A 226,173-nucleotide genomic window follows, 5' to 3' on the forward strand; every position below is an offset into this window, starting at 1 on the left:
TTGATCCCTTCTTCGGAGATGAAGGAGACCCGCATGAAGAACTTGCCGGTATCGAGATCGTCGAACTGGCTGGAATCGACGATGTTGCAGCCTTGATCGGCCAGATAATTCGCTATCGCCGCAACGATCCCACGCGTCGATTGGCACGATACCCGTAGAACATAGCTCTTCATATCTCTTCCCTCGTAAGGCGGCTCATCTGTTGACCGCTCGCTTATAGCAATCGAAAGGCACGGGAAAGCTCCTCGCCCATTCCTCGCGACAGAGATTATGATAGGTGGCGAAAAATTCCGTTCCTATTGCGCCTTTCAGCCGCGTATCCCCGTCGTTCTGAAGGAAAGCTGTCGCAGATCGACGGGAAACCGATCAGGCAATGGCCGTCTGCTTCTTTCTCCACTTCCCCCAGCGGCTGGGTGTCGTCAGCTCATGGACAATCGCCCCCCCGATCGCCGAGCAGACGATGCAGCAACTGACGAAGACCGGGCCATGCGCCATGATATCGATCCTCAGCACGCCACAGACGACGCGCAGAAATGCCAGCGTGAAGGCATGGGTGATGTAGATGCTATACGAGGCATCGCCGAGATAGCTCAGCCAGCCGATGACGGGCAGCTTTGAGAAATCGATCGAGACGGCGGAGTAGAGAATGACGACAGCCGGAATTCCCCACATATAAGAGCGCATGCTGGCATCGCAGAGCGTCTCATTGATCAGCAGGAAGGCGAATCCGACCGCGAGAGCCGGCCAGGCGACCGCCTGCGGCAGCAGCGCTTTTTCGAGATAAAGCTTGGCGAGAACGACGCCCGCCAGGAATTCGTAGATGATCGGGTCGCCATAGACCGTCGTTGCCGTGGTTTCCACCGGAAACAGGCGGCAGGCGAGGATGATCGCCGTCATCGTGCCGAAAAGGGCATAGAGCCGCCATTTTTCACGCACGAGCAGCAACAGGCCGAAGACGAAATAGAAGAACATTTCGTAGTTGAGCGTCCAGCCGGGCACGACGACGGGAGCGATGAGGCTGGGATCGGCGGGATTGCGCCAAGGCAGGAACAGAAGCGATGCGGCAAGATGGGGAATGTCGAACACCGTCGATTTCAGGATCGATGGCGCAACGAGAGCGACGGTGGCGGAAAACAACGTTGCCAGCCAATAGAGCGGTACGATGCGCTGGATGCGGCGGCGATAGAAATCGAGCGGGCGCACTTCGCGGCCCGTCGTAGTCAGCCACATGACGAAACCGCTGAGCACGAAGAAAATATCGACACCGGTCTCGCCGAAGAGACGGAACTGCCAGTCGAAGCCGGAATTGACCTTCGGCACCTGCAGCACTGAATGAAAATAGACGACCATCAGCGCGGCAATGGCGCGTAGATACTGCAACTGTACAAGCATCCCGATCCTCATGCGGCCTCGGCCGACGCAAGGCAAGGTCAGCCGGGCACTCTGCTGCCATCCATATTTGCCGGCTGTGTCCGGGCAGTGCGCGGCTTGTCAGAAGCGCGCATGTACCCGACCAGCAACCAAAGCAGGCCGGCGATCTTGATGGAAAAGATCGCCGTGCCGCCGATCATCATATTCAGAAAAATGAAAAGAGAGAGTGAATGACCGCAACGTCTTTGCGCCGGCGTCTCGCCGCCGGGAAAAAGACAAACGAACAGCCAGAACATGATCAAGCCGAAAATCGTCGAACCGTAGATGAGATAGACGTAACCGCTGTCGGCAAATTCGCCGATGCGTGCAATATCCAGGCCGAGGATCGCCTGGAAATCGAGGTCCAACATCTTCTTGATCGTAACGCCGATGCGGCCGGTGAAATTGTCGCCCACTTCGTCCGGCTTCATGAAGTGCACGAAGAAGCCGATCAAAATTATCAGCGGCATCAGGATGAGATCGAAGGCCTTCGGGATCTTCGGGAAGACGAAATAGCCGATGATGCTGATAAAGGAAAAGATCAGCATCGTGCGCGTGTCGTTGGTAAGCAGGATCAGCAGCACCGTCGACACGAAGAGCGCCTTCTCGATCTTGCCGAGCTTCGGCCAGAACGAGAGCAGATAAATGACGATGACGCCGCAGAAATTGGCGAGCGACACCTGCTCCAGGAAGATCGACGAGGAACGATGGTCGATGAGACCGAACGAGAAGCGGCCTTCAAAACCGAGCGCGTTGGCGAACAGGCCGGTACTGTTGAAGCTTGCCTGCTTGATGCCGCGGGTATTCTCGAAATATTCGCCGGGATGGAACAGGCTGACATAGAAGGGTGTGCTGACGATCTCGCAGACCAGAAACAGCAGCACGAAAAAGCAGCCGATGCGGAAAGCAAGCTTCACCGTCCGCTCGCTCGCCCAACTGCCGATGCCGGCGAAGGCAACGATGATCAGCACGTTGCGGAACTGATCGATGAAAGGCATGCGGTTCATCACGGTGATGTAGATCGTGATGATCAGCGTGAATATCAGATAGAGGAAGATCGGCAGATCCTCCTCGTAGATGCCCTTTTTCAAAAGGTAGGCGACGCTGGAGAGCATCATCATGCCTTCGCAGAGCACGACATGCGAGACGGCAAGCGGCGTGATGTTGTGGTTGATATAGGCGAGGATGCAATTGTAGAGGACAGAAAACAGCGTGATCGCCAGGATCGGGTAGTCGATGCGCTGCTTGTCCGTGAGGCTTTTCATGAAATGTCCAGGGCTGCCGCATCCATCGGCCGGGCCAACCATAGCAGCGCCGTGATTCGGCACAAAGCGCTATCCGCCCGCTCGCTTCCGCCGATCAGCCCTCTGGCTTGACGCTGGCGCAGGCCACGGCAAGCGCCGTTTTCCCGCCGACGGCAGTGGTGATCGTCTTCATCTGCGGCCGGTCCTTGCCGCCGCGCGGCTGCACGTTCAACGGCTCCTGCGATGGCCACCAGTCGCCGGCGGCCCAATAGGTCCAGCCGAGCCAGACGTCGCTATTATCAGCCATGACGTCGAAGACCTGCTTCAGCCCGTCGAGGCAGGGTTGATTTGCTGCAACGCCGAATTCACCGAGAAAGCCGCGCTTGCCGTTTTTGCGCAGCCAGGCGGTCACGTCGGTCAATCCTTGTTTGGCCTGGTCGCTGCCATCACAGACGGGATGCGTACCGGAACTGTCGGCATCGAGATACTGGTGAAACTCGAATGCGTAGAAATCGAGCGGATCCTTGACGCCGAGCATGACGGCATCGTTGGCGCCACCGCCGAGCTTGTCGGCAGCCCAGCTCGATGCGCCGGTCCAGTTCGTGCCGGGTACGAGGACAAGGTTGCGGGCACCGACCGTGCGAATGCTGCGAATGGCGGTATTGGCGGCCTCCAGCCAATCCGGAGCCTTGATGTCATGGGGCTCGTTCATCAGGCCGAAGACCACGCCCTTTTGATTGGCGAACTCAACGGCGAGGCGCGCCCAGAAATCACCGAAAGCGAGATCGGTCGCAGGCGCCTGCGTGAGTTGGTCCTTGTCGTAATAGCCGAAATTATGCGGATCCAGGACGACGGCCATGCCATGCTCCTGAATAAGGTCGACGGCATCCCTGAGCCGCTGCAGCTCCGCGCCGTCGAGCGGCTGCCCAAGTACCGGCTGCAGCCGCTCCCAGCGGAAGGGCAGGCGGACGACATTCATGCCCTTTTTGGCAAAATAGCGCACCGTATCCTCAGACGGATAGGTGTAGTTGGTGCCGAGCACGCCGGTGCGGTCGCCATATTCGGCCCCGGAAAGATTGACGCCCCGATAGCAGAGCTGCGATGCGGCAAAGCTGGGATCGGTCTCAGCCGCCGAGGCGAGCAGAACCGCTACAGCGAGCGATTGGCGCAGCAGCTTCTTTGCCAGTCCGGTCATTGCAAGCTCCTGTTCTTCCTCGTCGCTGGTGTGCCCGTTTCATATGAACTTCCCGGTTGAATATTGATGAAGAGATCGGCTTGGCCGGCTCTCTCCGGCGTCTTGTCACGAGACTTCCTGGGAACGTCCTTAATGTTCCGTTAGCCAAACATTTCTAAACTCCGGGCATCTGCTGCGCAGGACCTGCGGGCGGACCCATGAAAGTCTGTCATGAGCTCATTGGAACGAAGCAAGCGATCGAGCCAACTTCCGGGTTGGCACAGCACCGAGCCGTCGGAAGCACGGCGCGAAGGCTTGCGCTCGCGCAGTCCTGTGCTGCGGCCGAGGGACTTTGTTCATGAGCTTCGGCCTGTTGCCGCCGAAGAACCGGCCGGTCCGGTGACGCCGGCAAGCTCCGCCCCGCCAAACTCCGCCCGAGATAAAATTCTTCGCGAACTCGAGCGCAAATCTGAAGCCGCGCCACTGCCGATCGTGGAGCCGGTCATTATCGCAGCCCCCTTGGCCACTGAGCCGGCTGTGACTGCCGAACCGCAAACGGTCTTGCCTGCGCGGACGCCTGCGGCCGATACGCCGCTCCTCGATTTGCGCTCGGCTGTCCGATCGATCTGGGCGAAGAAGCTGCTGGTTCTTGCGCTTGCCGGCGTCGGGGCGGTGCTCGGCGCCGCCATCATCCCGCTGCTGCCGCAGAAATTCACGGCCGAAACCAGTCTCTATTTCGATCCTCGGCAAGTGGGAGGCTCTGATTCCCCGCAGGCCGCTCCCATTGCGCCGGAGCTGATCCTGACGATGATCGACAGCCAGACCCAAATCCTTTCCTCCGGCAAGGTGCTGGGCCGGGTCGTCGATGCGTTGAAGCTCGATCAGGACCCGCAATTCAGCGGCGGCGCCACCGGCGATGCTGCAAAATACGTGGCGACGGCAGCGCTCGCAAAGGCGGTGCAGATCGCTCGCGAGGCCAGCACTTATGTCGTGTCGCTGAAGGTGACGACGCGCGATCCGCAGAAATCAGCCAAAATCGCCAACCAGCTTGTTACCTCCTTCATGGAGGAAGAGAACAAGGCGGCGGCGAATAGCTACCGGACCAGCAATACCGCGCTGGACAGCCGGCTCGAAGATTTGCGCCAGCAGGTGCTTGCTGCCGAAAAGGCGGTCGAAGTCTACCGCGCCGATAACGATATGGTCGCCGTCGAAGGCAACCTGATCTCCGACAAGCGCCTGACCGCGCTGAACGACATGCTGGTGACTGCGCAGCAAAAGACGATCGAAGCCAAGGCGCGGGCCGAGGCGGCCAATAAGCTGAGTTTCGAGGATGTCGTCTCAAACGGCCCTTCGGCGAATGCGACGGCAACGTCCACAGCGCTCAGCAGTCTTCGCCAGCAATATGCGACGCTCGCCGCCAATGTCGGCAGCCTGCAAAGCCAGCTCGGTGCCCGTCATCCGCGCCTGCTTGCCGCCAAATCCTCGCTAGACAGCCTCGCGGCGGAAATTCGCAGCGAGCTGCAGCGCCAGACGACCTCGGCCCGTGCCGATTACGAGCAGGCGCAGAAGGCCGAGCAGGATATCGCCAAGGAATTGGCGGTGCAGAAGGCCTCGCAGGTCAATACGTCGGGCAAACTGGTCGGATTGAACGAATTGCAGCGCAAGGCGGCTGCCGCACGTGAGGTTTACGAGGCGCTGCTGAAGCGTTCCGGCCAGACGAGCGACGCGCAGGACCTGTCGCAGAACAATGTCCGTGTTATCTCCGAGGCCGAACCGCCGCTGACGGCGAATGGACCGAGCCGAAAGGTGATGATGGTGGCCGGATTGATCGCCGGCGCCCTGTTCGGCATGAGTCTTGGCGCCGCCTTTGCCATCCTCGCCGGTCTGTTCCGGCATCCGGTTGTCCGCGGCTATCTCGGGAAGTGATCTCCGTCGCCACCTTGCGTCCGGTGGTTCTTTCAAGATCGGGGATGCAATTGCGCGTCCGCTGTTCTAAAAGTGAATTGATGCAGAGAGTGATTGCATTTTGCTAATGAAGGCATAAAGACAATCTTACTGTGCTGTGCAATAGGTGGTGGGACAATTTATGCGAGAGAAGCGGTCTGCTGTTCCGTTGACCGGCGCCAGGGAAAACTGACCCATGGTGCCCGCGGATAAGCTCGTCCTGCCGTTCCTGGCGCTGCCGCGCTCGACCAAACGTGCGCTGGCGCTGATCGTCGATGCCAGCCTTTGCGTACTGACCGTCTGGTTCGCCTATTGTCTGCGCCTGGATGACTGGGTCATTCTGGAGGGCGTGGAATGGCTGCCGGCGATCGTTTCGCTTCTCGTTGCCATACCGATCTTCATCGTCCTTGGCCTCTATCGCGCCATTTTCCGCTATGCGGGCATGTCGGCCTTCATGACCGTCGTCAAGGCAGTGTCGATCTATGCGCTCGCCTTCATGACCATTTTTACCGCGATCAGCGTACCCGGCGTGCCCCGTACGGTCGGCATCCTGCAGCCACTGCTGCTGTTGATCGCCATCGGCCTGTCGCGTATGTGGACGCGTTATTGGCTCGGCAATGCCTATCAGCGGCTGTTGAATCGCAATCAGCTCGCCAAAGTGCTGATCTACGGCGCCGGCTCTTCCGGCCGGCAGCTCGCCGGTGCGCTCGCCAACAGCGCCGAGCTGAATGTCGTCGGCTATCTCGACGATGACAAGCATCTGCAGGGCAGCATCATGGGCGGCCTGCCCATTTATGATCCCGCCGACCTGTCTGCCTTGAGCGTATCGAGCGAGATCAGGGACGTGCTGCTTGCACTGCCGAACGCGACGCGTCAGCGCCGCAACGAAATTCTCGAGAGCATGCGCAAGGCGCGCGTCACCGTGCGAACCATGCCTGATCTGACGGCGCTCGCCCAGGGACGCGTCGCGGTCTCCGACCTGCGCGAACTCGATATCGAAGATCTGCTCGGCCGCAACGTGATCGCGCCCGATCGCGCGCTCATCGAGAAAAATATCCGCGGCAAGGTGGTTATGGTCACCGGCGCCGGAGGCTCGATCGGCAGTGAGCTCTGCCGCCAGATTCTAAAAAACGGCCCGTCCTGCCTGCTGCTGGTCGAGCAGAATGAATTCGGGCTCTACGCCATCCACGGTGAGCTGGAGAAATCAGCGGCGACGGCCGGCGACGGTGATATCCGCATCATCCCTTTTCTGGCTTCCATCCGCGACGGCCGGCGGCTCAGGCAGATCATGGAGGCTTGGCGGCCGAAAACCGTCTACCACGCTGCTGCCTACAAGCATGTGCCTCTCGTCGAGTACAATCCTGTCGAAGGCATTCGCAACAATGTCCTGGGAACGCTGACAACGGCCGAGGTGGCGCGTGATTGCGGCGTCGAGGATTTCGTTCTGATCAGCACCGACAAGGCCGTGCGTCCGACCAACATCATGGGCGCAAGCAAGCGGTTGGCGGAAATGGTGCTGCAGGCCATGGACGCGGACCGCAAACCGGGTGCCGGCGGCACGAATTTTGCTATGGTTCGGTTCGGCAACGTGCTGGGTTCATCGGGTTCGGTCGTGCCGCTCTTTCGCCAGCAGATCCGGGATGGCGGTCCGATCACGCTGACGCATCCCGATATTACTCGCTATTTCATGACGATTCCTGAGGCGTCGCAGCTCGTCATCCAGGCCGGCGCCATGTCCGGCGGCGGCGACGTCTTCCTGCTCGATATGGGCGAACCGGTCCGCATCGCCGATCTTGCCCGCCGCATGGTGGAGTTGTCCGGTCTGACCGTCAGGGACAAAGACGAGCCGGAGGGCGATATTGAGCTGGAGATCACCGGCCTCAGGCCTGGCGAAAAACTCTATGAAGAGCTCCTGATCGGCGACAACCCGCAGGCGACATCCCATCCGCGCATCATGCGAGCCAAGGAGGATTTCCTGCCCTGGGCGGAGCTGTCAAAGAGGCTCGCGTCCCTTGAGGCAGCGCTGGATGAAAACGACATTCCGCAGGCAAGAACCCTGCTGCAGAAGCTGGTATCCGGCTACGTGCCCAACGGCGAAGTGGTGGACCTCGTTTTCCGCGAGCGCGAGGTGGATCTAACCATCGATCAACCGGATTTCGACAGCGTCGCAGGGCCGCAACCTTCGAAAAGCAAAGCGGTTTCGGCGGGAACGCCGAAAGACGCAGCAGTTCTGCGGTTTCCTGGAAGCTGAACCGCCTCAGCGTTGTTCGGCGCTTCCGACAATCGATTGAGGCTTGGCCTTCACGGTATAGATCCAGCGGCGAAGCTGATCGCAGACGCGGAACCAATGCGCTGTTGCCCGCAGCAGAAAAGGCCGCTTCACGGCACGGTAATGTACGCGCTTGCCGATCGTCGTATCGGCACGGAATGGGCTGAAATCCGCCAGATTTTCAAGGGTGGCGAAGGTTTCGACCCCGGTCGACCAGCCGCGCTCGAGGGCGACATCGTAAGGAAGAAGCATCGGCTTCAGCGCGACCAGCAGCTTCTTCGCCGCCTTTCTGCTGACGATGTAGCACGCGGCCGATCCCTGCGGCCCATGCATGCAGCGGCCGACAATGTCGTATTCGGCCGTTTCGGATATCGGCTTGAAGCCGACCAGGCGATGATTGACGAGCTTCACCAGGCGTGCGCCGCAAACGCTGTCCATGGCGGCGAGCGCACGCGGTATCAATCTCTGGTTGAGTTCGACATCATCCTCCATGATGATGGCCATCTTGTCGCCGCTTGCGACGAATTGCTGCAGGGCGAGCAGATGGCTGCGATAGCAACCATATTCGCCGGCCAGCAATTTACGCCCGTTGTGATAGATGAATTGCCGCGGCTGGAAGTCGACGCGGTCGCGTTCCGGAATCGTGCTGCCATCGACAGCAGGAATTCGCGTGACGCTCAGGCCATATTGAGCGGCCTGCCCGCGCAATCTTTCCCAGCGTTCGGGCGAACGATCGAGATTGATGACGTAGATACGAACCTGCGGTGCCAGACTGTCGACACTGGGTACTTCCGCACATGCGATGATCCGATTGGTTCGCTCGAGAATCACCTTTACTCCCACAAACAGAAATCCCGACGACAATAAACTGGAGCGACAGCCGGTTTAGTATATAGCAGGCTTCTTACTTTTCGCAAACTTAGATTGCACGCCTATGGTGTATGCTCAAGTAAAAGCGTTTTCATCGACGTAATTTGCTGTGAACGAATGGCAGGTTGCGGACATGCCCCGAGCCCCCGTCATTTTCACGTGCATTTGTTGGCGGGCAGCGCGGGCATTATTATATCTAAGATAGAAGGCGTCTGTTGTAGCGCCCGCGTGGCGGAAGGATCCTAGAAATCCATGTGGACCAAACTGAAACTCGTCATTGCCGCATTGCTTCTCGCCAGCCTCGTGCCCGTGCCGGCTTTTGCCGACAATCCGCTGCTTCCCAAGCCCTATGTCCGCCCCGTCTATCCCTATAAGGACCTTCCGGGCGTGACCGAACCGAAGATGGCTGCCGACGAAAAATTTGAGTGCCGCACGACGACGGTGCGGATCCGCGGTTTCCACGAGGGCATCTTCTATCACAACATGCCGCGCCTCGGTTATATCTGCGAACAAAACGGCGTCATCTCCGAAGGCACCGGCAAGCCGAACTATCAGTATTGGCAATACAACGGTCCGAACCGATAAGCTCCGCCGTTGTCGAAAATAACCGGCATCAAGATCGACCCTAGACGGTTCCGCGTCGCAGCGGCTGCGTATTTCTATACGCCAATCTGAAAATGAATTTCATCAACACGAGTATTTTCCGGAAGCTCGTTGACGGATGCGAAAATTTCGCTCAAGCTGACGAAAATAAATTACGCAGCGGGAACGATACCAGTATGCGAGTGGGGATCATCGGACTCGGATTCCGTCTGGGATATCTGGGTTATGTTTTCAAAGCCATTGACGACAGCTTCGAGATCGCGGGCTATGTGGATCCCGAGCCGGCGGGCCTGCAGGGTCTCACCGAAAAGGGCATTTCGGCCGGCAAGGCCTATGCTTCCCCGAAGGACCTGATCGCGGGTGAAAAGCTCGATCTGCTGATGATTGGCTCGCCGAACCACATGCATCTCGATCATATTCGCCTCGGCCTTGAGGCCGGCCTGAAGATCTTCTGCGAAAAACCGATCGTCTCCACCATCGAGCAGAGCATCGAACTGGCTCATTTGATGGCGAAATTCGGTCACGAACGCCTGATGGTCGGCCTGGTGCTGCGCTATTCGCCGCTCTATCGAGATCTACGGGCGGTTCAGGCAGCTGGAACGCTCGGTCAGATCGTCTCCATCGAGGCGGCCGAGCATATCGAGCCTTACCACGGCGCTTTCTTCATGCGCGATTGGCGACGCTATGAGCGCTATTCCGGCAGTTTCATGCTGGAAAAATGCTGCCACGACCTCGATCTCTATAACGGCGTGGTCGGTTCCAGACCGGAGCGGGTCGCAAGCTTCGGCGGCCGCAAGAGTTTCGTCCCCGCCAACGACCCCGCGCGTGAGGGGATCAACGACCTCGAAATCTTCCATCGCAAGCCGAGCGGATGGATGGGGTCGAACCGCGTCTTCGACAGCGACGGCGACATCATCGACTACCAGGTGGCGATCATCGAATATGCCAATGGTGTCGGCATGAATTTTCACACCAATCTCAACGTGCCGGACCAGTTTCGTCGCTTCGCCGTCATGGGCTCGCGCGGCATGGCCGAGGGCGATTTCATCCGCGGTTATCTCGATGTGCATGAGATGCTGACCGGCAAGAAAGTCATCGAAAACAAATATGCCGCGACCGAACTGTCGCAGCATTATGGCGCCGACGAGCAGATGGCAGCCGATCTCATCGCCCATGTGAAGATGGGCGCAGCCCTGCCGGTCTCGACGCTCAACGCCTTGGAGGCTGGAATTCTCGCTTTGTCGATGGACGAGGCACGCATGAAAAGGACTGTCGTCGATCTCAGGCCCATATGGGACCAGTTCGACGAAGCGCTGCACTCGCGAGCCGCATAGAGGGAGGCGCAAGATGGGTGTTCAACGCAGCACGGTCATCTTCGCCTGGCTCCTGCTTCTTCCGGCCGTTCTCTACGTCGTCGTCATCGTCGCCTATCCGCTGGTCGATACCGTCATCCTGTCCTTCACCGACGCCTCGCTGAAGAAGCTGACGAACTGGGTCGGCTTCGAAAATTATGCGAAGATTTTCAACGAGACATTTGCCTCGGTGATCGTCCGCACCTTCATCTGGACGTTCTTTTCCGTGTCGATCAAGATGATCATCGGCACTTTCGGGGCGCTGATGCTGAATTCGGCGGTTCCCGGCCGCTCGCTTTTTCGGGTGCTGACCATGCCGCCCTGGATCGTGCCGATGGCGATCGGCATCTTCATGTGGGGCTGGATGTATAATGGCCAGTTCGGCATGATTTCCGGCCTGCTGCAGCGCTTTGGTCTGGTCGATGGCCCGGTGGCCTTCTTGGCCTATGGCAGCACCGCCTTCTGGGCGACGATCATAACCGACGTCTGGATCGGCGTGCCGATGGTGACGCTCTATATGCTGGCTGCCATGCAGTCGATTCCGCAGGATCTGTACGAGGCCGCCTGGACAGATGGTGCCGGACGGGCCTACCGTTTTCGCCGCATTACGCTGCCACTTCTGGTGCCCTCCCTGGTCACCATGTCGATGTTGTCGCTGATTTCGACATTCAACTCCTTCGATATCATCTGGATCCTGACCCGCGGCGGCCCGAACGGGGAAACGACGACGATGATCATCGACACCTATAAGACGGCGATCGGGTCCTACAAATACGGTGAAGGTGCTGCTCGCGCGGTGTTGATCTGCATCTTCCTGTCGCTCTTCTGCCTTGCCTATTTCCGCCTCACAAGCCGCTTTGCAACGGGGGACAAGCGATGAGCCATCCGTCGATGATCAATCGCTACAGGTGGTACGAGCTCATCGGCATCTATGTCGGTATCCTGCTGTTCCTCACCTTCGTTCTGGCGCCCTTCATCGAAGGGTTCCTTGTCTCGCTGAAGCCCCTCAGTCAGCTTTTTTCCTCGCCCTACCGCTTTATTCCCGAAAACGGGTCATTGGCGGCCTATCGGACGATGTGGACCAGCGTGCCGGGCTTCGGCTGGTACATCTTCAACTCGTTTCTGATTTCCGGCACGATTACCATTATCGTCCTGATCCTGGTGGTCCCAGCGGCCTATGCCTTCGCGCGTTTCGAGTTCAGGGGCTCCGGACTGCTGCTAGGCGCTTTTCTTGCCGTCAAGATGTTCTCCGGCGCGGTCCTGCTGATCCCGCTATTCCGGCTCATGCGCTCCTTCGGCGTGCTCAACACCTATTTCGCCATGATCGTGCCGGGGGTCGCCTTCATCATCCCGACCGGCATCTGGCTGCTGCACACCTATATGAGGCGCATCCCCCGGGAGCTCGACGAGGCTGCTTATGTCGACGGCGCAAGCCAGCTCTATACGCTGCGCCGCGTCATCCTGCCGATCGCCATGCCGGGTATTGTCGTGGTGGCGATTTCCTCCTTCATCGAAGCCTATGCGCAGCAGTTCATCTATGCGCTCACATTCAATTCAAAGACCGAATACATGCCGCTGCCGGTTGGGTTGTTCGCTTATTTCGGCAGGCAAGAGGTTGTCTGGAACGAACTCATGGCTGCAAGCTTCGTCGGCATCGCGCCGGCGCTGGTCGTGATCTTTTTCCTGCAACGTTATCTCGTCAGCGGTCTGACCGCCGGCGCGGTGAAGCAATAAAACACGCAAAATCACCAGAGAACGGGAGCTTAAACGTGACATTCCATTTCAAAACAGGGCTGCTTGCCCTTGCTTTGCTCGGCTCCACCGCGCTTGGCGCGGTGAATGCCCAAGCCGCCGACAAGGAAATTAGCTGGATCTATTGCGGCGACAGCATCGATCCGATCCATGTGAAATATATCAAGCAATGGGAAGACAAGAATCCGGGCTGGGCCGTCAAGCCCGAGGTCGTCGGCTGGGAGCAGTGCCAGGACAAAGCGACGACGCTCGCCGCAGCCGGCACGCCGGTCGCCATGGCCTATGTCGGTTCGCGCACGCTGAAGCAGTTTGCCGAGAACGATCTTATCGTTCCCATCCCGATGACGGACGAGGAGAAGAAGAGCTACTATCCGAATATCGTCGATACCGTGACCTCCGGCGGCCAGCAGTGGGGTGTGCCGATCGCCTTCTCGACCAAGGCGCTCTATTGGAACAAGGACCTCTTCAAGAAGGCGGGTCTCGATCCGGAAAAGCCGCCGACCACCTGGGCCGAGGAAATCGCCGATGCCAAGGCGATCAAGGAAAAGACCGGCATTCCCGGCTATGGCCTGTCGGCCAAGACCTTCGACAACACCATGCACCAGTTCCTGCACTGGGTCTACACCAACAACGGCAAGGTGATCGACGGCGACAAGATCGTCCTCGACAGCCCGGAAGTGCTGGCCGCCCTTCAAGCCTATAAGGACATCACGCCTTACTCCGTCGAAGGACCGACGGCTTACGAACAAAACGAAGTGCGCGCCATCTTCCTGGATGGCAAAGTCGGTATGATCCAGGCGGGCTCGGGCGCCGCCTATCGTCTCAAGGAAACGAAGATCAACTGGGGCGTCGCACCGCTGCCCCTCGGCCCTTCCGCCAAGGGGCAGGGCACGCTGCTCATCACCGATAGTCTTGCTGTTTTCAAGGGCACTGGCGTCGAGGACAAGGCGATCGAATTTGCCAAGTTCATCACCTCTCCGGGTCCCCAGGGCGAATACGAACTGCAGGGCGGCGCTGGCCTCACGCCTCTGCGTCCATCCCCGATGGTCGACGAGTTCGAGAAGAAAGATCCCTTCTGGAAGCCGTTTATCGACGGCATCAGCTACGGTGGTCCCGAGCCGCTGTTCAAGGACTATAAGGGCTTCCAGAACGTCATGATCGAGATGGTCCAGTCGGTCGTGACGGGTAAGGCCCAACCGGCGGATGCCTTGAAGAAGGCGGCTGCCGATCTTGAGCAGTATAAATAACTCCCAGCAACGAGGCCGCGCGCATCTAGCGCGCGGCCGCTTTTTTTGGGGCCATGCCTCCTCTACAATGTGCCGAGCGGAGACAGAATTTGGGACAGCTTCACCTTAACCAGGTCAAGAAATTCTACGGCCACTTCGAAGTCATCAAAGGCGTCGAGCTTGACGTGATGAACGGCGAGTTCGTCGTTTTCGTCGGCCCTTCCGGTTGCGGCAAGTCGACCCTGCTTCGAATGATCGCCGGTCTCGACGACGTCACCAGCGGCGACATCATCATCGACGGCGCGCGCGTCAACGATCTGCCGCCGGTCAAGCGGGGCATCGCCATGGTGTTCCAGTCCTACGCTCTTTATCCGCATATGACGGTGTTCGAGAATATCGCCTTTCCCTTGCGCGTCGAGAAGATGGCGGAAGACAAGCTCAAGGCCAGGGTGGAGCACGCCGCTCGCATATTGCATCTCGATCAGCGCCTGCAGCAAAAGCCGGGCATGCTGTCGGGTGGCCAGCGGCAGCGCGTCGCCATCGGCCGGGCGATCGTCCGAGAGCCGAAGATCTTCCTGTTCGACGAGCCCCTGTCGAACCTCGACGCGGCCCTGCGCGCCGACATGCGCATCGAGCTTGCCAAGCTGCACCAGCAATTGCAGGCGACGATGATCTATGTGACCCACGATCAGGTCGAAGCCATGACCATGGCCGACCGGATCGTCGTTCTCAATGCCGGCGAGATCGCCCAGACCGGCGAACCGCTGGAGCTCTATCATAAGCCGGCAAATAAATTCGTCGCCAGCTTCATCGGTAATCCCAAGATGAATTTCCTACCCGTGACCTGCAAGGGCGTCAGCGAGGCAGGTGTCGAGGTGGATTACAAAGGCCAGACGGCGTTGCTGCCGGTGACCCCGCGAGACGGCGCCGTCGGCAAGGAGCTGACGCTTGGCATCAGGCCGGAGCATGTGCAGCTCGGCGGCGGCGATATATCCCTGACAGTCATGCCAACCGTAATCGAGCGGCTGGGGGCGCAGACGGTCGCCTACGCGGCGCTGGAACGGTACAGCGGCGAGAATTTTTGCGCCACTCTGCCGGGAAGCGTCGCCATCCGCACGGACGTGCCGTTGGTCACCGGCATTCACCTGGCCGACTGCCATCTTTTCGACGAGAACGGTGTGGCTTTCGAGCGCAAGGTGGAGTTGACGGATGTCGATATGGAGCTGTTGAGCACACCTTCGCACCGGTAGGAAGAAGGCTGCGCTTGGCGCGCTTGAGGGGTGCTCAAGCGCGCCCCCTCATCCGCCCTTCAGGCACCTTCTCCCCGAGGGGAGAAGAGGTGATCACGCCCTACCAGACCAGCCCGCGAGCCGCGACATCTTCGACGCGGGTGACGATGCCGTCGCGGTGAAACACCATGCGGTCGTATAGGTTGGAGACGACGCAGGTGTGGTTGGGAATGATGCGGATTTTGTCGCCGATCGCCGGACGAGGCCCGCCGCATTTCGAAAGATCGATCACCCCGTGCTCTTCCGAGAGATTCGTGATGATAGCTTCGGGGTAGCCGACCACTGTGCCGTAGTCCGAAAAGCCGAGGAGATCGGAGGTCAGCGCCTTGGAACCGGCGTCGATCACGGCGCGGTCCGGCGTTGGGCGCGAGACGACGGTGGCGAGGATATGCATGGCGCAATCCTCCTCGCCGCAATGACCCGCGCGCACCATCGAGCGATCGTTGTAGATATAGGTGCCGGCGCGGTGCTCCGTGGCTGCGGTCACCAGATGCGCCTGGTAGAGGCTCGGCGTGCCGCCGCTGCTGACGATGGGGCAGTCGATGCCGTCACGCTTCAAGAGCGAGATGGTCTCGGCCAGGAAGGTCTGGATGGCCGCAGCGCTGTTCGGTTTCGGATAGGTCATCAAACCGCCGAAAGTCAGGCCCGGCTTGCCGGCGATATCTCTGGCCAGAGCCGCAGCCTCTTCAGGCGATTGCACGCCGCAACGCCCACCGCCGGTATCGCATTCCACCAGGACGGTAAGGGGCTTCCGCGCCGCGAAATGAGCGGACAGGCCGTCGACCGTCGCCTTGCTGTCGGCGACGACCTTCAGCCCCGCGATGCGATCGTTCAGCGTGGAGAGGCGGGTAAGCTTTTCCGGCCCGATGATGTTGAAGGTGATAAGGATATCTTCGAAGCCGGCATCGGCGAACACTTCGGCCTCGGTGATCTTCTGGCAGTTGATCCCCTTTGCGCCCGCCGTCACCTGGGCGCTCGCGAGCGCGGGGATCTTGTGGGTCTTGATATGCGGCCGGAAATTCAGCCCGTGTGCGTCCATATAGGACTGCACGCGGGCGATATTCGCCGCCATGCGGTCTTCGTCGATGATCGGCCGCGGCGTCGAGAGCGCGTCGATGCGATCGCCCGACCTGGGGCTGATCTCGGAGACGATGTGATGCGCCATATCAGGCAGCTCCCTCTTTTGCCGCATGCGGGTCGGCAACCATCGGCCAGATATCCTTCGGCGCGCGGCGATAGGGCGTGCGCGCCGGATTGTTCGGATAGGGCGTTCCGGCCGAACAATAAAGGATTTCCGACGCGATCTTGGAGAATGACGCATAGAAGTGGTTGGTCGACTTGATCACCAGGATTTTCTTGCGGGTGGGATCAATCCCCATCACCGAGAAAAGGCTGGGATCGAAGCTTTGGGCGCGCGTCGAATTGAGGATGATGTCGATGCCGTTGAGTTCGATATGCGCGGCATCACCAAAGGGCGCGAAACTTTCGCCGAAACGCATTTCGGCATTGGCAACGAGCCGCACGACCTTGACGATGCCGTCGATCGGATTGCCGGTGCCAGGCGCCGATTTTGCTCCAAAGCGCAGCGGAATTTCCGCGCCTTCGCCGGCCGCCATGCAGATTTGCACTGCCATCGGATCCCAGATCGTGCCGATTGCCGTCTCGCGGGCGCCGTGGGCAAGCAATTCTTCCAGGATGACGGTCGCATCGCCCGCCGTGCCGCCGCCGGGATTGTCCCAGACATCGGCAATGACGACCGGACCTGAATGTGCGGCCATGGCTTGGGCCACCGCGAGCTTTTCATCGATCTGCGGCATCATGAAGGTGCCGCGCTTGGAAAAGAGCTCCAAGCCCAGCTCGCGAGCGAGAGCAGAACCTTTGTCCGGCTTATTATCGGTAACGACCAGCAGCTTCGTGCCCATTTCCGGCACGTCGCCGGCCATGAAGCCGTGGATCACCGAGATCGACAGGATGTCGGCATCTTTCTCGATCGTCATGATCTTGTCGACAAAGGAGCGCATCGGCTCGCGCGAGGTGGGGTAGACGTCGATCATCCGGCAATCGAAGACCGACATGACCGCTTTGACTCGGCCCTCCAGCGTATCGACAGCGATGCGCCAGAGGTCTTCGGCGCGATCGACGAAGTCCGTGTGCGGGAATTCCTTGAAGTAGACGAAGAAATTCGCCGCCGCGAGCCGCTTTTTAGTCAAATGGCTGTGCGGATCGAGTTCGGCGCAGACAAGAATGTCCGGCCCGACGATCTTACGGACCCGGGTGAGAAAATCGCCTTCTGGGTCCTCGTAGCCGGCGGCAACCATCGCCCCATGCAGGCCGAGCACGACGGCGTCGACCGGCATGGCGGCGCGAAGCTGGTCGAGAATTTCGTCACGCAGTCCTTCATAAGCCGTCCGGTTCACCAAGCCGGCCGGGTCGGCCCAGGCGGCGGTGCCCTCGATCAATTCCCAGCCTTTTTCCGCGGCCACTTGCCGGCCGACGGTGATCGGTGCCGAACAGAGCGTCGGCGTCTCCGGATGTTCGCCGGGCGGCGCATAGAGGGAAGCCTCGAAAGCGCGTCGATCGACGCAGATCGGGGAGAATGTGTTCGTCTCGGTCGCGAGCACCGCGGTGAAAATGCGCAACGCCGTCGCCTCTATTCCATTGGGTTCGGCAGGTAACCGGTAAAGCCGGAAATCTTCCAGCGGCCTTCATGCAGACGGCAATAATAAAGCGTCTGCCATTTCAGCACATCGACGCTGCCGTCTTTCTTCTTCAAGCTGCCGTCGAATTTCTTGCGCACCAGCGCCGTCTCGCCTTCGATCTCGATGTCTTCCAGCGTGGTCGTGGTAAAGATTGCCGTGCGCGGGTCCTCCGCAAGCGATTGGCCGGCGAAATCGCGTGCCTGCCGCAACCATTCGTCGCGGTAGGCAGCAAGATTGGGGAAGGCGAGGCGCCATTTGTCGGGGCTGACCTCACGGCGGCCATCGATACCGATAAAGCCATCTTCGACGAAATCCTCCGCAACCAGCGACCAGTCGGCGGCAAGAAAGGCGCCGATGTCGCGCGGCACCAGCATCTCCCAGATTGCGTGTCGGGCAGCATCGTCGGCAGGGAAGGGATTTTTAAAAGGATCGCGCATTGTGTCCGCCGAAATTGAAATTCTTTTCATAAACTACGATTTTCACTGGTCAAATTCCGCTTTCTATGGTCATTTGTCAACGCAATAAGAAAATAATTTGCAGGATTCGAAAATGTCCATCAAGCGTTATGGGACTGGCCAGACGGGTGCGGGCGGCAAGCCGCTGCCCTTTGCGCGTGCGGTCGAAGCCAATGGCTGGCTCCATGTCTCGGGCCAGGTCGCCATGGAAGACGGCGAGATCATCGACGGCGGTATCATCGCCCAGACCCACAAGGCGATCGGCAATCTCATCGATATTCTCCATGAAGCCGGCTACGGCGTCGAGCATGTCGTCCGCGTCGGCGTCTGGCTCGACGATCCCCGTGACTTCTGGAGCTTCAACAAGATCTACCAGGACTACTTCGGCGCGCATCCGCCGGCGCGCGCCTGCGTGCAGTCGTCGATGATGGTGGACTGCAAGGTGGAGATCGATTGCATCGCGTATAAGACGCCGGAAGGCTGAAGCGGCAAGACTTCGGGGGAGGCAGCATGGCTTCGAAAAAGACCATGCGTTAAGGGGGAAGTCCGTGGATATTTTCACGACCATGCAGGAGGAAAGGGGGCGGCTGTCGCAGTCGGAAAACCGTATTGTCGACATCGTCCTCAACGACTTCGAATTCGCGGTCAATGCTTCCATCATCGAGCTTGCCGGCAAGGCGGATGTTTCGCCGCCGACCGTCACCCGCTTCTGCCGCCGCCTCGGCTGCGAGAGCTTTTCCGATTTCAAGGTGCAGCTTGCCCGCACCGCCTATGTCGGCATGCGCTATATCAAGCCCGAGCCGAAAAGCATCGAACCGGCGGATGTCGCCCAGGACATCATCACCAAGGCGCAGAATGCGCTGTTCCTGCTGCATCGCGGGCTGGATATCCCTGCCATCGAGCAGGCGTCGAACAGGCTTGCCGGCGCGGAGATGATCTACGCCTTCGGCTCCGGCGGCAATTCTTCGATGATCGCCAGTGAGCTGCAGAACAGGCTTTTCCGCCTCGGCCTGCGCGTCACCGCCAGTTCCGATCACAGCATGCAGTTGATGATGGCCGCCGCCGCCAAGCCCGCGGATGTGCTGATCGGTTCGTCGCTGTCCGGCCGCAATGCCGAGCTGGTGCGGGCCTTTAAGCTCGCCCGCGAGGCCAAGGTGCCGACCATTGCGCTGACGCAGAGCCACAGTCCGGTGGCGCTGGCCGCAGATATCACCGTGCCGGTGGATTTGCCTGAGGGCAACAATATCTATCGCCCGACGTCGACGCGCATCGCCTACCTCGCGGTCGTGGATATCATTGCAAGCCTTGTGGCGTACCGCATTCAGCCGCAGGCGACGGTAACGCTGCGCCGCATCAAGCAGCAACTCGTGACCCATCGCGACGGCGACGACCGCCAGCTTCTCGGGGACTAAACAACTAGGATTTATCAGGGGCAGAAGCATGACTCAATCCGTCGCCATCGTCACCGGAGCTGCCGGCGATATCGGGCGCGCCATTGCCCGGCGTCTTGCGGATGATCACGATATCGTCCTGTTGGTCGATATCGATGCTGCGGCCGTCCAAAAGACTGCGGAAGAGCTGGGGCCGACGGAACGCTTCGTAGCCCTGAAAACCGATGTCACCAGCGAGACCGATACCGCTGAGATGGCAAAGGTTGCGGCCGGACTGGGCGTGGTCAGGACCCTGGTCAACAATGCCGGTGCGGCCCGCGCCGTCAGCCTGCACGATACGACGCCGGATATCTGGCGCGCCGACAATGCTCTCAATCTCGAAGCTGCCTTCCTGTGTTTCCGCGCCGTCGAGCATATGCTGAAGGCATCGAAGGGATCGCTGATCAATATCGCTTCCGTCAACGGAATGGCCGTTTTCGGCCACCCCGCCTATAGCGCCGCCAAGGCCGGACTGCTGCATTTCACCCGCCTGGTGGCGGTCGAATACGGCAAGTTCGGCATCCGCGCCAATGCGGTCGCGCCGGGCACGGTGCGCACGCAGGCCTGGGAGGCGCGTGCGACCGCCAACGCCAATGTCTTTGAAGAGGCCCGCCGCTGGTATCCGCTGCAGCGCGTCGTCGATCCCGCCGATGTCGCCAATGCCGTGGCCTTTCTCGCCGGTTCGATGGCCGCTGCCATCACCGGCGTTTGCCTGCCGGTCGATTGCGGCTTGACCGCGGGACAGGCCGAGCTCGCCCATACATTTTCACAGTCCGATCATTATTGAACGCTTGTCGTTAAGGAGAGAATAGATATGCAGCCGGCTTCCAATCATCTCGAAAACACCTGGTCTCCCGAGGGCGGACCGAATGGCCGCCTGACGTTTACGCTGGTCAATCTGTCGAATGCGCCGCTGACCGGTTTCCGGCTGGTCTATACGTCGTTGACGCGCGTCATCGATTCCAAGGCCTGCGACAATGCCGTGTTCCTTCGCCGCAACGCCAATTTCCATGAATTCGCCCCGCCCGCCGGCCTGTCGCTTGCATCAGGCGAAAGCTGGACCTTCAGCGTCAGCGGCCTGAACCGCACCGCGAAACATTGCACCGATGGCGCCAAGTCCGCCTATCTGACACTGTCCGATGGTACCCACGTTCCGGTATCCGTTACTGACCTCCTGCTCGAAGGGCGCGTCAGTGCGCCGCCGCCTGTGCTGTTGCCGGAAGGCAAGCTCGATCTTCCTTTCGCCATCCAGCCCTGGCCGGCAGCGATCGATGTCAAGCCGGGCGAGACCTTTCCCGTCGCCATCTATCCCGTCAAGGGAACCGATGGTGGCAGCCTGAAGGCCGTTGCGACGGCGTTGGCGCTCTCCCAGCGCCTGTTCCCGGTCAATCACGCGCCGTTCAGCCTCATTACCGCGCCGCAGGGGAGGCGCCTGCGCTTCGTCGAGCGGCCGGCTCTCGCCAAGGAAGCCTATGAGCTCACTTTCTCGGCCGACGAGATCACGCTTGCCTATTCCGCCGACGCCGGCCGCCTCTATGGCCTGACGACATTGGCGCAGCTCCTGGATGGCGCGCGGCGTGAACCCGGCAAATTCCGCTTTCCGATCACCGGCACGATCTCCGACCAGCCGCGTTACGGCTGGCGCGGCTGCCATCTCGACGTCTCCCGGCAGTTTCATCCTAAGGAAAACGTAAAGCGGCTGATCGATATCCTCGCCTGGCTGAAACTCAACATCTTCCATTGGCATTTGACCGACGACGAGGCCTGGCGGCTGGAGATCAAGGCCTATCCGCAGCTCACCTCGACCGGCGTGCTGCGCGGCCCGGACGAACCTTTGCTGCCGCAGCTCGGCAATGGCGCTGAGCCGGTGGACGGCTTCTATTCGCAGGCAGACGTCCGGGAGATCGTCGCCCATGCCCTGGCGCTCGGCGTCGAGGTCGTGCCGGAGATTGATATTCCCGGCCATAGCACGGCCGCCCTGGTCGCCCTGCCGGATCTGGCCGACGGGCAGGAGGCGCCGGAGAGCTATCATTCCGTCCAGGGCTATCCCAACAACGCCCTCAACCCTGCGGTCGAGCCGACCTATGAATTCCTCGGTAAAGTGTTCGACGAAATGGTCGACCTGTTCCCCTCCGAGTATATCCATATCGGCGGCGACGAAGTGGCTAATGGCTCCTGGCTCGCCTCGCCGCTCGCCCGCAAGCTGATGGAGCAGGAAGGCATATCCGGCACTTTTGCGCTGCAATCCTATTTCCTGAAGCGGGTGAAGACGATGCTGACGGCACGCGGCCGCAAGCTTGCCGGCTGGAACGAAGTCGCCCATGGCGGCGGCGTCGGCACGGAAGGCACGCTGCTGATGGCCTGGGAGAAACCGGAGGTCGGCATCGAGCTTGCGCGCGAAGGCTACGATGTGGTGATGACGCCCGGACAGGCCTATTATCTCGATATGGTGCAGGCGGAAGCCTGGCAGGAGCCGGGTGCAAGCTGGGCCGGCACCGTGCCACCGGCACATACCTACGCCTATGAGGCGGAAGGTGAATTCCCCGAGGAATTGAAGGATCGGATGAAAGGCGTGCAGGCCTGCATCTGGCTCGAGAATTTTCTCACCCGCGCCTATTTCAACCGCCTCGTCTTCCCCAGATTGCCGGCCATCGCCGAAGCCGCCTGGACGCCGAAGGCGGGCAAGAATTGGGAACGGTTCGCCGCGATCGTGCGGCTCAGTCCGGCTCTATAGGCAGGATGTCCAGGGTCGTGATTGCCGCAGCCGTGATTGGCTGCATTGCCGGCAACGCATGGCAATGTCACGAAAACGATTGAGTAGATGCGGAATAATGGGGTTCCTTCCGATAGCGACGCCTGTCCCCTACAAGAGGAATCCCCATGAAAAAGATCATTTTGCTCGTGGCACTGACGCTGTCCGCCTCCAGTGCAATGGCAATGTCTCGCTATGACACCCACAACATGACCTGTTCGGCTCTTCACAACAAGATCGTCGAAGAAGGCGAAATCGTCCTGCGATACCCCTCGCACAGCGTCAACCAACTGATGATGTACGATCGCTACGTCTCAAGCTCCGCCGCCTGCATAAACCGCGGCACCATGTCGAGCGCCTCGGTGCCGACGTCGGACGAACCGAGCTGCAAGGTTCAGCGCTGTGTCTCGACGACGGGCAAGGGACATAATCGCAAGTGAGTGGGTGCTAAGCCGAGCGAATAGCGGTGATGTTTGAGGACAGGCCCGTTCAGGGATTGATCCATCTGGCGTCCGCGGGAACTCCCCGATCATCGTAACGGAAGACGGCGCGGCGGTTCTCGGCCTGCCGCAACTGGAACCAGTCCATTGTTTCGGCTTGAAATATCAGCACGCCAAAGAAGGCTCGCCCTTCAGCGTCCCCGTTTGTCTCCCCGGTCGGCGATATCTCGCCGACATTTTCACCCGGCGGCCCGCCCGAGTAGGTGCTACGTGTCCAAGGCGAAAGGCGATCCCAAGCCTCGTTCGCAAGTTCACTCCCCGGTCCATGAAGTTCCGCTGACCCCTGAAAGCGAAGCTGCAATCGTGACTGCTCACTAAAGCCGAGGATCGTGACCGCAGGTTTGGCGCATATTTCTTGCCACTTGGCGCTTCTGATATCCGTGTGAATTTCCATCAGACGCCGTGCTCCGTCCGCCCGCCGCAGCACGACCATACGGGCCTGCGGTCGGCCGAAAGCATCCACCGAACACAGGTTCACGTAGCGAAAGCCGGACTGCGAACCGGTCGCTGAGACTTCAAGTTCTGCCCAAGCAGCCGCATCGATCCCGGAGAGATTCACCGGGTTACCTCGTCAGACCCTTCGAGGATGGACAGTTCACGGGAATAGGCGCGAGCGGCGAACTCGAGGGAGGCCTGATACTCGGGATCATGATAGCAGGCCTTGGCGGCCTCATAGCTGTCGAAGCGCAGGATCAACTGGCGCGGGGCATGCTTCCCTTCGACGGTCTCGACCGCTCCTCGGCCGGCGATGATCTCGACACGGTAGCGCTTGGCGATCGCGGCAAACATTTCGCCGTAGGTCTTGAGTGCCTCGGCGTCTTGAATTTCGCCGCCCTTGACGATCCAGTAACCTGACATTCCTGTTCTCCTCGACGCTTGAGCCGTTCAGGTCAGACAGACCGGGTAAGGCCACCGTCGACCTTGAGGTTCTGTCCCGTAATGTAGCCTGCTCCGTCCGACACGAGAAAGGAGATCGTCGCGGCCACTTCGGCGCTTGTGCCGTAGCGCTTCATCGGAACGCTGTCGCGGCGCTCCTCCGTCGCGGGCAGGCTATCGATCCAGCCCGGCAGCACATTGTTGATGCGGATGCCGTCGCCCGCATAGGTATCAGCGTAAATCTTGGTGTAGGACGCCAGCCCCGCGCGGAAGACTGCCGACGTGGGGAACATCGAAGACGGTTCGAACACCCAGGCGGTCGAGATATTCACGATCGCGCCCGACTTCTGCGCCTGCATGATCGGCGTTACCAGCCGAACGGGACGGATGACGTTCATCAAATAGACGTCGAGGCCAGTATGCCATTGTTCGTCCGTAATCTCGGTGATCGGCGCGCGGGGACCGTGGCCCGCGCTGTTGACGAGGGCGTCGATCCGACCCCACTTCTCCACAGTGGCGTCGACCAAGCGCTTGAGATCGTCGTTGGATTGATTCGATCCGGTAATGCCGATGCCGCCTAGTTCCTTGGCGAGCGCCTCGCCCTTGCCGGACGAGGACAGGATCGCAACTTTGTAGCCATCGGCCGCCAGGCGCTTCGCCGCCTCGGCGCCCATGCCACTGCCGCCAGCCGTGACAATTGCCACCTTTTCTACTGCCATAGCCGACATCCTTCTTCGATTTCATCCCGGTTGCCGGGCCTCATGCATTCGAATACCATGGGCTTTAAGCGAGAGCGAACCAGTTTTCCTCAAATTTCCCTGTAGAAAAACTATCGAATGTTCATGCCCATCGGAAATCTTCCGTCCCTTAACGCCCTCAAGGCCTTCGAAGTTGCAGCCCGACACCTCAACTTCCGGCTCGCGGCGGAGGAACTCGGCGTGACGCAAGGAGCTGTTGCTCAGCACATACGAGGACTGGAGGCGGAACTTGGGGTGGCGTTGTTCGAGCGTCTGCCAAAATCATTGGCTCTGACGGGTGAAGGACGGACCTACGTTGCCGACGTTCGACGTGCGTTCGAACTGCTGTCCGCAGCGACGGCGAATCTGAAGCCGCAACCGGTCAAACTGACGGTCAGCACGACGCCAACCTTCGCCTCGAAATGGCTGATCCCCCGCCTGCCGGACTTTACGGCGAAGCATCCTGGCCTCGACCTGCACATCCTAGCCACAGATCGTATCTCCAGCTTCCAGACAGACGGCGTTGATCTAGCGATTCGATACGGGGCACCACCCTTTGGCCCTGGTCTTGCCGCCGAGTTGTTATTCGAGCAGGAAATCATTCCGGTCTGCAATCCGGGCCTTGTTTCCGAAGGCAGTGAACCACGGAATGCAGAAGAACTTACGCGCTATACCCTTCTTCACGACGCCCATAATTTCTGGCCGGAGTATATCGACAGGTTTCTTGGCGGCGGCGATCCGGCGCTGTTTCGAGGCATCAGCTTCTCGCAGACCTCGCACGCGATCGAAGCTGCCATCGCAGGGCAGGGCATAGCCATGGCCACCCGCGCTTTCGTATCGACGGACATCGAAGCGGGCAGGCTCAGGCAGATCATCAACGGTGTGCTTCGCGCGCGGGCTGGCTTCTATCTCGTGAAACCGCGATATCGGAGGTCGGAAGCGGTCGACAAGCTCCAGGATTGGCTATGGTCCCAGGTGCAGGATTGAGGAGTACCCTTCGAAGCCACCGCACGGCAGGCCGCAAGCGCATCGCTACGATCCTATGTCAAAGGCACTAAACGCCCAACTTTTCAGGAAATCTAACTCTTTGATCTTGGCAGTGATCAAAATGGAATGGTGCCCAGAAGAGGACTCGAACCTCCACACCCTTTCGGGTACCAGCACCTGAAGCTGGCGCGTCTACCAATTCCGCCATCTGGGCGACGGACACGCATGTAAGGGGGTGGCTCTCCGGTGTCAACAGGGTTTTTGAAGTTTTCGTGGCAATCTCAAAAAAAGCGGTTGAAGCCCGGGTTAACCCCGGGCCGCCGCCCAAGCGCGGATGAGGTCAAGTCCCTGTTTCAGCAAGGCCTTTGCTTCGTTTTCATCTGCTGCTTCGACATAGCAGCGCATCTCCGGCGCATTGCCGGAGGGGCGGAAATGGATGATTCGGCCATCGGTCAGCGTCACCCGTAGCCCGTCGATATCGCTCTTTGATGCAACCCCGGCGACCGGCGCCAGGAAGCCGGCGAGATTGGCGTCGGAGGCGCGCAGATACGCCATCAGCGCCGCGCTGGTTTCGACCGGGAAATTCTCCAGCCGGTCGGCGGCGGCAAAGGGCAGGCGGTAGTTGGCGGCAACGGCCGACAGCGGCTGTTTTGCGCGCGCAGCGGCATAGAGCGTCGCGAGGATCGGCAGGAAGCTGTCGCGCGTCGGAAGCGCGCGCACCGGCTCGCCTTCGATGATGAAGCGGCTTGCCGTCAGCGTGCCGCCATTGGCCTCGAATCCCATGACATTGCCTTTACCGGCCGCTAAGGCCTCGTCCATACCGGTGATGACATAGGGCGAGCCGACGCGGGTGCGGGTGACGGCATAGGAACCGGCGGCTTCAATGCCGGAATTGGAGGTGACGGGCGTCACCACGACTTCCGCGCCGAGGAAATTCGCGGCGATGAGGCCGAGCAGATCGCCGCGCAGCGGTTCGCCGGTTTCATCGGAAACCAGCGGCCGGTCGCCATCGCCATCGGCGGAGACGATCGCATCCAGCCCATGCTCGGGCGCCCAGCCCTTCAGCAGGCGGATGGTTTCGGCGGAGACGGCTTCGGTGTCGACCGGGATGAAGCTTTCGGAACGGCCGAGGGGCACGACGCGTGCACCATAATGCGCGAGCACCAGGCCGAGCAGGTCGCGCGCCACTGTGCTGTGCTGATAGACGCCGATGGTGAGGCCGGTAAGGCTGTTGGCGGGTAGCAGGGCGATATTGCGCTCGAAGAACAGCGCCTCGGTCGCCGCGGACCGGTCTTCGCCGACGCCGGGCGTTTCGTCGAGGTCGGCGTCGCCGATCGCGGCAGCTTCCGCGCTGATCGCCAGCTCGTCCTGCTTGTCGATCTCGCCGTCAGGTCGGTAGAATTTGATGCCGTTGCGGTCGGCCGGAATATGCGAGCCGGTGATCATCAGCGAAGCCGCCTTCAGCTCCAGCCCGTAAAGCGCCAGCGCCGGGGTCGGCAGCGTGCCGCAATCGACCGGCGTCAGGCCGGCGCGTTTCAGCGCGCCGATGCAGGTGGCCGAGATCGCCGGGCTGGACTCACGAAAATCACGGCCGACCAGGATGAGATCGCCGGGCTGCGCATGGCCGCTTTTCAACAGGTGGCGGGCATAGGCCGTGGCATAAAGGGCAGACGCCCGCCCCATGAGATCGACGGACAGGCCGCGAAGGCCGCTGGTTCCAAATTTCAAGCTGCTCACGTGCAATCTCCTCGGAAAGGTTGCGCCTCTTATGGAACAAGCGGGGAAAAGGATCAACCGATCGATGGCGGCCGATATCTGTCCTGGCGACCCTGGTTTTGCCTCGGGTGCAAGCCCAAATATAATGGGAGCCATCGGAAAAGAGGTGTTGGGCCGCCACCGACCGGCAATAGGAGTTCATCATGACCGTGTTCGGCAAGATCGCAATCGGCTGCGTCGTCAGCTTCCTGTTGCTGTCGCTGCCGGATTTGGCCAATGCGGCCTCGAACAGCCCGAAGATTGGCCTCCCGCCTCCCGTTGTCGGCCCTACGGTTTGCGATTATCGCGGCTGTTTCGGCTTCGGCTCGCAGCAATGGTATCGTCCGCCTGGCTATCCCATTCCCTATACGCCGCCAAGCCTCGACAGGAGGAATCGCTTCGATAATCCGCGGGTCTACATCCAGCCGCGCAATAATGTCCCGCCGAGAACCAACTATCCTGCGCCGGTCAACGATCGCACCCGCCATCAGATGTGGTGCTCCGAACATTACCGGACCTACAATCCCGGCACCAATCTCTACACCACCCTTCACCACGGCTTTCAGACCTGCCGCTCCCCCTATTATTGAGTGAGCGGGAGCGCCTTTGGCGCCGGTTTCAGCGCGGAGCGCATCCAGCAGGCCCTGTCTATATGAGCAAGCGAAAATAAATCGCTTGCTTTTCTCGCGACTTGGGCAGTCCCTAAAGTGTCGCCGCTTCTACAGGGTCGCGGCGAAGCAAGGAGCCCAAAATGGCAAAGGGTCAATTGAGAAGTAATCGCGAAGCACGAAAACCCAAGAAGGGCAAGATCGTCGCTGTAAAGCAGCAGCCGGGTTCTATCGTCAGGCAAACTACCAGCACGGTCAGCCTCGGCAGGAAAGATAAGTGACGGAGAGAAGGCGCGCCGGCAGGCCGCGCCTTCTCGATATGTCAGCCGGTGCAATGTCGGCCGGCGCGCCACTAAGGTGCGCCGGGGAGCGCTACGGTCAGCTCTCCAGCGATCCGCGGTCCGTATGGCCGAGATCGCGGTCGGGATCGATGATATCGCGCACCCGCTGCTTCAGCTCCTTCGGGCCGGGAAAGCCGCCGTCGCGCTTGCGCTCCCATAGCAGCTCGCCGTCGATACGGATTTCGAAGTTGCCGCCGGTGCCGGGGATCAGCGCCACTTCGCCTACGCTGTCGCTAAAGGTTTGCAGCAGCTCCTGCGCCATCCAGCCGGCGCGCAGCAGCCAGTTGCATTGTGTGCAATAGAGAATGGTGATCCGCGGCTTGTCGGTCATCGTCGGGTTCCTTGTTGTTTGCTGACATTTAGGCTCAACTTTAATCGGCCGCAAGGCAGGCTCTTGCGCCGTCGATCCGCTCATGCTCATCTTTGCCGGAATTATTTCGGGGAACATGAGAATGCGGGTCGCAGTCGTCGAAAACATGAAGAACACGCCGCTTGGCGCCCTCGGCATCGCGCTGGAAGAAGCGGGAGCCGAGATCGAATGGTTCCGCGCGTGGGACGGCGAGGGGCTTCCGAGGGATGCAGCGGCATATGATGCGCTGGTGGTGCTCGGCGGCGAGCAGAATGCCCGCGACGACGAGACCCATCCCTATCTGCCGGAGCTGGCAAGGCTCATGCGCAGGTTCGAAGAGGCCGACAAGGCCGTGCTCGGCATCTGCCTCGGCTGCCAGCTTCTCGCCCGTGCTTATGAAGCCGAAAACCTGATCGGGACAGCCCAGGAATTCGGCTGGAAAACGGTCGGCATCACCGAGGAAGGCAGGGGCGATCCGCTTCTGTCCGAACTTGGAGAGGATTTCACCATCTTCCAATGGCATTCAGACACATTTTCGCTGCCGGCCGGCGCCGTGCGCCTGGCGACCAATGCGGTGACCGGCAACCAGGCTTTCCGCATCGGCCGCGCCACCTACGGCACGCAGTTCCATTTCGAGGCCAATACCGCCGTCGTCGAAGGCTGGCGGGCGGAGTTCAAGACGTCGATCGAGCGCAATGAGCCCGGCTGGCTGGAGCGCTATGCCGAGATCGCCGCGCAGCATGCGCCGGCGGCTGAGATCGCCGGCCTGACGATCGCGCGGGGCTGGGTGCGGACGATTGGTATTGAGGCGAAGCTGCGGGATGCGTCTTTTTCCAAGAAAAGTGAGTAGCGGTTTTCCATCTGGAATTGCGTGAAAACAAAGAGATAGAGCCGTTCAACCGACCAGCGCATCTATTGTGGCTCTCCATTGCCGGAAGCGATCTGTGCCGCCCCGGCTATAGCGTTGCGAAACGCGTCATCGAAGCTGACGCCGCGGATTCGCCAGTGATGGATTTTTCCATTTTCCGTCATCGACCAATCGGCGACCCAGCCGAGATCCCTGTCGCTCCAAACGAGCGAACCCGCCAAGGCGACATCGCCGCCGATGGTCTTGGCCAAGGTATCGAGTTCTTGCTGTGCCGTCCCCGCCAAAGCGGTTGCAGTGAGGCCCCGGCTGACCAGCATTGCCTTGTTGGGCACAATGATTGCCATGGCAAACGGTCTGGCGGCCGCTTCGAAAGCGTCGATCATATAAGGGCTTTCGTCACTGTCGCGGCTCAGCACGAAACCGCGTCGCGCATCGCGCACGACCAGGAAAATCGCGAGTTTCGGGCGTGGTGACAGCCATGGCTTGCGCCCGAGTGTGGACAGCAATTGATCGATCGTATCGGGCATGTAGATGCAAGTGAGGTCCTGCGGCCGGTCGTGGGTGCCTTGCTCGTCATGAATCGGGATACCTTCCAGGCGATCGTGGTAGCTGTAGGTCGCGACGAAGGAGCCGGCACGCGGCAGCATCGCTTGAAAGGCATTCTCCGTCGTCACACGCTGATCGCCGCTAACCCTGACGAGCACGCGACCCAGGCAATCCTTGAAGCCGAGTTCGCGATTGACGGCGCCAGTGCCGGTGACGATTGCCTGCGCGCGGTAGAGCCGGCTGTGATCATCGGCGTGAGCGACGGCTGTCATGCCGATAAGTGCGAAAGCGATGGCCATCGATCGTGATTTCAACATCGAGAGATCTCCGAACACTGCCATGGTGTCGTGAAAACAAGCGGCAGGCAATGTCAGATTATGACTGTCGAGCGTCGTTGACGATGGCTTTGACAACGGCGTCAAGGCCGCTAGATTTCATGGAAACCGGAGGAGGCGAGATCATGACCCAGCCAGAATTACCCTGGGAAGGCGGATGCCGTTGTGGGGAGGTGCGACTGAAGATCAGCGCCAAACCGCTCTTGACCATGGCCTGCCATTGCACCGGCTGCCAGCGCATGTCCTCCAGCGCCTATTCGCTGAGCGTCGCGATCCCGAGCGAAGGCTTCGAAGTCACCCAAGGCGAGCCCGTCATCGGCGGGATGCGCGACGAAAATTTGAGGCATTACTTCTGCCCCTACTGCATGAGCTGGATGTTCACCCGCCTGGAAGGGTTCGACTGGTTCGTGAACCTGCGCCCGACCATGCTTGACGATCCCAGTTGGTTCACACCTTTTGTCGAGACCTGGACAAGAGAAAAATTGCCCTGGGCGACAACCCCAGCGGTTCACAGCTATGCCGCGCTTCCGGAGATGAATGAGTATGAGGAACTGATCAAGGAGTATGGGGAGCAGGCATAAATTCTAGCTGCGAAACCGTGCCGTCAGAACTGCCGATACTTTCCGAACGGCAGGCCATGCTTTTCAACGTAGCTGTTGGCTTGTTCGATAGCCTCGGCGTTTTCCTGCAGCCATAGGCGCTCGCGCTCGGCTTAACGGCGCGCGCTATGCCGTCTTCAGCAGCGCGCGCGATATTGATTTTCAGTTCGCGGGCATCCGAAAGCAGTTTCTCGTCCAGAGACAAAATGGCGGCTATGCGGGTCGTTTGGGCCGTGAGGCGTTCCTCAAATTATGCCCAATCTATACACGTGCGATCCGCCATTCAGAAGAGCTTTACTCATCCCCCATCTTCAGCGCAGCAATAAACGCTTCCTGCGGGATTTCGACCTTGCCGAACTGCCGCATGCGCTTCTTGCCTTCCTTCTGCTTGTCGAGCAGCTTGCGCTTGCGGGTGGCGTCGCCGCCGTAGCACTTGGCGGTTACGTCCTTGCGTAGCGCCTTCACCGTCTCGCGGGCGATGATGCGGCCGCCGATGGCGGCCTGGATTGGGATCTGGAACATGTGCTGCGGGATCAGGTCCTTCAGCTTTTCGCACATGACTCGGCCGCGCTTTTCGGCGGCGGAGCGGTGCACCAGCATGGAGAGCGCATCCACCGGCTCGGCATTGACGAGGATCGACATCTTGACGAGATCGCTCTCGCGATAGTCGGTCAGGCTGTAGTCGAAGGAGGCATAGCCCTTGGAGATCGACTTCAGGCGATCGTAGAAGTCGAAGACCACTTCGTTGAGCGGCAGGTCGTAGGTGATCATGGCGCGGTTGCCGACATAGGTCAGCTCGGTCTGGATGCCGCGGCGGTCCTGGCAGAGCTTCAGGATCGAGCCGAGATAGTCGTCCGGCGTCAGGATCGTCGCCTTGATCCAGGGTTCGCGGAATTCGGAAATCTTGACGACGTCGGGCATGTCGGCGGGGTTGTGCAGCTCGATCTCGGTGCCGTCGGTCATGGTGAGCTGATAGACGACCGAGGGAGCCGTTGCGATCAGGTCGAGATTGAATTCGCGCTCCAGGCGTTCCTGGATGATTTCGAGATGCAGCAGGCCGAGGAAGCCGCAGCGGAAGCCGAAACCGAGAGCGGCCGAGGATTCCATTTCGAAGGAGAAGCTGGCGTCGTTGAGGCGCAGCTTGCCCATGGCCGAGCGCAGGTCTTCGAAGTCAGCAGCATCGACGGGGAAGAGGCCGCAGAACACCACAGGCTGCGCCGGCTTGAAGCCCGGCAGCGGCTGGGCGGTCGGGCGCTTGTCTTCTGTGATGGTATCGCCGACACGGGTGTCGGCCACTTCCTTGATCGAGGCGGTGATGAAGCCGATCTCGCCAGGGCCGAGGCTGTCGACGGCGACCATCTTCGGCGTCAGCACGCCGACGCGTTCGATCTGATACTTTGCATCCGTGCCCATCATACGGATGGTCTGGCCCTTGGTCAGCGTGCCGTCGATGATGCGCACGAGAACCATGACGCCGAGATAGGTGTCGTACCAGCTATCGACCAGAAGCGCCTTCAGCGGTGCCTTTTCCCCGCCTGCGCTCTTCGGCGCCGGCAGTTTGTGGACGATGGCTTCGAGAACGTCGGGAATGCCGAGGCCGGTCTTGGCCGAGATCAGCACGGCGTCGGAGGCGTCGATGCCGATCACTTCCTCGATCTGTTCCTTGATGCGGTCCGGTTCGGCCGCCGGCAGGTCGATCTTGTTGAGAACGGTGACGAGCTCGTGATTGTTGTCGATCGCCTGATAGACGTTGGCGAGCGTCTGCGCCTCGACGCCCTGCGATGCGTCGACCACCAGCAGCGAGCCTTCGCAGGCCGACAGCGAGCGCGAGACTTCATAGGCGAAGTCGACGTGTCCAGGCGTGTCGATCAGGTTGAGAATATAGGTCTCGCCGTTGTTCGCCTTGTAGTGCAGGCGCACGGTCTGGGCCTTGATGGTGATGCCGCGCTCGCGCTCGATCTCCATATTGTCCAGCACCTGCTCCGACATCTCGCGCTCGGCAAGGCCGCCCGTCGTCTGGATCAGGCGGTCGGCCAGCGTCGATTTGCCGTGGTCGATATGGGCCACGATCGAGAAGTTGCGGATATGCGAAAGCGGAGTGGTGGAATTGGTGCTCATGCGCGCCATATAGCAGCGCCGCCCCGCGCCGCAAAGCGGAAAAGCAGGGTTTTGTTAGGGATATCCGCATGCCCCAAGCATTGGGGTTCGCTGCCGTGATCAGAGGATCGCCCGGCTTGATTTCATCATTCGATCGTGTATTTCTCTTATAATAGAATTTTGGTGAAGATGATGGATCTGGATCTCGAGAGTGCTATTGGCGCGCGCATCAGGCAGTTGCGGATTGCTCGGGGCCTGACGCTGGATGAACTGGCGACCGCCTCGGCCGTCAGCCGCGCGATGATCTCGCGCATCGAACGGGCCGAGGCGAGCCCGACAGCTTCGTTGCTTGCCCGGCTCTGCGCCGCGCTCGGACTGTCGCTCTCCGCCTTCTTCGCGGAGGAGGAAAAGGAGGTATCGCCGCTCGCCCGCCGCAATGATCAGCCGGTCTGGCGCGATCCGGAAACCGGCTATGTCCGCCGGGCGGTCTCGCCGGCCGGCACGCAGTCGCCCGTCGATCTTGTCGAGGTCAGCTTTCCTGCCGGCGCACGCGTCAGTTTTCCGCCCAATACCGCCAGCCGCGGGATGAGCCAGCATGTCTGGCTGTTCGAAGGCGAAATGGAAATGACGGTCGGCGAGACCGTGCATCACCTGATGCCCGGCGACTGCCTGTTCATGGGCATCGGCGACGGCCACGTGTTTTACAATCCGGGCGACAAACCGGCGCGCTATTGCGTCGTTCTCGATCGGCCCCGGTCATAGTCGAAGGATATTTTCATGCCCGATATTCGTCTTCTTTCCTCATCCGAAGCCCGCGCCATCTGTGCCGATCTCTGCGAGGTGCTTGCCGATTGCGTCAATGGCGGCGCTTCCGTCGGTTTCATGCAGCCCTATGGACCTGGTGACGCCGCCCCCTATTGGCAGGGCGTCGCCGACAGCGTCGAGACCGGCGCGACTTTGTTGCTGGTAGCCGCCATCGAAGGCAAAATCGTCGGCACCGTCCAGGTCGGCGCCGCGCAGATGCCGAATCAGCCGCATCGCGGCGACCTGAAGAAATTGCTGGTGCATCGCCGCGCCCGTGGCAGGGGCCTTGCCCGGCTGCTGATGGAAGCGGCCGAACGCGAGGCGGTAAGATTTGGCAAGACCTTGCTGGTCCTCGACACCGCGACCGGTAGCGACGCCGAAGCGATCTATCCGCGCCTCGGCTGGCAGCGGGTCGGCGTCATCCCCGATTACGCCATGTGGCCCGAGGGCGGGCCCTGCGACACGACCATCTTTTACAAGCGCATCGCGGCTTGAGCGCGATCGGCATCGTCACTGTGAAAATACCGCAAGGGCATCTTCCAGCCTGGAACCCGGCGCCCAATGCATCGCCTTCCAGCCGAATTGCCGCGCGGCCTCGATGTTGGCCGGGTAGTCGTCGATGAAGGCGATCTCGTTCGGCGCAATGCCGACGCGCTCGGTCGCCAGGCGGAAGAATTCGGGCGCGGGCTTCTGGTAGCCGAGCATGGCGGAATAGAAGATACCGTCGAAATAGGAGGAGAGTTCAAGCGTTTCCATCAGATAGGCGGCGCGGCGATGCTCCTGGTTGGTCGCCAGGTACATCGGAATGCCCTTTGCCCTGAGTGCGGCGAGATCGGCGAGCAGGGTCCGGTTCAGGCCGGAATCATTCGAGAACCAATAGTCGATCAGCGTTGCGGCGCTGAGCCCCGGTGCGATCTTCTGCAGAACGCTGGCGAGCCGGGGTTCGAGATTGTCGCGGCCGGTCACGACATCGTTCCAATGGTCTTTCCGGAAGAATTCTTCCTGAAGCACATCACGCCTGAGACCGAGATCGCGTTCCAGATAGGTGCAGTAATGCAGGCCATCGCCGGGTCGGCCATGCACCAGCACGCCGTCGACATCCACCATCAGAACTTTCATGCGGCGCGAATCTCCCAGTTGACTGAAAGGCCTGCGGAAGGTGGCGTTGTTTTTCCGGACGATCAAGAGCGCAGGCGGTTCTTTTTTCCGTCCTTCAACCCGTGTAAGCCTATGCACCAAAGAAGAAACTTAGCCGGCGACAGGAGGCTGCCATGCGCGTCATCTATTCGGAAGACCACAAGCTGAGGGACGCCAAGACAGAGCTGCATGACGGCCAGCTCGTGAAGCCTTTCGAAGCGCCGTTTCGCGCCGAATGGATCTTGGCGGCGGTAAAGGAGGCAGGTTTTACCGATGTCGTCGCGCCCGAGGCGTATGGGCTGGAAACGACAAGCAAGGTGCATGATCCGGCCTATCTCGATTTCCTCGCAACGGTCTGGGAGCGCTGGGTTGCGGCAGGCTATAAGGGGGAGGCGATCGCCAATTCCTTTCCAGTGCGGCGCACCAGCCAGCGCGTACCGGAAAACATCGTCGGCATGATCGGCCATTATGCCAACGCTGCCGATACCTCGATCACCAAGGGCTCCTACGAGGCGGCCGTTGCTTCGATGCGCTGCGCATTGACGGGCGCCGATTGGCTCCATGCCGGCAATCGCTTTGCCTTCGCGCTCTGCCGCCCGCCCGGCCATCATGCCGGCTTCGATCTCTTCGGCGGCTATTGCTTCATCAACAATGCCGCCGTCGCCGCACAGCGGCTGCGCGATCATGGCGCGAAGAAAGTGGCCGTGCTCGATGTCGATTTCCATCATGGCAACGGCACGCAGGACATCTTCTATCGGCGTGGCGATGTCTTTACCGCGTCGCTGCATGGCGATCCCATCCATGCCTTCCCCTATTTCCTCGGCCATGCCGACGAGGAGGGCGAAGACGAGGGGCTGGGTTCGAACCGCAACTATCCGATGCCGCGCGGCATGCGCTGGGAACAATGGTCGGCTGCGCTTGCCGATGCTCTCGGCCGCATCAAGGATTTCGGCGCGGAGGCCATCGTGCTTTCGCTTGGCGTCGATACGTTCGAGCGCGACCCGATCTCCTTCTTCAAGCTGACTTCGAAGGATTTCATCCGCATGGGCAAGCTCATAGCCGGAGCCGGCCTGCCGGTTCTGACCTGCATGGAAGGCGGTTACGGCGTGCCTGAGATCGGCCTGAACGTCGCCAATGTGCTGATGGGCCTCGAAGCCTGAAAAGGTCTTGCATCAAAGCGCCTGATCGCTGAATGAAAAGTTTGAATTTGCCAGCGCGAAGTTAGACCTCTAAAAAACCCGCCTAGCGGGAGAGGTCATGAACCAGCAGCTTATCGAAAGTGGTACGGATGGCGGCGCGGCGCTGATGCCGCATCCGGACGTTGCGCCATCCTCCGGCGGTATTGCCGCCGGAGTGCTCATGTGCGTGATGTCCATGTGCTGCATCCAATTCGGCTCGGCCTTGTCGTCACCGATTATCAACGCCTACGGGCCGGTCGGCGCCACATGGCTTCGGCTCGTCTTCGCGTCCGCCGCATTGGCGATCATCGTCCGGCCGAAGATCATGAGCTACAGCCGCTCGCAATGGATCAGCGTGCTGGCACTCGGCACCGTATCGGCGTTGATGACGGCTTCCTTCTTCTCGGCGATTGCGCGCATTCCATTGGGTCTTGCCGTTGCCATAGATTTTCTCGGGCCTCTGCTTGTCGCGACCCTCGGCTTCGGGCTGAGCCGTCAGCTTCTCTGGCCCGTCTTCGCCGGTATCGGCGTTCTGCTACTCGCCTATAACGGTGAGGAATGGGTCGGCAATCTGCCGGGCATCCTCTTTGCCTGCGGCGCCGGGGTGGGGTGGGCTTGCTACATTCTGTTGACGAAGAGGGTCGGTAAAGCCTTCAAGGGTCTGGAAGGACTTGCCATGTCGCTGCTGGTCGCAGCGGTTGTTTCGACGCCCTTCGGTTTTGCCTCGGCCGTCCCACATCTGACGGCGTCTGGCATCCTCGAAATGGCGGGCTTGGCGCTGCTCGTTCCGCTCCTTCCCTATGTGCTGGAAATGGTGGCTCTGCGGCGCATGCCCACGTCATCTTTCGGCATCCTCATGAGCCTGGAGCCCGCCATCGCTGCCGTTGCCGGCTTCGTCATCCTATCGCAGCCGATGACGCCATCGCAGATGTTCGGCACGGCGCTCGTCGTTGCCGCAAGCATCGGGGCAACCATTTTCGCAGCGAAGGGCTGATTGGCGGCGAGTCCGAGGTTTTGTCGTCGGATCACCAGATTTTGAGTTTGCGGGCGCGTGCATGTATCCCCGCAAACTCGAAACCCAACATGAGCCCTCATCCACGCTGCTGTGCTAAATCATCGGGTGCACATTTAGGATCAATCATATCCTCCGCGGATCCGCGCGATTTGTTTGCTCCCATTATTCTCGCGAGAATATAGAAGCCATGTTGCCCGTCCGGCAATGTCGAGCCAAAGACGCCAACCACCAAGTTTTTCATATTTGAGCGGGCTCCATCAACACCGTCTGCGACAAGCTTCAACGGGTTCAAATTTGAGAGGTCATCGGCCGCACGGAATGTTGCCCACCAACCGACATTGGTCCTCAACTTTGTAAACCGAAAGCTGCCAATCTCTGCCGCATGGGTCTTTAGCAGAGCGCGAAAGCGAGGCGTCTCACATCCCATGTGGATATGAAGCCGATCTTGTGTGCGCCAACTTGCGGCGTTTATCGCCAGTGCAAAATCCTGTGGCGAACCCTTCTGGGCGCGTGGGCCTATTTCGGCTGATCGCTCTCTCCACGCTGCGTCAAAATAGTTCGGCGCCCCCTCCGCCAGAAGGCGAGGGTCTTCGATGCCGGATACATCGGCGAGCGGCGCAAGAATGGTTCGCTCTTTGTCGGTCGGCTCGCGAAGAACGGCGTAGGAAGACAACGGATCCTGAGCCCGAACTATTTTGAGGCACGGATACGGCGATCCTGTCAGTGTAGAATTAACCTCGCAAGCTCTAACGACCAGCCCCAAAGCAGAGCGGCTGACGAATGAGCTCATGATGATGACGACAATAACGAGAGAAATAGAGAGAACGACGGGGCGATGCTTCATGCGTGATTTCGAAGTTTTGCTAACGAGCCCATCATTTCCGAAGATCTGGCCCTCATGATAATTTATCTTAAATCCCTTGCGATAGTCGCGGAAGAACCACCGACCTCAATAATTCGGCGGAGATTTCCATTATGACTGTCGGGACACCAATATTTCCAGAATTTTTATCTGCCTAAGGAGGAAATATGCAATTTGTACACCACGAACGGCGGTTCACGGCATATCGTCGGTAGCCTCAACCATCGAACCGCACATTGCGCCCAACTTGCCTTAACCGGTCTTCCCCACCGGATCATCCATCGCTGGATTATAAAAGAGCGACAGCGTCAGGCTCTTGGCGATGCGCTCGGCCGTCGCCATGAACCATGCCTTGGCGTCATCGGAGGGCGCTATGTCGGCAAGCGTTTCGGAAAACAGAGCCAGCCATTCCGGAAAGAGATCGGGCACGATGCCTTCGACGCCGAGATGCGCCTGCACCGGCTTGCCGCCATAAGCGCCGTTCTTGAAAGCGACCGACGACCAGAAGCGTTTCATCTTCTCCATATGGTCCGGCCACCGACCGGCAAGACGTCCGTCAAAAACCGGTCCGAGTCTGGGATGCGCCTGAATGCGGCCGTAGAAAGTATCGACAAGCCTATCGATGAAGGCTGCATCGATGCCCATGCCGGCCATCTCGGCTTCGGCCTTCTCGCGAATGCCGGCTAGGTGAGCGGCGCGGCCTTGTATGTCACTGTTCATCTCATGCTCCTGCCGCCGCGCAGCACTTGGCGCAAATACGGCGTTGTCGATCCTTATCTATGCATTTTCATGGCGCAACCAAGGTGTCATCCCGTCGTTGCGGCAATCTGTCAAAGACACAGCAGTTCGCTTGGGATGGTCCCGTCCAAAAAGCGTATCCCAACCGCTGGGATAATGCCTTGGGCCTTGACCTGCATGTTTGTCCACTTTAGCTTAGAATAATTCTAAAAATGGAGATTCTAAATGTTGCTCGGGTTTTTCCGCTCGCCCAAACGTTCCTTTGCCTCTTTGACCGAACAGGAAATTCTCGCCATTGCCATCGCCTCGGAAGAGGACGATGCGCGCATCTATCTTGCCTATGCCGATATCCTGAGAGCCAATTATCCCGATTCCGCCAAGGTCTTCGAGGACATGGCCGAAGTCGAGGACTTGCATCGCAGGACGCTGATCGACATGCACCGCAAGCGTTTCGGCGAGCGCATCCCGCTGATCCGGCGCGAACATGTCAGCGGTTTTTATGAACGCAAGCCGGATTGGCTGCGCAAGAACCTGTCGCTGGAAGCCATCCGTTCCGAAGCCGAGGGTATGGAGCAGCAGGCCTATAATTTTTACGTCGAGGCGGGCAAGCGGGTTTCCGATGCCTCGACGCGGCAGCTTCTTGGCGATCTGGCATTGGCGGAACAAGGGCATGAAGACATCGCCCGCATGCTCGGCGACAAGCACACGCCGCAATCCGTGAAGGAAGAAGAGGACGCGAATGCCCGCCGCAAATTCGTGCTGACCTATGTGCAGCCGGGCCTTGCCGGCCTGATGGACGGCTCCGTTTCGACGCTTGCGCCGATCTTCGCTGCCGCCTTTGCGACGCAGCAGACATGGCAGACCTTCCTCGTCGGCCTATCGGCTTCCGTCGGCGCCGGCATTTCCATGGGCTTCACGGAAGCTGCCCATGATGACGGCAAGATTTCCGGCCGCGGCTCGCCGATCAAGCGCGGTCTTGCCTGCGGTGTCATGACGGCGCTCGGCGGATTGGGGCACGCGCTTCCCTACCTCATTCCCGATTTCTGGACGGCCACCATCACCGCCGCCATCGTTGTCTTCTTCGAGCTTTGGGCGATCGCCTTCATTCAGAACAAATATATGGAGACGCCGTTTCTGCGCGCCGCCTTCCAGGTCGTCGTCGGCGGCTCGCTGGTGCTCGCTGCGGGCATATTGATCGGAAACGGGTGAGAGGCGCTCGGCGAAGCCGAGGAAACGATCCAGTGAATCGTTTCGAGCATCGAACGCCCTGAGCCCAAGCGTAGGGCTGGCAGGTGCGGCATAGGCGGTGTCCTATCCCGTCTTCAGGAGGAGGATGGCTCATCATCACGAAATGTTAAAATTCGGAACGCTCCTGGATGCCACTGGTTACCACTGCGAGGCCGCTCTTGGCCTCGTCTGCAAACCTAAGGAGATAATCCAATGGCAAACCAAGGTGGAACCCACGAACAGCACGTTAAGGCCGGCCAGCAGAGCCATAAGAACACGGATGACAAGACTCGCAATGCGTCGTCTTCCGGCTCGCGCCAGGAGCAATCGGGCGGTACGCGCGGCGGCACCCATGAGCAGCATGTCAAGGCTGGTCAGCAGAGCCATAAGAACCACTAACGAGTGGTACGATCGATTTGTCCATGCCTAAACGGCAAGGACCGTTCTAAAAATTTCGGATAGAAAAAGGCCGGCGATTTTGCCGGCCTTTGATATCGCATCTGGTCCTAGATGTTTACTTGACAGCGCCGACGAGGACATCGTTGCCGTTCTCGATGGTGACCCAGCGGCCGGCATTATAGCTCGCCTGACGCTTCAGGTAGGAATAGGGGGTCTTGTACCAGACCTTCACCTCGTCATCGAGATTGTCGAGAATGTAGTCGCCCTGCTGGGTGCGCAAGGTCAGCACGGCATGACCCTCGCCATCCGGTTTGCGCACGACCGTCATCAGAAGGTTGGCGGCGGAAACTCCCTTCTGCATCAGAAGCTTGCGCTTCAGGAGCGCGAAATCCTCGCAATCGCCGGCCGTCTTCGGATATTCCCAATATTCTTCCTGGCCGTAGACTTCCATGTCGGTGGCAGGCGTGATGGTCTTGTTGACGCGCAGGTTGATCTGGGTGACCAGCGACCAGGTGGCAGCGTTCATATCGACCGGACCGGCATTGCGCGTCGGACCGCATTCGTCGGTGTGACGCTCGCAAAATTCATAATGCCCGATCGGCTGCGATGTGACGCCGCCGATGGTCATCGATGCGGTGTTCTGGGGGGCCGGCATGGCCGACGACGACATCGCAACTATAGCTGCGAAGGCAACGAATACGCCCTTGATACGCACGCCCACTTTCCTTGTATCGTCCCTGCATTTGTTAACAAATTGTTAATGTAAGGGGGCGCGCCAAGTCAATCGTTACTTAAGTGTTAACAGGGGAACCAGCCTTTATGGTTAATTTCGGTACAATCAAAGGGCTAGCTGCCACAATTCAATGCTTCTTATGATTACCGCACGCATGCGAATTCTACCCCGCGGGCGGCGGGTTCTCTCAAGAGCTATCTCTATGTTTTTATGGATGCTTGTGGAGCGCGAGCGTCTCTGCTGCAGTCAAAATGCGCTCGATGTCCTGCGGTCGGGACAGCCGGTGATCGCCATCGCGCACGAGTGTTAACACGACATCGTCGGCCGGCAAATGTTCGACCAATTTTAACGAATGTGCAAAGGGCACGTCCTCATCCTGCATGCCCTGCAGGATATGAACCGGGCAGCCGGTTTCGATGATGCCGCGCAGGACCCGGTTGGCGCGGCCGTCTTCGATGAGTGCGCGAGTGAAGATGTTCGGCTCGGGACTATACTCCGAGGGCTCTTCGAAATAACCGCGTTCGGCAAGCGATTTCCGCTCGACGTCGGAAAGGTTCGGCTCGATGAGCTCGATGGTGAAGTCCGGAGCGGGAGCGATCAGCACGAGGCCCTGAATGACCGGAGCCTTCTTTCGCCTGCGCAGTTCCTGGATGAGCCTCAGCGCGATCCAGCCGCCCATGGACGAGCCGACGAGGACGATGCGCTTCGGCTTGGCATAGTCGACGACGGCGAGCGCCTCTTCCAACCAGCGCGAAATCGTACCTTCGGTGAAGACGCCGCCGGATTGACCATGGCCAGAATAATCGAAGCGAATGCAGCCGAGGCCCAACCGTTCGGCCAGAGCATCGAGCTCCAGCGCCTTGGTGCCGCTCATGTCGGAACGATAGCCGGAGAGCCACATAAACGTCGTGCCTTTTGCGCCCTTCCTGGCCGCGCGCAGTTGCAGGGCAATCTGCCGTTGATCTCCGGCATTGCCCACGGCAACAAAGGTCGGCTCAAGATTGGCTAAGGCTTCGGACATCGAAAACTCCCGGAATTTTGTGCTCTATAAAGCAGATTCGCATGCGGGTAACCGCAAAAATCCTTTCCATTTCTGAAGAAGGCTTGTGCGTTATTTTGCAATGTTGCTGTGTCCTTTGCGCATCTTGCGGCTGCGCGGCACAGTAATGGTACGCGGGAGGTGATTTTTTCCTGGCGGCATGCTATTGACTTCGCCACAGCTTTTACGACATTTCCGTCAGTTGCGCCGACGGGAGCGAGAGGCTGCAGCAAATCCGAAACAATTCGTGGAGAGTACGACCATTCGCAGACCCTTTAAAACCGATGCGCCCGTAAAGGACGGGCCACGTTCCAACAGGGAAATTCGCATTCCCAAAGTTCAGCTCATCGCTGCCGATGGCGCGAATATGGGCATCGTCCCGACCGACCAGGCGTTGAGAATGGCAGAGGAGGCCGGTCTCGATCTGGTAGAGATTTCCCCCAATGCTGAACCGCCTGTGTGCAAGATCCTCGATCTGGGCAAGCTGAAATACGCCAACCAGAAGAAGGCCGCCGAGGCGCGCAAGAAGCAGAAGATCGTCGAAGTCAAAGAAATCAAGATGCGTCCGAACATCGACACCCATGACTACGAGGTGAAGATGAAGGCCATCGGTCGTTTCTTCGAAGAAGGCGACAAGGTGAAGGTGACCTTGAAGTTCCGCGGCCGTGAAATGGCCCACCAGGAACTCGGTATGAAGCTTCTCCAGCAGGTCAAGGAAGATACGCTCGAAATCGCCAAGGTAGAGGCCGAGCCCAAGCTCGAAGGTCGCCAGATGATGATGGTGCTTGCGCCGAAGTGAGGCGCGAGCGAGGTAGAGGCCGGAGCCGTCCGATTGGGCGGCTTTTCCTTTTGTGGCATTAGGTTGATACCTGTCATCGATCTGCAAAAGAATCGCCGCCGTGCCCGTTGCACTTACAGGCGACTGCGGTTATAAGCGCGCGTCCGAACTGACCGGCAGGGCATGCCGTGGCAGTTCAGAATGCTGGCGGAGCGGTTCATCACCGTTTCAGCCGTTCAACAACAAACGCTCCGGCACCTTGTTGCAGCCCGGCCTAGCCGGATCTGTGGGAAGGGTTTTTAGCAAAGCGCGCCAGGAAGCATCGAAGGAGTAGCAAAATGCCCAAGATGAAGACGAAGTCGTCTGCCAAGAAGCGGTTCAAGATCACCGCGTCCGGCAAGGTCAAGGCAGCCGCTGCTGGCAAGCGCCACGGCATGATCAAGCGTACCAACAAGTTCATTCGCGACGCCCGCGGCACCATGGTTCTCGCCGAACCGGATGGCCGTAAGGTTGTCAAGAACTACTTGCCGAACGGTCTCTAAGACTATTCGTAACGCTATAGACTAAGGAGATCATGAAATGGCACGCGTAAAAAGAGGCGTTACCGCCCACGCCAAGCACAAGAAGGTTCTGAAGCAGGCCAAGGGCTTCTATGGCCGCCGCAAGAACACCATCCGTACCGCCAAGGCCGCCGTCGACCGTTCCAAGCAGTACGCTTACCGCGACCGCAAGGTCAACAAGCGCAATTTCCGCGCCCTCTGGATCCAGCGCATCAACGCTGCCGTCCGCGAATTCGGCCTGACCTATGGCCGCTTCATCGACGGCCTGAACAAGGCTGGCATCGAAGTCGACCGCAAGGTTCTCTCCGACATGGCGATCCATGAGCCGGAAGCCTTCGGCGCGCTCGTCGTCGCCTCCAAGAAGGCCCTCGAATACCTCAAGGACGCCGGCACGACGAACGAATTCGAAGCTGTTGTAAGCTAACGCCGCTTCGCACGTAGGTCGTGAATTCATTGCAAACCCGCGTCGGCAAACCGGCGCGGGTTTTGCGTTTTGCAGCAGGCGCGATCGAGCCTATTGGCCAGATCAAAGCATGCCCGCTGCTGGCGGTGGCCGAACTTCGGCACATGACCCGCATTCTCAGCGCGTTTTTGTCATTTGCCCGGTTGATTGGCCGCGTGCACATGGGTAGTGATCTGCAGCGCTTCATCGTTGCCACCAGCTATCTGATGTATGTGTTCACCAATTATTCTGCGGAATAGCGGCGCGGTGAGCCCGCCCTCCGCAAGGCAGGACAAGATGACGGAACTCGATACTCTTGAAACCCAACTCATGGCCGACGTGGCCGCTGCCACGGACGAGCAGGCGATCGAAGCCGTCAGGGTGTCCGCTCTCGGCAAGAAGGGCTCGGTTTCGGAACTGTTGAAGACGCTGGGCTCAATGTCGCCGGAAGAGCGGCAGACGCGCGGTGCGGCGATCAATGCGCTGAAGAATTCGGTAACCGACGCCATCAACGCCCGCAAGGGTGCCCTGCGCGATGCCGCGATCGAGGCCAAGCTCAAGGCGGAGACGCTGGACGTCAGCCTGCCGGTGCGCTCCTCACCGGCCGAACGCGGCCGCATCCATCCGATCAGCCAGATCGTCGACGAGATCACCGCCATCTTCGGCGACATGGGCTTCTCGATTGCCGAAGGTCCTGATGTCGAGACCGATTACTATAACTTTACGGCGCTGAACTTCCCCGAAGGGCACCCGGCCCGCGAGATGCACGACACCTTCTTCTTCCAGCCGGACGAAAAGGGTGAGCGCAAGGTGCTGCGCACGCACACCTCGCCGGTGCAGATCCGCACCATGGAAGCCTCGAGCCCGCCGATCCGTATCATCATTCCCGGCAAGACCTATCGTCAGGACAGCGACGCGACGCATTCGCCAATGTTCCACCAGGTCGAAGGCCTTGTCATCGACAGGACGGCGAATGTCGCCAATATCCGCTGGGTGCTGGAAGAGTTCTGCAAGACCTTCTTCGAAGTCGACAATGTGACGATGCGTTTCCGCCCATCCTTCTTCCCGTTCACGGAACCGTCCTTCGAGGTCGATATCCAGTGCGACCGCTCCGGTCCGATCGTCAAGTTCGGCGAGGGCACCGACTGGATGGAAATCCTCGGCTGCGGCATGGTGCATCCGAACGTGCTGCGCTACGGCGGCCTCGATCCCGACGAATATCAGGGCTTTGCCTGGGGCATGGGCCTCGACCGCATCGCCATGCTGAAATACGGCATGCCCGACCTGCGCGACTTCTTCAACGCCGATGTCCGCTGGATGAACCACTATGGCTTCCGCCCACTCGACATGCCGACGCTGTTCGGCGGTTTGAGCGTGTAAGGAAGGGATAAAGCACATGAAATTCACACTCTCCTGGCTGAAAGAGCATCTGGATACCGACGCCACGCTCGACGATATCTGCGCTCGCCTGACGATGATCGGGCTAGAGGTCGAAGACGTCGACGATAAGGCGGCGTTCAAGCCCTTCGTCATCGCCAAGGTGCTGTCGGCCGAAAAGCACCCGCAGGCCGACCGGCTGAAGGTGCTGCTGGTCGACAACGGCTCCGGCAAGCCGGTCCAGGTCGTTTGCGGCGCACCGAACGCGCGCGCTGGCCTCGTCGGCGCCTTCGCAGCTCCCGGCACCTATGTTCCCGGCATCGACGTGACGCTTACGGTCGGCAATATCCGCGGCGTCGAAAGCCACGGCATGATGTGCTCGGAAAAGGAGCTGGAAATCTCCGACAGCCATGACGGCATCATCGATCTGCCTGAAGATGCGCCCGTCGGTACCAGCTTTGCCGCCTATGCCGGCCTCGACGATCCGATGATCGAGATCAACCTGACACCGAACCGCCCGGACTGCACCGGTGTTTACGGCATCGCCCGTGACCTCGCCGCTTCCGGCCTCGGCACGCTGAAGCCGCGTCTGACGCCAACCTTCGTCGTCGATGGCGATACGCCGACCGAGCTGAAGATCGAACTGGACGATACGCGTCTCTGCCCCGGTTTTGCTCTGCGCCTGGTGCGCGGCGTCAAGAACGGCCCGAGCCCGAAATGGATGCAACAGCGGCTGCTCGCCATCGGCCTCCGCCCGATCAGCGCACTGGTCGACATCACCAACTACATGACCTTCGATCAGGGACGGCCGATGCACGTCTTCGACGCCGCCAAGGTCAAGGGCAATCTGGTTGTGCGCCGCGCCAAGGAAGGCGAAACGGTGCTGGCGCTTGACGAGCGCGAATACAAGCTCAACCCCAACAATGTCGTCATCTCCGATGATAACGGCGTCGAGTCGATCGGCGGCATCATGGGCGGCGAGCATTCCGGCTGTGATGAGAACACGGTCGACGTGCTGATCGAATCGGCGCTTTGGGATCCGATGAACATCGCCAAGACCGGCCGCAGCCTCGGCATCATCTCCGATGCCCGTTATCGTTTCGAGCGCGGCGTCGATCCGGAATACATGGCTCCCGGCCTCGAGCGCACGACCGAGCTGGTGCTCGCCTGCTGCGGCGGTACCGCCGCGAAGGCGAGGGTCGAAGGCTATAAGGGTTATGACGCCAAGATCGTCGATTTCCCCTTCTCCGAGGTCAAGCGTCTGACCGGTCTCGACGTCTCCATGGAAGAGGGCAGGTCGATCCTGACGAAACTCGGCTTCTCGGTCTCCGGCTCCGGCGAGCGGGTTTCGGTTGCCGTGCCCTCATGGCGGCCGGATGTCGATGGCAAGGCCGACCTCGTGGAAGAGATCATGCGCATCCACGGCGTCGACAATATCAAGCCGGCGCCGCTTGCAAGCCACAATGCCGTAAACGGCAAGATCCTGACGACGCTGCAGATCCGCACCCGCACCGCCAAGCGCGCGCTTGCATCGCGCGGCATGCTGGAAGCCGTGACCTGGTCGTTCATCTCGGAAGACCAGGCCAAGCTTTTCGGCGGCGGTTCCAACGCGCTGAAGCTTGCCAATCCGATCGCCGCCGACATGTCCGACATGCGTCCGTCGTTGCTGCCGGGCCTGCTGTCTGCCGCGCAGCGCAATGCCGACAAGGGCTATGGCGATGTCGCGATCTTCGAAGTTTCCGGCACCTATGAAAACGACAGGCCGGAAGGCCAGCGGCGCGTCGCCGGCGGCATCCGCCGCGGCACCGCCTCGCTCACCGGCGCCGGCCGCATGTGGTCGAATGCCGCCAAGGGCGGCGGCAAGCCGGTCGATGTTTTCGATGCTAAGGCGGACGCGCTGGCGGTGATCGAAGCCTGCGGCCTGCCGATGGGCAATATTCAGATCGAACAGGGTGGCCCCGCCTGGTATCATCCGGGCCGTTCCGGCACGATCAAGATGGGTCCGAAAGTCGTGCTCGGCTATTTCGGCGAATTCCATCCGAAGACGCTGGAGGCGCTCGATGTCACCGGCGCGCTCGCCGGCTTCGAGGTCTATATCGACGCCATGCCCGAGCCGAAGAAGAAGACGACGCGCACCAAGCCGGCCTTGGAGCTTTCGTCTTTCCAGGCGGTCAAGCGCGACTACGCCTTCGTGGTTGACAAGACCGTGGAAGCCGGCGCCATCATCCGCGCCGCCACCGGTGCTGACCGCAAGCTGATCACCGCCGTCAATGTCTTCGATATTTTCGAGGGCGCGTCGCTCGGTGAAGGCAAGAAGTCGATCGCCATCGAAGTGCAGATCCAGCCGGCCGAGCGCACGCTGACCGACGAGGATTTCGAAGCGCTGACCCAGAAGATCGTCGCCAATGTGACGAAGTCGACGGGTGGGGTTTTGCGGGGGTGACAAGGCTCCCCTTCTCCCTTCGGGGAGAAGGTGCCCGAAGGGCGGATGAGGGGGCGAGGAGCAAAGCGACGAGTGCCTTGAGCGACAAGCGAAAGGCAATATCCTTACGGTGCAACGCCCCCTCAACCCGCGCGTGCCGCGCGTTCCTTCTCCCCGCCGGGGCGAAGGTTTAAGATCTACCGATGCAAATGATAGACCTTATTGACGATGGTCCATCGTCCGTCGATCTTCAGCAATGACAGGTAGTCGGAAAAGCGCATGCCGGCGAATTCGTCGACGACTTTGACGCTTGCGGCGTCGCCCTCGATATCGATCAGCTCGATTTCCATCAGTGGCACCGTGTCAGGTGGCGCGCTGCCTTCCTCGACGATCGCTGTGATGAATTCGTCGCGTGTCATCCACTCCACCGCGCCCTGATAATTGCCTATGATTGCGACCCGTGGATGCAGCGCTTTGCGCAAGGCGGGTTCGTTCGCGAATGCCATGCCATCGACATAGAGGTGAACAACTGCGCGGATTGCTTGCTCTTCCGACATCTTGCCGTTCCTCGTTTGAGTGCCTGTTAATATAGCATGAACGTTCAAGCAGACAAAAACGCCGAGGTGATCGCGATGTTTTTATCGGGCTCTATTCCACGAAAATCCCGACGCTGGCTGCCCGGCCGGCGGCGTCGATGACGGTCAGCGTCGAATAGCCGGCGCCATCCGGAATCCATTGGTTGGTGCGGCGGCGGGAGAGGTCTGGCAGCGGCTTGCCATTGGCGAGCCAGCGGAAGGGCGCGCGGCCGCCCTGCAGCTTCAGCGCCAACGGCATTAGCGGGCTGGCGCCGCTGCTTGCGCCGAGGTCGACGCGTGCACCCTCCGGCGGATAAACGATCTGTGGCGCCGGCTCGCGGGTCGAAGCCGACAGCAGGCCGGCGGCGGTCACCGAAAAGCGCCGCTGGCTGATCGGCAGTTCGGTGGCGGAAATGCGCACCGCGCCCATGGGAGGCGGCGGAAACGGCGAGATGGCGACGCCGGACTTGGCAAATCCTTCGAACAGGATGGGCGCGGCTGAGACATAACCCGCCAATCCCGGCACTGCCCCATTGTCCGGCCGGCCGACCCAGACGCCGACCACATGCTCGCCGTCATAGCCGACGGACCAGGCATCGCGGTTGCCGTAGCTGGTGCCGGTCTTGTAGGCGATGCCGAGCTGCTTGCTGCCGGCCGGCGCGATGATGTCGGAGAGAATGTCGGTGATGTTCCAGGCTGCCACCGGTTCCATCAGCGGCTCGCCTTCGATCGGTCCCGGCTGATCCTGGATGCCGTCGCCGATCCGCATCGGCTTGCCGCGATTGGCCAGCCCGGCGTAGAGCTGCACGAGATCCTTGAGCGTGATGCCGACGCCGCCAAGACCGATGGCAAGGCCGGGCGCTTCATTGGGCGGCAGTACCGGCTTCACCTCGGCGCGACGGAAGCGCACGAGCAGACGAGTCGGTCCGACGGCATCGAGCAGGCGTACGGCCGGCACATTGAGCGACAGTTGCAGCGCCTCGCGCACGCTGACATCGCCCTGGTAGGTCATGTCGAAGTTGTGAGGGCGATAGCCGTAGAAATCGGCGGGACGGTCTTCGATGATGGTTTCCTGGGCGACATATCCCTCCTCGAAGGCAAGGCCGTAGATGAAGGGCTTCAACGTCGAGCCGGGCGAGCGCAGGACGCGGGTCATGTCGATCCAGCCGGAGCGGCTGGAGTCGAAGTAATTGGCCGAACCGACTTCGCCGACGATCTCGCCCGTATGCGCATCCGCCATCACCATGGCGACAGAGACCTTCGGTCCCAGCCGCTTCGACGCTTCATCGGCGACGGTTTCCAGGCCCTGCTGAATATTCCGGCGCAGCGTCGTGCGGTGTTGGATGACGCTGGGCTGCTTGCGCAGCGCGGCTTCTGCGAGATGCGCGGCATAGGCCGGCAATTGCCGCCGCTTGGCCGGAACCGGAACGAGCGCTGCCCGCTCCGCCTCGCCATCGCCGACGGCGGCTGAAACGGCGGCACGGTCGAGCACGCGGCGGCGTGCCGCCTCGGCGCTTGCGAGATTGCGGTCGGGCCGGCGCTTTTCCGGCAGTTGCGGCAGGGCGACGAGCAAGGCCGCTTGCGCGACCGTCAGATGCCGCGGCTCCTTGCCGAAATAGGCGAGGCTTGCGGCACGCACGCCCTCCAGATTGCCGCCATAGGGCGCATGGGTCAGGTAGAGATCGAGAATCTGTTCCTTGCTCAGCCGCCGCTCGATCTGGATGGCGCGGACGATCTGCAGCAGCTTCGCCGTCACCGACCGTTCGCTACGCGGCTCGATCAGCCGCGCGACTTGCATCGACAGTGTCGAGCCGCCGGAGACGATGCGGCCATGGCTGGCGAGCTGCAGAAAGGCACGGCCGAGCGCTACCGGGTCGACGCCGTGATGGTCGTAGAAGCGCCGGTCTTCATAGGCGACCAGCATGCGCAGGAATTGCGGATCGACATCGGCAACATCGGTTTTCAGCCGCCAGCGCCCCTCAGGCGTGGCGAAGGCGCGGAGCAGCTCACCATTGGCATCCAGCACTTCAGGCGAAACGATGCCGGCCTTATCGAGCGGCGGCGGAAAGGCGCGATCGGCGGCCGCGAGGCCAAACGTAAGCGCCGCCACCGAGAGGGCGCTCACCCCGACACCGATCGCAATTTTCCACCGCGTCTTCATTGCCTGTTCTTACTGCTGTGCTGCCAGCACCTCCATGCGGCCCATCGCCGTGCGGGCCGAGAATTGCGGACGGTACATGTCCTCGACGCTCGCGGCCGGATGATCGTAGGTGCCGGGGGTAACGGCGCGCACCACATAGGCGAAGCTGAGATCGCGGTCAGACGATTGGTCGAAGGCGGCGACGAAGCGATCATTGCGGAACTCGACGTGGGCCGGCTGCACATCGCTCAGCCAGTCGAAGTTCGAAAGCTGCGCGCTGTTGACGATGCTCGGATTGTCGATCTCGAAACCGGCCGGCAAGAGGTCGGTGACGAGAACGCGCGACGGCCAGTCGTTGGTTTCCGTGATATGCAGCACCACGACGTAGCGATCGTTCTGCTGTGCCTGGGTGACATTCGCCTCCTCGCCGTCGAGCGTGTAGTATTTGCGCTCGATGGTGAAGCCATTGCCGCCGGCCGGCAGCGGCGTTACCGGCGCCGCGACGGTGGTCACGGAGGCTGACAGCGGCTGGCGGGTGGTGTTGGTGACGGTCAGCGGATGGCCCATCAGGGCGTCACCGGTCATCTGAGCCATGTAAGCGCCGCTATGGGCAGCGCCGTTGACATCGAGCGTCAGGCCGTCATCGCCGTTCTGCAGGGCGCGGGCAGCAAGCAGCATCCAGGTCTGTTCCTGGGTGCTGGTATAGGTCTTGGTCTGCCATTCCTTGGCAACGACACCAGCCAGGTCCGGAATGATCGGCGGCACCGGCCGGCTTTCCGCGGCAAGTGCCAGCACGGCCGCGCCGTCGCGCAGCGACGAACCGTAGTCGGAGCGGGCGAAGCTGACCTTCGTCACCGCTGCCTGTTGCGACATCTGCAGCGCATCGACGAAGATATTGCGCGAGCGCTGCGCATCGCCGTAAAGCGCCAGCGCCGCCGCCAGATGCGCCTTTGAGAGCGGCGTCGGGAAGTCGTTCAGCATGGTGTCGGCGTAGTAGCGCAGATCGCTGATCGAAGCCTTTTTGTTGCGGGCGAGCACGTAGAGCGCATAGGCGATCTCGTTGCCCTGGTCCTTGACGTTGGTGTTGATGCTCAGCGAATTCTGCAGGTTCTCCAATGCCTGCACCATGGCCTGATCCGGCACCGTGTATTTCTGCTCGCGGGCGCGGGTCAGGAAGTCGGTGACATAGGCATCGAGCCAGAGATCGCCGGAACCCGGAGCCCAGAGGCCGAAGCTGCCGGTCGACGACTGATAGGACATTTCGCGATAGATCGCGTCCTGAATGCGCTTATGGATTTCAGCGTCGTCGGCAAGACCGTTCTTGATCGCCAGCTCGCTGAAGTAGAGCAGCGGCAGCGAGCTGCTGGCTGTCTGCTCGGCGCAGCCATAGGGATAGTGGCTGAGGCTCATCAGCAAAGCCGGCACATCGAACGCGCTGGATCGGCTGACGTTGACGCTGACGGAAGCGCCCGGCAGCACGCTGTCGGCGAGCAGGTCGGCATTGACCGTCAGGCTCTTGCCGGGTGCGAGCGTGATCAGCCGCCGTTCGGTCACCGGCAATTGCGCCGGCCGGACCGGTATGTCGACCGATTGGTCGAGCGACAGTCCAGAAGCATTGGACAGGTTGATCGCAACCGTGCCGGCACCCGGTTGTCCACCGGTTAGCGGCAGGGTGATGTCGTATTTGCCACCCTGTTTCAGATTGATCGTCTGCTGCGCGGCGCTGGCATCGACGGTGACGGCCGAGTTGCCGGTCACCGCCAGCCTGTACTCCCCGGCAGGCGCGTCAGTATTGGCGATATCGAGCCGGAGATTGGCCTTATCCCCCGGAGCGAGGAATTTCGGCAGGCTGGCAGTGACGACGACCGGGTCGCGGATGATGACATCTTGCGTCGCATGGCCGATCCCTGCCTTTGACCAGGCAACTGCCATCAGGCGCGCAGTGCCGTTGAACTGCGGAATGTCGAAGCTGACATTGGCCTTGCCGCTCGCATCGAGCTTGATCGGACCGGAGAAGAAGGCAATCAGCTTTTCCGTCGGCGGGCTCGCCTGCAGGGCCGCCTGTCCGCCATCGCCGCCGGTGCGCAGCCGCCCGGTGGCACCGAGCGAACCGTCGATCAGGCGGCCGTAGAGGTCGCGGATTTCGAGGCCGAGCTGGCGCTGGCCGTAATACCAGTCGTCCGGAGCCGGCGGTTGGTAGCGCGTCAGGTTGAGAATGCCGACATCGACGGCAGCGACCGTCACATAGGCATCCTCGTTGGCGCCTGCGCCCGTCACCTGAACGCCGATATTCAGCGGTTGGCGCGGCAGGGTCTTCTGCGGCGCATCGAGCTTGACCTGCAGCTTGCGTTCGCCGGGATCGACGGTCGCCCATTTGATGCCGATTGCGCGCATCGGCATGCGGCTTTCCTGCGCGTCGCCGGGGCGGAAGAGGGTGGCGGTCACATAGGTGCCCGCACCCCAATCGGCGGTGACGGGGATGTCGACTTCCCCGCCGGTGGCGCCGATGTCGGCATTGGTCACCGAGATCAGCGTTTCGGAGCCGGCCGTCACCATCAACTGGCCGGCATACCGGGACGTAACCTTAAGTTTGGCCGTATCGCCGACATGGTAGCTGTCCTTGTCGAGCGCGATTTCCAGTGCGTCCGGCGTTTGCGTCGAGGTGGAGGCGACATACCAGCCGGCGTCGAATTCGACGCTGGATTGCGGACCGTTCGTATCGGCGGTCTCCACCTCCAGCCGGTAGCGGCCCCAGGTGACCGGCACGGAGATTTCCGCGCCATCCGTCGTGGCGTTGACCGTTCCGGTCGCGACTTGCTTCGTCGAGGCGACGGCTTCGTATTTCCAGCTACTGCCGTCGCGATACCATTGGTAGTCGCGCTCGACGGCGAGCAGCTTCCAGGTGAGGCCCTGCATCGCCTGCTTCTGACCGTTCTGGTCGACGGCGATGACGTGGAAATTGCCGATCGAATTTTCGCCGAGATCGCCGTCGAATTCCGGCTTGATGCCGATTCGCGGCCCATCCGCCTTGACCGGCAGCGTCAGCGAGCGCTCGACGGCGCGGCCGCCGGCCTCCTGCATGCGGACGGTAATATTGGCGTTGAGCAGCTGCGTGGTCGAAGGCGTATCGGCGATGGTAACGTCGAAGGTCGTCTTGCCGTCTTCGTCCAGCGCCTGCAGGTCTTCGAGCGGCACTTGCGAGCTCTCGGCCTTGTTGTCGCTGCTGCTGTCGCTATCGCTATCGCTGGTGTCCTGCCCGGCAGCCTCGTCGGCGAGGCCGAATTCGTAGCCCTTATAGTCGTCGCTCTCGCGCGTCGGCTTCAGCGTCACTTCGCCTTCGAGGCTGAGGCCCGCGGCCGGCGCGCCATAGAGATAGCGCCCTTCGATATTGACGGGCGTCGGTTGGCCGACTTCGATCGCCTTGGCGTCGCTCTTCATGTCGAATTCGATGCGATCCGGCACGAAATCGTCGACAAGGAAGGTCTGCGAGCCGATGGAGGCGCCCTTCGGGTCGGTATAGATGTTCATCGTCCAGGTGCCGCGCATCGAGGTCTGCTGTAGCGGCAGGTCGACATTATAGCCGCCGAGCTTGCCGCCGTCGGTAACGATGCGGCGGTCTTCGACGCCATCGGGACGCAGGAAGACGAAGGTGAGCGGCAGGTTCTCGACCGCCATGGAGCTGACGTCCCGGGCAAGAGCGGAGGCATGCACCGTCTCGCCGGCGCGGTAGATGCCGCGTTCGGTCCAGGTGAGCAGATCGATCGCGCCCGGCGCCGTGCGGCCGGTGACGCCGCGGTCGGAGAGATCGAAACCGGCGCGGGTCATGTCGAGGAAGACGTAATCCTGATCGCCGTTCTGCGCCGTGATGACGGCCGGCGTCATGCCCGAGGTGCCGCGCATGAGGCCGGCGCTGAAGGTGGCGCGGCCATTCGCATCGGTCTTCGCGGTGCCGAGGATTTCATTGTTTTTGGCGAGGAGTTGCAGCTCGACGCCGGCGATCGGCTTGGCACTGCCGAGCGAGCGGGTGAAGACGTTCAAGCCGTCCGTGCCGGCATAGGTCGTGACGCCGATATCGGAGACGACGAACCATTGCGTTGCCTGCGGATCCCATTCCTGGCCGGCGTTCGGTGCGACTGCGGTCAGGACGTAGACGCCGGGCTTACGCTTCGGCAGCGCCTCGTCGACCGGGAAGCTCGTCACGACATCCTTGTTGAGGTCCTGCTGGATATCGATCGAACCTTGCCACACCAGCTCACCGCTGGTGTCCTGAATGGTCTGGGCACTATAGCTGTCCATCTGCGTCAGGAACTGCGAATTGTTGAGCAACTGGGCGATGTTGCGGTCGCCGATGCGGTAGAGCTTCAGATTGGCCGTGGTGGTATTGACCGAAACAAGGGGAATGCCGCGGCGCGCCGTTGACGGCAGCACGAAATTGTCGCCAGTAAAGCGGATCGAGGCGGTGCGGTCCTTGACGTAGACCTCGATGTCCACCTGCGCAGCAAGGTCTTCATCGACGGAGGAGGGCAGGCCGCGGCGCAGCGAAATCTTGTAATGCTGACCGAATTCGAGGCCTTCGACGCAGATCTGGTTGTCCTTGGCATCGACGCCCTTCGGGGCGGCGCCATTGACGGTGACAAAGGGCGTATAGTCGACGCCGCTCTTCACCAGTTTTTCGGAGAATTGCAGGCAGGCGCGGGGCGAAGCGTTGTCGTTGTCCAACGTATTGCCGGTGACACGGAAACCCTGGCGGGCTCTGAGATCCTCATAGGCGGCCTGGACGGTCGGGGAGCCGGCCAAGGCAAGGCTTGCCTTATAGGCGCTGAGTGCCTGGCGATAATTCTGCGCGTTCTGCAGTGATGTGGCGAGCACGGCCAGCGCGTCGGCGCGGCTCCGCGTCGTGCGGGAAAGCTGATAGCCGTTGAGTGCAGCGTAAGCCGCCTGGGTGGCGACCGTCGTGTCGTTCGTTATGGTATTGGCGGCCCGCGCCATCTCGACCCAAAGCGCGCCATTGTCCGGCGCAAGCGACAGCGCACCCTGGAAGGCGTTCAACGCGTTGTTGACGTTGCCGGAGGTCAACTCGATGCGGCCGAGCGCCGTCAGGCTTTCGACGCCCTGTCCCTTCAACTCATTGCCGAGTGTGAGCCTGCCTTTCGCATCACGCGCAGCCTGCACGAAATTGTCGGAAAGGAAGGGAAGAGCGGGTGCGGCGCCGATATCCGGCTCGTTGGCGGCAGCGGTTTCGACGATCTTGCCGGCAACAGCGCCGGGGAAGCTGTTAAGCTGGTTGAAGTCGGACTTCAGGAAGCACCATTTTACCTTGGGATTATAGGTGAAGGCCTTGCAGGACTTATCGCCGATGCAGGATGTCGAGCATTGATCCAGCGTGACATTCTGCTCGGTGCGCAGATCGAAGCCGAAATAATCGCCGTCTGGCGTGGTGACCACCTGCCGCTTGGCATCGGCGGCACTCGCGGGTGTCAAAGCGACGAAGGTGGTGAGAAAAAAAGCGGAAAGTCCGATCAACGCGCGCTTAGACATAAGTCCCCCCAACGCTGCCCGTTTCGATTGGCCGCACTCTTCAAACTTCGGGTTAATTTGTCAACCGAGCGTCGAGATGCAAACGCGCGAATTCGACTATTCCGATCGGTTTGGTGTGATGCCGCCGATTAAAAATTGCTGTTTTAGTTTACGCTTTCGCAGCTTTCGACGGAATTGCCGATGGGAATGTCCAAAGCACTCGGTCCACTGCAGACTGCGCGTGCGAAGATGTCATCTGGCACGGATAAGAAAAGCAAATCAAAAGCTTATTTAGAGAAGGTCGCTGTTTGTATCGTAATAAGGATATTAGCAGACCGTCTGTTTCATCCTGATGACGATGACTGCCGGTGATTGCGTTCAGCTCGTCATCGAATAAATGCGTGACGCAACATCGACACCGGAGAGGGTACCGGCGCCGATGTTGCGCGAGAAGGCGGACGACGCTCCTACAGGTTCGTCATCGCCAGCGAGGCATCCGAATAGCGCTTGCCGGCCACCAGATCGAGCGGGATGATGTCGCTCAATTCCTGAAGTTCGCTGGCCGAGAGCGCGATATCGGCGGCGGCGGCATTCTGCTCCAGATGGTGCAGCTTGCGAGCGCCGGGGATCGGCACGATGTCGTCGCCTTGGTGCAGCACCCAGGCGAGTGCGAGCTGCGCCGCGGTGACGCCCTTGTCCTTGGCGAGGGCTCCGAGCTTGGCGACGAGGGCTGCGTTGGCATCGAAGTTCTCACCCTGGAAACGCGGTACGGCGCGGCGGAAATCGTCGGCCGCGAGATCGCTCGCACTGCGGATCGCGCCGGTGAGGAAGCCACGGCCGAGCGGGCTATAGGGCACGAAGCCGATGCCGAGTTCCCGGCAGGCGGCCAGCACGTCTTCCTCCGGATCGCGGCTCCACAGCGAATATTCGCTCTGCACGGCGGCAATCGGATGCACGGTATGGGCGCGGCGGATGGTGGCGGCACTGGCTTCCGAAAGCCCGAGCGCACGCACCTTGCCCTCCTTCACCAGCTCGGCCATGGCACCGACGGTATCTTCGATCGGAACGTTCGGATCGACGCGGTGCTGGTAGAAGAGATCGATGACATCGGTGCCGAGCCGTTTCAGCGAGGCTTCCGCCACCTCTTTCACATGCTCCGGCCGACTATCGACGCCGATCATCGCTGCCGGTCCGGACTTTTCCGGATCGAGCTTGAAGCCGAACTTCGTCGCGATGACGACGCGATCGCGCACTGGCTTCAGCGCACGGCCAACCAGCACCTCGTTGGTGAAGGGGCCGTATGTTTCGGCCGTATCGAAAAAGGTTACGCCGAGATCGACGGTTCTATGCAGCGTTTTGATGGATTCATTGTCATCGGTTGCGCCATAGGCGAAGCTCATGCCCATGCAGCCGAGGCCGACAGCGGAGACGGAGAGTTCCTTGCCAAGTTTGCGGGTTTTCATAGTCGTATCCTTCTGAGCTTAATTCTGGTCCGCGCCGACGTCCTCGCCGGCCTCGCGACGAGAGAGAAATTATGTCCCCGGATAGAGAATGAAAATGCATGCAAACTCAAACGGGCTGTTCTATCATTTAGATCAATGAACAGAACTCAGCTCTCCCAACTGGCGGTTCTCGCCGCCGTTGCCGCCCATCGAAGCTTCCGTGCTGCCGGCAAGGAATTGTCGATCGCGCCCTCTGCCGTCAGCCATGCGGTATCGAGCCTCGAGGAAAGCCTCGGCGTGCGCCTGCTTGCTCGCACCACCAGAAGCGTTTCGCCGACGGAGGAGGGCAAGCTGCTGCTGGAGCGCCTGGCGCCGGCGTTGCAGGAGATCGGCATTGCATTGGAGGATACGCTTGCCGCCCGCGGGCGTCCGGCCGGCAACCTTCGCATCACTGCGCCGCGTTTTGCTACTGACCTGCTGCTTGCTCCGCGCCTCGGCGATTTCCTGAACACCTATCCCGATATCACGCTGGAGATCGCCAACGAGGATGGCTTTACCGACATCGTCAAGGAGGGTTTCGACGCCGGTATCCGGCTGGAAGAAAGTCTGGAGGCGGATATGATTGCTGTGAAGATATCGCCCGACATCCGCACCGTCATCGCCGGATCTCCCGCCTATTTCGACAAACATCCAAAGCCCGTGCATCCGCGCGATCTCGTGCATCACCGCTGCATAAAGCGGCGCTTCACCAATGGCGCGATCTATCGCTGGGAATTCGAAAAGGACGGCCGCGAGGTGATCGTCGCCATCGATGGGCCGCTGATCGTGGGAGAGGATCAACTTGCGGTTCTGGCGGCGCTGAACGGGGCGGGGCTCGCCTACCTCTTCGATATGCGTGTTCAGCAGAAACTCGCCGACGGCGAGTTGATCCGTGTGCTCGAAGACTGGTGTCCGCCTTACCCCGGCCCTTACATCTATTACCCGAGCCGTCGCCAGATGCGCCCGGCACTCAGGGCTTTCATCGATTTCTTCAAATATTCGCCATAACAAGAGCAGCGGGGAGACCCCGCCGCTCTTGCCGGGCAATCATGCTGCCGCCTTCTGGTTGGCAGCGGTCATAGCCAGCTTCGAGAGAATCTTGTCGGTATTTCCCTCTTCCTGCAACGTCTGATCGAGCAGCTTGACTACTTCCGGCTTGCCGAGCGTGTTCGCCCAGGTCCGCAGCGTTCCGTAGCGGGCAATCTCATAATGCTCGACGGCCTGGGCCGCGGAGATTAGCCCGGCATCGAGAGCCGGCGTTCCCTTGAATTCGTCCATAATCTCTTCGCCTTCGGCGATGATCCCTTGAATGGCTTCACAGGTCTTGCCTTGGGCGCGTTTGCCGATCATTTCGAACACCTGCTGCAAACGTTCCACATGTCCTTCGGTTTCCTGCAGATGCTTTTCGAAGCCGGCCTTGAGATCCGGTGATTGCGCCGCACGCGCCATCTTGGGCAAGGCCCGAACGATCTGTCGTTCGGCATAATAGATGTCCTTCAGCGTATCGTAGAACAGGTCTTCCAGCGTCTTGTCCTTGGCCATTGTCTCTCTCCGTGTTTTTAGAGCCAGATTTTCTCGGATGCCGCCCCGCGGCGGCGACCCCTACACAAGCCGGCGCAATCCTAATTGTTCCCGCTGCTGACAAAATTCGGGGTACCAACCTGCGATAAGCCAAGCTGGGATAAATATCCGCAGCAGCCGAACGAATGGCGGAAGGGATTTAGAGACGATGAAAAAGCCGGGATCGATGAAGGGGCTGGAGGAGCTAGGCCGCGTCAGGCTATCGAAGAATTTCTTCTTCCGCGATTTCATGCATTCGGAGATCGCCGATTTCCATCGCATTCCGAATATCCCCGAAGACCCCGACCTGGCGATCGAGTCCGGCAGCCGGCTTTGCGAGGAGTTGCTGGAACCGCTGCAGGCAGCCTTCGGCCGGTTGCATATCCGCTCAGGCTACCGTGCGCCTGCCGTCAACGCCTTCGGCAACAGGAAAGGCCTGAATTGCTCGACCAATGCCCACACCGCCGCGCATCACATCTGGGATATGCGCGATCTCGACGGCTGTACGGGCGCAGCAGTCTGCATCGTCGTGCCATGGTTGATCGACAATTGCCGCGAGGAGGGCGATTGGCAGAAACTTGCCTGGTGGATCCACGATCACCTGCCCTACGCTTCGCTCTGTTTCTTCCCGAAACTATGGGCTTTCAACATCCAATGGCACGAGCGGCCGCAACGGACGATCCAGAGTTTTGCCCAGCCTCGTGGCATGCTAACCAAGCGCGGCATGGCAAATTGGCAGGGCGATCATTCGGCCTTCTACGAAGGTTTTCCGAGACTCAAAAACTGATGCGGTAACGAATGTGTCCGTCGCTCTCGACATAGCTGTCGTAGAGTTTGCGGGCCGTGACGTTGCTCTCTTCCGTATGCCAATAGAGCCGCGCCCAGCCGTTCTTTTTGCAGAGAGCGATAAGGTCGTCCATCAGCGCCCGGCCGACGCCCAAGCCTCGGGCGTTTTCGTCGACGAAAAGGTCTTCCAGATAGCAATCCGGCGTACGCACCCATGTGCCTTCATGAGTCAGGCACAGCGTGAAACCCTTGACCTCGCCATCGACTTCCGCGACGCGCATGAAGATGGCGGATGCCGGATCAAAGACCCGGCGCCATGTCTTGTCGGTGATATCCGGTGCGATGCCGACGCCATAGAAGGCGAGATAGTCGGCCCAAAGCTTGCGCCAGCGGGTTTCGTCTTCGGGCTTGGCATCGCGGATCATCACGGTCATCGGTTCATTCCTGGTTCTTTATTCGCCGGCTTTGTCCAGCAGGCTCATGGCTTCATCGGAAAGCGACAGCTTCGCCGAATTGATCAGCGCGTCGAGCTGGTTGAGGCTGGTGGCGCTGGCGATCGGCGCGGTAACGCCCCGTTTGCGCAGCAGCCAGGCGAGTGCGACATCGGCTGGCGTCGACTTGGTTTCGGCGGCAACTGTATCGAGCGCGGCGAGAATGCGGAAGCCCTTGTCGTTGAGGTAAGTCGCGACCCGGTTTTCGCGCGCCCGGCCTTCGGTATCGGCCTTGTTACGATACTTGCCGGTGAGAAAACCGGCCGCGAGGCTGAAATAGGTGATGACGCCGATCTCCTCTTTCACGCAGAGATCGGCAAGTGGGCCTTCGAAGCTTGCGCGCTCATAGAGATTATATTCCGGCTGCAGCACGTCGTAGCGCGGCAGGCCGCTCTTGGCGGCGGCATCGAAGGAGGCCTGCAACTGCGCAGCATTGAGGTTGGAGCAGCCGGCATGACGGATCTTGCCCTGTTCCTTCAGCTTGGCATAGGCGCTGAGCGTCTCCTCATACGGGGTTTCCGGGTCCGGCCAGTGCGAGAGATAGAGATCGATATAGTCGGTCTGCAGCCGCTTCAGCGAATCCTCGACCGCCTGCAGGATGTAATTCGCCTTCAGGCCCTTCTTGCCGGGACCCATTTCCGAGCCGACTTTGGTGATGATGATCGCCTTGTCGCGGGCAACGCGGCCCTGCTTCAGCCACTTGCCGATGATTTCCTCGGAGTCGCCGCCCTTGTTGCCGGGAACCCAGCTTGAATAGACGTCGGCGGTGTCGATCGTGTTGAAGCCGGCGCCGAAGAAGGCGTCGAGCAGAGCGTAGGAAGTCTTCTCATCGGCCGTCCAGCCGAAGACATTGCCGCCGAAGACGATCGGCGCGGTAAAAAGATCGGTTCGTCCAAGCTTGCGCATTTCCATGGTGGCTCTCCAAATTATTTGAGCAAAAACCGGCATCGAAAAGGCCGGAAGGGGAGGGGACGTTGATGCAAGTTATCGTCCTACCATTGGAAATGCCACTAACGATTATTTTATTCGGCCGCCGATCGCCGGTAGTGGCTGGGCGGCAGCTCATTATATTTCGACCAGACGCGCCGCATATGTCGCGGCGAGGCAAAACCGGATTTTTCCGCCACGCGCTCCATGTCCAGCCGCGAATTGGCAAGCACATCGCGGGCGAGCGTCACGCGCATCAGATTGACATAGGCGGTCACCGACAGCCCGGCATGCTCTTGAAACAGCCGTGAAATATGCCGCGCGCTCATTGCGCCGATGGCGGCAAGCTCCGCGAGCGACCAGCCGTGGGCGGGATCGGCCATGATAGCGTCTTGCACGCGGTGGATGGCGGGATGCACATGATTGCGGCCGCTGAGCCAGGGCGAAAGCTGCGGGTCGGCGCCGGTGCGGCGCATGTAGACGACCATATGGCGCGCGATCGTCAGCGCTATCACGGGAGAAGTGAGCTTGGAGACGATGTGCAGCATCAGGTCCGTGCCGGTGGAGATGCCGGCGCTGGAATAGCGCTCGCCGTCCTCGACATAGAGCCGGTTGTCGAGAACGCGCGCAGTGGGTGCATGCTGCTGGACTTCCTCGAGACAGGCCGCATGCGTCGTGCAGGCATAGCCTTCGAGTAGGCCGGCGCGGGCAGCAAGCACAGCGCCCGAGCAGATGGTGATGAGGGTGACGCCCGGACGGATCGCTAATCTTAGCCAGGTGGCGAGCAGTTCGTTCTCTTTCTCGATGTCGCCAGCATCGGGCGGCGGCGTGACGCTGCCGGAGACCACGACGAGGGCGCCATCGGGAATACGATCAGGCAGCGGCAGGAGATCGGCAACCGTCAGGCCGATCGAGGTCGTCTGTGTCGGCCGGGCAGCAATGAAACGGTAATCGAACAGGATATCCTCCTGTTCGATATTGGCGCGGCGCAGAACCTCCACCGGCCCGGCGACATCCATCAGCAGCGTATAGGGTGGCAGCAGGACATAGACGGGAATGACACGAAGGTATCTGTCGCCTTGGTTCATGCAGCACTCCTGGTCGTCACGGACGCAAGCGCATCTTCCACGGTGGCGATGCGGGCGAAACGGCCTGATAGCACCAGCTCGGTACGCTTCTTGATATCGTCGGCGCTGAACACCGTGCCGGAGGCATGCGTCATCGGGAAGGTCAGCGTCGCCTCGGTGACGTAGTCGACATCGTAGCCGAGGTCGCAGGCGTGGCGCGTCGTCGTTTCGCAGCATTGCTCGGTGCGGATGCCGGAAACGATCAGCTTGCGAATGCCGTTTTCTACCAGCCAGACATCGAGACCGGAACCCACGAGCGCGGAATGGCGCGATTTGTGGAACACAGCATCAGCGTCCAGCGTAATCTCCTCGAGCTTGCGGACATATCCGCTCGCCAGGCTGAAATGCTCGTCGCCATCGACGTGGAAAATCTGGACCACCGGAATGCCGCGGGCCTTGGCGCCGTCGATCAAAGCCTGCAGCCGGTCGACGAAAACGGGAAGGTCGTCCGCTTGCCAGTAAGGGCGGTGACGAAAGGACTCCTGAACATCGATAACCAGCAAGGCGGTATCGGCATGGGACATATTGGTATCTCCTATCGTTGAAGGATAACCGAAGCTAGATCCGTAGAGATAGCCCCAAAAGCCACATGCCGGACAAAATGAGGACAAATCCGGCCATCCAAATTCTCCGCACGATGGCGAGTTTTTGGCTTGGAGTTGCTCGATGGCATTGCGCCTTGGATAAGGGCCGAATAAAGTTGCCTCCGGTTCTATCGCGAGCGAGATGACTCTTCGTTTCGTTCCATCCATCACTTTCACAAGGTCCTATCCGAAAGCCGCGCGCTTTCTGCCCTGCGGTTGTTTGCTTCGGGATCGTGCTCCAGGAGGAAAAGTCATGCTGCGTTTCGGAATCTTATCGACCGCAAAGATCGGCCGCGAACTGGTCGTGCCGGCTATTCAGGATGCGGAAAATTGTGTGGTGACGGCGATCGCCAGCCGTGACCTTGCACGCGCCCGTGAAATGGCCGATCGCTTTTCCGTGCCGCATGCTTTCGGCTCCTATGAGGAAATGCTTGCCTCCGATACGATCGATGCCGTCTATATTCCGCTGCCGACCTCGCAGCATGTCGAATGGACGATCAAGGCGGCCGATGCCGGCAAGCATGTGCTCTGCGAAAAGCCGATTGCGCTGAAGGCCGATGAGATCGACGGCCTGATCGCTGCTCGCGACCGCAACAAGGTGCTGGTGACGGAAGCCTATATGGTCACCTATGCGCCGGTCTGGCAGAAAGTGCGCTCGCTGCTGGCAGCCGGCGCCATCGGCCGGTTGCGCCATATCCAGGGCGCCTTCACCTATTTCAACCGCGATGCCGGCAACATGCGCAACATCCCGGAACTCGGCGGCGGCGGCCTGCCGGATATCGGCGTCTATCCGACGATCAGCACCCGCTTCGTCACCGGCCGCGAACCCCTGCGCATCCAGGCGGTCACCGAGCACGATCCGGAATTCGGCACGGACATCTATTCCAGCGTCAAGGCCGATTTCGGCGATTTCGAACTGACCTTTTATATCGCAACGCAGATGGCTGCCCGCCAAGTCATGGTTTTCCACGGCACGGATGGTTTCATCGAGGTGAAATCCCCCTTCAATGCCGATCGTTATGGCGCCGAGGAGCTGGAGTTGACCAATCGCGGCCACTCGGAATCGCAGATCTTCCGTTTTCCTGATAGCCGTCAGTACAAGCGCGAGGCGGAGGCTTTCGCCTCAGCGGCATTGGGCAAGGGCACGGAAGTCGTGACGCTCGAAAGCTCGAAGCTCAACCAGAAGGTCATCGACGCCATCTATCGCGCCAGCGAGAAGGATGGCTGGGAGCCGGTCTGAGCTGGTCTACAGCATGATCCCAAAAAGTGTGTGGCGGTTTTTGGATAAGATCCTGCAAAATCAAAGAGATAGAGCGTGATGACGATTCGAAGAAAACACGCTCTAGGGATTTTGCCGGTGGCGGAAGACGAAGCGCGAATAGCCGAAGAAGCTGAACGCGGTCGCGGCAGCCGACGCCAGGATCAGCGCTATGATCGGCTGAAGCGTCGGCATGGAGACAAGCAGCGAGCTGAACAGGGCGTAGTTCAGCAATGCCGAGGTCAAGCCGACCGAACCATACCGGAAGCCTTCGGCTGCCAGCGAAAGGTTGGAACGGCCGAAGGTAAAATTACGGTTGAGAAACCAGGTGGCGAGCAGCGCGCTCGGTATGGAAAGGGCTCTGCCGACGAAAGGGCCGAACGGCGTGAACCAGAGCAGCAAATGCAGCACGCCCGCATCGACCACGAAGCCAACGCCGCCGGCGATCAGGAAGCGCAGAAGCTTCTTCATGCAGCCTTGGCCTTTTTCCTCCGGCTCGCCGGCTTTTCGTGCTCGGTGATATAGACCGTTCGCTCATCGCCAATCTGCCGGGAAGCCGGCTTGGCGAGGCTCATATAGTGGATGCGAAGCTGTTCGGCGCGAGCCCGTGCGACGGAGTCGAGGATCAGTCCGGCCGTGAACAGCATGAAGGAAATCATCATCAGCGCCATGGACAGCACCCAGGTGGGCATGCGGGCGACCAGGCCGGTTTCGAAATATTCGACGAGGACCGGGATCATGAAGCCGATGCTCGCCTCCATGAAAATGGCGCCCAGAATGCCGAAGAAGGCGAAGGGACGTGTTTCCTTCATCAGCATCGCGAACATCCAAAGAATCTTCCAGCCGTCGCGGAAGGTCGAAAGCTTGGAATGCGAACCCTCCGGCCGCCGGCCGTAATCGAGTTCCAGCTCGCTGACGGGCAGCTTCAGCCGCGAGGCATGCACCGACATTTCCGTCTCGATCTCGAAACCGCCGGATACGGCTGGAAAACTTTTGACGAAACGCCGGGAGAAAGCGCGATAGCCGGAAAAAATATCGGTGAAGTCGGTGCCGAAGATCGTACGGTAAAGCCAGTTGAAGATCCTGTTGCCGAAGGCATGGCCCTGCCGGCCGGCATCGTCATGCACGCCCCGGCGCGTGCCCACCACCATGTCGGAGCCTTCCGTCAGAAGCGTGCGGATCAGTTCCTCCGCATCCTCAGGCGCATAGGTGCCGTCGCCGTCGGCCATGATGTAGATGTCTGCGTCGATATCGGCAAACATGCGGCGCACCACATGGCCCTTACCTTGGCGGCGCTCGCGAACGACCGTCGCGCCCGCAAGCATGGCATGCAGCGCCGTACCATCGGTGGAGTTGTTGTCGTAGACGTAGATACCGGCCGTCGGCAGCGCCTCACGGAAGCCACGCACGACCTGGCCGATCGTCGCGGCCTCGTTGTAGCAGGGCAGGAGAACGGCAATGTTCAGGTTCTCACTCCACATGGTTTCTGGCCAATTCTTACGCATGACGTTCACATGAGGCCTCGACAGATATTCGAATGAGAACTTATCCCGCTGCGCGTTAATAAGACCCTATGGCTGCGGGTGAAAAATGGCGGGTTGTGAGCTCTGCGGGAACATTATCGTGATATCGGCTGCCATGTGCTCCCGCTTTACGTTTTCTTGATCGGCGCCCATTAGCGTGACGCCATTGCATGTCCTTCAAACACGGGGTTTCATCGAGATGGTGCAGGCGGTGGGAATATCGCGCGGATCGGCATTGACGGTTACGCAGACAGCGTCTTCGCGCTGGTCGCGGCTGACGCTCGTCTCGCTGATCTACAGCGTCATCGTCATCGCCGCCCTGCTGATCCTCAATCGTCACGCTACGGACTATGTCGGCCCCGACAATGACGACATGCTGCGTCTCGTCGAAGTGCGCGATTTGCTCGGAGGCCAAGGTTGGTTCGATATGGTGCAATATCGCCTCGGCCTGGATGGTGGAACGCTGATGCATTGGTCGCGCTTCATCGACTTGCCGATCGCCGGCCTGATCACCTTCTTTAGGCTGTTTCTGGCGCCGGAAGGCGCGGAGGCTGCGGCGCTTACGATTTGGCCGCTGATGCTGGTGCTGCCGCTGATGTTCTCCATGGGCCTGGTCGGACGCCGCATTGCCGGCACGGAAGGCATGCATTTCTCGCTCGGCCTGACGGCGCTCTTCATTTTGGTGTCGAGCCGTTTCAAGCCGGGTTCCATCGATCATGACAATGTGCAGCTCGGGCTTGTGGCGCTCACCGTCGCCATGCTGGCCGACGAGAGTTACAGGCCGCGAAATTTCGTCATCGCGGCTATCGCCCTTGCCATCGCCCTCGGCATCGGCGCGGAAACCACGCCGTTCGTCGCCGTCGCCTGCATGGCGGTCGCCGGGCTTTGGGCCTGGGATGGCGAAATTTTCGCGCCCGCCGCCCGCGCCTTCGCTTTGACGCTGACGATCGCCGTCAGCGCCGCGTTCTTCGCGCTGGTGCCGCCGCATCTCTATTCCGCCGTCACCTGCGACAATCTCTCGCTGGGCTTCTACAGCATCACCAGCATCGGCGGCGCCGGCCTGTTGTTATCAGCACTCTTCGCCAGCCGTCTGTCGCGCCCCTGGCGTTTGGCCGTGCTGGCGGCCAATGGCGCCGTCGTCTTCGCCACGACGCTGGCGATCGCGCCGCAATGCCTGCGCAATCCGCTCGCCGATCTCGACCCGTTGCTGGTGCAACTATGGTTGAACAGCGTCTCCGAAGCGCAGTCGATCCTGTCCTTGGCCCGTCATCAGCCGGAAACGCTTGGCGCCTTCTATGCCACCGGCTTCATGGCGATCGTCGTCTGCCTCTTCCGCATGATACGTGGCGAGCGCGCCCGGTTGCATTTCGTTCTTCTGGCTCTGGTCGGCGTCAATTGGATCATTGCCCTGGTACAGGTGCGCGGCGCCGAGTTTTCCAATCTGCTCGCCATTCCGCCGCTTGCGCTGCTGCTGGCCGAACTTCGCCGCATCTCCGCCGCGGATACCGAAGATATGGGCGCAGCTTTCTTCTATGTCGCCGCGACGCTGCTCTCGGTGCCCGCCGTCTGGGCTGTCGGCGGCACGCTTGCCAACAACGGCATCGCGAACAGCTTCTCCGCACCGGTCGCCAAGGCGGAAGAGACGGGGGTATGCATCTCAAAAGACGCGTTGGCGCCGCTCGCCGGTCTGGCTCCGGGCGTCGTTTCCGCGCCGTCCAACATGGGTTCGCCCATCCTGCGCTTCACGCCGCATCGGGTGCTCTCCGGTCCCTATCATCGCGATCAAGGTGGCATGCTGACCGAGTTGCACATCGGCCTTGCGGAGCCGAAGGAAGCGGAAGCCTTCCTGCGCGGCGCCCATGTAACGTTGCTTGCCTTTTGCCCCAGCGATCCGCAAGTGCAAGAAGTTTCCAAGCTGAAGCCGGACGGACTCTATGCTCAACTTGGCCAGGGGCATGTGCCCGCCTATCTTCAGCCGATCGCAGTTGCGAAGTCGGACGTGCAGTTCTTCCGGTTCGCACCGGCGGATTGACGGTGGTCCAGATAGCCTGTGTTTTTTAGCTGTCTGATCAACGGGGCCTTATGGAAGAGCAGTCGTCAGCAAATGAATCGTCCAGCCTCTTTCGTAAGGTGAGCGGGCGCTTCTTTCGTTCCGTACTTGTCGAACGCCTCGATCATGTCCTTGATCCTCCGGACAAGACGAGTGCAGGCCGCTATCATCGGCTTGGCCAGCCCGCACTCTATATAAGCGCTTCGCCTGAGTGGGCGATCATGGCAATTTCAGGTTATATGCGGGAAGACGGACGGCGACGCGTTGTTGTGCCGTTGTTTGTGAGCAATGCATTTGTACTCGATCAGCACGATGAGCAGGCCTGTGAACGGCTCGGCATCGATCGGAATGCCTCCAATTTACCCTGGCGCCCGACATTGGCCGCTGGCGAGGAACCGCCCTCATGGCGCACGGCCGATGCTGCCAGAGCGGCCGGCGCCGACGGCATTATCGATCGATCAAGATTGATCCCCGGTGGTTGGCATCTCAATCTGTTTCGCTGGAATACGCTCGGCGGTCCATCCGTCGAGGTGAGCGGTGATCCGGTTGAGATCACATTGTCAGACGACGGCCCGAAGTGGGGTCTGTAGCGAAAGTGCCATGCACGCCCGGATCAGGCCCTGCGCCGCTCCAGGGCATCTAGTGTGACGAGATAACCGATAAAGCCGAGGTTGTAGCCGCCGAGTGCGACGAACAAGGTCATCAGAGGCGGAGGAACCGCCGAGCCGGCAACGGCTGCCATGAAGGCGATGCTGATCAGGGCCGCGCCCAGGATCGAACCGATCGCCGAACGCTGCAGGCCGGCCGCAATTCCGATGATCATGGCGGTTACGAATATCATCGCTCCACCTCCTCTTTACCAAAAACAAGTTTGCACAGAATTGCACGCGGATGGCTAAGAAAGGCTTTTGGGATAGGGTTAACGCATGATGAAGCTCATTGTGCCGTGCGTCCTGTTGGGACGGACAAAAGACGCAGCAGCGCTTTAGATCTGCGCATAATCCTTTCCTCAAATCGATTCCGATTTAAGGGGTATATGGCTCCGCATTTACGGCGACTTCGGATAAAAAGACCATATGAGCAGCTTCTTTGAGAGTGATTCGCCGACGAATCTCGCCGAATATTCCGTCTCGGAATTATCCGGATCGATTAAGCGTACCGTCGAGAGCGCCTTCGATCAGGTGCGTGTGCGCGGAGAAATTTCCGGTTATCGCGGACCGCATTCCTCCGGCCACGCCTATTTTTCGCTGAAGGATGACCGGGCCCGCATTGACGCGGTGGTCTGGAAAGGCACATTCTCCAAGCTGAAATTCCGCCCCGAAGAGGGAATGGAAGTCATCGCCACCGGCAAGGTGACGACCTTCCCGGGCTCCTCGAAATACCAGATCGTCATCGAAACGCTGGAGCCGGCGGGCGCCGGTGCGCTGATGGCTCTGTTGGAGGAACGCAAGCGCAAGCTCGGCGCCGAGGGCCTGTTTGATGCCGACCGCAAGCGTCGGCCTCCTTTCTTGCCCAAGGTCATCGGTGTCGTCACCTCGCCGACGGGCGCGGTGATCCGCGATATCCTGCACCGCATCTCCGATCGTTTCCCCGTGCATGTTCTGGTGTGGCCGGTGAAGGTGCAAGGTGACGGCTCAGGCGATGAGGTGGCGAATGCCATCCGCGGCTTCAACGAGTTTGCGCCCGGAGGCGCCGTTCCCCGTCCTGACGTGCTGATCGTCGCCCGTGGCGGCGGCAGTCTGGAGGATCTCTGGAGCTTCAACGACGAAGCCGTCGTCCGCGCCGCGGCGGCGAGCGAGATCCCATTGATCTCCGCCGTCGGTCACGAGACCGACTGGACCCTGATCGATTATGCCGCCGATATCCGCGCCCCGACGCCGACCGGAGCTGCGGAAATGGCCGTGCCGGTCAAGGCTGAGCTCGAGGCGCAGCTCGCAAGCCTGGCCGCCCGCCTGCGGGGCGGTATCGGCCGGCAAATGGATCATCGCCGGCAGGCGGTGCGTTCGCTGCTTCGGGCCTTACCGTCGCTCGACCAGCTTCTGGCCCTGCCGCGCCGCCGCTTCGATGAGGCTGCCGCCGGCCTCGGCCGCGGGCTGGAGCTGAACACGCTCAACAAGCGCCGCTCTTTCGAACGCACCGCCTCGCATCTGCGGCCCGACGTGCTGTCGAACCGCATTGTCGAGCGCCGGCAGATGCTCGGCGAGAGGATGAGCCGCGCCGAACGCACCGTCGAGCGAATGATCGATCGTGCCCGCGCTCGTATCGGCCGCGCGGACGCCGTTTTCGCCACACTTCCGTCGCGGCTGGCGGCGCAGACTGGCCGCGCCCGCGATCATCTCGGCAATCTTTGTCGCCATGCCGACACCGCGATACGTCATCAGCTCGTGCGGGCGCGTGGTGAGTTGGTGGCCCAGGAGCGGATCCTGCAATCGCTGTCCTACAAAAATGTCTTAAAGCGCGGCTATGCAGTCGTGCGCGACGAGGCCGACCGGCCGGTTTCGCTGGCAGCGGCGCTTGCCACAGGCGCGGCGATTTCGATCGAATTCGCCGATGGCCGCGTCGGCGCAGTTACCGGCGACAGCCCCGCCGCTCCTTCGCCGATGGTACCGCCGGCAGACACGTCGCCGCAGAAGAAGCGGACAGCGAAACCGGCTGATGCAGCCGACCCGCCGAAACAGGGAAGCCTGTTCTGATGCGCATCCTCCTCGTGCTCGCTCATCCGCTGGAGGATAGCTTTGCCGCTGCGGTGGCGAAAACGGCGGAGGAGGCGCTTGTCGCCGGCGGGCATGAGGTGGATCTGCTCGATCTCTACCGCGAGGATTTCGACCCGCGGCTGTCCAAAGCCGAGCGGCGCGGTTACTTCGATCAGCCCTATGATACCCATGCCGTCGAGAACATCGTCGCGCGGCTGAGGGCAGCCGACGGGCTGATGCTGGTCTTTCCGCAATGGTGGTTCAATTTTCCCGCTATCCTCAAGGGCTTCTTCGATCGGGTCTTCGCTCCCGGCATCGCTTTCCGCCACGATCCAGCCGGCGGCCGCATCGTGCCGCAGTTGAGCAATATCCGGCTGTTCTGGGCGCTGACGACCACCGGTTCTCCGTGGTGGGTCGTGCACCTCTATATGGGCAATCCCGTGCGCCGGCTTCTGAAACGCGGCATTGCCGCCTTCTGCGCAAAACACCTCGATTTCCGTATGTTGACCCTGCACGACATGGATCGGATCGGCGAAGCCAAGCGTCGTGCTCACCTTTCTCGCGTCAGGAATGCCCTGGCAGCGCTTTCGCCTTGATCTAGCTAATCCCCGCACCATCAATTCGGCTGATATGCGGTTTTGGCGGCGGTATGTTATTCTAACGCCATGTTTTTTCGAGGAGGGCCATACGATGAGGCTGGCCTCTTACAACGTCGAAAATCTGTTCGATCGCGCCAAGGCGATGAATCTCGATAGCTGGGAGGAAGGCCGTCCGATCCTGGAGAAATTCGCCGCCCTTGAAGGCCTGCTCGGCCAGGCGAGCTACAGCGACGCCGATCGACGAAGGATGACGGAACTGATCGTCGCGCTTGGCCTGGAGAGAAGCGACACCGGCCCCTTCGTACTTCTACGACGCAATCGCGGTGCGCTATTGACGCGGCCGAAAACTGGTGGCGTCGTCGTCATTGCCGAGGGCCGCGCCGATTGGGTTGGCTCGCTGGAATTGCGCGAGGAGCCGGTGGATGAAGAGGCGATGCGCAACACGGCCCGTGTCATGAGCGATGTCAATGCCGATGTGCTGGGTATTATCGAAGTCGAAGGCCGCCCGGCGCTGGCATCTTTCAATTCATTGATCGTACCGTCGGTCGGCGGCGACCCTTTCACGCATGTCATGGTGATCGACGGCAATGACGAGCGCGGCATCGATGTCGGCCTCATGACGCGGAAAGATTTCCCGATCGATATCATGCGCAGCCATGTCGATGATCGCATGCCGGATGGTTCGCTGATCTTCCCACGGGATTGCGCCGAATACCGCGTGACGACGCCCGCTGGCGCGACGCTCGTCGTTCTGGTGAATCATTTCAAGAGCAAAGGCTACGGCGGCGTGCAAGCTTCCGATGCCCGCCGCAGGACTCAGGCCAAGCGGGCGCGGGAAATCTACGAGGCGCTGCTGACGGAAGGTGTCGACTACATTGCCTTGATCGGCGATCTCAACGACTTTCCCGACAGCCAGCCGTTGAAGCCGCTGACCACCAGCACCCTGAAGGATGCCTTCGCCCATCCGGACTTCGATGATGGCGGCTATCCCGGCACCTACGGCCTCTGCAAAACCACCGGCAAGATCGACTATCTTTTCCTGTCGCCGACGCTTTTCGACAAGATTCAAGGGGGCGGTGTTTTCCGCAAAGGCCTATGGCCTGGTTCGCGCCCGAAGCGCTGGGAGGTCTATCCGCAACTCACGGCGGAGAAGCAGGGCGCATCGGATCATGCCGCCGTGTGGGTGGACCTGGATATTTGAAGATACCCTCGCTCCATCGAAGCGAAGCTATTGATGGCTTACGCCCACTCGCCCCCGCGCATGACCGGCACGCGTGAGCCGTCGAGTTTGATGCCGTCGATATCCACCTTGTCGGAGCCAATCATCCAGTCGATGTGAATGAGGCTCGAATTGCCGCCCTGGGCCTTGATCTGTTCCTGGCTCAACGTCGCGCCGTCGATGAAGCATTTGGAATAGCATTGGCCGAGCGCGATGTGGCAGGAGGCATTTTCGTCGAACAGCGTGTTGTAGAACAGGATGCCGCTGGCCGAGATCGGCGAGGAATGCGGCACCAATGCCACTTCGCCGAGGCGCCGCGCGCCTTCGTCGGTATCGAGCACCTTGTTCAATACTTCTTCGCCGCGCGTTGCCTTCGCCTCGACGATGCGACCGCCTTCGAAGCGAACCCGGATATTGTCGATCAGCGTGCCCTGATGCGAGAGCGGCTTAGTCGAGGAGACATGACCTTCGACACGCAGTGCATGCGGCGTGGTGAACACCTCCTCGGTCGGGATGTTCGGATTGCAGGTGACACCGTTCTTGGCGACCGAGGCGCCGCCATGCCATTCGTGGCCGTCGGCAAGGCCGATCTTCACATCGGTGCCCGGACCCTGGAAGTGTAGAGCGGCAAAGCGCTGGCCGTTCATCCAGGCCGAACGCTTGTGCAGATTGGCGTTGTGCTCGGCCCAGGCGCCGATTGGATCCGGCACGTCGACGCGCGAGGCGGCGAAGATCGCCTTGGCAAGCTTGGCGACGGCGATCCCTTCCGGGTCGTCCGGGAAGACCAGTTTCGCCCAGGAGGGATTCGGATAAGAGACAATGTTCCAATTGATGTCGAAATTGGAGATCTTTTCCAGCGCCGGCTTGTAGGCGGCAGAGTTGGCGCGATTGGCGCGCGCGACCTTGGCCGGGTCCTGGCCGGAGAGCAGCATCGGATTGTCGCCGGAGATGGCGAGCCGCGCGGCATTGTTGGCATAGGCCTTGGCCATACCTTCATAGAGCCAGTTCGAAGCGCGGTCGAAGCTGCCGTCATGGCCGTATTCGTAGCGGGCCAGCGTGGTCTCTTCGTCGGAGTAAAACGTGCTGACGAGACCGGCGCCGGCTTTATAGGCCTCGCGGGTGATCAACCGTACCAGCGGCATCGCCACGACCGGTGCGGTAATGACCAGATCCTGGCTCTTCTGCAGTTGCAGCCCGACCTTCACGGCCACTTCGGCAAGCTTTTCCAGCTTGGCGGGATCGACGGGATGATGGTTGGGCGAAGCGAACGTCATGGCAAAACCTGCGTGCTGAGGATCGGAACAACGGTCCCAGACTTAGACTTGTTTGCGCCGGAAATGAAGGCTGTTTTGTCTTTTTGCCACCATCAAGCAATCAACGGCGCGGCCTTCGCCTTCAAAATCGTCAACGCGTCCTGTGGGTTAAGACGCACCTGCAGGCCACGCTGGCCGCCGTTGATATAGACGTATGCCTCCGTCATCGCCTGTGCCTCGATCGCCGTCGGCACGGTCTTCTTCTGGCCGAAAGGACTGATTCCGCCGACATGATAACCCGTCAGCCGCTCGGCATCGGCAGGTTTCATCATGGCCGCCGATTTGCCGCCGAACGCGCCGGCGAGCTTCTTCATGCTGACCGCACGATCTGACGGAACGAGCACGCAGACCGGCTTGCCATCCACCTCAGCCATCAACGTCTTCAGCACCCGATGGGGCTCCTCGCCCAACGCTTCCGCCGCCTGCATGCCGACACGCTCGGCATTCGGATCGTAATCATAGGTACGGACGGTGAAGGCAACCTTGGCCTCAGTCAGCACCTGGGTGGCACGGGTGGTTTTGGACATGGCGCAGCCCTTATGCATCTACCTCGAAGGCACCCGCATAGATCTCCGGCTTGAATCCGATTAGCAATTTGCCATCGGCTTCCAACACCGGGCGCTTGATCATCGAAGGTTGGGCCAGCATCAAAGTGATGGCTTTGTCTTTGGTGAGGTCGGCGCGATCTTCTTCGGGAAGGGCTCTGAAGGTGGTGCCGGCGCGGTTCAGCACGGTTTCCCAGCCGGCCTGCGAGGTCCAGCGTTCCAGATGGTCGCGGTCTATGCCGACAGCCTTGTAATCGTGGAAATCGTAGGCGATGCCGTGGCCTTCCAGCCACGTCCGCGCCTTCTTCATCGTGTCGCAATTCTTGATGCCGTAAATCTTGATCGTCATGCCGAATCCGTTGCTTGCCGTGCGCCATCGCATAACACGCAAATGGAGATGAGCGAAAGCCGGGCAGGGCTCGACGGTTCGGACGTCTGCTAAGTGCCTCAGTCTTCCAGCGTTCCCGGCTTGCGGGCCGCCGTGCTCGGCCTGTCGCAGGCGACTTTCATCAAGTCGCCGCGGCGGCGCACGAGCCGGTCGGAAACCCGGGTGACGATGAGGCCGGCTTGCGGGGCATGCACATCGATCGTTCCATCCGGCATGCCAGGTGCGGTAATGATGGTCGCCAGCCGATCTCCTTCATTGACGCGTTCGCCGATATTGCGAAGGAAGAGCACGGTGCCGGCCTGCGGCGCACGGATCATCTCGACATTATCGAGCGGCACGGCCGGCCCCGCAAAGCTGGGCAGGCTCACGTGATCATCCCGCACTGCGCCACGGGCGGCGAGGAAACGCCAGAGCCCTTCGGCATCCCTCTTCGCCATCTCCGGATAGACATCGCGCGTGCCGCGCAATTCGACGGTGACGGACAGTTTTCCCGACAGATGCGCCTTCTTTTCGCCAGGCACTTCGTATTTCCAGGCGAAGCTGACAGCTTCCTCGAAGGCGGAGCTTTCACCATCCGATAGCAGGACTGCATCCATGTTCAGCGCTGCCGCCAGATCGGCAGCCTCCGGCCAGAAGGCCTCGTCGATATAGGCATATTGCAGGGATTCGTCGTCGCAGTGCAGGTCGATCACCAGATCGGCTCCGAGCGCCATGTGGATGAGCTGCCGCTTCAGCCGGTCCGCTGCCGGGTAGCGCTCCAGGTTTTCGAGCAGCAGATGACGGTCGCGCGCCGAGATCAGCGGAAAGTCGCGGTTGAAATTGGTGCGCGTGCCCAAATCGAAGCGGCCTTGCATCTCGCCGAAATGCGACTGTGCCGCGCCGATCGGATTGGCATGAGGCACGACGATGATATCGCTTAGAACCGTGCCTTCCGCTTCCGCTTGCCGTAGCCGCTCACAGAGGAAATGAGCCAGCGCAGTGCCCGGCAGTTCGCCCGCATGCAGCGCCGCTTGAATATAGATCTTCGGCGCGTCCGGCTTGCTGCCGGTAAAATGCAACACAGGCAACCGCCATGCGATCCCGGGCGTATCGCCGTCGATAGTGAGGTGCGTGATGTCCATGTGCTTCTCTCCTGCTTGCGATGGCCGATATCAAGTCGTAGCCGCCGCGCGCAAAAATTATGGGAAGGCGGCGCGCGGATGGATCAGAACTTGTTTCACCGCTTGCCGAAAAACAAGGGCTGCCGCGGCAACCTTTGTCGTTGCTTCCGCTATATCGACTGCCGCTCCTGCGCAGACTCATGATCAGGGCAAAGCTGAGCAGAACGGCGCCGGCACCGAGGAGAAAGGGCGCCGTGTAGCCGAACCGATTGGCAAGCAGGCCTGCGATGGGGCCGGTGCTTCCGAGCGCCAAATCCAGGAAAACCGAGTAGAGGCCGAGCGCAACGCCACGATTTTGCGCTGGAATGCGCGCCATCGCCTCATTGCCGAGCGCTGGAAAGATCGGTGCAAAGCCGGCTCCGGCGAGGGCTGCACCGATGATCGCAACGGTGGGCGAGGGCGCAAAGGCCAGCGCCATCAGCCCCAGGATCTCCAGCAACAGCGAGACACGTGCCAGCGGCAAGCCACCGAAGCGGGCGGTCAGCGGGAAGGGGCTTTGCCAAAGAAGGGAGGCAAGGCGACGATCGCGCCACCTTGCCCATGGTTCACATCGTCAGCACTACGCTTGCCGTCGTTCGCCCCGCCTCCAAGTCGGCATGCGCGCTGGCCGCATCTTTCAGCGCATATTCCGCGCCGATCGGATTGATCAGACCGGCCTGCAATTCCGCCATCAGCGCCTCGGCGCCCTGCCGGTAGAGACCGGGATCATTGGCGTAGGTCAGCACGCTCGGACGAGCAAGACCGATGGCGCGGGGCGCCGTCAGTTCCTCGATCTGGATCGGAGGAATGGGGCCGGCAGCCTGGCCGAGGCTCGCGACGATGCCAAAGGGCCGGACGGTAGCGAGTGTTTGCGACAACATCGCGCCGCCGATGCCGTCGATGGCGAAATGGACGCCCCTTCGGTCGGCGATACGGCGCGTCTCCTCCACCCAATCCTCGGAATTATGCAGCAAAACGGCATCGGCGCCGGCTTCATAGGCAAATCCCGCCTTGGCTTCCGAACCGACGGTGCCGATGACGTTGGCGCCGAGCCGCTTTGCCCAGCGCGTCACGATCTGCCCGATACCGCCGGCTGCCGCATGCACCAGAACCCATTCGCCCGGCTGCAGCGGATGGACCTTATGCAGCAGCATGTGGGCGGTGAGTCCGCGCAACATCGTGCTGCCGGCGAGCCTTTCGCTGACACCGTCGGGCAGCCGCACCAGCCGCGAGGCAGGCAGAGTCCGCACCTCGGCATAACTTCCGAGCGGATGGCCGACATAGGCGACACGATCGCCGACTGACAGACCCTCGACGCCGGAGCCGACCGCCTCCACCACGCCAGCGCCTTCGAAGCCGAGAACGGTCTGGCCGGGCGGCAGAGGATAAAGCCCGGAACGAACATAGATATCGACGAAATTGACGCCGGAAATGCTTTGGCGGATGCGGGCTTGCGCGGGTCCCGGCTCACTAGCGGCAAGATCGACGAGCGTCATGGTCTCAGGGCTGCCGGGGCCGGTTATGGCGATGGCTAGGGGCATTGAATAGTCTCCTTTCAGACGCGTTTTTTTGATCACAAAGTCGCGCCTGAATAAATTCGGTATGAACTCACCGCATCTGTGCAATATTGCACAGATGATCGATTGGCAGGACCTCCTTCACTTCGCCTCCCTGGCCCGTACCGGCTCACTCTCGGCGGCTGCGCGCGAGCTTGGCGTCGACCACGCCACGGTGGGCCGGCGGATCGCCGCGCTTGAGCGCACGCTGGACCTGCGCCTCGTCGACCGCCGGCCGCGCACCTCGCCGCTGACGGCCGACGGCCGGGCGATTGCCGAGCTGGTTGCCGGCATGGAGGACAATGTCGAAGCGATCAGACGCTATTCGAAGAGCGCGGTTGCGGGGCTTTCCGCCGCCGTCATGATCAGCGCGCCGCCTTCCATCGCCGCCCATCTCATCGCCCCAAAAGCGGTCGCCTTTCGCGCCGAACATCCCGATATCACGCTGACGATCGCCGGCGTCACCCGCCGCTCCGCTTTGAATTACGGAGAGGCCGATATTGCGGTGCGCATGTCACGCCCCGAGGAAAGCGATCTTCTGGTGCGGCGCATCGGCGTGATGCGCTTCGGGCTTTATGCTATCCCCGAAGTCGCGGCGACGCCGGAGGATAGCTGGGTCTTCATCGGTTGTGACGCGGCGCTCGATCATCTGACGCAGCAGACCTGGCTGCGCAGCCTGCTTGCGGGTCGCCCCATCGTTTTCCGTGCCGGCGATGTCTTCGGTCAGTTGCAAGCTGCGCTCGCCGGCCTCGGCGTCGTCGCGCTTCCCGCCTTCCTCGGCGACGGCGAAGCCGCCCTTACGCGTCTGCCGACGGAGATCCCGTCACCCACGCGAGACCTTTGGCTCGTGACTTATCCTGATCTTCGCCGTTCTCCGGCCATCCGCGCGGTGATGGATCTTGTCAGCGAGACGATCGGCAGAAGCTGTCCGCTGAGAGGGGCTGACGGCGCCGCCTGAGCCGACGGTTTGTCATGCTTACTTTCCTGTTGCAGCCTGCCAGCGAAACTCTACACCTAGACAGATTGGCGATTCCTGTAGTCGGTGATCGATGACGAAATTGAGCGGCTGGCACGCGATAAACAAAGCCGATGTGATCGCGGGCATATCGATTGCGGGGCTGATGCTGCCGGAAGCGGTCGCCTATGCGGGCATCGCAGGTCTGCCGCCGCATAGAGCGATCCTCGCCGGTATTGCCGGCTGTCTGGTCTACGCGATTTTCGGCCGCAGCCGCTTTGCCATCGTCTCGCCCACCTCTTCGTCCGCAGCCATTCTTGCGGCGACACTGGCGGTTGTTCCAGGCAATGCCACCGTCAAGGCCGGCCTCGCGACCATCGCCGTCGCCCTCGCCGGCATTCTCTTCGTCGTCGCCGCCGCCTTGCGCCTCGGCGGCATCACCGGCTTCATCTCGCGCCCGGTGTTACGGGGCTTTGCCCTGGGACTGGCGATTACCATCATCCTGCATCAGCTACCGATTCTCGTCGGCGTTCCCGTGCAAGGCTCCAATATTTTCAGCTATGCCGGCGCGCTCTTCGTGGCGATCCCGCGGTGGAATCCCGCAAGCGTCGCCGTCGGCATCGTGGCATTGGCCGCGCTGCTATTGCTGAAGCGCCTGCCGGGCTTTCCCGGCGCGTTCCTCGTGCTCGCTGCCGGCATCCTCGCCTCTTCTATCTTTGATCTCGGCGGCTATGCTGTCGAACTGGTCGGGACGATCGAGGTCCTGCCGCAATGGCCTTTGCTGCCCGATGCCGGTTGGACCGCTTATTCGCGGCTGGTGCAGTTCACCGTGCCGCTGGTGCTCATTCTCTTCGCCGAATCCTGGGGTACAATGCGGGCGTTGGCGCTGCGCTATGGCGATCCTCTGGAGGTTAATCGCGAGCTGGGTGCGCTGGGCTTTGCCAATATCGCCAGCGCCATCGTCCAGGGCATGCCTGTCGGCGCCGGCTTTTCCGCGGGTTTTGCCAGCGAGGCGGCGGGGGCGAAGACGCGCGCCACCGCTGTCTTTGCCGCCATCGGCCTTGCCATTCTGATCGCCTGCGCCGGGCCGCTGGTGGCCCGGCTGCCGGAGCCGGTGCTTGCTGCCGTGGTGATCGCCGCCCTTACACATGCGCTCGACCCCGGTCCGATCCTTCGCCTGCGGCGGCTCCATCGCGATTTCTATGTCGCGCTCGGCGCCGCAGGCGGCGTGCTGCTCTTTGGTGTCCTCAACGGCATGCTGCTGGCGATCGTGCTCTCGCTCGTCGCGATGATGCATCGATTGGCTTCCCCCTATGTCGCTCGGCTCGGGCGATTGGGGAGCAGCCACAATTTCGTCGACCTCAGCCGCCATCCGGAGGCGATGGAGACCCCTGGCATTGCCATCTGGCGCCCCGGCGAGCCGCTGTTTTTCGGCAATGCCGAAACGATTTTCGGTGAAATCCTCTCGCGCAGCCGCGGGGAAACAGGACTGAAGGCCGTGGTGCTCAGTCTGGAGGAAAGCTTCGATCTCGACAGCACTGCTCTCGACGCATTGACGGAGTTCGATGGCGCCATGCACATCGCCGGCATCCGCCTGCAATTTGCCCGCGTCCATGACCGCGTTCGTGATGCCATGGCGATAGCCGGAATCGAGGACCTTGAAAATCGCTGCAGCTTCAGCGTGGACGATGCGGCTGTGGTGGTCGGTGCGGTGGTGACGCATTCCGATGTATCAATTTAGAAGAGGCCATTGATCGATATATTCGTGCTTACTGAGACCTTGAAAGCTATTGACCAACACGAATTTTCGCACTGTCCATGTAATCGGCTTTTCCAACTCGACCCTTGGAACGGGCGTACGGCCGTACTGAAGAGTTATATGGGGCTGGTAGCCCGGATCCAGACAAACGGACAAGCCAGCCTCGTACACCGCGAGCCCGAGTTGAAGTTGAAGCCTTCTAAATTCCTTGACACCATCGGTTGGACAAAGAACCAGCGGATGCGACGGTTGGCGAAAACTGAGAACATGATCGAAAACCAAGGTGAACTCGCAGTGCTGTATGGTTTTCGCCGCTCTTACGGCGACGGCTGTGATGTCATTCCGTCGTTTCGGATATTTGCCAAAGCCATGGACAGAGACATGCCGAAGTCCTGGTGGTCTAGCCCTGCCTAGTAAGCGATAGCTTTGACCCAATATCACCAAAAGCTTATCTATTTCGTTGCCGACCGATTCATCAGGCAAAAGAGCGAAGTAAAGATTCTCCACTCGCTGATTTGTTAGTCCCTCTAGCGGAGGAGTCTCCGGTTCTGTCGGCCCGAAGGGAAACTGTGCTTGTCTAACGTCGAACATTTCATACCTCGCGGCTCAAGGCACGCCCTCACTCTCTTCTGCCGAGCTAATCTCATCAGTTTTCGTAAAGGCGATTATATATTTGACAAACCCAACTGAATGAGCGATAACAAACTCAAGGAGTTATCGCCATGTCTGTTTTGTCTCGTGCCTATTTCCATGATGAAGCCGCCGCTTTCGAGCATGTGGAAAGCATCCTGTGGCCTCAGGGTCCTGTTTGCCGCCACTGCGGCTCCGTGGATAAGCATTACAAACTGAATGGCGTTCGCACGAAGCCCTCAAAGAAGAACCCGGAAGGTTTGGAGCGCCACGGCCTTTACAAGTGCGGTGCGTGCCGTTCGCAATTCACTGTTCGCATGGGTACGATTTTCGAGGAAACCCATTTGCCGCTGCATAAGTGGCTACAGGCAATCCATCTGATGTGCTCTTCCAAGAAGGGCATTTCCGCTCACCAGCTCCATCGCGTTCTGGAATGCACCTACAAGACGGCTTGGTTCTTGGCCCACCGCATACGCGAGGCCATGCGTTCCGATGATTTCACCCCGATCGGTGGCAACGGTAAGGCCGTAGAGGTTGACGAAACCTACATCGGCCGCCTTGCTGGCATGGAAAAGCAGAAAAGCAGCGCTGCTCATAAGAACGTGGTGCTGACGCTTGTTGAGCGCGGCGGCATTGCCCGTTCGTTTCATATTGATAGCGCGTCGGTTGCCCGCGTCGTGCCGATCGTGAAGGCGAACATCGCCAAGGAAAGCATTCTGATGACCGACGAGGCCCGTCAGTACGTGACTGTAGGCAAGACGTTTTCCATGCACGGTTCTGTCGAGCACAGTGCCAAGGAATATGGGCGCACGGAATACATTGGCGCGGAAAAGGTGAAGATCAACACCAATACTGTCGAAGGCTTTTACAGCATCTTCAAGCGCGGCATGAAGGGTGTTTACCAGCATTGCGCAGAACATCACCTGCACCGCTATTTGGCGGAGTTCGACTTCCGCTATAGCAACCGGATCGCATTGGGGGTTGATGACACAACTCGTGCGCTCAATGCTCTCTTGGGCGCTAAAGGAAAGCGTCTGACATATCGCAGACCTGCTGCAATCTAAATCCCGCCACCGCAAACCGGTTCAACTGAGTTTGCCACTGTGGAAGGGCAAGTTCCCAAAGAAAAAGCCGGGAGACAAATAATGCTCCCGGCAAGTTGTTGACGATAAAGGCAAGCGGCTTAGCCGCTTAGGCCCGATTAGCGGCTACGAAAATGCCCGCAGACAGATTCGATCTTGCCGAAGCGGAAACGCTGATAAGGGTTAACCCAAACCATCTCGTTCTCCTTTCGTAAGGCGATTTGCCTTGAAAGAAGACGGCAGACGTGCGAATCTTTGAGTTGGAGTGGTCAAATGATCGCCGGGCGTCTACTGCCTCTTCCGATTACTTGGTCATCTGAGCCGCCTTTCCTGGTGCAAACAGGTTGGGCGGCTTTTTATTAGTCTCCCCTCTGACGCCAATGCCCAAAGCGTGAGGGGCTATTCCGATCTTGCTTCCACTGCCCTGCCTCAAATTTGTTGGCGGAATCGCCACGATTCGAATATCGCACTTAATTACTCTCGGCGCAATAGTCCTTGAGTAATTGCGGTTTCTCCTATACTCTTCCTTCGCTGAGAGATTGAGAATCGGAGATCCCATGAGTGACATCGCATCGAAGACAATTCGAAGCCCTAACTATCCAAGCATGTCTTTGCGTGACGCTCTGCAAGCGATCGGGAAAATTGAGTCTGTTTACCGATCAACCCCGGTGGATCGAGAAAGCGCCGCAAAGTTGATAGGGTACAGTTCCCTTAGCGGGCCAGCAGCGAAGGCTCTTGCTGCATTGGCGGCATACGGGTTGTTTGATCGTGCGGGAAAGGGAGAGGCTCGCGTGACGCCGCGTGCGATCGCTATTCTACATGCCTCAAACGATGACGAACGCCGGTTAAATCTTCTTGAGGCCGCGTCACAGCCTCCACTTTTTAGCGAACTACGTGACCGATTCTCAGGAATAGCCGTCCCTCCTGAGAGTGGTGTGCTGACATATCTCAACAGACAGGGGTTTAACCCTTCTGCTGTTCGCCCAGCAGCCAACGCGTTCTTAGAGACAATGCGGTTTGTCGAGGAACTGAAAGCAAGCGAAAGTCATGGCTCGAAGGTGTTAGAAGACATAGAATTTTCTGGACCGAAGGGCGGCTCGGATAAAACGTCCTTCGGTGGAGCGGCCATTGGCGATCTTATTCAATGGGAATCGCAAGGCGCGCTCCAGTTTCCAAGGCCTCTACGCGTCCGTTTCATATCCGATGATGGGGAATGGGTTGCGGTGGAGGGAAGCCAGACAGGTATTCCTATGAGTGAAGTTATCGTTGAATCTAAAGCGCCGTCTCAAAAGACAGGCCCTACATTCCATTTCCCTCAAGAGGAAGAATCCTTGAGCCCTGCACAGGGCGAAGTTGAGTGGATAAGGAGCCGATTGGGTGGTGACACGAACGTACGACTTCTGGTGAAGGGTGACATGGGACCCAAGGAGATCGGAAAGCTTATTCGGTTGCTGGAGGCCCAGAAACTTGTCCTCGAAGAAGACTGACTCTCAGACGCAGATCGACAAATTCCGCGAAGCTGCCCGCGAACTCGAAACGGACGACGACGAGAAGCGATTTGACGAGCATCTAGGTAAGATAGCCAGATCGCCCCCGCCGAAAGACCAAAAGCAGGAAACCAAGAAGCCCGCCAAATGAGCGGGCTTTTTTATCGGGTGAACAATGCACGTATCAGACTGCGCTATCCATTCTGGCGGTGAATGCGACTGTGGCGGATTAGATCTGGCATCGTATGGAAGCCATGACTTTGTCCCCGCGTTTATACCCAGTACGGGGCGCCGAGGATTTTTCGTCAATCACATGGGTAGAGAATGTTTCGTCGAGCCGCATTAGCTTCCAGCCTTGACGCTCGCCGCTATTGCTGCCGCCTCGGACCTGCCACACGCGCATGATGCCGTGTCCTTCCTCGGTAACGCCAACGGCATGGACTTCGACCACGCGGAAATATCCGTCATATCGGAGTTCAAGGCACTTACCCAGACGTAAAGCTTCGCACGGAGTATGCAGGATCATTCCGAATCTCCTCAATCAACGGGAGATTCATACATACCATAATTTCTCGTGGGTGTGTGAAGTATATAATCGCCTTCGTAAATCAAGAACAAAAGAAGAACAACGTAATTCGGCGCCGCGCCCAATTGAACATCTCGCGCCGCTTCTATGGATCGGGAAATCAACAGCATCGAATAAAGCCGTCGGCTCGATTGTTCACCGCAGGTCCCGGGCACTTTGCGCCCGCTCTCAATAAGGGAATGATCTCACATGTTGATAAAAACCATCTTCTCCGCCGTGTTTTTCACCCTCATTGGTCTCAGCGTGTCCGCTTGCTCCACCACGGGGCAGGGCAATTCCGGCGGTGACAGCGGCGGTATGACGCATTCCTCGCCGGCCGGCGGCAGTATGTCGGGCGGCGGTATGGGTGGCGGATATTGATAAGCTCCCAAGCTGCCTGGGAAGCGGTGCGGCTGATGTTGCCATAGCAGCACCGGCATCGCTTCCTGCAACCGGCTAAATGTTGGCAACGCTCGTTCTGCGCAAGAATCGGGTTGAATTGAAGTGCCCAAAGCACGATTTTCATGGCAAGTGGAAACACGGAGACTCTGCCATGAGCGAGACGACGCAACATTACCTGATCTTCGAAACCGCAGGTGGTTTCTGTGGGATTGCGTGGAACGATATCGGCATAACGCGCTTCCAATTGCCGACGAAAAGTGCTGACGCGACCGAGCGCCTGATGCTTCGCCGTCTGCCAAATGCACGGCCCGGAGCGCCGACCCCCGATGTGACTGAGGCGGTTGCCGCAGTGAAACGCTATTTTGCGGGCGAAGAGATCGACTTCTCCGGCGTCAAACTGGATCTCAGCGAGCAGGACGATTTCTTCAGGCAGATCTACGCGGCCGCGCGGCAGGTGGCATGGGGGCACACCACCACCTATGGTGCGCTCGCCAAGCAGCTCGGCGCCGGTCCGGAAGCTGCGCGCGATGTCGGTCAGGCCATGGCCAAGAACCCCGTGGCGCTCATCATTCCCTGCCACCGCGTCCTAGCCGCCGGCGGCAAGATAGGCGGCTTCTCGGCGCCCGGCGGATCGACCGCCAAGACTCGCATGCTGGAACTGGAGGGCGTCCAGGTCGCGCCGCCGAAGCCCGTGCAGCAATCCCTGAATTTCTGAACACTGGTCGCATGGCCGCTGCTGAAGGAGGATGGATCACGCGTCCGTGGATGCGGCCGCATCTGCGGCGAGGGGCCGAGCTGTTTGGGACTGAGAACGCAGCAGCAAATAAAACGCGGCGACATGCGTGATCATCAACAGGGGCACGTAGATGATCGGGATCGCATAGGTGGCGCCGAGCTGCCCGGCCAACGCCGGAAGGTCGAGCTGGGTGCCGTGATAATAGTCGATGATGATATCGCTTGCCCCGACGAGATGGAAGGCAATGGTGAACAGCCAAAAGAGCGGGCGTGTCTTTGCGGTGAGAAGCGCCAGGATGGCGAGCAAGCCGGTTGCAAAGTCACCGTAAGCGGCTGGCGTCGCGAACCCGGCGGGCAGGTTCGGGCCGACGACGCCGGGAACAATAAAGACGAGTCCGAAGAAGCGGAAACTGTGCAGCGTCGCGATGGCGCGTTGCGCTGAGACTTGGTCCATCGATTTGAGCTTCGGCCAGATATACGCTCCGAAGCATAGCAGCCAAGGGACATAACCCAAAACGAGATGTAGCTGAAAGATGATTGCGGGCGACATGTGGCCTCCTCAGAGATACGAATTCATGCGGTTTTGAACATCACGGGGGTCGCAAGCCAGATGTACGACTGCTTTCGCCTGGCGACTATTCGCTATAATGTTGACGGGCCATGAAGCAGAATTTCACAGTGAGACGCGGCGCGCTCGACGGTGTGGAGGCGTTCCTGAGCGTCGCCGAGCACCGCAGTTTTCGCAGAGCGGCCGCGGAACTGGGGGTAACTCCTTCAGCGATCAGCCAAGTGGTGCGCGCGCTTGAGACGCGCGTCGGCGCAGCGCTCTTCCTGCGCACCACGCGAAGCGTCGGCCTGACAGAGGCGGGCGAAAGGTTCCTGTCGCGCGCAAAGCCCGCCTTCGAAGAGCTCGTCGCCGCAAGCGAGGTCGCCGGTCAGCTCGGCGAGCGGCCGGCCGGATTATTGCGCCTCGCCGTGCCGCGTTCGGTTGTGCCGATCCTGCTGGAGCCGCTGATCGCGTCCTTCTGTGAGGCCTATCCCGCAATAGAGGTGGAGATTGCGGTCAGCGAGAAGCTGGTGGATCTCGCCGCCGAAGGTTTCGATGCCGGCGTCAGAATGGGCGAGTTCATCGCCGCCGATATGGTCGCGGTGCGGCTGACGCCGCCGTTCCCGTTCGTGGTGGTTGGCAGCCCCGATTACCTCTCCCGGCGCAAGCGGCCGGAACGCATCGACGATCTGCGCGATCACGCCTGCCTGCGCATGCGCCGCTCGAACGGGTCGGTCGCCCCCTGGTCCTTTGTCGATGGCGGCAAGGCGGTCGAGGCGATCGTCTCAGGGCCGCTCATCGCCCATGACTACCCCACCGTTCTGGGCGCTTCCATCCAGGGCGCGGGGCTCGCGCAGGTACCCGGTCCGCTCGCCGAAGCGGCTGTTGCCGACGGCCGATTGCAAACGCTGCTCACACCCTTCGCCGTCACGACGCCTGGGGTTTTTCTGTACCATTCAGGCAGGCATCAGGTCTTGCCCAAACTCCGCGCCTTCATCGAGCATGTCAGATACCGGAGCACCGACGCTCGGTTCGGGAAGGCGATCCCAGGCTGATCGTCCCGAGGGCACTTGGTGAACATCTCGAGCATCGGCTCAATACCCTCGGAACTGCCCAGCTAGTTGATCGCCCCGAAGATCATCATGTAGCACGAAGCGTCCGATATCCTGGTAAAATAGGCAAAGCTCCGTACGCGATTTCCGTCGGTATATTATCGCTGCAAATCAGCCATCTCGTAAAATGGACGGATTTCGATCTCGCTCGGTCCCGGCATGGGGTTGGGGCAGCGCTTTACCCAGGCGACCGCCTCATCCATGTCTTTGACCTCCCAGATCCAGAAGCCGGCGACTAGCGCGCGGGGATTAGTGAAAGGACCGTCGACGACCGTGCGGCCGGGGCCATCGAATGCGACACGCTTGCCCTCGGAGGAAGGTTTGAGGCCGTCGGCCGTGATCAAGATGCCGGCATCGCGCAGCTCGTCATTGAATAGGCCCATGGCCTCCATCATCTCCGTCTCCCAGCTCGTATGGGAAAAACCCTTCTCGCTCTCCTCGGTCGCCTTCACCAGCACCATCACACGCATCGTCTGTCTCCTTGTTTGAGCCGGCCTCATCGGCCTCATAACCAAATGACGAACGGGGTTTTCGGACGCCGACATCGTCCTGCAAATTTTGACGCCAGACGCAATTTCCTGCACTTACACTCGCTCAAACGATGCGAATTTCAGCCCGAACTGAGGCCTTTCTCTCCACAAGCAGAAATGTCAGCTTGTCCTCCAAAGCGATGTCGAGATTGTAAGGCCGCTGATGCCCAAAATTTTTCCCGACCGCTGTCAAAATCGCGCCGGTTCGAACGTCGTTGTCGCAGCCGGCCCTGAGGCTGCGCGTATCGAGAGAAAGGAACATGTCATGCAATATATGCTGTTGGTCTATTGGAACGAAGGGGAACATAAGAGTGCTACAAAGGAGCAGAAAGCCGAGACGTTCGCGGCCTATGCGGCTTACACCGAGGCGTTGAAAAAGGCCGGAGCCTTCGTGGCGGGCAGCGGATTGCAGGATTCCTCGCTTGCAACCGTGGTGCGCGCGTCGGATGACAAGCCCACCGTTCTCAACGGCCCCTATATCGAAAGCAAGGAGCAGTTGGGCGGCTATTACATCATCGAAACGGCAGATCTCGACAGCGCCATTGCCTGGGCGGCGCGGTGTCCCGGCGCTCAACGGGACACCGTGGAGGTTCGCCCTCTCATGGTCTATTGAACTGTCATGTCGCAAGGAGGCGATCAGTCTGCCGTCAAAGCTGCCGAAGCGGTGGCGCGCCGAAGCTATGGCAAACTGATCGCTATTCTTGCGGCGCGCACACGCGACCTAGCCGGTGCCGAAGACGCCTTGTCGGAGGCCTTTGCTTCCGCTCTGGCGGACTGGCCGACCAAGGGCGCGCCGCAAAAACCGGAAGCTTGGCTGCTTGCCGTTGCTCGCCGCAAGATGATCGACGCCATCAGGCGCAGGCGGGTAAGCACCGCCGCCTCCGAGCATCTCAAGCTCATGGCGGAGGAGATGGAGGCAGCGGCGAGCCTCGCGCCGGAAATTCCAGACGAGCGTCTGGCTTTGATGTTCGCTTGCGCGCATCCGGCCATAGAGCCCGGCATCAGAGCGCCGCTGATTCTGCAGACGATCTTAGGGTTTGACGCCCAGACAATCGGCTCCGCCTTCCTGGTCTCGCCGGCGGCAATGGGGCAACGGCTGGCGCGGGCGAAGAACAAGATTCGACGCTCCGGAATCCCCTTGTGCGTGCCCGATCGTGCAGACATGCATACACGCCTCGCGGTGGTGCTGAAGGCCATCTATGCGGCCTATACGGAAGGCTGGAGCGATCCCGCCGGCGCCGACGCGAGCTTGCGCAATCTGGCTGAAGAGGCCATTTGGCTCGGCCGGCTGATCATCGCGCTCTTGCCAAGTGAGCCAGAAGCGCTCGGCCTGCTCGCGCTGATGCTTTATTCCCATGCGCGGCGTCGCGCACGGCGCAGTCCAGCCGGCGAATTCGTTCCGCTCGCCGATCAGGATCCTTCGCTATGGGACGAAGGCTTGATCGACGAGGCCGAGGATCTGCTTGTTCGCGCCAGTGCGTTCGATGCCTTCGGCCGCTATCAATTGGAAGCGGCCATCCAATCGGCCCATGTCGTGCGGCGCCGCACAGGCGCGACGGATTGGGCGGCGATCGAGCGTCTCTACGATGGGCTCTGCGCAATCACCGGCTCGCCGGTGGCCGCAATCAATCGCGCGATTGCCGTGGCGCAGACGCGCGGGCCTGCCGCGGGGCTCGCGGCGCTGCCGATGCCTGCCCCCGGCAGCCGCCTAGTCGAGTATCAACCCTACTGGGCGGCGCGAGCCGAGCTTCATGCGAGAATGGGGGAGATGGTGTTGGCCGGCGAAGCCTTTGATCAAGCAATTGCTTTGGAAATAGATCCCGCCGTCCGCCGCTTTTTGCAAAGGCGGCAGCCGGAAAGCCTGATGCCGCAGCGCTAAGCTCGTGTTCCCGGACCACCCTGATCGTCTTCCGGGATCGAAGGTGTCGCCATTGTCTTTCGTTCGCACTCGATTATTTGGATATGTTATTATTGTGCCTTGGAACCAATGACATGCGAAACTGTTCAGCTATAACTTTGATACAACGCTGACGTGCCCGGCAGGTTGGGTAAGCGGCGCCCTTTGAGGAGTCTCTCATCATGAATATTTCGCCCAGATTTCGTTCAGTCGCGGTTGCCGTCATCGCAGCCGCGGGAGTTAGCTTTGCGAGTGCCGCCCATGCCGATAGCGGAACGATCCGCTTCGCCGTCTACAAGGCCGCCTTCTTCGTCGGCGGCTCCGGAGGCGAGGGCACGCTGACCTTCCATGGCCGCCGCTATCCCATCTCGATCGGCGGCATCTCGGGCGGCCTCGCCTTCGGCGCCTCCAAGACCTATTTCAGCGGTACCGTGCGCCATATTCGCCGCGCTCGGGACGTGACCGGGGTTTACGGCGCAGTGGGCGGTGGCGGCGCGGTCGGCAGGGGTGCCCAGATGATCGTTATGACCAATGACAAGGGCGCTCAGCTCGAGCTCACAGGCAGGCAGGTCGGTCTGCAAGTCAACGCCGATATCAGCGGCATGAGCATCACGGTGAAGTAAGAGCCGTCATTCGGTTCGTCATATCCTGGACGGGCCCGATTTGTTTTGTTGTGATCGGGCCGGTCCGGAAAAGCTATTCAGGAGTGCCCCGGCCTCTGGGCAGCACTTGCTCGTCAGTCTGCGCGGATAGCTGCCCTTGGCCGATTGCCGCCAGCGGGATTTTCGGCGGCGGCTTCACGCCGCCCGATAGATTTGCGCCATCACACCCCCCGGAAAGGCCTTCGAGTGTATCAGCTTGGGAGGCATTGGCGCGGCGAGTTCAGAAAACAGCGGCAGGCCTTTGCCGAGCGCCACGGGATGCACCCCCAGCACGAACTGATCGACCAGTTTTCGGGCAATGAGGCTCCGGGCGAAGCTTACTCCACCGTGGGCCATGATCGGCTTGCCCTCCCGCGCTTTCAACCTCGCGATTTCCTCCGTCAGGTCACCGCTCGCCACATAGGCATTCGCCCAACTGTCTGCGCCGGGCTGCCGCTCCGTAGATTGTGTGCTTCCCGCATGGGCCCGCGCTTCATTGAGCCCCGCCGTCGAATACGCGCTCCTCAGGATCGCCGGCCCCTGTCGTGAGAAGACGGCCTTGGGGATCTGGTTCATCGGCGGCGCGAATACGTCGGTGGAGGTCGGCCACCAGGCGGCCATGGCTTGGAAGCTGCGGCTGCCCATGATGTGCAGGCTGGCGTTCCATATGGTCTCCACGGCCCAGGCTTTCGCCTCTGGATCGGAGCCGAACATCCATTTGTTTTCCCCATCCAGGTCGCTCACGAACCCGTCGATGGATATGGACATCTTCAAGATCAGCTCTCTCACGGCTTCCTCCTCGTTGCGGTTCCGGCCCGAGGACGGGCCAGATCGACAACTTCCGACAGCGCGTGATTATTTTATCGCTGCCTTTATTCCCACTCGATCGTGCCGGGCGGCTTCGACGTCACGTCGTAGACCACGCGGTTGATGCCGCGGACTTCGTTGATGATGCGGGTCGCGGCGCGGCCGAGGAATTCCATGTCATAGTGGTAGAAATCCGCGGTCATGCCATCGACCGAGGTGACGGCGCGCAGCGCGCAGACGAATTCGTAGGTGCGGCCGTCGCCCATGACGCCGACGGTCTGGACGGGCAGCAGTACGGCGAATGCCTGCCAGATGGCGTCGTAGAGGCCAGCCTTGCGGATCTCGTCAAGATAGATGGCATCGGCTTCCCGCAGGATTTCCAGCTTCTCGCGGGTAATGCCGCCCGGGCAGCGAATGGCGAGGCCGGGGCCGGGGAAGGGGTGGCGGCCGATGAAGCTGTCGGGCAGGCCGAGCTCCTTGCCGAGCACGCGCACTTCGTCCTTGAAGAGTTCGCGCAGCGGTTCGACGAGCTGCATTTTCATGCGCTCCGGCAGGCCGCCGACATTGTGGTGCGACTTGATGGTGACCGAGGGGCCGCCGGTGAAGGAAACGCTTTCGATGACGTCGGGATAAAGCGTGCCCTGGCCGAGGAAATCGGCGCCGCCGAGCTTCTTCGCTTCCTCTTCGAAAGTCTCGATGAAGAGGCGGCCGATGATCTTGCGTTTGGTCTCAGGGTCGCTGACGCCCTCCAACTCGCCGATGAAGCGGTCGGACGCGTCGACATGCAGCAGGTGCAGATTGTAGTGCTCGCGGAACATGGCGACGACATTGGCCGCCTCGTCCTTTCGCATCAGGCCGTGGTCGACGAGGATGCAGGTGAGCTGATCGCCGACGGCTTCATGGATCAGCAGCGCGGCAACGGAGGAATCGACGCCACCGGAGAGCGCGCAGATGACGCGCTTGTCGCCGACCTGGTCGCGGATCGCTTGAACGGCCTTGGCGCGATAGGCCGACATCGACCAGTCGCCCTTGATCCCCGCGATGTTATGGATGAAGTTGCCGATCAGCTTGGCGCCATCGGGCGTATGCACCACTTCCGGATGGAACTGCACGCCGTAATATCTGCGCTTCTCGTTGGCGATGAAGGCATAGGGCGCGTTCGAGGAGGTCGCGACGACTTCGAAGCCTTCCGGCAGTGCGGTGACACGGTCGCCATGGCTCATCCACACCTGATGGCGCGAACCGTTCGACCATAGCCCTTCGAAGAGAGCGCAATCCTTGTCGACGTCCAGGAAGGCACGGCCGAATTCGCGGTGATGGCCGCTTTCCACCTTGCCGCCGAGCTGCATGCACATGGTCTGCTGGCCGTAGCAGATACCGAAGACCGGGATGCCGCTGTCGAAGATGATCTGCGGCGCCCGCGGCGAACCTTCATCCACGGTCGAGGCCGGGCTGCCGGACAGGATCACGGCTTTCGGCTGCAGCCGCTTGAAACCGGCTTCGGCGGATTGGAAGGGGACGATCTCGCAATAGACGCCCGCTTCACGCACGCGCCGTGCGATGAGCTGCGTCACCTGGCTGCCAAAATCGACGATGAGAACGGTGTCTGGATGTCCTGTCTGGGTCATGGCGAGCCTTTAATGAAAAGCGCTTTCCCTGGCAATCCGGCAAATCAAGCCGACGCCGATTTTATTGTCCCCATTGTATCAGCCGGCGCGGCGCTCAGAACCAGAAAACGCCGTCTTCCAGTGCCGTGAACAGCGCGTCGACGGCGTAGGAGAGCTTGCGGTCGATGACATGCAGATATTCGGTCCAGCCGGAAATGTGCTGCAGCTCGACCACGCCATCGGAAATGCCGCGCAGTCCGATCAGCGGCCGGTCGTAGATCTGGCAGACGCGCAGCACGGAGAAGGTTTCCATATCCACCATGTCGGCGGCGATCCGGCCATAGGCCTCCGCGCCGGAGACGACATTGCCGCCCGTCGAAAGGCTCGCTTCCGGGATGGCGGGAATGCGGAGCGGCATCTCGATCGTGGCGGGCAGGTCGAGGAACGGCGTGCGGCCCTTCTCAAAGCCGAGCGGCGAAGCGTCCATGTCGCGATAGGAAACGGAGGTGACCTGGTAGACCTCGGTCTGCTCCAGCTTGGCGGAGCCGGCCGAACCCAGCGAAACCACCATGTCCGGCAGATCGTCCTGCGCTTCAAGCTGAGCGAGCGCCCGCGTCATGACGATGGCCGCCTCGACCGGACCGACGCCGGTCATCAGCGGATCGATGCGGGAGCGCAGGAACGGGCCGTACTCCGCCTCCGCCGCCATGACGAACAGGATCGATTTTCCCGATACGCGTTTCAGTTCGAATTTCATCCGGTAATTCCCTCTCGGCCTCGGATGACCATCATCGTCCCGGTCATGGAGGCAATCAGCTTGGCAGGCCCGTCGCTTATGGCATAGGCCCGCCCATCGGCGACGATAATGGTGTTGCCGGGCTTGGTAACATCGCCGCGAAACAGAAAGCGTTCGCCGCGTCCCGGCGACATCAGGTTGATCTTGAATTCGATCGTGAGAATCGACGCCGTGGGATCGATGACGCTGTAAGCGGCAAATCCGCAGGCCGAATCCAGCGCGGCGGCGATAATGCCGGCGTGCAGGATGCCGTGTTGTTGCGTCAGCTTCACATCGAACGGCAGCTCGATCTCGACCGTACCATGCTCGACGCGCGTCAACTCTGCGCCGATGGTCGCCATCGCCGCCTGCCGCTCGAAGCTTGTTCTGATGCGGTTCCGAAAGTCGCCGCTGCTTTCCCCAGTCATTCTCTTCCCCTTCGCGGGCGCGAAATTGGCATGGAGAGGCGGTTTGGACAAGGGTATTGCGGTAGAATTCGCCTTTTGAAGAATGACGCGCCACCGACATTGTTTTCCCATGATGGTGGGTATCGATATGTCATCAACAGATTCGAGATGGAACCGAGATGACGACGATCGTGCAATCGACCAAGGCCTTTGAAACCTGGATGCGGACGCAACTTGGCTCCGATCTTGTCGAGGCCGATCTCCAAAAGAAGTACAAGAAAATGAAGAGCGGCGGCTTCGTCTTTCTGCGCGCCACCTATTGGCGCTGGGCCGAGACTATCTTCGACATCTGTCCCGATCTTGCGAGCGCGCCACAAGTGCTGGCGATCGGCGATACGCATCTGGAGAATTTCGGCACCTGGCGCGACGAGGAGGGCCGGCTGGTCTGGGGCGCCAACGATTTCGACGATGCGGCTGTCATGCCCTACGCGCTGGACCTCGTGCGCCTCGCGACGAGCGCGATCCTTGCACGGGGCGCCACCGCCCCGACGCCGCGCGCCATCGCCGAAGCCATCCTTGGCGGTTATCGACGCGGACTGAAGACGCCGTCACCGGTCATTCTGGAGCGGGATTACAAGTGGCTGCGCAACGACGTCATTCTCTCGAATGCCGAGCGCAAGGAGTTCTGGGACAAGTATCGCGATCTGCCGCCCTCGGCCAAACCGGTCCCCGCGCCTTATCTTGATGTGCTGCGCCGGTCGCTGCCGGATGAGAAACTTCCTTTCGTCGCCAAGCCGCGCACGGCCGGTACCGGCAGCCTCGGTCGCCCGCGTTTTATCGCCGATGTCGAATGGCGAGGCGGGCCGGTTCTCCGCGAGGTCAAGGCACTCGCTCAATCCGCCTGGTCGCTTCGACACAATCCGTCCGACACGACGATCCGCACGGGCGTCATCGCCTCCGGCCGTGCTCGCTCTCCCGATCCGCGCTACCAGGTGGTCGACAAGCTGCTGGTCCGTCGCCTCTCGCCGAACAGCCGCAAAATCGAGGTCGAGGGCGACGCGCAACTCCTGTTGTCGCCGGCCATGCTCGACCTGATGGGCTTCGAGATCGCCAATTGCCATGCCGATGACGCCTCGCGCATTCCGGGGATCCTGGCTGACCTCGACAAGAGGGAGGTGGACTGGCTGAGGAACTCCGCCAAGGCGGCTGCGGTTGCGATCGGCATGGAGCAGGCGGAGTTCGCGGCGAAGGGCTAGGCCGGCAAAACCGGTCAATACCCAGCGGCCTCCAGGATCAGTTGGGCGATCGTATCGGGATGCGAGATCAGCGCAAGATGGCTGGCCTTTACCTCGATGGTCTTGGCGCCCATGCGCTTGGCCATGAAGCGTTCCAGATCCGGATTGATCGTCCTGTCTTCGGTAGAGACCGCATACCAGCTCGGCTTGCTGCGCCAGGCGGCTTGGCTGGTCTTTCCGGTCAGCAGCGCCGTATGGAAGGGCTGCTGCACGGCATAAAGCACCTCTGCCTTGGCTTTGGGCAGGTCGCCGGCGAAATCCCGCAGAAATGCTTCCTGGGTCAACCGCCCTTCATCGCCGTCAAAGACGATGCCCGCCGATGCCGGCGGCGTCGGATATGTCTTGGCGAGTGCCGTATAATCTTCGCCTGCATCCGGTGCGCGGGCTGCGACGTAAACGAGGGACGAGACCTTCGGATGCACCCCGGCTTCCGTGACGATCATGCCGGAGAAGGAGTGGCCGACAAGGACAGTCGGGCCGTCCTGGCGATCGAGAACGCGCTGTGCCGATGCGACCGCTTCGGGAAGCGTCGTCAACGGGTTCTGCACCGCCGTGCAATTCAGCCCCTTGGCCTGCAGCCGCGCGATGACTTCCGTCCAGCAGGAGCCGTCGGCGAAGAGCCCGTGGACAAGGACGATGTTGCGGACCTTCGATGGCGCAGTGGTCACCGGGCTTGAGGTTGGGTTGCTGGCGGCCATGCCGCGAGTGGAGATCAAGGAGGCGGCGGCGCCAGCGATGAGCGCGGTCGAGAAATTCCGTCTGGTCATCATCATCATCATCATCCTTATGGCGTAGAGGATAAATGGGCGACAGAAAGCCGTCCGCGCCGGATATCGGAGCGGTGAGCTTCTTGCGGGTTTCGTATTTTTGGGAGCGGCATCTGTCCAAACACACCGATCGAATGCGCCCCGTCTTGCATTCCGGCTGGGTAACGAGGCTGCTTTGTGTATGCAAAAGCAAAGCCCGTTGAGCATTTTTGTATTCTTAAATGCGACATCAGTCAATAATTGGATGCGTAACGGTTGCGTGATCCAGTATTTGCATGCAAGATGAGGCGGTAGAAGCATCTTTGCATACAAGCGACAGGGAGAGTGAGGAATGACGGATGAATCGGATGATACGACGGAGGATCGCGAGTTATTGTCCGATCGCATCCGCAACGCGCTAGCGGATGAGATCGCCGCCGGCAAGCTTGAGGCAGGCGCCGCACTGGACGAGCAGCAGCTTGCCGATCGCTTCGGCGCCTCGCGCACCCCGGTTCGGGAGGCGTTGAGGCAACTGGCGGCGAACGGTCTGGTCGAAGTGCGGGCGCGGCGCGGGGTTGTCGTCGCCCGTATGACACCCGAACGCATCATGGACATGTTCGAGACGGTGGCCGAAATCGAGGCCATGTGCGTAAGGCTCGCCACCTATCGCATGACGCCCCTGGAACGCAGCCACCTGATCGAACTGCACGATTCATCCGAAGCCATCGTGAAAAAAGGCGATTTCGACGCCTACGATACGTTCAACCGCGCATTCCACGAGGCGATCTATCACGCAACCCACAACAGCTTCCTCGCCGAACAGGCAATCGCGATACACAATCGTCTGATGGCCTTCCGCCGCGCGCAATTGCAGCAGGAACAGCGCCTCGATCGATCCCGGGCGGAGCATGAAGCGATCATGCAGGCGATCGCAGAGGGTGATGGGGAATTAGCGTCGCGGCGCATGCGGGCGCATATGCTGAATGCGGCGACGGCGCTGCGCCGCTTTATCGAAGCCAACAAGCTCGCTTAGGGAGTTTCGTGGTCAGCCGCGGGCGATACGCACGATGTGCTGGTCCCAGGCGACATTGCTGTGCTCGCCGAGGAAATTGCCGTCATAGGAGGAAACGGCAAAGCCATGCCGCGCCGGCGCGATGCCGGCTGCATCGGCGACGCTTTCCACCTTCAACACCGCCCCGGTCTTGGCATCCAGTGTCACCGACGCGCCCTGGACCGGCGAGGTGACGCCGACAAGGTTGTCGGTGCGGTTGACGGCGATGGCCCCGACGTAGTTGCCGAGGGCGCGGGTGGTGTCGTCGGGCAGGGAGATGAAGGTCAAGTCCTCTCCCTTGGAGAAGTGGCCGACGAGCGGCGGCAGGTCGTTGCGATGGCCTTCATATTGGGAGGCGAACCAGATCCGGCCTTGCGCGTCGATGTCGACATGACGGGTGGAAACCTCTGCATAGTGCGCCGGCAAGGCGTGTTTTTCGACCAGCCGGCCGCTTGCCGCATCGATCAGCGTCAGCGACGGCTGCATGTGGTCGAGGTTGAGCTTGGTGCGGCCAAAATCCGGATGGGTCTCGATGCCGCCATTGGCGACGATCAACAGCCTTCCGTTGTCGGAAACGGTCATATCATGCGGGCCGGTGCCGTAGGTTTCGTATTCGCCGATGCGCGCGAAGCGATTGCGGGCGTCGTAGATGCCGATCATGCCCCTGTTGTTATCGAAGTCGTTCTCGCTGGCGTAAAGCAGCTTTCCGTCAGGGGAAAACGTGCCATGACCGTAGAAATGCCGGCCCTCGCGTGCGGTGATGACGATTGGCTCTGCCTTGTTCCGGGGATCGAAGATCATCGCATAGGTGCCGGGGCGGCGGGCAAAGGCAACTGTCATGCCGGTCGCCTTCGAAAAGGCCATGCCGTGGGCGCGGGCGGGCAGTGTCACCTGATCGAGGATCTGGCCGCGCTCGCTGACCGTCGCCACGGCGAAGGAACCGTCTGGTGCGCGGATGCCGGAGGCATAGACCGCGTCAGCCTGCTCCAGCGCCATCAGCGCCCCCGGCTTCAAGGCGGCCAGGAAAGTCAGCCCCGCCGCTTTTACGAAGGCCCTGCGGTCGATCAGCGCGCTCCGCATGCCATCAATCCCCGTCAGCGAAGGAGAAACCGGCGGAGAGGCCGATTGCGCCGCCGTAATTGTCGCTGAAAGCGGTGGTGAGGTCGCGGCTCACATTTAGCAGCTTGTCGATCTTGGCGCGCTCGGCATCGTTTCCGAGTGCTGCTTCGATATCAGGATTGACGGTCGGCGCGGTAAGGGTCAGTTCCTTCAGCAGGCCGTCGATCTTGTCGGCGATGTTGCGCTTGTCAGCGGGCAGAAGGTCGGCCATGCCGGCTTTTTCCCAGAGCGTTTTCAGCCCTTCGAGATTTCCCGACAGCGAGGCCCAGGTGTCGCCGGAACGCCAATAGATCGCCATCTTCGGCCGCGCCGTAGCGGGATCGCCCTTGTAGAAGGTCTCGAGTCGCTGATCCCTGACATTCTCCGCGCCATGCACAAGGATGCCGAGCAGCGCCGTCACGGCTTCCTTATTGTCCATGAAGTCGTCGCTGCTCTTGCCGGGGTTTTTCCAGGACTTTTGCACGCCGTTCGGATCGTCCCATTCGTCGGCGATATCCTTGGCGGTGATTTCGATGTTGCCGGCGACGGCCGCGCCATAGCGGCAGCGGAATCCTTGCTTTTCGCTGCTGAGAACGCTGGAGCCGTTGCCATAGAGCACATATTCCAGCGCTGTCATACTCATCAGTGCCACGCTCTTGCCGGCGACCGCTTCGACCGTGGTGTCCTGCTCGTCGCCTTTGGCGATCAGTGCCTGCACCTGCCGAAGACCGACGCCCTTGCGGTCGGGATAGAAGAGGATGTGTTCGAAACGGTTCTTCTCGAGGACCGGGCCGGTCTGCACTATTTCGATGCGCGACCAGCTTTTGACCGTGTCGCCGAAGGCGGACTGCGCATTGGCGAGGTTTGCGGCGGAAGGACTGGCGCAGAGCGCTTCCATCGCCGTGGTCAGCTTCAAGGCGCTGTCATGCACGGCCCGGTAGCCGGGGCGGATGACCTCGTCGACGGCCTTCTGCAGCACCGCCGGCACGGCTGCTTCATTCAGCCCGGCGCCATTGGCTGTCGCGTCCTCAGCATTGGCGGGCAGTGTCGCAAGGCTGAGAAAAAGGCCGGCCGCGAAAGGTTTCCAATGGCGCATCAGAGGGACTCCAGAAAATTGATAAGCGCTTGCCTGTCGCTAGGCGACAGGTTCGCGAATATATTGCGGGCCTTTTGCGCCTCTCCTCCATGCCAGAGGATGGCTTCGGTAAGCGTGCGGGCGCGGCCGTCATGCAGATAAGCTTGCTGGCCGCTGACCGTTTGCGTCAGGCCTATACCCCAGAGTGGCGGCGTGCGCCAATCGCGTCCGGATGCCGCACCGACCTGCTGGTCATCGGTAAGCCCGTCGCCCATGTCGTGCAGCAGGAAATCGGAATAGGGCCAGATGAGTTGGAAGGCCTGTGCCGTAGCCTTGCCGTCGCTGCCCTTGAGATCGTCGCGGGTGACGAATTTCGGCGTATGACAGGCAGCGCAGCCGGATTGATAGAAGAGTTGCTTGCCGTGCAGCACGTCGGGAAAGCTTGCCTTGCGGCGCGCGGGCACGGCGAGGTTTTCGGAATAGAAGGTGACGAGATCGAGGATCGGCCCCGGTGCTTCCGTGTCGCCGAGACGCTTCTGCACGCCGGTCGGCATGGCAAGGCAATGGGCTTCCTTGGCCGTGCAGTCGCCGTGGGCGTTCGGCCGGTCAGGTGTGGAGATGCCGATATCGTTGAGGAAAGCGTCCGCCACCTGATCGCGCACGCTGGCATTTTGCGCCTTCCAGCCGAAGCGGCCGAGCGCGGGCTGGCCGGTGCGGTGGTCGCGGACGACAGCGGCGCGGCCGCGAATGCCGTCCCCATCCTTATCGTCGGGATCGGCATGCGCGAGGATATCGGCATCGGGAATGGCTTCGATCAGGCCGAGACCGATCATCGGGGGCGCAACGCGCGGCGAGATCGTCGTTGTCTCGCCAAGCGGACCGTAGGCGAGGCCGGTCACGACATAATTCGGCTTGCGCAGCGAAACGGTTTCTCCGCCCGCCAGCGTTACCGTTTCCTCGCTATAGGTGACGGCTATCTTGCCCTCTGCGGCGAGGCTGGGCACGGCGAGATCCTGCAACTGTGCGCCATAGGTCGTATCCGGAAAATTCAGCGCCTTGAAATCCTTGACGGCCTGTTCCTCTTCCGGCGTGATCGCCGGCCGCGCCAGCCGCAACACCATCGAGGTAGCGGGGGCTCCAGCCGTCTCCGGCGGATGGCCACGGCCGTCCCTGATATGACAGCTTTGACAGGAGCGGGCGTTGAACAACGGCCCCAGCCCATCGGTTGCCTGCGTGGAGGAGGGAGAGGAGACCCAGAGCTGGCGAAACAGCGCATTGCCGAGATGGAAGTTCTCTTGACGCTCCAAGGTCAGATTGGCGGAAGGCTGCGAAAAGATGTTGCGACCGACGGGAGCGATCGACGTCGTCGCGCCGCTCTCCATCGCCTCATAGGGCTCGGCCTTGGAGAAATCCGCGGTCGGACGGGTCACGTCCTGAACTTTCTTCAGGGTCTCGGCCGACAAATCAGTGCGGACGGTCGGGAAACTCAGAACATCGGCTGCCGCCAGCGTGACGGCAAAAACCAGAAAGCCCGCTGCGAGAGCGGGCAAGAATGCGCTGACAACCGGAATGCGGATCATCTGGATCAAGGCGGCAGCATCATCAGAGGCCGCCGCCCTCCTTTATTACTTCTTGAAGACGGCGTTAGGATTATCCAGGCTGTCCGAGCCTTCAAGCTTGATCGTGCCGAGATCGAGGTCGGCGACGACACGCTGGATGCTCTTTGTCTGGTCGAGCAGGCCGTCGATCGCCTTCTGGACCGTGGCGTTGCCGACGGTGTTGCCTTCGGCGATCATCTGGTCGTACTTCTCGACGGTCTCGCCGCGATGAACCATGGCCTTCATGGCATCGAGCGTCGCGTTCAGCTTGCCTTCCATTTCCTTGTCCAGCGCCTTGTCCTTGGCGGCGACGAGATCGTGCAGCGACGGACCCTTCATCTTGGTGCCGTCGACGCGCGTGTAATTGCCGTTATAGGCCGCAGCGATACCGATGGCGGCATTGTTGTGGGAGTTGTAGGTGTTGTCGGAGAAGCAGTCGTGCTCCTGCTCGGGATCGTGCAGCAGCAGGCCGAGTTTCATGCGCTCGCCTGCGAGTTCGCCATAGGAGAGCGAGCCCATGCCAGTCAGGATGGCGGCGAGGCCAGCCTTCGGATCGGCTTCGATATGCTTGGTGGCTTCGCCATCCGGCGCCCAGTCATTGGTCATTTCCTGCATGGCGGAGACGAGCAGGGTCGAGGCCGATTTCAGATATTCGCCGCGGCGATCGCAATTGCCATGCGTGCAATTCTTCAGATCGTAATCGGTGGCAGGGCGTTCGCCGGCGCCCGGGCCGGTGCCGTGCAGATCCTGGCCCCAGAGCAGGAATTCGATGGCGTGATAGCCGGTCGCAACATTGGCTTCGACGCCGCCGGCCTGCTGCAGCGTGCCGGAGAGGAATTCCGGCGTCAGATGCGAAGCGTCGACATCCTTGCCGTTGATCTTGATCGTCTTGTTGGCGATGACATTGGCGACATAAAGCGAATTCTCGTCGCTCTCGGTGCCATAGGAAGCATCGACATAGTCGATCAGGCCTTCGTCCAGCGGCCACGAATTCACCGCGCCTTCCCAATCGTCGACGACGGGATTACCGAAGCGGTAGACTTCCGTCTGCTCGTAGGGAACACGAGCCTTGATCCAGGCAGCCCGCGCGGCCTTCAGCGTCTTGTCGCTGGGATTGGCAAGCAATGCATCGATCGCCTTATCCAGTGCCTGCGCCGTGGTCAGCGCGTCCTCATACTTGGCATGGCCTACTTCGGCGTAATGCTTGATGATCGCAGCCGGCTCGGGCGTGGCCGCAAGCGCCGGTAGTGTGGACATGGCGGTCGAGGCGACGGCCAGCGCCAGGGCGGCGCCAAAATTGATTTTCAGTTTCATAATCCTCTCCTGTGACGGCGGAGGCGCCGTCAGAAACTTGTAAAATTGTCTCATGTACTAAAAACAAACTGGTGTCAAACACTCTAGTTTGGAATAATTTTAAAGCGGGAAATTATCGGTCCGGCACTGGCAGAGGAACGGATTTGCCGGAAAAACGGCAGATGCCGCATCGTCTCATTCCGCCGACGCAGCACTATCCAACGCGGGCGGGGTGAGCCCCGCCTATTTCTTCCGCTGCAGCCGGCAGAAGAAGAAGCCGTCGGTGTCGGTCGATGCCGGCGTCAGGGTGATGGTCTTGCCATCCGATGAGCGTGGCTTGGGTGCATCGCTGCCGAACAGCTTTTCCCAGGAGCTCAGCGCTTCGACTACTTCGAAGTCCGGATTATTGGCTGCGAAGCGATTGACCTGCGTTTCATTTTCTTCCGGCAGGACCGAGCAGGTGACGTAGAGCAGCATTCCGCCGGGGCGGACGAATTCGCCGGCCTGGGCCAGCGCTTCCTGCTGCTGGCTGGTGCGCTCGTCGAGGTTCTTCTGCGTCAGCCGCCATTTCGTATCGGGGCGGCGTCGCCAGGTACCGGTGCCGGTACAGGGCGCGTCGACCAGCACCTTGTCGAATTTGCCGCGCAGCGGAAGCAGGCCGTTTCTTTCGTCATGCACCTGGACATTGCGCGTGCCGGCACGCTTCAATCGCTCAATAATCGGCGCCAGCCTCCGCCGATCGGAATCATAGGCGTGGACCTGACCCTTGTTGTGCATTGCTGCGGACATAGCGAGCGTCTTGCCGCCACCGCCGGCGCAATAGTCGAGCACCTGGTCGCCTTCCTCAGGCAGAACGAGATCGGCAACGATCTGCGATCCTTCATCCTGCACCTCGAACCAGCCCTTTTGAAAAGAAAGTTCGGCGGTGACATTCGGCAGGCGCGATGCGCCTTCTCCTGCGGGAATGCGGATGCCGAAGCGGGCAATCTTCGAAGCATGGGCTCCGGCACGTTCCAGCGCCTTCACGGCCTTGTCGCGGCTAGCCTTCAGCGCATTGGCGCGCAGATCGAGCGTCGGCCGCTCGGCCAAGGCCTGCGCTTCGGCAAGCCAGCTATCGCCGAATGCCTGTTCGAAGGAATGCTCGACCCATTCCGGAATGTCGCCCTGGATATGGCGAGGCGCATCCTCGATCTTGCGGGCGGCAAAGGCAGCCAGCGCCTCGGCGCCTGGCGGCTCGGGCGCAAATTTGTCGCCGTCGAGGTCGGCGGCCAGCATTTCGGGCGTCAAGCCCCATTGGCGAAAGAGCACGGCATGGGCGAGCGCGGAAGGGCTGTCGTCGCCCATCAGCCAGCCATGGGACAGCCGCATGCGCAGAGCATCGTAGACGATGTTGCCGATCGCGGCGCGGTCACCGGAGCCGGCGAAGCGATGGGCCAGTCCCCAATCCTTCAGGGCGTCGGCCACCGGTCGCTTGCGCGCTTCGATATCGGCAAGAACTTCGATGGCCCCCTGCAGCCGGCCGCCCAGACGCATTCACTATTCTCCTGCTTGCGCACGGCTCCGAAATCACGTGGATTGCCGGAAGGCTCATGCGCCACCAAAGTGTCACTGACACCTCATCAATCCGCACGAAATAAGCACGTGGCGGCAGATTATTGAGACGTCTCAATCGCGTGGTAGCCGCGATTGACGGAGAGAGCAAGCGTCAGGCCGAAACGCCGGGATCGTTCCCAGCAGATCCGCAGGTTATTTCGAAGCAACGACGTCGTAGCAAACGCTCGCTGTGCCGGAAGCAACCATGCCGATATCCTGCGCTGCAGCACGGGAGAGATCGAGCACGCGTCCGCGAATGAAAGGCCCGCGATCGTTGATGCGAACGACAACGCTGCGGCCGTTGTGGCGGTTGGTCACCTTCAGGCGTGTGCCAAAGGCAAGCGAGCGATGAGCGGCAGTAAAATTGCCTGAACTCATGCGTTCCCCGGAAGCAGTCTTGGAGCGTCCCCCGTACCATGATGCGCCCCCGCATCCCGATGCTGCAAATGCATCCGTAGAGAGGATAGCAAAAGCGGCGGATATAGTTGCGATGATCGCAATAGAACCATTGATTTTCTTCAAACCGATTTTCCCTCGAACAATTGAACTTGCGCCTGGTGAGCGGCGGGGGCTTAAATCGGGCGAAAAATGGCAAAAAAGTGCTTGCTAATATCACGGAATGTTACAGATGGTAACATTCGTGATTTATGACCATGTATATTAAAGGTTGCTAAACTTAAGGTTTGATGGAGAAAACCCAATGGAATCAGTTAAAAACCGAACGAATTTTCCCAAACGGATGCTGCAATGCAGAAGATCACGAAACTTGAAAAAATAATTTTCCGACTTCGCCTTATTTGCTGCCGCATTTGTGCAATTTCAGAGACCATTAACCATAAATGTGGAGCAAATTGAACTCACCAATATGGATTAGTAGGAATTTTCGTGCGATTGCTGAGGTAAAGATCTCGCGTTCGCTCAGCCGCGCCAGTGTCCCGAGGACCAGAGCTGGGCAAGAGACATGCGGTATTCCGGATAGCGGAAGGCGAAGCCCAGCGCCCGCAATTTTGCGTTAGAGACGCGCTTGTTCTCACCATAGAAGGAACGTGCCATGGGCGTCAGCTCCGCCGTTTCGAAGGCCTGTTCCGGCGGCGGCTCGATACCCATCAGGCGAGCCGCCTCGACGATGACGTCTTGTGGCGGGGCGGGCTCATTATCGGTGACATTATATATGCCGCCGAGTTTGCGCTCGGAGAGGAACGTGGCGCAGGCGCCGATGTCTTCGACACGGATGCGGTTGAACACCTGGTTCGCCTTGATCAGCCGCCGGGCCGTTCCCTTTTCCAGATTGCAGAAGGTGTTGCGGCCCGGACCATAGATGCCGGCAAGCCGGAGCACGGCGACCGGAATGCCGAGCCTGATGCCGACGCGATGCCAGCCGTCCTCCGCTTCGACGCGTTCGACCGAGCGGTCGGAAATCGGATGCAGCCTCGTTTCCTCGCTGACCCATGCGCCCTTATGGTCCCCATAGACGCCGACGGTGGACAGGTAGCAAATCCATTCGAGCTTCGGCATGAGCGCGCGAATATTCAGATGCGCCAGCCGCAGCAGCGGATCACCCGCCTTGCCGGGCGCGATCGACTGGACGAGATGCGTGGCGGATTTCATCGTCTCGCTCAATGCGGGATCGAATGTCTCACCATCGAAGAGGAAAGCTTCTATGCCCTCCTGTCCGAGCGGACCGGTCTTGTCGGGCGAACGGGTCGTGCCGGTGATCCGAACGCCCGGGCCGGCGAAGGCCTTGGCAATAGCCGTTCCCGAATAGCCGCAGCCGAAAATCATCACATGCATCACGCAACTCCCGCCATCATCCATTCCGCGCGCACATCCGCGTCCGGTTCATCACCTCTTTCTGCCGCAAAATTGCGGAACTCGCCAGTCGTCATCAACCGCGCCAATGCCCAGACGGCCATGCCGCGCACCACGGCCGAGGGGTCGCCCGTCAGACCGCAGCACGCCGGGATCAAGCCGCGCTCCCCGGAATTGCCGGCAGCGATCAGCACATTGCGAATGAAGCGATCGCGGCCGATGCGCTTGAGGGGCGAGCCGCTGAAGAAGGTGCGAAAGGCGGCATCGTCGAGACCGAGCAGGAAGGCGATCGGCGGTTCCTTGAGGTCGTCGCGAGCGATCAGCTTCATCTCGGCGGCGGCGCTGGCGAATTTGTTCCAGGGACAGGCGGCAAGACAGTCGTCGCAGCCATAGATGCGATTGCCGATCAACGGCCGGAGCTCTGGATCGATCGGTCCTTTGTGCTCGATGGTCAGATAGGAAATGCAGCGGCGCGCGTCGAGCTGGTAGGGGGCCGGGAAAGCTGCCGTCGGGCAGGCGTCAAGACAGGCGCGGCAGGAGCCGCAATGATCGATCTCGGCCTCGTCCGGTTCGAGATCCGCCGTGGTGAACATCGAGCCGAGGAACAGCCACGACCCGTGCGTCCGGCTGACCAGATTAGTGTGCTTGCCTTGCCAGCCGAGGCCCGCCGCGGCCGCCAGCGGCTTTTCCATGACCGGCGCAGTGTCGACGAAGACCTTGACGTCTTCCTGCGACCGCGCCGCGAAGCGGGTGGCAATCTCCTTCAGCCGCCCCTTGATGATATCGTGATAGTCGCGGTTGCGGGCATAGACGGAGATGGCCGCTTTGTCGGGCTTTTCCAGAATGCCGCGTGGGTCTTCCTCGGGCCCGTAGTTGAGCCCGAAGACGGCGATGGAGCGGACATCGCCCCACAGCATATTGGGATCGCCGCGGCGTTCGCGCGTCTCCTCCATCCACGCCATGGTGCCGTGATAGCCTTGTTCGAGGAATTGATAGAGCCTGATCCCTGCCTCGGGAATGGCATCTGGCCGGGTGACGCGGCAGAGATCGAAGCCCTGCGTCCGCGCTTCGTCACGAAGAAAGGCCGTCAGCATACGCCGTCGCTTGCTTTCTTTGTCTATGGCTCGGTCGTCGGGCATATCCAGCCCTCGTCAGAAATCCAGATCGGCGTAGTGCGACACAGGCGTGATGCCGCGGACGCGTTCCGCCAGGATCGGCCGGAAAGACGGGCGCGATTTCAGCCGCTGATACCACTCCTTGGCGATGGGCGATTCCATCCAGTCGATCTCGCCGAGATAATCGAGAACGGAAATCGAGGCGGCCGCCGCAAGATCCGCATAGCTCAGCCGTTCGCCGGCAAGCCATTGGCGGGAACCCGCAAGCCAGGAGAGATACTTCATATGCTGGCGGATGTTGCCCCGAGCCATGCGCATCACCTTGGAGTCGGGAGCGCCGCCGCCCTGGTCGGCCGTCATCTGCAGCTTATAGACCCGTTCACGCACCAAAGGCCGCGTCACGTCCTGTTCCATCTTCTGCATGAACCACTCCGCCAGCCGGCGGATTTCGGCGCGCTGGAATGGGTCTTCGGCCAGAAGCCGGCGGTCCCGCTTCAGAACGCCATGCGTCTCGTCGAGATATTCGGAGATCACGGTCGCGCCGCAGAGCGCCCGCATGCTGTCATCGACATAGACGGGCAGCGTGCCGGCCGGATTGAGCGCCAGAAAATCGCGGCGCTTTTCCCACGTCTGTTCCTCGATCAACTCCGTCTGATAACCGTATTCGGTCAGGATCAGACGGACGAACCGTGATGGAGATGACATAGAATGATGATACAGCGTCGGCATTGATACTCGGGCTTTTGCAGTTGATGCTTCTAAGAGTCTCGGGCCCACCATCTTGCGGCCCTAGTCATACGTCATCGGTTGAAGCTATAGGAGTTTGGCCTAGCTATTACAAGCGAATCGGGCCACCCCGCCCCGTGACAAAGGACACAATATGGTTGAACAAATTGTTATCGCGTTGTTTTTGGGCCTTGTGGAAGGCCTGACGGAGTTCATTCCCGTATCCTCCACGGGTCATTTGATACTGATCGGACATTTCCTCGGTTTTGATGAAGCTGCCACTTTCGACGTTCTGATCCAGCTCGGTGCAATCCTCGCCATCCTGCTTGTCTATTTCAATCGCCTCGTTCAAATCGCAAAGGCGCTGCCGGTCAGCGTCAAGGCCCGTCATTTCGTGCTCGCGGTTCTTTTCGGCTTCCTGCCGGCCGCCGTTATCGGCGCGATCGCGCATGATTTCATCAAGACGGTTCTGTTCGATTCGCCGAAGGTCATCTGCATTTCGCTGATCCTCGGCGGCATCGTCCTGCTGGTTATCGACAGAGTTCCGTTCAAGCCCAAATATACCAGCGCCTATGACTTCTCTTGGCCGATGGCGATCAAGATCGGCTTCTTCCAATGTCTGGCGATGATCCCCGGAACGTCGCGTTCGGGCTCCACCATAGTTGGTGCCCTCTTGCTCGGCGCCGACAAGCGCTCTGCCGCGGAATTCTCTTTCTTCCTTGCCATGCCGACCATGGCCGGCGCCTTCGCGCTGGATCTGTGGAAAAGCCGTCACGACCTCAGCATGGACCAGGGCCTGCTGATCGTCATCGGCTTCTTTACCGCTTTCATATCGGCACTGTTCGTGGTTCGGGCGCTGCTCGATTTCGTCTCGCGCCGCGGGTACGCGCCCTTCGCTTGGTGGCGCATTGGCATCGGCATTCTCGGCCTGATCGGGCTTTATACGATCGGCTGAGGCGGATCGCTTAAGTTAAATTTCGAGAAAACGAAGGCCGGCGAAAACCGGCCTTTTTCATGCTCGATCAGTTCGAGGATGAAGGCTCGATGGAGCCAGTCGTGCAGGGATCGACGCCATAGGTCGGCGTGCATTCACCCTTGACCGAAGTGATGCTGCCGCGGGCCACAAATGAGCCAGCGAGAATCACCAGTGCCGCGCACGCAAACAAAAGCGCGATAGACTTACCCATCGAAGAATGCCTTTCCGCAGAAGTGAAACGCGCCACGAATTGGTGCCCTGCCGAGCCCCCGGCGACGCGCGGTTGTGTTAGTCAGTGAAATGATGAATAGCAATAAAGGTTCATGTTAAATTTGACGTTAATGCTACTATTTTCAGTGTGCGTCTTTTGAGCAACGCCAAGCTGTGAATGAAGGTGAGGAGGGCGGCTCCTCGATGTCGGAAACGCGGCCGGGCGAAAGAAAAACGCCGCCTGGAGGAGCCAGACGGCGCTTCGATTTTTCGAATCGTTAGAGCGTCAGGCGGCTTTGCCGGAACCGGTGAACTGACCCTGCGGGCGGTAGCGCACCAGGTAGGACGGCAGCACGGAAATCAGCAGGGTCGGCATCAGGCCGATATCCTTCAATGTCCGGCCTTCCGCCTCGGCTTCCTTGGAGACCACATTGTCATGCTTCAGGAGACGAACTTGATCGGGCGTGATCGGCGGCGTAATGAACGGCACAGCCGAAGCGATGCCGCCGATAAACGAAGCAAGGCCGAACGGCAGAGAGACCAGCGACTTCTTCCGGTTGATAACGGAAAGCGTCGTTTCGAGACATTCACGGAAAGTAAGCACCTCGGGCCCGCCAAGTTCGTAGATCGTGCCGGCTTTGAGCTTGCCGTCGACGCCGCGGGCCACTGCCTCGGCGACATCCTCGACATAAACCGGCTGGAACTTCGTCTGGCCGCCGCCAACCAGCGGCAGGAATGGCGCGGTGCGGGACATATCGGCGAATTTGTTGAAGAAGCCGTCTTCCGGACCGAAGACGATCGACGGCCGCAGGATGACGGCATCCGGTTTGATCGACAGTATGGCGGCTTCGGCGCGGGCCTTGGTGCGGGCATAGGCGGAAGCCGAATTGGCGTTCGCGCCGATGGCGGAAATATGCGTCAGCGAAGCGCCGACGCCGCGCGCCGCTTCCGCGATAGCCTTGGCGCCGAATTCCTGCACCGCATCGAATTTATTGCGGCCACTTTCGGCGAGAATGCCGACGCAATTGACCACATGCTGTGCGCCTTCGACGGCGCGATCGATGGAGTTGCGATAGCGTACGTTCGCCTGGACGATCGAAATTTGGCCGAGATTGCCCTGCGGCTGCAGAAAACCGGCGAGATCGGGACGGCGTACGGCAACGCGGATGCGATAGCCGCGCTTGGCGAGCACGCGGACGACATGCCGCCCGATGAAGCCCGATCCCCCAAACACGGTCACGAGCGGCGGAAGGTTGGACAGGGTCATGGCAGGCTCCTCGAAAGGCTTAGATAGGGCTGATGTGGCTTCGTCTTAACCGATCCGAGGGCCGAGGTGAAGAGCTATCGCACCGCATGTTCCGGCGGCTTTTTAAAAGCCTCAGATGCCCTCGACGACCACCATTTCGGCATCCGCCACTTCATGACGAATCTTGGCGGCCGCCTGGTATTCAGGCGAGTTGTAGCACTCGACGGCATGCTGCAGCGAAGGGAATTCGATAACGACGTTGCGTCCGCGCGCCTGGCCTTCCAGCGGCGTGAAAGCGCCGCCGCGGGCAAGGAAAATGGCCCCGAATCTCTCGAAAGCCGGCTTGGCGGCGGCAACATAATCCTTATAGCGCTCGGCATCGCGAACATCCACGCGTGCGATCCAATATCCCTTTGCCATATCCTGTCTCCCTGTTTCCTGCAATTTAGAGCGCAGCGTCCATCTCTGCGAGGATGGCGCGGGCGGCCTCCTTCGGATCGGCCGCCTTGACGATCGGCCGGGCAACGACGAGATGGCTCGATCCGGCCTTGATGGCCTCGGCGGGTGTCATCACACGCTTCTGGTCGCCCTTGTCGCTGCCGGCTGGGCGGATGCCTGGGGTCACCAGCGCCATGTCGGGGCCGATGATCTTGCGCACGGCGGCGGATTCTTCGGCCGAGCATACGATGCCGCCCATGCCGGCGAGGAGCGCCTGTTCGGCACGGCGCAGCACCAGCGTGTGCGGGTCGTATTCGTATCCGGCGGCGATCAGGTCCTGCTCATCCATCGAGGTCAGCACGGTGACACCGAGCAGGCAGAGATCGGAACCCTTGGCTGCGGCAACGGCCGCCCGCATCGCCTTCGGATAGGCATGGAGCGTCAGCATCGACATGCCCATCTTGATGATGTTTTCGACGCCGGACGCGACTGTGTTGTCGATGTCGAGCAGCTTCATGTCGAGGAAGATCTTCTTGCCGTCGGCGGCAAGGTCGCGGGCGAATTCCAGCCCGCCGGCGAAGGCGAGCTGATAGCCGATCTTGTAGAAGAGAATGTCCTCGCCGAGGGTGCTGACAACCTTTTCGGCCTCCTGAAGGTTTGGAACATCCAGTCCAACGATCAAGCGGTCGCGTGCGGTCATCTCAACTCCACCCCTGCCAATCTTCGATAGGCGTCCAGTCGCATGACACGGCGCGCTTCGCAAGATCGAAACAGAAAAGATTGCCGCCGCCGGGCGGCTGATCGCCCTGGCGCGCGATCGGCTTGCCTTCCAGGTGACATTTCAGCAGCGTGCCGACGCCGCCATGGCCGACGAAGGCGATCGGCGTCTTCGGATTGTGTCGCGAGAGAACGGCCTCCACATGGGAAACGATCCGCGCCTGAGCATCGATCGCGCGCTCCCAACCCTTAAAACTCTCGTGTGGATGGGCAAAGAACCATTCCGCCGCCTTCTCGAATTCCGGCGGCGGCAGGAAGCCCGTGGCGCTGCGGTCGTTTTCATGCATGGCTTCGACGATTTCAACCGTCGCGCCGCTCGCCGTCGCCAGGAATTCGGCAGTTTCGATCGCCTTGCGCTCGCCGCTGGAAACGATCAGACCGAGCTGACGCGCCCAAGGACGCATCGCCGCTGTTTGCGCCCGCGCGGCGCCGATATCGGAAAGACCCCATTCCGGAACCGGCACCGAGGGATCGATGCGCACCTGCGGATGCGTGATATAGAGTGCGAACATGATCCAGCTCAGCCCCGGCGGTAGATCCAGAGCTGCGCCGGCGGGATGTTGCGCACGATGAAGTCGAGGTGCTGGATATGATAGCGATCCGGCCGGGCGATGATCGGCGACACCGGCCCATAGGAGATCTGCACGACCGGCCGGCCAGGCGGCATGCGGTCCAGCAAGCTTTCGAGCAGAGCGACACGCGCCTTCATGGGAAAATTCAGCAACGGAATGCCCGAGACGATGGAATCGAATGTCTGGCCGCGCAAAACGCCGAGCGTCTTGTCGAGATCGAAGGCGTCGCCATTGATGAAATGGACGCCCGGATAAAGACGGACGAGGTGATTATAGAAGTCGGTGGAATATTCGACAGCGACCAGATTTTCCGGTTCAACGCCGCGGGCCAGGATCGCTTTGGTAATGGCACCCGTTCCAGGGCCGAGCTCCAGCACCGGCAGGCCGGAATGGATGTTGACGACGCTCGCCATCTTGCGGGCGGTGATCGAGGATGTGGGAACGATGGAACCGACCGTTTTCGGGCCCTGCATCATGCCTTTGAAGAAACGGATCTCTTCGTCGAACTTCTTGCCTAGCCGTTCCTTGAGACGCAGCGCCATCCTCTCCCCCACCAGTTTTACAGTTGCGACTTACATATCGTTTATCTCTCATCTTGCAATGCCATGGCGCAATAACAAGAAAAAATGTCGCAACGTGTACAGGCTTAAATAAAAGCGCCCGCGCCTTTTCAAAAACGCATGAAAGGGCGCTTCGGTTTCGCTAAACGCGCATCGGCATCAGGACATAGAGAGCGTCGTCGCCGGCCGTATCGCGGATCAGTGTCGGCGAGCCGGCATCGGCAAGCAGGAAGATCGCCGCATCGCCGGACAATTGCGCGGTAATGTCGAGCAGATATTTGGCGTTAAAGCCGATTTCCATCGCATCCATGTCGTAGCCGACGGCAACTTCTTCCGTGGCACTTCCGGAGTCGGGATTGTTGACCGTCAACAGGAGCTGACCGTCCGACAATGCCAGCTTCACGGCGCGGCCGCGCTCCGACGAAATGGTCGAGACGCGGTCGACGGCCTGGGCGAAGGTCTGGCAATCGACCCGCATTTCCTTGTCGTTGCTCGTCGGGATGACGCGCTGATAATCGGGAAAGGTGCCGTCGATCAGCTTCGAAGTCATGACGATCGAGCCGATGGTCAGGCGGATTTTGGCATCGGACACTTCGACGGTGACGACGACATCGGGGCTGTCGACCAGCTTCTGCAGTTCGCCGACCGTTTTGCGCGGAATGATGATGCCCGGCATGCCTTCCGAGCCCGAGGGGGCGTCGACATCGGCGCGGGCGAGGCGGTGGCCGTCGGTGGCGACCGCCCTCAGCTTCAGATCGCCCTTGCTTTCGATCGTGTGGAAGAAGATGCCGTTCAGATAATAACGGGTTTCTTCGGTGGAAATCGCAAACTGCGTCCGGTCGATCAGCATCTTCAGGTCCGCCGCCTTCAGTTTGAAGGAATGGCTGAAGCTCCCGGCGGTGAGATCCGGAAAATCGGATTCCGGCAGGCATTGAAGCGAGAATTTCGAGCGGCCCGAAGCAACCGTCATCGAGCTGCCATCGGGATTGGTGGCGAGAAGCACTTCCGAACCGTCCGGCAGCTTGCGCACGATGTCGTAGAGCAGATGCGCCGGCACGGTGGTGGCGCCGGCCTTCTCGACATTGGCGGGGGTCGCCTCGGTGATTTCGAGATCGAGGTCGGTCGCCTTCATGTCGAGGCTCGTTCCCTCGGCCTTGAGCAATACGTTGGACAGGATCGGGATCGTGTTGCGACGCTCGACCACGCGATGCACGTGGTTCAGCGATTTCAGGAGGTTCGACCGCTCAATTGTAATACGCATGATGCTAACCGCTTTCGACCGTTACTCCCGGGCTGCCACAGGCGCCCGAAGGATGCTTTTTCGGACAAGGCCCGAGATTGGACGGGCAAAATGACAGAACTCAGCATGCGAATGCAAGAGGCATCGGGACATGCTGCACGTCATTTCGGTATTTGGCCGACGATGCTCACAGGATTTGCGCGGCTCTTGCCGTCGGGCCATACCTCGCCCATAAAGGCGATGATTCCGAGGCGAATTCAGGGTCGGTATGAGCGACGAAAACACCAGCGGCGGAGCGCGCAGTTTCCGCCTGCATAATACCACGGTTCCCGCCCGGCCACTGGAGCCGGCGCTTTATCTCGTCGCGACGCCGATCGGCAATCTCGGCGATATCACGCTGCGGGCACTGGAAACGCTGGCAGGTGCCGATGTTCTCGCTTGCGAGGATACGCGCGTCACCCGGGTGCTGCTCGACCGTTACGGCATTCAGAACCGCCCCTTCGCCTATCATGAGCACAATGCCGACGAAGCAGGGCCGCGGCTGCTGCAGGCGCTGGAAGCCGGTCGCTCGGTGGCGCTGGTCTCCGATGCCGGCACGCCGCTCGTCTCCGATCCCGGCTACCGGCTGGCGCTGCAGGCGATCGGGGCGGGTTACCGCGTCGTGCCGATCCCGGGCGCGTCCGCTCCTCTCGCTGCGCTGGTCGGCTCGGGCCTGCCCAACGATGCCTTTTTCTTTGCCGGTTTCCTGCCCGCCAAGGACAAGGGCCGCCGCGACCGGCTGGCCGAGCTTGCCGTCGTCCCCGCCACCCTGATCTTCTTTGAATCGCCGCATCGCATTGCCGCGACGCTCGCCGCCGCCGCCGACGTGCTCGGCGGCGAGCGCAAGGCAGCCGTCTGCCGCGAACTCACCAAGACCTTCGAGGAATTCCGTCGCGGCACGCTCACCGAACTTGCCGCCTTTTACGACAAGGTGGATAACGTCAAGGGTGAGATCGTTTGGCTCGTTGGTCCGCCGGAAGAGACGGTTGCCGCCGAAGCTGATGTCGAGGCCATTCTCAGCGATCTCGCGCGGAGCATGCCGACGGCCAAGGCCGCGGCAGAGGCCGCCCGGATCACCGGCCTGCCGCGCAAGGATCTCTACCAGCGCCTGCTCGATATAAAGGAGCGCCATGGCTGAGACCGGCGAGCGGCTGAAGCGGCGGGAAGCATGGCGGCGCGGCCATGTCTCGGAATATGCCGCAGCGCTTTTCCTCTTTTTCAAGGGCTACCGCATTCTCGCCATCCGCCATCGCACTAAGCTCGGCGAAATCGACATCATCGCCCGCAAAGGCGATCTCGCCGTCTTCGTCGAGGTCAAAGCCAGGCGCGGCGAGCAGGAGGTGATCGATGCCGTTTCCTTTTCCGCACAAAAGCGCATTCGTGCCGCCAGCGACCTCTGGCTGGCACGCCAGCCGGATTATGCGCTGTTGTCGCAGCGTTACGACATCGTCGCCATCCTGCCCGGTCGCTGGCCCAGGCATTTTCCGGACGCTTTTTAAGGCTAACATCATGGCGGCGTCATAAAGCGCAACTATTGCCAGACCACCGCGCTCACACCGCTTCCGGGCATCGCGCCTTACCCAAGTTTGACAGGTCTTATGATGATCCGCAGCACCGTTTCCGCCTTCGCCGTTCCCTCGCAGGAGGAACGCAAAAGTTTCGTTTCGTTGGAAAAGACGCCGGCCATTCATGCCGCGAAGCTGGCATCGCTCGCCTGCATGAACACGGTACGCATCGGTGGAGCGGAAGCCAAGGTCGGAGCCTTGGCCTTCCCGTTTACTGTCGCCGCCTGGAATATCGAGCGCTGTCTGTTTCCCGAGGAAAGTGCGGCGAAGCTGCAGGCGACGGGTGCGCCGCTGATCCTGCTCTCCGAGATGGACGAGGGGATGGCACGGACCGGGCAGAAGGACCCGACCGCCATCGTCGCAGGCGAACTCGGCATGAACTATGCTTATGGCGTGGAGTTCCTGGAACTCAGCCTCGGTTCGGAAATCGAGCGCTCCTTTTGCGGTGACGATTTCAACGAGAAAGGCTTCCATGGCAATGCGCTGATGGCCGCGGTTGCCCTAAAGGATGCCTTCCTCTTCCGTTTGCCGGGCGAAGCCAAATGGTTCAATGACAGCAATGAGCAGCCGCGCATCGGCGACCGCTGCGCTGTCGGCGCCATCGTCGAAACCGACGCTGGTCCCTTCGTCGCCGTTTCGGTCCATCTCGAAAGTGTCGCGACCGCTGACTATCGCGAGCGGCAGATGGCGGCGTTGATCGATGCCGTCGAAGGTTTTGCACCCGGTCTCCCGGTCCTGATCGGCGGCGATCTCAATACCGGCAATCACACCGGCGGCGATTTCTCGACCGATACCCTGTTCGCCATGGCCGAAGGCCGCGGCTTCGAATGCCACGGCGGACCGCTGGATCAGACGAGCACGCGCCCAAGCCTGATCACGCGTTTTCCCGATCGCATCATGAAGCTCGATTGGTTTCTGAGCCGGAGTTTGAAAATCAGCGAGAGCCATCTCGTTTCCTCCCTCAATGAAGAGGGCAAGCCGCTATCCGATCATGACATGATCGTTTGTACAATCGAAGGTTTTTCTACCTGATCGCTGCAATCGTTAAAATGCGCCGGATTTCATGAACCGCGTCGTTACCTCTTCCGTGCGATGGAGGCTGAGACGCGCATGGAATTGGGAGATTGCATGGTCTTGAAATTGATGTTGGCGAGCATGGCGGCTTTTGCCGCGCGTGCCGTCCCGGTCGTCGCCGCACTGCCGCAGTCGAAAAGCTTCGTGGCCGGCGCCAGTGGCGAAATGGAAATGCAGCCGTCGCCGATCGAACCGTCGTGGATACTGGCGGGCGATCCGGTTGCCCGCATTGCAGAGCATTCGCGCGGGCAGGACGATGCCGCGATGACGGCGCTGTGGGATTGCACCGCAGGCGAGTTTCGCTGGTATTTCGGCTGGGACGAAACAGTGATGATCCTCGAAGGCGAGGTGCATATCACGACGGAAGACGGCGTCGAACGCACGCTCAGTGCCGGCGATGTCGCTTATTTCGCCGGCGGCACCTGGGCGACATGGCGCATCGATCGCTATCTGCGCAAGGTCGCCTTTTTACGCAAGCCGTTCCCGAAGCCGTTGACCATGGCCTATCGCCTGCGCAACTTCGTCCGGCAGGGCGGCGCACAGGGCCTTGCCGCCTAAGCGCTGCTGGCCGTGATGGAAGCCCTTGAATAGCCGTTGCGTTTGGATGCGGGCCGACCTACATCTGTCCGCAAATTCGAGCGAGGGCTGACTATGGCTGGTATCAAGAATGTTGCGGTCCAGATGGACCACGTCAAGAGCATCAACATCGCAGGCGACTCGACCTTCGCCATGAGCCTTGAGGCCCAGACCCGCGGCTATAAGCTCTTCCACTATACGCCCGAGCGCCTCAGCATGCGCGACGGCAAGATCTATGCTTCCGTCGAGCCGATGATCCTGCGCGACGTCAAGGGCGATCACTTCGAGCTCGGCGAGCCGGAGCGGGTGGATCTCTCGACGATGGACGTCGTGCTGCTGCGCCAGGACCCGCCCTTCGACATGGCCTATATCACCTCGACGCACCTGCTTGAGCGCATCCACCCGAAGACGCTTGTCGTCAACGATCCCGCCTGGGTCCGCAATTCGCCGGAAAAGATCTTCGTCACGGAATTTGCCGACCTGATGCCGAAGACGCTGATCACCCGTGATCCCGCCGAAATCCGTCGCTTCCGCGATGAGCTTGGCGATATCATCCTGAAGCCGCTTTATGGCAATGGCGGCGCCGGCGTGTTCCATTCGACCCGCGACGACCGTAACCTGTCGTCTCTGCTCGAAATGTTCGGCCAGCTCTTCCGCGAGCCCTTCATTGCTCAGCAATATCTGCCTGACGTGCGCAAGGGCGACAAGCGCATCATCCTCGTCGACGGCGAGGCGGTCGGTGCCATCAACCGCGTGCCGGCCGAGCATGATGCCCGCTCCAACATGCATGTGGGCGGCCGTGCCGAGGCGACGGAACTGACGGCGCGCGAAAAAGAAATCTGCGAGCGTATCGGCCCGGCGCTGAAGGCGCGCGGCTTCCTGCTCGTCGGCATCGACGTCATCGGCGACTACATGACCGAGATCAACGTTACGTCGCCGACCGGCCTGCGCGAAGTCAAGCGTTTCGGCGGTGCCGATATTGCCAGCCTGTTGTGGGATGCGATCGAAGCGAAGCGCGCTTGAGGGGCGCCAGCCTCTAGCGATCATGACGCCGCCTCTTCGCTCGCCGCAAGGCGCGCTATATCGCGATGCCCATCCGGCGGCAGGTTAGGATCACTGCCGATGGTCCGGTGGGGCTATCGTCCGCGATGACGGTCGGCACGAAGCCGAAAAGCAGTTTCACGTCGACCATCATGCCGACGTAAGGCCGCTTGTCCATGACACCGTGTAGGCCGCCAAAGGAGCTGATGGTACCGCAGACGCTGACGTAGCCCTTGCTATCCTTGGAAGCCGTCATAGGCCCGAAGATCAGCACGCCCTCATAGGGAAGCTGCTCGTGCAAACCCTTTTCCACCGCGGCAATTTCCTTGGCGTTTAATTGATAGGGAACGCCTTTTTCCAGATTATCCCCGCCATCGATGGACTGGCAGCCGGCCAGAACAGCACCCAGCAGAAGGGAACGCGATACTATAAGGCTCATATTTGCTCCCGATTGTAGAAATCGTCCCTTCGTTCTTTTATTGTTCTTGTTTCATTCCATAACTTCTGCCACTATGCAACCCATAGTCTGTTATGAAAAATTGATAACGGTAAGCGAGTTAAAAGAGGGCGGGGATGGTAGCGCGCGTCAGCACGGTTGCGTTTCAGGGCATTGAGGGCGTTCCCGTCGAAGTGCAGGTGATGATCGCACCGGGCAAGGTGCTGATGCATATCGTCGGCCTGCCGGATAAGGCCGTGGCCGAAAGCCGCGAACGGGTGCAGGCAGCCCTTCATGCCTCCGGCCTGTCGTTGCCGCCGAAGAAGGTGACGGTCAATCTCGCACCGGCGGATCTGCCCAAGGAGGGCAGTCATTTCGATCTTGCGATCGCGCTTGGATTGATGGCGGCGCTGGGCGCCATTCCAGCGGATGCGCTCTCGGCCTATACCGTCATTGGCGAACTCAATCTCGATGGAACGATCGCGCCTGTCGCCGGTGCACTACCGGCTGCGATCGCCGCCAACGCAATCGGCAAGGGGCTGATATGCCCGGCCGAAAGCGGTCCGGAGGCTGCATGGGCCGGCACCGACATCGATATTCTCGCGCCGCGCAGCCTGATTGCGCTCGCCAATCACTTCCGCGGCACCCAGGTCCTGTCGCGCCCCGAACCGGCGATCAGAGCGAATGCCGCCAACTTCCCGGACCTTGCCGATATCAAGGGTCAGGAGAGCGCCAAGCGGGCGCTGGAAGTGGCGGCGGCCGGCGGGCATAATCTGCTTTTCGTCGGCCCGCCCGGTTCCGGCAAGTCGATGCTGGCGTCGCGCCTGCCATCCATTCTGCCGCCGTTGTCGACGGCGGAGCTGTTGGAAGTGTCGATGATCCATTCGGTTGCCGGCCAGCTCTCGGGCGGAAAGCTCTCCGGCCGCCGGCCCTATCGCACGCCGCATCATTCCGCCACCATGGCGGCGCTGGTCGGCGGCGGTATGCGTGGCCGCCCCGGCGAGGTATCGCTGGCGCATCATGGCGTTCTGTTTCTCGATGAATTGCCCGAGTTTTCGCCGCAGGCGCTGGATGCGTTACGCCAACCGCTGGAGTCGGGCGAATGTGTCATCGCCAGAGCCAATCATCGCGTTTCCTATCCCGCCAGCATCCAGTTGGTCGCGGCGATGAATCCCTGCCGTTGCGGTATGGCCGGCGAGCCGGGTCACACCTGCCCCCGCGGTCCGCGTTGCATGACGGATTATCAGGGCCGCATATCCGGACCGCTGCTGGATCGTATCGATATCCGCCTCGACGTGCCCGCCGTCTCCGCCGCCGATCTCATCCGCCCGACGACAGCAGAAAAAAGCGCCGATGTCGCGCTTCGCGTCGCCCGTGCCCGCGAACGGCAGCGCGAACGTTTCGAGGCTGCCGGCGTGAAGGGGATCTCCACCAACGCCCGCTGTTCGACATCGATGATCGAGACGATCGCCGAGCCGGACGCCGCCGGTCTGCAATTGCTGCGCGACGCGGCGGAGAAGATGAAGTTTTCCGCCCGCGGCTACCATCGCGTGCTGAAAGTGGCCCGCACGCTCGCCGATCTCGACGACAAGCAAACGGTCGGGCGCATCCACCTCGCAGAAGCCATTTCCTACCGTATTGCCGGCGAACGGCTGACTGCGGCGGCGTGACCCAAGCGGCTGAAATGACAAAGGGCGCCGCAGCGCCCTTTGAATGCCTGACGATCCTAATGCATGTCGCGCAAAAGTGTGCGGCGGTTTTGCGAGAACGACATGCAAAAACAAAGAGCTAAAGCGTCGGAGCGAATCTGAAAGATCGCAACGAGCTTTAGTAGCAGGCATCTCAGCCGCCCAGACCCTCGAACAGCGCCGTCGACAGATAGCGCTCGGCGAAGGAGGGGATGATAACGACGATAGTCTTGCCTTCGTTTTCCGGCCGCTGGCCGATCTTGATCGCAGCCGCAAGGGCCGCACCGGAGGAGATGCCGACCGGCACGCCTTCGAGCTTGGCGACGTGGCGTGCTAGCTGGAAAGCCTCGTCGTTAGTGACGGTGACGACTTCATCATAAATATGCGTGTCGAGAATCTTTGGGGCAAAGCCGGCGCCGATGCCCTGGATCTTATGCGGGCCAGGATTGCCGCCGGAGAGAATCGGCGAGTCAGTCGGCTCGACGGCAACGACCTTGATATTCGGATTGCGGGCCTTCAGCACCTGGCCGACACCGGTGATCGTGCCGCCGGTACCGATGCCGGATACGAAGATGTCGATCTCGCCGTCCGTATCGTTCCAGATTTCCTCGGCCGTGGTCTTGCGGTGGATTTCCGGGTTGGCCGGGTTTTCGAACTGCTGGGGAATGATGGCGTCGGGCAACGTCGCAGCCAGTTCCTCCGCCTTGGCGATCGCGCCCTTCATGCCCTTCGGACCTTCGGTCAGCACCAGCTCGGCGCCAAGCAGCAGCAGCATCTTGCGGCGCTCGATCGACATCGTCTCCGGCATGGTGAGGATCAGCCGATAGCCCTTGGCAGCGGCGGCGAAGGCAAGTGCGATGCCCGTATTGCCGGAGGTCGGCTCGATCAGCACGCTCCTGCCCGGAACGATTTTGCCTTGGGCTTCCAGGCTCTCGATCATGGCGACGCCGATACGGTCCTTGACGGAGGCGATTGGGTTGAAGAACTCGAGCTTCGCCAAAAGATTGGCCTTGACGCCCTTCTCCTTGGCCAGCTTGTCGAGACGTACGATCGGCGTGTCACCGATGGTGTCGGTGATCGAAGCATAGACGCGGCCGCGGCCTGGTTTGCGGGTGTCGGACATGGGTAGCTCCCCCTTGGTTGGAATTGAAGAGGCACAATAGGATCAAACGCCGGCGGAAACCAGAATGGGATCACTTTGCCGATCCCATGCCGTGGGAAAAGAATTCCCAACAGGGTTTTATCGGCAAAGTTTTTTTCAGGCCGCCCGGGTGGCGATGAAGGCTGCCGTACCGGCGAGAATGCTGGCGGCGACCCGGTTCAAAATCTGCAGGGCTTTCGGCCTCTTGAGGAAAGTGCGGGCGCGGGAAGCGAGCAGCATATAGGGGATCAGTACCACCAGCAGCACGACGAAGGTGGCCGCGAGCAGAATGCCATATTCGCGAAGCCCAATGCTGCCGATATCGATCAAGGTGGGTACGAGCGCCACGTAAAACAGCATGGTCTTCGGATTGCCGAGCGTCACCAGCAGTCCAGAAAGGAAGGACATGGCGGGGCTGGTCGATTTTTTCGCCGAGACATCGGTGGAGAGCAGCCCGGCAGTCCAGAGCTTCCAGGCGATGTAGCCGAGATAAAGCGCACCGGCGATCTTAATGACGATAAAAATCTCTGTGAAGGTCTGCGCCACGAATGCGAGACCGAGAATGACCGCCGTCAGATAGATCGTGTCGCCGAGCACGAGGCCGAGGCCCATGAAAAAGGTCTCACGAAAGCCGGAACCAAGCGCACGGGCAACAATGGCCGTGATGCCTGGACCGGGAATTGCGGCCGCAATGAAAAGCGCGCCGCTATAGGCGAGCAGAGTTGCGAGCGTCATAGTGCGTTCCTCCCGGGATAGCTTATTGCTCTATCGCACCGCTCCTGCCTTTTCAAGCGATTGCGCAAACGGCGCGAACATACTACCAAGAGTTAACGGCCCGTCGAAACCGTGTTGCATAAGGCTCCCATGTCGTCCGCATTGCTCCTGATCGACCTTCAGAATGCCATTTTAGCCGGCCTCGGCACAGCAGAGCGCCAGCCGGCGATCGATGCTGCTCTCGAAGGCGTCGTGGCGAGGCTTGCGGAACTGAAGCGCAAAGCCCGCGCCGCCGGGATTTCTTCCTTCATCATTCAGCATGACGGCCAGGGAACGCATCGTCTGGCCAAGCGCGGCGAAGGCTGGCAGTTGCGCCGCGAAATCGCGCCGGAGGCGGGCGATGTCGTGGTGCATAAGACGAGCTGCGATTCTTTCTTCGAGACCGATCTTGAGGCGCGCCTCCGCACTAAAGGGATAACCCATCTCATTATCGGTGGCTGCATGACGCAATTCTGCGTCGATACCACCGCGCGCCGTGCCGTTTCGCTCGGTTTCGATGTGACGTTGCTCTCAGATGGTCACACCACCGCCGACATGGGCAAGCTGACATTCGAGGCGATCATCGCCCATCACAATATGCTACTCGACGGCTTCGATGCCGGCCCGCATGAGATCAAGCTTATCCCGACCGCCCAAATCGCCTTCTGAATTCATCCGCCGCCGGAGACCCTTATGCCGCATCTCGCCAGTGTCATCACCTTTGCTCTGATTGCTGTCGGAATGGTGCTGACGCCTGGTCCCAACATGATTTATCTGGTGTCGCGATCGATCTCGCAGGGCCCGGCGGCCGGGCTGATCTCGCTTGGCGGTGTGGCGCTCGGCTTCGTTTTCTATATGCTTTCGGCCGCACTCGGTATCACGGCTTTCCTGTTCGCCGTGCCCTTTGCCTATGATGCGCTGCGTCTCGCCGGCGCGGCCTATCTCGCCTGGCTCGCCTGGAATGCGCTGAAGCCGGGTGGCCGTTCCGCCTTTCAGGTCCGCGATCTTCCGAAAGACGGGCCGCGCAAACTCTTCGGCATGGGCTTGGTGACCAGCCTCCTGAACCCGAAGGTCGCGGTCCTTTATCTCTCGCTGCTGCCGCAGTTTATCGATCCCGCCGCCGGCAGCGTCTTCAACCAATCCGTCATCTTCGGCTTTACCCACATTGCCGTCAGCGTGACGCTCAACTCCATCATCGCGCTGACGGCCGGCTCCGTCGCACTGTTCTTCTCAAGCCGCCCATCCTTTGTGCTGGTGCAGCGATGGCTGATGGGCACGGTGCTTGCCGGACTTGCAATGCGCATGGCCTTCGAAGCGCAGCGGTAGATCGGAACACCCGCAGAGGATCATTCGGCGGCCTGCTTTGAAAGATCACTGTTTTTAAGGCGCGGCAAGGCGACCATCCAGCCAAGGTTCATGCCTGCCGCCGCGGCCAAAATGATGACTGCACCGATGATCTGCGCCACGCCGAGCACATGGCCAAAGGCGAAGCGATCGACGACGATGGCGGCGATCGGATAGATGAAGGACAGCGCCCCGGTCAGATGCGTCGGCAGCTTCTGGATGGCGCCGTAGAGCAGCACATACATCAGGCCCGTATGGACAATGCCCATCGTTGCCAGAATGGACCATCCACCCGCGTCCCGCGGCAAAGCGGAGAAATCGGCAAAGGGCGCCAGCATCAGAATGCCGGTCGAAACCTGTATCAGCGCAATCAGATGCGGCGGCGTGCCCTTCAGCCATTTGGCGGCAAGCGCTGCCAACGCATAGAAAAAGGCGGCGCCGAGCGAGAGCAGGATTCCGATCGCATAGCTGTCGGCGCCCGTTGTTTCCGCCGGCTTGCCTTCGACGATGATGGCCATGCCGGCGAAGGCGAGACCCAGCCAGAAAAGCTTGGCGAGCGTGATCTTTTCGCCGAGAAGCAGCGCGCCGAGGCCGAGCAGCATGAAAGGTTGCGTATTGTAGACCGTCGTCGCGATCGAGATCGAGGCATGTGAATAGGCAGCGAAAAGCAGCAGCCAGTTGAGGACGATGGCGACGCCGCCCGCGACGGCGATGGCAAAGGTCCGCAGGCTGAGGATGCCGGGACGCAACAGACCCATGGCGCCGCAGATGAGAAGAAGCGTCAGCGCCCCAAACAGGCACCGCCAGAAGACGACGCCGGTGACAGGCTGCCCCGACATCAGCACGAACCAGCCGATCGTCCCCGAAATCAGCATTGCCGCCGTCATTTCCGCTGTGCCGCGTCTTATCTCGTTCATCGTCAGAACTCCCGTTTTCAGAGCCTGATAATATTGCGGGGAGCGACCGCGTGATATAATTTGAGTAAAGAGTATTCGAAAAACAGCCTAATTATATGAGGGAATATTATGGGTATACCTAATGCAGCTCTGGAACTCGACGCGATTGACCAGCGCATGCTTGAGGCCCTGGCGCGCAACGCCCGGAGTTCGCTGAAGGAACTGGCCGAAGTGGCTGGTCTGTCGTCGCCGAGTGCTGCCGAGCGGCTGCGCCGGCTGGAGGAGCGGGGCGTCATCGCGGCTTTCACCGTGGATATCGCGCTGGAAGCGATCGGTTATCCGCTGCAGGCGATCGTGCGCATCCGGCCGCTGCCCGGCCAATTGCATGTAGTGGAGCGCATCATTCAGGAAACACCGGAATTCATCGAATGCGACAAGGTCACCGGCGACGACTGCTTCATCGGCCGGTTGGTGGTGCGCTCGATGGGCGAACTCGACGGCATTCTGGACAAGATCGCCGAGCGCGCCGAGACGAATACGTCGATGGTTAAGGCGACGCCCGTCAAACGGCGATTACCGCCGCTTTCGCGTTAAATTCCGCCATCACACGCCGGTCGAGCCGAAGCCGCCAGCGCCGCGGGTGGTTTCGCTGGCTTCGGCGATTTCGGCAACATGCGCCTGCGTGACCGGTGCAATCACCATCTGCGCGATGCGCATGCCGCGCGTGATATCGAACGCCTCTTCGCCGAGGTTGATGAGCAATACCTTCACTTCGCCGCGATAGTCGCTGTCGATCGTGCCGGGCGTGTTGAGACAGGTTATGCCACGCCTGAAGGCGAGGCCGGAACGAGGGCGGATCTGGGCTTCGAAACCCTCGGGGATCTCCATGATGAAGCCCGTCGGCACCAGTGCCCGTTTACCCGGCGCGATCGTCAGGGTCACACCCTCCGCGATGGCTGCGCGCAAGTCCATGCCCGCCGCCCCCTTGGTCTCATAGGCGGGCAGATCGAGGCCCTGGCCGTGGGCAAGGCGAATGAGGTTCAGCGTCGGGCGCGTATCGGTGTGAATGGTCATGCGGCATTAGTTTGTGCGGGAGCCGCGAAGGTCAATTGCAATCCCGCCTTTGAATTGCTAGATACAGCCGCCATTCACAGGATTTCACAAGCATGGCCGAAAGTCTCGCCGAGGCGGTCTCCCGCCGCCGCACATTCGCTATTATCGCCCACCCGGACGCGGGCAAGACGACGCTCACCGAAAAGCTGCTGCTGTTCGGCGGCGCCATTCAGCTTGCCGGCGAGGTCAAGGCGAAGAAAGATCGCATGCAGACGCGGTCCGACTGGATGAAGATCGAGCGTGAGCGCGGCATCTCGGTCGTGACCTCGGTCATGACCTTCGAATATGACGGCAACGTCTTCAACATTCTGGATACGCCCGGTCACGAGGACTTCGCCGACGATACCTATCGCACGCTGACCGCCGTTGACGCCGCCGTGATGGTCATCGACGCCGCCAAGGGCATCGAGCCGCGGACGCTGAAGCTGTTCGAAGTCTGCCGCATGCGCGACATCCCGATCATCACCTTCATCAACAAGATGGACCGCGAAAGCCGCGATCCCTTCGAAATTCTCGATGAAGTGGAAGAGAAGCTGGCTTTGGATACCGCACCGGTCACCTGGCCGATCGGCCGGTCGAAGACCTTCTGCGGTTCCTATCATCTGGCCGACAATACCGTCCGTGGCTCCGATACCGAGGTGGAAGCGACCCGGGTCAACGGCCCGCAGGCCGTCGCCGGCCGGCTGCCGGAAAACGAGCGGCAAGCCTTTGTCGACGAGACCGAGCTCGCTATCGAAGCCTGCCGTCCCTTCGACCGTGTATCCTTCCTGGAAGGCCATATGACGCCGGTTTTCTTCGGCTCGGCTCTTCGCAATTTCGGTGTTCGCGATCTCATCAACGCACTCGGCGACTTCGCGCCGCCGCCGCGCGATCAGGTCGCCGATATCAGGACCGTGCAGGCGACCGACGACAAGATGACGGCCTTCGTCTTCAAGATCCAGGCCAACATGGACCCGAACCACCGCGACCGCATCGCCTTTGCGCGCATCTGCTCCGGCAAGCTGGAGCGTGGCATGAAGGCCCGGCTGTCGCGCACCGGCAAGCAGCTTGGCTTGACCGCGCCGCAATTCTTCTTTGCCTCGCAGCGCCAGCTCGCCGATACCGCCTATGCCGGCGATGTCGTGGGCATTCCCAACCACGGCACGCTGCGCATCGGCGACACGCTGACGGAAGGCGAATCCCTGGTCTTCCAGGGTGTCCCGAACTTCTCGCCGGAAATCCTGCGCCGTGTCCGCCTTGAAGACGCGATGAAGGCGAAGAAGCTGAAGGAAGCGCTGCAGCAGATGGCCGAAGAGGGCGTCGTGCAGCTTTTCTCGCCGGAAGATGGCTCTCCCGCCATCGTCGGCGTCGTCGGCGCACTGCAGCTCGATGTCTTGAAGGAGCGGCTGATGGCCGAATATGGCCTGCCGGTCTCCTTCGAAATGTCGCGCTTCTCCGTCTGCCGCTGGATATCAGCCGATCAGACCGTCGACCTCGACAAGTTCGTCACCGCCCGCCGCGGCGACATCGCCCGCGACCTCGACGGCGACCCGGTCTTTCTCGCGCAGGACGGCTTTTCGCTGCGCTACGAGTCAGAACGTTATCCGGCTATCAAAATGGTCGCCATCAAGGAATATCACGCCGTCAAGGCGGCGTGATCATCGGTTCTTTGTTTGAAGGACGCCAGTGCTCTATGCCTGCACTGTCCGCGTTATCTTTGACCAATCGGCATTCCGATCGGCCGGGTAATGGTCGAGTGCTACCGACGGCATTTTGTCCGGATCGTTATAGAGCGCCATGATCGCCGCCTCCGTGACGGCGGGTGCTGCCGCGATATTGGCATCGCCATTGCCGGCGTCCCAAGCCGCCTGCCAGATCTTCGCCAGATAGCGGGTGCCGCGCGCCATGCAGGTGATGGTGCGGTCGCCGAAGTCGTCCCACATCGCCGCCGCCTTTTCCTTGGCGGGTTGGCCGATAAGCTCAACCCATTTGTCGACGATATCCCTTGGCGCGATGTCCCTTTGCGTGTCGGCGATGAGGGCAATGACCGCCTTGCTGGCATCATAGCCATTGGCGATTGCCGGCATCGGCTCAGCTGCGAGAGCCGTAATGCGCTGCGCGAGTTCCGCGCCAAGGTTTTTGTTCTGATAGCCATAGGCGATCATGTCGTCTTCGTAGCCCACATGGACGCCGTCGGCTTCCAGTTTCATCTTGGGTGACCGTGGGCGGGGAACAACCTTGGCCGGATCGCCCTGCGAAAGATAGGAGGTGTGGAGCGGTTGGCAGGCGTCGCCCATATAGTGGATGAGGACGCCCCCGGCGCAAAGAAACATCGCCGCGTCGCCATCCCTGGCCGCTTTCACCATAATGTCGAATAGCTGATGAACTCTGAAGGGCAGGGCTCCCCAGTGCTTGTTGCGCAGGTCGGCATTGGGATCGAGCAATTGCGCCCAGGCGTCATATCGAGGCTTGATCGAGGCAAAATAGGCGATCCAGGCTTCCGGATTGAGGTAAGTGTCCGGCGCGGATTGATTGAGAGCGAGAAACGTCTCGCCATTCTGATAGGGGAGATCCAAATCGGCAAAATGGTTCGGATTGTCATTCTGTCCGCGGCTGCCGGGTCCGATCTTGCGCTGTTTCTTGCCGTCAGGCCCTTCCACCATGATGAAGTTGACGTTGCTTTTCCAGACATTGTCGGGAACGTCGGCCAGCGGCACAAAATGAACCGCTGTATCGTTCTTTTCGAGAACGCGGGGATCGTTGCCGAGCGCGTCGTCCGGAGTGAGCGCCAACAGATCGAGATTGTTGTCGACAAACCTTTGCAGCTTCTGTGATGTCACGAGATCTCCGGACAACGGCAGGGAGCGGCCGATGATGTAGTGTCCGACCCATCCCCAGATGAAATCCTGGTCCAGATTGATATCGCGCACCAAATCAAGATCCAGATGATCGAGCGCGGTGCTGAGGGACGTCGCGAGGGCATAGGGCTGGGACAGGCTTTCGCCGCCTTCGAAGAATTCCTCTTTCCCCCACAACAGTGCGAAGGGATAGTAGGTGACTTGCCTGGCGTCCTTCGGATTGTCGCTGTCGATCCGTACGGCATGCTCGATGAAGAGGACCGTGCCGGAATCGCCATGATGAATGCCGAGGCCGATATTCTCCGCCGGATTGTGCGCTTCCGCGTCTTCCTCGGCCTTCAGGCGATCCTCGCCGATGCCGTATGTTTCCGGTCCGATCAGGAAATCGCTGATATATTCCGATCCGCCCATCGCCTTGTAACGATAGAACAGGCCGTGGATTTCGCCCCTGATTTTGCCTGTGATCGCTGACTGGCCGACCACTTTCATAGTGATCAGCTTGAGGCTGAAGCTATTGTCGTAAAGATCTAGCACCGGACCGATGGGGGCGATGCCGGGAAACTCGGTTTTCCATTGCAGGATGTTGTCAAGCTCGACCAATCCCACATCCATCAGCAGGCGCTGGTTCGTCGACGGGAAGTTCGGATAGATGGTTCGGAAGTTCTGTCTGCCGAGACCCTTTTTTGCGGCCAGGCCGATCTTTGGCCGGCGATGGGTCTGCAAGGCGCTGATCTCGGTGCCCGGTCCGCCGACGACATGCCGGTTGGTCATCACGAAGTAGCGTTCGCTATCGCGCACGATGCAGCCCGCGGTCGCAAGACGCGTCATGCCCTGGCCATCCTCGTTGATGATGGCAGAGCCCGGCGCCAGCAGGTTGCGCGGCGTGCGGCTGTCCAACTTGACCTTCAGGTCTTTGGACAGCGGCTGTTTGCGCGCTTCGATGACACAGACCGGCACGGTTCGCCCGTCCGGAAGATAGAGCGTCTTCGGGACGACATCGGAAGGATCCTGTTTCGCCAGATCCTTCTCATATTCCCAACTGGAGACGAACACATAGACGCAAGGCCAGGAATAGGGGCGTACTTCCGAGTTGAAAAGCGTTCGCCGCTCGCTCTCCGGTGAACGCTTGCGCAGCGCCTGCTTGTCTTTCGAAGGCCAGGGATCGCTCTTGCGAATTCTGTAAAGACCGAGCGCCGTCGCCACCACATTCTTCTTGTTGATCAAATGGTAGTGGAAGAGATCACGCGCCTCCACGAGGTCCTTGAGCGAAAGAGAGGCGAAATTGCTGCTGCTTTTGAAAAGAGTATCCATGAGTCCGCCCACCAGGTTTCAGAGTGATTTGGATGTGGATTTCGAAAGCATGCGCCGAGCGCGAAGCTGATTGCATCAAACGGCATTTCATCGCGATCACGATCGGCGCAATGGCATTCTGCAATAGAGACACATGATGCTACAATTTTTATGACAGGTTATCCATCGGTAATGCAACTGGCGTCGCGACGGCAAAGAAGCCGGCTAATATCGCTGATCACAGAGCGATGATCGTGCCGGCCGCTATGACACCCTCTTGATCATCCGCCGCTCGATCAGCGCCAAGTAAAGTGCAGCCAGCAGTGCGAGCAATGCCGATACGAGCATCAGGGCAAACAGGGTGTGGATTGTCGCCGACCGCGCGAGAAGCAGGCCGGCGATGGAGCCTATGAGGGCGCCGCCGGCGATTCTCATGGCGGCCGCCAGTCCCGCGGCGGTGCCGACAAGATCGGGGCGCACGGACAATGCGCCGCTGTTGGCGGCAGGCATGGTCAACCCATTGCCTAGGCCGATGAACATGCAGGGTCCAAAGAGTGCCAGACTGTGGGGGATGCCCAGCATCGACAGGATCAGGCCGACCGCCAAGCCGACACAGGTCAGCAGACGCGCAAGCACGAGAATAGTGGCGAGCGGAATCTTCGAGGCATAGCGGCCGGCCAGGTAGCTGCCCAGAATGAAGCCGGCGGGAACCAGCCCCATGTAAAAGCCGAGCTTCGCGCTCGATCCGCCGAGCGAGTCGCCGGCAACCAATGGCGCTCCGCCCAGGAAGGCATAAAGCACCCCCATCGAGCAGGCCATACAGAGGGTGTAAGCCCAAAACCGTACGGAAGCGAGCAGCAGCCTATAGGAGGCAAGATAGGTCCCGCTTGTTCTCGAGGAGGGCGCTGCCGTTTGCCTCAGTTCGCGCATGGACAAAGCGAAGGCACCCGCGCCGAGGATCGCCAGGACAACGAAGCACGCCCGCCATCCGAACAACTCGTCCAGCGATCCACCACACAGAGGGCCAACCATGGGTGCCAGCGCCCATCCCATGGCGAGATAACCAAATTTGCTGGCCGCTTCGCCTTCATCCGACGTTTCCTTGATGACCACCAGGGCGACAGAATAGCAGGGCGCGATACACGCCTGCATCGCGCGAAACAGCAGAAAAACGCCGATATTTGGAGCCAAAACGCAGCCAACGGATGCGATGATGAAGATGGAGAGAGCGATCAACACGACCTGCCTTCGTCCAAACCGATCCGATATCGCGCCTCCGATGACTTCCAAGAGCGCGGTGATAATCGAATAGCCGGCGACCGAAAGGTTCACCAGCGCGAAATCGGCCTGGAATGTCGCGGCTATATGCGGCAGCGAGGGCAAGATCATGTTTATCGGCAGCACCGCAAGAGCCGAAAGCAGGATCAGGGTTGTCAGGCGGGGCGGGGCAGCAATCGCGGTCATCTGCGTGCTGGAAGGCTGAGTGGGACTGTCGCTCGTCATGGTCTCGCCCATCTTGTCGGTGGGAATAGCGAAAGTCTGACGAGGCGCGGCCCAATTCCGGGCATAAAAAAAGGCCCCGTCAGGAGCCTGCTTTTCGCGCATGGGTGCTTTCGCCGGATGGCTACGCCATCCTGCCCATGCGCTCTACCACTACGATGAGAACCGTTGCGACTGTCATGACGATACAGCTAGACAGAAATTTCCACATCGTCAATGCGCCATCTGTTGCACCAAACAGCGTGTATTTTGGCACTCGGGATATTCCTTGAGATATAACGCTATGCCATAGTGCGGCCGCCGAACTATTGTTCCGTTAGACGATGGCGCCGATGTATCGGAGGGAAATCATGGTCCGCGAAAACGAAATCCGCGAAAACGAAGTCGCCATTGCGCCGCCGGCGGCGACGGATGCCGGCCTTGTCTTCATCGGACGCATTTCGACGCCATGGACATCCCGCATGGAGACGCCGCGCCAGGGACGGCATGACGGTCCGCTCTGCCGAATCGAGATTTTCGAGCCCTGGGTACCGGCGCTGAAGGACGTAGAGAATTTCGAGCGGCTGGAAATCCTTTACTGGCTGGACCGCTCGCGTCGTGATCTCGTGCTGCAGAGCCCGGCCAGCAATGGCAAGGTGCACGGCACATTCTCTCTGCGCTCGCCGGTGCGGCCAAATCCGATTGGCACCTCCATCGTCAAGCTGGAGGCGGTTGAGGGCGCCGTCCTGCTCGTGCGCGGCCTTGATTGCCTGGACGGCACGCCGCTTCTCGACCTGAAGCCGGATCGCACGCTGTTCAAACCGATCGCGCCGCCGCAACCCGGCGATTTCCAGGCCGGCGACGGCAAGACGGCGCATTATTGTCAGAAGGCGCAAGCATGATCCCGAAACGTTTTTCGGACAAGATCATGCTCACTTTGCGTATTAGAGCACTTCCAGGAAAAGTGCGTAGCGGTTTTCCGTCCGGAATGCGAAAAACAAAGGGATAGAGCGGGAAAGCGATTCCGTGAAACGCTGAACCGCTCTAGTCGACAGCAACCATGACGTCCGAGGCCTTGATGACAGCATAGGCGTCGGCGCCGACCGTCAGGCCCAGTTCATAGACCGCCTCGTTGGTGATGGAAGAGGTGACGATCGAGCCATTGCCGATATCGATGCGGATATGGGCTGTCGTCGCACCCTTGCTGACCTCGACGACTTTACCCTTGAGACGGTTGCGTGCGCTGATTTTCATGAATATGTCTCCGATATATCGGCGCGACCATATCGGCTTCCGAAAATCTCGGCCACAAAAACCTTACTCTCCGCGCGGAAAACGCTGGTTCTCCTCGAGCACGTTCAAATCCATATGGTTGCGCATATAGCGTTCGGACGCCTTCTGCAGCGGCTGGTAGTCCCATGGATAGTAGGCGCCGTTGCGGAGCGCTGCATAGACCACCCATCGCCGCGCCTGGCTTTCGCGCACGGCGGCATCGAAGGTGGCGAGATTCCAGCGCTGTCTGGCGTGCTCAGTCAGCCGCGCCAGGATTTCGGCGTATGCGGGATCGTCGGCAAGATTGGAGAGTTCTTTGGGGTCGGCGTCGAGATCGAAAAGCAGGGGCGGGTCCTTGTCGCAGAGCGTCAGCTTGTAGCGACCGTCGCGCAGACCGACGAGCGGCGCTTCCGATCCTTCCGCTGCATATTCCATCGGCACCGGGCCACGGCTTCCCCTGCCATGGACGAGCGGAGCAAGATCCTCTCCATCCGTCCATTGCCGCAGCGAGGCGATATCGAGCCCGGCAAGGCCGGCAAGCGTCGGCGTCACATCGAGCGTCGACGCCGGCTGATCGATACGCCCTGCATCCCAGCCGGGCGCAGCGATCATCAGCGGCACGCGCGCCGAGCCTTCGAAGAAGTTCATCTTGAACCACAATCCGCGTTCGCCGAGCATATCGCCATGGTCGGAAACGAAGAGCACGATGGTGTTGTCGGCCATGCGGCCGCGCTCCAGCGCGTCGAGGATTTCACCGATCTTTTCATCGACATAGGAGATATTGGCGAAATAGCCGCGCCGGGCCTGGCGTATCTGTTCGGGCGTGATGTCGAAGGCGGTATGGTCGCTCGCCTTCATCAGCCGCTGCGAATGCGGGTCCTGCTTGTCGAAGGGAATTTCCGCGACATCGGGGTCGAGCGCCGGGCAGTCCTCGTAGAGATCCCAGAAGCGGCGGCGGGCGACATAGGGGTCGTGCGGATGGGTGAAGCTGACGGTCAGGCACCAGGGCCGCTCGTCGTGCCCGCGCGATAGATCGAGCAGTTTGCGGGTGGCGTGATAGGCGACCTCGTCGTCATACTCCATCTGGTTGGTGATTTCGGCAATGCCAGCTCCCGTCACTGAGCCTAGATTATGATACCACCAGTCGATGCGCTCGCCCGGCTTCGTATAGTCCGGCGTCCAGCCGAAATCGGCTGGATAGATATCGGTGGTCAGCCGCTCCTCGAAGCCGTGCATCTGGTCCGGTCCGACGAAATGCATCTTGCCGGAGAGCGCCGTCTGATAGCCGGCTGCCCGCAAATGATGCGCGAAGGTCGGGATATCGGAGGCAAATTCGGCGGCATTGTCATAGACGCGAGTGCGGCTCGGCAGTTGGCCGGACATGAACGAGGCCCGCGCCGGCGCGCAGAGCGGGCTTGCCGTATAGCAGTTGGCGAACCGCACGGAGCGTTTCGCCAGTGCTTTTAGCACAGGCGCGTGGAGAAAATCGGCCGGACCGTCAGGGAACAATGTTCCGTTCAACTGATCGACCATGAGGATAAGGATATTCGGGCGCGCCATATTGGATGTCCTCGATGAATTAAAGGCCGACCGCGGCCTTGACGGCATCGAGACCACGCTTGCCGTCGATCGTCGTCACGCCTGCGAGCCAGGACGTCAGAGCCTCCGGATGCGCCTTCAGCCAAGCGGTCGCCGCAGTCTTAGCATCCTCGCCGCCGAGAATCGAACCCATCAGCGAATTTTCCATGCCGATATCGAAGGTCAGATTGTGGAACAGTTTCGCCGCATTGGGGCAGGTGGCCGACCAACCGGTACGCGCCAGCGTGTAGACCTGCGCGCCGCCGTAGTCCGGACCGAAATAAGCGTCGCCGCCTGCGAGATAGGCAATCTTGAAGCGATCATTCATCGGATGCGGCGCCCAGGCGAGGAAGACGATCGCATGCTTATCCTTGCCGGCGCGTTCGACCTGCGACAGCATCGCCTGCTCGCTCGATTCCACCAGTTCCCAGCCCTTCAGACCGAAATCGTTGGCGTCGATCATCTTCTGAATATTGGCGTTGGCCGGCGCGCCGGGTTCGATGCCGTAGATCTTGTGGTCGAAATCGTCGGCATGCTTCTGCAGGTCGGCGAAATCCTTGATGCCCTTGTCGGCGACATAGGCCGGAACGGCGAGCGTAAATTTCGCGCCCTGAAGATTGCGGTTCAGCACTTCAATGGCTTTAGACTTGTTAAGATCGTCGACGAAGGCCTTTTGTGCCGGCATCCAATTGCCGAGAAACACGTCGATCTCGCCAGTCTTCATCGATTGGTAGCCGATCGGCACCGAAAGCGTCTTGATATCGGGCTCATAGCCGAGTGCACCGAGCAACACGCCCGTTACGCCATTGGTCGAAGTAATATCGGTCCAGCCCGGATCGGACAGATGGATGGTGCGACAGGAATCACCATCGGCCTTGGCGACGCCGGCGAAGGACAAGGCGGAAAAGAGCGCGCCGACGGCAAGCCGGCCCATGGCAGAAATTTGCATGATGACAGTTCCCTTTTATTATTTGCTCATTTTATTGAACATCAGTAGCATTCGCCCTGTGAAGAAGGCTTTTTTCAATGGATGACAAAAGGATTTTTTATGTCTGAGCGGCCGGTGGATCTCGGATGGCTGCGAATTTTTGTCGAGGTTGGGCGCTCGGGCAGCCTGTCGTCCGCAGCGGCAAACCTCGGTCTGACTCAGCCGGCGGTCAGCTATCAGATCAGGCGGATCGAGGAGCAGATGGGCGTTACCCTCTTTCATCGCCAGCATCGCGGCGTCGAGCTGTCCTCGGAAGGTCGCCGTCTGTTCGAAGTCGTGGAGAAGGCGGTCGGCGGCGTCGATTCACTGGTGCGCAGCTTTCGCGCCGAAGCGCAGCGGCCGGCGGTGCGGCTTAGGACCGACTATGCCTTCTCGGCGCTGTGGCTGATCCCGCGCATGCATCGGTTTCGTCTGCTTCACCCGGAGCTGGATATTCAGATCGTCGCTACGCAACGACAGGATCGTGTTCATTCGGAAAGCGGCGATGTCGCCGTCGTCTTCGGCAAGCGTGAGGAGTTCGGACCGGAGGCGGCGTTGTTGTTGCCGGAGAAGGTAGCGCCGATCTGTACCCAAGGCTTCGTTGACAAATATGGTCCTTTCAGCGATCCCGGCCGCCTCGTGCAAGCGACGCTGGTGCATCTGGACACGGAAACACCGTCACCATGGTTCGATTGGAAGAGTTACTTCGCCGAACTTGGCATCAGCCGGGACACTTATGCTGCCCATGGCGACCTGCGGTTCAACACCTATTCGCTGGTCGTTCAGGCGGCGATCGGCGAACAGGGATTGGCGCTCGGCTGGATGGGGCTGGTTGATTCGCTTCTGGCCGGTCGCATGTTGGTGACCGCAGGTCCGGTGATCGAGGGACCGAACCGCGGCTATTGGCTTCTGCCGCCGAGGTCGCAGAGCATGCATGCCGAACGGCTGACTGAATGGCTGGTCAGGGAAGCGGCGGCGATGTAGCCGGTGCTCGTCACTCCGCTCTTAGATCCGCCAGGAAGACATCGCACCAGCGCGAAACATCGTTTTCCAGCAAATGGTCCATCATGCCGCGCCAGCGCTCGCGCCGTTCTTCCAACGGCATATTGATGCCGCGCGTCAAAGCGTTTGCCGTGTCGTCGACGTCATAGGGGTTGACGAGCAACGCACCTTTCAATTCGCGCGCCGCCCCGGCGAAACGCGAGAGCACCAGCACGCCGGGATCGTCCGGATCCTGCGCCGCCACATATTCCTTGGCGACGAGGTTCATCCCGTCGCGCAACGGCGTCACCAGGCCGACTTTCGCCAACCGGTAGAGGCCAGCAAGGACCGGCCGGCTGATCGAGCGGTTGATGTAGCGGATCGGCACCCAGTCGACGGTGCCGATGGCGCCGTTGACCCGGCCGGCCTGCTCGGCGACGGCATGCTGCATCGCCTCGTATTCGGGCACTTCCGAGCGCGATTTCGGCGTGATCTGCAGGTACGTGACACGGCGCTGATGGGCCGGATTGTTGGTAATGAAGCGTTCGAATGCGTCGATGCGTTGCGTGATCCCTTTGGAATAATCGAGCCGGTCGACGCCGATGATCAGGTCGCGGCCTTCGATGCTTTGCCGCGCCTTGCGCACCACGCTGTGGGCCGCCGCCTTGCGGGCGAAAGCGGCGAAGGCTGCGGTCTCGATGCCGATCGAATAGGCGCCGCCGCGGAAATTGTGGCCGTGAGCGCTGAAATGGCCAGGACTGTTTTCGACCCCCATGCCTTCGCGCTTAAGGCAGCCGGCGAAATTTTCGAGATCGTATTTGGTCTGGAAGCCGAGCAGGTCATAGGAGGAGAGGCCTCGCATGATTTCTTCGTGCACTGGCATGGTAAAAAGCACGTCGGCTGGCGGCCAGGGAATGTGCAGGAAGAAACCGATGCGGTTCTTGAATCCCATTTCCCTCAACTCCGCCGCGAGCGGAATGAGGTGATAGTCATGCACCCAGATGGTGTCCTCGGGCTCCAGCAGCGGCGCCAGCCGGTGGGCGAAGAAGCGGTTGACGCGGAAGTAGCTGGCCATTTCCTTGCGGCCATATTCGGCCAAGTCCAGCCGGTAATGGCAGATCGGCCAGAGCACGCGGTTTGCAAAGCCCTGATAATATTCCTCGACATCGGTTTGAGTGAGGTCGGTCAGCGCATAGGTGATGTTGCCGTCTTGGGTCAACACCAGCGGCTCGGGTTCGATATCGCCGCTCGATTTGCCCGACCAGCCCATCCACACGCCGCCGCGCTCGGCAAGGGCAGCCTGAAGCGCAACTGCAAGCCCGCCGGCCGCCGCCGCACCTTTGTTGTCGGGGACGGAAACGCGGTTGGAAACAATGATGAGACGACTCACGGAATGCTCCTTTCAAGAGGGCCGCGGCGGCAGGCCGAATTGACCAAAAATGATTATTTGGCAAGCGCCGCGAGTATCTCTCTTAAACGTCCGGGCGAGGGAATGGATGCACGTGCGAGCGTCTTGCCCTTGGGCGGACCTATGCGCACGGATTGACCGCCGAGGCGGTTCGCGACAGCGAACATGGTCTCGTCGGTGACGTCGTCACCGATCGCGAGAGGCCGCCGCCCGTTGAAGGGCGGCTCATTCAGAAAGGCTTCGACGGCATGTCCCTTGCTCGCGTGCGCCGGGCAGATTTCAACCACAAGCTTGCCATGTTGCAGGATCCAGTCCGGGCCGGCTTCCTGAAGATAGCGCTGCATCATTTCGGCGACATCAGCTTCTCGCTCCGGTGCCAGCCGGTAGTGTACGGCGACCGCAGCCCCTTTATCCTCGACGAGAACGCCCGGCCAAGCCTCGATCTCCCGCGCGATCATCCGCTTCATCTCCTGGAAGGCGGGCGGAATCAGCGCGCGCCGCAGGCGTCCTGCCGCGTCGCGCCGCTCGGCGCCGTGCAGGCCGGCGACAGAGAAGTGGAAAGGGGTAAAAAGAGGGTCCACGAAGGCAACCGCGCGCCCGGTCACCAGCGCCAGCGCGCCGCCGAGCCGGCGCGAAAGCGTCTCGAGCACAAAGGGCAGGGCCGGAGGGACGGTGATCGCCTCGGGGGTCTCGGCGAGATCGAGCAGCGTTCCGTCTATGTCGAGGAACAGCGCCCATTCGTCAGGATACAATGAGAGTGCGGTGAGCGCCGGCTCGTTCGGCGGCGCGGGTTCGGCTTCACCCTGTTCGGGCTGTTCCTTGTAAGTCATGGAGGTTTAGCTATGGCACGCTTTTCGTTCGGCAAGAGAAAAACGACTACACCAGACGTTTATTCCGGGAAGGATAGGCCGATATGCCGCAATATCGGCAACCGGTAGACGCAAAAAAGGGCCGCGCGAAGCGACCCTTCCATGAGTTCTGGCCCGTAACTGGCCTGAAGCGCAGAACGCTTCCGGAAGGTTTGATCAGAGCGAGGGCTGCCTCGCAACGCTCACAACCATTTCCATGCCTGATACGCGGACCGAAATCTCACTAGACATTGGATCACCTTCCTTTCGTTACGTTGACGATATGCCTAACGTAACTCAAATTTCATCGATTTCAAGGGGCATATATGAGAGACGCTTCACTCTTGGTGTCGCATTGAAACGCAAGGGTTCGTTCAACTTTTGCGTGCTATTCATCGTAGCAGTTGGCAGCGGAAGCAGCGCCTGTCTGTGCCAGCGGACAGGATCGGGGAAGATGGGCAACCTCGACCGTGGCGATCGGCCTCGCCGTCAACAAGGAGGTGAGCTATGTGGTTTCCACTTAGCATCACGCTTTGGGTAAGAAAAACCCGGACTAGCTGGCAAGTGCAGGTCCGGGTCAATTTCTTCAACTAAAGCAAACGAGGGGTGGGCTGCAACCCGCCCCTCACTCCCGAAATATAGGCCAAGCCGACATTTTCATCAAGCCATGCAGCGCGGGGCAAAAAAAGCTTTAAAGTAGGCGTGTTCACATAAGAATAATGCTGTGACGCCGAAATGTGATCGGACGGTGTGTCAAGAATCTGTCACCTTCACTCCCCAATCCTTGGTAAATTAAGAGTTTATTACCTATTCCGCACGAACAATCGTTCTTGATTTTGACATTCTCCCGCGGGACAGGAAGCGAGCGGGAATTGGAGCGAAAGACGCATGTGTCGCTGGGCAGCCTATCGTGGAGACCCCCTCTATCTGGAGGAGCTGGTATCTTCGCCCGCCCACTCCCTGATTGAGCAATCCCATTGCGCGACGCGCGCCAAGACAGCGACCAACGGCGATGGGTTCGGCATTGCCTGGTATGGCGACCGGCCGGAGCCGGGCCGCTATCGCGACATCCTTCCGGCCTGGTCCGATTGCAATCTCAAGAGCTTGGCACGGCAAATCCGTTCGCCGCTTTTTCTCGCCCATGTCCGCGCTGCGACCGGCGGCGGCACACGTCGGGACAACTGCCATCCTTTTGTGCATGAAAACTGGTCCTTCCAGCACAATGGGCAGATTTCCAACTTTGATCGCTTGCGTCGGCCGATGGAATCCATGCTGGATGATCAGCTTTTTCACGCCCGCGGCGGCACGACCGATTCCGAGCTTCTCTTCTTGCTGGCGTTGCAATTCGGTCTTCCATCCAATCCATTTGCCGCGATTTCGGAAGCCATCGGTTTTGCCGAGGGCCTGTCGGTTCATCTGACCGGTTCGGCGCTGGTGCGCTTTACGGCCGCTTTTTCCGACGGAAAGTCGCTCTATGCGGTGCGCTATGCTACCGACCGCAAGGCGCCGACGCTTTATGCCTCGCCTGTCGGCATCGGCTATTGCCTCGTGTCCGAGCCGCTGAACGACGATATCGATGCCTGGACGGAAGTTCCGGATGGCAGCGCAGTATTGATCGACGACATGGGTGTCCACATCACGCCCTTCCAGCCGGAAAAGCGCGCATCCGCCGGACCGCAGGCGCCTCTCACTATCCCTGCTTGAACTGTTCGGCAATCAACGCCGCCAGACGCGCCGCCACTTCTTCCTTGTCGAGATCGGGCCACTGCTCCACGCCATGATTGCGGATGAGTTTTACGCTGTTGCGCGTGCCGCCCATGATGCCGGTTGCCGGCGAGACATCGTTGGCGACGATCATATCGGCGCCCTTGCGCTCCAGCTTCGCCCGGGCATTCACCTCTACATCCTGCGTTTCGGCGGCAAAGCCGATAACGAGCTTCGGCCGCTGCGTGTGATGACCGACGGTTTTCAGGATGTCGGGATTTTCGGTGAGCGCCAGCGTCGGAATGGATTCGCCCGGATGTTTCTTGATTTTCTGATCGGCGGCAGATGCGACGCGCCAGTCGGCAACGGCTGCGACCATCACGGCGATATCGGCCGGAAGAGCCGAAAGCACGGCATCACGCATCTCTTCCGCACGCTCGACATGAACGACATGCATGCCCATCGGATCGGGGATCGAGACGGGTCCGGAGACGAGCGTGACGTCGGCGCCGAGGGCTGCGAGCGCAGAGGCAATGGCATGGCCCTGCCGGCCGGAAGAACGATTGGCGATATAACGCACCGGGTCGATCGGTTCATGCGTCGGACCCGACGTGACGACGGCTTTTCTGCCGGCGAGTGGTCTTGCCCCATCATCCAGCCGCATTTCGGCGGCAGCGACGATCTCCAACGGCTCGGCCATACGACCGGTGCCGGCCTCCTTGCTTTCGGCCATTTCGCCGGCCATGGGGCCGACGAAGCGAACGCCGTCGCCCCGCAATATCTCGATGTTACGTTTTGTCGCCGGATGCGCCCACATCTTCGGATTCATGGCTGGTGCTGCAAGCACGGGCCGGTCGGTCGCGAGCAGCACGGTCGAGGCAAGGTCGTCGGCAAGGCCATTGGCCATCTTGGCGAGGAGATCGGCGGTCGCCGGCGCAATCAGCACCAGGTCGGAGTCACGCGCCAGCCGGATATGGCCGACATCCTGCTCATCCTGTCGGGAAAACAGGTCGGTAAAGACATGGTCGGCCGCCAGCGCACCGACGGCAAGCGGCGTAATGAATTCCTGAGCTCCCAATGTCATGATGGGACGGACGGTGGCGCCGCGCTCGCGCAGCCGCCGGATGAGATCGAGGCTCTTATAGGCCGCGATGCCACCGGAAATGATGAGAAGGATGCGTTTTCCCGCAAGAACCATGGCCCGTACCCGTCGCCTGTTTTTGTGCTCATGAACCTAAGCCTTTGGGGCGTAATAGGCAATCGGCAGTAGTGTCGGTAGAGAATGTCGACACCGAAGTCGATGAAGGCAGGCGGCGATGCATTTTCGTTTCTTTCGGATGCGGAAGGCCGCGGAGGGAGAGGCTCCGCGGCCTTTTTTCCGTCATAGCGTACGCGGTTAGGTGCGCGTGATCGAGGCGCCGCCATCGACCAGCGATGCGGTGCCGGTGACGAAGCTTGCGTCATCGGAGGCGAGATAGAGGACCGAGCGGGCCAGCTCCTCAGGACCGGCGACACGCTTCAGCGCATGCAGATTGGTGATGAAGTTCTGCTTGTCGGGGGTGTCGTTCATCTCGCGATACATGTCGGTATCGACGGCGCCCGGCAGCACGGCATTGACGCGCACATTCTGCGGGCCGAACTCGGCTGCGAGCGCCTGCGTCAAGCCGATCAGGCCGGACTTGCTGGCGGCATAGGCGGCAACGCCGGGAAAGGCAAAGCTGTAGCCCACGAAGGTCGACGTGAAGATCACCGAACCGCCTCCATGCTTGACCATTTCTCCGATCTGGTGCTTTGCGGCGAGGAAGGAAGCGGTCAAGTTGATTGCGAGCGCATCGCTAAAACCCGCCTCGGAAACCTCGGTGCTCGGGCCTGCTTCGCCGAGCGTGCCGGCATTGTTGAAGGCGACGTCGAGTTTCCCGTAGCGCTCGACGGCAAGGGCGACCAACCCTTTGTGATAGTCTTCCGAACGCACGTCGCCGGCAAGTGCTGCAGCTTCGCCGCCCGTAGCCTTGATTTCTGCAACAAGGCTTTCCAATTCGGCCCCCCTGCGGGCGCCGACAATGACCTTGGCGCCTTCTTCAGCGAAGAGTTTGGCGGTGGCGCGGCCGATGCCGGAGCTGGCGCCGGTGACGATTGCGACTTTTCCATTCAAGCGGTTCATTGTTCCATCTTCTGGGTGAGGACGTGTCTGTTGTTCCGTCCGATGCGCAGAGAATGGTGTTTTTCGATCGTTCGGATTAGTCTTCTAATCATGGAACTCGAATTCGGGATTGCCGAACGATGCTCAAGATTGAAGGAATCGCTGCTTTTGTGGCCGTTGCTGAAGCGGGGTCGATCAGCGAAGCCGCGCGCCGACTGCGGCTGTCGAAATCCGTCGTCAGCGAGCGGTTGGCGGAGATGGAGAAGACGCTCGGTGCCACGCTGCTGCATCGCACGACTCGTAAGCTGACATTGACGGAGGATGGTGCCGCTTTCCTGGAGCGCGCGTCGCGGATCGTGCACGACGTGCGGGAGGCGGCGGCCGATCTGGCGAGGCGGCGCGGCACATTGGCTGGCCCTTTGCGCATCGCTGCCCCCGTCACCTTCGGCCGCATGCATCTCGGCCCGGCGCTCTATCCTTTTCTGGCCGATCACCCTGAAATCGAACTGACGCTCGATCTCGACGACCGGCGTGTCGATGCCTCCTCGGATGGCTATGACGCTATCATCCGCCATGGCCTGATTGCCGACTCACGCCTCGTTGCCTGGAAGCTTGCCCGCAGTCGCCGCCTTCTCGTGGCGTCGCCGGACTATCTGAGCCGTCACGGCAGGCCCGCTTCGCTATCCGATCTCGAAAACCATCGCGGTATTTTCTACACCAATCGCGGCGTGGCCGACTGGCGTTTCCAAGGCCCCGATGGCGCTGTCGTTATCCGGGGGAGGCTGGCATTCGGCGTCAACAATGGCGATGTCATCCACGATGCCGCCGTCGCCGGTTTGGGGCTCGCATTGTTGCCGGTCTTCATTGCAGGCCCGGCGATCGGGGAAGGGCGGCTTGTCGAGATCGACGTCGGCTACTGGCCCGAACCAGAGTTCATCTTCATGGCCCATCCCGAGGGGCGCAATCCCTCGGCAAAGCTCAGGGCTATCGCCGACCACCTTAAGAAGATCTTCGGCGATCCGCCCTATTGGGAACGGGGCAGTTAACTACGCAATCAGGCTCATGAGATTGGCAACGACAGGCGATCGCTGCGCCTTGAGGCTTGCAAGGCCAAGCCGCGCTACGACCGGCGGCCCATCGATCTGCCGATAGGCCACGCCGTCGAGCTTGATCTGTGCGATCGAAGCCGGAACGATGGAAACGCCCAAGTTTGCGGCGACGAGATTGACGACGGAGGGGATCTGCGGCGCCTCTTGCATCACCACCAGCTCGAAGCCGGCTTCGCGGCAAGCCGCAACGATATCGTCATAGAGGCTGAGCCCCACCATGCGGGGGAAGAGAATGAACGGCTCGCCGGCCAGAGCTGCGATCGGCACGCGTTCCTTTTCTGCCAGCGGATGATGCGCGGGCAGCGCGATCAGCATCGGCTCGTCGGCAAAGCGCTTCAGGCGCACATCCCGCGGGTCTTCCAGGCCCGGCCGGATAAAGGCTGCATCGATCTCGCCGCGCATCAGCCGTTCCATCAGCGCGTTTGTGTTCATCTCTGTGAGGGACAGCCGCACTTCCGGCCAATGACCTCGAAACTCACGGATGGTTGCCGTGACGATGGTATTGAAGGCGGAAGAGGCGGTGAAGCCGAGCGCCAGGCGGCCGATTTCACCGCGATTGGCGCGCTGGGCGGCAAGCTTGGCTTTTTCGGCCGCATCAACGGCAGTTTTGGCCTCGGCGAGAAAAGCCTCTCCCGCCTCTGTCAGTTCCGCCCCATGGGGAACACGGTGAAACAGCATGGCGCCCACCTCATTTTCGAGATCGCGGATCTGCTGGCTGAGCGGCGGCTGGCCGATGCCGAGTTTGGCGGCGGCGCGGGTGAAATTTCCCGCTTCTGCGAGCGCCAGAAAATAACGGATATGACGCAGCTCCATCGCTATCTCCAAAACATATCGAGATCGTCTGTTCCATATATTGGACTAATGAAGCCGGCCTGACTAGATTTGAGGGCAAGAAAGGTTGTGTGCCCCATGTTCCGCGCCGCCAGCGAGCAGCAAACCGTTGCCTCCGAAGTCCCCACCCGTCCCGAATTGACGCTCGTCAGGAATGAGCCGCCGACCGGGGCTCGCCAATTCCTCACGCGCGGCACCCCTGCTTTCCGCCGCGCCACCCTTGCGCTGTTTCTCTCTGGTTTTGCCACCTTCTCGCTGCTCTATTGTGTGCAGCCGCTGATGCCGATCTTCTCAGAGGATTTCGGTGTCACGCCGGCCGCAAGTTCGCTCTCGCTGTCGCTTTCGACGGGCTTTTTGGCTTTTGCGATCTTCGGTGCCGCTGCCGTTTCCGAAAGCTTAGGCCGTCGCAGCCTGATGTTCATATCGCTGCTGGGCGCTGCAATTTGTACGCTCGTCTGCGCAGTGTCGCCGAGCTGGCATATGCTGCTCGTCGTCCGTGCGCTCGAAGGCTTCCTTCTGGGCGGCGTACCGGCTGTCGCCATGACCTATCTCGCCGAAGAAATCGAGCCGCGCGGCCTTGGTGGCGCCATGGGTCTTTATATTGCCGGCAACGCCTTCGGCGGCATGGCCGGTCGCGTGGTCACGGGTACGATCGCCGAACTTCTGAGCTGGCGGCCGGCGCTGGCCGCCGTCGGCATTCTCGGCCTGATCGCAGCCATCGGCTTCCTCTATCTTCTGCCGCCATCGCGCAATTTCACCCCGCGTAGGGGATTCGATGCCGCCTTCCACCTGAAGGCCTGGGGCGGCCATTTCCGCAACCCGGCGCTGCCGCTGCTCTTTGCCATCGGCTTTCTCGTCATGGGCTCGTTCGTCACAGTCTACAATTATGCCGGTTTCCGCCTCGTCGCCGACCCCTATGATCTCAGCCAGACAGAACTCGGCCTGATCTTCACCGCCTATCTCTTCGGCATCATCGCGTCCTGGGCCGCGGGTCTGCTCGGCGACCGCATCGGTCATTTCGTCGTGCTGCCGGTAGGCGTGCTGATTGCGGCGCTCGGTGCAGCGGTGACGCTGTCCAGTTCCCTGCCGCTCATCATCCTGGGCATCGTTCTGGTGACGATCGGCTTCTTCATGACCCATTCCGTCGCCAGCGCGCTGGTGGGACGGCTTGCCTGCGACTTCAAGGGACACGCCTCCTCACTCTACCTGCTCGCCTATTACCTCGGCTCCAGCATTGCCGGCTCGGTCGGTGGCTATTTCTGGCTTGCCGATGGCTGGAATGCCGTGATTGCCTTCATCCTCGTCATGCTGGCAATGTGTCTCGTCAGCGCCCTTGCCGTTGCCAGACTGGCGCGTCGTTAAGGCCGGAGGCCGTCATGATCCGCATTGACCATCTCGATCATCTGGTGCTCACGGTTGTAAGCATCGAACAGAGCGGCGATTTCTATGCCCGCGTTCTCGGCATGGGCGTCGAAACTTTCGGCGAGGGTCGCAAGGCTCTCGCCTTTGGCAACCAGAAAATCAATCTGCACCGCGCCGGTCATGAGTCGAGCCCAAGGCCGAACGGCCGACGCCGGGCTCGGCCGACCTGTGCTTCATCAGCGCCGCTCCGCTGGATGACATCATCGCTCACTTGAATGCCGAGGGCGTTGCGATCGAGGAAGGCCCCATTCGCCGAACCGGTGCGACCGGCCCCATTCTCTCGGTCTATTTTCGCGATCCCGACAACAACTTGATCGAAGTATCCAATAGTCTCTCCTGAGATGATACAGCTCCATACGGATTGTTTCTTATCAGGCTTGCCTCTGAACGCGGCTGCTTGACTCCCGAATTTTTTGGCCTATATTAAACCAATAAGTTAATTAACTTTCTGGTTTATAAAGCCGCATGGACACATTAAGCATTACCCTCTCGGCCCTTGCCGATCCGACCCGCCGGGCGATCCTGGCGCGGCTGGCCACCGGGGAGGCGTCTGTCTCTGAACTGGCCGAACCCTTCGACATGTCGCTGGTCGCTGTCTCCAAGCATCTGAAGGTGCTGGAAAAGGCCGGGCTGATCTCGAAGGGGAGGGAAGCGCAATGGCGGCCTTGCCGGCTGGAGCCGAAGCCGCTGCGGCAGGTCGATGACTGGCTGGAGAGCTACCGTCAGTTCTGGAACGACAACCTCGATCGCCTGGAATCTTACGCGGAACTATTGCAAAAGGGAGGAAAGAATGACCCCGGCAACTGAGGGCAGCAGCATGCGGCCGCCGCGCGAGATCGTGCCGACCCGCGATATTGCCGCGCCGCGCGCGCTGCTTTTTCGCCTCTGGACCGAGCCGGAACATCTGATGCGCTGGTGGGGGCCGCAGAACATGACGGCGCCATTCGTCTCCGTCGACCTTCGCGAAGGCGGCGCTTGGCGGCACTGCATTTTGACACCAGAGGGGAGGGAATATTGGAGCCACGGGCGCTATCTGGAGATCGTCCCGCCCGAGCGCCTCGTCTTCACCTTCGCCTGGGAAAATCTGGATGGAAAATCCGGCCACTCGATGCAGGTGACCGTGGAATTTCAAGAGCTTGGCGAGAAGACACGCCTCATCTTCCGCAAGGTCGAACTGCCCGACGACACCGAACTGAGATTGCAGACCGGCGGCTGGGAGCAGGCCCTCGACAAATACGTCGCTTACGCAGAAGCCACCTCAAGGGAAGGATGAGAGTGATGAAGAAGACCTATCATGGAAGCTGCCATTGCGGCGCTGTCGCTTATGAAGCTGATCTCGATCTGCAGGGCGGCACCTTCAAATGCAACTGCTCGATCTGCAGGAAAAAACGCAATTGGCTGGCCGTCGCCACGCCAGCAGATTTCCGCCTGACCTCGGGCGAGGACAGCATCGGCGAATATCAATTCGGCCCGCGCATCCTGCATCATCTCTTCTGCAAGAATTGCGGCATCAGTTCCTTCAACTGGGGTGAAAATCCGGCACTCGGCGGCAAATTCTACGCAATCAGCATTAGCTGCTTGGACGATGCCACAGACGAAGAACTCGCCGCCCTTCCGGTCGGCTATTTCGACGGTCGCGACGATCGCTTTGATCGTGCGCCGGAGGAAACGCGCTATCTTTAGGCGTTGGGCAAGGGCTCCCAGTCTTCGAAACGCAGCTTTTGAACGCGTTGAAACTCTCTGACGTTGTGCGTTATCAGGATCAGATCGCGGGCGACTGCCTGACCCGCGATCAAAACATCATAGACACCAATCGGCGTGCCGAGAGAAGCAAGTTCAGCGCGAATTTCGCCGGCCATCCTGGCATCTTCTCTGTCGAAATTCAGCGTTTCAAATTGCAATGCCTCGACACGCGCTAGATTGTCGACAGCGCGCTGGCCCTTGTAGGCACCATAAAACAGCTCATGCGCGACGATGGCCGGAATGGCGAAATCCTGGCTTATGTCTGCGAAGCTCACTCACGAAGCCGGGATGTCCTTTCATCAAAGCGATGACGGCATTGCTGTCGAGCAGGTATTTCACTTGAAGATATCCAGCTCAGGGCGTTGCTGCTCTGCAGGCTGCTCGGTCGCAGCCTCCGCGAAGTCTTGATCGACCGGCCCTGTCACGGCCTCCAGCCAATCCCAATCTTCGGCGATCGGTTCAAGAATGATTGCTTTCCCCTGCCGCCGGATGCGCACTTCTTCGCCGTCGACGCGGAATTCCTTGGGCAAGCGCACGGCCTGCGAGCGGCCGGACCAGAAGATTTTTGCGGTGTCCATGCCATAACTCCTTTGAGATATGACATTGATATATAGCATGTTGAGTGGCGATTTCAATTCGCGGCGTTACGAGGCCGCCTTTGTCGCCAGCCAGATGACGTGTCGGGCACCCGTCTTGCCATTGGCGCGCGTATTGACTGCTTCGGCCGCGAAACCGCTGTCGCTCAGCCGTCTCGTGAAGTCCCGGTCGGGACCGGAAGACCAGACCGCCAGCACGCCGCCAGGACGCAACGCATCGCGCGCCGCCTTCAAGCCCCGATAGTCATAGAGACCGTCATTGGCCTCTGACGTGATGCCATCAGGGCCGTTGTCGACGTCGAGCAGGATGGCGTCGTATGTCCCCTTGCGGGCGCGGATGAGCGGACGCACATCGCCTTCGTGGATGGCGACGCGCGGGTCGTCGAGGCAACTGTCGAAAACCGGTGCCATCGGCCCGCGGGCCCATGAAACGACGGCTGGAACAAGCTCCGCAACCGTGACCTTGGCGTCCGCACCGAGTTCGCCGAGGGCCGCGCGCAAGGTAAATCCCATGCCAAGGCCGCCGATCAATATATGCGGCGCCTTCTGCCCTTTGATCTTCTCGCAGGAGAGCGTCGCAAGCGCGCGCTCAGAGCCGCTCAACCGGCTGTTCATCAGCTCGTTGGTGCCGAGCATGATGGAAAATTCCTGACCGCGCTGTTTCAAGCGCAGCTCGCCGCCACCGGGGATTTTCGCAGTGTCGAGCAAGGTCCAGGGGATCACGGGCACTCTCCAAAGCAATTCCAAGAAAAATGCGTGAACCGCTTTCCGCCCGGAATTGCGTGTAAACAGGTCGTTTCGAATTGCCCGGGACAATAGTCTCTCGAAGCCGCTAAGAACAGATCCCCTATCCGAGACGGATATAGGGCACATCTTTTTTCGCAACTTCGTCCAGCGCTTCCTCATAGCCGGCATCGGCATAGCGTATGACGCCAAGGGCGGTGTCGTTGGTCAGCGCGTGATCGAGCCGTTCATCGGCGGCAGCCGTGCCGTCGGCGACCACGGTGACGCCGCAGCTCGTCATATAACCGGCATAGCCGCCGCCGCCAGAATGGATGACGACGAGATCGGCCATGGACGAGCAGAGCATCATGGCGTCGATCAGCGGCCAGTCGGCGATCGCGTCGGAGCCGTCCTTCATGCGTTCGGTCATGATGTTCGGATGCGCCATGGCGCCGGCATCGAGATGGTCGCGCGAAAAGGCGATCGGGGCTTTCAGCTCGCCGCTTGCCACAAGCTCGTTGACGCGGCGGGCAAGCGCAGTGCGCTCGCCATGGCCAAGCCAAGCGATGCGCGCCGGCAGCCCTTCGAAGGGCACATGCTGGCGGGCAAGGCGGATCCAGTTGGTGATGATCTTATTGTCGGGGAACATTTCCAGCAGCAGATCGTCGATACGGGCGACATCGCTTTCCTCGCCCGAAAGCGCCATCCAGCGGAACGGGCCGATGGCGCGGCAGAAGAGCGGTCTGAGGTAAGCTTCGGTAAAGATCGGGATATCGAAGGCATTGGCGACGCCGCCTTCCTTCGCCTGGGTGCGGATGAGGTTGCCGTTGTCGAAGACTTCGGAGCCTTGTCTCTGGAAGTCCAGCATTGCCTTCACGTGCTCGACGATCGAGGCGCGGCTGGCTGCCATGAGCTGGCCCTGGCCATCGTCGCGCAAATCCCGAACCTGTTGTAGGCTCATGCCCTTCGGCACGTAGCCATAGACGAGATCGTGGGCCGAGGTCTGATCGGTGACGATATCGGGCACGATGCCGCGGCGTGCAATCTCGGGATAGATCTCGGCCGCATTGCCGACGAGCCCGACGGAAAGCGCCCGCTTCTCCTTGACGGCTGCATCGATCATCGCCAGCGCGGAATCGAGATCGGGCGCGATCTCCTGCAGATAGCCGATGTCCTGGCGCTTCCTGGCGCGCTCCGCATCGATGTCGACGCAGAGGATTGCGGCCCCCGCCATGCGTCCAGCGAGCGGCTGCGCGCCGCCCATGCCGCCGAGACCGGCTGTCAGCACGAAACGGCCGAAGAGATCGCCGCCAAAGCGGCGCTCGGCGATGCGCATGAAGATTTCATAGGTGCCCTGGATGACGCCCTGGCTGCCGATATACTGCCAGGCGCCAGCGGTGAGCCCACCCCAGCAGATCAGGCCCTTGCGCTGCAGCTCGTAGAAGACCTCGGCCTTCGCCCATTGCCCGACGATGTTGCAGTTCGCCATGATGACGAGCGGCGCCTTGTCATGGGTGCGGATGAGGCCGATCGGCTTGCCGGACTGAATGAGCAGCGTCTGGTTCTCATCCATTTCGATCAGCGCCTTCACGATGCCCTTGTGCGCTGCCCAATTGCGGGCTGCCTTGCCGAGGGCTGCGTAGACGACGAGATTATCCGGATCTTCGCCGACCGAAAGCACGTTTTCGAGCAAGCGCAGCAGGGCCTCCTGCCGCCAGCCTTTGGCACGCAGCTCCGGGCCGCCCGGGATAGGGAATTTCGGGTGACGTGGATTGGCTTTCGGCATGGTCTGATCCTTGTGTTTGGTGGTCTCCCTTCTCCCCTCGGGGAGAAGGTGGCCCGAAGGGTCGGATGAGGGGGCCGGCTCGGCATATGCCGTCTTCGCTTGCCGCTCAGACGCTCGCTCCTTTGTCGCTCACCCCCTCATCTGTCCTGACGGACATCTTCTCCCCGAGGGGAGAAGAGGAAAACTCGTTCACTTCGGCGACAGAGCCTCAACGAAATCCAACGCGGCCAAGAGCAGTCTTTTGCGCAGCATGTCGTTGCCATAGGCTTCCGGCCCGGCGCGCACCCATCCCTGCATTTCGCGGCCGCCTGACAGCATGGGTTTGATATCACGCTGCTCCAGCGCCCAGGCATCATTGCCCTTGCCAAGGCGGATCAGCATGCCGTCGTCGCGGGCGCCGCAAAGCAAGTTGCCGTTGAGCAGAAGGGCCCAGCCCCCGAACATCGTTTTTTCGCTGAGGCCCGGCCGTTGCCCGATTTCTTCTTTCAGCAATTCCTCAAGACCTGCGTCGCGTGCCATTGTCTTCTCCCGGTGCTGTCAGCCTTTCTTGCCGCCCAGAGCGTATCTCGCGATCTCTATCCCCATGGCCTTTTCGACTGAGGGATAGACGGTCGGATCGAGCACACTGGCAGACAGCGGAATGATATCCATCGGCACATGCAGGATGAAAACCTTCATGCCCTCATGCAACTGGCCGACGCTCAAGGGCTCGCCTTCCGGCGACAACGTGGTGATGACGGAGGGGAAGGTCGCGAGGCGCTTGCCACCGGTATCTTCGACGGCCATGTATTCGTTCATCACATGCATGACCACGGCCTTGTCGCCGCTGCCGACCGTGACGGTGCCAATATCGAAGGCTTCCTTCGTATAGACGACATCCTTCTTAGTGATCGTGCCTTCGGCCAAGATATGGCCTCCGGTCGTCTTGCAGATGGCGTCGATGACGGCGCCACCGCCCTTCTTCTCCGCCTCGCTAATCGCTTCGCCGAGCGAAAGCGCCATGGAGATGCCGCCAAGCGCCGCATGCGTGCGGACATAGGAGGCGCGCAGCGGATTGCGGCAGGAGGCGATAAAGCCGCCGGACTGATCGGAGGCTGCGCGCAGGATCGGCGAAATCTTCGCCGTCGCGCCCTTTACGACCAGCTCGATATAGCGGTTCTCGGCGCGATTGCCGCCGACGGCGGTCTGGATCATCTGTTCGGGCGAACCGGCCATGCCGATCGAGCCCATGTCGCCGGTCGGATGAGCGCGGATGTCGCCGACCGCATCCACGACCTTCGTTCCAAGGATGGCCGATGGCAGCCAGCCGTTCAGCGTCGAGGACTTGCCGTTCTGGCCGATGATCAGGCCGGAAAGCTTCTCGCCGAGCTCGTCCTGCAGCAGTTGCACGGCTTTCACGTAATCGATGCCCTGCATTTCCCAGGCAGTCGTGGAGGCCGGTGCGCCGATGGCGGCGGCCGTGGCGATCCAGTCGTCGTCGCCGAGTTCGTCGATCGACACCAGCTCCGGCTTACCGACATTGACGGCCGCATAGCCGAGCATACGGCCGTGATCGGCCCAGCCGCCGCCGCCGGCGGCGTAAACCGAGCCGCCCTTGACGGCCGCTTCCACATCCTTGGCAACGAGTACGCGTCCCATTGGCTACTCCCGGTTTGGCTTGAGGTTCCTGTCCATGTCGCGCACTGCTTCGAACAGCACGGCGGCGCCTATGGCGATGTCGTTATTCTCGGCCCATTCCTCGGCACAATGGCTGCGGCCTTCCTTGCAGGGCACGAAGATCATGGCGGCAGGGGCGACCTTGGCGATCCAGGCCGTGTCGTGGCCGGCACCCGAGGCCATGCGGCGGTGCTTGGCCCCGACCGTGTCGCAGGCGCGCTCAAGCGTTTCGAGCAACACCGGAGCGCCGGGGGTCGGCATGTTGTCGGAGACGCGCACCGGCGGATTGATCGTCACGCCGTAATCGGCCGCGATGGTCTTCACCTCACCATCGATCCAGGCGAGGAACTCTTCCATGTCGCTGCGGATTTCGGCGCGGCCGTCGATCAGCAGCACCACCTTCGATGGCACGACATTGGCCGCATTCGGCTCGATGCGGAATTCGCCCACGGTGGCGGCGAAATGGCCCGGCGTCTTCGCTTGCTCGGCTGCTCGGCTCCGGATGTCGAGCACGAGCTGCGATGCCGCCACCAGCGCATCGGCGCGCCGGTCCATCGGCGTCGTGCCGGCATGGTCGGCGCGGCCTTCCACGGTGATCTCGATGCGGGTAATGCCGGCGATCGCCGTGACAATGCCGATATCCTCATTCTCGGCTTCCAGCACAGGACCCTGCTCGATATGCAGTTCCAGGAAGCCGGCGAGATCCGGGCGCTTCTGGGCGAGCAGCACCGAAGGGTCGCCACCGACCTCGGCAATCCCTTGCGAAAGCGTGCGGTCGCCGCTCACGCGGGAGAGCCATGCCTCGGGGATCTGCCCGGTCATGCCGCGGCTGCCGATGCAGGACACGCCGAAGATGCTGACTTCCTCGGCCAGAAAGTCGACGATCTCCAGATCATGATCCAACTCGATATCGCGATCGCTCAGGGAGCGCGCGACTTCCAGCGCCGCAATCGTGCCGGCGATGCCGTCGAAGCGACCGCCATCGGGCACGGTGTCCGAATGCGATCCGACCAGGATCGTCCCAAGGCCAGGTTTGGTGCCGGGGCGCCTGCCGATCAGATTGCCGGCGGCATCGATGCGCGTTTCCAGCCCGGCAGCTTTCATACGGGCTTCAATGTAAGCGCGGCCTTCCAAAAACAGCGGCGAAAAGGCGCGGCGCGTCCACGGGTGACCGGGTTCGGTGATCCCCGCCAGAGCCTCGATATCCTCGGCGATGCGATCGGCGTTGACGGGCAGGTTGTGGCGTTTCGATTGATTCATCAGGCAGTCTCTCCGGCGATAATCTGGCGAGGAAGCGGGCGGACAAATCTGCCGCTGCCCGGCTCGGCCAATACTTTGTTTCTGTCGGCAATCTGCTTGCCTCTGAGATAGGTGGCGGATACCGTCCAAGGCAGGCGGATGCCGTTATAGGGGCTCCAGCCGACGACATTGTTGCCGCTCGAAGCGGCGTCGTAGACGGTTTCTCGCGGCTCCAGCACGACGATGTCGGCATCCGTGCCAGGGGTCAGCGCGCCCTTGATATGGTCGAGGCGGAAGTGCCTGGCGGGATTCTCCGCCATCAGCTTCGCCGCCCAGGTGAGCGACACGCCGCGCTCCAACGCGCCCTTGACGAAGAGCGGCACCATGACTTCGAGGCCTGGAACGCCCGACGCATTCGAAAGCATATCCGAATTGGTCTTGCGGTTCTCCGACCAACTGACATGATCCGTCGAGACGAGCCAGACATTGCCCTCCGCCACTTTGCGCCATAGCGTCTCCACTTCGGCGCGCGGGCGGATCGGCGGGTTGATCTTCGCCTTGCCGCCAAGGCGCTTCACGTCGTTTTCCTCGTCCAGCGTCAGATAGTGAATGCAGCACTCCACCGTCGCCTCGAAGCCGTCGCGGCGGTAGGCGCGGGCAATATCGTAGCCGCGGCCGAGCGAACAGTGCACCACATGTGCGGGGCAGCCGGTGTTCGCGCCCGTTTCGAAGATCGTATGCATAGCGAGCAGTTCAGTGATCGGCGGCCGTGACAGGCCGTGGGCGCGGTAGTCGGTAATGCCGCTCGCCTTCACCTGCTCCATATAGGTCCGAACCGCTTCGTCATCCTCATTGTGCACGCCGGCCGTCAGTCCCGTCGGTGCGATCGCTGCGAAGCAGGCGTCGAGCAGGGCAGGCGGGATGCGCGGGAAGCGCTTGGGATCCGTGCCGAATGTCGAGAATTTGAAGGCGGCGACGCCGGCCTCCACCATTTCGCGAATGCGTGCAGCACCTTCCTCCGGATCGACCGTGCCGTAAAGCGCGAAGTCGACGCGGGCTTGTGGGGCGGCATGATCGATCTTCTTCTTCACTGCCGCTGCCGAGCATACGAGATTGCCTTCATCATAGGGCATGTCGACGATGGTGGTAACGCCGCCGGCCGCTGCCGAGCGTGTCGACCAGACGAAGTCCTCCTGATCCTTTTGGGAGAGAGAATGCACCTGCGCGTCGATCGCGCCGGGCAGGATCAGCGCTTTTCCGAGCAGATGTCGTTCGCTCCCTGCTGGTGGGACGCCGATGCCGATCTCAGCGATCTTGCCGTCACGCACGGCAACATAACCCTCTTCCACGATGCGATCGGGAAGAACCACGGTGCCCTGCAGAACGAGATCGAAATCAGCCATATCCAGTCTCCCGCTCACCGGTTTGTTCAGATCACCACGGTATCGCGATAAAGCCGCTCTTCGACCCGCTCCAGCGAGCCAAGGGCGAAGAAATCATCATAGGCGAGGATCGGCGCCTGGGCGATCATTTCGGACACGAAGGCCTCTGAACCTAATTCCTCCTCGATCGCCTCGACTTCAGCCGATAGTGGCCGGTCGACGACATAGAAGTCGGCATGTTTGCGCACGACATCGTAGAGCATGCGCGCCACACCCTCCGGCTTGTCGCCGAGAATGTCGATCGCCTGCGCCGAGAGCAGGGCTTCCAATGCCGCAAGACGCTTCAGCGCGCGCATCTGCCGGTCGAAACGTTCGATCACCAGCGGCAGGAAGGCGGCTTCATCCTCCATGCCAGCCGCGACCACCAGCGACTGCGCCGAGACCGGATTGGACATGGACAGCACCCGCGAAAAGATCTCGCCGGCAAGCTTGATGATCGGGCCGAAGCCGGTGGCGATCTTGCCTTCTGGCACCAGATTGACCGGCAGGCCGCGCCGCTGGCCATTGCCGAGCAGGACGCAGCGGTTGAACGCATTGCGCGCCGCATGCGCCATGCAGATGACCGCGGCCTCGAGGAGGATGGTCACGTCGAGCGGCAGCGATCCGCCCGATGTCATGACGCGACCATCGACGATGACGGGATTGTCGTCGGAGCGGCCCGTCGCCGCCAGGATCTTGTGACCGGCGGCCAGCAGATTTTCAATCACCGCGCCGAAGACCTGGCCGATCATGCGCAGGCTCAACGGGTCCTGCACATGTGTTGCCACGGGCCAAGGCCATTCTTCAGAGGCGTTGCAGAGCCAGGAGCCAATCAGCGCTTCACGCGCGGTGCCGACATGACGTACTGCATGCCAGGGATCGCGCGAGGCACCGAGCGCGCCGGCTGCCATCATGCCGGTCGCGAGCAGCACGCGGATCGAGGAGGCGGCATTGCGGGTGGTCTCGGCAGCCGCTGAAAAACTGACGGCATTGACGCTGAGCGAAGCAAGGCTGTCGCGCGGCAGCATTCTCACCGGCCTGATGTCGGCCGCAGCAAAGGCATCCGCCGCCTGCATGCGCCGGCCGTGATAGACGGCTTCGCCGACCCCGGTGAGCACCGCGCCGATCTGGCCCATGAGGCCGATGTCGGCGCAGCCGATCGAGCCGGTGCGGCGCACAACGGGGATGACATCCGCATGCAGAAGCTGGAGATAGGCGTCGATCAGCTCCGGCGAGCAGCCGACTCGGCCGGTCAGCGCGGTATTGACCCGGATCGCCATGGCATTGCGGACGACGGACATGGAAAAGGGTGCACCCGTGCCGAAATGATGCGCGCGCACCAGGCCGAGATTGAAGGTATCAAGGTCTTCCGGCGACCACTCCACATCCTTCATCGCTCCGACGCCGGTGGTCGAGCCATAGACGGGCATTCCGGACTCGATCGTGCTTTCGAGAACTTCGCGTGCGGCGCGCACGCGCACCAGGCCGCTTTCCGATGCCGAGGGCATCACGACACCCGCGCCGATCCGCACCAGATCACTGAACCCTAAGGGTTGTCCGGTGAGTTCGATGCCGGCTTTCTGACGCTCCATCTTTGCTGTTCTCCTTTCCCGCAAGGTTATGCGAGCATAATCGATAATGGGATATCCCAAATGTCGAACACCCAATGCGCCGCATACAAAAGCACGCGCAAAATCTGCCGCAGTACCTTCAATGACCTATCACGGCCAAAAGGGGAGGCATCCATTTCTATTGAACGACATGGCCGTGGAAATAGATCAGCTCAAAAGCCATGCAATGTAAATCAGCACGAGCGCGATGATCCAGAGCGCCAGGCGTCCGGAACGGCTGTGCCGCGCCTCGGCCTTGCCGATCGCCTCCGCCGTTTGCGGGTCGAAGCGCAGGCCGTTTTCGCTCATGGCGAGGAGTTCGTGGTGGAATTTTTCGGTCTTGGCCGCGATTTCGGGGACGGCTTCGGCAAGTTTGACAGCAGCTTTGAAACCGTCCTTCAGGTCGGTTACGATGCGTTTGGGCCCAAGATTGGTGCGGATCCAATCGCCGACGACGGGCTCCGACGCCTTCCACATGTTGAAGCGCGGATTGAGCATGCGCGACACGCCTTCGACCACGACCATGGTCTTCTGCAGCATGACGAGCTCCGGCCGCGTCTCCATATCGAAAAGTTCGGTCACTTCGAAGAGCAGCGTCAGCAGCTTGCCCATGGAGATCGTCTCGGCCGGCTGGCCGTGGATCGGCTCGCCGATGGCGCGGATCGCCTGCGCGAAACTCTCGGTATTGTGATGCGCCGGCACGTAACCGGCCTCGAAATGCACCTCGGCGACACGGATATAGTCGCGGGTGATGAAGCCGTAGAGAATTTCGGCCAGGAATCGGCGTTCCTTTTTGCCGAGGCGCCCGACGATGCCCATGTCGACGGCGACGATCTCGCCTTCGGTATCGACGAAGAGATTACCGGGATGCATGTCGGCGTGGAAGAAGCCGTCGCGCAGCGTATGCCGCAGGAAGGACTGGATCAGCGTGTCGGCGAGCACGTTGAGATCGTGGCCCGCGGCCTTCAGCCCCTCGACATCGGACATCTTGACGCCGTCGATCCACTCCATGGTGATGACGTCGCGGCCGGTGCGTTCCCAATCGACCTCGGGGACGCGGAAGCCGGGGTCCTTCCTGGTGTTTTCGGCGATTTCCGAGAGAGCGGCCGCCTCCAGCCGCAGATCCATCTCGATCTTGGTGGTCTGCTCCAGTGTCCGCGTCACTTCGACGGGCCGCAAGCGGCGGCTTGACGGCATGAAGCGTTCCTGCAGACCGGCGACAAGATACATCGCCTTGATATCGTTGACGAAGCGCTGGCGCACACCGGGTCGAATCACTTTGACAGCAACGCGCTTGCGGCCTTGAGCTGTCTGCACTTCCGCCGGATGAACCTGCGCAATCGACGCGGCCGCAAATGGTTCGTCAAAGCTTACATATAGATCGTCGAGCGAGCGACCGAGCGAACCCTCGATTGCAGCCTTTGCCGCCGCATTCGGAAAGAACGCCATGCGGTCCTGCAATTGCGAAAGGTCGTTGGCCATGTCGACGCCGACGACATCGGGTCGCGTCGCCAGAAACTGGCCGATCTTCACATAGGACGGTCCGAGACGTTCGACGGCCTTGGCCAGGCGGTCGCTGCGCGCCTGGGTCTTGGCGCGTTTGCGGGCGAAAATGCTGACAAAGGATTTCGCAAGGCTGACGGAGGGCGGCAAGCCTTCGGACGGAAGTGCGATGACCACGCCCTCGCGCACCAGCACCCAGCCGACCCTGATGAGGCCGAAATATGCGTTGAAAGCACTCATAGGGTCTCAATGTCTCGCTGGATGCCAGCCGAAAACCGCGTCACATTTTTCGGAACCATACGTCAGAGCTTCCAGCCGGAGTGCAGGGCGGCGATGCCGCCGGTATAGTTGGTAAAGCTCACGCGCGAAAAGCCGGCCTCGCGGATCATCGTCGCGAAATCCTGCTGGTTCGGGAATTTGCGGATCGATTCCACCAGATATTGATAGGGTTCGGCATCGCCGGTGATCGCCTTGCCGAACTGCGGAATGGCGTTGAAGGACCAGGCATCATAGACGCGGTCGAGCAGCGGCAGGTCGACTTCGGAAAATTCCAATACCAGCAGCCGGCCACCGCGCTTCAGCACACGATAGGCTTCTTTCAGCGCCACATCGATATGCGGCACATTGCGGATTCCGAAGGCGATCGTATAGGCGTCGAAGGAGTTGGGCTCGAAGGGCAGTTCCTCGGCATTGGCCTCGACGAAGGTGAGATTGTCGGTGAGCTTCTTCTTCGCCGCGCGCTCGGCGCCGACGGCCAGCATCGAGCCGTTGATATCGAGCACGGTCGCATGCGCCAGCCGGTTCGAGGCCTCGACGATGCGGAAGGCGATATCGCCCGTACCGCCGGCGACGTCGAGGACCTTAAAGGCAGGATCCTTGCGCGGATTGAGCGCGGCGATCATCGCATCCTTCCAGGCCCGATGCAGGCCCATGGACATGACGTCGTTCATGATGTCGTAGCGCTTGGCGACCTTGTGGAACACCTCGTTGACGAGACCTTGCTTCTCGCCATCGGCGACTTCGCGGAAGCCATAAGATGTTTCCATGCCGCCATCGGCGGAGGTGCGGCTTTCTGCCATCAGCTCAACTCCGTTACACAAATTCGCGGCGGACCATGGCGAAATCGCGTTTGCCACGCTATCTCATGGGCCAGGTCACCAGCCGCAATGACTTTGGGCTATAGCTCAGATCATAAGCAGTTGAAACATAAAGATGGATAGCGATGCCGGAATTACCAGAGGTCGAAACCGTGAGACGCGGGCTTGCGCCCTCCATGGAAGGCGCGCTGCTCGCCGAACTGGAGTTGCGCCGCAACGATCTGCGCTTTCCCTTTCCGGCGGAGTTTGCGCGTCTCGTCTCCGGCCGCGGCATCACGTCGCTGTCGCGCCGCGCAAAATATCTTCTGATCGATCTCGACGACGGCATGACGATCGTATCGCATCTCGGCATGTCCGGCTCGTTCCGGATCGAGAATGGTACGGTTGCCGAGACGCCGGGTGACTTCCATCATACGCGTTCGAAAGACGAGAAGCATGATCACGTCGTCTTCCATTTGAAGGGCGCCAACGGCCATACGCGCGTCATCTACAATGATCCCCGCCGCTTCGGCTTCATGGACATCGTTCGGCGGGCGGATCTCGCCAGCCACGCGTCCTTCCGCGATCTCGGCCCCGAGCCGACCGGCAATGAGTTGAGCGCCGATTATCTGGCTGAACGCTTCTCGGGCAGGGCGCAGCCGCTGAAAAGCGCGCTTCTCGACCAGAAGAATATCGCCGGGCTCGGCAATATATATGTGTGCGAGGCGCTATGGCGTTCGCATCTGTCGCCGCTGCGCGCTGCCGGGACCTTGGTGACCGAAGCCGGCCAGCCGAAAGAGGAATTGCTCAGGCTGGTCGTCGCGATCCGGGAGGTCATCGCCGATGCGATAGCTGCCGGCGGTTCGTCATTGCGCGATCATATCCAGACGGATGGTTCGCTCGGCTATTTCCAGCATTCCTTTTCCGTCTACGATCGCGAGGCGGAGCCTTGCAGGACGCCCGGCTGTGGCGGTACGGTCGCCCGCATCGTCCAGGCGGGGCGCTCTTCTTTCTATTGCGCCTCCTGCCAGAGCTAATCCGAAGGGAGAGACACATGGCCTATGAAACCCTCATCGTCGAAACGCATGAGGCCGTCGGTCTCATCAGGATCAATCGGCCGCAGGCGCTGAATGCGCTGAATTCGACGGTGCTTGCCGAATTGAAGCAGGCCTACGGCGCTTTTCATGCCGACGAGACGATCGGCGCAATCGTGCTGACCGGCTCGGAAAAGGCCTTCGCTGCTGGCGCCGACATCAAGGAGATGCAGCCGCTCGATTTCGCCGATGTTTATAAGACCGACTTCATCAGCGGCTGGGATGAGATCGCCAAGGCGCGCAAGCCCGTCATCGCTGCCGTCGGCGGTTTTGCGCTCGGCGGCGGCTGCGAGCTCGCCATGATGTGCGACTTCATCATTGCTGCCGATACGGCAAAGTTCGGCCAGCCGGAGATCACGCTCGGCATCATTCCCGGTATGGGCGGCTCGCAGCGCCTGACGCGCGCCGTTGGCAAGGCGAAGGCGATGGACCTGATCCTGACCGGCCGGATGATGGATGCCGCCGAAGCGGAGCGGGCGGGCCTCGCCTCGCGTGTCGTGCCGGCCGACAAGCTGATCGACGAGGCGCTGGCCGCCGCCGCCAAGATCGCCTCGCTATCGCGCCCCTCGGTGCTGATGGCGAAGGAGGCGGTCAATCGGGCGCAGGAGACGACGCTGGAAGAGGGGCTGCGCTTCGAGCGCCGGCTGTTCCACAGCCTGTTTGCCACCGAGGATCAGAAGGAAGGCATGGCCGCCTTTATCGAGAAGCGCAAACCTGTCTTCAAGAACAGGTGAAACGAGATTCCGGAATTGCGCGGGTTCCGTGAGAATCCGCGTTGACGCCGCCGCTCATTCCGGTTATATGCCCGCCACAGTTTGGAAAGCCGATCTGGTTTTCCGCAATTGCTCCCGCATTGCTGGATGAAGTGGCCGCAGGGCCCGCGCTGCACTGACGGAGTTATGTTCGAATTCTAAGAGAGGCATACATGGCCAATACCAGCTCGGCGAAAAAAGCGACCCGCAAGATCGCCCGCCGCACCGAAGTCAACAAGGCTCGTCGCTCGCGCGTTCGCACTTTCGTCCGCCAGGTCGAAGAAGCCATCGCATCGGGTGATGCGGATCGTGCGAAGGAAGCCTTCCTCGTAGCGCAGCCGGAACTGGCTCGCGCTGCCACCAAGGGCGTTCTGCATGCCAACACCGCTTCCCGCAAGGTCTCGCGTCTTGCCAAGCGTGTGAAGGCACTTTCGGCCCCGACCGCGTAATTTTTCCTTAACGATTTGATCGTTAGACTTGAGCCCGGCCCTTGTGCCGGGCTTTTTGGATTCAGCCGAAATTGACCCAAATAGCTAAAATGTAGCCGGCTGATCATGTCATTGAGGTGACAGAAAAAGTCGTTTGCAAACAACGACTTATAGCAGGATGCCTTGACATTGGGTGATCTGCGTGACGCCCCGCAGGCTCCCGGGTGAGTCAAGGATTTTTTTATTTTTTTTGTTTTGAAAGCTGTGGGAATCGCGCTGAACGGGAATCTCCTTGATTCAAAAGCGATTCTTTTTTGACGTGGTTGTGACACTCAAAAACGGCCTCCAGAGTCAAGGACCGCCTCTTAATTTTGTGTAAAATTCATCGTTGATCTCCGCCTTCGATCCTGCCTAAATGGCTTCCAACAAGGGGCGCGGACATCATCTGAAACGGCTTCGGCGAACACTGCCATCATCGGCAGCGGGGGTGGTTTTTGTTCCTTGTGACGGAGCGGTTCAGTTCCGTTTTTTCAAACAGTTGACGAGTCAAGGCCACAAGCGGTAACGCCTGCGGAACGAGGAAACTTGTCTGCTCTTTGCAGCCTAAGTCCCAAGCGTGGCTGCGGGAGGGGAGAAAAATTGACAGCCGTTTGGGGCGGTCGGTCGGAATACGAGGACCGAGCGACTGCTCCAGATGCAAACGCCAAGACGAAGGCCGCTCGAGGAGCAGTTTTCGCCACGGCGTTTTGCGTAAGGTCCGTTTGGCTGGACCCGGCTGATGAACCGGTATGCGGCGAAGCTCGACACAACGAGCGCGACCGCTATGCCATGGCGTAGACCTAAGGGCGGCGGTACCATCCAATTTCCGCCCTATAAAAAGAGACTGTGGAAGGCGGCATTATGCAAATGATTACCAGAACGACGGGTGCGTTGGAGAATGGGGACAATGCACAGCAGGCGTTCAGTGCGGTTTGCCTTGAAGCGGCGGGGGAAAAAGGAGATATGCAGCATAACGTATTGTTCGAGCGTGTCAGTGCACGCTTGAAGGCTCAGGTCGGTCCGGACGTTTATGCTAGCTGGTTTGCGCGGCTTAAGCTGCACTCGGTCTCGAAGAGCGTCGTACGGCTGACTGTTCCGACGACGTTTCTGAAATCCTGGATCAACAATCGTTATCTCGATCTGATCACCAACCTGTTCCAGGCAGAAGATGCTGAAATCCTGAAGGTTGAAATTCTTGTACGCACGGCGACCCGCCATGGCGCGAAGCCTTGCGTGGACGAACATGTTGCGGTGCCAGACGCGGCTTCGGTAGCGCCGATCCGCCGCCCGGTTGCTCAGCCTGCCGGCCAGGTCGTTGCTCAGACGATTACCGCCGCAGCCGCTGCCCGCCCGGCGACTGTGGGCGCGCCGCTGTTCGGCTCGCCGCTCGATTCCCGCTTTACCTTCGACACCTTTGTCGAGGGCAGCTCGAACCGCGTCGGCCTTGCCGCCGCCAAGACGATTGCCGAAGCGGGCTCCGGCGCCGTGCGGTTTAATCCGCTCTTCGTTCATGCGACGGTTGGCCTCGGCAAGACGCATCTTTTGCAGGCGATCGCCAATGCGGCCGTGCAGAACCCGCGCGGGCTGCGCGTCGTCTATCTGACGGCGGAATATTTCATGTGGCGCTTTGCCACCGCCATTCGCGACAATGACGCGCTGACGCTGAAGGACTCGCTGCGCAACATCGATCTTCTGATCATCGACGACATGCAGTTCCTGCAGGGCAAGATGATCCAGCACGAGTTCTGCCATCTGCTCAATATGCTGCTCGACAGCGCCAAGCAGGTCGTCGTTGCCGCCGACCGCGCGCCCTGGGAGCTTGAATCGCTTGATCCGCGCGTGCGTTCGCGTCTTCAGGGCGGCGTCGCCATCGAGGTCGAGGCGCCGGACTATGAAATGCGTCTCGAAATCCTCAAGCGCCGGCTGGATGCCGCACGCATGGATGATCCGTCGCTGGAAATTCCGGCCGAACTCCTCTCGCATGTTGCCCGCAACGTGACGGCGAGTGGCCGTGAGCTGGAAGGCGCTTTCAACCAACTGATCTTCCGCCGTTCGTTCGAGCCCAACCTGACGGTCGAGCGGGTCGATGAACTGTTGGCCCATCTGGTCGGCTCCGGCGAGCCGCGCCGTGTACGCATCGAGGACATCCAGCGTATCGTCGCGCGTCACTACAATGTCTCGCGCCAGGAGCTGGTTTCTAACCGCCGCACCCGCGTCATCGTCAAGCCGCGCCAGATCGCCATGTATCTGTCGAAGACGCTGACGCCGCGCTCCTTCCCGGAGATCGGCCGCCGCTTCGGCGGTCGTGACCATACGACCGTGCTGCATGCTGTGCGCAAGATCGAGGAGCTGATTTCCGGTGACAGCAAGCTGTCGCATGAAATCGAGCTATTGAAGCGTCTGATCAACGAATAAGACGCGGGCGCTATCCGCATTTTATCCACGGCCGGCTTCATTGCCGGCCGTTTTCATTCATGCGGCTTTTATTCTATAGATGTCTGAAATACTAACCGGATGCCCGGCGGATGAGGCCGGCGCTCCGAAGGGGAGGATACCGATGGGTTTTGACAGGATTGCAGTTCTCGGCCTTGGAAAGGTCGGGCGGCTTGCCGCCACATTGTTGCATGAAAGCGGTTTTGCCGTCACCGGCATCGATGCCCGGTTGCCGGCGGAGGCGGTACCTTTCGCCTGCGAGGCAGGGAATGTCTCCGATCCGGCCTTGATCGGCGATCTCTTTTCCCGCGTCGATGCCGTGCTCTCCTGCCTGCCGTTTCACCTGAACGCCGATCTGGCGCGCCTGGCCCATGGCGCCGGCATTCACTACTTCGATCTGACCGAGGATGTGCCGACCACGAACGGCATCATCGAGCTTGCAAAGAGCGCGCGCGGTCTGATGGCGCCGCAATGCGGCCTGGCGCCCGGTTTCGTGGGCATCGTTGGTGCGAGCCTCGCAGATGTATTTGATCGCTGCCGCTCGATCCGCATGCGCGTCGGTGCCCTGCCGCAGAATCCGACCGGACTGTTGGGTTATGCCTTCAACTGGTCGCCGGAGGGCGTGGTTAACGAATATCTGAATGACTGCGAGGTCATCGAGGGTGGTGTCCGCAAGCTCGTCTCGCCGATGGAATGGCACGAGACGCTCTATGTCAACGGCGTCAAGCTCGAAGCCTTCACCACCTCGGGCGGCCTCGGGACAATGTGCAGCACCATGCTCGGCCGGGTGGAAAACCTCGATTACAAAACCATGCGATATCCCGGCCACATGGAGCTGATGAATTTCTTCTTCCATGAGCTGCTGATGCGCGACCGCCGCCAGCTTGCCGGCGAGATCCTGACCGAGGCGAAGCCGCCGGTCGACGACGATGTCGTCTATGTCCATGTCTCCGCCGAAGGCGCGATTAACGGCAATCTGCGCCGGCGGGAATTCGTGCGCGCTTACTATCCGATCGAAATCGCCGGCGAGAGCCGCACCGCCATTTCCTGGACCACCTCGGCCTCCGTCGTCGCCGTTATCGAGTTGGTGCGCGCCGGCCGTCTGCCCTCGACTGGCTTCCTGCATCAGGAGCATATTCCGCTCGACACTTTCCTGGAAACGCGGACCGGAAGCCTGTTCAAGGGCGGCATCACGCATCACGGATGATGCGCCCTACACCGGCGGCCGCGCGTGCGAGACTTCGGAAAACTACCAGGCACGGTAGGCGCGGTGACCTCCCCCTCAAGGAATCCTCGAGGAGGAGTTGATCAGCAGGCCAGATCCGCAACCACGGAATCGAGGATCAGCATGCCGGCCGGCGTGCAGCGCAGGCGGGAATTGCCGAGGCGTTCGATGAAGCCGTGCTCCAGCAGGAGCTGCTCACGCTTCGGATCAGGCTCCCGGCCGGAGAGCTGCTGCCAGCGCACGAGATCGATCCCCTCTTTCAGGCGCAGGCCCATCAGTAGTAACTCATCAGCCTGCTCGTCGAAGCCGAGCATCTCCTGCTCGAGTATGCCGTGGCCGTCGCGCTCGACTAGCTCCAGCCAGCTTTCCGGCTTCCGCTCGGTCGACGTCGCCAGTTTCTTCGGGCCTTGCGTCAGACGGCCATGAGCGCCGGGGCCGATGCCGGCATAGTCGCCATAACGCCAATAGGTGAGATTGTGGCGGCTCTCGGCGCCGGGGCGGGCGTGATTGGACACCTCGTAGGCCGGCATGCCCTCGCGCTCGGTGATCTCCTGCGTCGCCTCGTAGAGCAGCGCCGACTGGTCGCCATCCGGCACGATCAGCTTGCCGGCCTTGTGCAGGCCAAAGAAGGGGGTGCCCTCCTCGATGGTTAGTTGATAGAGCGATAGGTGATCGACGGCATAGGAAATCGCCTCCTTCAGCTCGCGCTCCCATTCCTCGACGGTCTGGTTCGGGCGGGCATAGATGAGGTCGAAGGACATGCGCGGGAAGATCTCGCGCGCCAGCTTGATCGCCTTCAGCGCATCAGCGACGTCGTGGAGCCGGCCGAGGAATTTTAGGTCGCGGTCGTTCAACGCCTGCACGCCCATGGAGACGCGGTTGACGCCGGCCGCGCGATAGCCGCGAAAGCGTTCCGCCTCAACGCTCGACGGATTAGCCTCCATGGTGATCTCTATACCGTCAGGCACATGCCAGGTCCGGGCAATCCCGTCGAGGATCGCCGCAACTGTCTCCGGCTTCATCAGCGAGGGCGTGCCGCCGCCGAGAAAGACGCTGGTCACGGTCTTCGGGCCGCTGATCGCCCGCATCGTCGCCATTTCTTTCAGAAAGGCGGCCGCGAAACGCTCCTGATCGACCGGTTGATGGCGGACGTGGCTGTTGAAATCGCAGTAGGGACACTTGGCCGCGCAAAAGGGCCAATGCACATAGACGCCAAAACCGGGTTCGCCGGTATCCGGTAACAATTGCGCCCCGCGCATCAGGTCCTGCGTATCTGCGATTTCCACGGGGTTAGCTTACGCCTCCAGGCAGGTTTCGACAAAGGTCTTGAAGGCCCGGGCACGATGCGAGAGCGCCTGGGAGTCGCCATGCTTCCAGCCATGCTTTTGTCCGGCGCTCATCTCGCCGAAGGTGGTGTCATACCCCTCTGGCTGGAAGACCGGATCGTAGCCGAAGCCCTGGGTGCCGCGTGGTGGCCAAACGACAGTGCCCTCGACTTCGCCGCGGAAAAACTCGGTATGTCCGTCTGGCCAGGCAAGGCAGAGAACGCTGACGAAGCGCGCCGTGCGGCTCTCCGGCGAAGCGGCGCCGGCCTTTTCCAAGGCCGCCTCGACTTTCTGCATCGCCATGGCGAAGTCGCGGGAACCATCGGGCTTTTCCGCCCAGTTGGCCGTATAAACGCCGGGATCGCCGCCCAGCGCATCGATGACCAGGCCGGAATCATCCGATAGCGCCGGCAGACCGGAGGCATGCGCAGAGGCGAGCGCCTTGATCGCGGCATTTTCCTCGAAGGTGGTGCCGGTCTCGTCCGGTTCGACGAAATTGAGATCGGCGGCAGACTTGGCAGCAAAACCGAGCGGGCCGATCAGGTCCCGAATCTCCTGGATCTTGCCGGCATTGTGGCTGGCGACGACGATGGTCTTGGTATCGAGCTTGCGCATATCCTGTCCTGTCATAGGCCCCAGATGCGGGGTTCGGCGCATTCCAGGCTGTTGCCGGCCGGATCGCGGAAATAGATCGAGCGGCCGCCACTCGGCCAGTGAAAATCGGCTTCGATATCGACCCCGGCAGCCTTCAGCTTGTGGGCCATGGCTTCGATGTCATTGCCGCTGACATGGAAGCAGACGTGACCATGCCCTTTCGTGCCATGCGGCGGCACGGGCAGGGCGCCCGATTCATGCGGCTTGACGGTTTCCTCGCTGTTGAAGATCAACAGCACGCCCGGCCCGCAGCGATAAAAGACATGACGGTTGCCGCCGCGCGAAATCTTCTGCAGGCCGAGAATGCCGCCATAGAAAGCCTCGGCTGCATCGAGATCGTACGCATAAAGAGCGGTTTCGAGGATGCCTTCGAGATGCGGCTGGGTCATGACCTTCTCCACTCGGGGGTCCGCAGGACGGGTCGAGACAGGTGGCTCGCCCCCGGTTGGTAGCCCGAAGGGTCTGATGAGGGGGTGGTGCGGCATACGCGGTGCAGCTGCCAAACAGCCTTACGGTGCAATGCCCCCTCAACCCGCGCTATGCGCGGCCTTCTCCCCGTTGGGGCGAAGGTGTATCCGCCGCGTCTCCTGTCCCGACCGCCATCATCGCCAGGAGAAGTTTTGAGAGCGGATATAGAAGCAAGCCGCACGATGCGCATTTTCCAATATCCTCAGGCTATCGCCTGCTTCTGCAGCGCCACCAACTCGGCAATGCCGTTCTTGGCGAGATGCATCAGGGTTGTGAACTCTTCTTCGCTGAAGGGGGTGCCTTCGGCCGTGCCCTGGATCTCGACGATGCCGCCGGCGCCGGTCATGACGAAATTGGCGTCGGTCTCGGCGGACGAATCCTCGAGATAGTCAAGATCGATCACCGGCTGGCCGGCGAAGATGCCGCAGGAAACGGCGGCGATGTGATCCTTCAGGACACGGTCCGTCTTGATCATATTGCGGCTTTCCATCCACTTCAGGCAGTCGTAAAGTGCGATCCAGGCGCCGGTGATCGAGGCCGTGCGGGTGCCTCCATCGGCCTGAATGACGTCGCAGTCGAGCGTGATCTGGCGCTCGCCCAGCGCCTGCAGGTCGACGACGGCCCGCAGCGAGCGGCCGATGAGGCGCTGGATCTCCTGCGTGCGGCCGCCCTGCTTGCCCGAGGCGGCTTCGCGCTTCATGCGTTCGCCGGTGGCACGCGGCAACATGCCGTATTCGGCCGTGATCCAGCCCTTGCCGCTGTTGCGCAGCCATGGCGGCGTCTTTTCTTCCAAGCTTGCCGTGCAAAGCACATGCGTGTCGCCGAATTTGACCAGGCACGAGCCTTCCGCATGCTTGGAAAAATTGCGCTCAAATGACACTTTACGCATCTGGTCGGTTTTTCTGCCTGAAGGCCGCATTCTACTCTCCTGAACGTTTATTGACCGCTTCTACGATCCACCGTCGGCTTTTGCAAAGGAAAAGCAGGCCGGAGGGCCTTGTTGCGACAGCGTTGACGTTTTTCCCTTTTGCCATTGCTAACTGAATGATTATATTTTGACTAAGGCTCAACAGAACGGATTTGACAGCGAAATGGGGTTCACGACATCCTCGGTTTCGGATGCCATTGCAGCGCTGGACGAACGCTCGAAGGAAATCTTCCGCCGTATCGTCGAAGGTTATCTGGAGAATGGTGAACCGCTGGGATCGCGCAATCTCTCGCGCCTGCTGCCCATGTCTCTCTCGCCGGCCTCCGTGCGCAATGTCATGAGCGATCTGGAAGAGCTCGGTCTCATCTATTCGCCGCATATCAGCGCCGGGCGCCTGCCGACGCAGGTCGGCTTGCGCTTCTTCGTCGACGCCTTCATGCAGGTCGGCGATCTCTCTGCGGAAGACCGCGCCACCATCGACCGTCAGGTACGCGGCAGCAATCGCGATCAGCCGATGGAATCGGTCATGACCGAGGCGAGCCGCATGCTTTCGGGTATCTCGCGCGGCGCCGGACTGGTGATCACCTCGAAGAGCGATCCGGTGCTGAAGCATGTCGAGTTCATCCGCCTGGAGCCGACCAAGGCGCTGGCTGTGCTCGTCGGCGATCATGACCAGGTGGAAAACCGCATCATCGAATTGCCGGCTGGCGTTACCTCTTCGCAGCTCACAGAAGCGGCGAATTTCCTCAATGCCCACATGACCGGCCAGACGCTGCCGGAGCTGCGTCGTCAATTGCAGACCTTGAAAGAGAGTGTGCGCCAGGAACTCGATATTCTCTCGCGCGAGCTCGTGGAGCGTGGAATCGCCGTCTGGTCCGGCGACGGGGATGACGGCAAACCGACGCAGCTCATCGTGCGCGGCCGCGCCAATCTGTTGGCCGAGGTGGGCGGTGCCGAAGATCTGGATCGCCTGCGCCTTTTATTCGACGACCTCGAAAAGAAGGACAGCCTGATCGAGATCCTCAACCTGGCCGAAAGCGGGCCGGGCGTGCGCATCTTCATCGGATCGGAAAACAAGCTCTTTTCGCTCTCCGGCTCCTCGCTGATCGTCGCGCCCTATCGCGACGACGACGACCGTATCGTCGGGGCCGTCGGCGTCATTGGCCCGACGCGGCTGAATTATGCCCGCATCGTGCCAATGGTGGACTATACCGCCCAACTGATTTCCAGGCTGTCGCGGCCAGGGATGTGACTAAAGCTCTCCGCAGAGCGGGCGGCCTTTGAATGCCTAAAGGTCGTTTTAGTCGGGGAGCAGGGTTCCTGATCCGCCCATTTCCGCCGGCATGTCCTTTTGCTTCGGTAGGCCGTCCCTCAGGTGCAGCACGGTGTTCTCGTAATTGACATGAAGCATCGGCTGAAAATCGAGGGTTGGAATGATGGCGGCATAGACATCGGTCACGCCCCACAAGGGATGCTCGGTCAACAGATGGCCACCGCAAATCTTGCACCATTTGCGCAGACTCGTTTCGCTTCTCTGATAGTTGCCGATGTGATCGGCCCCCTTGGTGACATGCACGGCTTCCGGCGGCCAGAGCGAAAAGGCGTTGACCGGCCCGGCTGACCACTCGCGGCAGGAATCGCAATGGCAATAACCCATCGCCACTGGCTCGCCACTGACCGCGATTTCCACTGCGCCGCAGAAACATTTGCCCGAATGAGACTGGCTGGACATGGATGCACCTCATGTCGTGTTGAAACGGCCCCGACTATACCCGGAAAGGGTCTTCGATAGTAGAAGCCTCAACGGAGGAGGCTTTTTCACCCGATTGGTATTCGGGCAGATATGCCGGATTGCCGGGAAATGCGGGTTCTTGACGACAAAGCCTTGATTTTTTCCGGCCAAACCTCGATATCGGGCACATTCAAAAGACAAAGCAATTCGGAGACCGTCATGACCGACGAAACAACGAAGACCGGACCTGACGCCACGGCGACTGACAATCCCGCGGGCTTTGCGCAAGAGGCTGCAGAAACCGCGGATGTGGCCCAGCCTGCGCAGCCGGATCCGGTCGAGCTGCTTAAGGCCGAAAATAGCGATCTTCGCGACCGCTATCTGCGCCTTGCCGCCGAGATGGACAACCTACGCCGTCGCACCGAGCGCGACGTCAAGGACGCCAAGTCCTATTCCGTCGCCAGCTTCGCCCGCGATATGCTGGCCGTAGCGGACAATCTGCGCCGCACGCTGGAAGCCATTCCGGCGGAAGCCCGCACTGAGGCCGATGCCGGCCTGAAGACGCTGATCGAAGGCGTGGAGATGACGGAGCGCTCCATGCTGTCGGCCTTGGAGCGCCACGGCGTCCGCCAGATCGAGCCGGTCGGCCAGAAGTTCGATCCCAACTTCCATCAGGCGATGTTCGAAGTGCCGAACACCGAAGTGCCGAACAATACGGTCGTGCAGGTGGTGCAGGCCGGCTTCGTCATCGGGGAGCGTGTTCTACGCCCGGCCATGGTCGGCGTTGCCAAGGGTGGCCCGAAGGTTGCCGAGATTTCCGAACCGGGCGCCAACAGCCCGTTCGACGAAAAAGACGCCTGATCTTCAATCATGTGCAAAAAAGAAGAGCCGGATGACCTCGTCATCCGGCTCTTTTTTGTCAGCGTTTGAATCGGCGTCGGTCCGTCAGGCCGCGTTGGACGCCTGCTCCTCGTTGAGGAAGGCGTAGATCGCCGAGGCGGATTCGGTCGCGCGCAGCTTGGCGACAAGATCCTGGTCGCGCAGCACGCGGGCAATGCGCGACAGCGCCTTCAGATGGTCGGCGCCGGCGCCTTCCGGGGCGAGCAGCAGGAAGACGAGGTCGACGGGCTGGTCGTCCAGCGCCTCAAAATCGACCGGCGCTTCCAGGCGCGCGAAAATACCGATGATGGATTTGATGCTGGTGAGCTTGCCATGCGGAATCGCAATGCCGTTGCCGACGCCGGTGGAGCCGAGGCGCTCCCGCTGCAGCACGACGTCGAAAATCTCGCGCTCGGGCAGTCCGGTCAATTTGGAGGCTTTGGCTGCCAGTTCCTGAAGCAGTTGTTTTTTGGAATTTGCCCTCAAGGCGGGGATGATCGCATCTTGGTGCAGCAAATCTGCCAATGCCATTCTCTTTATCCTTCGTGTCGCCGAGATCCGATGACGGAGGAGCGGCGGCCGGCTGATACAGCGCGGGGCCGTCGCTCATCTTCTTTTCTCAGCCCTTGATATTGGCTGCGTCGATCCAGCCAATGTTGCCGTCCTGGCGACGGTAAACGATATTCAGATGTTCCTTGCCGGGGCTGCGGAAAAGCAGCAGCGGCTCGTCGGTCATGTCGAGCGCCATCACGGCGGTCGCGACCGACATGGTCTTTAGCTGTTTCGTGCTTTCGGCGACAATCGCCGGCGCGAAATCGGCAGGGACCTCGTCTTCGTCGTCCGGAACACCGTCCATGACGGTATAGGCGACTTCAGCGAGGCCATTGGTGTGGTTGCCGGCCTGGTGATCCTTGAGCTTGCGCTTGTAGCGGCGCAGGCGCTTTTCGATGCGCTCGGACGCTGCGTCGAACGCCAATTGCGGATCCATCGCCTCTCCGGCGGCATGCAAGACAACGCCACTATCGAGATGAAGTTTGCAATCGGCTGCGAAGCGGGAACTGGATTTCTGTACCGTCACTTGGCCTGAATACCCCCCGTCGAAGTATTTCGTCACGGCCATACCGATCTGGTCTTCAATCCGTTGGCGGAAGGAGTCGCCAATTTCCATATGTTTCCCGGAGACACGCACACTCATGGAGTTTCCCTTCTTGTAGCGGTTATTGGGCGCGCCAGTTTACGCCAAGCCTCAAGCTCATCCAAGCACTTCACGCAGTCAAAGACAAATTGCGTTTGTCAGGCGCCCTGGGGATGGTGGGGATAAGTCATGGCAGTGATGTCCTGCACCGATTGCGGCGGGCTTCTAGCCCCGTCCCAGCGGAAAGTCAACTGAATCTTAAGGATTTGTTAGAGCATTCGCAGTCTGCGGTTGAGGCCGGGCAATTGCTAAAAGCTGGCTACTTTTGCCAGTGCGCGCTTCTCCCGGCGGCGTTGCACCGAAGAAGGGATGTTCATCGCCTCGCGGTATTTTGCAACCGTACGGCGAGCGATCTCGATGCCGCCCTTTTTCAGCGTATCGACGATGTCGTCGTCGGATAGCACCGCGTCCGGGCTCTCGTGCGAGATCAGCACGCGGATCTTGTGACGAACCGCCTCGGCTGAATGGCTGTCGCCGCCCTCGACGGCGCTGATCGAGACGGTGAAGAAATATTTGAGCTCGAACAGGCCGCGCGGCGTCAGCATGTATTTATTCGAAGTCACGCGGCTGACGGTCGACTCATGCATCTTGATGGCGTCCGCCACGGTCTTCAGATTGAGCGGCCGCAGATGATCGACGCCGTGCACGAGGAAGGCATCCTGCTGCCGGACGATCTCGCTCGCGACCTTCATGATCGTCTTGGTGCGCTGATCGAGGCTGCGTGTCAGCCAATTGGCGTTCTGCAGGCATTCCGACAGGAACGCGTGATCCTGGCTCGTCTTGGAGACGGACGCAAAATAGGATTGGCTGACCAGGACGCGCGGCAACGTATCCGGATTGAGCTCCACCAGCCAGCTTCCGTCGGAGGACGGGCGCACCACGATATCGGGCATGATCGCCTCGGATATGCCGGGCTCGAAGCCGCTGCCCGGCTTCGGGTTCAACTGACGGATCTCCGCCATCATGTCGAGCAGATCTTCCTCGTCGACACCGCAGAGCCGCTTTAACGTCGCGAAATCGCGCCGGGCGAGAAGTTCGAGGTTCTGGATCAGCCGTTCCATGGCCGGATCGAAACGATCCTTTTGGCGAAGCTGGATCGCCAGACACTCGCTGAGAGAACGGGCAAAGACGCCGGGAGGATCGAGCAATTGCAAGTCGCCGAGCACGCGCTCGATATCCGCAACGCTGGCGCCGAGGCGCTCCGCAGTTTCGTTCAAATCGGCCTGCAGATAGCCGGCATCGTCGAGTTGTTCGACGAGATGCTGGGCAATCAGCCGGTCGGCCATGCTGGGCAGGGAAAAGGGAATCTGTTCGTTCAAGTGGTCGCGCAGCGAAATCTGGCCGGCAACGAAATCATCGAGATCGTAGCTTTCGCCGGCTTCGCCGCCAGGCATGGATTTCCACTGGCTGAGCAGTTCCGGCGCATCCGCGCGCTGCGGGCCGCCATCGTCGGGAAAGACATTGCTGAAATTGGTGTCGAGTTCGTCGTTCAGTCGGTCGGCGTGGCCGGTATTTTCGCTCTCGTACCAGTCGCTGGCGAGATCGCCGCTGTTGCGGTCATCATCACCATGGCTGTCATCCGCGGCATCGAACCTTTCGTCCTTCGTCTCGCGGTCGCCGTTGCTGCCTATATCGTCGTCATTTGACGTAAATTCGAGCAGCGGATTTTTCTCGACTTCCTGGGCGATGAATTGGGTGAGCTCAAAATGCGTCATCTGCAGCAACTGGATGGATTGCATCAGTTGCGGTGTCATCACCAGGCTTTGGCTTTGGCGCAGGAAAAGATTGGCCGATAATGCCATGGCGGACGCGAAACTCCCCTTCCTCTCTTTGGGAATCCGCGTTCTTCACTATGAAAAATCCGCAAATTTCCAACTGGCCCAAAAATTGCTTTTTTATTGGGTTTGGTCAAGCGGAACTGTGGCGGGATGGTGAATTTCCGGAGCGCTACGCCCTGTGGTAAGGCAGGGGAACGCCCCGGTTCAACCGCAGCTTTTTAAAGGCTGAAATTGTCACCCAGATAGAGCTTACGCACTTCCGGATTGCTGACGATGTCGTTGGCTCTGCCATGCGTCAGCACTTCGCCGGCATGGATGATATAGGCGCGATCGATCAGGCCCAGCGTCTCGCGGACGTTGTGGTCGGTGATCAGCACACCGATACCGCGCGCCGTCAGATGATGCACGAGATTCTGAATGTCGGCGACCGAGATCGGATCGACACCGGCAAAGGGCTCGTCGAGCAGCATGAAGGTAGGGTCGGTCGCCAGTGCGCGGGCAATTTCCAGACGCCGCCGCTCGCCGCCGGAGAGGGCGATCGCCGGCACCGTGCGCAGATTGCGGATGTGGAATTCCTCGAGCAGTTCGTCGATCTTCCGCTCCCGCTTCTTCTTGTCCTTTTCATGGACTTCGAGAACGGCGCGGATGTTCTCTTCCACCGTAAGGCCACGAAAGATCGAGGCCTCCTGCGGCAGATAGCCGACGCCAAGGCGAGCGCGGCGATACATTGGCATCGAGGTGACATTATTGCCGTCGATCTCGATCGTGCCTTCATCGACCGGCACCAGTCCGGTGATCATGTAGAAACATGTCGTCTTGCCGGCGCCGTTCGGCCCGAGCAGGCCGACGGCCTCGCCGCGCCGCACGACCAGCGAGACGCCGTTGACGACGCGCCGCGTACGGTAGGTCTTGGTGAGGCCGCGCGCAATCAGGGTGCCCTGATAACGCGCTTTGTCCGCGGTCGGCGTGCCGGATGCCGCAGTGCTCGATCCGGACGCGCCGGGCAAGGTGGGTGTGGTCGATATCGTCACGAGAAGACCGGGATCAGTTCTTTTTCTGCTGTTGCTGCTGCACTTGCTGCGACTTCGGATCGAGCTGGATTTGGACGCGGCCACCGCAGGCATCCAGTTGAGCTTCACCCGTGGCCATATGCACAGTGAGCTGACAGCCGGTGAATACGTTCGGCCCGTCGGTCAGCACGACCTTCTGGCCCTTGAGAACGGCAAGCTGGTTGGCCATGTCGAAGGAGCCGTCATCCGCCGTCGCCGTCTGCGTGCCCGAAACGAGGTAGACTTTGTCGGTGACCAGAATGTGGTCGATGTCGGCGTCGCCCGAGACCAGCGACTGATTTTGCTGCTTGGCGGCGGTTGCGACCGGATTTTCCGTCGCCGGCTTGGCATTGGCGTCGGCGGGCTGCTTCTTCTTGTAGAAGACCGTCATCTTGCCGGCCTGCATCGTCGTGGTGCCCTGGACAACCTTGACGTTGCCGGTAAACACCGCCTGGCTTTCGGCATCATGGATCTCCAGCTTGTCGCTTTCGATCTGGATCGGCTGATCCTTGGAAAGCTTCAAGCCGGGCATGTTGCTCGTCGTCGCCTGAGCGCCGGCTTCGGTCGCCGCGAAAATTGCAAGCGCGCTGAAGGCGCAGAGAAGCGTGGCCTTACGCAGGCCAGAGTTGAAAAGAGAAAATCGCCAATCGTTTGTCATGAACCGCCCGGCTGTTGTTCGCTAGCTGAATTATGGAGTGCGGCTGGTTCGATATGCATCTGAACCTGCCCGTCGAATTCGATTACGCTCCCCTTATCCGTCATCTTGAGCGACTGTGCAACAACCGACATGCCCCCTCTGTAGATTGCAACCTGATCCTGGCTGGAGAGGTCGCCCTTCTTCACGTCGAGAAACGCTGTCCTGAATTCGGCACGCAAGCCGTTGTCCATCAGAATGGTAAAGGGTGCGGTGAGCTTCAGCGTGTCCGCCTGGCGGTCGAAATCCGCGCTCTGGGCCGTCACATGCGCGATCACCTGGTTGTTGACCGGCATGGAGGCCTTGATGGTCTTGAGCGTAATCATATTGGGGTTCTTGATATCCTGCAGCGCCTTTTCGGCGAGCATGGAATAATTGATGCCATCCTTGTTGCGGCCGGCAATGGCAGGACGCTCCATCACGACCTTGCCGTCCTCGATCCTTGCGCCTTCGATCTGGATGTTTTCGGGCAGATAGGCGCGCACGATCGAAACCGCGATGAAGATCAACGAGACGATAAAGGCGGCCAAAGGAAGCAAGATCTTCAGTCGTCTCACGCGCGCAGAATGAAAGGTCGCGTCCTTATACGCGTTTCTTTCCAGCTCGGAGCCGATCGCGCGACCGGAAGTCTCGATAGTATTGAGCATGCAACAGGTCCGTCTTCTCTGATCCGGAAAACCACGTTCGAGTCATGCACAGACTGTGCCAACAAGCCTGGCAGATCGTTTCGCATTATTGCATTGGCTTGCCAATATGGATTTTTTTCTGCAACAAGCAATTTTAGCAAAAAATATAATATGCGGCGGTTTCGTCCGATCGGTTATCGCCCTATCTGACGAAGCGCTGCATGGAAAGCCTGGAACACAATCTCGAAAATTGATTTTCGCGAAGGATTATGCCCGTTTCAAGATGTTGGTATATCCGGTTCGTCGTGTATCCAATTTATGACAAAGGGAGAGATAAGGCGTTATGGACAGTTCTGCAATCGCAGATCGGCGGCAATTGCGCCGCAAGCTTGGCTTTTGGCGCGTCATTGCCGTTCTTCTCCTGGTGGCGCTCGGCTTTGCGCTTTATAGCTTCAGTGCGGGCGAATTGCCCGCCATAAGCGGCCCGCAGATCGCCCGCGTCAAAATCGCAGGGCTTATCCAGGATGACACCGAGCTTCTGGAGCGGCTGAAGAAGATTCAGGACAACGACCAGGTGAAGGCGCTGATCGTCTCGATTTCATCGACCGGCGGCACGACCTATGGCGGCGAGCGCATCTTCAAGGCCATTCGTGCCGTTGCCGCAAAGAAGCCCGTGGTCTCCGATATCCGTACCGTTGCGGCGTCTGCGGGCTATATGATCGCCACGGCGGGTGACGACATCGTCGCCGGTGACACGTCGATCACCGGCTCGATCGGCGTCATCTTCCAGTATCCGCAGGCGAAAGACCTGCTCGACAAGCTCGGCCTCTCGCTGGACGAGATCAAGTCGGCGCCGCTGAAGGCCGAGCCGTCGCCGTTTCATCCGGCGAGCGAAGAGGCCAAGGCCATGATCCGCAACATGGTCATGGACAGCTATGGCTGGTTCGTCGATCTCGTCGCCGACCGCCGCAAGTTGCCGCGCGATCAGGTCTTGAAGCTCGCGGACGGCAGCATCTTCACGGGCCGCCAGGCGCTGCAGAACAAGCTCGTCGACACGCTCGGCGGCGAGGACGAAATCCGTGCCTATCTCGACACGCGCAAGGTCAAAAAGGATTTGCCGATCGTCGACTGGAAGGCGCAGGAGAAAACCTCATTCTTCTTTTGGCCGAGCGCCGCTTCCTGGTTGCTAAATCGTCTCGGTTATGATGATTTTGTGAAGGGAGAGGATCTCCAGAAAATTATGACAGAGAAGTTGTTTCTTGACGGCCTGCTTTCTGTTTGGCAGGGTGCAGGCAATTGATAAATCAATGATTTAAGGGGGCAACCGTGATTAAGTCGGAATTGGTGCAGATTGTGGCGGCACGTAACCCGCATCTCTACCACCGCGATGTCGAAAATATCGTCAACGCTGTCCTCGACGAGATCACCGATGCCCTTGCTGCGGGAAATCGCGTGGAACTACGCGGCTTCGGCGCATTTTCCGTCAAGAACCGCCCCTCGCGCTCCGGTCGCAACCCGCGTACGGGCGATACGGTGTTCGTCGAGGAAAAATGGGTTCCCTTCTTCAAGACGGGCAAAGAGCTGCGCGAGCGCCTGAATCCGGGCGCCGGCGACGAAGAAGACGACAATTAATCGTCGTTTTTAGCCGATACTCTTCGCGAATGTCCCCGTAGACATGAATGTGCCGCGACCGGGTGGCACTTGAACTCGGCCCGGTCTTTCTTATTCTCTGCGGCTATAGGCGATAGGAGTGCATGGCACGGATGCGCCTGGACAAAGGAGCGTTCGCAATGACCAAGAAGATCATCAACCTGCTGATATTGCTGCCGCTCGGCATTATCCTCATCATCTTCTGCGTCGCAAACCGCCAGTCCGTCACGTTGGCGCTCAATCCGTTCAGGCCGGAGGATCAGGTGCTGTCGCTGAGCGCGCCGCTATTCGTGTTGCTGTTTGTGACGCTGATTATCGGCATGTTGGTCGGTGCGGCGGTCACCTGGTTCAATCAGGGCAAACACCGCAAGCTTGCCCGTAGCCAGTCGCGCGAGGCCGTGCGCTGGCAGGCGGAAGCCGACAAGCACCGCAACCGGGCCGAACAGATCGCCGGCCAGCTTCCAGCGAAATAATCGTCTAGTTCGTGCCGAGCTGCATGTCCTTGTAGTCGCCCTCCGGCGATGAGCCGTCGCCGATGATTGTAAAGCCAAGGCCGCGGTAAAAAGCGATGGCGCGCGTATTCTTCACGAGGCATTTAAGGCGATAGCGTCGGCTGGGCCATTCCGGCAGCGCCGCCAGCAGCGCCTTGCCGGCGCCAAGACCCTGGAACGCGGGAAGGATGTAGAGCATGTGGATGAAATCATCCGGTTCCCAAAGCGTCATGAAGCCGGCGATGGTCCCGTTTCGATCCTCGCAGACGAAGACGCGCTCGCCGCGTGTATGGCCGGCGAAATCCTCACTTTGGAATTTGCCGGGATCCACCCAGAGAAATGTCATACGACGCACACGGAGATAGATATCGGAGAGAACGTCCGTATCTTCCTCCTGTGCCGGCCGGATGGTCCAAAGATCTGATTTTGACGTCATGGCAGTCTGCTGCGGGTCGGATGACGATCGCAATCAAGCGCTGGCTTGGCCATTGAGGGCGGCGGTGAAATCGGCGAAGAACTGCTGCGCCAGTTTCTTGGCGCTGGAATCGACCAACCGCGAGCCGAGTTGGGCGATTTTGCCGCCGACCTGGGCCTTGGCCTCATAATGCAGGATCGTATCGCCGCCGTCCTCTTTGAGTGTGACATCGGCCCCGCCCTTGGCAAAACCGGCAATGCCGCCCTTCCCTTCACCGAAGATCGTGTAGCTTTCCGGCGCATTGATGTTGGAGAGCGTCACTTCGCCGTTGAAGGAGGCGGAGACCGGGCCGATCTTTAATTTCACCGTTGCCGTCAGTTCGGTCGGCGAAATCTTCTCCAGGCTCTGGCAGCCTGGAATGCATTGCTTGAGAATATCGGGGTCGTTCAGGGCGGCCCACACGACGTCCCGCGGCGCGGCAATCCGTTCTTCACCGGTCATATCCATGCGCAACCCTCCCGATCTGGCATTTCATCCGGGGATAATCGCAGATCGGAAAGCGCTTTGCCAAGTGGCGGCCAGATGCTATTTGCACGCACATATCAATTTTGAGACAAGCATGGTGAAACAGAAGGAACGCCGGCCCGGTTCGAAACCCGCGGGCGGCCCCGGCACAAAGCCCCAAAGGGATGTCAGGCGTGACGCGCCGTTCAAGACCGGTAAGCCGCCGGCAAAGCCCGCACGGGATGCCGGCCCGAAATCTCCGCCGGTCGCGCGCGAGCGGATGTCGGAGCCCCGAGCCGAGGCGTCTGCCGCGGTCACGGCCGAACGCCTATTAATCGCGCGAACCGGCGAGCGTCCCGCAGAACGCGTGCCCGTCATCCTCGAATCGCTAGGCGCAGGCGATTTTCACCTGATCGACAGCGGTAACGGGCTGAAGCTCGAGCAATATGGTTCCTATCGCATCGTCCGGCCGGAGGCGCAGGCGCTGTGGCAGCCATCGCTCGCCGCACATGTCTGGGACAATGCCGATGCGATCTTCACCGGCGACACCGATGAGGATGGTATGGGTCGCTGGCGGTTTCCGCGCGAAGCGCTCGGCGAGACCTGGCCCTTGCAATTGCTCGGCGTCGATTTTCTCGGCCGCTTCACTGCCTTCCGCCATGTCGGCGTCTTCCCGGAGCAGATCGTGCACTGGGCCTGGATGAAGGAGCAGGTCGAAGCCGCAAAGCGGCCGCTGAAGGTGCTGAACCTCTTCGGCTATACCGGTGTCGCCTCCCTGGTCGCCGCAGCCGCCGGCGCCGAAATCACCCATGTCGACGCCTCGAAGAAGGCGATAGGCTGGGCGCGGGAAAACCAGGCGCTCGGCCGCATGGAAAAACTGCCGATCCGCTGGATCTGCGAAGACGCCATGAAATTCATCCTGCGCGAGGAACGGCGCGGCAACAAATACGACATCATCCTCACCGACCCGCCGAAATTCGGCCGCGGCCCGAATGGCGAGGTCTGGCACCTCTTCGAGCACCTGCCGTCCATGCTAGATATCTGCCGCGAGATCCTGTCGCCGAAGGCGCTTGGCCTGGTGCTGACAGCCTATTCTATCCGCGCCAGCTTCTATTCGATCCATGAGCTGATGCGCGAAACCATGCGGGGCGCCGGTGGTGTCGTCGAATCCGGCGAACTGGTGATCCGTGAGGCTGGCCTCGACGGCAAGACGCCGGGCCGGGCACTCTCCACATCTCTCTTTAGCCGCTGGGTGCCGAAATGAACCATGATTTCCGCAACGACGGCCCTCGCAAGGTCGGACATGTCAAGGAGGTCACCTCGCTTGCCAATCCGATCATCAAGGACATCAAGGCGCTGACCAACAAAAAGTCGCGTGAGGAGAGCGGCGCTTTCCTGGCGGAAGGCTTGAAGCTGGTGATCGACGCCCTGGAGCTCGGCTGGACCATTCGCACCCTGGTCTACGCCAAGGCCGCCAAAGGCAAGCCGCTGGTCGAGCAGGTAGCCGCAAAAACCGTTGCTGCCGGTGGGCTGGTGCTCGAAGTCAGCGAAAAGGTCATCGCCTCCATCACCCGCCGCGACAATCCGCAGATGGTGGTCGGCATATTCGATCAGCGCTGGCGACAGCTCCGCGACGTCAAGCCGAAGGCCGGCGAGACCTGGGTGGCGCTCGACCGCGTGCGTGACCCCGGCAATCTCGGCACCATCATCCGCACCGCCGATGCGGCTGGTGCCGCAGGCGTCATTCTCGTCGGCGAGACGACGGACCCGTTTTCGCTGGAAACCGTCAGGGCTACCATGGGCTCGGTCTTCGCCGTTCCCGTCGTCAAAGCAACGCCGGAGGAGTTTCTGGCCTGGAAGAAGGCGGCCGGCGTTTCCGTCGTCGCCACCCATCTGGCCGGCGCCGTCGACTACCGCACGATCGACTACAAGAAAAAGCCCGTCGTCCTGTTGATGGGCAATGAACAGTCCGGCTTGCCGGATGCCCTGGCGAAGGAGGCCGATGCGCTCGCCCGCATCCCGCAGGCCGGCCGCGCCGACAGCCTTAACCTGGCGGTGGCGACGGCGGTGATGCTGTTCGAAGCCCGCCGCCATCTTCTGACCCTCAGCGAGACGCGATGACCGACAGCGAGATAAACGAACAGGCGCCCGTAAAACCCGCATTGTTTTCCCGGCCTTTGCCGATCCTGATTTTCATTGTGGCCGCTGTCATTATCGACCAGGCGGTCAAGATCATGGTTGATAACTGGCTGCCTTTGCAGGAGCTGGTGCCGGTCATTCCGATGCTGGCGCTTTACCGTACCTATAATTTCGGCGTCGCCTTCTCAATGCTCTCGGGCATGGACGGCTGGTTCATCGTCGGGATGCGGCTCGTCATCGTCGTTTTCGTTCTCTGGCTCTGGCGGCGGACGCCCAATCATCGCTGGCTTGCCCATCTCGGCTTTGCGTTGATCATCGCCGGCGCGCTCGGCAACCTGATCGATCGGTTCCTCTACGGCCATGTGATCGATTACATTCTCTTCCATACGGAAACGTGGTCTTTTGCCGTTTTCAATCTTGCGGACAGTTTCATTACCGTCGGAGCGGGCTGCGTCATTCTGGATGAGCTGCTTCTGCCAAAAAAGGCCAAAGCGTAAAATTCTAACGAATCCCTGAAGGCAACGGGAAGAGTGCGCATGTTAGTAAGACAACATGAGCACTCTGGCAAACCTGCAGGAAAAGCTTGTCGCCGCCATTGACGACGACCACGCCGCGCCGCGCGAACGGCCGGTAGAAGACGTGCCTCTTAGTGCCGCCGATCCCATTGAGATTTCGCCGGCTAATATTCCGGACGCGCCGCACCCTGCGTTTCCCCAATGGTTGCAGCGCCATTGGTTGAATGGCGGCGGCCTGATCGCCGGCGTGGCGTTCCTGTCGGTCGGCTATGCCGGCGGTCCGCTGGCGCTTGCTGCTTTGCTATGCCTGATAGCGCTGGCGATCGTTGCGGCCGATGTCTTCCGCAAGAGAAATGCTGCCCGCAAGATCGTGGCCGATACGCCGACGCTCAGCGAACACGAGCACGACCGCCTCTGGGAAAGCAACGAAAGCACCAGCCTGCTCGCCACCATCCACGATGCGCTCGGCGATATCACCGTGACCCGCGACATCGAACGCCGCATCATTCATGGCAATGCCACCTTCCGCAAACTGATCGGCAAGTCGAACCCGGAGGGTTTGACGTTGGAGGAGGCGGGTCTTGCTTTCCGCGCTGCCACAGCTTCGCAGCGTCAGGACGCCGAGATTACCACGCCGGAAGGACCGCGCATCTTCGCCTGGCACGACATCATGTTCCGCGATCCCGCCAGCGGACAGTTGAGAATCCAGAGTGTCGCACGCGACGTCACTGAGGAGCGGCAGGCCGCCCGTCTCCGCGAGGAGGCACGGCTGAAAGCGGAATATAACAGCGCCGCCAAATCACGGCTACTTGCCACCGTCAGCCATGAGATCCGCACGCCTCTGTCGGGAATTCTCGGCATGAACCACCTGCTCGCCCAGACACCGCTGACCCTGGAGCAGGCCAATTACCTGACCGGCATCCGCCAATCCGGCAACGCCCTGGTGCAGCTCGTCGAAGACCTGCTGGATTTCTCGACGATCGAAGTCGGCCGCTTCCAGCTCCGGCCGCGCGCCGAACATCTGCGGCCGCTGCTGGAAGGCGTTGTCGAGATGCTCGCCCACCGCGCCCACGAAAAGGGTATCGAGATCGCCGCCACCGTCGCAGCGAATGTTCCCGAAACCATGGAGTTCGATCCCGCCCGCCTCCGCCAGGTATTGTTCAATGTCATCGGCAATGCCGTGAAGTTCACGCAGACGGGCGGCGTCCTGATCCGCGCCGGGCTCGATGGTGGCGAGCTGGTGATATCCGTCAGGGATAGCGGCCCGGGAATGACCGACGAGGAACAGGCACGCATCTTCGGCGAGTTTGAACAGGCGGGCAGCATGCTGGACAGAAGCGCCGGCACAGGCCTGGGGCTTGCCATCTCCGCCCGCATCCTGCGTGAGTTCGGCGGCGCCTTGAGCGTTTCCAGCGCGAAGGATGAGGGGAGCGAATTTACCGTCCGTTTCCCGATTTCAGTCGTCGGGGAGAGCGAAGAGGTCAGGCGCAGCGAGCTGCTCGAAGGCTCCCGCGTCCTGCTGCTGGCGCCGGAAGGCGCCGCAAGCACGGCGATTGCCGACACCATCCGCACGCTTGGCGGCTGCTGCCGCCTGATCGGTCTCGGTGATGTGGAAAACCTGCCGCGGTCCGTTCTCAAAGATGAAGGCATGCCGCTGACGGATCTCATCGTCGATCACCGCATGGCGCCATGGTATTTCCGGGAAGGGACCGAACTTGCCGCGTCCGGCCTCAGAAAGATTTTCCTGGTCAATCCGGAGGAGCGCAACACGCATCCGCTCGATCTCTTCGATGCCTGGCTCATTCGGCCGCTGCGCGAACAATCGCTGATCGATGTGCTGAGCGGCCGTATGCGCGGCATGGAAAAGCGCGATGTGTTGAATAGCCCGCCGGAATTCAGTCTCGTCACGACGGAGGCGGATGTCGCCCTCAACGTTCTCTTGGGCGAGGATGATCCCGTCAACGCCATGCTGGTGCGCGCCATGCTCGCCAAAGCCGGCCATCGGGTCCGCCTCGTCGAGGATTTCGGCGGGCTGCTCGCCCGCGCCGAAAACAGCGAGAACCGCCCGGATATCGTCGTCACCGATCTCACCATGCCGGGCGGCGAGGGGGCGGCGATGCTCGCGCAACTGCGGGCGCTGGAGCGCCGGTACGGCCTTTCGCCGCTGCCTGTGATCGTGCTGACCGCCGACAGCCGCGACGCGATCCGTCGCCAGGCGCTGCTTGCCGGGGCCGATGCCGTCATCGTCAAGCCGGTCGATCCCCAGCGTTTGATCGCCCAAGTACAAGGCCTGTCGAAACAGGCTTTGGGACGCGCTTAGAGCAATTCGAGGAAAGTGCGCAGTGGTTTTCCTGGAATTGCAAAAAACAAAGAGATAGAGCGGTTCCAAGCTGAACCGCTCTAGATTGAAAACCTGTCTGCGAATCGTGACTCGGTCACATCCGCTTGCGCGATGATGAACTTTGTAAAAAGCCGCTTCGCACCTTTTGAGAGTATCCCCTGGGATACATCTGGGATATAAGGGCTTCATCCAAATTCGGTGCGTGGAATAGGCACGGTTCTTGCTTTTCGCAAAGCACCATGTCACTTTCCTGTCGCACGAATTTGCTTTATGGCGGCTATATCAACCCGTAGAGGGGGAGTCGCCATGTCCATCGAAATTTTGAATCGCGAAGCTCAGGGCGAAATGGTTCAGTCTTCAAAGGCAACGGTTGAGCCGGTTGCCAGCGATGTGCTCGGACGCATCGGAAATCTAGAAACGCGCCTTGCTCGCACGGCGCGGGAAATTGATGCTGCCCAGGCGGTGCGCTATCGCGTCTTCGTTGAGGAGATGAATGCGCAACTGCCGGCCGATGCTATGCGTCGTCAGCGCGATATCGATAGCTGGGATTCGATCTGCGACCATCTGCTGGTTCTCGACCGCTCGCTGGAAGGTGATTCGGAAGACCAGATCGTCGGTACCTACCGTCTGTTGCGCCAGGACGTGGCGATGGCGAATGGCGGTTTCTATTCTTCCTCGGAATTCGACATCGACGCCCTGCTTGCCCGTCATCCTGAAAAGCGCTTCATGGAACTCGGCCGCTCCTGCGTGCTGCCGGAATACCGCACCAAGCGCACGGTCGAACTGCTGTGGCAGGGCAATTGGGCGTATTCGCTGAAGCACGGCATGAACGCCATGTTCGGTTGCGCCTCATTCCCGGGCATCCGTCCGGAGCAGCATGCGCTGGCGCTGTCCTTCCTCTACCACAATGTTATCGCCAAGGACGAATGGGCCGTCGGTGCGCTGCCGTCGCTTGCCCGTACTATGGATCTGATGCCCGTCGAAGCGGTCAATTCCAAGAAGGCGCTGATGTCGCTGCCGCCGCTGATCAAGGGTTATCTGCGCCTCGGCGCCATGGTCGGCTCCACAGCCGTCGTTGATCACGCCTTCAACACGACGGACGTGTTGATCGTCCTGCCAATCGCCAGCATTTCGGACCGCTACGTCAATTATTACGGCGCCGACGCTGGCCGATTCGCGAGCTGACGCAAGCCGAACTGCTTCGGCTTCGGCCATCCTCAGGGAATGGCAAAAATATCGATCTCATCCGTAATGCCCCGAAGCGATACGTGGTGGGACTGCGGCTTCAAGCCATGTGTTGTCAGCAATTCGCTGGCGCGAGCATTTTCGAGTACTGAGCCGGTGGCGAATATTTCGTGCGAATTGGCGAGATGCTGCACACGAGAAGCGATGTTGACGGTCTGCCCGAAATAGTCCTGACGCTCGTTCAGGCTGACCGCGATGCACGGTCCCTCGTGGATGCCGATCTTGAGAAGAAGATCGTCATTGCCGCGCTCCTGATTAAGGCTGAGCATCGCTTCTCGCATCCGCATGGCGGCGACCAATGCCCGGTCCGGCGTTGGAAACGTCGCCATAACCGCATCGCCGATGGTTTTGACGACTGCGCCCGCCTCTGCGCCGACGATCTCTTGCAGGATAGTGAAATGGGTTCTCACCAGATCGAAGGCGGCAAGGTCGCCGACCCTCTCATAGAGCGCCGTCGAACCGCGCAGATCGGTGAAGAGGAAGGTGAGGCTGGTGATCTTTAGCCGCTGGTCCACGTCGATCGTGTCCGTGCGGTGGATGTCGCGGAAGGTTTGGTTCGAGAGCAGTCGCTTTGCGGTCAGGAATGGACGCCGTTGACCCAGCAGGCCGTGCAGCACGTCGTTGGCCACGCAGATTGATGGCAATGTGCGAACCTCGGTGTGATTTTCCATCAGAACGCGCAAGGGGCCGGGTCGCAAGGTCATCGGTTCGCTGTGCCTGTGCATGCGATCGAACACGAGCGAGATAGTTTGCCGCTCCTTCGAGGGTTCGCCTTTCACATCCAGGAATAGTGCCGCATGCGTGACCGGCTCGAAGATGATGACGTACTCCGCCGGCAGTTGAAGCGATACGACAGCCTTTTCCCCGGCAGGCAGTTCCAGCGCCTCCAGAATGAATTGGTCGACCGTCGCCTCGTAATCCTCATCGGGAAGGTCGACGCCCGAGCCCCAATAGATCTGGCGAAAATATTCGAAGGGCGGCAATTCCTGCGGATTGTGAGCCTCGATATGACGCAGGCGCGGGCTGACGGTGAAGGTAACTTCGACCATCTCGTCGAGGGTCGGCTCATATCCGGCAGCACAAAGCGCGCAGCTATAGGTGTCGCTCTGAACGGTCTTCAGCGAGGTATTGGCATCCAGCACTCCACCGCAGCCGGGGCACAGGACATTCCACGAGATTTCGAAGAGGCCGAGGCGCGATGCATGCAGGAAGGCGTTGATGGTCTGCTCTTCGTCGAAGCCGTGCTCGGCTGCGAAGGCAAGCGCGTTTACTCGGTTGAGCTTGCGATCCGGCGCGTCAAGGACGAGCCGCTCGATAGCGTCGACGATATTCGGCCGCGCTGAATGGCGCAGCACTTCGAACAGGGGTTGGGCTTCACTCATTGGCGTATCTTACACCAAATCGAAACCGCAGCCATTGGTCTTCTTGCAGCCTCGGCTTGGTACCAAGATCACCCCCTCACCCCACCCTCGCCCCGAGGGGAGAGGGTGAGATCGAGTTTGCTGGTAGTTCTCGCTCAAACACTGCATTGGATGAAGCGAAAGCTTGCCCTCCCCACTGAAACCACCCTCTCCCCTCGGGGAGAGGGCAGGGTGAGGGGGCTCCAGCGAAGTGTCCCCTCTTAACCAGCCCCGTAGGCGGCAATTGCCGCCATGTTGACGATATCCGAATCCTTTGCCCCCATCGAGGTGATCTGCACCGGCTTGTCGAGGCCGACGAGCAGCGGGCCGATGACGGTGGAGCCGCCGAGTTCCTGCAGCATCTTCGTGGAGATCGAGGCCGAGTGGAAGGCGGGCATGACAAGCACGTTGGCAGGGCCGGAGAGGCGGGAGAAGGGATACTGGGTCTCGATGATCTTGCGGTTCAGCGCCACGTCGGCGGCCATTTCGCCGTCGAATTCGAAATTGACATAGCGCTTGTCGAGAATGTTCACCGCCTCGCGCACGCGTTCGGAGCGTTCGCCCGGGGGATGGCCGAAAGTGGAGTAGGCGAGCATGGCAACGCGTGGCTCATAGCCCATGCGCCGTGCGAAGCCCGCGGCTTCCTCGGCGATGTCAGCCAGTTCCTCAGACGTCGGCATGTCATGCACGGCGGTATCGGCGACGATGACGGTGCGGCCGCGGGCAAGCACCAGCGACGCGCCGATCACCCGGTGCCCCGGCTTGGCGTCGATGCAGCGGCGGACGTCGCCGAGCGCGGTCGAATAGTTTCGCGTCACCCCCGTCACCATGCCATCGGCATCGCCGAGCGCCACCATGCAGGCGGCGAAATGGTTGCGGTCGTTGTGAATCAGGCGCGTCACATCGCGGTGCAGATAGCCTTTGCGCTGCAGCCGAGCATAGAGATAGTCGATATAGGCCTCGACGCGCTTGGAAATGCGGGCGTTGACGATCTCGAGGCCGGGGCGGTTGAGGTCGATCCCGGCGCGTTCGGCCGTAGCATGGAGCAGATCCTCGCGGCCGAGCAGGATGGCAGTGCCGAGCCCCTGGTTGGCGTAGGATAGAGCAGCGCGCATGACCTGCTCTTCTTCGGCTTCGGCGAAGACGATGCGCTTTGGATGGCGGCGCACGCGTTCGTAGAGTTGCGCCAGCGTCGAGGCGATCGGGTCGCGCCGGGCCGAGAGTTCGCGGGCATAGGCGGCCATATCTGGAATCGCGCGGCGGGCGACGCCGCTTTCGATCGCCGCTTGCGCGACGGCAACCGGGATCGCCGAGATCAGGCGCGGATCGAAGGGCACGGGGATAATGTATTGGGCTCCGAAGCGCGGCCGCGCACCCTGATAGGCGGCGACCACATCGTCTGGCACGTCTTCGCGCGCCAGGCTGGCGAGCGCCCTGACCGCCGCGATCTTCATTTCATCGTTGATCGTCGATGCCCGGACATCGAGAGCGCCGCGGAAGATGTAGGGGAAACCGAGGACGTTGTTCACCTGGTTCGGATAGTCGGAGCGCCCGGTCGCCATGATGGCGTCGTCGCGGATGCGGGCGACCTCTTCCGGCGTGATTTCCGGATCGGGATTGGCCATGGCGAAGATGATCGGCTTGTCGGCCATGGAGCGGATCATCTCGGCGGAAAAGGCACCCTTCTGCGACAGGCCGAAAACCACATCGGCGCCCTTCATCGCATCTTCCAGCGTCCGGCTGTCGGTTTTCACCGCATGAGCCGATTTCCACTGGTTCATGCCCTCGCTGCGGCCCTGGTAGATCACGCCCTTCGTGTCGCAGAGCACGATGTTCTCAGGATTGAAACCCATCGCCTTGATCAGCTCGACGCAGGCGATCGCGGCCGCACCGGCGCCGTTGCAGACGAGCTTGGCGGTCTTGAGGTCGCGGCCGGTCAATTCCAGCGCATTGATCAGGCCGGCGGCGGCGATGATCGCGGTGCCGTGCTGGTCGTCGTGGAAGACGGGGATGTCCATCAGCTCGCGCAGGCGCTGCTCGATGATGAAACAGTCGGGCGCTTTGATATCCTCGAGATTGATGCCGCCGAATGAGGGGCCGAGATAGCGGACGCAGTTGATGAATTCGTCGACATTCTCCGTGTCGATTTCGAGGTCGATCGAATCGACGTCGGCAAAGCGCTTGAAGAGAACCGACTTGCCTTCCATGACGGGCTTCGAGGCCAGCGCACCGAGATTGCCAAGGCCGAGAATGGCCGTGCCGTTGGAGATCACCGCCACCATGTTACCGCGTGACGTATAGTCGTAAGCCGTCTGCGGATCGGCGGCGATCGCCTTCACGGGAACGGCGACACCGGGCGAATAGGCGAGTGAAAGATCGCGCTGCGTCGCCATCGGCTTGGTCGGATTGATTTCAAGCTTGCCGGGGCGGCCCTGCTTGTGGAAGTCGAGCGCTTCCTGATCGGTGATCCCCGTTCCCGAACGCGACGTGCTGTTGCTGTCAGCCATTGTTCCTCCAAACCTCCTGTGGGCGACCGGTCCCTCTTGCCCGATAGCTGTTGTCTTCTATAGCGGCGCACGGATAGGGTGGCACCTCATTTTTTGGGAAAAACTGCACCTCCGTGAACGAACTTATAACCGCCAGCATCGATGCTTTCTCGGCCGCCGAGCTTGCCTCGGAGGAAAGCCGTGCTTCGGCCACGCCGATGATGGAGCAATATATCGAGATCAAGGCGAACAATCCCGGTTCGCTGCTGTTCTATCGCATGGGCGATTTCTACGAGCTGTTCTTCGAGGATGCCGTCGATGCGTCGCGCGCGCTCGGTATCACGCTCACCAAGCGCGGCCAGCATATGGGCCAGGATATTCCGATGTGCGGCGTGCCGGTGCATGCCGCCGACGACTATCTACAGAAGCTGATTTCGCTGGGTTTCCGCGTCGCCGTCTGCGAACAGGTGGAAGATCCGGCAGAAGCGAAAAAGCGCGGCGGCAAGTCGGTGGTCCGGCGCGATGTCGTCCGCCTGGTGACGCCGGGCACCATCACCGAAGAAAAGCTGCTCTCGCCCTCGGAATCCAATTATCTGATGGCGCTCGCCCGCATTCGCGGCGCCTCGGAGCCGCAACTGGCGCTCGCCTGGATCGATATTTCGACCGGCGTTTTCCGTCTCGCCGAGACAGAGCCGTCGCGGCTGCTCGCCGATATCCTGCGCATCGATCCGCGCGAGCTGATCCTGCCGGATACGATATTCCACGATCCGGAGCTCAAGCCGGTCTTCGACGTGCTCGGCCGTACGGCGGTGCCGCAACCCGCCGTCCTCTTCGACAGCGCCAGTGCCGAAGGGCGTATCACGCGGTATTTCGAGGTCTCGACACTCGATGGCTTTGGTTCGTTCACGCGTGCCGAGCTTGCCGCTGCAGCGGCCGCCATTGCATACGTGGAGAAGACCCAGATCTCCGAGCGGCCGCCGCTTGGGCTGCCCGAGCGCGAAAGCGGCGCGTCGACATTGTTCATCGATCCCGCCACCCGCGCCAATCTCGAACTGGTGCGCACGCTTTCCGGCGACCGGAACGGTTCGCTCCTGCGAGCGATCGACCGGACGGTGACCGGCGGCGGTGCGCGTCTGCTTGCCGAGCGGCTGATGTCGCCGCTGACCGCTCCGGTACGAATCAACGAACGGCTGGATTCGATCGGCTTCCTTACTGAGGAGCCTTCCCTTTGCAGCGATCTCAGGACTGCGCTGAAACATGTGCCAGACATGCCGCGCGCCCTTTCACGCCTGGCGCTCGACCGCGGTGGCCCGCGTGATCTCTGGGCGATCCGTCATGGCCTTGGTGCGGCCGCCAGTGTTGCCGATCTGCTCGGAGCCGCATTGCTCCCCGACGAACTGGGAGCGGCACTTGCCGGGCTCCGCGCTCTGCCGGCCGATCTCGAAGCACTGCTTGCCGGCATGCTCTCTGATGAATTGCCGCTGCTGAAGCGCGACGGCGGATTCCTGAGGGAAGGGGCGAATGCCGAGCTGGATGAAGTCCGGGCGCTGCGGGACCAGTCGCGCCGCGTCATTGCCGGATTGCAACTGCAATATGCCGAGGAAACCGGCATCAAATCGCTGAAGATCAAGCACAACAACGTGCTCGGCTATTTCATCGAGGTCACGGCCGGCAATGCCGGGCCAATGACGGACGGCGCCGAAGCCAAGGCGCGCTTCATCCATCGCCAGACCATGGCCAACGCGATGCGCTTCACGACGACCGAGCTTGCCGATCTCGAAAGCCGAATCGCCAATGCCGCCGACAAGGCGCTGGCGATCGAGTTGGCTGCCTTCGACCGCATGGTTGCAGCAGTTGTCGCCGAGGCGGAGGCGATCAAGGCCGGCGCCCGCGCGCTATCGGTGATCGATGTCGCGGCCGGCCTGGCATTGCTTGCCGAGGAACAGGCCTATTGCCGGCCCCTGGTCGACGACTCCAGGATGTTTGCTATCGGCGGCGGCCGCCATCCCGTGGTCGAGCAAGCATTGCGCCGGCAGGCAAGCGGCCCCTTCGTCGCCAACAATTGCGATCTGTCGCCGGCGGCGGGTGGCAAGGACGGCGCGATCTGGCTGCTGACCGGCCCGAACATGGGCGGTAAATCGACCTTCCTGCGCCAGAATGCGCTGATTGCCGTTCTCGCGCAGATGGGTTCGTTTGTCCCTGCCGCCTCCGCTCATATCGGCATTGTCGACCGGCTGTTCTCGCGCGTCGGCGCTTCGGACGATCTGGCGCGCGGCCGCTCGACCTTCATGGTCGAGATGGTCGAGACGGCGGCAATCCTTAACCAGGCGACCGACCGGTCGCTGGTCATCCTCGATGAAATCGGCCGCGGTACAGCGACTTTCGACGGTCTCTCCATTGCCTGGGCGGCGGTCGAGCACCTGCACGAGGCGAACAGATGCCGCGGTCTTTTTGCCACCCATTTCCATGAGTTGACGGTGCTGTCGGAAAAGCTCGGCCGGCTCTCGAACGCTACGATGCGCGTCAAGGAGTGGGATGGCGACGTGATCTTCTTGCACGAGGTCGGCCCGGGTGCGGCCGATCGTTCCTACGGCATCCAGGTGGCGCGGCTCGCCGGCCTGCCGGCGTCGGTGGTGGCGCGCGCCCGCGACGTTCTGACGCGTCTCGAAGATGCAGATCGCAAGAACCCCGCTAGCCAACTGATCGACGACCTGCCACTCTTCCAGGTCGCGGTCCGCCGCGAGGAAGTGGCTGGTCGGCGCGGGCCTTCCAAGGTAGAGGAGGCGCTTAAGGCGCTCGATCTTGACGATTTGACGCCACGCGCGGCGCTGGAAGCACTTTACGAACTGAAGAAGACCCTGAACAAGGCCGGCTGACAACAGGCGATTTCCAAGGATAATCCGATGCATATCGAACATCTTCTCGCCGAGGTCCGCATTCTCGCCGAACGTTTTTCGCCGATCGCCGCCCGTGGAAAGATCTGCGGCGAGGGCGATGCGCCGGACTGCGAATCCGACCGCGGGCTTCTCAATATCGCCCTCTCCTGCAGCCGGATTTCGGACATCAGCTCAAGGATCGCCAAGGCCGGCTATTGGGAATGCGAACGGGACATGTTGATGCAGATCGGCGCCCAATCGCGGAATATATTATATAGTATCAACGAACTCAGACGGTCGCTTGAGCTGCCGCAGCCCTAAAACTGCCGATTTCTGCATCGACAGCCGTCACGCTTCGTCAACTTTGACCCGATAGAACTTTCGGAGCCGTTCGCTCCGGATATTTGGTCTAGGCTGAATTAGAGGATTCGGGCGTAGAATGCCTGTGTCAATCGCCGGGCAAAAAGGCTATAGCGCATGCAGACGAAAAGACAGGCGCGCCAGCAATGGGCCGCGGTCAACGAACAGGATCCCGGTCGGCCGAGCATGGTAAAGCATGACATCGATTTTTCCGTCATTCTCGACGTCTCTGCGCTGAGGGCGGAATGCGAGACCCTCGCCAAGCGTTATGAGGACAAGAAGGACGAGCGCCCCGCTCTTCTTGCCTTGTTGAAGAAGGCGAGCCAGGAAGGCCGCGAAAAGGCGCGCCGCCTGCTTTCCGAGGACGGCAGCGGGCTCGAATGTGCGCACCGCATTTCCTGGCTGCAGGACCAGATCATCACCGTTCTCTACGACTTCACGGTTAGCCACGTCCATCCGAAGCAGAAGGGCAGCTTCGCAATCACCGCTGTCGGCGGCTACGGCCGCGACACGCTAGCGCCCGGCTCGGATATCGACCTTCTCTTCCTCTTCCAGCCGAAGCCGGAAGACGAGACGCACAAGGCGGTCGAGTTCATTCTCTATATGCTGTGGGACATGGGCTTCAAGGTCGGCCACGCCACCCGCACCGTCGAAGAATGCATGCGCCAGGCAAAGTCCGATATGACGGTGCGCACCGCCATCCTTGAAACGCGCTATATCTGTGGCAACGAACCCTTGGCGCGCGAACTGGAAACGCGTTTCGACAAGGAAATCGTCACCAACACCGGGCCGGAATTCATCGCTGCGAAACTTGCCGAGCGCGATGAGCGTCATCGCAAGGCCGGCGATACCCGCTATCTGGTCGAGCCGAACGTCAAGGAAGGCAAGGGCGGTCTGCGCGACCTTCATACCCTGTTCTGGATCTCGAAATATTACTACCATGTCCGCGATCCGGCCGAACTGGTAAAACTGGGCGTGCTCTCGAAGCAGGAATACCGTCTTTTCCAGAAGGCCGAGGATTTCCTCTGGGCCGTGCGCTGCCACATGCACTTCCTGACCGGCAAGGCGGAGGAGCGGCTTTCCTTCGATATCCAGCGTGAGATTGCCGAGGCGCTTGGCTATCACGCCCGCCCTGGCCTTTCCGCCGTCGAACGTTTCATGAAGCACTACTTCCTCGTCGCCAAGGATGTCGGCGATCTCACCCGCATCCTCTGCGCGGCACTGGAGGACCAGCAGGCCAAGGCGACGCCGGGCTTATCGGGCGTCATCAGTCGCTTTGCCCATCGCTTGCGAAAGATCCCCGGCACGCTCGAATTCGTCGAGGATCGCGGCCGGATTGCGCTTGCCAATCCCGATGTCTTCAAGCGCGATCCGGTGAACCTGATCCGGCTGTTCTTCGTTGCGGATATCCATGGGCTTGAGTTTCATCCCGACGCGCTGAAGCGCGTCACCCGTTCGCTGGGCCTGGTCGACAACGACCTGCGCGAAAACGAAGAGGCGAACCGTCTGTTCCTGGCGATCCTGACCTCGAAGCGCGATCCCGCGTTGATCCTGCGCCGTATGAACGAGGCCGGCGTGCTCGGCCGCTTCATTCCGGAATTCGGCAAGATCGTCTCGATGATGCAGTTCAACATGTATCATCACTATACGGTCGACGAGCACCTGATCCGCACCGTCGACGTGCTTTCGGAGATCGATAGGGGCAAGGCGGAGGATATCCATCCGCTGACCAATAAACTGATGCCGAGTATAGAAGACCGCGATGCGCTCTATGTCGCCGTTCTGCTGCACGACATCGCCAAGGGCCGCGAGGAAGATCACTCCGAGGCCGGCGCCAAGGTCGCCCGCAAGCTTTGCCCGCGTTTCGGCCTGACGCCGAAGCAGACGGAAATGGTCGTCTGGCTGATCGCGGAGCATCTGACGATGTCGATGGTCGCCCAGACGCGCGACCTGACGGACCGCAAGACCATCATCGATTTTGCCGATAGGGTGCAGTCGCTCGACCGGCTGAAGATGCTGCTGATCCTGACCGTATGCGACATCCGCGCCGTTGGCCCCGGTGTATGGAACGGCTGGAAGGGCCAGCTTCTGCGTACGCTTTATTACGAGACCGAACTGCTGCTCGCCGGTGGTTTCTCGGAAGTGTCGCGCAAGGAGCGGGCGCAAGAGGCAGCCAAGGCGCTCGAAAACGCGCTGGGAGACTGGAGCCAGAAGGACCGCAAGGCCTATGTCAAGCTGCACTACCAGCCCTATCTTCTTTCCGTGCCGCTGGAAGATCAGATCCGCCATACGCAATTCATTCGCCAGACCGACAAATCCGGCCAGGTGCTCGCGACCATGGTGCGCACCGACAGCTTCCATGCCATTACCGAAATCACCGTGCTCTCGCCGGACCATCCGCGCCTCCTGACGGTTATCGCTGGGGCCTGCGCTGCCGCGGGCGCCAACATCGCCGATGCGCAGATTTTCACGACGTCTGACGGGCGCGCGCTCGACACCATCCATGTCAGCCGCGAATTCCCCGACGATGCCGACGAGCTGCGGCGCGCCGCCACCATCGGCAAAATGATCGAGGACGTGCTTGCCGGCCGCAAGCGCCTGCCGGAAGTCATCGCCACCCGCACCAAGAACCGCCGCAAGAACAAGGCTTTCGTCATCCCGCCGTCGGTGACGATTTCCAACAGCCTGTCCAACAAGTTTACCGTCATCGAGGTGGAATGCCTCGACCGCCCCGGTCTACTGTCGGAAATCACCGCGGTTCTCTCGGACCTGTCGCTCGATATCCAGTCGGCGCGCATCACCACCTTCGGCGAAAAGGTCATCGACAGCTTCTATGTGACCGATCTCGTCGGACAGAAAATCTCCAACGAAAACAAGCGAGCCAACATCACCGCGCGTCTGAAGGCGGTGATGGCCGGCGAAGAGGATGAGATGCGCGAGCGTATGCCGTCCGGCATCATCGCGCCCGTCGCCACGCGCTCGTCCGCCGTTGAAAAGCTCGATACGGAAACTGAAAAGAAAGCCGGTTCAGCCGCATGAGCCTCGTCAAGAAATTCATCACCGTCGGCGGCGCGACGCTCGGCAGCCGCATCTTCGGGTTCGCACGCGAAACGCTGATGGCCGCCGCCCTCGGCACGGGGCCGATGGCCGACGTGTTCTACGCCGCCTTCCGCTTTCCGAATCTGTTCCGCCGGCTTTTCGCCGAAGGTGCCTTCAACGCGGCCTTCGTGCCGCTCTTCGCCAAGGAGATCGAGGCAAACGGCATCGAGGGTGCCAAGCGCTTTTCCGAGGAAGTCTTCGGCGTTCTCTTCTCGGTCCTGCTGCTGATCACCATCGTCATGGAACTGGCCATGCCGCTCCTGGTCCGTTGGGTCATCGCGCCTGGTTTCGCTGACGATGCTGAGAAATTCGACCTGACGGTCCGGTTGGCCGCCGTGATGTTCCCCTATCTCATGTCGATGTCGCTGACGGCGATGATGAGCGGCATGCTGAATTCGCTGCATCATTTCTTCGCCGCCGCCGTGGCTCCGATCTTCCTCAATCTCGTGATGATCAGCGCGCTGTTCTATGCGATTTATTACGGCGCCGATCCGCTGGCCACCGCCTGGTACCTGTCCTGGTCGGTGCTGGTGGCAGGCGTGCTGCAACTGGCCGTCGTCTATATCGGCGTGCGCCATGCCGGCATCAGTATCGGCCTGCGCTTTCCGCGCTTCACGCCCAATGTCAAGCGGCTCCTGCTTCTTGCCATCCCCGCGGCCATCACCGGCGGCGTCACCCAGATCAATCTGGTAATCGGCCAGGCGATCGCCTCGGGCAAGGAAGGCGCGATCGCCGCCCTGCAATATGCAGACCGCATTTACCAGCTACCGCTCGGCGTCGTCGGCGTCGCGGTCGGAATCGTGCTTCTGCCGGAACTGGCCCGTTCGCTGAAGTCAGGCCATATCAAGGAAGCCGCCAATATCCAGAACCGCTCGATCGAATTCGTGCTGTTCTTGACCCTGCCGGCCGCTGTCGCCCTCTGGCTTCTCTCCGACGATATCATCCGCGTGCTTTACGAGCGCGGCGCCTTTAACCCGAACAATACAACGCTGGTCGGCTCCATCCTCGCCATCTTCGGCCTGGGCCTACCTGCTTTCGTGCTGATCAAGGCGCTGCAGCCCGGCTTTTATGCCCGCGAAGATACGAAATCGCCGATGCGCTACACGGCGGTCGCCGTCTTCGTCAATTCGGCGCTATCCATACTACTTTTCCCGGTGCTGGCCGAACGTGGCATCGCGCTCGCCGAGGCGGTTGCCGGATGGCTGAACGCTGTGCAGCTCTTCGTCGTGCTCTATCGCCGCGGACATCTCACCTGGGAATGGTCGCTGGCGCGCCGGACCGTCATGCTGCTTGTCTCCTCCGCCGTCATGGGCGGCGTCATCATATATTTGTCTCATCGCTGGGAGCCCCTTCTGGGGTCCGGCTCGACGCTGCTCACCAAGACCGGCGTCCTGGGCTTGCTCATATTGATTGCGATGGTGGTGTATTTCGCTGTCGCCTTCCTGATCGGCGGCGTGGACTTGGGCATGATCCGCCGCAATTTGAAGCGCAAGCGACCAGCTCCTGCGCCGGACGCAAAAGCGGTGAATGGGGAGTAAGCGGCAAATCAGAGGACGGTGAATGTCGGACCTCCGGCACCCCCCTCTGTCCCTTTCGGGACATCTCCCCCACATTGAGGGGGAGATCGTTGGGAGTTTGCCGTGCTTTCTGCTAAAGCGATAAATTCAAGCTCAGCAGATGCGATACTTGTTTGGTGCGAGAGGCTGCCGCGCGTTACCAATCTCCCTCCTTGTGGGGGAGATGTCACGACAGTGACAGAGGGGTGTGCAATCTCCGCAAACGCGCAATCAATTTGGTTCCAGAGCCCTCCCATGCCCCAATCCCTCTTCCTGATCACCCTCGTCGTAGACGACTACGACCGCGCCAAAGCCTTCTATTGCGATTGCCTCGGCTTCGATTGCCTGCAGGACGAAATACAGCCGGAAGGAAAGCGCTGGGTCGTCATCAAGCCGAAAGGCGGCGAAGGAGCCGCGTTGCTGCTCGCCCAGGCAACCGACGACAAACAGAGGGCGGCGATCGGCAACCAGACCGGCGGCCGCGTCGGCTTCTTCCTCAAGACGGACGATTTTGTCCGTGACCATGCGGCGATGACTGCAAAGGGCGTGCGGTTTCTGGAGCCGCCGCGCCATGAGGTTTACGGCACGGTGGCGGTCTTTTCCGATCCCTATGGCAACACCTGGGACCTGATCCAGCATTCTTCGTGAGACTCCGCCAGATATCCTCTTGATCCCTGCCTGCACGGCGTGCATAAGCCCGGCCGATACCAGAGGTCGAGCGCGAGCTCGCCCAGGCCCTCCACCAGCCTTTTGAGGACGACATGACCGAATTCAAGCAGCTCGTATTCTCCGGCGTCCAGCCGACCGGCAATCTCCATCTCGGCAACTATCTCGGCGCGATCCGCAAGTTCGTGGCCCTGCAGGCCAACAACGACTGCATCTACTGCGTGGTCGACATGCATGCGCTGACGGCTCAGCTCGTGCATGAGGACATGCCGGGACAGATCCGTTCGATCACCGCCGCCTTCCTCGCCGCCGGCATCGACCCCGAAAAGCATATCGTCTTCAATCAGTCCGCCGTTCCGCAGCACGCCGAGCTCGCCTGGATCTTCAACTGCGTCGCCCGTATCGGCTGGATGAACCGCATGACGCAGTTCAAGGACAAGGCCGGCAAGGACCGCGAGCAGGCCTCGCTCGGCCTCTACGCCTATCCGAGCCTGATGGCGGCCGATATTCTCGTCTATCGCGCCACGCACGTGCCGGTCGGCGACGACCAGAAGCAGCATCTGGAACTGACGCGCGACATCGCCATGAAGTTCAATCTGGACTACATGGAGCATATCCGCCGCTCTGGCTACGGCATCGACATCACCGTCGGTGACGAGCCTGTGCATGCCTATTTCCCGATGGTCGAGCCGCTGATCGAAGGGCCGGCGCCGCGCGTCATGTCACTCCGCGACGGCACCAAGAAGATGTCGAAATCAGATGCTTCCGACCTGTCGCGCATCAATCTGCTCGACGACGAAGAGAATATCTCGAAGAAGATCCGCAAGGCCAAGACCGATCCGGATGGCTTGCCGAGCGAGATCGCAGGTCTTGCCGGCCGGCCGGAAGCCGACAATCTTGTCGGCATCTATGCCGCTCTTGCCGACAGATCGAAGGCCGACATTCTCTCGGAATTCGGCGGCCAGCAGTTCTCGGTCTTCAAGCCGGCACTGGTCGATCTCGCCGTGCATGTGCTCTCTCCGATCACGGGCGAAATGCGCCGCCTGATGGCCGATCCCGGCCATATCGACGCCATCCTGCGCGACGGCAGCAACCGTGCGAGAGCCCGCGCCGAAGTGACGATGAAGCAAGTCCGCGACATTATCGGCTTTATCTACTGAGAGAAAAATACCTTCTCCCCGGCGGGGAGAAGGATGCCCAAAGGGCAGGTTGAGGGGGGCGTTACAGGCTGCGCCGTGTCCCCATCGATTTGTCGATTTGCCGGCAACCCCCTCGACACGCGTCCTGAGCCTGTCGAAGGGGCCGCGCGACCTTCTCCTCGATGGGGCGATGGCATAAAACAGGGGCTTGCCATGGCACGGATTTCGATGTCAGACTTGGCCCATGGTATCAAAACGTCTCTCACGGCTCGAAGGTCATCGCCGCAAGTTCATGGCGGTCATCGACGGTACTCCCGAATGCCAGCGTGCCGTCCACTATGCCGGCCGGCGCGCCAAGAATTCCAACGGCGGCCTTGTGCTCCTGTTTGTGATCCCCGAAGGCGATTTTCAGCAATGGCTGGGTGTCGAGGAGATCATGCGGGCTGAAGCGCGCGAGGAGGCCGAGGCGGCGACGGCCAAGGCGGCGCAGATCGTGCGCGAGAATATCGGCATCGATCCGGAGATCGTCATTCGCGAAGGCTCTGCCGCTGAGCAGATCAATGCGGTGATCGAGGAAGACCGGGATATCGCGCTCCTCGTTCTCGCCGCCGGTTCGGCCAAGGAAGGGCCAGGACCGCTGGTGTCTTCGATTGCCGGGCGTGCCGCGGCCTTCCCGATTCCCGTCACGGTGCTGCCGGATACGCTGACGAACGAGGAAATCGACGCGCTGAGCTGAGTCCTTTAGGGCTAATTCTTGAGAATCAGTCTCTTGAATAGCGCGGCCAAAAAGCCTATTTTCTTTTGAAATATTCTAAACTCGGACACCACTGAAGTGGCATGGGCCTTCGGTCCGCCGCATGGAGATCAAGATGTTCATTCAGACCGAAGCGACGCCGAACCCGGCGACCTTGAAGTTCCTGCCGGGCAAGGTGGTGATGGAAAGCGGCACGGCCGAATTCCGCAGCGCCGAGGAAGCCGAAGTCTCGCCGCTCGCTGCCCGCATCTTCGATGTACCGGGTGTCAGCGGCGTCTATTTCGGCTACGACTTCATCTCCGTCTCCAAGGAAAACCAGGAATGGCAGCATCTGAAGCCCGCCATCCTCGGTTCGATCATGGAGCATTTCATGTCCGGCAAGCCGGTCATGGGCGAAAGCTCGGTTCTTTCCGAAGCGCAGGATGCCGGCGGCGAGTTCTTCGATGAAGGCGACGAATCGATCGTGCTGACCATCAAGGAATTGCTCGAAACCCGCGTTCGTCCGGCTGTCGCTCAGGATGGCGGCGATATCACCTTCCGCGGCTTCCGTGATGGCAAGGTCTACCTCAATATGAAGGGCTCCTGCTCGGGCTGCCCCTCGTCGACCGCAACATTGAAGCATGGCATACAGAATTTGCTGCGCCATTTCGTCCCGGAAGTGCAGGAAGTCGAAGCCGTCTAAGCATGATCCCCAAACGTGCGCAGCGGTTTTTGGATAAGATTGTGCAAAAACAGATTTTGAAGTTCAGTGATGGCTTAGAGCTAAATCACTGCGCTTCAAATTCGGCCTTTTCGGAAAAATTGTGATGATCGTACTGGCGCTCGACACGGCAGGTGTGGATTGCGCTGCCGCTGTGTATGATAGCGGTAGTGATTCTGTGATGGGGGAGGTCACGGAAACGATCGGGCGAGGGCATGCCGAGCATTTGATGGATGTTGTCGACCGGGCGCTGGCTGAAGCCGATATAGCGCTCGCGGCAGTGGAGCGTGTGGTCGTGACCGTCGGTCCAGGCTCCTTCACCGGCATCCGCAACGGCGTCGCCGCCGCCCGCGGTTTCGCGCTTTCCCTGAATATTCCCGCTGTCGGCGTCACCACCCTCGAGGTTATGGCCGCTGCCGCCCGGGAGACGAAACCGGGTAGATCGGTTCTGGCCGCCATCGATGCCAAGCGCGAGGAGATCTATCTCCAGGCCTTCGATGCCGATGGCCATCCTCTGGACGAGGCGCGCGCCGTGACAACAGATGAAGCGCGGGCGATCGCGGCTGCTTTCGACGGCGTCGTCACCGGCTCGGCTGTTGCCCGGCTGAGCGATTCTCGGCCGCCAGCACGGCCGGATGCCTTTCCCATCGCCACCGTCGCCAGGCTGGGCGCTGTCAAATCTGTCAGCGAAAAGCCGAAGCCGCTTTATCTTCGCGGACCCGACGCCCGGCCGCAGGCGGGGTACGCAGTCGCCAGGGTATGACTATGTTCGAATCCTATCTCACCCTGAAAGCCGAATACGAGATCGTTCCGATGCAGTTGCAGGATTGCGCTGAGGTGGCAGCCTTGCATGGCGAACGTTTTTCGCGGGTGTGGGAGGAAAGCGAGTTTCAAAATCTGCTGTCGCAGAACACGACCTTCGGCTTTGTCGCCCGTCAGACCAACGCCATCCTGAAAAAGCCGCTTCCCGGCTTCGTCCTGGCGCGGCAGGCGGCGGGCGAGGCGGAAATCCTGACGGTTGCCGTCAACGCCAAGCTGGGCCGTGCGGGCCTCGGCTGGCGGCTGATGCAGGCGGCGTTGCGCGAGGCACGCAACCGCGGCGGCGAAACCATGTTTCTGGAAGTCGATGGTGGCAATCAGCCGGCCGTCGGTCTTTACCGCAAACTCGGCTTCGAAACGGTCGGCGAACGCAAGGCCTATTATGTCGCTGAAAACGGCGCCAAATCGTCGGCGCTTGTCATGCGCCGCGTTCTTCGCTAGTCCGTTGTCATAGACGAACAGGCCGAAGACCGTATTCAATGAACGATCCCGTAAAATCCCTTGAGGAGCTTTGCGCCGAGCGCGGCATGCGCATGACGGAGCAGCGGCGGGTCATTGCGCGCATCATCGAGAGTTCAGAAGATCATCCCGACGTCGAGGAGCTGCACCGCCGCTCCGTCAAGGTGGATGCGAAGATCTCGATTTCGACGGTCTACCGCACCGTAAAGCTTTTCGAGGATGCCGGCATCATCGCACGCCATGATTTTCGTCACGGGCGTTCGCGTTACGAGACCGTGCCGGAAGAGCACCACGATCACCTGATCGATCTGAAGAGCGGCGACGTGATCGAATTCCACTCGCCGGAGATCGAGGCGCTGCAGGAGCGCATTGCCCGCGAACACGGCTTCAAGCTCGTCGACCATCGGCTGGAACTCTACGGTATTCCGCTTAAAAAGGATGAGCCCGCCAAGAAGGACGAACGCTGAAGTGGCGGCGGTCGTGCGGGAGCGGATGATTTGATAACCTGGCTGCGCGTCGGCTGTGCCGTCATCGTTATCTCTGTTGTGAGCCTCGTCCTGCTGCCGCTGCAGATTCTTTGCCTGCGCTTCGACTGGAAGCTCAGGCGCTATCTGCCGCGCTACTGGCATCGCATCATCTGCTACTGGCTCGGCATCCGCATCCATGTCGTCGGAGAGCTTGAACGTCGCCGGCCGCTGATGCTCGCCTCGAACCACGCGTCCTGGCTCGATATTCTGGTGCTTTCCGCCGTTGCCGACGTCGCCTTCATCGCAAAATCGGAAGTGCGGGATTGGCCGATCTTCGGTCTCTTCGCTCAATGGCAGAAGAGCGTGTTCATCGAACGCGAGCAGAAGCGCAAGACCGGCAATCAGGTGAGTGAGATCGCCGAGCGCATGGCCGATGGTGAGATCATGGTGCTGTTTCCGGAAGGCACGACCTCGGATGGCAATCGCCTGCTCGACGTCAAATCCTCGCTGTTCGGCGCGGCCGCCGCCGCTTTGCCGAAGACGCCGGATGCCGTCGTTCACGTCCAGCCGGTCGCGGTTGCCTATACCCGTGTCCATGGCGTTGCCATGGGCCGTTATTATCGCCCCATTGCGGCTTGGCCGGGCGATATTGAGCTTGTGCCGCATCTGAAGGGCATCTTTGCCTGCGGGGCGATCGATGTTGACGTCTGCTTCGGCGAGGCGGTGGATTATCGCGCGGATACCAACCGCAAGGAGGTCAGCGCCACCGTGGCGCGGCGCATCCGCACCATGCTGGCAAGCCGGTTGCTTGGCCGCGAGATCGCCTGATATTCCGGCACTTTTAACTTTTTCATTTTCTCCAGAAGCAAAAGCCACTACATAGCGGCCATGACCAAGGACAGTGTACTTCTCGATGCCCCGCAGCCCAATGCTTTGGAGCTTGGCCTGCGCGATGGCTCCAACAGCCGTAAGGTTTTCATCAAGACCTACGGCTGCCAGATGAATGTCTACGACTCGACGCGGATGAGCGATGCGCTTGCCCGTGATGGCTACGAGCCGACCGAGGACATGGAAGAAGCTGATCTTGTCCTGCTGAATACCTGCCACATCCGCGAAAAGGCGGCCGAAAAGGTCTATTCGGCGCTCGGGCGCCTGCGCGAAATGAAGAAGCGCAAGGCAGCCGACGGCCGCGACATGATGATCGGCGTCACCGGCTGCGTTGCCCAGGCCGAGGGCGAGGAAATCCTCCGCCGTGCGCCTGCTGTCGATGTCGTCATCGGCCCGCAGACCTATCACCGCCTGCCGGAGGCGCTGCGCCGCGCCAAGGAAGGCCAGCGCGTCGTCGATACCGAATATGCCATCGAGGATAAGTTCGAACATCTGCCGACGCCTGAGAAGGCGAAGATCCGCGCTCGCGGTGTCACTGCCTTCCTGACCGTGCAGGAGGGTTGCGATAAGTTCTGCACTTTCTGTGTCGTACCCTACACGCGCGGCTCCGAAGTCTCCCGTCCAGTCGCCCAGATCGTCGAAGAGGCTGAAAAACTTGTGGATGGCGGTGTGAGCGAAATCACGCTGCTCGGCCAGAATGTCAATGCCTGGCACGGCACCGGCCCCACGGGCGAAGCCTGGAGCCTCGGTGATCTGCTCTACCGGCTGGCGGAAATTCCGGGGCTTGCCCGGCTGCGTTATACCACCAGCCACCCGCGCGATATGGACGACCGGCTGATAGCGGCTCATCGCGATTTGCGCACCTTGATGCCCTATCTGCATCTGCCGGTTCAGTCCGGTTCCGACCGCATCCTCAAAGCGATGAATCGGCGCCATACGGCGGCGGAATATCTCGTCTTGCTCGAAAAAATCCGTGCGGCACGGCCGGATATCGCCCTTTCGGGTGATTTCATTGTCGGTTTCCCGGGGGAGACAGAGCAGGATTTTGCGGATACACTTCGTCTGGTGGAGGAGGTGAACTATGCGCAAGCCTTCTCGTTTAAATATTCGACGCGCCCAGGAACGCCGGGTGCGGAATTGAAGGGCCAAGTGCCGGAAGAGATCAAGGCGGAACGGCTAGAACGGTTGCAGGCGCTGCTTTTGAAGCAGCAGCACGCTTTCGCTGATGCGTGTGTCGGCAAAGTGGTTGATATACTGCTGGAAAAGCCGGGCCGCATGCCGGGGCAGTTGATCGGCCGGTCTCCTTGGCTGCAATCTGTGAATGTTGATGCAAAAGCATCGCAAATCGGTGACATTATCAACGTACGAATCACCGGAACCAGCACCAACAGCCTTTTTGCTGAATTGCTCTAGGTTCCGGACCGGCATAAGGAGCCACACCGCTTGAACGGACAGGAATTGGTTTCTTCTTCATCGCGCCAGCCACGCACCGCGAGCGACGCCAATCACTTCATCCTGACGTTCGAGAACAATCGCTTCGCCAGCGAACTTTTCGGACAGTTCGACCAGAATTTGAAGCTGCTCGAGGAGCGTCTGGGCATCGACGCACGCGCTCGTGGCAATTCCGTCATCATCACCGGCGACGTGCTGGCCACCAACCAGGCGCGCCGGACACTCGATTATCTCTATGAGAAGCTACAGAAAGGTGGGAATGTGGAGCGCTCCGACGTGGAAGGAGCAATCCGCATGGCGGTTGCCGCCGACGACCAACTGACGCTGCCGACGATGGAGAAAAAAGCCAAGCTGACGATGGCGCAGATTTCGACGCGCAAGAAGACGATCATCGCGCGCACGCCGACTCAGGACGCCTATATCAGGGCGATGGACCGGTCCGAAATGGTTTTCGGTGTCGGCCCGGCCGGCACGGGCAAGACTTATCTCGCGGTTGCCCACGCCGCTCAGCTTTTGGAGCGCGGCGCGGTCGAGAAGATCATCCTGTCGCGCCCGGCCGTCGAAGCCGGCGAGCGTCTGGGCTTCCTGCCCGGCGATATGAAGGAAAAGGTCGACCCTTATCTGCGCCCTCTCTATGACGCGCTTTACGATATGATGCCCGGCGACAAGGTCGAGCGCGCCATCACCGCAGGCGTCATTGAAATCGCTCCGCTCGCCTTCATGCGCGGCCGCACACTTGCCAACGCCGCCGTCATTCTCGACGAGGCGCAGAACACCACCTCGATGCAGATGAAGATGTTCCTGACGCGTCTCGGCGAGAATTCGCGCATGATCATCACCGGCGACCCCAGCCAGATCGACCTGCCGCGCGGCGTCAAATCCGGCCTCGTAGAAGCCTTGCAGCTCCTGAATGACGTTGAAGGGATAAGCATAATCCGCTTCAAGGACACCGACGTCGTCCGCCATCCGCTGGTGGCGCGCATCGTCAGGGCCTACGACTCGAACTACGCCGCTCCTGTTGAGGGCAACGGGGTCGATCCGCAAATCTAATGGCCGATCTCGATATACAGATCAGCGTCGAAGAGGGCGGCTGGCCCTCCGAGGGCGAATTGCAGGCCTTGGCCGAGCGCGTATTGGGCGCGGCCGCGACGTATCTTGAGACAAACGAGAAGCAGCCTTTTCCGAAAATGGCGCCTGAATTGTCGCTGGTCTTCACCGACGATGCCTCGATCCGCGAGATCAATGCAGAATGGCGAGAGCAGGACAAGGCGACCAACGTCCTGTCTTTCCCCGCTTTTCCGCTCGTGCCAGGTGGTAAACCCGGCCCGATGCTCGGCGACATCATCATCGCCAAAGAGACGGTGGAGCGCGAGGCGGCCGAGCTGGAAAAAAGTTTTGACGACCATCTGACCCATTTGATGGTGCATGGTTTCTTGCATCTCTTCGGCTACGACCATATGAATAATAGCGAAGCCGAAAGAATGGAGGGGCTGGAGACTCGCATTTTGGCGGGGCTTGGCCTATCTGATCCCTATGCGGGGCAGGACCCCATTTGATCTGAACCCTGTCTGATCAGGAACAATGAGCGACTTTACGACAAGACCGGCCGCCGAGGCCAAAGACGGAGCCGAAACTGCCTCCTCCGATGAGGTAGGCAGTAGTAGCGGCAAACGATCACACTCTTCCTTCTGGGCCCGCGCTGCGCGCATTCTGCGCCCAGCCCAGGGTTCGGCGCGTCTGCGCGAGGATCTAGCCGATGCGCTGATGACCAATGCCACCGATGACGACGCCTTCTCGCCGGACGAGCGGGCGATGCTGCACAACATCCTCCGCTTCCGCGAGGTGCGTGTCGAGGACGTCATGGTGCCGCGCGCCGATATCGAGGCGGTCGACCAGAATATCACCATCGGCGAGCTGATGATCCTGTTCGAGGAGAGCGGCCGCTCGCGCATGCCGGTCTATGCCGAAACGCTCGACGATCCCCGTGGGATGGTGCATATCCGCGATCTCCTGTCCTATGTCGCCAAGCAGGCGCGCAACAAGCGCCGCGGCAGCAATGGCAAGGCGGCGGCTTCGGTGTCAGCTGCGGCCGCAAGTCCGGCGGAAAAACCGGCGCGTTCGGCCAAACCGAATTTCGACCTTTCCCGCGTCGATCTTCAGAAGACGCTGGCCGAAGCCGGCATCATCCGAAAAATCCTGTTCGTTCCGCCCTCCATGCTGGCGTCCGATCTTCTCCGCCGCATGCAGGTTAACCGTACGCAGATGGCGCTCGTCATCGACGAATATGGCGGCACCGACGGCCTCGCCTCGCATGAGGATATCGTCGAAATGGTCGTCGGCGATATCGACGACGAACATGACGACGAGGAAGTCATGTTCAAGCGCGTCTCCGAAGACGTCTTCGTTGCCGATGCCCGCGTCGAACTGGAGGAGATCGCCGAAGCGATCGGCCCGGATTTCGACATTAGCGAGCAGGTGGACGAGGTGGATACGCTTGGCGGCCTGATCTTCTCCGCGCTCGGCCGCATTCCGGTTCGCGGCGAGCTCGTCCAGGCACTGCCGGGCTTCGAATTCCATATTCTCGATGCCGATCCGCGCCGCATCAAACGGGTGCGTATCACCCGCAAGCGTCACGCCTTGCGCCGTCGTCCGGCGAAGGCGGAGGGTGAAGGTGGCGTAATCGAGCGCGACCTGCCGTTGCCCGACACGCTTCCCGACGAACCCCCGGCCGAGCAGAAGACTGCCAGCCAATAAATGGCGCTTCAGCAGGACAAATCGCTGCTTTTTTGAAAGACTGCCGCCAATTGATTCGCAGTTTGGACGGAGCGCGCGCATGGAACGGCTTTCGGGCAGGGTAATCCTCGTCTGGGGTTTCAAGCGCACACTTCTCTCCATTCTGGCGGGGGCTGTCGGCGTCCTCGCATTGCCGCCCTTCGGCTTTTTCGCAGCGATGTTTGTTTCCTTCACGCTGCTCGTCTGGCTGCTGGATGGCGCTGCCGCCGGTCCCGATAGCGGCTTCCTCGGACGCCTGTGGCCTGCCTTTGCCATCGGCTGGCTATTCGGCTTCGGCTATTTCGTTGCCGGTCTCTGGTGGCTCGGCCATGCGCTTCTGATCGATGCCGACGAGTTCGCCTGGGCGTTGCCGCTGGCAATCCTCGGCCTGCCGGCGTTTCTGGCGATTTTCTACGGCGTGGCGGCGGCGCTGGCCCGGTTGCTCTGGTCTGACGGTATGGGGCGTATTGCCGCACTCGCTTTCGCCTTTGGACTGGTGGAGTGGCTGCGCAGCTTCCTTTTCACCGGCTTTCCCTGGAATGCCATCGGCTATGGCGCCATGCCCACACCGCTGATGATGCAATCGGCGCATGTGGTGGGCGCACTCGGTGTCACGGTGCTTGCGGTCTTCGTTTTCGCAGCCCCGGCGCTCCTCGGAACACGCCAGGGGCGGGTGCCGGGCATCGGGCTCGCCGTGCTCATCGCCGCTGCACATTTCGGTTACGGCTACTATGCATTGAGCTTGCCGGAACCTCCGGCCGGAGGCAAGGCGGCGCCGGTGGTGCGCATCGTCCAGCCTGCGATCGACCAGGAAGCCAAGATGAACACCGATGCCGATCGCGCCGCCATCTTCGACAAGCATCTCTCGCTCTCGGTCCAGCCCCCCGTCGACGGCGGCAAACGGCCCGACATCATCGTCTGGCCGGAGACCGCCGTCCCCTTCATCCTGACGGATAATCAGGACGCGCTCACCCGCATTGCCGATCAACTCGACGATGATCAGATCCTGATTACCGGCGCCGTTCGCGTCGAGGACATGGGGCCTGGTCTCGAGCCGCGCTATTATAACTCCATCTACGTGATCGATGGCCGCGGCCAGATCATCGGCGCTTCCGACAAGACCCACCTTGTGCCTTTCGGCGAGTATGTGCCCTTCGAAAATATTCTCGGCTATCTCGGAATTCAGAATGTCATCGAGCTGCCGGGCGGCTTTTCCGCCGCCGCCAGCCGGCAGTTGCTGACGCTTCCGAGCGGTATCAAACTCTATCCGTTGATCTGCTACGAGATCATTTTTCCAAATGAGGTGACGCCGGAAATTCGAAAGGCCGACGCGATTTTGAACGTTACGAATGATGCTTGGTTCGGCGATACGCCAGGGCCTTATCAGCATTTCCTTCAGGCGCGGGTAAGAGCGGTCGAACAGGGATTGCCGCTGATTCGCAGCGCCAATACAGGTGTTTCGGCCTATGTCGACGCTCACGGACGTTTGATTTCCGGAATCGACTTTAATGAGCAAGGATTTGTCGACGCTACTTTGAGTAGCGCAACCGGCTCGACAATCGATGATAGAATGCGAAATGCGTACTTCTGGTTGGCCATCGGGCTAGTCGGTATAATCGCTTTGATTTCACGCATGGGTTTTATTTCCAGGGCGAATTGACCAAAAAACCCTAAAATTGCATAGTGGTTGTCGTCTGCCTTTTGAACGTAAACTAAAAGCCTGGTGGGGCGTCGGCTGCAACGTAGCGTTATAGGGGTGGTTAAGGGAACCGGGTGGCAGGACCTGAATTCAACCTATGTTAGGGCAATACGATGATTGAGAACAAAAAGAAGCCGAACCCGATCGACATCCATGTCGGTAGCCGCATCCGCCTTCGACGCACCATGCTGGGCATGAGCCAGGAAAAGCTTGGCGAAAGTCTCGGAATTACCTTTCAGCAGATTCAGAAGTATGAGAAGGGCACCAACCGCGTTGGCGCCAGCCGTCTTCAAAATATCTCCAGCATTCTTAACGTTCCGGTTTCCTTTTTCTTCGAGGACGCTCCGGGTGAACAGGCGGCAACCGTTGGCGGCATGGCCGAAGCCTCCAGTTCCAACTACGTGGTCGATTTCCTCTCTTCCTCCGAAGGGTTGCAGCTTAACCGCGCTTTCGTGAAGATCTCCGACGGCAAGGTCCGTCGCAAGGTGGTCGAGCTCGTCAAGGCGCTCGCGGCCGAAGCCGACGCCGAATAAACGTTTCGAGGCACCGCTCCGGCGGCAAAGTCGTCAGGCGGTCATTTTGGCCGCCTTTTTCATGTTTATGGCAAAATTTTATCACTTACGCCGGGATATAAAGATATATTTATGTCCTTCTGCGACTTGTTTTTCGCGCTCGACACGAATATCAAAAGCGAAGATTTGTTCTTTGAGGGGAATCCCATATGCGCGCGAATTATCTGTTTACCAGCGAGTCTGTTGCCGAAGGTCACCCGGATAAAGTCTGTGACCGCATTTCCGACGAAATCGTCGATCTGGTCTACCGCGAAGCGGCAAAGACAGGCGTCAATCCCTGGGGCGTGCGCATTGCCTGCGAGACCCTTGCCACTACCAACCGGGTCGTCATCGCCGGCGAAGTTCGTCTGCCGCCGAGCCTGATGAAGAAGGACAAGGACGGCAAGGACGTCATCAATCCCTCGAAGTTCAAGGCCGCTGCCCGCCGCGCCATCAAGGATATCGGCTACGAGCAGGACGGCTTCCACTGGAAGAAGGCGCGCATCGACGTGCTTCTGCACTCGCAGTCCGCCGACATCGCCCAGGGCGTCGACAATGCCGCTGACCAGCAGGGCGACGAAGGTGCCGGCGACCAGGGCATCATGTTCGGCTATGCCTGCCGCGAAACGCCTGACCTCATGCCGGCGCCGATCTACTATTCGCACAAGATCCTGCAGCTTCTCGCTACCGCGCGCAAGAAGGGTGACGGCGAAGTCGCCAAGCTTGGCCCCGACGCCAAGAGCCAGGTGACCGTTCGTTACGTCGACGGCAAGCCGAGCGAAGTGACCTCGATCGTGCTTTCCACCCAGCATCTCGACGATAGCTGGGATTCGGCAAAGGTCCGTGCCGTCGTCGAACCCTATATCCGCGAGGCGCTCGGTGAGCTGCGGATTGCGACCGACTGCAACTGGTACATCAACCCCACCGGCAAGTTCGTTATCGGCGGTCCGGATGGTGATGCAGGCCTGACGGGCCGTAAGATCATCGTCGACACCTACGGCGGTGCTGCTCCGCACGGCGGCGGCGCTTTCTCCGGCAAGGACACGACCAAGGTCGACCGTTCCGCGGCCTATGCTGCACGCTATCTCGCAAAGAACGTCGTTGCAGCCGCTCTTGCCGACCGCTGCACCATCCAGCTCTCCTATGCCATCGGCGTTGCCCAGCCGCTGTCGATCTATGTCGACCTGCACGGCACCGGCAAGGGCGTCAGCGAAGACCAGATCGAAGCGGCGATCCGTAAGAACATGGACCTGTCGCCGACCGGCATCCGCCGCCATCTCGACCTCAACAAGCCGATCTACGCGAAAACCTCGGCTTACGGCCATTTCGGCCGCAAGGCAGGCCGCGACGGCTCCTTCTCCTGGGAGCGCACGGACCTCGTCAAGGCGTTGAAGGAAGCCGTGAAGACCCGGGAAGCTGCATGACCGATACCGAGCGCCGGTCGCGGGCGACGGAAGCATTCTTCGGCCGGCGCAAGGGGAAAGCCTTGCGCGGCCAGCAGGCCGAACGGCTGGAAGCGCTGCTGCCGCAATATCTGGTCGATCTTTCCGCACCTGCGCCGCAGCCGCTGAATAATCTGTTCCAGGTGCCGACGGAGCGTTTGCGCCTGGAAATCGGCTTCGGCGGCGGCGAGCACCTGATCCACCGGGCACTGGAATATCCAGCTACCGGCTTCATCGGCGTCGAGCCCTTCGTCAATTCCATGCAGAAATTGCTTGCTCGCGTCGATGAGACCGGTGTGCGCAACATCCGTGTCTATCATGATGACGCGACGCAACTGCTGGATTGGCTGCCGGACGCCTGCCTCGACCAGATCGATCTGCTCTATCCCGATCCCTGGCCGAAGAAAAAACATTGGAAGCGCCGCTTTGTCTCGCAGGTGAATCTCGACCGCTTCCATCGCGTCCTGAAACCCGGCGCTCTCTTCTGCTTCGCCTCCGATATCGACACCTATGTCAACTGGACGCTGCAGCATTGCCACGCCCATGGCGGCTTTGAATGGGCGGCAAACAATGCCAGCGACTGGCTGACGCCCTATGAGGGTTGGCCGAGCACGCGCTATGAGGCAAAGGCCCGCCGAGAGGGGCGGTCTTCGGCTTACCTGACGTTCAAGAGAGTTTGAGCGGCAATTCCTTCTGCGGCTTTCGCAATTTCACGGCAAGAAATCGCTCAAATCCACCTGCTCCTCGCCGGGCGGCGGAGTTACCTGTACGTGGACATCGTAGCGTGAAGGTGAAGTTACGCCGTTTTCTCGAACGGAGAAGGATGCGTCAGCACGGGTTGAGGTGCGATGCGCCGAAAGGGGTGAACCCGTGTATCAGGATGGAAATGCTTTGACGCAATCGAAGGTCATAGCCGCAGCACCTCGATAAGCGCCGGCAGAAACTCAATGCAAGCTGACAGTCTTCAACTCGTCCTCGGCAGCTTTGTAGAACGTGCTGGAGCGGTTGTCGGTGAGAAGGATGGGGGTGCCGTCGGCGCCGAAGAGCGCCCAGAGATCGACACTCGGGTCGATGTCCGGCGCCTCGGGGAAACAACGGGAAACTTCCTCCGAATGCATCTTTCTGACATAGGCAACCTCGCCGGCACCGATGTTGGCGAGTTCGGATTGGGTCAAGCGGGCAGTGGCTTCTCTCAAAAGCATGTTCGTACCTCCAGCATGAGAGACCAACGGCAATCAGCCGTTGTCTTACTGTGATACCGAAATGTTAATTTTCTTTACCATCCGGTCCGGTTCCGGCCGAATGAGATCGACGGAAAGCAGGCCGTTCTTCAAGGCGGCGCCGAGCACGTGCATGCCCTCGGCCAAAACGAAAACGCGCTGAAACTGACGGGCCGCAATGCCGCGATAGAGATAATCGCGTTCCTCCTGCTCCACCTGCCGCCCGCGGATCAAAAGCTGGTTTTCTTCCGTGGTGATATCGAGCTCGTCTTCCGAAAAGCCCGCAACCGCAAGCGTGATGCGCAGGCGCTCCGGCTCGCCGGAAACGCGGTCCGCGCGCATGCGTTCGATATTGTAAGGGGGATAACCGTCACTGGCCTTGGAAATCCGCTCCAGCGTCTTTTCCATGGTGTCGAAGCCCAGAAGCAGAGGGCTGGCAAAGGGAGTCGTCCGGCTCATCGTCTCAAGTCCTTGGTAGCAAGCGACCTTTCCGGACCTGATCTTTCAGCACCCGGCTATGTGTAATATGGGAGCAGGGGCGGAGGAGTGCAAGGAGGCGCGTTCTTCGCATGTGCGAGATCCATTTCGGCCTTGCAAACTCAACTGCCAAGCCGGCGTCTGCTTGACAAAGCTCGAAGGGGCTCGCATCAAGATTGCCGATCTGCACCGGAGGAAAGCGACAGAGATGACCGAGCCTAGAAAGATTATCATCGATACCGATCCCGGCCAGGACGACGCCGCCGCCATTTTCCTCGCCTTCGGAAGCCGTGAGGAGATCGACGTGCTCGGCATCACCACGGTCGCCGGCAATGTGCCGCTGCGGCTGACGAGCCGCAATGCCCGTATCGTCTGTGAGCTCTGCAACCGCCGCGATGTGAAGGTTTTTGCCGGTGCCGATGCGCCACTCAAGCGCAAGCTGGTCACTGCCGAACATGTCCACGGCAAAACCGGCCTCGACGGCCCCGACCTGCCGGAACCGACCATGGATCTTCAGCCCGGCCATGCCGTCGATTTCATCGTGGAGACCCTGCGAAACGAGCCGGAGGGCGCGGTCACGCTCTGCACGCTCGGCCCGCTCACCAATATCGCACTTGCATTCCAGAAGGCGCCCGACATCGTCGCGCGCGTTCGCGAGCTGGTGATGATGGGTGGTGGCTTTTTCGAGGGCGGCAACATCACGCCGGCCGCCGAATTCAACATCTATGTCGACCCCGAAGCAGCCGATATCGTCTTCCGCTCCGGTGTGCCTATCGTCATGATGCCGCTCGACGTGACCCACCAGCTTCTGACCCGCAAGGATCGTGTCGCGCGTATCGCCGCCGTCGGCTCTGCTCCGGCGAAGGCCATGGTCGAGATGCTGGAGTTCTTCGAACGCTTCGACATCGAAAAATACGGCTCCGACGGCGGTCCGCTGCATGATCCGACCGTCATTGCCTATCTGCTGAAGCCGGAGCTGTTCAAAGGTCGCGATTGCAATGTCGAGATCGAGGTTACGTCGGAGCTGACTGTCGGCATGACCGTCGTCGACTGGTGGCATGTCACCGATCGCAAGCACAACGCCAAGGTCATCCGCCACGTTGATTCAGACGGCTTCTTCGCGTTGCTGACGGAGCGTTTTGCACGCCTCTGACTTGCGCTGCGGCAGGAAAATGAAAAGGCCGCCGGAGCGATCCGGCGGCCTTTGAGGTTTTTAATTAGTCGGCTCAGAACTCTTCCCATTCATCCTGCGCCAGCGCATTCGAGCCGTGGGTCTGCGGCTGCATTTTGCGAGCCGGAGCGGCGGCAGGGGCGGGAGCGGCACGGCGGGCAGGCGCCGGGGCACGCATCTGCTGGGCGGTGGCGCGCAGTGCACTGGCATTGTCCTGAGCGCCGTATGACGTGCGGAAGCGGGCGACCAGTGATTTCAAAGTCTGGGCTTCGTCATTCAGCGTTACGCTGGCGGCGGTGGTTTCTTCCACCATGGCGGCATTCTGCTGTGTCACCTGGTCCATCTGGTTCATGGCCGAGTTGATTTCCTTCAGCCCGATCGCCTGTTCGCTGGCAGAAGCCGAGATCTGGCGGATGAGGCCATTGATCTCCATCACCTGCTCGGCGATCTTATGCAGCGCGTTGCCGGTGCGGCCGACGAGATCGACGCCTTCCTTGACCTGGCCGGCCGAGGTGTTGATCAGGGTCTTGATCTCCTTGGCGGCATTGGCTGAGCGCTGCGCCAATTCGCGCACTTCCTGCGCCACGACGGCAAAGCCCTTGCCGGCTTCACCGGCGCGGGCCGCCTCGACACCGGCATTCAGGGCGAGAAGATTGGTCTGGAAAGCGATTTCGTCGATCACACCGATGATGCGCGAAACCTCCTGCGAGGATTGCTCGATGCCGTGCATGGAGGCGATCGCCTTCTGCACGATCTCGCCGGAGCGTCCGGCGTCCTCGGAGGCCGAGTTGACGCTGCTGGCAGCCGTGCGGGCGTTTTCGGCGCTGGAATTGACCTGGGCCGTGAGCTGGTTGAGCGCAGCGGCGGTTTCCTCCAGGCTTGCCGCCTGCTGCTCGGTGCGGCGGGCGAGGTCCGAGGCGCTGTTGCTGATCTCACCGGTGCCGCCGCCGATATTGCCGATGCTGAGGTTCATCGTATGCACCGTCTCTTCCAGGCTGGCGAGCGCGGCATTGAAGTCCTGTTTCAACTGGGCGTACTCGCCGGGGAACTCTTCCGCTATGCGGTGGCCAAGATTGCCCTTGGAGAGTTCGGCCAGGCTCTGGCCGAGAATGGTGACGATGCGCCGCTGCAGTGCCACGGTTTCGCCGCGCTCCGTTTCCGAGCGGTGACGTTCCCCTTCGGCGGCGCGACGCTGTTCGCCGGCTTCGGTCTCCAGCCGCTTGGTGTCTGCAAGGGCGAAGCGGAAACCTTCGAGCGCCTTGGCGACCGAGCCGATCTCGTCGCCGCGATCCTGGCCTCCGACGGGTTCGGCATAATTGCCGGCGCTGAGATCATTGACGCTGGCCACCAATCCGCCGAGAGGCTTCTGTACGAAGGTGCGCACGGCGGCGTAAAGCGCCAGCATGACGGCAGCGAGCACCAGCACGCCGCCGATGATCATCATATAGGTCTGGTCGCGCACGGGTGCGGCAATCGCGCTGTGCGGCACGTCGACGAGTACGACCCAAGTGGCGTTGAGGCCCGGCACGGCGAAGGGATAGACCACACGGTCGAATTCTTCCAAGCCGCTGTCGCTGAGATCCTTCACTAGGCCCGCCGTCGAGGAGGTCAGGGCCGCCTTGACCATGTCGGCGCCGTCGCCGCTATAGTCTTTCATCAAGAGGTCCTTGTTCGGCGCCACCAGCCATTTGTTGTCCTGGGAGACCAGGAGGACGCGGCCGGAGCCGAAGGGATGCAGGCTTTGCAGCTTGGCGGAAAGCGAGGCGAGCGAAATATCGACGCCGGAGACGCCGATCATCTTGCCGCCTGACATCACGGGGTAGGCGATCGAGCTCATGGTCGTCGGAACGTCGGTGCCTTCGGCCATATATGGCGGGGTGATGGCGCCCTTGCCGCTGTCGGCCGCCAGCTTCCACCAGGCGGCGGTATAGTCGTTGTCGAAAGTGGAGAACTGGATGCCGCCGTCCTTTGTCTTCGACCAATAGGGAGTGAACGCGCCCTTGTCGTTGACGGCTTCGTCCTTGTTGTTGGCAAGTTCAGTCGTCTTGCCGTCGAATGCGCCCAGTTTTTCGCAGAACCAACTGCCGAAGGCGAAGGCGTTCTGCTCGACATTGGCCTTGAGGATATTGATGATGCCTTTGCGATCGAAGGTGTGGCCCTCGTGGCCGCGCCCGATAATAGCCGCCATGGACCGGGCAGCGCTGGCAAGCTCGCCGACATTGGCGGCAATTTCATTGGAGATGGATTTGGCCTCGCTATTGGCCTGATCCATGGTCAGCATCTGCACGCGATCGCTGGTCTGCGAAATCAGCAGGAAGTTGGAGACGAACAGAACCAGCGCAATCGCTACCCCAGTGACCAAGATGAGCTTGGCCGCAAGCGACTTCATACGAAAGATGGACATCATTTCCTCGAGAGAACGATGCGTCGGATGCACATTATCCGGATGCAAGGTCGGCACAGGAGGGCCCCATCATGGGACCGCCGTGAAAGCGCCTGCCGCTGCGAGACAGCCAATGCGCGGCAGGCCAGAGGAGAATGATACGGAAGCGCAAAAATTTAATTAATTGCGCTTCGTCCTGTCTGCGGAATTTGATCCTTAAAGCTTTTCGGCGACCTCGCTCGCAATCGGGATCGACGGCTGCGCGCCTGGCTTCAGGCAAGCAAGCGAACCGGCGACTGCGGCGCGGCGAAGGCTGACTTGAAAATCCAGCCCCTGATCAAGGCTGGCAGCCAAATAGCCGCAAAAGGTGTCGCCGGCACCGACGGTATCCACCGGTTCGATGACGAGGCCCTTGGCACGCGACAATTCGCCATTGCGGATGGCGGTGACGCCGTCGGCGCCGAGCGTGACGATCAGTGTCTGCCCCGTTTCGGCGTGCAGGCGGGCGAGTGCCGCCTCGCGGTCACTGGCCGACATGTTGTCCTGGCCGGCCAGTCTTTCGAACTCGGTCTCATTGGCAATGACGATATCGGCAAGGCGGCCGAGCCGCGCGGCGTCCGGAATAAGCGGCGCGAGATTGAGAACGGTGCGGACGCCCTTCGCCTTTGCCGCAACGAGTGCGGTTTCGACAGCTACGGCCGGGATTTCGAACTGCAGCATGAGCGTATCGCCCGGGTTGAGCGCATCGACGGCTTTGATCGCGTCCTCGGCCGTCATCGTGCCGTTGGCGCCGGGGACGACCGCGATCATGTTTTCGCCGTCGCCGCCGACAAGGATCAGCGCTGTGCCGGTCGGCTCGGAAACTTGGCTGACGGTGGAGAGATCGGTGCCGGCGGCATCGAGCAGGGCAAGCGCAGGCACGGCGAAACCATCATTGCCGACAGCGCCGGTCAAACGCACCGCCGAGCCGGCGCGCCGCGCTGCCAATGCCTGATTGGCGCCTTTACCGCCGGCGGCGGTGGAAAAACTGTTTCCCGCGACCGTCTCGCCCGGCTTCGGCAGACGGTCGGTGGTGGCGATGAGGTCCATATTGATGGAGCCGAAAATGGTGATCATGAGATGTCCGCCCTGCTTGTTGATCTCGCGTGATCCATCCAAAACCGCTTCATACGTTTGGAGATCATGCATTGATTTGGCGCGACACTGCCCGAAGCGATCAGTCTTCGTCAACCACCCTGAGCTTAAGTTGGCCGGTGCGGTTGTCGATCGGTTTCGGCCGGTCATCGGTGGGCGCCTTCGCCGGCTCGCCCGCGGCTTCGAATTCCAGCGCTTCTATCCTCTCGCCGCGGCGCGCCAGCTTGTCTGCGGAGGTGACGATCATGTCGACGTCCTTCTGCGCCAAGGCGAAATGCCCTTGCAGCTTGCGCACCCGCTCGTCGAGCCGGGAAAGATCGCTCATCAGTTGTGCCACTTCGCCCTGGATCACATGTGCCTGTTCGCGCATACGCTGGTCCTTCAATACGGCTTGGATGACCTGGATGGACAGCATCAGCAGCGACGGCGAGACGATGACGATGCGCGAACGCTGCGCCTTCTGCACGACCCCTTCGAAATTCTCATGGATTTCGGCAAAGATCGATTCGGAGGGAACGAAGAGGAATGCCGTATCCTGCGTCTCTCCCTGAATGAGATATTTCTCGGCGACATCGCGGATATGCACTTCGAGGTCACGGCGGAATTGCTGCGCGGCAATCCTGCCCTGATCGGGATTTGTCGCCGCGGCGTTGCGGATTGCGTTCCAGGCTTCCAGCGGAAATTTGGCGTCGATAACCAGCGGCGGCGAGCCGTTCGGCATACGCACGGTGCAATCCGGCCGCGATCCATTGGAGAGCGTCGGCTGGAAGGCATAGGCGCCCATCGGCAATCCGTCGGCGATGATCGTCTCCATGCGGGCCTGGCCGAAGGCGCCGCGCGTCTGCTTGTTGGAGAGGATCGCCTGCAGCCCTACGACATCCTTCGCCAGCGACTGAATATTGCTCTGCGCGGCGTCGATGACGGCAAGCCGCTCCTGCAGGCGGCGCAAATTCTCATGCGTCGAGCGCGTCTGCTCGCCGATCGTCGCCGTCACCCGCTGCGACATGCCGTCGAGCCGCTGGTTGATGGCGTGGTTGAACTCTGCCTGCCGGGAGCCGAACACTTCGGCCATCGTGGCAAGCCGTCCCTGCATTTCCGCCTGCGCCCTGAGGAGCGCTGCCATGTTGTGCTCGGCATCCTCCGCCCGCAGCATATCTTCCTCGGTCCGACGCCCTCTATTGTTGAGGACAAGGACGATAACGGCGATCAGCAGCAGAATGACAAGGCCGGTCAGAACCGGCACTATGGGGATCTCCTGGCCAAAGAGTGTAAAGGACATGAATCGGATACTCGTGGAACTCGTGCCTGCACCATAACAAAACCGCTGAGAATATCCAGATCAAAACGTGAACAAAATTCTAGCAGGCTATGATCGACCTGAAGTCGCAAGCGTTGAAAAAACACCGTTCAACAGCCATCTAAATAATTCCATCGCACAGCAAGATGCGTTATGGGAAACTTCATGACGATCAAGCCACTCATCATTTTGCCCGATCCGTTGCTCCGCCAGGCCTCCGCGCCCATTGAGCGCGTCGATACCGACGTTCAACGCCTTGCCGACGATATGTTGGCAACCATGTACGATGCACCAGGCATCGGCCTCGCCGCCGTCCAGATCGGCGTTCCCCGCCGCATGCTGGTGATCGACGTGTCGCGCGAAGGCGAGGACAGGCAGCCGCTGGTTTTCATCAATCCCGAAATCGTCAGCTCCTCCGATGAGCGCTCGGTTTACGAGGAAGGCTGTCTCTCCATTCCGGACTACTACGCCGAAGTCGAGCGTCCGGCCCGCGTTACCGTCAAACATCTCGACCGCGAAGGCAAGGAACAGACCGTCGAAGCCGATGGCCTGCTCGCCACCTGTCTGCAGCACGAGATCGACCATCTGAACGGCGTTCTGTTCATCGACTACATCTCGCGGCTGAAACGCGACATGGTGATCAAGAAGTTCACCAAGGCCGCGAAGTCGAAGGCGCTCTGAGTAGTGGCTGTTGAAAGACGGGTCTGAAACGCTTATGATATCACTGATATCAACTGGAGGCGCGAATGGGCGATCTTTTACTTCGTGGCGTGGATGATGCGCTGAAGAAGCAATTGCAAGCAAATGCCAGCCGGCATGGCCGAAGCCTTTCCGAGGAGGCGATCGCTCTGCTGCGTCAGTCGCTTGGATGGCAGCAGGATTTGAACAGTTCAGCAGGTCTGCGATTAAGAGCGGTTCTTGGGGCAGAGAAGCTGAGTGAAGAAGAAGTTGAAGCCATTAATGATTTTCGGCATGCGCCGGATCGTGAACCGCCGCATTTCGAATAGTTTATGCCGGGATAATCCCAGATGATCGTTCTGGACACAAATGTCGTCTCGGAGCTGCAAGGGCGACTGCACAGCGATCGCATATTGTCTTGGCTTGATGGCTTTGCCGTCGAATCGGTTTTCTTAACCTCCATTACCATCGGAGAGATTCGCTTCGGACTGGAGCTCCTGGCTGATGGCAAGCGCAAAGCGACTTTGATCGCGGAGCTGAAAGCGATAGAAGCAGAGTTTTCCGGCCGTGTTCTGGGCTTTTCAAGCAATGCGGCCCATCGGTACGGAACGATTGCCGCTCAGCGCCATAAAATCGGGCGACGCATGGAAACCAAGGACGCCATGATCGCCGCCATCTGTTTGGCTAATGGCGCGACTTTGGCGACGCGGAACACAAAAGATTTCGAGGGGCTTGATCTGAAGCTCGTAAACCCGTTTGAAGGCGGCTAACGCATGATCCGAAAGGCGCGAAGCGGTTTTTGAACAAGATCATGCCAAATTAGATATCTTTAAGCCGGACGGATCGCATGTCGCTCAGCATCATCTTTATGGGAACGCCCGAATTTTCCGTGCCGACGTTGCGGTCGCTGGTCGATGCCGGGCACAGGATTCGCGCTGTTTATACACAGCCGCCCCGGCCGGGCGGGCGGCGTGGGCTCGATCTCCAGAAGTCGCCGGTGCACCAGGCGGCGGAGCTGCTCGGCCTGCCGGTCTTCACGCCGGTGAATTTCAAGGATCCGGAAGAGCGCCAACGTTTTCGCGAGCTCGATGCTCAGGTCGCCGTTGTTGTCGCTTATGGCCTGCTGCTGCCGGAGGCGATCCTCACGGGCACGCGACTGGGCTGCTATAACGGCCATGCCTCGCTGCTGCCGCGCTGGCGGGGTGCTGCGCCCATCCAGCGGGCCATCATGGCCGGTGACAAGAAGACCGGCATGATGGTGATGAAGATGGACAAGGGCCTCGATACCGGCCCGGTCGCTCTCACGCGGGAAGTCGACATTGGCGACACGATGACCGCGGGCGAGCTGCACGACAAGCTGATGTTGGTCGGCGCAAAGGCGATCGTCGAGGCAATGAACAAGCTCGAGCATGATGAACTGCCGCTGACCGAGCAGCCTGCCGACGGCGTTGTCTACGCCGCCAAGATCGACAAGGGCGAGACGCGCATCGATTTCAGTAAGCCGGCTGCCGATGTTCACAATCACATTCGCGGCCTCTCGCCTTTTCCCGGCGCCTGGTTCGAGGCAGAGATCGCTGGCCGGCCGGAGCGCATCAAGGTTCTTGGCTCCGAACTTGCCGATGGCAAGGGCGCGGCCGGCGAAGTATTGACCGATGATCTGGTCATTGCCTGCGGCACTGGCGCCATCAGGCTGACGAAGCTGCAGAAGGCCGGCGGCAAACCGCTGACGGCAGCCGATTTCCTGCGCGGCACGCCGATTGCGCCGGGCACGATGTTGGCGGCGGGACCAGCCTGATGCCGCGCTACCGCATGACCGTCGAATATGACGGCATTCCCTATGTCGGTTGGCAGCGCCAGGACAACGGCCCTTCCGTACAGGGCGCGATAGAAGGCGCCATTCTGTCTCTGACGGGCGAGAAGGTTTCGATCCGTGGCGCGGGACGTACCGATTCCGGCGTACATGCCACGGGCCAGGTCATGCATGCCGACCTCTCCAAAGAATGGAAGACTTACACGCTCCGCAACGCACTCAACGCGCATCTGAGGCTTGCCAAAGAGCGGGTCGCCATTCTGGATATCGCCGAGGTCGATGCGCATTTCGACGCACGCTTTTCGGCCATCCGCCGCCATTATCTCTATCGCATCATCACCCGCCGCGCGCCCTTAGCGCTGGAGGCCGGACGCGCCTGGTGGGTGCCGAAGGATATGGATCATGAGGTCATGCATGCAGCGGCGCAGACGCTGGTCGGCCGGCATGACTTCACCACCTTCCGCTCGGCGCATTGCCAGGCGAACAGCCCGGTGCGCACGCTCGATCGGCTGGATGTGACCCGCACTGGCGAACTCATCGAAATCCGCGCCACGGCGCAGAGTTTCCTGCACAATCAGATCCGCTCCTTCGCCGGCACGCTAAAGCTTGCGGGTGAGGGCAAGTGGACTGTGGACGACGTGCGCGCTGCGCTGGACGCGCGAGACCGCAAGGCGTGCGGCCCCGTCGCTCCGCCGGATGGTCTCTATTTCATGCAGGTGGATTATCGCGACGGCGTTGGGCCCGTTGACGTCGATGACGAGTAGGATGATTCCTCGCCTCCGTTGGACGGCTCGAGATGCCTGTCAGCGACGACACTACCCTCGACAAGATTTCCGCGTCCACCCTCTCCAATAGTGATGTTCTCGGGCCGAATGCCGTAGCCAACCTCAGCCCCGAGTGCGGCACGCAGTACATCGGGCAGCGGCGAGCGGCCGCCGCCGTCAATCGACACACTCAGCATCTAAGCTGCGCTATCGAAATTGAAAACGAGCGCGCCGTTGCCGCTGCCGGCACGAATAGCGTCGACGTCAAGTGTAGCCGCACACATCGCGGTCTGGCCAAGCGCCGTGCCATATTTGGGAGAGACCCGGTAGCAGACTGTGGGGGAGCAGGTTATCGCGGCACTGAGATCCTCAGGTGCACCAGATCGTCACCTGTTCATGTCCTCAACCACCCAGCGAAAAAATAGAATAATCAAAACTGCAAATAATAGTAATTGCATCATCTTTGATTGCCGCATCATGCGGAAAAACTATGATAAACCGGAATGTGCTAATGGCTATCTACCGCCGAGATACATTAAGATTGAAGTTAATATATGGTTTATATTTCACATAGCCCACAAGCCACCTACGGCGCCGCCTGCTTCGTTGTTAAGCATAATTGCGATCTGCTCATATCTGTCATCGCCGGTTTGGGCATGGTTGAAGGCGAGCAACGGATTGACTATCGCCTGGTGATCTTCCTCCGACGGATTGTCGAGAATTGTGATGGTGGCACTTGGCATGCTTCATAATTCCCTTTGGAAAAGACTCTCGCCCAAATACTACAATCGCTTCTGCTATCTGCGGAACCTAATTCCCGATAGGAAATCTTCTTCTGAACAGCAAGGTACATGACGGAGCACTTTGTCAGAGGTGTCTAATTGCTCAACCCGGCGGATAGATACCAAGGAAGCGCTGCAGGAAATCCGTCAGCAGCATGGTGGGGATCAGCAATATCAGCGTCAGCGCGCCGACGAAAAGCGGATGCGTGCCGCAGATCATCCGGAGAATGCGTGCCAGCGAGAAGATGATCGCCATCATCAGCGCCAGCCATAGGATCGCCGCCAGTCCGCTGGAGCCGGGTACGAAGGCGAGCAGCGCGATCAACAGGGAATTGAGGTAGGAGGTCGGCAAGCCGAGCCAGTTGACCACCACGACGATGGGGGCGAATTTGTCGCCAAAGCGAAAAATCATCAGCAGCACGCCGGCGAGTATCAACGGCACAAGCCAGCTTGCTGCCTCGACCAGTGCCAGGCGAAAAAAGAAGGCCATGCCGGTCGCCGTTTCAGGCGGCATCGCGGTGAGATAGGCCTGTTGCCACCATAGCCACGAAATGCCGATGGACGGCAGGCTCCAGAGGATCGCCCAGAACGACCGCAGCATGCCGCGGTCTGATATGTCAAGATATTGGAAGCCGCGGGCGTCCATCCGGATCAACAGCCACAGGCCCGCCAGATAGTATTGGACTTCCTTAAAGGTCGGCATTCGCAAACCAGCGTTGAAGAAAGGTCTCGTAGATCTCGGTCAGGGTTTCGAGATCCGATAGCGCAACGCGCTCATCGACCATGTGCATGGTCTGGCCGACAAGGCCGAACTCCACGACAGGGCAGTAATCCTTGATAAAGCGGGCGTCCGAGGTGCCGCCGGTGGTGGAAAGCTTTGGCGTGCGACCGGTGACGTTTTCGATCGCGGAGGATAGGGAGGCGATCAGCGCATTGTTGCGCGTCAGGAAAACGTGGCTCGGGCGTTCGGTCCAGGCGATATCATATTTAGTCGGCTCACGACCTGGCCGCAGCGTTTGATCGGCCGCGGCGGCATCGAGGCGGCCAAGTATTTCGGCCTTCAGCGTCTCGACTGTCCATGTGTCGTTGAAACGAATGTTGAAGGCAGCCCTCGCCTTGGCGGGAATGACATTTGTGGCCGCGTTACCGACATCGATCGTCGTCACTTCGAGGTTCGACGGCTGGAAGTTGTCCGTGCCCGTGTCAAAGGGCGGATCCAGCAGCGCTTCGGTCAGCTTGACGATGCTGCGCACCGGATTGTCGGCGAGATGCGGATAGGCTGCATGGCCCTGCACGCCATGGACGGTGATCGAGGCGGACAGCGAGCCGCGCCGGCCGATCTTGATCATGTCGCCAAGGCTGTCCGGATTGGTCGGCTCGCCGACGAGCGATGCATCCCATGTCTCGCCACGCTCCGCCGCCCATTGCAGCAGCTTGACCGTGCCGTTGATTGCCGGGCCTTCTTCGTCGCCGGTGATCAGGAAGGAGATCGAGCCGGCAGGGGCGCCATGTTTCTCGATATGGCGGGCGACGGCGGCCGCAAAACAGGCAATGCCCCCCTTCATATCGACGGCACCGCGGCCGAAGAGTTCGCCATCGGCGATTTCCGCGGCAAAGGGCGGATGGCTCCAGGAAGCGGCGTCGCCAACCGGAACGACATCCGTATGGCCGGCAAACATCAGATGCGGGCCCTCAGCGCCCAGGCGGGCATAGAGATTTTCGATATCGGGCGTACCCGGCGCGCTTGCCGTCATGCGCTCCACCTTGAAGCCGAGCGGCAGCAGCATATCGGCGAGCGCGGTAAGCGCGCCACCTTCGTTGGGCGTCACGGACGCACAGCGGATCAGGGTTTGCAGATTGGCGACGGGATCGGTGACGGTCATCGGAGGCTACTTATCCGGCGGGAAATGGCAAAGCGATGGCAAAGGATCGGCGATTGGCCGAAAATCTTTGCGGCGATTCCAGCAATCGCACAGGCATGCTCACCCGGCAAGCATGAGGGAAGCGCGATATGACACCCGCGCTTCCAAAAATTTGCGAAATCAGTCGCGCAGCAGCTCGTTGATGCCGGTCTTCGAGCGGGTCTTTTCATCGACGCGCTTCACGATCACGGCGCAATAGAGGCTGGGAGCCGGCTGGCCGTTCGCCATGGTGTTGCCGCTCGGCAGAGAACCGGCGACGACGACGGAGTAGGGCGGTACTTCGCCGTAGGTGATCTCGCCGGTAGAGCGATCGACGATCTTCGTGGACTTGCCGATGAAGACGCCCATGCCGAGCACCGAGCCTTCACGAACGATGCAGCCCTCGACCACTTCCGAGCGGGCGCCGATGAAGCAGTTGTCTTCGATGATCGTCGGGCCGGCCTGCATCGGCTCCAGCACGCCGCCGATGCCGACGCCGCCCGAGAGATGCACATGCTTGCCGATCTGTGCGCAGGAACCGACGGTCGCCCATGTATCGACCATGGTGCCCTCGCCGACATAGGCGCCGAGATTGACGAAGGAGGGCATCAGGATGGCGTTTGGCGCGATATAGGCGGAGCGGCGGACGACGGCATTCGGCACGGCGCGGAAGCCGGCTTCGCGGAAGCGGTTTTCGCCCCAGCCTTCAAATTTCGAGGGCACCTTATCCCACCAGGTCGAACCGCCCGGACCGCCATCGACGATCTGCATGTCATTAAGACGGAAGGAAAGCAGCACGGCTTTCTTAAGCCACTGATTGACCGTCCAGTTTCCGTCCGAGCCACGCTCGGCAACGCGGACCTTGCCGCTGTCGAGCAGGTTCAGTGCGGCGTCGACGGCATCGCGAACTTCGCCCCGCGTCGCCGCGTTCACATTGTCGCGATTGTCGAAGGCAGCCTCGATGGACTTCTCGAGGGAGGCGAGATCGTTAGCGCTCATGGGAATTCCTTAAAACGTCAGTGCCTATCGTGATTTCCGGAAATGGTCCGGAAGCGGTCGATTGGTCCTATAGCATCGATCTCGAAAATGGAATGTCTTTTCCGCGCCGATTGAGCTTGGATTCAAGGCATTGTAGGGCATATGCAGGAGCTTGGTCATTCCTGTCTGCGGGCGGGAACGGACCGTCATTGATTTGAAAGGCATGAGTAGATGAGCAAGGCGAAGAACGGCAGGCTGAGGCGCAAGGACGGGGTTTGGGACCCGCTGAAGTCGAGCTCGGCCGACAAGAAACGCGCCGAATCCGTGCCGAAGACGCCGCAATCCATGTCGCCGTCCTATCGGCTCGCCTATGACGACGAGGATTTTCTCTGCCGCGAGGAACTGCGGCCGATCCGGCTGCAGCTCGAACTCTTGAAGACCGAGATGTATCTCACCGAGCGCGGCATCAGATCGACGGTGGTCATGTTCGGCGGCGCACGCATTCCCGCGCCCGGCACCAGCGCCTGGGCGGCCCGCAACGAGGTGCAGCGGGCCAATCTTGAAGCGGCATCGGTTTATTACGAGGAAGCCCGCAAATTCGCGAGGCTTTGCGCCCGCTACTCCGCCGGCTTCGATTTCCATGAATATGTGGTGGTCACCGGCGGCGGCCCCGGCGTCATGGAGGCCGGCAATCGCGGCGCTTCGGAAGAGGGAGCGCCCTCCATCGGCCTCAACATCGTACTGCCGCACGAGCAGGCGCCGAATGTCTATGTGACGCCGGAACTCAGCTTCAATTTCCATTATTTCGCGATCCGCAAGATGCATTTCATGGTGCGTGCCAAGGCGATCGCGGTATTTCCCGGTGGTTTCGGCACGCTGGACGAACTGTTCGAGTGCTTGACCCTCATTCAGACCGGCCGCATGGAACGCCTGCCGCTGATCCTCTTCGGCGAAAAGTTCTGGCGCGGTATCATCAACTTCGATGCACTTGCCGAATTCGGCACCATCGCGCCTGACGACGTCAAGCTGATCAGCTTCGTCGACACGGCCGATGAGGCCTGGAAGATCGTCGCGGATTTCTACGAGCACGATAACGGACACTGAAACGAAAAGGCCCGCCGTCGCATCTGCGAGGCGGGCCTCCTTGTCCTAGGGATCATGCCCAATCGAATAGTCAGAGCAGCGGACGGTTCGGCATGTCGTCCAGCGAGATCACGCCGTCATGGTTGCGGTCCATGCGGTCGAAGAGCTTGTTGGCGGCGTCTTCGGCCTCCTGCTTGCTGATCTGGCCGTTTTCGTCCGTATCGACGCGTTGGAACAACAATGTGGTGCGCATCATAGCGGCTTCGTGCATGAAGCGGCCATGCGGGTGGTGACCGCGATGCATTCCGCCGTCCTGATTGTCGTCGTTTTGAGCTTGATCCCCTTGGGTCTGATCGCCCTTGCCCTGATCGCCCTTGTCCTGATTGCTTTGAGCTTGCTCATCGGCGCTCTTGGCATGTTCGGCCTTCCACTGCTTGACGCGTTCCTTGCGATAGGCGCGCAGTTCACCGGGGGTGATCTGGCCGTCCTTGTTCGTGTCGATCTCATCGAAGATCTTGTCGACGCCGGCCTTGACCTCGTCCTTGGAAATCTTCATGTCGCCGTTGGTGTCGAATTGCTTGAGCATGCGCACATAGGCGACTTCCGGAGAAAAGCCCGGGCGATGCCAGCGGCCGCCAGGGCCACCCATACCGTCATTGCCCTGCGGAGCGGCAAAACTTGCCTGGACGGCGGCGCCGACCAGAAGGGTTGCCGACAGTCCTGCCAGAAGAAGTTTTTTCCCGTTCATCGTTTTTCCTTTCGTGCTGAAGAATGGTCAAACGATACGGTGGAGGGCAAAAAACGGCCAATTAAACATCGGT

224 protein-coding genes, 1 tRNA gene and 3 pseudogenes are annotated in these 226,173 nt (G+C 60.6%); 112 read left to right on the top strand and 116 right to left on the bottom strand.

Annotated features, from left to right (window positions below; all coding sequences use genetic code 11):
* The 4 genes from K290_RS33820 to K290_RS0104895 all read right to left on the bottom strand — a co-directional run.
* Nucleotides 1–173, bottom strand: a 173-nt coding sequence (locus K290_RS33820) for an ACT domain-containing protein (RefSeq protein ID WP_037134983.1), incomplete at its 3' end; no start/stop codon positions are given.
* Between the two features lie 193 nt (nt 174–366).
* The gene (locus K290_RS0104885; RefSeq protein WP_028750842.1) at nt 367–1,392 is read right to left on the bottom strand and encodes an acyltransferase family protein; all 1,026 of its coding nucleotides are present in this window, start codon (nt 1,390–1,392) and stop codon (nt 367–369) included.
* A gap of 38 nt (nt 1,393–1,430) precedes the next feature.
* Nucleotides 1,431–2,675: a hypothetical protein gene (locus tag K290_RS0104890; RefSeq protein WP_081670238.1), complete on the bottom strand. Its 1,245-nt coding sequence runs from the start codon at nt 2,673–2,675 to the stop codon at nt 1,431–1,433.
* 94 nt (nt 2,676–2,769) lie between these two features.
* On the bottom strand, nt 2,770–3,849 hold the full coding sequence (locus K290_RS0104895; protein ID WP_037134985.1) for a glycoside hydrolase family 5 protein: 1,080 nt from the start codon (nt 3,847–3,849) through the stop codon (nt 2,770–2,772).
* 210 nt (nt 3,850–4,059) lie between these two features.
* On the opposite strand from K290_RS0104895, the gene K290_RS0104900 reads away from it, so the two are divergent.
* Together K290_RS0104900 and K290_RS33825 are read left to right on the top strand one after the other, a co-directional pair.
* Nucleotides 4,060–5,754 (top strand): GumC family protein, encoded by a 1,695-nt coding sequence (locus K290_RS0104900; RefSeq protein ID WP_028750845.1) that lies wholly within the window; start codon nt 4,060–4,062, stop codon nt 5,752–5,754.
* 214 nt (nt 5,755–5,968) lie between these two features.
* Complete coding sequence (locus K290_RS33825; protein WP_245276480.1) at nt 5,969–8,023, top strand: polysaccharide biosynthesis protein; 2,055 nt, start codon at nt 5,969–5,971, stop codon at nt 8,021–8,023.
* 6 nt (nt 8,024–8,029) lie between these two features.
* Here the strand turns inward: K290_RS33825 and K290_RS0104910 are convergent, their stop codons facing one another.
* Nucleotides 8,030–8,872 carry a glycosyltransferase family 25 protein gene (locus tag K290_RS0104910; RefSeq protein ID WP_028750846.1) on the bottom strand — a complete coding sequence of 281 codons (843 nt, stop codon included), beginning with the start codon at nt 8,870–8,872 and terminating at the stop codon, nt 8,030–8,032.
* Nucleotides 8,873–9,163: 291 nt separating this feature from the next.
* On the opposite strand from K290_RS0104910, the gene K290_RS0104915 reads away from it, so the two are divergent.
* From K290_RS0104915 to K290_RS0104940, 6 genes are all read left to right on the top strand, one after another.
* Nucleotides 9,164–9,496, top strand: coding sequence for a hypothetical protein (locus K290_RS0104915; RefSeq protein WP_028750847.1), 333 nt, complete (start codon nt 9,164–9,166; stop codon nt 9,494–9,496).
* A 194-nt stretch (nt 9,497–9,690) separates the two neighbouring features.
* Nucleotides 9,691–10,848: a Gfo/Idh/MocA family protein gene (locus K290_RS0104920; protein WP_028750848.1), complete on the top strand. Its 1,158-nt coding sequence runs from the start codon at nt 9,691–9,693 to the stop codon at nt 10,846–10,848.
* A gap of 13 nt (nt 10,849–10,861) precedes the next feature.
* A complete protein-coding gene (locus tag K290_RS0104925) occupies nt 10,862–11,746 on the top strand; it encodes a carbohydrate ABC transporter permease (protein ID WP_028750849.1) in 885 nt (294 codons plus the stop codon).
* The gene (locus K290_RS0104930) at nt 11,743–12,600 is read left to right on the top strand and encodes a carbohydrate ABC transporter permease (protein WP_028750850.1); all 858 of its coding nucleotides are present in this window, start codon (nt 11,743–11,745) and stop codon (nt 12,598–12,600) included. The genes K290_RS0104925 and K290_RS0104930 overlap by 4 nt, the downstream gene beginning before the upstream one ends.
* Nucleotides 12,601–12,635: 35 nt before the next feature.
* Nucleotides 12,636–13,865 carry an extracellular solute-binding protein gene (locus tag K290_RS0104935; RefSeq protein WP_028750851.1) on the top strand — a complete coding sequence of 410 codons (1,230 nt, stop codon included), beginning with the start codon at nt 12,636–12,638 and terminating at the stop codon, nt 13,863–13,865.
* Nucleotides 13,866–13,954: 89 nt separating this feature from the next.
* On the top strand, nt 13,955–15,094 hold the full coding sequence (locus K290_RS0104940) for an ABC transporter ATP-binding protein (protein WP_028750852.1): 1,140 nt from the start codon (nt 13,955–13,957) through the stop codon (nt 15,092–15,094).
* Between the two features lie 100 nt (nt 15,095–15,194).
* Here the strand turns inward: K290_RS0104940 and K290_RS0104945 are convergent, their stop codons facing one another.
* The 3 genes from K290_RS0104945 to K290_RS0104955 are packed head-to-tail and all read right to left on the bottom strand — an operon-like array spanning nt 15,195 to nt 18,269.
* Complete coding sequence (locus K290_RS0104945) at nt 15,195–16,298, bottom strand: D-TA family PLP-dependent enzyme (RefSeq protein ID WP_028750853.1); 1,104 nt, start codon at nt 16,296–16,298, stop codon at nt 15,195–15,197.
* Between the two features lies 1 nt (nt 16,299).
* Nucleotides 16,300–17,772 carry a M81 family metallopeptidase gene (locus K290_RS0104950; RefSeq protein ID WP_028750854.1) on the bottom strand — a complete coding sequence of 491 codons (1,473 nt, stop codon included), beginning with the start codon at nt 17,770–17,772 and terminating at the stop codon, nt 16,300–16,302.
* Between the two features lie 11 nt (nt 17,773–17,783).
* Nucleotides 17,784–18,269: a hypothetical protein gene (locus K290_RS0104955; RefSeq protein WP_028750855.1), complete on the bottom strand. Its 486-nt coding sequence runs from the start codon at nt 18,267–18,269 to the stop codon at nt 17,784–17,786.
* A gap of 112 nt (nt 18,270–18,381) precedes the next feature.
* Between K290_RS0104955 and K290_RS0104960 the strand changes: the two genes are divergently transcribed.
* The 5 genes from K290_RS0104960 to K290_RS0104980 all read left to right on the top strand — a co-directional run bounded on the left by K290_RS0104960 (nt 18,382) and on the right by K290_RS0104980 (nt 22,909).
* Nucleotides 18,382–18,771: a RidA family protein gene (locus tag K290_RS0104960; protein WP_028750856.1), complete on the top strand. Its 390-nt coding sequence runs from the start codon at nt 18,382–18,384 to the stop codon at nt 18,769–18,771.
* A 64-nt stretch (nt 18,772–18,835) separates the two neighbouring features.
* Nucleotides 18,836–19,699 (top strand): MurR/RpiR family transcriptional regulator, encoded by an 864-nt coding sequence (locus K290_RS0104965; RefSeq protein WP_028750857.1) that lies wholly within the window; start codon nt 18,836–18,838, stop codon nt 19,697–19,699.
* Nucleotides 19,700–19,727: 28 nt separating this feature from the next.
* A complete protein-coding gene (locus tag K290_RS0104970) occupies nt 19,728–20,504 on the top strand; it encodes an SDR family oxidoreductase (RefSeq protein ID WP_028750858.1) in 777 nt (258 codons plus the stop codon).
* 27 nt (nt 20,505–20,531) lie between these two features.
* Entirely contained in the window at nt 20,532–22,451 is a 1,920-nt protein-coding gene (locus tag K290_RS0104975) for a beta-N-acetylhexosaminidase (RefSeq protein WP_028750859.1), read from the top strand.
* A 146-nt stretch (nt 22,452–22,597) separates the two neighbouring features.
* Nucleotides 22,598–22,909, top strand: coding sequence for a hypothetical protein (locus K290_RS0104980; protein ID WP_028750860.1), 312 nt, complete (start codon nt 22,598–22,600; stop codon nt 22,907–22,909).
* 49 nt (nt 22,910–22,958) lie between these two features.
* Here the strand turns inward: K290_RS0104980 and K290_RS0104985 are convergent, their stop codons facing one another.
* The 3 genes from K290_RS0104985 to K290_RS0104995 are packed head-to-tail and all read right to left on the bottom strand — an operon-like array spanning nt 22,959 to nt 24,564.
* On the bottom strand, nt 22,959–23,528 hold the full coding sequence (locus tag K290_RS0104985; protein ID WP_028750861.1) for a pyridoxamine 5'-phosphate oxidase family protein: 570 nt from the start codon (nt 23,526–23,528) through the stop codon (nt 22,959–22,961).
* A complete protein-coding gene (locus K290_RS0104990; RefSeq protein WP_028750862.1) occupies nt 23,525–23,827 on the bottom strand; it encodes a DUF1330 domain-containing protein in 303 nt (100 codons plus the stop codon). Before K290_RS0104990 ends, K290_RS0104985 begins: the two co-directional genes overlap by 4 nt.
* A gap of 32 nt (nt 23,828–23,859) precedes the next feature.
* Nucleotides 23,860–24,564: an SDR family oxidoreductase gene (locus K290_RS0104995; protein ID WP_028750863.1), complete on the bottom strand. Its 705-nt coding sequence runs from the start codon at nt 24,562–24,564 to the stop codon at nt 23,860–23,862.
* A gap of 117 nt (nt 24,565–24,681) precedes the next feature.
* Here K290_RS0104995 and K290_RS0105000 point away from each other — a divergent pair, with 117 nt between their 5' ends.
* Nucleotides 24,682–25,569: a LysR substrate-binding domain-containing protein gene (locus K290_RS0105000; RefSeq protein WP_028750864.1), complete on the top strand. Its 888-nt coding sequence runs from the start codon at nt 24,682–24,684 to the stop codon at nt 25,567–25,569.
* Nucleotides 25,570–25,696: 127 nt separating this feature from the next.
* Here the strand turns inward: K290_RS0105000 and K290_RS0105005 are convergent.
* A tRNA-Leu gene (locus K290_RS0105005) sits at nt 25,697–25,783 on the bottom strand.
* Between the two features lie 92 nt (nt 25,784–25,875).
* Nucleotides 25,876–27,297 carry a phosphomannomutase gene (locus K290_RS0105010; RefSeq protein ID WP_172831063.1) on the bottom strand — a complete coding sequence of 474 codons (1,422 nt, stop codon included), beginning with the start codon at nt 27,295–27,297 and terminating at the stop codon, nt 25,876–25,878.
* A gap of 191 nt (nt 27,298–27,488) precedes the next feature.
* On the opposite strand from K290_RS0105010, the gene K290_RS0105015 reads away from it, so the two are divergent.
* Nucleotides 27,489–27,914 carry a BA14K family protein gene (locus K290_RS0105015; RefSeq protein WP_028750866.1) on the top strand — a complete coding sequence of 142 codons (426 nt, stop codon included), beginning with the start codon at nt 27,489–27,491 and terminating at the stop codon, nt 27,912–27,914.
* A 161-nt stretch (nt 27,915–28,075) separates the two neighbouring features.
* On the top strand, nt 28,076–28,213 hold the full coding sequence (locus K290_RS37835; protein WP_172831062.1) for a hypothetical protein: 138 nt from the start codon (nt 28,076–28,078) through the stop codon (nt 28,211–28,213).
* 97 nt (nt 28,214–28,310) lie between these two features.
* On the opposite strand, the gene K290_RS0105020 is transcribed toward K290_RS37835, so the two are convergent.
* Nucleotides 28,311–28,604 (bottom strand): Rdx family protein, encoded by a 294-nt coding sequence (locus K290_RS0105020; RefSeq protein ID WP_028750867.1) that lies wholly within the window; start codon nt 28,602–28,604, stop codon nt 28,311–28,313.
* A gap of 121 nt (nt 28,605–28,725) precedes the next feature.
* Between K290_RS0105020 and K290_RS0105025 the strand changes: the two genes are divergently transcribed.
* The gene (locus K290_RS0105025) at nt 28,726–29,472 is read left to right on the top strand and encodes a type 1 glutamine amidotransferase (protein WP_028750868.1); all 747 of its coding nucleotides are present in this window, start codon (nt 28,726–28,728) and stop codon (nt 29,470–29,472) included.
* Nucleotides 29,473–29,534: 62 nt separating this feature from the next.
* Here K290_RS0105025 and K290_RS0105030 read toward each other — a convergent pair whose 3' ends face one another.
* Nucleotides 29,535–30,353 (bottom strand): DUF2066 domain-containing protein, encoded by an 819-nt coding sequence (locus tag K290_RS0105030; protein ID WP_037134988.1) that lies wholly within the window; start codon nt 30,351–30,353, stop codon nt 29,535–29,537.
* 143 nt (nt 30,354–30,496) lie between these two features.
* On the opposite strand from K290_RS0105030, the gene K290_RS0105035 reads away from it, so the two are divergent.
* Complete coding sequence (locus K290_RS0105035; protein ID WP_028750870.1) at nt 30,497–30,952, top strand: GFA family protein; 456 nt, start codon at nt 30,497–30,499, stop codon at nt 30,950–30,952.
* A gap of 23 nt (nt 30,953–30,975) precedes the next feature.
* On the opposite strand, the pseudogene K290_RS36100 reads toward K290_RS0105035, so the two are convergent.
* Nucleotides 30,976–31,187, bottom strand: a pseudogene (locus tag K290_RS36100) (type II toxin-antitoxin system CcdA family antitoxin).
* Between the two features lie 77 nt (nt 31,188–31,264).
* Entirely contained in the window at nt 31,265–33,097 is a 1,833-nt protein-coding gene (gene lepA / locus K290_RS0105040) for a translation elongation factor 4 (protein WP_028750871.1), read from the bottom strand.
* Nucleotides 33,098–33,259: 162 nt separating this feature from the next.
* Between lepA and K290_RS0105045 the strand changes: the two genes are divergently transcribed.
* A complete protein-coding gene (locus K290_RS0105045; protein WP_028750872.1) occupies nt 33,260–33,829 on the top strand; it encodes a helix-turn-helix domain-containing protein in 570 nt (189 codons plus the stop codon).
* Nucleotides 33,830–33,844: 15 nt separating this feature from the next.
* The gene (locus K290_RS0105050) at nt 33,845–34,366 is read left to right on the top strand and encodes a GNAT family N-acetyltransferase (RefSeq protein ID WP_028750873.1); all 522 of its coding nucleotides are present in this window, start codon (nt 33,845–33,847) and stop codon (nt 34,364–34,366) included.
* A gap of 15 nt (nt 34,367–34,381) precedes the next feature.
* Here K290_RS0105050 and K290_RS0105055 read toward each other — a convergent pair whose 3' ends face one another.
* On the bottom strand, nt 34,382–34,990 hold the full coding sequence (locus K290_RS0105055; RefSeq protein ID WP_028750874.1) for an HAD-IA family hydrolase: 609 nt from the start codon (nt 34,988–34,990) through the stop codon (nt 34,382–34,384).
* Between the two features lie 152 nt (nt 34,991–35,142).
* Between K290_RS0105055 and K290_RS0105060 the strand changes: the two genes are divergently transcribed.
* Both K290_RS0105060 and K290_RS0105065 read left to right on the top strand, forming a co-directional pair.
* Entirely contained in the window at nt 35,143–36,168 is a 1,026-nt protein-coding gene (locus tag K290_RS0105060; RefSeq protein ID WP_028750875.1) for a histone deacetylase family protein, read from the top strand.
* A gap of 97 nt (nt 36,169–36,265) precedes the next feature.
* Nucleotides 36,266–37,180: an EamA family transporter gene (locus tag K290_RS0105065; protein WP_028750876.1), complete on the top strand. Its 915-nt coding sequence runs from the start codon at nt 36,266–36,268 to the stop codon at nt 37,178–37,180.
* Nucleotides 37,181–37,277: 97 nt separating this feature from the next.
* Here K290_RS0105065 and K290_RS0105070 read toward each other — a convergent pair whose 3' ends face one another.
* Both K290_RS0105070 and K290_RS0105075 read right to left on the bottom strand, forming a co-directional pair.
* On the bottom strand, nt 37,278–38,045 hold the full coding sequence (locus K290_RS0105070; RefSeq protein WP_028750877.1) for a CDP-diacylglycerol diphosphatase: 768 nt from the start codon (nt 38,043–38,045) through the stop codon (nt 37,278–37,280).
* 270 nt (nt 38,046–38,315) lie between these two features.
* Nucleotides 38,316–38,783 (bottom strand): group III truncated hemoglobin, encoded by a 468-nt coding sequence (locus K290_RS0105075; RefSeq protein WP_028750878.1) that lies wholly within the window; start codon nt 38,781–38,783, stop codon nt 38,316–38,318.
* A 243-nt stretch (nt 38,784–39,026) separates the two neighbouring features.
* Between K290_RS0105075 and mbfA the strand changes: the two genes are divergently transcribed.
* The gene (mbfA, locus tag K290_RS0105080) at nt 39,027–40,010 is read left to right on the top strand and encodes an iron exporter MbfA (protein WP_028750879.1); all 984 of its coding nucleotides are present in this window, start codon (nt 39,027–39,029) and stop codon (nt 40,008–40,010) included.
* 231 nt (nt 40,011–40,241) lie between these two features.
* Entirely contained in the window at nt 40,242–40,427 is a 186-nt protein-coding gene (locus K290_RS0105085) for a hypothetical protein (RefSeq protein ID WP_028750880.1), read from the top strand.
* Nucleotides 40,428–40,542: 115 nt separating this feature from the next.
* Here K290_RS0105085 and K290_RS0105090 read toward each other — a convergent pair whose 3' ends face one another.
* Entirely contained in the window at nt 40,543–41,142 is a 600-nt protein-coding gene (locus K290_RS0105090) for a transglutaminase-like cysteine peptidase (RefSeq protein WP_028750881.1), read from the bottom strand.
* A gap of 226 nt (nt 41,143–41,368) precedes the next feature.
* The gene (locus tag K290_RS0105095; RefSeq protein WP_028750882.1) at nt 41,369–42,181 is read right to left on the bottom strand and encodes an alpha/beta hydrolase; all 813 of its coding nucleotides are present in this window, start codon (nt 42,179–42,181) and stop codon (nt 41,369–41,371) included.
* A gap of 280 nt (nt 42,182–42,461) precedes the next feature.
* Here K290_RS0105095 and infC point away from each other — a divergent pair, with 280 nt between their 5' ends.
* The 6 genes from infC to pheT all read left to right on the top strand — a co-directional run bounded on the left by infC (nt 42,462) and on the right by pheT (nt 47,799).
* Nucleotides 42,462–42,998 carry a translation initiation factor IF-3 gene (infC, locus tag K290_RS0105100; RefSeq protein WP_028750883.1) on the top strand — a complete coding sequence of 179 codons (537 nt, stop codon included), beginning with the start codon at nt 42,462–42,464 and terminating at the stop codon, nt 42,996–42,998.
* A gap of 317 nt (nt 42,999–43,315) precedes the next feature.
* On the top strand, nt 43,316–43,519 hold the full coding sequence (rpmI, locus tag K290_RS0105105; RefSeq protein ID WP_028750884.1) for a 50S ribosomal protein L35: 204 nt from the start codon (nt 43,316–43,318) through the stop codon (nt 43,517–43,519).
* A gap of 37 nt (nt 43,520–43,556) precedes the next feature.
* Nucleotides 43,557–43,961, top strand: coding sequence for a 50S ribosomal protein L20 (gene rplT, locus K290_RS0105110; protein WP_028750885.1), 405 nt, complete (start codon nt 43,557–43,559; stop codon nt 43,959–43,961).
* A gap of 20 nt (nt 43,962–43,981) precedes the next feature.
* Complete coding sequence (locus tag K290_RS37840; RefSeq protein WP_037134992.1) at nt 43,982–44,239, top strand: hypothetical protein; 258 nt, start codon at nt 43,982–43,984, stop codon at nt 44,237–44,239.
* Between the two features lie 37 nt (nt 44,240–44,276).
* On the top strand, nt 44,277–45,359 hold the full coding sequence (gene pheS, locus K290_RS0105120) for a phenylalanine--tRNA ligase subunit alpha (protein WP_028750886.1): 1,083 nt from the start codon (nt 44,277–44,279) through the stop codon (nt 45,357–45,359).
* Nucleotides 45,360–45,375: 16 nt separating this feature from the next.
* Complete coding sequence (gene pheT / locus K290_RS0105125; RefSeq protein WP_028750887.1) at nt 45,376–47,799, top strand: phenylalanine--tRNA ligase subunit beta; 2,424 nt, start codon at nt 45,376–45,378, stop codon at nt 47,797–47,799.
* A 176-nt stretch (nt 47,800–47,975) separates the two neighbouring features.
* On the opposite strand, the gene K290_RS0105130 is transcribed toward pheT, so the two are convergent.
* The 4 genes from K290_RS0105130 to K290_RS0105145 form a co-directional block, all read right to left on the bottom strand.
* Complete coding sequence (locus K290_RS0105130) at nt 47,976–48,335, bottom strand: nuclear transport factor 2 family protein (protein WP_028750888.1); 360 nt, start codon at nt 48,333–48,335, stop codon at nt 47,976–47,978.
* A 91-nt stretch (nt 48,336–48,426) separates the two neighbouring features.
* Nucleotides 48,427–50,514, bottom strand: a complete 2,088-nt coding sequence (gene pbpC / locus K290_RS0105135; protein WP_028750889.1) for a penicillin-binding protein 1C — start codon at nt 50,512–50,514, stop codon at nt 48,427–48,429.
* A 9-nt stretch (nt 50,515–50,523) separates the two neighbouring features.
* Nucleotides 50,524–56,031: an alpha-2-macroglobulin family protein gene (locus K290_RS0105140; RefSeq protein WP_028750890.1), complete on the bottom strand. Its 5,508-nt coding sequence runs from the start codon at nt 56,029–56,031 to the stop codon at nt 50,524–50,526.
* Nucleotides 56,032–56,477: 446 nt separating this feature from the next.
* Nucleotides 56,478–57,473, bottom strand: coding sequence for an aldo/keto reductase (locus tag K290_RS0105145; RefSeq protein ID WP_028750891.1), 996 nt, complete (start codon nt 57,471–57,473; stop codon nt 56,478–56,480).
* A 135-nt stretch (nt 57,474–57,608) separates the two neighbouring features.
* Here K290_RS0105145 and K290_RS0105150 point away from each other — a divergent pair, with 135 nt between their 5' ends.
* On the top strand, nt 57,609–58,499 hold the full coding sequence (locus tag K290_RS0105150; RefSeq protein ID WP_028750892.1) for a LysR family transcriptional regulator: 891 nt from the start codon (nt 57,609–57,611) through the stop codon (nt 58,497–58,499).
* Between the two features lie 39 nt (nt 58,500–58,538).
* Here K290_RS0105150 and K290_RS0105155 read toward each other — a convergent pair whose 3' ends face one another.
* On the bottom strand, nt 58,539–59,033 hold the full coding sequence (locus tag K290_RS0105155; RefSeq protein WP_028750893.1) for a YciE/YciF ferroxidase family protein: 495 nt from the start codon (nt 59,031–59,033) through the stop codon (nt 58,539–58,541).
* Between the two features lie 187 nt (nt 59,034–59,220).
* Here K290_RS0105155 and K290_RS0105160 point away from each other — a divergent pair, with 187 nt between their 5' ends.
* Nucleotides 59,221–59,838, top strand: a complete 618-nt coding sequence (locus tag K290_RS0105160) for a hypothetical protein (protein WP_028750894.1) — start codon at nt 59,221–59,223, stop codon at nt 59,836–59,838.
* On the opposite strand, the gene K290_RS0105165 is transcribed toward K290_RS0105160, so the two are convergent.
* From K290_RS0105165 to K290_RS0105180, 4 genes are all read right to left on the bottom strand, one after another.
* Nucleotides 59,828–60,271, bottom strand: coding sequence for a GNAT family N-acetyltransferase (locus tag K290_RS0105165; protein WP_028750895.1), 444 nt, complete (start codon nt 60,269–60,271; stop codon nt 59,828–59,830). The genes K290_RS0105160 and K290_RS0105165 overlap by 11 nt on opposite strands.
* 18 nt (nt 60,272–60,289) lie before the next feature.
* Nucleotides 60,290–61,240: an aldo/keto reductase gene (locus K290_RS0105170; RefSeq protein ID WP_028750896.1), complete on the bottom strand. Its 951-nt coding sequence runs from the start codon at nt 61,238–61,240 to the stop codon at nt 60,290–60,292.
* A 110-nt stretch (nt 61,241–61,350) separates the two neighbouring features.
* The gene (locus K290_RS0105175) at nt 61,351–62,343 is read right to left on the bottom strand and encodes a GlxA family transcriptional regulator (RefSeq protein ID WP_028750897.1); all 993 of its coding nucleotides are present in this window, start codon (nt 62,341–62,343) and stop codon (nt 61,351–61,353) included.
* The gene (locus K290_RS0105180) at nt 62,340–62,906 is read right to left on the bottom strand and encodes an isochorismatase family protein (RefSeq protein ID WP_028750898.1); all 567 of its coding nucleotides are present in this window, start codon (nt 62,904–62,906) and stop codon (nt 62,340–62,342) included. Before K290_RS0105180 ends, K290_RS0105175 begins: the two co-directional genes overlap by 4 nt.
* A gap of 313 nt (nt 62,907–63,219) precedes the next feature.
* Here K290_RS0105180 and K290_RS0105185 point away from each other — a divergent pair, with 313 nt between their 5' ends.
* Nucleotides 63,220–64,206 carry a Gfo/Idh/MocA family protein gene (locus tag K290_RS0105185; RefSeq protein WP_028750899.1) on the top strand — a complete coding sequence of 329 codons (987 nt, stop codon included), beginning with the start codon at nt 63,220–63,222 and terminating at the stop codon, nt 64,204–64,206.
* Nucleotides 64,207–64,308: 102 nt separating this feature from the next.
* Here the strand turns inward: K290_RS0105185 and K290_RS0105190 are convergent, their stop codons facing one another.
* Both K290_RS0105190 and K290_RS0105195 read right to left on the bottom strand, forming a co-directional pair.
* Entirely contained in the window at nt 64,309–64,695 is a 387-nt protein-coding gene (locus tag K290_RS0105190; RefSeq protein ID WP_028750900.1) for a GtrA family protein, read from the bottom strand.
* The gene (locus K290_RS0105195; protein ID WP_028750901.1) at nt 64,692–65,705 is read right to left on the bottom strand and encodes a glycosyltransferase; all 1,014 of its coding nucleotides are present in this window, start codon (nt 65,703–65,705) and stop codon (nt 64,692–64,694) included. Before K290_RS0105195 ends, K290_RS0105190 begins: the two co-directional genes overlap by 4 nt.
* A 241-nt stretch (nt 65,706–65,946) precedes the next feature.
* Between K290_RS0105195 and K290_RS0105200 the strand changes: the two genes are divergently transcribed.
* Together K290_RS0105200 and K290_RS0105205 are read left to right on the top strand one after the other, a co-directional pair.
* Complete coding sequence (locus tag K290_RS0105200; protein ID WP_028750902.1) at nt 65,947–67,779, top strand: hypothetical protein; 1,833 nt, start codon at nt 65,947–65,949, stop codon at nt 67,777–67,779.
* 50 nt (nt 67,780–67,829) lie between these two features.
* Nucleotides 67,830–68,387, top strand: a complete 558-nt coding sequence (locus tag K290_RS0105205) for an RES domain-containing protein (RefSeq protein WP_037134995.1) — start codon at nt 67,830–67,832, stop codon at nt 68,385–68,387.
* 23 nt (nt 68,388–68,410) lie between these two features.
* On the opposite strand, the gene K290_RS0105210 is transcribed toward K290_RS0105205, so the two are convergent.
* Entirely contained in the window at nt 68,411–68,638 is a 228-nt protein-coding gene (locus K290_RS0105210) for a hypothetical protein (protein WP_028750904.1), read from the bottom strand.
* A 235-nt stretch (nt 68,639–68,873) separates the two neighbouring features.
* Here K290_RS0105210 and xseA point away from each other — a divergent pair, with 235 nt between their 5' ends.
* The 3 genes from xseA to K290_RS0105225 all read left to right on the top strand — a co-directional run bounded on the left by xseA (nt 68,874) and on the right by K290_RS0105225 (nt 72,290).
* The gene (gene xseA / locus K290_RS0105215) at nt 68,874–70,490 is read left to right on the top strand and encodes an exodeoxyribonuclease VII large subunit (protein ID WP_028750905.1); all 1,617 of its coding nucleotides are present in this window, start codon (nt 68,874–68,876) and stop codon (nt 70,488–70,490) included.
* Complete coding sequence (locus K290_RS0105220) at nt 70,490–71,086, top strand: NAD(P)H-dependent oxidoreductase (RefSeq protein WP_028750906.1); 597 nt, start codon at nt 70,490–70,492, stop codon at nt 71,084–71,086. The genes xseA and K290_RS0105220 overlap by 1 nt, the downstream gene beginning before the upstream one ends.
* A 94-nt stretch (nt 71,087–71,180) precedes the next feature.
* Nucleotides 71,181–72,290, top strand: coding sequence for an endonuclease/exonuclease/phosphatase family protein (locus K290_RS0105225; protein ID WP_028750907.1), 1,110 nt, complete (start codon nt 71,181–71,183; stop codon nt 72,288–72,290).
* Nucleotides 72,291–72,328: 38 nt separating this feature from the next.
* Here K290_RS0105225 and K290_RS0105230 read toward each other — a convergent pair whose 3' ends face one another.
* From K290_RS0105230 to K290_RS0105250, 6 genes are all read right to left on the bottom strand, one after another.
* Nucleotides 72,329–73,582, bottom strand: a complete 1,254-nt coding sequence (locus K290_RS0105230) for an aminopeptidase (protein WP_028750908.1) — start codon at nt 73,580–73,582, stop codon at nt 72,329–72,331.
* Between the two features lie 92 nt (nt 73,583–73,674).
* Nucleotides 73,675–74,148: a Cys-tRNA(Pro) deacylase gene (ybaK, locus tag K290_RS0105235; protein ID WP_028750909.1), complete on the bottom strand. Its 474-nt coding sequence runs from the start codon at nt 74,146–74,148 to the stop codon at nt 73,675–73,677.
* A 10-nt stretch (nt 74,149–74,158) separates the two neighbouring features.
* The gene (locus K290_RS0105240) at nt 74,159–74,515 is read right to left on the bottom strand and encodes an ArsC family reductase (RefSeq protein ID WP_028750910.1); all 357 of its coding nucleotides are present in this window, start codon (nt 74,513–74,515) and stop codon (nt 74,159–74,161) included.
* A 98-nt stretch (nt 74,516–74,613) separates the two neighbouring features.
* Entirely contained in the window at nt 74,614–75,615 is a 1,002-nt protein-coding gene (locus K290_RS0105245) for a M14 family zinc carboxypeptidase (RefSeq protein ID WP_245276490.1), read from the bottom strand.
* Nucleotides 75,509–76,198, bottom strand: coding sequence for an MFS transporter (locus tag K290_RS38240; protein ID WP_280749171.1), 690 nt, complete (start codon nt 76,196–76,198; stop codon nt 75,509–75,511). Before K290_RS38240 ends, K290_RS0105245 begins: the two co-directional genes overlap by 107 nt.
* Nucleotides 76,199–76,259: 61 nt before the next feature.
* Nucleotides 76,260–77,234, bottom strand: coding sequence for a quinone oxidoreductase family protein (locus K290_RS0105250; protein ID WP_028750912.1), 975 nt, complete (start codon nt 77,232–77,234; stop codon nt 76,260–76,262).
* Nucleotides 77,235–77,295: 61 nt separating this feature from the next.
* Here K290_RS0105250 and K290_RS0105255 point away from each other — a divergent pair, with 61 nt between their 5' ends.
* A complete protein-coding gene (locus K290_RS0105255; RefSeq protein ID WP_245276482.1) occupies nt 77,296–78,207 on the top strand; it encodes a LysR family transcriptional regulator in 912 nt (303 codons plus the stop codon).
* 91 nt (nt 78,208–78,298) lie between these two features.
* On the top strand, nt 78,299–79,945 hold the full coding sequence (locus K290_RS0105260; protein WP_028750914.1) for a SulP family inorganic anion transporter: 1,647 nt from the start codon (nt 78,299–78,301) through the stop codon (nt 79,943–79,945).
* Here the strand turns inward: K290_RS0105260 and K290_RS38925 are convergent.
* A complete protein-coding gene (locus tag K290_RS38925; protein WP_081670231.1) occupies nt 79,937–80,554 on the bottom strand; it encodes a 2'-5' RNA ligase family protein in 618 nt (205 codons plus the stop codon). The two genes, K290_RS0105260 and K290_RS38925, sit on opposite strands and share 9 nt — an antisense overlap.
* 131 nt (nt 80,555–80,685) lie before the next feature.
* On the opposite strand from K290_RS38925, the gene K290_RS0105270 reads away from it, so the two are divergent.
* Nucleotides 80,686–81,657: an IS1595 family transposase gene (locus tag K290_RS0105270; RefSeq protein WP_028750916.1), complete on the top strand. Its 972-nt coding sequence runs from the start codon at nt 80,686–80,688 to the stop codon at nt 81,655–81,657.
* Nucleotides 81,658–82,232: 575 nt separating this feature from the next.
* Complete coding sequence (locus K290_RS0105280) at nt 82,233–83,162, top strand: hypothetical protein (protein WP_028750917.1); 930 nt, start codon at nt 82,233–82,235, stop codon at nt 83,160–83,162.
* A 229-nt stretch (nt 83,163–83,391) separates the two neighbouring features.
* Here K290_RS0105280 and K290_RS0105290 read toward each other — a convergent pair whose 3' ends face one another.
* Nucleotides 83,392–83,688: a hypothetical protein gene (locus K290_RS0105290; RefSeq protein WP_028750918.1), complete on the bottom strand. Its 297-nt coding sequence runs from the start codon at nt 83,686–83,688 to the stop codon at nt 83,392–83,394.
* A 249-nt stretch (nt 83,689–83,937) separates the two neighbouring features.
* Between K290_RS0105290 and K290_RS37180 the strand changes: the two genes are divergently transcribed.
* Both K290_RS37180 and K290_RS0105300 read left to right on the top strand, forming a co-directional pair.
* Nucleotides 83,938–84,108 (top strand): hypothetical protein, encoded by a 171-nt coding sequence (locus K290_RS37180; protein WP_154668557.1) that lies wholly within the window; start codon nt 83,938–83,940, stop codon nt 84,106–84,108.
* Nucleotides 84,109–84,280: 172 nt separating this feature from the next.
* Nucleotides 84,281–84,844: a methylated-DNA--[protein]-cysteine S-methyltransferase gene (locus tag K290_RS0105300; RefSeq protein WP_028750919.1), complete on the top strand. Its 564-nt coding sequence runs from the start codon at nt 84,281–84,283 to the stop codon at nt 84,842–84,844.
* A gap of 36 nt (nt 84,845–84,880) precedes the next feature.
* Here K290_RS0105300 and K290_RS0105305 read toward each other — a convergent pair whose 3' ends face one another.
* Nucleotides 84,881–85,414, bottom strand: a complete 534-nt coding sequence (locus K290_RS0105305) for a hypothetical protein (protein ID WP_028750920.1) — start codon at nt 85,412–85,414, stop codon at nt 84,881–84,883.
* Nucleotides 85,415–85,524: 110 nt separating this feature from the next.
* Between K290_RS0105305 and K290_RS0105310 the strand changes: the two genes are divergently transcribed.
* Entirely contained in the window at nt 85,525–86,466 is a 942-nt protein-coding gene (locus K290_RS0105310; RefSeq protein ID WP_028750921.1) for a LysR substrate-binding domain-containing protein, read from the top strand.
* Nucleotides 86,467–86,621: 155 nt separating this feature from the next.
* Here K290_RS0105310 and K290_RS0105315 read toward each other — a convergent pair whose 3' ends face one another.
* The gene (locus K290_RS0105315; protein WP_028750922.1) at nt 86,622–86,993 is read right to left on the bottom strand and encodes a YciI family protein; all 372 of its coding nucleotides are present in this window, start codon (nt 86,991–86,993) and stop codon (nt 86,622–86,624) included.
* Nucleotides 86,994–87,216: 223 nt separating this feature from the next.
* Between K290_RS0105315 and K290_RS0105325 the strand changes: the two genes are divergently transcribed.
* The 3 genes from K290_RS0105325 to K290_RS0105335 all read left to right on the top strand — a co-directional run bounded on the left by K290_RS0105325 (nt 87,217) and on the right by K290_RS0105335 (nt 89,573).
* Nucleotides 87,217–87,666, top strand: coding sequence for a YciI family protein (locus K290_RS0105325; RefSeq protein ID WP_342425666.1), 450 nt, complete (start codon nt 87,217–87,219; stop codon nt 87,664–87,666).
* A 6-nt stretch (nt 87,667–87,672) separates the two neighbouring features.
* Entirely contained in the window at nt 87,673–88,932 is a 1,260-nt protein-coding gene (locus tag K290_RS0105330; RefSeq protein ID WP_028750925.1) for an RNA polymerase sigma factor, read from the top strand.
* Nucleotides 88,933–89,132: 200 nt separating this feature from the next.
* Nucleotides 89,133–89,573, top strand: coding sequence for a lipid-binding SYLF domain-containing protein (locus K290_RS0105335; protein WP_028750926.1), 441 nt, complete (start codon nt 89,133–89,135; stop codon nt 89,571–89,573).
* A 174-nt stretch (nt 89,574–89,747) separates the two neighbouring features.
* Here the strand turns inward: K290_RS0105335 and K290_RS0105340 are convergent, their stop codons facing one another.
* The 4 genes from K290_RS0105340 to K290_RS0105355 all read right to left on the bottom strand — a co-directional run bounded on the left by K290_RS0105340 (nt 89,748) and on the right by K290_RS0105355 (nt 93,208).
* Nucleotides 89,748–90,380 (bottom strand): dihydrofolate reductase family protein, encoded by a 633-nt coding sequence (locus tag K290_RS0105340; protein ID WP_028750927.1) that lies wholly within the window; start codon nt 90,378–90,380, stop codon nt 89,748–89,750.
* 83 nt (nt 90,381–90,463) lie between these two features.
* Complete coding sequence (gene guaA / locus K290_RS0105345) at nt 90,464–92,026, bottom strand: glutamine-hydrolyzing GMP synthase (protein WP_028750928.1); 1,563 nt, start codon at nt 92,024–92,026, stop codon at nt 90,464–90,466.
* A gap of 94 nt (nt 92,027–92,120) precedes the next feature.
* The gene (locus K290_RS0105350) at nt 92,121–92,762 is read right to left on the bottom strand and encodes a 5'-methylthioadenosine/S-adenosylhomocysteine nucleosidase (protein WP_028750929.1); all 642 of its coding nucleotides are present in this window, start codon (nt 92,760–92,762) and stop codon (nt 92,121–92,123) included.
* Nucleotides 92,759–93,208: a PaaI family thioesterase gene (locus tag K290_RS0105355; RefSeq protein WP_028750930.1), complete on the bottom strand. Its 450-nt coding sequence runs from the start codon at nt 93,206–93,208 to the stop codon at nt 92,759–92,761. Before K290_RS0105355 ends, K290_RS0105350 begins: the two co-directional genes overlap by 4 nt.
* A gap of 158 nt (nt 93,209–93,366) precedes the next feature.
* Here K290_RS0105355 and K290_RS0105360 point away from each other — a divergent pair, with 158 nt between their 5' ends.
* Entirely contained in the window at nt 93,367–94,443 is a 1,077-nt protein-coding gene (locus K290_RS0105360) for a DUF2252 family protein (protein ID WP_028750931.1), read from the top strand.
* Between the two features lie 14 nt (nt 94,444–94,457).
* On the opposite strand, the gene K290_RS0105365 is transcribed toward K290_RS0105360, so the two are convergent.
* The gene (locus K290_RS0105365) at nt 94,458–95,255 is read right to left on the bottom strand and encodes an alpha/beta fold hydrolase (RefSeq protein ID WP_028750932.1); all 798 of its coding nucleotides are present in this window, start codon (nt 95,253–95,255) and stop codon (nt 94,458–94,460) included.
* Between the two features lie 325 nt (nt 95,256–95,580).
* Here K290_RS0105365 and K290_RS0105370 point away from each other — a divergent pair, with 325 nt between their 5' ends.
* Nucleotides 95,581–96,261, top strand: a complete 681-nt coding sequence (locus K290_RS0105370; RefSeq protein ID WP_028750933.1) for a GntR family transcriptional regulator — start codon at nt 95,581–95,583, stop codon at nt 96,259–96,261.
* A 12-nt stretch (nt 96,262–96,273) separates the two neighbouring features.
* On the opposite strand, the gene K290_RS0105375 is transcribed toward K290_RS0105370, so the two are convergent.
* From K290_RS0105375 to K290_RS0105415, 9 genes are all read right to left on the bottom strand, one after another.
* Nucleotides 96,274–97,359 carry a DUF1513 domain-containing protein gene (locus K290_RS0105375; RefSeq protein ID WP_028750934.1) on the bottom strand — a complete coding sequence of 362 codons (1,086 nt, stop codon included), beginning with the start codon at nt 97,357–97,359 and terminating at the stop codon, nt 96,274–96,276.
* A gap of 4 nt (nt 97,360–97,363) precedes the next feature.
* Nucleotides 97,364–98,473 carry an imelysin family protein gene (locus K290_RS0105380; protein WP_028750935.1) on the bottom strand — a complete coding sequence of 370 codons (1,110 nt, stop codon included), beginning with the start codon at nt 98,471–98,473 and terminating at the stop codon, nt 97,364–97,366.
* Nucleotides 98,473–100,032 carry a di-heme oxidoreductase family protein gene (locus K290_RS0105385; protein WP_028750936.1) on the bottom strand — a complete coding sequence of 520 codons (1,560 nt, stop codon included), beginning with the start codon at nt 100,030–100,032 and terminating at the stop codon, nt 98,473–98,475. Before K290_RS0105385 ends, K290_RS0105380 begins: the two co-directional genes overlap by 1 nt.
* Nucleotides 100,033–100,077: 45 nt before the next feature.
* Nucleotides 100,078–101,364 (bottom strand): imelysin family protein, encoded by a 1,287-nt coding sequence (locus K290_RS0105390; protein WP_028750937.1) that lies wholly within the window; start codon nt 101,362–101,364, stop codon nt 100,078–100,080.
* 222 nt (nt 101,365–101,586) lie between these two features.
* Nucleotides 101,587–102,876 (bottom strand): RsmB/NOP family class I SAM-dependent RNA methyltransferase, encoded by a 1,290-nt coding sequence (locus tag K290_RS0105395; RefSeq protein ID WP_028750938.1) that lies wholly within the window; start codon nt 102,874–102,876, stop codon nt 101,587–101,589.
* A gap of 213 nt (nt 102,877–103,089) precedes the next feature.
* Nucleotides 103,090–103,458, bottom strand: a complete 369-nt coding sequence (locus tag K290_RS0105400; RefSeq protein WP_028750939.1) for a septal ring lytic transglycosylase RlpA family protein — start codon at nt 103,456–103,458, stop codon at nt 103,090–103,092.
* A gap of 396 nt (nt 103,459–103,854) precedes the next feature.
* Nucleotides 103,855–104,727 (bottom strand): SDR family oxidoreductase, encoded by an 873-nt coding sequence (locus K290_RS0105405; protein ID WP_028750940.1) that lies wholly within the window; start codon nt 104,725–104,727, stop codon nt 103,855–103,857.
* A complete protein-coding gene (gene queG, locus K290_RS0105410) occupies nt 104,727–105,884 on the bottom strand; it encodes a tRNA epoxyqueuosine(34) reductase QueG (RefSeq protein ID WP_028750941.1) in 1,158 nt (385 codons plus the stop codon). The genes K290_RS0105405 and queG overlap by 1 nt, the downstream gene beginning before the upstream one ends.
* Nucleotides 105,885–105,896: 12 nt before the next feature.
* Nucleotides 105,897–106,589 (bottom strand): glutathione S-transferase family protein, encoded by a 693-nt coding sequence (locus tag K290_RS0105415; protein WP_028750942.1) that lies wholly within the window; start codon nt 106,587–106,589, stop codon nt 105,897–105,899.
* 151 nt (nt 106,590–106,740) lie between these two features.
* Here K290_RS0105415 and K290_RS0105420 point away from each other — a divergent pair, with 151 nt between their 5' ends.
* Nucleotides 106,741–107,541: an undecaprenyl-diphosphate phosphatase gene (locus K290_RS0105420; protein WP_028750943.1), complete on the top strand. Its 801-nt coding sequence runs from the start codon at nt 106,741–106,743 to the stop codon at nt 107,539–107,541.
* 67 nt (nt 107,542–107,608) lie between these two features.
* On the opposite strand, the gene K290_RS37845 is transcribed toward K290_RS0105420, so the two are convergent.
* The 7 genes from K290_RS37845 to dnaN form a co-directional block, all read right to left on the bottom strand.
* A complete protein-coding gene (locus K290_RS37845; RefSeq protein ID WP_028750944.1) occupies nt 107,609–107,773 on the bottom strand; it encodes a hypothetical protein in 165 nt (54 codons plus the stop codon).
* Nucleotides 107,774–108,058: 285 nt separating this feature from the next.
* Nucleotides 108,059–109,039, bottom strand: a complete 981-nt coding sequence (locus K290_RS0105430) for a complex I NDUFA9 subunit family protein (RefSeq protein WP_028750945.1) — start codon at nt 109,037–109,039, stop codon at nt 108,059–108,061.
* Between the two features lie 111 nt (nt 109,040–109,150).
* Nucleotides 109,151–109,438 (bottom strand): DUF1330 domain-containing protein, encoded by a 288-nt coding sequence (locus K290_RS0105435; protein WP_028750946.1) that lies wholly within the window; start codon nt 109,436–109,438, stop codon nt 109,151–109,153.
* A 25-nt stretch (nt 109,439–109,463) separates the two neighbouring features.
* On the bottom strand, nt 109,464–110,156 hold the full coding sequence (pyrF, locus tag K290_RS0105440; protein ID WP_028750947.1) for an orotidine-5'-phosphate decarboxylase: 693 nt from the start codon (nt 110,154–110,156) through the stop codon (nt 109,464–109,466).
* 1 nt (nt 110,157) lies between these two features.
* Nucleotides 110,158–110,745, bottom strand: a complete 588-nt coding sequence (locus tag K290_RS0105445; protein WP_028750948.1) for a histidine phosphatase family protein — start codon at nt 110,743–110,745, stop codon at nt 110,158–110,160.
* An 8-nt stretch (nt 110,746–110,753) separates the two neighbouring features.
* Nucleotides 110,754–111,347, bottom strand: coding sequence for a phospholipid N-methyltransferase PmtA (pmtA, locus tag K290_RS0105450; RefSeq protein WP_028750949.1), 594 nt, complete (start codon nt 111,345–111,347; stop codon nt 110,754–110,756).
* Nucleotides 111,348–111,507: 160 nt separating this feature from the next.
* The gene (gene dnaN, locus K290_RS0105455) at nt 111,508–112,626 is read right to left on the bottom strand and encodes a DNA polymerase III subunit beta (protein WP_028750950.1); all 1,119 of its coding nucleotides are present in this window, start codon (nt 112,624–112,626) and stop codon (nt 111,508–111,510) included.
* Nucleotides 112,627–112,873: 247 nt separating this feature from the next.
* Here dnaN and rsmI point away from each other — a divergent pair, with 247 nt between their 5' ends.
* From rsmI to gshB, 5 genes are all read left to right on the top strand, one after another.
* The gene (gene rsmI, locus K290_RS0105460; RefSeq protein ID WP_028750951.1) at nt 112,874–113,782 is read left to right on the top strand and encodes a 16S rRNA (cytidine(1402)-2'-O)-methyltransferase; all 909 of its coding nucleotides are present in this window, start codon (nt 112,874–112,876) and stop codon (nt 113,780–113,782) included.
* Nucleotides 113,775–114,143, top strand: a complete 369-nt coding sequence (locus K290_RS0105465) for a YraN family protein (RefSeq protein WP_028750952.1) — start codon at nt 113,775–113,777, stop codon at nt 114,141–114,143. The genes rsmI and K290_RS0105465 overlap by 8 nt, the downstream gene beginning before the upstream one ends.
* Before the next feature lie 102 nt (nt 114,144–114,245).
* Nucleotides 114,246–115,241, top strand: coding sequence for an endonuclease/exonuclease/phosphatase family protein (locus K290_RS0105470; protein ID WP_028750953.1), 996 nt, complete (start codon nt 114,246–114,248; stop codon nt 115,239–115,241).
* 96 nt (nt 115,242–115,337) lie between these two features.
* Complete coding sequence (locus K290_RS0105475; protein ID WP_028750954.1) at nt 115,338–115,841, top strand: cupin domain-containing protein; 504 nt, start codon at nt 115,338–115,340, stop codon at nt 115,839–115,841.
* A gap of 93 nt (nt 115,842–115,934) precedes the next feature.
* Nucleotides 115,935–116,882, top strand: coding sequence for a glutathione synthase (gene gshB / locus K290_RS0105480; RefSeq protein WP_028750955.1), 948 nt, complete (start codon nt 115,935–115,937; stop codon nt 116,880–116,882).
* Between the two features lie 55 nt (nt 116,883–116,937).
* On the opposite strand, the gene K290_RS0105485 is transcribed toward gshB, so the two are convergent.
* On the bottom strand, nt 116,938–117,339 hold the full coding sequence (locus K290_RS0105485) for a hypothetical protein (RefSeq protein ID WP_028750956.1): 402 nt from the start codon (nt 117,337–117,339) through the stop codon (nt 116,938–116,940).
* A gap of 134 nt (nt 117,340–117,473) precedes the next feature.
* Here K290_RS0105485 and K290_RS0105490 point away from each other — a divergent pair, with 134 nt between their 5' ends.
* Nucleotides 117,474–119,006 carry a YifB family Mg chelatase-like AAA ATPase gene (locus K290_RS0105490; RefSeq protein WP_028750957.1) on the top strand — a complete coding sequence of 511 codons (1,533 nt, stop codon included), beginning with the start codon at nt 117,474–117,476 and terminating at the stop codon, nt 119,004–119,006.
* Between the two features lie 172 nt (nt 119,007–119,178).
* Here K290_RS0105490 and cysK read toward each other — a convergent pair whose 3' ends face one another.
* Nucleotides 119,179–120,147: a cysteine synthase A gene (gene cysK, locus K290_RS0105495; protein WP_028750958.1), complete on the bottom strand. Its 969-nt coding sequence runs from the start codon at nt 120,145–120,147 to the stop codon at nt 119,179–119,181.
* Between the two features lie 135 nt (nt 120,148–120,282).
* Nucleotides 120,283–120,900 (bottom strand): LysE family translocator, encoded by a 618-nt coding sequence (locus tag K290_RS0105500; RefSeq protein WP_028750959.1) that lies wholly within the window; start codon nt 120,898–120,900, stop codon nt 120,283–120,285.
* Nucleotides 120,901–121,029: 129 nt separating this feature from the next.
* On the opposite strand from K290_RS0105500, the gene K290_RS0105505 reads away from it, so the two are divergent.
* Entirely contained in the window at nt 121,030–121,587 is a 558-nt protein-coding gene (locus K290_RS0105505; RefSeq protein WP_028750960.1) for a cysteine hydrolase family protein, read from the top strand.
* A 24-nt stretch (nt 121,588–121,611) separates the two neighbouring features.
* Nucleotides 121,612–122,244, top strand: a complete 633-nt coding sequence (locus K290_RS0105510) for a LysE family translocator (protein ID WP_028750961.1) — start codon at nt 121,612–121,614, stop codon at nt 122,242–122,244.
* 20 nt (nt 122,245–122,264) lie between these two features.
* On the opposite strand, the gene K290_RS0105515 is transcribed toward K290_RS0105510, so the two are convergent.
* Entirely contained in the window at nt 122,265–123,179 is a 915-nt protein-coding gene (locus K290_RS0105515) for a DMT family transporter (RefSeq protein WP_028750962.1), read from the bottom strand.
* 108 nt (nt 123,180–123,287) lie between these two features.
* Here K290_RS0105515 and K290_RS0105520 point away from each other — a divergent pair, with 108 nt between their 5' ends.
* Nucleotides 123,288–123,752, top strand: a complete 465-nt coding sequence (locus K290_RS0105520) for an Lrp/AsnC family transcriptional regulator (protein ID WP_028750963.1) — start codon at nt 123,288–123,290, stop codon at nt 123,750–123,752.
* A gap of 9 nt (nt 123,753–123,761) precedes the next feature.
* Here K290_RS0105520 and dut read toward each other — a convergent pair whose 3' ends face one another.
* Nucleotides 123,762–124,232 carry a dUTP diphosphatase gene (gene dut / locus K290_RS0105525; RefSeq protein WP_028750964.1) on the bottom strand — a complete coding sequence of 157 codons (471 nt, stop codon included), beginning with the start codon at nt 124,230–124,232 and terminating at the stop codon, nt 123,762–123,764.
* A 92-nt stretch (nt 124,233–124,324) separates the two neighbouring features.
* Here dut and K290_RS0105530 point away from each other — a divergent pair, with 92 nt between their 5' ends.
* Nucleotides 124,325–125,908 (top strand): peptide chain release factor 3, encoded by a 1,584-nt coding sequence (locus K290_RS0105530; RefSeq protein WP_028750965.1) that lies wholly within the window; start codon nt 124,325–124,327, stop codon nt 125,906–125,908.
* Nucleotides 125,909–125,941: 33 nt separating this feature from the next.
* Here the strand turns inward: K290_RS0105530 and K290_RS0105535 are convergent, their stop codons facing one another.
* Nucleotides 125,942–128,419: a phospholipase C/P1 nuclease family protein gene (locus K290_RS0105535; RefSeq protein WP_028750966.1), complete on the bottom strand. Its 2,478-nt coding sequence runs from the start codon at nt 128,417–128,419 to the stop codon at nt 125,942–125,944.
* 243 nt (nt 128,420–128,662) lie between these two features.
* Nucleotides 128,663–129,901, bottom strand: coding sequence for a multidrug effflux MFS transporter (locus K290_RS0105545; RefSeq protein ID WP_028750967.1), 1,239 nt, complete (start codon nt 129,899–129,901; stop codon nt 128,663–128,665).
* A 347-nt stretch (nt 129,902–130,248) separates the two neighbouring features.
* Between K290_RS0105545 and tsaA the strand changes: the two genes are divergently transcribed.
* Nucleotides 130,249–130,779: a tRNA (N6-threonylcarbamoyladenosine(37)-N6)-methyltransferase TrmO gene (gene tsaA / locus K290_RS0105550; protein ID WP_028750968.1), complete on the top strand. Its 531-nt coding sequence runs from the start codon at nt 130,249–130,251 to the stop codon at nt 130,777–130,779.
* 142 nt (nt 130,780–130,921) lie between these two features.
* Here the strand turns inward: tsaA and K290_RS0105555 are convergent, their stop codons facing one another.
* The 3 genes from K290_RS0105555 to K290_RS0105565 all read right to left on the bottom strand — a co-directional run bounded on the left by K290_RS0105555 (nt 130,922) and on the right by K290_RS0105565 (nt 133,676).
* Nucleotides 130,922–131,131, bottom strand: coding sequence for a TOBE domain-containing protein (locus K290_RS0105555; RefSeq protein WP_028750969.1), 210 nt, complete (start codon nt 131,129–131,131; stop codon nt 130,922–130,924).
* 63 nt (nt 131,132–131,194) lie between these two features.
* Complete coding sequence (betC, locus tag K290_RS0105560; RefSeq protein WP_028750970.1) at nt 131,195–132,709, bottom strand: choline-sulfatase; 1,515 nt, start codon at nt 132,707–132,709, stop codon at nt 131,195–131,197.
* A gap of 19 nt (nt 132,710–132,728) precedes the next feature.
* Nucleotides 132,729–133,676, bottom strand: coding sequence for a choline ABC transporter substrate-binding protein (locus tag K290_RS0105565; RefSeq protein WP_037135003.1), 948 nt, complete (start codon nt 133,674–133,676; stop codon nt 132,729–132,731).
* A 99-nt stretch (nt 133,677–133,775) separates the two neighbouring features.
* Here K290_RS0105565 and K290_RS0105570 point away from each other — a divergent pair, with 99 nt between their 5' ends.
* Nucleotides 133,776–134,678: a choline sulfate utilization transcriptional regulator gene (locus tag K290_RS0105570; protein ID WP_028750972.1), complete on the top strand. Its 903-nt coding sequence runs from the start codon at nt 133,776–133,778 to the stop codon at nt 134,676–134,678.
* Between the two features lie 10 nt (nt 134,679–134,688).
* On the opposite strand, the gene otsA is transcribed toward K290_RS0105570, so the two are convergent.
* Together otsA and otsB are read right to left on the bottom strand one after the other, a co-directional pair.
* A complete protein-coding gene (otsA, locus tag K290_RS0105575) occupies nt 134,689–136,065 on the bottom strand; it encodes an alpha,alpha-trehalose-phosphate synthase (UDP-forming) (protein WP_028750973.1) in 1,377 nt (458 codons plus the stop codon).
* Nucleotides 136,066–136,118: 53 nt separating this feature from the next.
* On the bottom strand, nt 136,119–136,913 hold the full coding sequence (gene otsB, locus K290_RS0105580) for a trehalose-phosphatase (RefSeq protein ID WP_028750974.1): 795 nt from the start codon (nt 136,911–136,913) through the stop codon (nt 136,119–136,121).
* Between the two features lie 906 nt (nt 136,914–137,819).
* On the opposite strand from otsB, the gene K290_RS0105585 reads away from it, so the two are divergent.
* Nucleotides 137,820–138,635: a class II glutamine amidotransferase gene (locus K290_RS0105585; protein ID WP_028750975.1), complete on the top strand. Its 816-nt coding sequence runs from the start codon at nt 137,820–137,822 to the stop codon at nt 138,633–138,635.
* On the opposite strand, the gene coaBC is transcribed toward K290_RS0105585, so the two are convergent.
* Both coaBC and K290_RS0105595 read right to left on the bottom strand, forming a co-directional pair.
* Nucleotides 138,622–139,833 carry a bifunctional phosphopantothenoylcysteine decarboxylase/phosphopantothenate--cysteine ligase CoaBC gene (coaBC, locus tag K290_RS0105590; RefSeq protein WP_028750976.1) on the bottom strand — a complete coding sequence of 404 codons (1,212 nt, stop codon included), beginning with the start codon at nt 139,831–139,833 and terminating at the stop codon, nt 138,622–138,624. The two genes, K290_RS0105585 and coaBC, sit on opposite strands and share 14 nt — an antisense overlap.
* A gap of 198 nt (nt 139,834–140,031) precedes the next feature.
* The gene (locus tag K290_RS0105595; protein ID WP_028750977.1) at nt 140,032–140,796 is read right to left on the bottom strand and encodes an SDR family oxidoreductase; all 765 of its coding nucleotides are present in this window, start codon (nt 140,794–140,796) and stop codon (nt 140,032–140,034) included.
* A gap of 119 nt (nt 140,797–140,915) precedes the next feature.
* Here K290_RS0105595 and K290_RS0105600 point away from each other — a divergent pair, with 119 nt between their 5' ends.
* A complete protein-coding gene (locus K290_RS0105600; protein WP_028750978.1) occupies nt 140,916–141,821 on the top strand; it encodes a LysR family transcriptional regulator in 906 nt (301 codons plus the stop codon).
* Here the strand turns inward: K290_RS0105600 and K290_RS0105605 are convergent, their stop codons facing one another.
* The gene (locus tag K290_RS0105605; RefSeq protein ID WP_028750979.1) at nt 141,822–142,697 is read right to left on the bottom strand and encodes a LysR family transcriptional regulator; all 876 of its coding nucleotides are present in this window, start codon (nt 142,695–142,697) and stop codon (nt 141,822–141,824) included.
* Nucleotides 142,698–142,793: 96 nt separating this feature from the next.
* On the opposite strand from K290_RS0105605, the gene K290_RS0105610 reads away from it, so the two are divergent.
* The 5 genes and pseudogenes from K290_RS0105610 to K290_RS0105630 all read left to right on the top strand — a co-directional run bounded on the left by K290_RS0105610 (nt 142,794) and on the right by K290_RS0105630 (nt 145,820).
* Complete coding sequence (locus K290_RS0105610) at nt 142,794–144,077, top strand: MFS transporter (protein ID WP_028750980.1); 1,284 nt, start codon at nt 142,794–142,796, stop codon at nt 144,075–144,077.
* A gap of 14 nt (nt 144,078–144,091) precedes the next feature.
* Nucleotides 144,092–144,477, top strand: a pseudogene (locus K290_RS38250) (VOC family protein).
* 125 nt (nt 144,478–144,602) lie between these two features.
* Entirely contained in the window at nt 144,603–144,944 is a 342-nt protein-coding gene (locus K290_RS0105620) for an ArsR/SmtB family transcription factor (RefSeq protein WP_028750981.1), read from the top strand.
* Complete coding sequence (locus tag K290_RS0105625; protein WP_028750982.1) at nt 144,928–145,410, top strand: SRPBCC family protein; 483 nt, start codon at nt 144,928–144,930, stop codon at nt 145,408–145,410. Before K290_RS0105620 ends, K290_RS0105625 begins: the two co-directional genes overlap by 17 nt.
* Nucleotides 145,411–145,415: 5 nt before the next feature.
* Nucleotides 145,416–145,820 (top strand): GFA family protein, encoded by a 405-nt coding sequence (locus K290_RS0105630; RefSeq protein ID WP_028750983.1) that lies wholly within the window; start codon nt 145,416–145,418, stop codon nt 145,818–145,820.
* On the opposite strand, the pseudogene K290_RS33840 reads toward K290_RS0105630, so the two are convergent.
* The 11 genes and pseudogenes from K290_RS33840 to ubiE form a co-directional block, all read right to left on the bottom strand.
* Nucleotides 145,817–146,219: pseudogene (locus tag K290_RS33840) on the bottom strand (PIN domain-containing protein). The gene K290_RS0105630 and the pseudogene K290_RS33840 sit on opposite strands and share 4 nt — an antisense overlap.
* Nucleotides 146,216–146,458 (bottom strand): type II toxin-antitoxin system antitoxin VapB, encoded by a 243-nt coding sequence (gene vapB / locus K290_RS0105640; RefSeq protein ID WP_028750984.1) that lies wholly within the window; start codon nt 146,456–146,458, stop codon nt 146,216–146,218. The pseudogene K290_RS33840 and the gene vapB overlap by 4 nt, the downstream one beginning before the upstream one ends.
* Nucleotides 146,459–146,524: 66 nt before the next feature.
* Nucleotides 146,525–147,199: a spermidine synthase gene (locus K290_RS0105645; RefSeq protein ID WP_028750985.1), complete on the bottom strand. Its 675-nt coding sequence runs from the start codon at nt 147,197–147,199 to the stop codon at nt 146,525–146,527.
* A gap of 124 nt (nt 147,200–147,323) precedes the next feature.
* Complete coding sequence (locus K290_RS0105650; protein ID WP_028750986.1) at nt 147,324–148,985, bottom strand: thiourocanate hydratase; 1,662 nt, start codon at nt 148,983–148,985, stop codon at nt 147,324–147,326.
* Between the two features lie 189 nt (nt 148,986–149,174).
* Nucleotides 149,175–149,504, bottom strand: a complete 330-nt coding sequence (locus K290_RS0105655; protein WP_028750987.1) for a TfoX/Sxy family protein — start codon at nt 149,502–149,504, stop codon at nt 149,175–149,177.
* An 18-nt stretch (nt 149,505–149,522) separates the two neighbouring features.
* The gene (locus K290_RS0105660; protein ID WP_028750988.1) at nt 149,523–150,623 is read right to left on the bottom strand and encodes a thiohydantoin desulfurase; all 1,101 of its coding nucleotides are present in this window, start codon (nt 150,621–150,623) and stop codon (nt 149,523–149,525) included.
* 3 nt (nt 150,624–150,626) lie between these two features.
* Nucleotides 150,627–151,901: a Zn-dependent hydrolase gene (locus tag K290_RS0105665; protein WP_037135006.1), complete on the bottom strand. Its 1,275-nt coding sequence runs from the start codon at nt 151,899–151,901 to the stop codon at nt 150,627–150,629.
* Complete coding sequence (locus K290_RS0105670; protein ID WP_028750990.1) at nt 151,901–153,283, bottom strand: dihydroorotase; 1,383 nt, start codon at nt 153,281–153,283, stop codon at nt 151,901–151,903. The genes K290_RS0105665 and K290_RS0105670 overlap by 1 nt, the downstream gene beginning before the upstream one ends.
* Nucleotides 153,284–153,309: 26 nt before the next feature.
* The gene (locus tag K290_RS0105675) at nt 153,310–154,893 is read right to left on the bottom strand and encodes an aromatic amino acid lyase (RefSeq protein WP_028750991.1); all 1,584 of its coding nucleotides are present in this window, start codon (nt 154,891–154,893) and stop codon (nt 153,310–153,312) included.
* Between the two features lie 186 nt (nt 154,894–155,079).
* Nucleotides 155,080–156,654 carry a 2-polyprenylphenol 6-hydroxylase gene (gene ubiB / locus K290_RS0105680; RefSeq protein WP_028750992.1) on the bottom strand — a complete coding sequence of 525 codons (1,575 nt, stop codon included), beginning with the start codon at nt 156,652–156,654 and terminating at the stop codon, nt 155,080–155,082.
* 62 nt (nt 156,655–156,716) lie between these two features.
* Nucleotides 156,717–157,493, bottom strand: a complete 777-nt coding sequence (gene ubiE / locus K290_RS0105685; RefSeq protein ID WP_028750993.1) for a bifunctional demethylmenaquinone methyltransferase/2-methoxy-6-polyprenyl-1,4-benzoquinol methylase UbiE — start codon at nt 157,491–157,493, stop codon at nt 156,717–156,719.
* 143 nt (nt 157,494–157,636) lie between these two features.
* Here ubiE and mutM point away from each other — a divergent pair, with 143 nt between their 5' ends.
* The 5 genes from mutM to K290_RS0105710 all read left to right on the top strand — a co-directional run bounded on the left by mutM (nt 157,637) and on the right by K290_RS0105710 (nt 163,443).
* Complete coding sequence (mutM, locus tag K290_RS0105690; protein WP_028750994.1) at nt 157,637–158,527, top strand: bifunctional DNA-formamidopyrimidine glycosylase/DNA-(apurinic or apyrimidinic site) lyase; 891 nt, start codon at nt 157,637–157,639, stop codon at nt 158,525–158,527.
* 17 nt (nt 158,528–158,544) lie between these two features.
* The gene (locus K290_RS0105695) at nt 158,545–159,318 is read left to right on the top strand and encodes an enoyl-CoA hydratase (RefSeq protein ID WP_028750995.1); all 774 of its coding nucleotides are present in this window, start codon (nt 158,545–158,547) and stop codon (nt 159,316–159,318) included.
* A gap of 191 nt (nt 159,319–159,509) precedes the next feature.
* The gene (gene rpsT / locus K290_RS0105700) at nt 159,510–159,785 is read left to right on the top strand and encodes a 30S ribosomal protein S20 (RefSeq protein WP_028750996.1); all 276 of its coding nucleotides are present in this window, start codon (nt 159,510–159,512) and stop codon (nt 159,783–159,785) included.
* An 879-nt stretch (nt 159,786–160,664) separates the two neighbouring features.
* The gene (gene dnaA, locus K290_RS0105705) at nt 160,665–162,218 is read left to right on the top strand and encodes a chromosomal replication initiator protein DnaA (protein WP_028750997.1); all 1,554 of its coding nucleotides are present in this window, start codon (nt 160,665–160,667) and stop codon (nt 162,216–162,218) included.
* Nucleotides 162,219–162,360: 142 nt separating this feature from the next.
* Nucleotides 162,361–163,443, top strand: a complete 1,083-nt coding sequence (locus tag K290_RS0105710) for a saccharopine dehydrogenase family protein (protein ID WP_028750998.1) — start codon at nt 162,361–162,363, stop codon at nt 163,441–163,443.
* Between the two features lie 101 nt (nt 163,444–163,544).
* On the opposite strand, the gene hemW is transcribed toward K290_RS0105710, so the two are convergent.
* The 4 genes from hemW to rph form a co-directional block, all read right to left on the bottom strand.
* Complete coding sequence (gene hemW / locus K290_RS0105715) at nt 163,545–164,720, bottom strand: radical SAM family heme chaperone HemW (protein ID WP_037135045.1); 1,176 nt, start codon at nt 164,718–164,720, stop codon at nt 163,545–163,547.
* 36 nt (nt 164,721–164,756) lie between these two features.
* Entirely contained in the window at nt 164,757–165,401 is a 645-nt protein-coding gene (rdgB, locus tag K290_RS0105720) for an RdgB/HAM1 family non-canonical purine NTP pyrophosphatase (protein ID WP_028751000.1), read from the bottom strand.
* Between the two features lie 11 nt (nt 165,402–165,412).
* Entirely contained in the window at nt 165,413–165,829 is a 417-nt protein-coding gene (locus tag K290_RS0105725; RefSeq protein ID WP_028751001.1) for a VOC family protein, read from the bottom strand.
* Between the two features lie 281 nt (nt 165,830–166,110).
* Complete coding sequence (gene rph, locus K290_RS0105730; RefSeq protein WP_028751002.1) at nt 166,111–166,827, bottom strand: ribonuclease PH; 717 nt, start codon at nt 166,825–166,827, stop codon at nt 166,111–166,113.
* 172 nt (nt 166,828–166,999) lie between these two features.
* On the opposite strand from rph, the gene hrcA reads away from it, so the two are divergent.
* On the top strand, nt 167,000–168,088 hold the full coding sequence (gene hrcA / locus K290_RS0105735) for a heat-inducible transcriptional repressor HrcA (protein ID WP_028751003.1): 1,089 nt from the start codon (nt 167,000–167,002) through the stop codon (nt 168,086–168,088).
* Nucleotides 168,089–168,136: 48 nt separating this feature from the next.
* Here the strand turns inward: hrcA and K290_RS0105740 are convergent, their stop codons facing one another.
* Complete coding sequence (locus K290_RS0105740; RefSeq protein WP_028751004.1) at nt 168,137–168,568, bottom strand: GFA family protein; 432 nt, start codon at nt 168,566–168,568, stop codon at nt 168,137–168,139.
* Between the two features lie 219 nt (nt 168,569–168,787).
* Between K290_RS0105740 and grpE the strand changes: the two genes are divergently transcribed.
* Nucleotides 168,788–169,429 carry a nucleotide exchange factor GrpE gene (gene grpE, locus K290_RS0105745; protein ID WP_028751005.1) on the top strand — a complete coding sequence of 214 codons (642 nt, stop codon included), beginning with the start codon at nt 168,788–168,790 and terminating at the stop codon, nt 169,427–169,429.
* A gap of 84 nt (nt 169,430–169,513) precedes the next feature.
* On the opposite strand, the gene ptsN is transcribed toward grpE, so the two are convergent.
* The 6 genes from ptsN to lptC all read right to left on the bottom strand — a co-directional run bounded on the left by ptsN (nt 169,514) and on the right by lptC (nt 174,810).
* A complete protein-coding gene (gene ptsN / locus K290_RS0105750) occupies nt 169,514–169,978 on the bottom strand; it encodes a PTS IIA-like nitrogen regulatory protein PtsN (RefSeq protein WP_028751006.1) in 465 nt (154 codons plus the stop codon).
* A gap of 88 nt (nt 169,979–170,066) precedes the next feature.
* A complete protein-coding gene (gene hpf, locus K290_RS0105755) occupies nt 170,067–170,642 on the bottom strand; it encodes a ribosome hibernation-promoting factor, HPF/YfiA family (RefSeq protein WP_028751007.1) in 576 nt (191 codons plus the stop codon).
* Between the two features lie 248 nt (nt 170,643–170,890).
* Nucleotides 170,891–172,444, bottom strand: a complete 1,554-nt coding sequence (rpoN, locus tag K290_RS0105760) for an RNA polymerase factor sigma-54 (RefSeq protein ID WP_028751008.1) — start codon at nt 172,442–172,444, stop codon at nt 170,891–170,893.
* 194 nt (nt 172,445–172,638) lie between these two features.
* Nucleotides 172,639–173,427, bottom strand: a complete 789-nt coding sequence (gene lptB, locus K290_RS0105770) for an LPS export ABC transporter ATP-binding protein (protein WP_028751009.1) — start codon at nt 173,425–173,427, stop codon at nt 172,639–172,641.
* A 37-nt stretch (nt 173,428–173,464) separates the two neighbouring features.
* Complete coding sequence (locus K290_RS0105775) at nt 173,465–174,127, bottom strand: LptA/OstA family protein (RefSeq protein WP_028751010.1); 663 nt, start codon at nt 174,125–174,127, stop codon at nt 173,465–173,467.
* A complete protein-coding gene (lptC, locus tag K290_RS0105780) occupies nt 174,124–174,810 on the bottom strand; it encodes an LPS export ABC transporter periplasmic protein LptC (RefSeq protein ID WP_028751011.1) in 687 nt (228 codons plus the stop codon). Before lptC ends, K290_RS0105775 begins: the two co-directional genes overlap by 4 nt.
* Before the next feature lie 322 nt (nt 174,811–175,132).
* Between lptC and sppA the strand changes: the two genes are divergently transcribed.
* From sppA to K290_RS0105795, 3 genes are all read left to right on the top strand, one after another.
* Nucleotides 175,133–176,089: a signal peptide peptidase SppA gene (gene sppA, locus K290_RS0105785; RefSeq protein WP_028751012.1), complete on the top strand. Its 957-nt coding sequence runs from the start codon at nt 175,133–175,135 to the stop codon at nt 176,087–176,089.
* A gap of 26 nt (nt 176,090–176,115) precedes the next feature.
* Entirely contained in the window at nt 176,116–176,421 is a 306-nt protein-coding gene (locus K290_RS0105790) for an integration host factor subunit beta (RefSeq protein WP_004120746.1), read from the top strand.
* 158 nt (nt 176,422–176,579) lie between these two features.
* Entirely contained in the window at nt 176,580–176,912 is a 333-nt protein-coding gene (locus tag K290_RS0105795) for a LapA family protein (RefSeq protein WP_028751013.1), read from the top strand.
* A gap of 4 nt (nt 176,913–176,916) precedes the next feature.
* On the opposite strand, the gene K290_RS0105800 is transcribed toward K290_RS0105795, so the two are convergent.
* Both K290_RS0105800 and K290_RS0105805 read right to left on the bottom strand, forming a co-directional pair.
* Complete coding sequence (locus K290_RS0105800; protein ID WP_028751014.1) at nt 176,917–177,366, bottom strand: GNAT family N-acetyltransferase; 450 nt, start codon at nt 177,364–177,366, stop codon at nt 176,917–176,919.
* A gap of 33 nt (nt 177,367–177,399) precedes the next feature.
* A complete protein-coding gene (locus K290_RS0105805) occupies nt 177,400–177,852 on the bottom strand; it encodes an SRPBCC family protein (protein ID WP_028751015.1) in 453 nt (150 codons plus the stop codon).
* 112 nt (nt 177,853–177,964) lie between these two features.
* On the opposite strand from K290_RS0105805, the gene K290_RS0105810 reads away from it, so the two are divergent.
* The 5 genes from K290_RS0105810 (at nt 177,965) to olsB (ending at nt 184,029) form a co-directional block, all read left to right on the top strand.
* Nucleotides 177,965–179,113, top strand: coding sequence for a class I SAM-dependent methyltransferase (locus K290_RS0105810; protein ID WP_037135013.1), 1,149 nt, complete (start codon nt 177,965–177,967; stop codon nt 179,111–179,113).
* Nucleotides 179,110–179,970, top strand: coding sequence for a TrmH family RNA methyltransferase (locus tag K290_RS0105815; protein ID WP_028751017.1), 861 nt, complete (start codon nt 179,110–179,112; stop codon nt 179,968–179,970). Before K290_RS0105810 ends, K290_RS0105815 begins: the two co-directional genes overlap by 4 nt.
* Nucleotides 179,967–180,485, top strand: a complete 519-nt coding sequence (gene lspA / locus K290_RS0105820; RefSeq protein ID WP_037135016.1) for a signal peptidase II — start codon at nt 179,967–179,969, stop codon at nt 180,483–180,485. The genes K290_RS0105815 and lspA overlap by 4 nt, the downstream gene beginning before the upstream one ends.
* A gap of 55 nt (nt 180,486–180,540) precedes the next feature.
* The gene (locus K290_RS0105825; RefSeq protein WP_028751019.1) at nt 180,541–182,823 is read left to right on the top strand and encodes a hybrid sensor histidine kinase/response regulator; all 2,283 of its coding nucleotides are present in this window, start codon (nt 180,541–180,543) and stop codon (nt 182,821–182,823) included.
* 327 nt (nt 182,824–183,150) lie between these two features.
* Nucleotides 183,151–184,029: a l-ornithine N(alpha)-acyltransferase gene (gene olsB / locus K290_RS0105830; RefSeq protein ID WP_028751020.1), complete on the top strand. Its 879-nt coding sequence runs from the start codon at nt 183,151–183,153 to the stop codon at nt 184,027–184,029.
* A gap of 32 nt (nt 184,030–184,061) precedes the next feature.
* Here the strand turns inward: olsB and K290_RS0105835 are convergent, their stop codons facing one another.
* Entirely contained in the window at nt 184,062–185,471 is a 1,410-nt protein-coding gene (locus tag K290_RS0105835; RefSeq protein WP_028751021.1) for an adenylate/guanylate cyclase domain-containing protein, read from the bottom strand.
* A 239-nt stretch (nt 185,472–185,710) separates the two neighbouring features.
* Nucleotides 185,711–187,996 carry an NADP-dependent malic enzyme gene (locus tag K290_RS0105840; protein ID WP_028751022.1) on the bottom strand — a complete coding sequence of 762 codons (2,286 nt, stop codon included), beginning with the start codon at nt 187,994–187,996 and terminating at the stop codon, nt 185,711–185,713.
* Between the two features lie 197 nt (nt 187,997–188,193).
* On the opposite strand from K290_RS0105840, the gene mutS reads away from it, so the two are divergent.
* The 20 genes from mutS to trmB all read left to right on the top strand — a co-directional run bounded on the left by mutS (nt 188,194) and on the right by trmB (nt 210,354).
* Nucleotides 188,194–190,851, top strand: a complete 2,658-nt coding sequence (gene mutS / locus K290_RS0105845; protein ID WP_210311434.1) for a DNA mismatch repair protein MutS — start codon at nt 188,194–188,196, stop codon at nt 190,849–190,851.
* Nucleotides 190,852–190,878: 27 nt separating this feature from the next.
* On the top strand, nt 190,879–191,172 hold the full coding sequence (locus K290_RS0105850; RefSeq protein ID WP_028751024.1) for a hypothetical protein: 294 nt from the start codon (nt 190,879–190,881) through the stop codon (nt 191,170–191,172).
* Nucleotides 191,173–191,328: 156 nt separating this feature from the next.
* Nucleotides 191,329–194,250 carry a [protein-PII] uridylyltransferase gene (locus tag K290_RS0105855; protein WP_028751025.1) on the top strand — a complete coding sequence of 974 codons (2,922 nt, stop codon included), beginning with the start codon at nt 191,329–191,331 and terminating at the stop codon, nt 194,248–194,250.
* Entirely contained in the window at nt 194,247–195,848 is a 1,602-nt protein-coding gene (murJ, locus tag K290_RS0105860) for a murein biosynthesis integral membrane protein MurJ (protein ID WP_028751026.1), read from the top strand. The genes K290_RS0105855 and murJ overlap by 4 nt, the downstream gene beginning before the upstream one ends.
* Before the next feature lie 273 nt (nt 195,849–196,121).
* Complete coding sequence (locus K290_RS0105865) at nt 196,122–196,514, top strand: VOC family protein (RefSeq protein ID WP_028751027.1); 393 nt, start codon at nt 196,122–196,124, stop codon at nt 196,512–196,514.
* 113 nt (nt 196,515–196,627) lie between these two features.
* A complete protein-coding gene (gene trpS / locus K290_RS0105870; RefSeq protein ID WP_028751028.1) occupies nt 196,628–197,692 on the top strand; it encodes a tryptophan--tRNA ligase in 1,065 nt (354 codons plus the stop codon).
* Nucleotides 197,693–197,915: 223 nt separating this feature from the next.
* Nucleotides 197,916–198,407, top strand: coding sequence for a universal stress protein (locus K290_RS0105875; protein ID WP_028751029.1), 492 nt, complete (start codon nt 197,916–197,918; stop codon nt 198,405–198,407).
* A 133-nt stretch (nt 198,408–198,540) separates the two neighbouring features.
* A complete protein-coding gene (locus tag K290_RS0105880; RefSeq protein ID WP_028751030.1) occupies nt 198,541–199,107 on the top strand; it encodes a NifU family protein in 567 nt (188 codons plus the stop codon).
* A gap of 124 nt (nt 199,108–199,231) precedes the next feature.
* Entirely contained in the window at nt 199,232–199,888 is a 657-nt protein-coding gene (gene tsaB, locus K290_RS0105890) for a tRNA (adenosine(37)-N6)-threonylcarbamoyltransferase complex dimerization subunit type 1 TsaB (protein WP_028751031.1), read from the top strand.
* Nucleotides 199,889–199,890: 2 nt separating this feature from the next.
* Complete coding sequence (locus K290_RS0105895) at nt 199,891–200,385, top strand: GNAT family N-acetyltransferase (RefSeq protein WP_028751032.1); 495 nt, start codon at nt 199,891–199,893, stop codon at nt 200,383–200,385.
* Between the two features lie 38 nt (nt 200,386–200,423).
* A complete protein-coding gene (locus K290_RS0105900; RefSeq protein ID WP_028751033.1) occupies nt 200,424–200,870 on the top strand; it encodes a Fur family transcriptional regulator in 447 nt (148 codons plus the stop codon).
* Between the two features lie 30 nt (nt 200,871–200,900).
* A complete protein-coding gene (gene olsA, locus K290_RS0105905) occupies nt 200,901–201,698 on the top strand; it encodes a lyso-ornithine lipid O-acyltransferase (protein WP_028751034.1) in 798 nt (265 codons plus the stop codon).
* A gap of 60 nt (nt 201,699–201,758) precedes the next feature.
* Nucleotides 201,759–203,171 carry a tRNA (N6-isopentenyl adenosine(37)-C2)-methylthiotransferase MiaB gene (miaB, locus tag K290_RS0105910; RefSeq protein ID WP_028751035.1) on the top strand — a complete coding sequence of 471 codons (1,413 nt, stop codon included), beginning with the start codon at nt 201,759–201,761 and terminating at the stop codon, nt 203,169–203,171.
* Nucleotides 203,172–203,201: 30 nt separating this feature from the next.
* Complete coding sequence (locus tag K290_RS0105915; RefSeq protein ID WP_028751036.1) at nt 203,202–204,260, top strand: PhoH family protein; 1,059 nt, start codon at nt 203,202–203,204, stop codon at nt 204,258–204,260.
* Nucleotides 204,260–204,766, top strand: coding sequence for an rRNA maturation RNase YbeY (gene ybeY, locus K290_RS0105920; RefSeq protein WP_028751037.1), 507 nt, complete (start codon nt 204,260–204,262; stop codon nt 204,764–204,766). Before K290_RS0105915 ends, ybeY begins: the two co-directional genes overlap by 1 nt.
* A gap of 25 nt (nt 204,767–204,791) precedes the next feature.
* Nucleotides 204,792–205,964: a hemolysin family protein gene (locus tag K290_RS0105925; protein WP_028751038.1), complete on the top strand. Its 1,173-nt coding sequence runs from the start codon at nt 204,792–204,794 to the stop codon at nt 205,962–205,964.
* Between the two features lie 79 nt (nt 205,965–206,043).
* Nucleotides 206,044–207,642 carry an apolipoprotein N-acyltransferase gene (gene lnt / locus K290_RS0105930; protein ID WP_028751039.1) on the top strand — a complete coding sequence of 533 codons (1,599 nt, stop codon included), beginning with the start codon at nt 206,044–206,046 and terminating at the stop codon, nt 207,640–207,642.
* 152 nt (nt 207,643–207,794) lie between these two features.
* The gene (locus K290_RS0105935) at nt 207,795–208,214 is read left to right on the top strand and encodes a helix-turn-helix domain-containing protein (RefSeq protein ID WP_028751040.1); all 420 of its coding nucleotides are present in this window, start codon (nt 207,795–207,797) and stop codon (nt 208,212–208,214) included.
* 188 nt (nt 208,215–208,402) lie between these two features.
* Entirely contained in the window at nt 208,403–209,656 is a 1,254-nt protein-coding gene (gene metK / locus K290_RS0105940) for a methionine adenosyltransferase (RefSeq protein WP_028751041.1), read from the top strand.
* On the top strand, nt 209,653–210,354 hold the full coding sequence (gene trmB, locus K290_RS0105945) for a tRNA (guanine(46)-N(7))-methyltransferase TrmB (protein ID WP_028751042.1): 702 nt from the start codon (nt 209,653–209,655) through the stop codon (nt 210,352–210,354). Before metK ends, trmB begins: the two co-directional genes overlap by 4 nt.
* Before the next feature lie 264 nt (nt 210,355–210,618).
* Here trmB and K290_RS0105950 read toward each other — a convergent pair whose 3' ends face one another.
* Together K290_RS0105950 and K290_RS0105955 are read right to left on the bottom strand one after the other, a co-directional pair.
* On the bottom strand, nt 210,619–210,876 hold the full coding sequence (locus K290_RS0105950; RefSeq protein WP_028751043.1) for a BQ00720 family protein: 258 nt from the start codon (nt 210,874–210,876) through the stop codon (nt 210,619–210,621).
* Between the two features lie 45 nt (nt 210,877–210,921).
* The gene (locus K290_RS0105955; RefSeq protein ID WP_028751044.1) at nt 210,922–211,353 is read right to left on the bottom strand and encodes an Hsp20 family protein; all 432 of its coding nucleotides are present in this window, start codon (nt 211,351–211,353) and stop codon (nt 210,922–210,924) included.
* A 226-nt stretch (nt 211,354–211,579) separates the two neighbouring features.
* Here K290_RS0105955 and K290_RS0105960 point away from each other — a divergent pair, with 226 nt between their 5' ends.
* Nucleotides 211,580–212,524: a nucleoside hydrolase gene (locus K290_RS0105960; RefSeq protein WP_028751045.1), complete on the top strand. Its 945-nt coding sequence runs from the start codon at nt 211,580–211,582 to the stop codon at nt 212,522–212,524.
* A gap of 73 nt (nt 212,525–212,597) precedes the next feature.
* Here the strand turns inward: K290_RS0105960 and K290_RS0105965 are convergent, their stop codons facing one another.
* The 3 genes from K290_RS0105965 to K290_RS0105975 all read right to left on the bottom strand — a co-directional run bounded on the left by K290_RS0105965 (nt 212,598) and on the right by K290_RS0105975 (nt 217,338).
* On the bottom strand, nt 212,598–214,946 hold the full coding sequence (locus tag K290_RS0105965) for a methyl-accepting chemotaxis protein (RefSeq protein ID WP_028751046.1): 2,349 nt from the start codon (nt 214,944–214,946) through the stop codon (nt 212,598–212,600).
* A 195-nt stretch (nt 214,947–215,141) separates the two neighbouring features.
* Nucleotides 215,142–216,041 carry a ribokinase gene (locus tag K290_RS0105970; protein ID WP_028751047.1) on the bottom strand — a complete coding sequence of 300 codons (900 nt, stop codon included), beginning with the start codon at nt 216,039–216,041 and terminating at the stop codon, nt 215,142–215,144.
* A gap of 100 nt (nt 216,042–216,141) precedes the next feature.
* Entirely contained in the window at nt 216,142–217,338 is a 1,197-nt protein-coding gene (locus tag K290_RS0105975) for a DNA recombination protein RmuC (protein ID WP_028751048.1), read from the bottom strand.
* A 183-nt stretch (nt 217,339–217,521) separates the two neighbouring features.
* Here K290_RS0105975 and def point away from each other — a divergent pair, with 183 nt between their 5' ends.
* The 5 genes from def to truA all read left to right on the top strand — a co-directional run bounded on the left by def (nt 217,522) and on the right by truA (nt 220,608).
* Nucleotides 217,522–218,037 (top strand): peptide deformylase, encoded by a 516-nt coding sequence (gene def, locus K290_RS0105980; RefSeq protein WP_028751049.1) that lies wholly within the window; start codon nt 217,522–217,524, stop codon nt 218,035–218,037.
* Nucleotides 218,038–218,102: 65 nt separating this feature from the next.
* Nucleotides 218,103–218,363 (top strand): FitA-like ribbon-helix-helix domain-containing protein, encoded by a 261-nt coding sequence (locus K290_RS0105985; protein WP_028751050.1) that lies wholly within the window; start codon nt 218,103–218,105, stop codon nt 218,361–218,363.
* A 21-nt stretch (nt 218,364–218,384) separates the two neighbouring features.
* Nucleotides 218,385–218,804: a type II toxin-antitoxin system VapC family toxin gene (locus K290_RS0105990; protein WP_028751051.1), complete on the top strand. Its 420-nt coding sequence runs from the start codon at nt 218,385–218,387 to the stop codon at nt 218,802–218,804.
* Nucleotides 218,805–218,881: 77 nt separating this feature from the next.
* Nucleotides 218,882–219,829 (top strand): methionyl-tRNA formyltransferase, encoded by a 948-nt coding sequence (fmt, locus tag K290_RS0105995; RefSeq protein WP_028751052.1) that lies wholly within the window; start codon nt 218,882–218,884, stop codon nt 219,827–219,829.
* Nucleotides 219,829–220,608 (top strand): tRNA pseudouridine(38-40) synthase TruA, encoded by a 780-nt coding sequence (gene truA / locus K290_RS0106000; protein ID WP_028751053.1) that lies wholly within the window; start codon nt 219,829–219,831, stop codon nt 220,606–220,608. The genes fmt and truA overlap by 1 nt, the downstream gene beginning before the upstream one ends.
* 566 nt (nt 220,609–221,174) lie before the next feature.
* Here truA and K290_RS37185 read toward each other — a convergent pair.
* From K290_RS37185 to dapD, 4 genes are all read right to left on the bottom strand, one after another.
* Nucleotides 221,175–221,351 carry a hypothetical protein gene (locus K290_RS37185; protein WP_154668558.1) on the bottom strand — a complete coding sequence of 59 codons (177 nt, stop codon included), beginning with the start codon at nt 221,349–221,351 and terminating at the stop codon, nt 221,175–221,177.
* Nucleotides 221,352–221,493: 142 nt separating this feature from the next.
* Nucleotides 221,494–222,093 (bottom strand): hypothetical protein, encoded by a 600-nt coding sequence (locus K290_RS0106015; RefSeq protein WP_028751055.1) that lies wholly within the window; start codon nt 222,091–222,093, stop codon nt 221,494–221,496.
* Complete coding sequence (gene dapE, locus K290_RS0106020) at nt 222,080–223,273, bottom strand: succinyl-diaminopimelate desuccinylase (protein WP_028751056.1); 1,194 nt, start codon at nt 223,271–223,273, stop codon at nt 222,080–222,082. Before dapE ends, K290_RS0106015 begins: the two co-directional genes overlap by 14 nt.
* A gap of 159 nt (nt 223,274–223,432) precedes the next feature.
* Nucleotides 223,433–224,290 (bottom strand): 2,3,4,5-tetrahydropyridine-2,6-dicarboxylate N-succinyltransferase, encoded by an 858-nt coding sequence (gene dapD, locus K290_RS0106030; protein ID WP_028751057.1) that lies wholly within the window; start codon nt 224,288–224,290, stop codon nt 223,433–223,435.
* A gap of 210 nt (nt 224,291–224,500) precedes the next feature.
* On the opposite strand from dapD, the gene K290_RS0106035 reads away from it, so the two are divergent.
* Nucleotides 224,501–225,373, top strand: a complete 873-nt coding sequence (locus K290_RS0106035) for an LOG family protein (protein WP_028751058.1) — start codon at nt 224,501–224,503, stop codon at nt 225,371–225,373.
* A 70-nt stretch (nt 225,374–225,443) separates the two neighbouring features.
* On the opposite strand, the gene K290_RS0106040 is transcribed toward K290_RS0106035, so the two are convergent.
* Nucleotides 225,444–226,100 (bottom strand): EF-hand domain-containing protein, encoded by a 657-nt coding sequence (locus K290_RS0106040; RefSeq protein ID WP_028751059.1) that lies wholly within the window; start codon nt 226,098–226,100, stop codon nt 225,444–225,446.
* Between the last annotated feature and the right edge of the window lie 73 nt (nt 226,101–226,173).

Origin of the sequence: Rhizobium leucaenae USDA 9039 (assembly GCF_000426285.1) — a bacterium.
In the GTDB taxonomy this organism is placed as follows: Bacteria; Pseudomonadota; Alphaproteobacteria; order Rhizobiales; family Rhizobiaceae; genus Rhizobium; species Rhizobium leucaenae.

Coding starts and splice junctions, on each gene's coding strand:
- K290_RS0104885 (WP_028750842.1), bottom strand. CDS start 1,392: ATGCTTGTACAGTTGCAGTATCTACGCGCCATTGCCGCGCTGATGGTC.
- K290_RS0104890 (WP_081670238.1), bottom strand. CDS start 2,675: ATGAAAAGCCTCACGGACAAGCAGCGCATCGACTACCCGATCCTGGCG.
- K290_RS0104895 (WP_037134985.1), bottom strand. CDS start 3,849: ATGACCGGACTGGCAAAGAAGCTGCTGCGCCAATCGCTCGCTGTAGCG.
- K290_RS0104900 (WP_028750845.1), top strand. CDS start 4,060: ATGAGCTCATTGGAACGAAGCAAGCGATCGAGCCAACTTCCGGGTTGG.
- K290_RS33825 (WP_245276480.1), top strand. CDS start 5,969: ATGGTGCCCGCGGATAAGCTCGTCCTGCCGTTCCTGGCGCTGCCGCGC.
- K290_RS0104915 (WP_028750847.1), top strand. CDS start 9,164: ATGTGGACCAAACTGAAACTCGTCATTGCCGCATTGCTTCTCGCCAGC.
- K290_RS0104920 (WP_028750848.1), top strand. CDS start 9,691: ATGCGAGTGGGGATCATCGGACTCGGATTCCGTCTGGGATATCTGGGT.
- K290_RS0104925 (WP_028750849.1), top strand. CDS start 10,862: ATGGGTGTTCAACGCAGCACGGTCATCTTCGCCTGGCTCCTGCTTCTT.
- K290_RS0104930 (WP_028750850.1), top strand. CDS start 11,743: ATGAGCCATCCGTCGATGATCAATCGCTACAGGTGGTACGAGCTCATC.
- K290_RS0104945 (WP_028750853.1), bottom strand. CDS start 16,298: ATGGCGCATCACATCGTCTCCGAGATCAGCCCCAGGTCGGGCGATCGC.
- K290_RS0104955 (WP_028750855.1), bottom strand. CDS start 18,269: ATGCGCGATCCTTTTAAAAATCCCTTCCCTGCCGACGATGCTGCCCGA.
- K290_RS0104960 (WP_028750856.1), top strand. CDS start 18,382: ATGTCCATCAAGCGTTATGGGACTGGCCAGACGGGTGCGGGCGGCAAG.
- K290_RS0104970 (WP_028750858.1), top strand. CDS start 19,728: ATGACTCAATCCGTCGCCATCGTCACCGGAGCTGCCGGCGATATCGGG.
- K290_RS0104975 (WP_028750859.1), top strand. CDS start 20,532: ATGCAGCCGGCTTCCAATCATCTCGAAAACACCTGGTCTCCCGAGGGC.
- K290_RS0104980 (WP_028750860.1), top strand. CDS start 22,598: ATGAAAAAGATCATTTTGCTCGTGGCACTGACGCTGTCCGCCTCCAGT.
- K290_RS0104990 (WP_028750862.1), bottom strand. CDS start 23,827: ATGTCAGGTTACTGGATCGTCAAGGGCGGCGAAATTCAAGACGCCGAG.
- K290_RS0104995 (WP_028750863.1), bottom strand. CDS start 24,564: ATGGCAGTAGAAAAGGTGGCAATTGTCACGGCTGGCGGCAGTGGCATG.
- K290_RS0105000 (WP_028750864.1), top strand. CDS start 24,682: ATGTTCATGCCCATCGGAAATCTTCCGTCCCTTAACGCCCTCAAGGCC.
- K290_RS0105015 (WP_028750866.1), top strand. CDS start 27,489: ATGACCGTGTTCGGCAAGATCGCAATCGGCTGCGTCGTCAGCTTCCTG.
- K290_RS37835 (WP_172831062.1), top strand. CDS start 28,076: ATGGCAAAGGGTCAATTGAGAAGTAATCGCGAAGCACGAAAACCCAAG.
- K290_RS0105020 (WP_028750867.1), bottom strand. CDS start 28,604: ATGACCGACAAGCCGCGGATCACCATTCTCTATTGCACACAATGCAAC.
- K290_RS0105025 (WP_028750868.1), top strand. CDS start 28,726: ATGCGGGTCGCAGTCGTCGAAAACATGAAGAACACGCCGCTTGGCGCC.
- K290_RS0105030 (WP_037134988.1), bottom strand. CDS start 30,353: ATGTTGAAATCACGATCGATGGCCATCGCTTTCGCACTTATCGGCATG.
- K290_RS0105035 (WP_028750870.1), top strand. CDS start 30,497: ATGACCCAGCCAGAATTACCCTGGGAAGGCGGATGCCGTTGTGGGGAG.
- lepA (WP_028750871.1), bottom strand. CDS start 33,097: ATGGCGCGCATGAGCACCAATTCCACCACTCCGCTTTCGCATATCCGC.
- K290_RS0105045 (WP_028750872.1), top strand. CDS start 33,260: ATGGATCTGGATCTCGAGAGTGCTATTGGCGCGCGCATCAGGCAGTTG.
- K290_RS0105050 (WP_028750873.1), top strand. CDS start 33,845: ATGCCCGATATTCGTCTTCTTTCCTCATCCGAAGCCCGCGCCATCTGT.
- K290_RS0105055 (WP_028750874.1), bottom strand. CDS start 34,990: ATGAAAGTTCTGATGGTGGATGTCGACGGCGTGCTGGTGCATGGCCGA.
- K290_RS0105060 (WP_028750875.1), top strand. CDS start 35,143: ATGCGCGTCATCTATTCGGAAGACCACAAGCTGAGGGACGCCAAGACA.
- K290_RS0105065 (WP_028750876.1), top strand. CDS start 36,266: ATGAACCAGCAGCTTATCGAAAGTGGTACGGATGGCGGCGCGGCGCTG.
- K290_RS0105070 (WP_028750877.1), bottom strand. CDS start 38,045: ATGAAGCATCGCCCCGTCGTTCTCTCTATTTCTCTCGTTATTGTCGTC.
- K290_RS0105075 (WP_028750878.1), bottom strand. CDS start 38,783: ATGAACAGTGACATACAAGGCCGCGCCGCTCACCTAGCCGGCATTCGC.
- mbfA (WP_028750879.1), top strand. CDS start 39,027: ATGTTGCTCGGGTTTTTCCGCTCGCCCAAACGTTCCTTTGCCTCTTTG.
- K290_RS0105085 (WP_028750880.1), top strand. CDS start 40,242: ATGGCAAACCAAGGTGGAACCCACGAACAGCACGTTAAGGCCGGCCAG.
- K290_RS0105095 (WP_028750882.1), bottom strand. CDS start 42,181: ATGTCCGAAGCCTTAGCCAATCTTGAGCCGACCTTTGTTGCCGTGGGC.
- rpmI (WP_028750884.1), top strand. CDS start 43,316: ATGCCCAAGATGAAGACGAAGTCGTCTGCCAAGAAGCGGTTCAAGATC.
- rplT (WP_028750885.1), top strand. CDS start 43,557: ATGGCACGCGTAAAAAGAGGCGTTACCGCCCACGCCAAGCACAAGAAG.
- pheS (WP_028750886.1), top strand. CDS start 44,277: ATGACGGAACTCGATACTCTTGAAACCCAACTCATGGCCGACGTGGCC.
- pheT (WP_028750887.1), top strand. CDS start 45,376: ATGAAATTCACACTCTCCTGGCTGAAAGAGCATCTGGATACCGACGCC.
- K290_RS0105130 (WP_028750888.1), bottom strand. CDS start 48,335: ATGTCGGAAGAGCAAGCAATCCGCGCAGTTGTTCACCTCTATGTCGAT.
- pbpC (WP_028750889.1), bottom strand. CDS start 50,514: ATGAAGACGCGGTGGAAAATTGCGATCGGTGTCGGGGTGAGCGCCCTC.
- K290_RS0105140 (WP_028750890.1), bottom strand. CDS start 56,031: ATGTCTAAGCGCGCGTTGATCGGACTTTCCGCTTTTTTTCTCACCACC.
- K290_RS0105145 (WP_028750891.1), bottom strand. CDS start 57,473: ATGAAAACCCGCAAACTTGGCAAGGAACTCTCCGTCTCCGCTGTCGGC.
- K290_RS0105150 (WP_028750892.1), top strand. CDS start 57,609: ATGAACAGAACTCAGCTCTCCCAACTGGCGGTTCTCGCCGCCGTTGCC.
- K290_RS0105155 (WP_028750893.1), bottom strand. CDS start 59,033: ATGGCCAAGGACAAGACGCTGGAAGACCTGTTCTACGATACGCTGAAG.
- K290_RS0105160 (WP_028750894.1), top strand. CDS start 59,221: ATGAAAAAGCCGGGATCGATGAAGGGGCTGGAGGAGCTAGGCCGCGTC.
- K290_RS0105165 (WP_028750895.1), bottom strand. CDS start 60,271: ATGACCGTGATGATCCGCGATGCCAAGCCCGAAGACGAAACCCGCTGG.
- K290_RS0105170 (WP_028750896.1), bottom strand. CDS start 61,240: ATGGAAATGCGCAAGCTTGGACGAACCGATCTTTTTACCGCGCCGATC.
- K290_RS0105175 (WP_028750897.1), bottom strand. CDS start 62,343: ATGAACCAAGGCGACAGATACCTTCGTGTCATTCCCGTCTATGTCCTG.
- K290_RS0105180 (WP_028750898.1), bottom strand. CDS start 62,906: ATGTCCCATGCCGATACCGCCTTGCTGGTTATCGATGTTCAGGAGTCC.
- K290_RS0105185 (WP_028750899.1), top strand. CDS start 63,220: ATGCTGCGTTTCGGAATCTTATCGACCGCAAAGATCGGCCGCGAACTG.
- K290_RS0105190 (WP_028750900.1), bottom strand. CDS start 64,695: ATGAAGAAGCTTCTGCGCTTCCTGATCGCCGGCGGCGTTGGCTTCGTG.
- K290_RS0105195 (WP_028750901.1), bottom strand. CDS start 65,705: ATGTGGAGTGAGAACCTGAACATTGCCGTTCTCCTGCCCTGCTACAAC.
- K290_RS0105200 (WP_028750902.1), top strand. CDS start 65,947: ATGGTGCAGGCGGTGGGAATATCGCGCGGATCGGCATTGACGGTTACG.
- K290_RS0105205 (WP_037134995.1), top strand. CDS start 67,830: ATGGAAGAGCAGTCGTCAGCAAATGAATCGTCCAGCCTCTTTCGTAAG.
- K290_RS0105210 (WP_028750904.1), bottom strand. CDS start 68,638: ATGATATTCGTAACCGCCATGATCATCGGAATTGCGGCCGGCCTGCAG.
- xseA (WP_028750905.1), top strand. CDS start 68,874: ATGAGCAGCTTCTTTGAGAGTGATTCGCCGACGAATCTCGCCGAATAT.
- K290_RS0105220 (WP_028750906.1), top strand. CDS start 70,490: ATGCGCATCCTCCTCGTGCTCGCTCATCCGCTGGAGGATAGCTTTGCC.
- K290_RS0105225 (WP_028750907.1), top strand. CDS start 71,181: ATGAGGCTGGCCTCTTACAACGTCGAAAATCTGTTCGATCGCGCCAAG.
- K290_RS0105230 (WP_028750908.1), bottom strand. CDS start 73,582: ATGACGTTCGCTTCGCCCAACCATCATCCCGTCGATCCCGCCAAGCTG.
- ybaK (WP_028750909.1), bottom strand. CDS start 74,148: ATGTCCAAAACCACCCGTGCCACCCAGGTGCTGACTGAGGCCAAGGTT.
- K290_RS0105240 (WP_028750910.1), bottom strand. CDS start 74,515: ATGACGATCAAGATTTACGGCATCAAGAATTGCGACACGATGAAGAAG.
- K290_RS0105250 (WP_028750912.1), bottom strand. CDS start 77,234: ATGCCCCTAGCCATCGCCATAACCGGCCCCGGCAGCCCTGAGACCATG.
- K290_RS0105255 (WP_245276482.1), top strand. CDS start 77,296: ATGAACTCACCGCATCTGTGCAATATTGCACAGATGATCGATTGGCAG.
- K290_RS0105260 (WP_028750914.1), top strand. CDS start 78,299: ATGACGAAATTGAGCGGCTGGCACGCGATAAACAAAGCCGATGTGATC.
- K290_RS38925 (WP_081670231.1), bottom strand. CDS start 80,554: ATGTTCGACGTTAGACAAGCACAGTTTCCCTTCGGGCCGACAGAACCG.
- K290_RS0105270 (WP_028750916.1), top strand. CDS start 80,686: ATGTCTGTTTTGTCTCGTGCCTATTTCCATGATGAAGCCGCCGCTTTC.
- K290_RS0105280 (WP_028750917.1), top strand. CDS start 82,233: ATGAGTGACATCGCATCGAAGACAATTCGAAGCCCTAACTATCCAAGC.
- K290_RS0105290 (WP_028750918.1), bottom strand. CDS start 83,688: ATGATCCTGCATACTCCGTGCGAAGCTTTACGTCTGGGTAAGTGCCTT.
- K290_RS37180 (WP_154668557.1), top strand. CDS start 83,938: ATGTTGATAAAAACCATCTTCTCCGCCGTGTTTTTCACCCTCATTGGT.
- K290_RS0105300 (WP_028750919.1), top strand. CDS start 84,281: ATGAGCGAGACGACGCAACATTACCTGATCTTCGAAACCGCAGGTGGT.
- K290_RS0105305 (WP_028750920.1), bottom strand. CDS start 85,414: ATGTCGCCCGCAATCATCTTTCAGCTACATCTCGTTTTGGGTTATGTC.
- K290_RS0105310 (WP_028750921.1), top strand. CDS start 85,525: ATGAAGCAGAATTTCACAGTGAGACGCGGCGCGCTCGACGGTGTGGAG.
- K290_RS0105315 (WP_028750922.1), bottom strand. CDS start 86,993: ATGCGTGTGATGGTGCTGGTGAAGGCGACCGAGGAGAGCGAGAAGGGT.
- K290_RS0105325 (WP_342425666.1), top strand. CDS start 87,217: ATGCCCAAAATTTTTCCCGACCGCTGTCAAAATCGCGCCGGTTCGAAC.
- K290_RS0105330 (WP_028750925.1), top strand. CDS start 87,673: ATGTCGCAAGGAGGCGATCAGTCTGCCGTCAAAGCTGCCGAAGCGGTG.
- K290_RS0105335 (WP_028750926.1), top strand. CDS start 89,133: ATGAATATTTCGCCCAGATTTCGTTCAGTCGCGGTTGCCGTCATCGCA.
- guaA (WP_028750928.1), bottom strand. CDS start 92,026: ATGACCCAGACAGGACATCCAGACACCGTTCTCATCGTCGATTTTGGC.
- K290_RS0105350 (WP_028750929.1), bottom strand. CDS start 92,762: ATGAAATTCGAACTGAAACGCGTATCGGGAAAATCGATCCTGTTCGTC.
- K290_RS0105355 (WP_028750930.1), bottom strand. CDS start 93,208: ATGACTGGGGAAAGCAGCGGCGACTTTCGGAACCGCATCAGAACAAGC.
- K290_RS0105360 (WP_028750931.1), top strand. CDS start 93,367: ATGACGACGATCGTGCAATCGACCAAGGCCTTTGAAACCTGGATGCGG.
- K290_RS0105365 (WP_028750932.1), bottom strand. CDS start 95,255: ATGATGATGACCAGACGGAATTTCTCGACCGCGCTCATCGCTGGCGCC.
- K290_RS0105370 (WP_028750933.1), top strand. CDS start 95,581: ATGACGGATGAATCGGATGATACGACGGAGGATCGCGAGTTATTGTCC.
- K290_RS0105375 (WP_028750934.1), bottom strand. CDS start 97,359: ATGCGGAGCGCGCTGATCGACCGCAGGGCCTTCGTAAAAGCGGCGGGG.
- K290_RS0105380 (WP_028750935.1), bottom strand. CDS start 98,473: ATGCGCCATTGGAAACCTTTCGCGGCCGGCCTTTTTCTCAGCCTTGCG.
- K290_RS0105385 (WP_028750936.1), bottom strand. CDS start 100,032: ATGATCCGCATTCCGGTTGTCAGCGCATTCTTGCCCGCTCTCGCAGCG.
- K290_RS0105390 (WP_028750937.1), bottom strand. CDS start 101,364: ATGAAACTGAAAATCAATTTTGGCGCCGCCCTGGCGCTGGCCGTCGCC.
- K290_RS0105395 (WP_028750938.1), bottom strand. CDS start 102,876: ATGCGTCTGGGCGGCCGGCTGCAGGGGGCCATCGAAGTTCTTGCCGAT.
- K290_RS0105405 (WP_028750940.1), bottom strand. CDS start 104,727: ATGCATGTGATGATTTTCGGCTGCGGCTATTCGGGAACGGCTATTGCC.
- queG (WP_028750941.1), bottom strand. CDS start 105,884: ATGCCCGACGACCGAGCCATAGACAAAGAAAGCAAGCGACGGCGTATG.
- K290_RS0105415 (WP_028750942.1), bottom strand. CDS start 106,589: ATGCCGACGCTGTATCATCATTCTATGTCATCTCCATCACGGTTCGTC.
- K290_RS0105420 (WP_028750943.1), top strand. CDS start 106,741: ATGGTTGAACAAATTGTTATCGCGTTGTTTTTGGGCCTTGTGGAAGGC.
- K290_RS37845 (WP_028750944.1), bottom strand. CDS start 107,773: ATGGGTAAGTCTATCGCGCTTTTGTTTGCGTGCGCGGCACTGGTGATT.
- K290_RS0105430 (WP_028750945.1), bottom strand. CDS start 109,039: ATGACCCTGTCCAACCTTCCGCCGCTCGTGACCGTGTTTGGGGGATCG.
- K290_RS0105435 (WP_028750946.1), bottom strand. CDS start 109,438: ATGGCAAAGGGATATTGGATCGCACGCGTGGATGTTCGCGATGCCGAG.
- pyrF (WP_028750947.1), bottom strand. CDS start 110,156: ATGACCGCACGCGACCGCTTGATCGTTGGACTGGATGTTCCAAACCTT.
- K290_RS0105445 (WP_028750948.1), bottom strand. CDS start 110,745: ATGTTCGCACTCTATATCACGCATCCGCAGGTGCGCATCGATCCCTCG.
- pmtA (WP_028750949.1), bottom strand. CDS start 111,347: ATGGCGCTGCGTCTCAAGGAACGGCTAGGCAAGAAGTTCGACGAAGAG.
- dnaN (WP_028750950.1), bottom strand. CDS start 112,626: ATGCGTATTACAATTGAGCGGTCGAACCTCCTGAAATCGCTGAACCAC.
- rsmI (WP_028750951.1), top strand. CDS start 112,874: ATGAGCGACGAAAACACCAGCGGCGGAGCGCGCAGTTTCCGCCTGCAT.
- K290_RS0105465 (WP_028750952.1), top strand. CDS start 113,775: ATGGCTGAGACCGGCGAGCGGCTGAAGCGGCGGGAAGCATGGCGGCGC.
- K290_RS0105470 (WP_028750953.1), top strand. CDS start 114,246: ATGATCCGCAGCACCGTTTCCGCCTTCGCCGTTCCCTCGCAGGAGGAA.
- K290_RS0105475 (WP_028750954.1), top strand. CDS start 115,338: ATGGTCTTGAAATTGATGTTGGCGAGCATGGCGGCTTTTGCCGCGCGT.
- gshB (WP_028750955.1), top strand. CDS start 115,935: ATGGCTGGTATCAAGAATGTTGCGGTCCAGATGGACCACGTCAAGAGC.
- K290_RS0105485 (WP_028750956.1), bottom strand. CDS start 117,339: ATGAGCCTTATAGTATCGCGTTCCCTTCTGCTGGGTGCTGTTCTGGCC.
- K290_RS0105490 (WP_028750957.1), top strand. CDS start 117,474: ATGGTAGCGCGCGTCAGCACGGTTGCGTTTCAGGGCATTGAGGGCGTT.
- cysK (WP_028750958.1), bottom strand. CDS start 120,147: ATGTCCGACACCCGCAAACCAGGCCGCGGCCGCGTCTATGCTTCGATC.
- K290_RS0105500 (WP_028750959.1), bottom strand. CDS start 120,900: ATGACGCTCGCAACTCTGCTCGCCTATAGCGGCGCGCTTTTCATTGCG.
- K290_RS0105505 (WP_028750960.1), top strand. CDS start 121,030: ATGTCGTCCGCATTGCTCCTGATCGACCTTCAGAATGCCATTTTAGCC.
- K290_RS0105510 (WP_028750961.1), top strand. CDS start 121,612: ATGCCGCATCTCGCCAGTGTCATCACCTTTGCTCTGATTGCTGTCGGA.
- K290_RS0105515 (WP_028750962.1), bottom strand. CDS start 123,179: ATGAACGAGATAAGACGCGGCACAGCGGAAATGACGGCGGCAATGCTG.
- K290_RS0105520 (WP_028750963.1), top strand. CDS start 123,288: ATGGGTATACCTAATGCAGCTCTGGAACTCGACGCGATTGACCAGCGC.
- dut (WP_028750964.1), bottom strand. CDS start 124,232: ATGACCATTCACACCGATACGCGCCCGACGCTGAACCTCATTCGCCTT.
- K290_RS0105530 (WP_028750965.1), top strand. CDS start 124,325: ATGGCCGAAAGTCTCGCCGAGGCGGTCTCCCGCCGCCGCACATTCGCT.
- K290_RS0105535 (WP_028750966.1), bottom strand. CDS start 128,419: ATGGATACTCTTTTCAAAAGCAGCAGCAATTTCGCCTCTCTTTCGCTC.
- K290_RS0105545 (WP_028750967.1), bottom strand. CDS start 129,901: ATGACGAGCGACAGTCCCACTCAGCCTTCCAGCACGCAGATGACCGCG.
- tsaA (WP_028750968.1), top strand. CDS start 130,249: ATGGTCCGCGAAAACGAAATCCGCGAAAACGAAGTCGCCATTGCGCCG.
- K290_RS0105555 (WP_028750969.1), bottom strand. CDS start 131,131: ATGAAAATCAGCGCACGCAACCGTCTCAAGGGTAAAGTCGTCGAGGTC.
- betC (WP_028750970.1), bottom strand. CDS start 132,709: ATGGCGCGCCCGAATATCCTTATCCTCATGGTCGATCAGTTGAACGGA.
- K290_RS0105565 (WP_037135003.1), bottom strand. CDS start 133,676: ATGCAAATTTCTGCCATGGGCCGGCTTGCCGTCGGCGCGCTCTTTTCC.
- K290_RS0105570 (WP_028750972.1), top strand. CDS start 133,776: ATGTCTGAGCGGCCGGTGGATCTCGGATGGCTGCGAATTTTTGTCGAG.
- otsB (WP_028750974.1), bottom strand. CDS start 136,913: ATGACTTACAAGGAACAGCCCGAACAGGGTGAAGCCGAACCCGCGCCG.
- K290_RS0105585 (WP_028750975.1), top strand. CDS start 137,820: ATGTGTCGCTGGGCAGCCTATCGTGGAGACCCCCTCTATCTGGAGGAG.
- coaBC (WP_028750976.1), bottom strand. CDS start 139,833: ATGGTTCTTGCGGGAAAACGCATCCTTCTCATCATTTCCGGTGGCATC.
- K290_RS0105595 (WP_028750977.1), bottom strand. CDS start 140,796: ATGAACCGCTTGAATGGAAAAGTCGCAATCGTCACCGGCGCCAGCTCC.
- K290_RS0105600 (WP_028750978.1), top strand. CDS start 140,916: ATGCTCAAGATTGAAGGAATCGCTGCTTTTGTGGCCGTTGCTGAAGCG.
- K290_RS0105605 (WP_028750979.1), bottom strand. CDS start 142,697: ATGGAGCTGCGTCATATCCGTTATTTTCTGGCGCTCGCAGAAGCGGGA.
- K290_RS0105610 (WP_028750980.1), top strand. CDS start 142,794: ATGTTCCGCGCCGCCAGCGAGCAGCAAACCGTTGCCTCCGAAGTCCCC.
- K290_RS0105620 (WP_028750981.1), top strand. CDS start 144,603: ATGGACACATTAAGCATTACCCTCTCGGCCCTTGCCGATCCGACCCGC.
- K290_RS0105625 (WP_028750982.1), top strand. CDS start 144,928: ATGACCCCGGCAACTGAGGGCAGCAGCATGCGGCCGCCGCGCGAGATC.
- K290_RS0105630 (WP_028750983.1), top strand. CDS start 145,416: ATGAAGAAGACCTATCATGGAAGCTGCCATTGCGGCGCTGTCGCTTAT.
- vapB (WP_028750984.1), bottom strand. CDS start 146,458: ATGGACACCGCAAAAATCTTCTGGTCCGGCCGCTCGCAGGCCGTGCGC.
- K290_RS0105650 (WP_028750986.1), bottom strand. CDS start 148,985: ATGCCGAAAGCCAATCCACGTCACCCGAAATTCCCTATCCCGGGCGGC.
- K290_RS0105655 (WP_028750987.1), bottom strand. CDS start 149,504: ATGGCACGCGACGCAGGTCTTGAGGAATTGCTGAAAGAAGAAATCGGG.
- K290_RS0105660 (WP_028750988.1), bottom strand. CDS start 150,623: ATGGGACGCGTACTCGTTGCCAAGGATGTGGAAGCGGCCGTCAAGGGC.
- K290_RS0105665 (WP_037135006.1), bottom strand. CDS start 151,901: ATGAATCAATCGAAACGCCACAACCTGCCCGTCAACGCCGATCGCATC.
- K290_RS0105670 (WP_028750990.1), bottom strand. CDS start 153,283: ATGGCTGATTTCGATCTCGTTCTGCAGGGCACCGTGGTTCTTCCCGAT.
- K290_RS0105675 (WP_028750991.1), bottom strand. CDS start 154,893: ATGGAGCGTCAGAAAGCCGGCATCGAACTCACCGGACAACCCTTAGGG.
- ubiB (WP_028750992.1), bottom strand. CDS start 156,654: ATGAGTGCTTTCAACGCATATTTCGGCCTCATCAGGGTCGGCTGGGTG.
- ubiE (WP_028750993.1), bottom strand. CDS start 157,493: ATGGCAGAAAGCCGCACCTCCGCCGATGGCGGCATGGAAACATCTTAT.
- mutM (WP_028750994.1), top strand. CDS start 157,637: ATGCCGGAATTACCAGAGGTCGAAACCGTGAGACGCGGGCTTGCGCCC.
- K290_RS0105695 (WP_028750995.1), top strand. CDS start 158,545: ATGGCCTATGAAACCCTCATCGTCGAAACGCATGAGGCCGTCGGTCTC.
- rpsT (WP_028750996.1), top strand. CDS start 159,510: ATGGCCAATACCAGCTCGGCGAAAAAAGCGACCCGCAAGATCGCCCGC.
- dnaA (WP_028750997.1), top strand. CDS start 160,665: ATGCAAATGATTACCAGAACGACGGGTGCGTTGGAGAATGGGGACAAT.
- K290_RS0105710 (WP_028750998.1), top strand. CDS start 162,361: ATGGGTTTTGACAGGATTGCAGTTCTCGGCCTTGGAAAGGTCGGGCGG.
- hemW (WP_037135045.1), bottom strand. CDS start 164,720: ATGCGCGGGGCGCAATTGTTACCGGATACCGGCGAACCCGGTTTTGGC.
- rdgB (WP_028751000.1), bottom strand. CDS start 165,401: ATGCGCAAGCTCGATACCAAGACCATCGTCGTCGCCAGCCACAATGCC.
- K290_RS0105725 (WP_028751001.1), bottom strand. CDS start 165,829: ATGACCCAGCCGCATCTCGAAGGCATCCTCGAAACCGCTCTTTATGCG.
- rph (WP_028751002.1), bottom strand. CDS start 166,827: ATGCGGCCTTCAGGCAGAAAAACCGACCAGATGCGTAAAGTGTCATTT.
- hrcA (WP_028751003.1), top strand. CDS start 167,000: ATGGGGTTCACGACATCCTCGGTTTCGGATGCCATTGCAGCGCTGGAC.
- K290_RS0105740 (WP_028751004.1), bottom strand. CDS start 168,568: ATGTCCAGCCAGTCTCATTCGGGCAAATGTTTCTGCGGCGCAGTGGAA.
- grpE (WP_028751005.1), top strand. CDS start 168,788: ATGACCGACGAAACAACGAAGACCGGACCTGACGCCACGGCGACTGAC.
- ptsN (WP_028751006.1), bottom strand. CDS start 169,978: ATGGCATTGGCAGATTTGCTGCACCAAGATGCGATCATCCCCGCCTTG.
- hpf (WP_028751007.1), bottom strand. CDS start 170,642: ATGAGTGTGCGTGTCTCCGGGAAACATATGGAAATTGGCGACTCCTTC.
- rpoN (WP_028751008.1), bottom strand. CDS start 172,444: ATGGCATTATCGGCCAATCTTTTCCTGCGCCAAAGCCAAAGCCTGGTG.
- K290_RS0105775 (WP_028751010.1), bottom strand. CDS start 174,127: ATGACAAACGATTGGCGATTTTCTCTTTTCAACTCTGGCCTGCGTAAG.
- lptC (WP_028751011.1), bottom strand. CDS start 174,810: ATGCTCAATACTATCGAGACTTCCGGTCGCGCGATCGGCTCCGAGCTG.
- sppA (WP_028751012.1), top strand. CDS start 175,133: ATGGACAGTTCTGCAATCGCAGATCGGCGGCAATTGCGCCGCAAGCTT.
- K290_RS0105795 (WP_028751013.1), top strand. CDS start 176,580: ATGACCAAGAAGATCATCAACCTGCTGATATTGCTGCCGCTCGGCATT.
- K290_RS0105800 (WP_028751014.1), bottom strand. CDS start 177,366: ATGACGTCAAAATCAGATCTTTGGACCATCCGGCCGGCACAGGAGGAA.
- K290_RS0105805 (WP_028751015.1), bottom strand. CDS start 177,852: ATGGATATGACCGGTGAAGAACGGATTGCCGCGCCGCGGGACGTCGTG.
- K290_RS0105810 (WP_037135013.1), top strand. CDS start 177,965: ATGGTGAAACAGAAGGAACGCCGGCCCGGTTCGAAACCCGCGGGCGGC.
- K290_RS0105815 (WP_028751017.1), top strand. CDS start 179,110: ATGAACCATGATTTCCGCAACGACGGCCCTCGCAAGGTCGGACATGTC.
- lspA (WP_037135016.1), top strand. CDS start 179,967: ATGACCGACAGCGAGATAAACGAACAGGCGCCCGTAAAACCCGCATTG.
- K290_RS0105825 (WP_028751019.1), top strand. CDS start 180,541: ATGAGCACTCTGGCAAACCTGCAGGAAAAGCTTGTCGCCGCCATTGAC.
- olsB (WP_028751020.1), top strand. CDS start 183,151: ATGTCCATCGAAATTTTGAATCGCGAAGCTCAGGGCGAAATGGTTCAG.
- K290_RS0105835 (WP_028751021.1), bottom strand. CDS start 185,471: ATGAGTGAAGCCCAACCCCTGTTCGAAGTGCTGCGCCATTCAGCGCGG.
- K290_RS0105840 (WP_028751022.1), bottom strand. CDS start 187,996: ATGGCTGACAGCAACAGCACGTCGCGTTCGGGAACGGGGATCACCGAT.
- mutS (WP_210311434.1), top strand. CDS start 188,194: ATGATGGAGCAATATATCGAGATCAAGGCGAACAATCCCGGTTCGCTG.
- K290_RS0105850 (WP_028751024.1), top strand. CDS start 190,879: ATGCATATCGAACATCTTCTCGCCGAGGTCCGCATTCTCGCCGAACGT.
- K290_RS0105855 (WP_028751025.1), top strand. CDS start 191,329: ATGCAGACGAAAAGACAGGCGCGCCAGCAATGGGCCGCGGTCAACGAA.
- murJ (WP_028751026.1), top strand. CDS start 194,247: ATGAGCCTCGTCAAGAAATTCATCACCGTCGGCGGCGCGACGCTCGGC.
- K290_RS0105865 (WP_028751027.1), top strand. CDS start 196,122: ATGCCCCAATCCCTCTTCCTGATCACCCTCGTCGTAGACGACTACGAC.
- trpS (WP_028751028.1), top strand. CDS start 196,628: ATGACCGAATTCAAGCAGCTCGTATTCTCCGGCGTCCAGCCGACCGGC.
- K290_RS0105875 (WP_028751029.1), top strand. CDS start 197,916: ATGGTATCAAAACGTCTCTCACGGCTCGAAGGTCATCGCCGCAAGTTC.
- K290_RS0105880 (WP_028751030.1), top strand. CDS start 198,541: ATGTTCATTCAGACCGAAGCGACGCCGAACCCGGCGACCTTGAAGTTC.
- tsaB (WP_028751031.1), top strand. CDS start 199,232: ATGATCGTACTGGCGCTCGACACGGCAGGTGTGGATTGCGCTGCCGCT.
- K290_RS0105895 (WP_028751032.1), top strand. CDS start 199,891: ATGTTCGAATCCTATCTCACCCTGAAAGCCGAATACGAGATCGTTCCG.
- K290_RS0105900 (WP_028751033.1), top strand. CDS start 200,424: ATGAACGATCCCGTAAAATCCCTTGAGGAGCTTTGCGCCGAGCGCGGC.
- miaB (WP_028751035.1), top strand. CDS start 201,759: ATGACCAAGGACAGTGTACTTCTCGATGCCCCGCAGCCCAATGCTTTG.
- ybeY (WP_028751037.1), top strand. CDS start 204,260: ATGGCCGATCTCGATATACAGATCAGCGTCGAAGAGGGCGGCTGGCCC.
- K290_RS0105925 (WP_028751038.1), top strand. CDS start 204,792: ATGAGCGACTTTACGACAAGACCGGCCGCCGAGGCCAAAGACGGAGCC.
- lnt (WP_028751039.1), top strand. CDS start 206,044: ATGGAACGGCTTTCGGGCAGGGTAATCCTCGTCTGGGGTTTCAAGCGC.
- K290_RS0105935 (WP_028751040.1), top strand. CDS start 207,795: ATGATTGAGAACAAAAAGAAGCCGAACCCGATCGACATCCATGTCGGT.
- metK (WP_028751041.1), top strand. CDS start 208,403: ATGCGCGCGAATTATCTGTTTACCAGCGAGTCTGTTGCCGAAGGTCAC.
- trmB (WP_028751042.1), top strand. CDS start 209,653: ATGACCGATACCGAGCGCCGGTCGCGGGCGACGGAAGCATTCTTCGGC.
- K290_RS0105950 (WP_028751043.1), bottom strand. CDS start 210,876: ATGCTTTTGAGAGAAGCCACTGCCCGCTTGACCCAATCCGAACTCGCC.
- K290_RS0105955 (WP_028751044.1), bottom strand. CDS start 211,353: ATGAGCCGGACGACTCCCTTTGCCAGCCCTCTGCTTCTGGGCTTCGAC.
- K290_RS0105960 (WP_028751045.1), top strand. CDS start 211,580: ATGACCGAGCCTAGAAAGATTATCATCGATACCGATCCCGGCCAGGAC.
- K290_RS0105965 (WP_028751046.1), bottom strand. CDS start 214,946: ATGTCCATCTTTCGTATGAAGTCGCTTGCGGCCAAGCTCATCTTGGTC.
- K290_RS0105970 (WP_028751047.1), bottom strand. CDS start 216,041: ATGATCACCATTTTCGGCTCCATCAATATGGACCTCATCGCCACCACC.
- K290_RS0105975 (WP_028751048.1), bottom strand. CDS start 217,338: ATGTCCTTTACACTCTTTGGCCAGGAGATCCCCATAGTGCCGGTTCTG.
- def (WP_028751049.1), top strand. CDS start 217,522: ATGACGATCAAGCCACTCATCATTTTGCCCGATCCGTTGCTCCGCCAG.
- K290_RS0105985 (WP_028751050.1), top strand. CDS start 218,103: ATGGGCGATCTTTTACTTCGTGGCGTGGATGATGCGCTGAAGAAGCAA.
- K290_RS0105990 (WP_028751051.1), top strand. CDS start 218,385: ATGATCGTTCTGGACACAAATGTCGTCTCGGAGCTGCAAGGGCGACTG.
- fmt (WP_028751052.1), top strand. CDS start 218,882: ATGTCGCTCAGCATCATCTTTATGGGAACGCCCGAATTTTCCGTGCCG.
- truA (WP_028751053.1), top strand. CDS start 219,829: ATGCCGCGCTACCGCATGACCGTCGAATATGACGGCATTCCCTATGTC.
- K290_RS37185 (WP_154668558.1), bottom strand. CDS start 221,351: ATGCCAAGTGCCACCATCACAATTCTCGACAATCCGTCGGAGGAAGAT.
- K290_RS0106015 (WP_028751055.1), bottom strand. CDS start 222,093: ATGCCGACCTTTAAGGAAGTCCAATACTATCTGGCGGGCCTGTGGCTG.
- dapE (WP_028751056.1), bottom strand. CDS start 223,273: ATGACCGTCACCGATCCCGTCGCCAATCTGCAAACCCTGATCCGCTGT.
- dapD (WP_028751057.1), bottom strand. CDS start 224,290: ATGAGCGCTAACGATCTCGCCTCCCTCGAGAAGTCCATCGAGGCTGCC.
- K290_RS0106035 (WP_028751058.1), top strand. CDS start 224,501: ATGAGCAAGGCGAAGAACGGCAGGCTGAGGCGCAAGGACGGGGTTTGG.
- K290_RS0106040 (WP_028751059.1), bottom strand. CDS start 226,100: ATGAACGGGAAAAAACTTCTTCTGGCAGGACTGTCGGCAACCCTTCTG.